This is a genomic window from Bradyrhizobium sp. Pha-3 (assembly GCF_042258325.1).
GTDB lineage: Bacteria > Pseudomonadota > Alphaproteobacteria > Rhizobiales > Xanthobacteraceae > Bradyrhizobium > Bradyrhizobium elkanii.
The window spans coordinates 5,938,764-6,167,473 of record NZ_CP170151.1; the positions used below are offsets into that span (position 1 = coordinate 5,938,764).

Annotated in this window: 207 protein-coding genes and 1 pseudogene (2 of these 208 cut by a window edge); 80 read left to right on the plus strand and 128 right to left on the minus strand. The window is 64.3% G+C overall.

What is annotated here, in order from left to right:
- The 4 genes from ACE10X_RS28265 to ACE10X_RS28280 all read left to right on the plus strand — a co-directional run.
- Window positions 1–170, plus strand: partial view of a carotenoid oxygenase family protein gene (locus ACE10X_RS28265; protein ID WP_375763185.1) — the final stretch only. Its footprint begins 1,234 nt before the window's first position; 170 of the gene's 1,404 nt are visible here — the last part of the coding sequence; the start codon falls outside the window, past its left edge; the stop codon is at window positions 168–170.
- Between the two features lie 319 nt (window positions 171–489).
- Window positions 490–1,077: a hypothetical protein gene (locus ACE10X_RS28270; protein WP_375763186.1), complete on the plus strand. Its 588-nt coding sequence runs from the start codon at window positions 490–492 to the stop codon at window positions 1,075–1,077.
- 54 nt (window positions 1,078–1,131) lie between these two features.
- Window positions 1,132–1,686 carry an inner membrane-spanning protein YciB gene (locus tag ACE10X_RS28275; RefSeq protein ID WP_375764620.1) on the plus strand — a complete coding sequence of 185 codons (555 nt, stop codon included), beginning with the start codon at window positions 1,132–1,134 and terminating at the stop codon, window positions 1,684–1,686.
- Window positions 1,687–1,805: 119 nt separating this feature from the next.
- Complete coding sequence (locus tag ACE10X_RS28280) at window positions 1,806–2,102, plus strand: hypothetical protein (RefSeq protein ID WP_028337138.1); 297 nt, start codon at window positions 1,806–1,808, stop codon at window positions 2,100–2,102.
- 36 nt (window positions 2,103–2,138) lie between these two features.
- Here the strand turns inward: ACE10X_RS28280 and ACE10X_RS28285 are convergent, their stop codons facing one another.
- The 3 genes from ACE10X_RS28285 to ACE10X_RS28295 form a co-directional block, all read right to left on the minus strand.
- Window positions 2,139–2,720 carry a hypothetical protein gene (locus ACE10X_RS28285; protein ID WP_038386002.1) on the minus strand — a complete coding sequence of 194 codons (582 nt, stop codon included), beginning with the start codon at window positions 2,718–2,720 and terminating at the stop codon, window positions 2,139–2,141.
- A gap of 240 nt (window positions 2,721–2,960) precedes the next feature.
- Window positions 2,961–3,635, minus strand: a complete 675-nt coding sequence (locus tag ACE10X_RS28290) for a DUF429 domain-containing protein (protein ID WP_375763187.1) — start codon at window positions 3,633–3,635, stop codon at window positions 2,961–2,963.
- Between the two features lie 9 nt (window positions 3,636–3,644).
- Entirely contained in the window at window positions 3,645–5,300 is a 1,656-nt protein-coding gene (locus tag ACE10X_RS28295) for a fumarate hydratase (protein ID WP_038386003.1), read from the minus strand.
- 231 nt (window positions 5,301–5,531) lie between these two features.
- Here ACE10X_RS28295 and ACE10X_RS28300 point away from each other — a divergent pair, with 231 nt between their 5' ends.
- Together ACE10X_RS28300 and ACE10X_RS28305 are read left to right on the plus strand one after the other, a co-directional pair.
- Window positions 5,532–5,849, plus strand: coding sequence for a Kazal-type serine protease inhibitor family protein (locus ACE10X_RS28300; RefSeq protein WP_375763188.1), 318 nt, complete (start codon window positions 5,532–5,534; stop codon window positions 5,847–5,849).
- A gap of 102 nt (window positions 5,850–5,951) precedes the next feature.
- The gene (locus ACE10X_RS28305) at window positions 5,952–6,413 is read left to right on the plus strand and encodes a hypothetical protein (RefSeq protein WP_016844779.1); all 462 of its coding nucleotides are present in this window, start codon (window positions 5,952–5,954) and stop codon (window positions 6,411–6,413) included.
- Here ACE10X_RS28305 and ACE10X_RS28310 read toward each other — a convergent pair whose 3' ends face one another.
- Window positions 6,414–6,854, minus strand: coding sequence for an SRPBCC domain-containing protein (locus ACE10X_RS28310; RefSeq protein WP_038386004.1), 441 nt, complete (start codon window positions 6,852–6,854; stop codon window positions 6,414–6,416).
- Window positions 6,854–7,180, minus strand: a complete 327-nt coding sequence (locus tag ACE10X_RS28315) for a helix-turn-helix transcriptional regulator (RefSeq protein ID WP_028339820.1) — start codon at window positions 7,178–7,180, stop codon at window positions 6,854–6,856. Before ACE10X_RS28315 ends, ACE10X_RS28310 begins: the two co-directional genes overlap by 1 nt.
- 145 nt (window positions 7,181–7,325) lie before the next feature.
- On the opposite strand from ACE10X_RS28315, the gene ACE10X_RS28320 reads away from it, so the two are divergent.
- Both ACE10X_RS28320 and ACE10X_RS28325 read left to right on the plus strand, forming a co-directional pair.
- The gene (locus ACE10X_RS28320; protein WP_375763189.1) at window positions 7,326–8,000 is read left to right on the plus strand and encodes a methyltransferase family protein; all 675 of its coding nucleotides are present in this window, start codon (window positions 7,326–7,328) and stop codon (window positions 7,998–8,000) included.
- 9 nt (window positions 8,001–8,009) lie between these two features.
- A pseudogene (locus ACE10X_RS28325) lies at window positions 8,010–8,370 on the plus strand (GFA family protein).
- Between the two features lie 50 nt (window positions 8,371–8,420).
- Here the strand turns inward: ACE10X_RS28325 and ACE10X_RS28330 are convergent.
- Window positions 8,421–9,128, minus strand: coding sequence for a glutathione S-transferase (locus tag ACE10X_RS28330; RefSeq protein ID WP_375763190.1), 708 nt, complete (start codon window positions 9,126–9,128; stop codon window positions 8,421–8,423).
- Window positions 9,129–9,280: 152 nt separating this feature from the next.
- Here ACE10X_RS28330 and ACE10X_RS28335 point away from each other — a divergent pair, with 152 nt between their 5' ends.
- Window positions 9,281–9,688: a DUF3606 domain-containing protein gene (locus ACE10X_RS28335; protein ID WP_038386007.1), complete on the plus strand. Its 408-nt coding sequence runs from the start codon at window positions 9,281–9,283 to the stop codon at window positions 9,686–9,688.
- Window positions 9,689–9,808: 120 nt separating this feature from the next.
- Here ACE10X_RS28335 and ACE10X_RS28340 read toward each other — a convergent pair whose 3' ends face one another.
- The 11 genes from ACE10X_RS28340 to flgB all read right to left on the minus strand — a co-directional run bounded on the left by ACE10X_RS28340 (window position 9,809) and on the right by flgB (window position 21,912).
- Complete coding sequence (locus ACE10X_RS28340; protein WP_375763191.1) at window positions 9,809–10,486, minus strand: lectin; 678 nt, start codon at window positions 10,484–10,486, stop codon at window positions 9,809–9,811.
- 211 nt (window positions 10,487–10,697) lie between these two features.
- On the minus strand, window positions 10,698–12,023 hold the full coding sequence (ltrA, locus tag ACE10X_RS28345; protein ID WP_375763020.1) for a group II intron reverse transcriptase/maturase: 1,326 nt from the start codon (window positions 12,021–12,023) through the stop codon (window positions 10,698–10,700).
- 574 nt (window positions 12,024–12,597) lie between these two features.
- A complete protein-coding gene (ltrA, locus tag ACE10X_RS28350; protein WP_375762961.1) occupies window positions 12,598–13,974 on the minus strand; it encodes a group II intron reverse transcriptase/maturase in 1,377 nt (458 codons plus the stop codon).
- Window positions 13,975–14,453: 479 nt separating this feature from the next.
- Window positions 14,454–15,416 carry a Tim44-like domain-containing protein gene (locus ACE10X_RS28355; protein WP_038385460.1) on the minus strand — a complete coding sequence of 321 codons (963 nt, stop codon included), beginning with the start codon at window positions 15,414–15,416 and terminating at the stop codon, window positions 14,454–14,456.
- Between the two features lie 242 nt (window positions 15,417–15,658).
- On the minus strand, window positions 15,659–18,223 hold the full coding sequence (gene cckA, locus ACE10X_RS28360) for a cell cycle histidine kinase CckA (protein ID WP_038385461.1): 2,565 nt from the start codon (window positions 18,221–18,223) through the stop codon (window positions 15,659–15,661).
- A 142-nt stretch (window positions 18,224–18,365) separates the two neighbouring features.
- Window positions 18,366–19,439 carry a flagellar biosynthesis protein FlhB gene (flhB, locus tag ACE10X_RS28365; protein WP_375763192.1) on the minus strand — a complete coding sequence of 358 codons (1,074 nt, stop codon included), beginning with the start codon at window positions 19,437–19,439 and terminating at the stop codon, window positions 18,366–18,368.
- Between the two features lie 11 nt (window positions 19,440–19,450).
- Complete coding sequence (gene fliR / locus ACE10X_RS28370; protein ID WP_016844767.1) at window positions 19,451–20,221, minus strand: flagellar biosynthetic protein FliR; 771 nt, start codon at window positions 20,219–20,221, stop codon at window positions 19,451–19,453.
- Window positions 20,222–20,239: 18 nt separating this feature from the next.
- Entirely contained in the window at window positions 20,240–20,503 is a 264-nt protein-coding gene (gene fliQ, locus ACE10X_RS28375; RefSeq protein WP_016844766.1) for a flagellar biosynthesis protein FliQ, read from the minus strand.
- Window positions 20,504–20,626: 123 nt separating this feature from the next.
- Complete coding sequence (gene fliE, locus ACE10X_RS28380) at window positions 20,627–20,938, minus strand: flagellar hook-basal body complex protein FliE (RefSeq protein WP_038385464.1); 312 nt, start codon at window positions 20,936–20,938, stop codon at window positions 20,627–20,629.
- Between the two features lie 26 nt (window positions 20,939–20,964).
- Window positions 20,965–21,390 (minus strand): flagellar basal body rod protein FlgC, encoded by a 426-nt coding sequence (gene flgC, locus ACE10X_RS28385; RefSeq protein WP_018272466.1) that lies wholly within the window; start codon window positions 21,388–21,390, stop codon window positions 20,965–20,967.
- Between the two features lie 111 nt (window positions 21,391–21,501).
- Window positions 21,502–21,912 carry a flagellar basal body rod protein FlgB gene (flgB, locus tag ACE10X_RS28390; RefSeq protein WP_038385465.1) on the minus strand — a complete coding sequence of 137 codons (411 nt, stop codon included), beginning with the start codon at window positions 21,910–21,912 and terminating at the stop codon, window positions 21,502–21,504.
- Between the two features lie 359 nt (window positions 21,913–22,271).
- Here flgB and ACE10X_RS28395 point away from each other — a divergent pair, with 359 nt between their 5' ends.
- The 4 genes from ACE10X_RS28395 to ACE10X_RS28410 all read left to right on the plus strand — a co-directional run bounded on the left by ACE10X_RS28395 (window position 22,272) and on the right by ACE10X_RS28410 (window position 26,141).
- A complete protein-coding gene (locus ACE10X_RS28395; protein ID WP_375763193.1) occupies window positions 22,272–23,213 on the plus strand; it encodes a flagellar biosynthetic protein FliO in 942 nt (313 codons plus the stop codon).
- Entirely contained in the window at window positions 23,210–23,962 is a 753-nt protein-coding gene (gene fliP, locus ACE10X_RS28400; protein WP_063709685.1) for a flagellar type III secretion system pore protein FliP, read from the plus strand. Before ACE10X_RS28395 ends, fliP begins: the two co-directional genes overlap by 4 nt.
- An 85-nt stretch (window positions 23,963–24,047) precedes the next feature.
- Complete coding sequence (locus ACE10X_RS28405; protein ID WP_375763194.1) at window positions 24,048–24,935, plus strand: hypothetical protein; 888 nt, start codon at window positions 24,048–24,050, stop codon at window positions 24,933–24,935.
- Between the two features lie 54 nt (window positions 24,936–24,989).
- A complete protein-coding gene (locus ACE10X_RS28410) occupies window positions 24,990–26,141 on the plus strand; it encodes an aminotransferase class V-fold PLP-dependent enzyme (protein ID WP_375763195.1) in 1,152 nt (383 codons plus the stop codon).
- On the opposite strand, the gene ACE10X_RS28415 is transcribed toward ACE10X_RS28410, so the two are convergent.
- The 5 genes from ACE10X_RS28415 to ACE10X_RS28435 all read right to left on the minus strand — a co-directional run bounded on the left by ACE10X_RS28415 (window position 26,138) and on the right by ACE10X_RS28435 (window position 29,817).
- Complete coding sequence (locus tag ACE10X_RS28415; protein WP_375763196.1) at window positions 26,138–27,382, minus strand: YbfB/YjiJ family MFS transporter; 1,245 nt, start codon at window positions 27,380–27,382, stop codon at window positions 26,138–26,140. The two genes, ACE10X_RS28410 and ACE10X_RS28415, sit on opposite strands and share 4 nt — an antisense overlap.
- A 122-nt stretch (window positions 27,383–27,504) precedes the next feature.
- On the minus strand, window positions 27,505–27,753 hold the full coding sequence (locus ACE10X_RS28420; protein WP_375763197.1) for a 4-oxalocrotonate tautomerase family protein: 249 nt from the start codon (window positions 27,751–27,753) through the stop codon (window positions 27,505–27,507).
- A gap of 22 nt (window positions 27,754–27,775) precedes the next feature.
- Entirely contained in the window at window positions 27,776–28,486 is a 711-nt protein-coding gene (locus ACE10X_RS28425; protein WP_375763198.1) for an SDR family NAD(P)-dependent oxidoreductase, read from the minus strand.
- A 127-nt stretch (window positions 28,487–28,613) separates the two neighbouring features.
- On the minus strand, window positions 28,614–29,555 hold the full coding sequence (locus tag ACE10X_RS28430; RefSeq protein ID WP_375763199.1) for a LysR family transcriptional regulator: 942 nt from the start codon (window positions 29,553–29,555) through the stop codon (window positions 28,614–28,616).
- A gap of 25 nt (window positions 29,556–29,580) precedes the next feature.
- On the minus strand, window positions 29,581–29,817 hold the full coding sequence (locus ACE10X_RS28435; protein ID WP_038385472.1) for a hypothetical protein: 237 nt from the start codon (window positions 29,815–29,817) through the stop codon (window positions 29,581–29,583).
- A 273-nt stretch (window positions 29,818–30,090) separates the two neighbouring features.
- Between ACE10X_RS28435 and ACE10X_RS28440 the strand changes: the two genes are divergently transcribed.
- Window positions 30,091–30,927, plus strand: a complete 837-nt coding sequence (locus ACE10X_RS28440) for a glyoxalase superfamily protein (RefSeq protein WP_038385473.1) — start codon at window positions 30,091–30,093, stop codon at window positions 30,925–30,927.
- A gap of 12 nt (window positions 30,928–30,939) precedes the next feature.
- Here the strand turns inward: ACE10X_RS28440 and ACE10X_RS28445 are convergent, their stop codons facing one another.
- Window positions 30,940–34,767, minus strand: a complete 3,828-nt coding sequence (locus tag ACE10X_RS28445; protein ID WP_375763200.1) for a tetratricopeptide repeat protein — start codon at window positions 34,765–34,767, stop codon at window positions 30,940–30,942.
- 175 nt (window positions 34,768–34,942) lie between these two features.
- Here ACE10X_RS28445 and ACE10X_RS28450 point away from each other — a divergent pair, with 175 nt between their 5' ends.
- A complete protein-coding gene (locus tag ACE10X_RS28450) occupies window positions 34,943–35,233 on the plus strand; it encodes a type II toxin-antitoxin system RelE/ParE family toxin (RefSeq protein ID WP_028339802.1) in 291 nt (96 codons plus the stop codon).
- 1 nt (window position 35,234) lies between these two features.
- Window positions 35,235–35,525, plus strand: coding sequence for an addiction module antidote protein (locus tag ACE10X_RS28455; protein ID WP_028339801.1), 291 nt, complete (start codon window positions 35,235–35,237; stop codon window positions 35,523–35,525).
- A 93-nt stretch (window positions 35,526–35,618) separates the two neighbouring features.
- Here ACE10X_RS28455 and ACE10X_RS28460 read toward each other — a convergent pair whose 3' ends face one another.
- Window positions 35,619–36,140, minus strand: a complete 522-nt coding sequence (locus ACE10X_RS28460) for a c-type cytochrome (RefSeq protein WP_051003039.1) — start codon at window positions 36,138–36,140, stop codon at window positions 35,619–35,621.
- Window positions 36,103–36,462, minus strand: a complete 360-nt coding sequence (locus ACE10X_RS28465) for a hypothetical protein (protein ID WP_051003040.1) — start codon at window positions 36,460–36,462, stop codon at window positions 36,103–36,105. The genes ACE10X_RS28460 and ACE10X_RS28465 overlap by 38 nt, the downstream gene beginning before the upstream one ends.
- A gap of 522 nt (window positions 36,463–36,984) precedes the next feature.
- Here ACE10X_RS28465 and ACE10X_RS28470 point away from each other — a divergent pair.
- Window positions 36,985–37,431, plus strand: coding sequence for an SgcJ/EcaC family oxidoreductase (locus ACE10X_RS28470; RefSeq protein ID WP_080583385.1), 447 nt, complete (start codon window positions 36,985–36,987; stop codon window positions 37,429–37,431).
- Between the two features lie 130 nt (window positions 37,432–37,561).
- On the opposite strand, the gene ACE10X_RS28475 is transcribed toward ACE10X_RS28470, so the two are convergent.
- Window positions 37,562–38,779, minus strand: coding sequence for a glycosyltransferase family 87 protein (locus tag ACE10X_RS28475; protein WP_157788010.1), 1,218 nt, complete (start codon window positions 38,777–38,779; stop codon window positions 37,562–37,564).
- 522 nt (window positions 38,780–39,301) lie between these two features.
- On the opposite strand from ACE10X_RS28475, the gene ACE10X_RS28480 reads away from it, so the two are divergent.
- Window positions 39,302–40,507: a glycosyltransferase family 87 protein gene (locus ACE10X_RS28480; RefSeq protein ID WP_038385477.1), complete on the plus strand. Its 1,206-nt coding sequence runs from the start codon at window positions 39,302–39,304 to the stop codon at window positions 40,505–40,507.
- Between the two features lie 40 nt (window positions 40,508–40,547).
- On the opposite strand, the gene ACE10X_RS28485 is transcribed toward ACE10X_RS28480, so the two are convergent.
- Genes ACE10X_RS28485 through fliL form a run of 4 tightly spaced genes read right to left on the minus strand, consistent with a single transcriptional unit; the run spans window position 40,548 to window position 43,527 of the window.
- Window positions 40,548–41,351 (minus strand): MotE family protein, encoded by an 804-nt coding sequence (locus tag ACE10X_RS28485; protein WP_038385478.1) that lies wholly within the window; start codon window positions 41,349–41,351, stop codon window positions 40,548–40,550.
- Entirely contained in the window at window positions 41,348–41,821 is a 474-nt protein-coding gene (locus tag ACE10X_RS28490) for a DUF6468 domain-containing protein (protein WP_038385479.1), read from the minus strand. Before ACE10X_RS28490 ends, ACE10X_RS28485 begins: the two co-directional genes overlap by 4 nt.
- Entirely contained in the window at window positions 41,818–43,020 is a 1,203-nt protein-coding gene (fliM, locus tag ACE10X_RS28495; RefSeq protein WP_028339794.1) for a flagellar motor switch protein FliM, read from the minus strand. The genes ACE10X_RS28490 and fliM overlap by 4 nt, the downstream gene beginning before the upstream one ends.
- Window positions 43,021–43,038: 18 nt before the next feature.
- Window positions 43,039–43,527, minus strand: a complete 489-nt coding sequence (fliL, locus tag ACE10X_RS28500; RefSeq protein WP_028339793.1) for a flagellar basal body-associated protein FliL — start codon at window positions 43,525–43,527, stop codon at window positions 43,039–43,041.
- 382 nt (window positions 43,528–43,909) lie between these two features.
- Here fliL and flgF point away from each other — a divergent pair, with 382 nt between their 5' ends.
- From flgF to ACE10X_RS28535, 7 genes are all read left to right on the plus strand, one after another.
- The gene (gene flgF, locus ACE10X_RS28505; RefSeq protein ID WP_016846737.1) at window positions 43,910–44,674 is read left to right on the plus strand and encodes a flagellar basal-body rod protein FlgF; all 765 of its coding nucleotides are present in this window, start codon (window positions 43,910–43,912) and stop codon (window positions 44,672–44,674) included.
- Window positions 44,675–44,690: 16 nt separating this feature from the next.
- Entirely contained in the window at window positions 44,691–45,479 is a 789-nt protein-coding gene (gene flgG / locus ACE10X_RS28510) for a flagellar basal-body rod protein FlgG (protein ID WP_028337173.1), read from the plus strand.
- 2 nt (window positions 45,480–45,481) lie between these two features.
- Window positions 45,482–46,537 (plus strand): flagellar basal body P-ring formation chaperone FlgA, encoded by a 1,056-nt coding sequence (gene flgA / locus ACE10X_RS28515; protein WP_038385480.1) that lies wholly within the window; start codon window positions 45,482–45,484, stop codon window positions 46,535–46,537.
- 5 nt (window positions 46,538–46,542) lie between these two features.
- A complete protein-coding gene (gene flgH / locus ACE10X_RS28520; RefSeq protein ID WP_038385481.1) occupies window positions 46,543–47,295 on the plus strand; it encodes a flagellar basal body L-ring protein FlgH in 753 nt (250 codons plus the stop codon).
- Between the two features lie 327 nt (window positions 47,296–47,622).
- Window positions 47,623–48,057 carry a hypothetical protein gene (locus ACE10X_RS28525; protein ID WP_038385484.1) on the plus strand — a complete coding sequence of 145 codons (435 nt, stop codon included), beginning with the start codon at window positions 47,623–47,625 and terminating at the stop codon, window positions 48,055–48,057.
- A gap of 95 nt (window positions 48,058–48,152) precedes the next feature.
- Window positions 48,153–48,446 (plus strand): hypothetical protein, encoded by a 294-nt coding sequence (locus ACE10X_RS28530; protein ID WP_026193017.1) that lies wholly within the window; start codon window positions 48,153–48,155, stop codon window positions 48,444–48,446.
- 203 nt (window positions 48,447–48,649) lie between these two features.
- Window positions 48,650–48,970, plus strand: a complete 321-nt coding sequence (locus tag ACE10X_RS28535) for a hypothetical protein (RefSeq protein ID WP_304557758.1) — start codon at window positions 48,650–48,652, stop codon at window positions 48,968–48,970.
- A gap of 28 nt (window positions 48,971–48,998) precedes the next feature.
- On the opposite strand, the gene ACE10X_RS28540 is transcribed toward ACE10X_RS28535, so the two are convergent.
- From ACE10X_RS28540 to ACE10X_RS28560, 5 genes are read right to left on the minus strand one after another with little or no spacing between them, the layout of a single operon-like run.
- A complete protein-coding gene (locus ACE10X_RS28540) occupies window positions 48,999–49,496 on the minus strand; it encodes a GNAT family N-acetyltransferase (protein ID WP_038385486.1) in 498 nt (165 codons plus the stop codon).
- A 34-nt stretch (window positions 49,497–49,530) separates the two neighbouring features.
- Window positions 49,531–49,962, minus strand: a complete 432-nt coding sequence (locus ACE10X_RS28545; protein WP_038385502.1) for a DUF1801 domain-containing protein — start codon at window positions 49,960–49,962, stop codon at window positions 49,531–49,533.
- Window positions 49,963–50,008: 46 nt separating this feature from the next.
- A complete protein-coding gene (locus ACE10X_RS28550) occupies window positions 50,009–50,245 on the minus strand; it encodes a hypothetical protein (RefSeq protein WP_038385487.1) in 237 nt (78 codons plus the stop codon).
- A gap of 44 nt (window positions 50,246–50,289) precedes the next feature.
- Entirely contained in the window at window positions 50,290–50,721 is a 432-nt protein-coding gene (locus ACE10X_RS28555) for an SRPBCC domain-containing protein (protein ID WP_038385488.1), read from the minus strand.
- Entirely contained in the window at window positions 50,718–51,041 is a 324-nt protein-coding gene (locus ACE10X_RS28560) for a helix-turn-helix transcriptional regulator (protein ID WP_016846748.1), read from the minus strand. The genes ACE10X_RS28555 and ACE10X_RS28560 overlap by 4 nt, the downstream gene beginning before the upstream one ends.
- Window positions 51,042–51,613: 572 nt before the next feature.
- On the opposite strand from ACE10X_RS28560, the gene ACE10X_RS28565 reads away from it, so the two are divergent.
- Window positions 51,614–52,651: an IS110 family transposase gene (locus tag ACE10X_RS28565; RefSeq protein WP_375763201.1), complete on the plus strand. Its 1,038-nt coding sequence runs from the start codon at window positions 51,614–51,616 to the stop codon at window positions 52,649–52,651.
- A 651-nt stretch (window positions 52,652–53,302) separates the two neighbouring features.
- Window positions 53,303–54,055, plus strand: coding sequence for a carbonic anhydrase (locus tag ACE10X_RS28570; RefSeq protein ID WP_038385489.1), 753 nt, complete (start codon window positions 53,303–53,305; stop codon window positions 54,053–54,055).
- A gap of 236 nt (window positions 54,056–54,291) precedes the next feature.
- On the opposite strand, the gene ACE10X_RS28575 is transcribed toward ACE10X_RS28570, so the two are convergent.
- Window positions 54,292–55,077 (minus strand): 2-keto-4-pentenoate hydratase, encoded by a 786-nt coding sequence (locus tag ACE10X_RS28575; protein ID WP_038385490.1) that lies wholly within the window; start codon window positions 55,075–55,077, stop codon window positions 54,292–54,294.
- A gap of 108 nt (window positions 55,078–55,185) precedes the next feature.
- Entirely contained in the window at window positions 55,186–56,214 is a 1,029-nt protein-coding gene (locus ACE10X_RS28580; protein WP_038385491.1) for an aldehyde reductase, read from the minus strand.
- Window positions 56,215–56,312: 98 nt separating this feature from the next.
- Between ACE10X_RS28580 and ACE10X_RS28585 the strand changes: the two genes are divergently transcribed.
- A complete protein-coding gene (locus ACE10X_RS28585; RefSeq protein ID WP_085970652.1) occupies window positions 56,313–56,741 on the plus strand; it encodes a helix-turn-helix domain-containing protein in 429 nt (142 codons plus the stop codon).
- Window positions 56,742–56,842: 101 nt separating this feature from the next.
- Here the strand turns inward: ACE10X_RS28585 and ACE10X_RS28590 are convergent, their stop codons facing one another.
- The 3 genes from ACE10X_RS28590 to ACE10X_RS28600 all read right to left on the minus strand — a co-directional run bounded on the left by ACE10X_RS28590 (window position 56,843) and on the right by ACE10X_RS28600 (window position 59,075).
- Window positions 56,843–57,649 (minus strand): hypothetical protein, encoded by an 807-nt coding sequence (locus ACE10X_RS28590; RefSeq protein ID WP_038385492.1) that lies wholly within the window; start codon window positions 57,647–57,649, stop codon window positions 56,843–56,845.
- Between the two features lie 238 nt (window positions 57,650–57,887).
- Window positions 57,888–58,253, minus strand: coding sequence for an RNA polymerase-binding protein DksA (dksA, locus tag ACE10X_RS28595; protein WP_170991616.1), 366 nt, complete (start codon window positions 58,251–58,253; stop codon window positions 57,888–57,890).
- Window positions 58,254–58,463: 210 nt separating this feature from the next.
- Window positions 58,464–59,075 carry an NAD(P)-dependent oxidoreductase gene (locus ACE10X_RS28600; RefSeq protein WP_038385493.1) on the minus strand — a complete coding sequence of 204 codons (612 nt, stop codon included), beginning with the start codon at window positions 59,073–59,075 and terminating at the stop codon, window positions 58,464–58,466.
- A gap of 104 nt (window positions 59,076–59,179) precedes the next feature.
- Between ACE10X_RS28600 and ACE10X_RS28605 the strand changes: the two genes are divergently transcribed.
- Window positions 59,180–59,566 (plus strand): helix-turn-helix domain-containing protein, encoded by a 387-nt coding sequence (locus tag ACE10X_RS28605; RefSeq protein WP_038385494.1) that lies wholly within the window; start codon window positions 59,180–59,182, stop codon window positions 59,564–59,566.
- A 40-nt stretch (window positions 59,567–59,606) separates the two neighbouring features.
- Here ACE10X_RS28605 and ACE10X_RS28610 read toward each other — a convergent pair whose 3' ends face one another.
- The gene (locus ACE10X_RS28610; protein WP_038385495.1) at window positions 59,607–60,020 is read right to left on the minus strand and encodes a flagellar assembly protein FliX; all 414 of its coding nucleotides are present in this window, start codon (window positions 60,018–60,020) and stop codon (window positions 59,607–59,609) included.
- 266 nt (window positions 60,021–60,286) lie between these two features.
- Here ACE10X_RS28610 and ACE10X_RS28615 point away from each other — a divergent pair, with 266 nt between their 5' ends.
- From ACE10X_RS28615 to ACE10X_RS28630, 4 genes are all read left to right on the plus strand, one after another.
- Window positions 60,287–61,411 (plus strand): flagellar basal body P-ring protein FlgI, encoded by a 1,125-nt coding sequence (locus ACE10X_RS28615; RefSeq protein WP_038385504.1) that lies wholly within the window; start codon window positions 60,287–60,289, stop codon window positions 61,409–61,411.
- Window positions 61,411–61,767 carry a flagellar assembly peptidoglycan hydrolase FlgJ gene (gene flgJ, locus ACE10X_RS28620; RefSeq protein WP_028337696.1) on the plus strand — a complete coding sequence of 119 codons (357 nt, stop codon included), beginning with the start codon at window positions 61,411–61,413 and terminating at the stop codon, window positions 61,765–61,767. Before ACE10X_RS28615 ends, flgJ begins: the two co-directional genes overlap by 1 nt.
- 19 nt (window positions 61,768–61,786) lie before the next feature.
- Window positions 61,787–62,287, plus strand: coding sequence for a hypothetical protein (locus tag ACE10X_RS28625; protein WP_038385496.1), 501 nt, complete (start codon window positions 61,787–61,789; stop codon window positions 62,285–62,287).
- 160 nt (window positions 62,288–62,447) lie between these two features.
- Window positions 62,448–62,834, plus strand: a complete 387-nt coding sequence (locus tag ACE10X_RS28630) for a hypothetical protein (protein WP_028337698.1) — start codon at window positions 62,448–62,450, stop codon at window positions 62,832–62,834.
- Window positions 62,835–62,852: 18 nt separating this feature from the next.
- On the opposite strand, the gene ACE10X_RS28635 is transcribed toward ACE10X_RS28630, so the two are convergent.
- From ACE10X_RS28635 to ACE10X_RS28645, 3 genes are all read right to left on the minus strand, one after another.
- Window positions 62,853–63,218: a hypothetical protein gene (locus ACE10X_RS28635; protein ID WP_016846761.1), complete on the minus strand. Its 366-nt coding sequence runs from the start codon at window positions 63,216–63,218 to the stop codon at window positions 62,853–62,855.
- Window positions 63,219–63,246: 28 nt separating this feature from the next.
- A complete protein-coding gene (flaF, locus tag ACE10X_RS28640) occupies window positions 63,247–63,612 on the minus strand; it encodes a flagellar biosynthesis regulator FlaF (RefSeq protein WP_016846762.1) in 366 nt (121 codons plus the stop codon).
- 205 nt (window positions 63,613–63,817) lie between these two features.
- Window positions 63,818–64,987, minus strand: coding sequence for a flagellin (locus tag ACE10X_RS28645; protein ID WP_304496156.1), 1,170 nt, complete (start codon window positions 64,985–64,987; stop codon window positions 63,818–63,820).
- On the opposite strand from ACE10X_RS28645, the gene ACE10X_RS28650 reads away from it, so the two are divergent.
- Both ACE10X_RS28650 and flbT read left to right on the plus strand, forming a co-directional pair.
- Complete coding sequence (locus ACE10X_RS28650) at window positions 64,974–65,126, plus strand: hypothetical protein (RefSeq protein ID WP_157788012.1); 153 nt, start codon at window positions 64,974–64,976, stop codon at window positions 65,124–65,126. The two genes, ACE10X_RS28645 and ACE10X_RS28650, sit on opposite strands and share 14 nt — an antisense overlap.
- 228 nt (window positions 65,127–65,354) lie before the next feature.
- A complete protein-coding gene (gene flbT / locus ACE10X_RS28655) occupies window positions 65,355–65,786 on the plus strand; it encodes a flagellar biosynthesis repressor FlbT (RefSeq protein WP_016847775.1) in 432 nt (143 codons plus the stop codon).
- Window positions 65,787–65,921: 135 nt separating this feature from the next.
- Here the strand turns inward: flbT and ACE10X_RS28660 are convergent, their stop codons facing one another.
- The 5 genes from ACE10X_RS28660 to ACE10X_RS28680 form a co-directional block, all read right to left on the minus strand.
- A complete protein-coding gene (locus ACE10X_RS28660; protein ID WP_038385497.1) occupies window positions 65,922–67,805 on the minus strand; it encodes a flagellar protein in 1,884 nt (627 codons plus the stop codon).
- A gap of 7 nt (window positions 67,806–67,812) precedes the next feature.
- The gene (gene flgK, locus ACE10X_RS28665; protein WP_038385498.1) at window positions 67,813–69,690 is read right to left on the minus strand and encodes a flagellar hook-associated protein FlgK; all 1,878 of its coding nucleotides are present in this window, start codon (window positions 69,688–69,690) and stop codon (window positions 67,813–67,815) included.
- 46 nt (window positions 69,691–69,736) lie between these two features.
- Complete coding sequence (locus ACE10X_RS28670) at window positions 69,737–71,569, minus strand: flagellar hook protein FlgE (RefSeq protein WP_038385499.1); 1,833 nt, start codon at window positions 71,567–71,569, stop codon at window positions 69,737–69,739.
- Window positions 71,570–71,752: 183 nt separating this feature from the next.
- Window positions 71,753–72,253, minus strand: a complete 501-nt coding sequence (msrB, locus tag ACE10X_RS28675) for a peptide-methionine (R)-S-oxide reductase MsrB (RefSeq protein ID WP_038385500.1) — start codon at window positions 72,251–72,253, stop codon at window positions 71,753–71,755.
- A 76-nt stretch (window positions 72,254–72,329) separates the two neighbouring features.
- Complete coding sequence (locus ACE10X_RS28680; protein ID WP_304557756.1) at window positions 72,330–73,826, minus strand: FAD-binding oxidoreductase; 1,497 nt, start codon at window positions 73,824–73,826, stop codon at window positions 72,330–72,332.
- Between the two features lie 94 nt (window positions 73,827–73,920).
- Here ACE10X_RS28680 and ACE10X_RS28685 point away from each other — a divergent pair, with 94 nt between their 5' ends.
- The 4 genes from ACE10X_RS28685 (at window position 73,921) to ACE10X_RS28700 (ending at window position 79,001) form a co-directional block, all read left to right on the plus strand.
- Window positions 73,921–74,463 (plus strand): histidine phosphatase family protein, encoded by a 543-nt coding sequence (locus ACE10X_RS28685; protein WP_038385507.1) that lies wholly within the window; start codon window positions 73,921–73,923, stop codon window positions 74,461–74,463.
- A 155-nt stretch (window positions 74,464–74,618) separates the two neighbouring features.
- Window positions 74,619–75,044, plus strand: a complete 426-nt coding sequence (locus tag ACE10X_RS28690) for a universal stress protein (protein WP_038385508.1) — start codon at window positions 74,619–74,621, stop codon at window positions 75,042–75,044.
- A 327-nt stretch (window positions 75,045–75,371) separates the two neighbouring features.
- Window positions 75,372–78,620, plus strand: a complete 3,249-nt coding sequence (locus ACE10X_RS28695) for an AMP-binding protein (protein ID WP_080583389.1) — start codon at window positions 75,372–75,374, stop codon at window positions 78,618–78,620.
- Between the two features lie 210 nt (window positions 78,621–78,830).
- Window positions 78,831–79,001, plus strand: coding sequence for a hypothetical protein (locus ACE10X_RS28700; RefSeq protein WP_157788013.1), 171 nt, complete (start codon window positions 78,831–78,833; stop codon window positions 78,999–79,001).
- Window positions 79,002–79,186: 185 nt separating this feature from the next.
- On the opposite strand, the gene ACE10X_RS28705 is transcribed toward ACE10X_RS28700, so the two are convergent.
- Window positions 79,187–80,041, minus strand: a complete 855-nt coding sequence (locus tag ACE10X_RS28705) for a Bug family tripartite tricarboxylate transporter substrate binding protein (protein WP_375763202.1) — start codon at window positions 80,039–80,041, stop codon at window positions 79,187–79,189.
- A 336-nt stretch (window positions 80,042–80,377) separates the two neighbouring features.
- On the opposite strand from ACE10X_RS28705, the gene ACE10X_RS28710 reads away from it, so the two are divergent.
- Both ACE10X_RS28710 and ACE10X_RS28715 read left to right on the plus strand, forming a co-directional pair.
- Entirely contained in the window at window positions 80,378–82,138 is a 1,761-nt protein-coding gene (locus tag ACE10X_RS28710; protein ID WP_038385510.1) for an adenylate/guanylate cyclase domain-containing protein, read from the plus strand.
- Window positions 82,139–82,563: 425 nt separating this feature from the next.
- Complete coding sequence (locus ACE10X_RS28715) at window positions 82,564–83,253, plus strand: LssY C-terminal domain-containing protein (protein WP_375763203.1); 690 nt, start codon at window positions 82,564–82,566, stop codon at window positions 83,251–83,253.
- A gap of 437 nt (window positions 83,254–83,690) precedes the next feature.
- Here ACE10X_RS28715 and ACE10X_RS28720 read toward each other — a convergent pair whose 3' ends face one another.
- Together ACE10X_RS28720 and ACE10X_RS28725 are read right to left on the minus strand one after the other, a co-directional pair.
- The gene (locus ACE10X_RS28720; protein WP_038385512.1) at window positions 83,691–86,231 is read right to left on the minus strand and encodes a bifunctional diguanylate cyclase/phosphodiesterase; all 2,541 of its coding nucleotides are present in this window, start codon (window positions 86,229–86,231) and stop codon (window positions 83,691–83,693) included.
- Between the two features lie 294 nt (window positions 86,232–86,525).
- Complete coding sequence (locus ACE10X_RS28725; protein ID WP_038385513.1) at window positions 86,526–86,762, minus strand: DUF1127 domain-containing protein; 237 nt, start codon at window positions 86,760–86,762, stop codon at window positions 86,526–86,528.
- 180 nt (window positions 86,763–86,942) lie between these two features.
- Between ACE10X_RS28725 and ACE10X_RS28730 the strand changes: the two genes are divergently transcribed.
- Window positions 86,943–88,286, plus strand: coding sequence for a PLP-dependent aminotransferase family protein (locus tag ACE10X_RS28730; RefSeq protein WP_304557755.1), 1,344 nt, complete (start codon window positions 86,943–86,945; stop codon window positions 88,284–88,286).
- Between the two features lie 90 nt (window positions 88,287–88,376).
- Window positions 88,377–88,664: a hypothetical protein gene (locus ACE10X_RS28735; protein ID WP_157788014.1), complete on the plus strand. Its 288-nt coding sequence runs from the start codon at window positions 88,377–88,379 to the stop codon at window positions 88,662–88,664.
- 113 nt (window positions 88,665–88,777) lie between these two features.
- Here the strand turns inward: ACE10X_RS28735 and ACE10X_RS28740 are convergent, their stop codons facing one another.
- Window positions 88,778–89,398 carry a hypothetical protein gene (locus ACE10X_RS28740; RefSeq protein ID WP_375763204.1) on the minus strand — a complete coding sequence of 207 codons (621 nt, stop codon included), beginning with the start codon at window positions 89,396–89,398 and terminating at the stop codon, window positions 88,778–88,780.
- Window positions 89,399–89,469: 71 nt separating this feature from the next.
- On the opposite strand from ACE10X_RS28740, the gene ACE10X_RS28745 reads away from it, so the two are divergent.
- A complete protein-coding gene (locus tag ACE10X_RS28745) occupies window positions 89,470–89,904 on the plus strand; it encodes a hypothetical protein (RefSeq protein WP_016840859.1) in 435 nt (144 codons plus the stop codon).
- A 79-nt stretch (window positions 89,905–89,983) separates the two neighbouring features.
- Here ACE10X_RS28745 and ACE10X_RS28750 read toward each other — a convergent pair whose 3' ends face one another.
- On the minus strand, window positions 89,984–92,386 hold the full coding sequence (locus ACE10X_RS28750; protein ID WP_375763205.1) for an EAL domain-containing protein: 2,403 nt from the start codon (window positions 92,384–92,386) through the stop codon (window positions 89,984–89,986).
- Window positions 92,387–92,533: 147 nt separating this feature from the next.
- Window positions 92,534–93,925, minus strand: coding sequence for an MFS transporter (locus ACE10X_RS28755; protein WP_304557905.1), 1,392 nt, complete (start codon window positions 93,923–93,925; stop codon window positions 92,534–92,536).
- Between the two features lie 617 nt (window positions 93,926–94,542).
- Here ACE10X_RS28755 and ACE10X_RS28760 point away from each other — a divergent pair.
- Window positions 94,543–95,619, plus strand: coding sequence for a YbhN family protein (locus tag ACE10X_RS28760; protein WP_028337716.1), 1,077 nt, complete (start codon window positions 94,543–94,545; stop codon window positions 95,617–95,619).
- Window positions 95,620–95,722: 103 nt separating this feature from the next.
- A complete protein-coding gene (locus tag ACE10X_RS28765) occupies window positions 95,723–97,690 on the plus strand; it encodes a hypothetical protein (protein WP_051003044.1) in 1,968 nt (655 codons plus the stop codon).
- Between the two features lie 82 nt (window positions 97,691–97,772).
- Here ACE10X_RS28765 and ACE10X_RS28770 read toward each other — a convergent pair whose 3' ends face one another.
- Both ACE10X_RS28770 and ACE10X_RS28775 read right to left on the minus strand, forming a co-directional pair.
- Complete coding sequence (locus ACE10X_RS28770; protein ID WP_038385530.1) at window positions 97,773–98,336, minus strand: DUF2147 domain-containing protein; 564 nt, start codon at window positions 98,334–98,336, stop codon at window positions 97,773–97,775.
- A 127-nt stretch (window positions 98,337–98,463) separates the two neighbouring features.
- A complete protein-coding gene (locus tag ACE10X_RS28775) occupies window positions 98,464–99,492 on the minus strand; it encodes an NAD(P)/FAD-dependent oxidoreductase (RefSeq protein WP_038385521.1) in 1,029 nt (342 codons plus the stop codon).
- 164 nt (window positions 99,493–99,656) lie between these two features.
- Here ACE10X_RS28775 and ACE10X_RS28780 point away from each other — a divergent pair, with 164 nt between their 5' ends.
- Window positions 99,657–100,118, plus strand: coding sequence for an acyl-CoA thioesterase (locus ACE10X_RS28780; protein ID WP_375763206.1), 462 nt, complete (start codon window positions 99,657–99,659; stop codon window positions 100,116–100,118).
- Between the two features lie 7 nt (window positions 100,119–100,125).
- On the opposite strand, the gene ACE10X_RS28785 is transcribed toward ACE10X_RS28780, so the two are convergent.
- Together ACE10X_RS28785 and ACE10X_RS28790 are read right to left on the minus strand one after the other, a co-directional pair.
- A complete protein-coding gene (locus tag ACE10X_RS28785) occupies window positions 100,126–100,446 on the minus strand; it encodes a 2Fe-2S iron-sulfur cluster-binding protein (protein WP_018272592.1) in 321 nt (106 codons plus the stop codon).
- 161 nt (window positions 100,447–100,607) lie between these two features.
- Window positions 100,608–100,985, minus strand: a complete 378-nt coding sequence (locus ACE10X_RS28790; RefSeq protein WP_038385522.1) for an Hpt domain-containing protein — start codon at window positions 100,983–100,985, stop codon at window positions 100,608–100,610.
- A gap of 378 nt (window positions 100,986–101,363) precedes the next feature.
- Between ACE10X_RS28790 and ACE10X_RS28795 the strand changes: the two genes are divergently transcribed.
- On the plus strand, window positions 101,364–107,384 hold the full coding sequence (locus ACE10X_RS28795) for a negative regulator of septation ring formation (RefSeq protein ID WP_038385523.1): 6,021 nt from the start codon (window positions 101,364–101,366) through the stop codon (window positions 107,382–107,384).
- Window positions 107,385–107,671: 287 nt separating this feature from the next.
- Here ACE10X_RS28795 and ACE10X_RS28800 read toward each other — a convergent pair whose 3' ends face one another.
- The 3 genes from ACE10X_RS28800 to ACE10X_RS28810 all read right to left on the minus strand — a co-directional run bounded on the left by ACE10X_RS28800 (window position 107,672) and on the right by ACE10X_RS28810 (window position 110,567).
- Complete coding sequence (locus tag ACE10X_RS28800) at window positions 107,672–108,541, minus strand: MlaD family protein (RefSeq protein ID WP_028341638.1); 870 nt, start codon at window positions 108,539–108,541, stop codon at window positions 107,672–107,674.
- Window positions 108,542–108,660: 119 nt separating this feature from the next.
- Window positions 108,661–109,431 (minus strand): ABC transporter ATP-binding protein, encoded by a 771-nt coding sequence (locus ACE10X_RS28805; protein ID WP_038385524.1) that lies wholly within the window; start codon window positions 109,429–109,431, stop codon window positions 108,661–108,663.
- A gap of 2 nt (window positions 109,432–109,433) precedes the next feature.
- Entirely contained in the window at window positions 109,434–110,567 is a 1,134-nt protein-coding gene (locus ACE10X_RS28810) for an ABC transporter permease (protein WP_038385525.1), read from the minus strand.
- Between the two features lie 141 nt (window positions 110,568–110,708).
- On the opposite strand from ACE10X_RS28810, the gene dgcA reads away from it, so the two are divergent.
- The gene (dgcA, locus tag ACE10X_RS28815) at window positions 110,709–111,710 is read left to right on the plus strand and encodes an N-acetyl-D-Glu racemase DgcA (RefSeq protein ID WP_038385526.1); all 1,002 of its coding nucleotides are present in this window, start codon (window positions 110,709–110,711) and stop codon (window positions 111,708–111,710) included.
- Here dgcA and ACE10X_RS28820 read toward each other — a convergent pair.
- Complete coding sequence (locus tag ACE10X_RS28820) at window positions 111,707–112,879, minus strand: MFS transporter (RefSeq protein ID WP_304557753.1); 1,173 nt, start codon at window positions 112,877–112,879, stop codon at window positions 111,707–111,709. The genes dgcA and ACE10X_RS28820 overlap by 4 nt on opposite strands.
- A 75-nt stretch (window positions 112,880–112,954) precedes the next feature.
- Here ACE10X_RS28820 and ACE10X_RS28825 point away from each other — a divergent pair, with 75 nt between their 5' ends.
- Complete coding sequence (locus tag ACE10X_RS28825; protein ID WP_304557752.1) at window positions 112,955–114,247, plus strand: hypothetical protein; 1,293 nt, start codon at window positions 112,955–112,957, stop codon at window positions 114,245–114,247.
- A 139-nt stretch (window positions 114,248–114,386) separates the two neighbouring features.
- Here the strand turns inward: ACE10X_RS28825 and ACE10X_RS28830 are convergent, their stop codons facing one another.
- From ACE10X_RS28830 to thiD, 4 genes are all read right to left on the minus strand, one after another.
- Window positions 114,387–115,376 carry a threonine/serine dehydratase gene (locus ACE10X_RS28830; RefSeq protein WP_038385532.1) on the minus strand — a complete coding sequence of 330 codons (990 nt, stop codon included), beginning with the start codon at window positions 115,374–115,376 and terminating at the stop codon, window positions 114,387–114,389.
- Between the two features lie 56 nt (window positions 115,377–115,432).
- A complete protein-coding gene (locus ACE10X_RS28835; RefSeq protein WP_038385533.1) occupies window positions 115,433–116,524 on the minus strand; it encodes a glycosyltransferase family 1 protein in 1,092 nt (363 codons plus the stop codon).
- A complete protein-coding gene (locus tag ACE10X_RS28840) occupies window positions 116,521–117,333 on the minus strand; it encodes a UDP-2,3-diacylglucosamine diphosphatase (protein WP_038385534.1) in 813 nt (270 codons plus the stop codon). Before ACE10X_RS28840 ends, ACE10X_RS28835 begins: the two co-directional genes overlap by 4 nt.
- 308 nt (window positions 117,334–117,641) lie before the next feature.
- Window positions 117,642–118,439, minus strand: coding sequence for a bifunctional hydroxymethylpyrimidine kinase/phosphomethylpyrimidine kinase (gene thiD / locus ACE10X_RS28845; protein ID WP_304557751.1), 798 nt, complete (start codon window positions 118,437–118,439; stop codon window positions 117,642–117,644).
- Between the two features lie 203 nt (window positions 118,440–118,642).
- On the opposite strand from thiD, the gene ACE10X_RS28850 reads away from it, so the two are divergent.
- Window positions 118,643–118,888, plus strand: coding sequence for an Lrp/AsnC ligand binding domain-containing protein (locus ACE10X_RS28850; RefSeq protein WP_016845986.1), 246 nt, complete (start codon window positions 118,643–118,645; stop codon window positions 118,886–118,888).
- Window positions 118,889–118,999: 111 nt separating this feature from the next.
- Here ACE10X_RS28850 and ACE10X_RS28855 read toward each other — a convergent pair whose 3' ends face one another.
- On the minus strand, window positions 119,000–119,935 hold the full coding sequence (locus tag ACE10X_RS28855; RefSeq protein ID WP_038385536.1) for a cytochrome c: 936 nt from the start codon (window positions 119,933–119,935) through the stop codon (window positions 119,000–119,002).
- A 165-nt stretch (window positions 119,936–120,100) separates the two neighbouring features.
- On the opposite strand from ACE10X_RS28855, the gene ACE10X_RS28860 reads away from it, so the two are divergent.
- On the plus strand, window positions 120,101–120,523 hold the full coding sequence (locus tag ACE10X_RS28860) for a CHRD domain-containing protein (protein ID WP_038385537.1): 423 nt from the start codon (window positions 120,101–120,103) through the stop codon (window positions 120,521–120,523).
- A 164-nt stretch (window positions 120,524–120,687) separates the two neighbouring features.
- Here the strand turns inward: ACE10X_RS28860 and ACE10X_RS28865 are convergent, their stop codons facing one another.
- From ACE10X_RS28865 to ACE10X_RS28890, 6 genes are all read right to left on the minus strand, one after another.
- Window positions 120,688–121,134 (minus strand): cytochrome c, encoded by a 447-nt coding sequence (locus tag ACE10X_RS28865; RefSeq protein ID WP_038385538.1) that lies wholly within the window; start codon window positions 121,132–121,134, stop codon window positions 120,688–120,690.
- Between the two features lie 103 nt (window positions 121,135–121,237).
- A complete protein-coding gene (locus ACE10X_RS28870; RefSeq protein ID WP_038385539.1) occupies window positions 121,238–123,547 on the minus strand; it encodes a xanthine dehydrogenase family protein molybdopterin-binding subunit in 2,310 nt (769 codons plus the stop codon).
- 128 nt (window positions 123,548–123,675) lie between these two features.
- Window positions 123,676–125,205: a murein biosynthesis integral membrane protein MurJ gene (murJ, locus tag ACE10X_RS28875; RefSeq protein ID WP_038385540.1), complete on the minus strand. Its 1,530-nt coding sequence runs from the start codon at window positions 125,203–125,205 to the stop codon at window positions 123,676–123,678.
- A 102-nt stretch (window positions 125,206–125,307) separates the two neighbouring features.
- Window positions 125,308–126,459, minus strand: a complete 1,152-nt coding sequence (locus ACE10X_RS28880) for a DegT/DnrJ/EryC1/StrS aminotransferase family protein (RefSeq protein ID WP_038385541.1) — start codon at window positions 126,457–126,459, stop codon at window positions 125,308–125,310.
- A gap of 34 nt (window positions 126,460–126,493) precedes the next feature.
- Complete coding sequence (locus ACE10X_RS28885) at window positions 126,494–127,498, minus strand: Gfo/Idh/MocA family protein (RefSeq protein ID WP_085970655.1); 1,005 nt, start codon at window positions 127,496–127,498, stop codon at window positions 126,494–126,496.
- 263 nt (window positions 127,499–127,761) lie between these two features.
- Window positions 127,762–129,174: a mannose-1-phosphate guanylyltransferase/mannose-6-phosphate isomerase gene (locus tag ACE10X_RS28890; protein WP_038385543.1), complete on the minus strand. Its 1,413-nt coding sequence runs from the start codon at window positions 129,172–129,174 to the stop codon at window positions 127,762–127,764.
- 351 nt (window positions 129,175–129,525) lie between these two features.
- On the opposite strand from ACE10X_RS28890, the gene ACE10X_RS28895 reads away from it, so the two are divergent.
- Complete coding sequence (locus ACE10X_RS28895) at window positions 129,526–130,512, plus strand: lysylphosphatidylglycerol synthase transmembrane domain-containing protein (RefSeq protein ID WP_038385544.1); 987 nt, start codon at window positions 129,526–129,528, stop codon at window positions 130,510–130,512.
- 10 nt (window positions 130,513–130,522) lie between these two features.
- Window positions 130,523–131,533, plus strand: coding sequence for a glycosyl transferase (locus tag ACE10X_RS28900; protein WP_375763207.1), 1,011 nt, complete (start codon window positions 130,523–130,525; stop codon window positions 131,531–131,533).
- Window positions 131,534–131,538: 5 nt separating this feature from the next.
- Here the strand turns inward: ACE10X_RS28900 and ACE10X_RS28905 are convergent, their stop codons facing one another.
- The 6 genes from ACE10X_RS28905 to rfaD all read right to left on the minus strand — a co-directional run bounded on the left by ACE10X_RS28905 (window position 131,539) and on the right by rfaD (window position 139,498).
- A complete protein-coding gene (locus ACE10X_RS28905; RefSeq protein WP_375763208.1) occupies window positions 131,539–132,480 on the minus strand; it encodes an NAD-dependent epimerase/dehydratase family protein in 942 nt (313 codons plus the stop codon).
- Window positions 132,477–133,691: a glycosyltransferase family 4 protein gene (locus tag ACE10X_RS28910; RefSeq protein ID WP_304557749.1), complete on the minus strand. Its 1,215-nt coding sequence runs from the start codon at window positions 133,689–133,691 to the stop codon at window positions 132,477–132,479. Before ACE10X_RS28910 ends, ACE10X_RS28905 begins: the two co-directional genes overlap by 4 nt.
- Before the next feature lie 48 nt (window positions 133,692–133,739).
- Complete coding sequence (locus ACE10X_RS28915; protein ID WP_375763209.1) at window positions 133,740–135,653, minus strand: SDR family NAD(P)-dependent oxidoreductase; 1,914 nt, start codon at window positions 135,651–135,653, stop codon at window positions 133,740–133,742.
- A gap of 84 nt (window positions 135,654–135,737) precedes the next feature.
- On the minus strand, window positions 135,738–137,018 hold the full coding sequence (locus tag ACE10X_RS28920; RefSeq protein WP_038385552.1) for an O-antigen ligase: 1,281 nt from the start codon (window positions 137,016–137,018) through the stop codon (window positions 135,738–135,740).
- An 8-nt stretch (window positions 137,019–137,026) separates the two neighbouring features.
- Window positions 137,027–138,499: a D-glycero-beta-D-manno-heptose-7-phosphate kinase gene (gene rfaE1 / locus ACE10X_RS28925; protein ID WP_038385553.1), complete on the minus strand. Its 1,473-nt coding sequence runs from the start codon at window positions 138,497–138,499 to the stop codon at window positions 137,027–137,029.
- Window positions 138,500–138,517: 18 nt separating this feature from the next.
- Window positions 138,518–139,498, minus strand: coding sequence for an ADP-glyceromanno-heptose 6-epimerase (gene rfaD, locus ACE10X_RS28930; protein WP_038385554.1), 981 nt, complete (start codon window positions 139,496–139,498; stop codon window positions 138,518–138,520).
- Window positions 139,499–139,633: 135 nt separating this feature from the next.
- Here rfaD and waaF point away from each other — a divergent pair, with 135 nt between their 5' ends.
- Window positions 139,634–140,698, plus strand: a complete 1,065-nt coding sequence (gene waaF, locus ACE10X_RS28935; protein WP_038385555.1) for a lipopolysaccharide heptosyltransferase II — start codon at window positions 139,634–139,636, stop codon at window positions 140,696–140,698.
- Here waaF and ACE10X_RS28940 read toward each other — a convergent pair.
- Window positions 140,680–141,720, minus strand: coding sequence for a glycosyltransferase family 4 protein (locus ACE10X_RS28940; RefSeq protein WP_038385568.1), 1,041 nt, complete (start codon window positions 141,718–141,720; stop codon window positions 140,680–140,682). The genes waaF and ACE10X_RS28940 overlap by 19 nt on opposite strands.
- Before the next feature lie 137 nt (window positions 141,721–141,857).
- Between ACE10X_RS28940 and galE the strand changes: the two genes are divergently transcribed.
- Complete coding sequence (gene galE / locus ACE10X_RS28945; RefSeq protein ID WP_375763210.1) at window positions 141,858–142,871, plus strand: UDP-glucose 4-epimerase GalE; 1,014 nt, start codon at window positions 141,858–141,860, stop codon at window positions 142,869–142,871.
- Window positions 142,872–142,980: 109 nt separating this feature from the next.
- Window positions 142,981–144,792, plus strand: a complete 1,812-nt coding sequence (locus tag ACE10X_RS28950; protein WP_375763211.1) for an ABC transporter ATP-binding protein — start codon at window positions 142,981–142,983, stop codon at window positions 144,790–144,792.
- A 6-nt stretch (window positions 144,793–144,798) separates the two neighbouring features.
- On the opposite strand, the gene ACE10X_RS28955 is transcribed toward ACE10X_RS28950, so the two are convergent.
- Entirely contained in the window at window positions 144,799–145,977 is a 1,179-nt protein-coding gene (locus ACE10X_RS28955) for a dipeptidase (protein ID WP_375763212.1), read from the minus strand.
- 153 nt (window positions 145,978–146,130) lie between these two features.
- Here ACE10X_RS28955 and ACE10X_RS28960 point away from each other — a divergent pair, with 153 nt between their 5' ends.
- Complete coding sequence (locus ACE10X_RS28960; protein ID WP_028341609.1) at window positions 146,131–146,832, plus strand: fumarylacetoacetate hydrolase family protein; 702 nt, start codon at window positions 146,131–146,133, stop codon at window positions 146,830–146,832.
- Window positions 146,833–146,899: 67 nt separating this feature from the next.
- Here the strand turns inward: ACE10X_RS28960 and ACE10X_RS28965 are convergent, their stop codons facing one another.
- On the minus strand, window positions 146,900–147,124 hold the full coding sequence (locus ACE10X_RS28965; RefSeq protein ID WP_038385559.1) for a hypothetical protein: 225 nt from the start codon (window positions 147,122–147,124) through the stop codon (window positions 146,900–146,902).
- A 663-nt stretch (window positions 147,125–147,787) separates the two neighbouring features.
- On the opposite strand from ACE10X_RS28965, the gene ACE10X_RS28970 reads away from it, so the two are divergent.
- The gene (locus ACE10X_RS28970) at window positions 147,788–148,903 is read left to right on the plus strand and encodes a calcium-binding protein (protein WP_375763213.1); all 1,116 of its coding nucleotides are present in this window, start codon (window positions 147,788–147,790) and stop codon (window positions 148,901–148,903) included.
- 590 nt (window positions 148,904–149,493) lie between these two features.
- On the opposite strand, the gene ACE10X_RS28975 is transcribed toward ACE10X_RS28970, so the two are convergent.
- From ACE10X_RS28975 to ACE10X_RS28990, 4 genes are all read right to left on the minus strand, one after another.
- A complete protein-coding gene (locus ACE10X_RS28975) occupies window positions 149,494–149,871 on the minus strand; it encodes an SPW repeat protein (RefSeq protein WP_375763214.1) in 378 nt (125 codons plus the stop codon).
- A 19-nt stretch (window positions 149,872–149,890) separates the two neighbouring features.
- Window positions 149,891–151,255: an MFS transporter gene (locus tag ACE10X_RS28980; RefSeq protein ID WP_375763215.1), complete on the minus strand. Its 1,365-nt coding sequence runs from the start codon at window positions 151,253–151,255 to the stop codon at window positions 149,891–149,893.
- A gap of 263 nt (window positions 151,256–151,518) precedes the next feature.
- A complete protein-coding gene (gene ggt, locus ACE10X_RS28985; protein WP_375763216.1) occupies window positions 151,519–153,201 on the minus strand; it encodes a gamma-glutamyltransferase in 1,683 nt (560 codons plus the stop codon).
- A 256-nt stretch (window positions 153,202–153,457) separates the two neighbouring features.
- Window positions 153,458–155,155: an NAD-dependent malic enzyme gene (locus ACE10X_RS28990; RefSeq protein ID WP_375763217.1), complete on the minus strand. Its 1,698-nt coding sequence runs from the start codon at window positions 155,153–155,155 to the stop codon at window positions 153,458–153,460.
- A gap of 326 nt (window positions 155,156–155,481) precedes the next feature.
- Between ACE10X_RS28990 and ACE10X_RS28995 the strand changes: the two genes are divergently transcribed.
- Window positions 155,482–155,637 carry a hypothetical protein gene (locus ACE10X_RS28995; RefSeq protein WP_016843659.1) on the plus strand — a complete coding sequence of 52 codons (156 nt, stop codon included), beginning with the start codon at window positions 155,482–155,484 and terminating at the stop codon, window positions 155,635–155,637.
- A 90-nt stretch (window positions 155,638–155,727) separates the two neighbouring features.
- Here ACE10X_RS28995 and ACE10X_RS29000 read toward each other — a convergent pair whose 3' ends face one another.
- Window positions 155,728–156,657, minus strand: a complete 930-nt coding sequence (locus ACE10X_RS29000) for an aspartyl/asparaginyl beta-hydroxylase domain-containing protein (RefSeq protein WP_375763218.1) — start codon at window positions 156,655–156,657, stop codon at window positions 155,728–155,730.
- A 352-nt stretch (window positions 156,658–157,009) separates the two neighbouring features.
- Here ACE10X_RS29000 and ACE10X_RS29005 point away from each other — a divergent pair, with 352 nt between their 5' ends.
- From ACE10X_RS29005 to ACE10X_RS29020, 4 genes are read left to right on the plus strand one after another with little or no spacing between them, the layout of a single operon-like run.
- A complete protein-coding gene (locus tag ACE10X_RS29005; RefSeq protein ID WP_375763219.1) occupies window positions 157,010–158,212 on the plus strand; it encodes an ABC transporter substrate-binding protein in 1,203 nt (400 codons plus the stop codon).
- 10 nt (window positions 158,213–158,222) lie between these two features.
- Window positions 158,223–159,941 (plus strand): FAD-dependent oxidoreductase, encoded by a 1,719-nt coding sequence (locus ACE10X_RS29010; protein WP_375763220.1) that lies wholly within the window; start codon window positions 158,223–158,225, stop codon window positions 159,939–159,941.
- Window positions 159,938–160,702 (plus strand): SDR family NAD(P)-dependent oxidoreductase, encoded by a 765-nt coding sequence (locus tag ACE10X_RS29015; RefSeq protein ID WP_080583393.1) that lies wholly within the window; start codon window positions 159,938–159,940, stop codon window positions 160,700–160,702. The genes ACE10X_RS29010 and ACE10X_RS29015 overlap by 4 nt, the downstream gene beginning before the upstream one ends.
- A gap of 27 nt (window positions 160,703–160,729) precedes the next feature.
- On the plus strand, window positions 160,730–161,524 hold the full coding sequence (locus tag ACE10X_RS29020) for an IclR family transcriptional regulator (RefSeq protein ID WP_375763221.1): 795 nt from the start codon (window positions 160,730–160,732) through the stop codon (window positions 161,522–161,524).
- Window positions 161,525–161,834: 310 nt separating this feature from the next.
- Here the strand turns inward: ACE10X_RS29020 and ACE10X_RS29025 are convergent, their stop codons facing one another.
- The 5 genes from ACE10X_RS29025 to ACE10X_RS29045 form a co-directional block, all read right to left on the minus strand.
- On the minus strand, window positions 161,835–163,304 hold the full coding sequence (locus ACE10X_RS29025) for an HlyD family type I secretion periplasmic adaptor subunit (protein WP_375763222.1): 1,470 nt from the start codon (window positions 163,302–163,304) through the stop codon (window positions 161,835–161,837).
- On the minus strand, window positions 163,304–165,478 hold the full coding sequence (locus ACE10X_RS29030) for a type I secretion system permease/ATPase (protein WP_051003050.1): 2,175 nt from the start codon (window positions 165,476–165,478) through the stop codon (window positions 163,304–163,306). Before ACE10X_RS29030 ends, ACE10X_RS29025 begins: the two co-directional genes overlap by 1 nt.
- Window positions 165,450–166,781 carry a glycosyltransferase gene (locus ACE10X_RS29035; RefSeq protein ID WP_063709686.1) on the minus strand — a complete coding sequence of 444 codons (1,332 nt, stop codon included), beginning with the start codon at window positions 166,779–166,781 and terminating at the stop codon, window positions 165,450–165,452. Before ACE10X_RS29035 ends, ACE10X_RS29030 begins: the two co-directional genes overlap by 29 nt.
- 30 nt (window positions 166,782–166,811) lie before the next feature.
- Window positions 166,812–167,573, minus strand: a complete 762-nt coding sequence (locus tag ACE10X_RS29040) for a hypothetical protein (protein ID WP_038385574.1) — start codon at window positions 167,571–167,573, stop codon at window positions 166,812–166,814.
- Between the two features lie 226 nt (window positions 167,574–167,799).
- Complete coding sequence (locus ACE10X_RS29045) at window positions 167,800–168,924, minus strand: calcium-binding protein (protein ID WP_051003051.1); 1,125 nt, start codon at window positions 168,922–168,924, stop codon at window positions 167,800–167,802.
- Window positions 168,925–169,592: 668 nt separating this feature from the next.
- On the opposite strand from ACE10X_RS29045, the gene ACE10X_RS29050 reads away from it, so the two are divergent.
- On the plus strand, window positions 169,593–171,278 hold the full coding sequence (locus ACE10X_RS29050) for a glycosyltransferase family 4 protein (protein ID WP_051003052.1): 1,686 nt from the start codon (window positions 169,593–169,595) through the stop codon (window positions 171,276–171,278).
- 118 nt (window positions 171,279–171,396) lie between these two features.
- Here ACE10X_RS29050 and rfbD read toward each other — a convergent pair whose 3' ends face one another.
- Both rfbD and rfbC read right to left on the minus strand, forming a co-directional pair.
- Window positions 171,397–172,320 (minus strand): dTDP-4-dehydrorhamnose reductase, encoded by a 924-nt coding sequence (gene rfbD, locus ACE10X_RS29055; protein WP_375763223.1) that lies wholly within the window; start codon window positions 172,318–172,320, stop codon window positions 171,397–171,399.
- The gene (gene rfbC / locus ACE10X_RS29060) at window positions 172,320–172,874 is read right to left on the minus strand and encodes a dTDP-4-dehydrorhamnose 3,5-epimerase (RefSeq protein WP_016841672.1); all 555 of its coding nucleotides are present in this window, start codon (window positions 172,872–172,874) and stop codon (window positions 172,320–172,322) included. Before rfbC ends, rfbD begins: the two co-directional genes overlap by 1 nt.
- Before the next feature lie 219 nt (window positions 172,875–173,093).
- Here rfbC and ACE10X_RS29065 point away from each other — a divergent pair, with 219 nt between their 5' ends.
- Window positions 173,094–173,339: a hypothetical protein gene (locus ACE10X_RS29065; RefSeq protein ID WP_375763224.1), complete on the plus strand. Its 246-nt coding sequence runs from the start codon at window positions 173,094–173,096 to the stop codon at window positions 173,337–173,339.
- A gap of 236 nt (window positions 173,340–173,575) precedes the next feature.
- Here the strand turns inward: ACE10X_RS29065 and ACE10X_RS29070 are convergent, their stop codons facing one another.
- Entirely contained in the window at window positions 173,576–176,482 is a 2,907-nt protein-coding gene (locus ACE10X_RS29070; RefSeq protein WP_038388909.1) for a calcium-binding protein, read from the minus strand.
- A gap of 607 nt (window positions 176,483–177,089) precedes the next feature.
- Here ACE10X_RS29070 and ACE10X_RS29075 point away from each other — a divergent pair.
- Window positions 177,090–179,225: a calcium-binding protein gene (locus ACE10X_RS29075; protein WP_051003360.1), complete on the plus strand. Its 2,136-nt coding sequence runs from the start codon at window positions 177,090–177,092 to the stop codon at window positions 179,223–179,225.
- Window positions 179,226–179,557: 332 nt separating this feature from the next.
- On the plus strand, window positions 179,558–181,195 hold the full coding sequence (locus ACE10X_RS29080) for a calcium-binding protein (protein ID WP_051003361.1): 1,638 nt from the start codon (window positions 179,558–179,560) through the stop codon (window positions 181,193–181,195).
- A 98-nt stretch (window positions 181,196–181,293) separates the two neighbouring features.
- On the opposite strand, the gene ahcY is transcribed toward ACE10X_RS29080, so the two are convergent.
- From ahcY to ACE10X_RS29095, 3 genes are all read right to left on the minus strand, one after another.
- The gene (ahcY, locus tag ACE10X_RS29085) at window positions 181,294–182,721 is read right to left on the minus strand and encodes an adenosylhomocysteinase (RefSeq protein ID WP_375763225.1); all 1,428 of its coding nucleotides are present in this window, start codon (window positions 182,719–182,721) and stop codon (window positions 181,294–181,296) included.
- Between the two features lie 126 nt (window positions 182,722–182,847).
- Window positions 182,848–184,044, minus strand: a complete 1,197-nt coding sequence (gene metK, locus ACE10X_RS29090) for a methionine adenosyltransferase (RefSeq protein ID WP_028338318.1) — start codon at window positions 184,042–184,044, stop codon at window positions 182,848–182,850.
- Window positions 184,045–184,104: 60 nt separating this feature from the next.
- A complete protein-coding gene (locus tag ACE10X_RS29095; RefSeq protein WP_038388537.1) occupies window positions 184,105–185,460 on the minus strand; it encodes a hypothetical protein in 1,356 nt (451 codons plus the stop codon).
- Window positions 185,461–185,657: 197 nt separating this feature from the next.
- On the opposite strand from ACE10X_RS29095, the gene ACE10X_RS29100 reads away from it, so the two are divergent.
- Entirely contained in the window at window positions 185,658–187,385 is a 1,728-nt protein-coding gene (locus tag ACE10X_RS29100) for a caspase family protein (RefSeq protein ID WP_375763226.1), read from the plus strand.
- 128 nt (window positions 187,386–187,513) lie between these two features.
- On the opposite strand, the gene ACE10X_RS29105 is transcribed toward ACE10X_RS29100, so the two are convergent.
- From ACE10X_RS29105 to ACE10X_RS29130, 6 genes are all read right to left on the minus strand, one after another.
- Window positions 187,514–188,632 carry a cobalamin-independent methionine synthase II family protein gene (locus ACE10X_RS29105; RefSeq protein WP_038388540.1) on the minus strand — a complete coding sequence of 373 codons (1,119 nt, stop codon included), beginning with the start codon at window positions 188,630–188,632 and terminating at the stop codon, window positions 187,514–187,516.
- Between the two features lie 43 nt (window positions 188,633–188,675).
- Complete coding sequence (locus tag ACE10X_RS29110) at window positions 188,676–189,392, minus strand: ABC transporter ATP-binding protein (protein WP_038388541.1); 717 nt, start codon at window positions 189,390–189,392, stop codon at window positions 188,676–188,678.
- Window positions 189,385–190,137, minus strand: a complete 753-nt coding sequence (locus ACE10X_RS29115) for an ABC transporter ATP-binding protein (protein ID WP_038388542.1) — start codon at window positions 190,135–190,137, stop codon at window positions 189,385–189,387. Before ACE10X_RS29115 ends, ACE10X_RS29110 begins: the two co-directional genes overlap by 8 nt.
- Entirely contained in the window at window positions 190,134–191,165 is a 1,032-nt protein-coding gene (locus tag ACE10X_RS29120) for a branched-chain amino acid ABC transporter permease (RefSeq protein ID WP_375763227.1), read from the minus strand. The genes ACE10X_RS29115 and ACE10X_RS29120 overlap by 4 nt, the downstream gene beginning before the upstream one ends.
- A gap of 7 nt (window positions 191,166–191,172) precedes the next feature.
- Entirely contained in the window at window positions 191,173–192,042 is an 870-nt protein-coding gene (locus tag ACE10X_RS29125) for a branched-chain amino acid ABC transporter permease (protein ID WP_038388544.1), read from the minus strand.
- Window positions 192,043–192,250: 208 nt separating this feature from the next.
- Window positions 192,251–193,432 carry an ABC transporter substrate-binding protein gene (locus ACE10X_RS29130; RefSeq protein ID WP_038388545.1) on the minus strand — a complete coding sequence of 394 codons (1,182 nt, stop codon included), beginning with the start codon at window positions 193,430–193,432 and terminating at the stop codon, window positions 192,251–192,253.
- A gap of 378 nt (window positions 193,433–193,810) precedes the next feature.
- On the opposite strand from ACE10X_RS29130, the gene ACE10X_RS29135 reads away from it, so the two are divergent.
- Window positions 193,811–194,089 carry a hypothetical protein gene (locus tag ACE10X_RS29135; protein ID WP_038388553.1) on the plus strand — a complete coding sequence of 93 codons (279 nt, stop codon included), beginning with the start codon at window positions 193,811–193,813 and terminating at the stop codon, window positions 194,087–194,089.
- Between the two features lie 60 nt (window positions 194,090–194,149).
- Here ACE10X_RS29135 and purU read toward each other — a convergent pair whose 3' ends face one another.
- Window positions 194,150–195,013, minus strand: a complete 864-nt coding sequence (gene purU / locus ACE10X_RS29140; protein ID WP_375763228.1) for a formyltetrahydrofolate deformylase — start codon at window positions 195,011–195,013, stop codon at window positions 194,150–194,152.
- Between the two features lie 135 nt (window positions 195,014–195,148).
- Between purU and ACE10X_RS29145 the strand changes: the two genes are divergently transcribed.
- A complete protein-coding gene (locus ACE10X_RS29145) occupies window positions 195,149–195,994 on the plus strand; it encodes a uroporphyrinogen-III synthase (protein ID WP_038388547.1) in 846 nt (281 codons plus the stop codon).
- Here ACE10X_RS29145 and ACE10X_RS29150 read toward each other — a convergent pair.
- The 4 genes from ACE10X_RS29150 to ACE10X_RS29165 all read right to left on the minus strand — a co-directional run bounded on the left by ACE10X_RS29150 (window position 195,991) and on the right by ACE10X_RS29165 (window position 199,926).
- Entirely contained in the window at window positions 195,991–196,968 is a 978-nt protein-coding gene (locus tag ACE10X_RS29150; RefSeq protein ID WP_038388548.1) for a tripartite tricarboxylate transporter substrate binding protein, read from the minus strand. The two genes, ACE10X_RS29145 and ACE10X_RS29150, sit on opposite strands and share 4 nt — an antisense overlap.
- A 117-nt stretch (window positions 196,969–197,085) precedes the next feature.
- The gene (locus ACE10X_RS29155; RefSeq protein ID WP_304557737.1) at window positions 197,086–198,030 is read right to left on the minus strand and encodes a GDP-L-fucose synthase; all 945 of its coding nucleotides are present in this window, start codon (window positions 198,028–198,030) and stop codon (window positions 197,086–197,088) included.
- Entirely contained in the window at window positions 198,011–199,111 is a 1,101-nt protein-coding gene (gmd, locus tag ACE10X_RS29160; RefSeq protein ID WP_304557736.1) for a GDP-mannose 4,6-dehydratase, read from the minus strand. The genes ACE10X_RS29155 and gmd overlap by 20 nt, the downstream gene beginning before the upstream one ends.
- A 140-nt stretch (window positions 199,112–199,251) precedes the next feature.
- On the minus strand, window positions 199,252–199,926 hold the full coding sequence (locus tag ACE10X_RS29165) for a Crp/Fnr family transcriptional regulator (RefSeq protein ID WP_028343069.1): 675 nt from the start codon (window positions 199,924–199,926) through the stop codon (window positions 199,252–199,254).
- Between the two features lie 410 nt (window positions 199,927–200,336).
- On the opposite strand from ACE10X_RS29165, the gene ACE10X_RS29170 reads away from it, so the two are divergent.
- The 6 genes from ACE10X_RS29170 (at window position 200,337) to ACE10X_RS29195 (ending at window position 207,622) form a co-directional block, all read left to right on the plus strand.
- The gene (locus ACE10X_RS29170; protein WP_016847995.1) at window positions 200,337–201,158 is read left to right on the plus strand and encodes an ABC transporter ATP-binding protein; all 822 of its coding nucleotides are present in this window, start codon (window positions 200,337–200,339) and stop codon (window positions 201,156–201,158) included.
- A complete protein-coding gene (locus tag ACE10X_RS29175; protein WP_375763229.1) occupies window positions 201,155–203,083 on the plus strand; it encodes a long-chain fatty acid--CoA ligase in 1,929 nt (642 codons plus the stop codon). Before ACE10X_RS29170 ends, ACE10X_RS29175 begins: the two co-directional genes overlap by 4 nt.
- Before the next feature lie 217 nt (window positions 203,084–203,300).
- Window positions 203,301–204,194, plus strand: coding sequence for a branched-chain amino acid ABC transporter permease (locus tag ACE10X_RS29180; protein ID WP_069275589.1), 894 nt, complete (start codon window positions 203,301–203,303; stop codon window positions 204,192–204,194).
- 3 nt (window positions 204,195–204,197) lie between these two features.
- The gene (locus ACE10X_RS29185) at window positions 204,198–205,271 is read left to right on the plus strand and encodes a branched-chain amino acid ABC transporter permease (RefSeq protein ID WP_057020451.1); all 1,074 of its coding nucleotides are present in this window, start codon (window positions 204,198–204,200) and stop codon (window positions 205,269–205,271) included.
- A gap of 60 nt (window positions 205,272–205,331) precedes the next feature.
- Window positions 205,332–206,615, plus strand: a complete 1,284-nt coding sequence (locus ACE10X_RS29190; RefSeq protein WP_069275588.1) for an ABC transporter substrate-binding protein — start codon at window positions 205,332–205,334, stop codon at window positions 206,613–206,615.
- Window positions 206,616–206,782: 167 nt separating this feature from the next.
- Complete coding sequence (locus ACE10X_RS29195; RefSeq protein WP_018272667.1) at window positions 206,783–207,622, plus strand: ABC transporter ATP-binding protein; 840 nt, start codon at window positions 206,783–206,785, stop codon at window positions 207,620–207,622.
- A 64-nt stretch (window positions 207,623–207,686) separates the two neighbouring features.
- On the opposite strand, the gene ACE10X_RS29200 is transcribed toward ACE10X_RS29195, so the two are convergent.
- Window positions 207,687–208,838 carry an AGE family epimerase/isomerase gene (locus tag ACE10X_RS29200; protein ID WP_253591633.1) on the minus strand — a complete coding sequence of 384 codons (1,152 nt, stop codon included), beginning with the start codon at window positions 208,836–208,838 and terminating at the stop codon, window positions 207,687–207,689.
- A 95-nt stretch (window positions 208,839–208,933) separates the two neighbouring features.
- Between ACE10X_RS29200 and ACE10X_RS29205 the strand changes: the two genes are divergently transcribed.
- Together ACE10X_RS29205 and ACE10X_RS29210 are read left to right on the plus strand one after the other, a co-directional pair.
- A complete protein-coding gene (locus tag ACE10X_RS29205; protein ID WP_253591632.1) occupies window positions 208,934–210,157 on the plus strand; it encodes a phenylacetate--CoA ligase family protein in 1,224 nt (407 codons plus the stop codon).
- Window positions 210,158–210,261: 104 nt separating this feature from the next.
- Window positions 210,262–210,792, plus strand: coding sequence for an HAD family hydrolase (locus ACE10X_RS29210; protein WP_253591631.1), 531 nt, complete (start codon window positions 210,262–210,264; stop codon window positions 210,790–210,792).
- 35 nt (window positions 210,793–210,827) lie between these two features.
- On the opposite strand, the gene ACE10X_RS29215 is transcribed toward ACE10X_RS29210, so the two are convergent.
- The 6 genes from ACE10X_RS29215 to rfbA form a co-directional block, all read right to left on the minus strand.
- Window positions 210,828–211,925 carry a DegT/DnrJ/EryC1/StrS family aminotransferase gene (locus ACE10X_RS29215; protein ID WP_375763230.1) on the minus strand — a complete coding sequence of 366 codons (1,098 nt, stop codon included), beginning with the start codon at window positions 211,923–211,925 and terminating at the stop codon, window positions 210,828–210,830.
- A gap of 18 nt (window positions 211,926–211,943) precedes the next feature.
- Window positions 211,944–212,411: an acyltransferase gene (locus ACE10X_RS29220; RefSeq protein WP_018272672.1), complete on the minus strand. Its 468-nt coding sequence runs from the start codon at window positions 212,409–212,411 to the stop codon at window positions 211,944–211,946.
- On the minus strand, window positions 212,408–213,469 hold the full coding sequence (locus ACE10X_RS29225; protein ID WP_253591630.1) for a Gfo/Idh/MocA family protein: 1,062 nt from the start codon (window positions 213,467–213,469) through the stop codon (window positions 212,408–212,410). Before ACE10X_RS29225 ends, ACE10X_RS29220 begins: the two co-directional genes overlap by 4 nt.
- Window positions 213,470–213,684: 215 nt before the next feature.
- Entirely contained in the window at window positions 213,685–214,515 is an 831-nt protein-coding gene (locus tag ACE10X_RS29230; RefSeq protein ID WP_253591629.1) for a class I SAM-dependent methyltransferase, read from the minus strand.
- Between the two features lie 114 nt (window positions 214,516–214,629).
- Window positions 214,630–215,688, minus strand: coding sequence for a dTDP-glucose 4,6-dehydratase (gene rfbB, locus ACE10X_RS29235; protein WP_375763231.1), 1,059 nt, complete (start codon window positions 215,686–215,688; stop codon window positions 214,630–214,632).
- An 11-nt stretch (window positions 215,689–215,699) separates the two neighbouring features.
- Window positions 215,700–216,590 (minus strand): glucose-1-phosphate thymidylyltransferase RfbA, encoded by an 891-nt coding sequence (rfbA, locus tag ACE10X_RS29240; RefSeq protein ID WP_253591628.1) that lies wholly within the window; start codon window positions 216,588–216,590, stop codon window positions 215,700–215,702.
- A gap of 290 nt (window positions 216,591–216,880) precedes the next feature.
- Between rfbA and ACE10X_RS29245 the strand changes: the two genes are divergently transcribed.
- Complete coding sequence (locus tag ACE10X_RS29245) at window positions 216,881–218,215, plus strand: hypothetical protein (RefSeq protein WP_253591626.1); 1,335 nt, start codon at window positions 216,881–216,883, stop codon at window positions 218,213–218,215.
- Window positions 218,216–218,234: 19 nt separating this feature from the next.
- On the opposite strand, the gene ACE10X_RS29250 is transcribed toward ACE10X_RS29245, so the two are convergent.
- From ACE10X_RS29250 to ACE10X_RS29300, 11 genes are all read right to left on the minus strand, one after another.
- Complete coding sequence (locus tag ACE10X_RS29250; RefSeq protein ID WP_375763232.1) at window positions 218,235–219,539, minus strand: nucleotide sugar dehydrogenase; 1,305 nt, start codon at window positions 219,537–219,539, stop codon at window positions 218,235–218,237.
- 161 nt (window positions 219,540–219,700) lie between these two features.
- Window positions 219,701–220,321, minus strand: coding sequence for a WbqC family protein (locus ACE10X_RS29255; RefSeq protein WP_253591624.1), 621 nt, complete (start codon window positions 220,319–220,321; stop codon window positions 219,701–219,703).
- Window positions 220,322–220,412: 91 nt separating this feature from the next.
- Window positions 220,413–221,204, minus strand: a complete 792-nt coding sequence (locus ACE10X_RS29260; protein ID WP_253591623.1) for an ABC transporter permease — start codon at window positions 221,202–221,204, stop codon at window positions 220,413–220,415.
- Window positions 221,201–222,418: an ABC transporter ATP-binding protein gene (locus ACE10X_RS29265; protein WP_375763233.1), complete on the minus strand. Its 1,218-nt coding sequence runs from the start codon at window positions 222,416–222,418 to the stop codon at window positions 221,201–221,203. Before ACE10X_RS29265 ends, ACE10X_RS29260 begins: the two co-directional genes overlap by 4 nt.
- Window positions 222,418–223,581 (minus strand): ABC transporter ATP-binding protein, encoded by a 1,164-nt coding sequence (locus tag ACE10X_RS29270; RefSeq protein WP_375763234.1) that lies wholly within the window; start codon window positions 223,579–223,581, stop codon window positions 222,418–222,420. The genes ACE10X_RS29265 and ACE10X_RS29270 overlap by 1 nt, the downstream gene beginning before the upstream one ends.
- Window positions 223,582–223,802: 221 nt before the next feature.
- On the minus strand, window positions 223,803–224,471 hold the full coding sequence (locus ACE10X_RS29275) for a formyltransferase family protein (protein WP_253591620.1): 669 nt from the start codon (window positions 224,469–224,471) through the stop codon (window positions 223,803–223,805).
- A gap of 61 nt (window positions 224,472–224,532) precedes the next feature.
- On the minus strand, window positions 224,533–225,117 hold the full coding sequence (locus ACE10X_RS29280; protein WP_375763235.1) for a hypothetical protein: 585 nt from the start codon (window positions 225,115–225,117) through the stop codon (window positions 224,533–224,535).
- 192 nt (window positions 225,118–225,309) lie between these two features.
- Window positions 225,310–226,254: a methionyl-tRNA formyltransferase gene (locus ACE10X_RS29285; RefSeq protein ID WP_375763236.1), complete on the minus strand. Its 945-nt coding sequence runs from the start codon at window positions 226,252–226,254 to the stop codon at window positions 225,310–225,312.
- A complete protein-coding gene (locus tag ACE10X_RS29290) occupies window positions 226,251–227,003 on the minus strand; it encodes a hypothetical protein (RefSeq protein ID WP_253591616.1) in 753 nt (250 codons plus the stop codon). The genes ACE10X_RS29285 and ACE10X_RS29290 overlap by 4 nt, the downstream gene beginning before the upstream one ends.
- Window positions 227,004–227,048: 45 nt before the next feature.
- Window positions 227,049–227,918 carry a class I SAM-dependent methyltransferase gene (locus ACE10X_RS29295; protein ID WP_253591615.1) on the minus strand — a complete coding sequence of 290 codons (870 nt, stop codon included), beginning with the start codon at window positions 227,916–227,918 and terminating at the stop codon, window positions 227,049–227,051.
- A protein-coding gene (locus ACE10X_RS29300; RefSeq protein WP_253591614.1) for an NAD(P)-dependent oxidoreductase crosses the window boundary here: on the minus strand, window positions 227,919–228,710 show its 3' portion. It continues 138 nt past the right edge of the window; only the last 792 of its 930 coding nucleotides appear in the window; its start codon lies beyond the right edge, outside the window; it ends in the stop codon at window positions 227,919–227,921.

A 228,710-nucleotide genomic window follows, 5' to 3' on the forward strand; every position in this document is an offset into this window, starting at 1 on the left:
CCGCGGAAGGCGACGGCTGGCTGCTCGCGGTGGTCTGGCGCGCCCGCGAAAACCGCAGCGACCTCGCCGTGTTCAACGCGCAAGATGTCGAAGCCGGCCCGACCGCGCTGGTCCATCTCGGTCACCGCGTGCCGGATGGATTCCACGGCAATTGGGTGGGGGCGGAGTAATCGTCGATCGTCCCAGACGTCAGAGCAGCAATTCCTCGCTCGTCATGCCCGGCCTCGTGCCGGGCATCCACGTCTTGGTCGCCACTTGCGGGAAAGACGTGGGTGGCCGGGACATAAGCGAGCGGAAGCGACGCCGCCCGTCAACGGCCACGCCCGGCCACAACGATGCGGGATGGCGGCGCCAAGTGCTGAGCCACATTTATGGCACTGTCAGAGCTGGATTTTTTCCAATCACCTCACTATTTTGACACTGTAAAGATTTCGCTTGACGCTTTCACTACTCGCCTCTAGGGTATCTTTACGATGTAAAGATTAGCCGATGAGGCTCACCATGACGATCTTCCTGATCCTCGCTCCCTACGGTGCCTTCGCCATGCTGATGCTGGTGACATCGGCCACGGTGAGCCTGCTCTGTGCCGCCCTGATCTGCCTTGCCGTGATCGCGTTCGATGTCGCACGCGGCCGCAGCATCAAGATCCTCGGCGTCGGTTCGGTGATCGTGTTCGCCGCGACCGGCTTCTACCTCATCTTCGTCGACGCGACGTCGAGCAGCATCGCGGTGAAGATCGCGGTCGATGCCGGCATGCTGCTGGTGTCGCTCGGCTCGATCATGATCGGCCATCCCTTCACGCGGCAATATGCGCTGGAGCAGGTCGATGCCGAGACCGCGAAGCTGCCCGGCTTCATCCACGCCAACTACCTGATCACCGGCGCCTGGACCGTCGCGATGCTGCTCATGCTGATCGGCAACATTGCGGTGCTTTACGTGCCGGCGCTGCCGCTGTGGACGGGCCTCTTGATCGCCTTCGCCGCACGTAACGCGGCGGTGTACTTCACCCACTGGTATCCGCACCATCGCGCGGCCAAGGACGCGGCGCCGCCGGCCGGCGCGCTGCCGTCCCGCTAAACGCTGTCATAACAACATCACCACGATCATCCCGAGGAAACGGAAACCATGACGATGAAGAGCGTATTTGCCAGGCTTGCGAGCGACTTCCTTTCCACCATCGTCTTCCTGGCGGTCTATTTCGCCACCGACAATGTCCTGATCGCCACCGGCGTCGCGATCGCGGGCGCAATTGCGCAAGTGGTCTATGCGCGCGTCAAGGGACAGGCGCTCGGCTACATGACCTGGGCGAGCCTTGGGCTGGTGATCGTGCTCGGCGGCGCGACGCTTTTCACCAACGATCCACGCTTCGTGCTGGCGAAGCCCGCGATCGGCCACGTCGCGATCGGCGCGATCATGCTCAAGCGCGGCTGGATGCTGCGCTATCTGCCGCCGATCGTGACCGAGACGATTCCGGAATACGCCACCCTCGCCGGCTACGCCTGGGCCGGGCTGATGTTCATCCTCGCCGCCGGCACCATTGCAATCGCGGCGACCGGCGACATGAAGCTGTGGGCATTCTACGTGTCGGTGGTGCTGGTCGGCGCCAAGATCGCCGCCTTCGCGATCCAGTATGTCGCCTTCCGCGTCCTGGTCGGAAGCCGGCTGCGCGCCGCCGCCCGCGCCTGATCGCCGCAGCCGCGAACTAGGCGCGCGCGGCAAGATGGGCTATACCCGCGCACGCGTTTTCTTCACGCGAACCGATAGCCATTTCGCTTGAAAGCGCCTTACCCGGAGGGGAGACATCAATGGCGGTGGACGGAAACTGGAATCTCACGATGACGACCCCGATGGGCGAGCGCAAGGCGACGCTGTCGCTGGCAAGCTCCGGCGGCACGCTCACCGGCACGCAGGGCGCCGAGGGCAACTCCACCGAAATCTTCGACGGCACCGTGAACGGCGACGACGTCGCCTGGAAGGTTTCCATCACCAATCCGATGCCGCTGACGCTCGAATTCACCGGCAAGGTCTCCGGCGACGGCATCTCCGGCGAAATGGGCATCGGCCCGATGGGCAGCTTCCCGTTCACCGGCACGCGGGCGTAACGCCGGCCGAACACGCCGGCCGGCGCAGTCGCGCGCTCAGCGACGCACGCCGGCCGGCTCGTTGCGATAGGTCCTTTGCACGGAGCTGCGTTCAAGCTCCGCAGCTGCCGCGGCAGCTTGATCCGCCGAAGCGCGGATGTTGCCGAGGTTCGCCACCGCGGCAGACGCCATCGCGGCATGAAGGCGCGACATCTCGAACTGCCGATGCTGCAGCGTGGAAGAGACGCGTTCCTGCATCGCGGCGAGATACAAGTCCCGCGTCTTGGGGTTATCCTCGAGGTTCTTGGCGTAGTTCTGGGTAGGCCCCTGCGCGCCCTCCAGCTTCAGCTTGACGCGCGTGGAGTCCTTGTCCTCAGCCGAGAGCTGAGCGGTGTAGCGGAACAACTCCTCGCCCTTCCGGCGGACGATCCAGACGACTTCCGAGTCGCCGTTGCTGCGGACCCCGACATCCAGCGCAGCGCTTCCGAACACCAAGGGCGGCAGCTCAGCCTTCGCGAGCTCCTGGCGTGCCTGCGCGATCGGCACGCGATAGACCATGCCGTCGCCGGGTGAAAGGTTGAAGTACAGATAGACCACCACGCAGGCCACAAGAAATACACCGAAGGAAAAAGGCTTCATCGTCAATCTCCCATCCATTGCGATTAATCGTCAGCGCGGAGTCATCTCATCCACGCCGACCTCGGGATGAGCGCGGAGGGTCGACGACAAACCTTAAGGGTACTTGGCTGAAATCGGTTGCTTTCTTCGATGGGCACAACCTCGCGCGTGGCGGAACGTCGCAGCCGCTGCAGCGTGGTTAATGCAAACGATACAGGCTGAGGCGGACGGCCGCGCCGCGTGTGACGCCGTCACACCCCACTAAAACCAGATCTGCATCGGCAGACCGTGCCCATCCGGCGGCGGCACGCCTTCCGGAACGCTTCCGCAAGGTTCGCGCGCAGCCAGCGCCACTGCACACGCATCCAGCACATCGTCGCGCTTCGCGCCGGTGCCGATCCGCATCCGGGTGAGCCAGCGATCGATCTCGCGGAAGCCTGATCGCTTCAGCAGCCTGCAGCGGAGCGCATCGCCCTCCTCCGACTTCTTGCGCGGCAGCGGCGTGCCGCCGTTCAGCCGCAGGAACACCAGTTCGGGATGCACCTCGCGGATGTCGCGCGCGGCGTTCGCGCGGACGAACGCGTCGACCTCCATGATCTTCGGCCCGAGATGCCAGAGCTGGCGCGAGACACGGCTCTGGCCGCAGCGCACCGCTTCCGCATTCGCGAGGTCGGGATCGTCAAACTGCTGCCACAGCCAGCGCCGCGCGCCGGTGAAGACGCGCGAGGTGTGCGGGCGCAATCTCACGCGCGCAAGCAGGTCGCAATCGCGCTCGCCGTCATCGGTCAAACCGATCGGGATATCGATCCCGGCGCGATCGAACGGGCGCGAAAGCGCGCCCGCAATGTCGCTGTGAAAGGAAATCGTGCGCCGGTCGCCGTCGATGGTGACGGCGACCCAGCCTTTGGAAAATCCGTCGAGGCCGACCGCAATCAACCCGGATCCTCAACCGAGGTTCAATTCCTTGAAGAAGTCGTTGCCCTTGTCGTCGATGATGATGAAAGCCGGGAAGTCGACCACCTCGATGCGCCAGATCGCTTCCATGCCGAGCTCGGGATACTCGACCACCTCGACCTTCTTGATGCAGTGCTCGGCGAGGTTCGCCGCGGCGCCGCCGATCGAGCCGAGGTAGAAGCCGCCGTGCTTCTTGCAGGCCTCGCGCACCGCGACCGCGCGGTTGCCCTTGGCGACCATCACCATCGAGCCGCCCGCGGCCTGGAACTGGTCGACGAAGGAATCCATGCGCCCCGCCGTGGTCGGGCCGAACGCGCCCGAGGCGTAGCCGTCGGGCGTCTTGGCGGGACCCGCGTAATAGACCGGATGGTTCTTGAAATAGTCCGGCAGCGGCTCGCCCTTCTCCAGCCGCTCGCGCAGCTTGGCGTGCGCGGAGTCGCGGGCGACGATCATGGTGCCGGTCATCGAGACGCGGGTCTTGATCGGATATTGCGACAGCGTTGCGAGGATCTCCTTCATCGGCTTGTTGAGGTCGATCTTGACGACCTCACCGCCGAGCGACTGCTCGACCGCGGGCAGATACTGCGCCGGGTTGTGCTCGAGCTCCTCGAGATAGACGCCGTCCCTGGTGATCTTGCCGAGCACCTGGCGGTCCGCCGAACAGGAGACGCCGAGCCCGATCGGCAGCGAGGCGCCGTGGCGCGGCATGCGGATCACGCGCACGTCGTGGCAGAAATATTTGCCGCCGAACTGCGCGCCGACGCCGAGCGACTGCGTCATCTTGAGGATTTCCTGCTCCATCTCGAGATCGCGGAACGCATTGCCGTCGGCCGAGCCGTGGGTCGGCAGCGCGTCGAGATAGCGCGCCGAGGCAAGCTTCACGGTCTTCATGCAGAGCTCGGCCGAGGTGCCGCCGATCACGATCGCAAGGTGATACGGGGGACATGCCGCGGTGCCGAGCGTCAGCACCTTCTCCTTCAGGAAGGCGAGCAGCCGGTCCTTGGTCAGCACCGACGGCGTCGCCTGGAACAGAAAGCTCTTGTTGGCCGAGCCGCCGCCCTTGGCCATGAACATGAACTTGTAGGCGTCGTCGCCCTCGGCGTAGATTTCGCACTGCGCCGGCATGTTGTTGGCGGTGTTCTTCTCCTCATACATCGACAACGGAGCTACCTGCGAGTAGCGCAGATTGCGGCGCAGATAGGCATCGCGCGCGCCTTCGGACAGCGCGGCCTCGTCGTCACCGTCGGTGATGACGTTGCATCCCTTCTTGCCCATGATGATCGCGGTGCCGGTGTCCTGGCACATCGGCAGCACGCCGCCGGCCGCGATGTTGGCGTTCTTCAGGAAGTCGAAGGCGACGAACTTGTCGTTGTCGCTGGCTTCCTTGTCCTCGAGGATCGAGCGCAGCTGCTTCAGGTGGCCCGGCCGCAGATAGTGGTTGATGTCGCCGAAGGCGGCCTCGGAGAGCGCGCGCAGCGCTTCCCGCGACACCACGAGCATGTCCTTGCCCAACACCTTCTCGACCCGGACGCCCTCGCTCGTCACCTTCTTGTAGGGCGTGGTGTCGGCACCAAGCGGGAACAGAGGTGTGTGCTTGTAGGGCGGAACGGGCTTCTGCTGGTCGGGGAAGGCTGAGGGGGCGTTCATGAGCTGCTCGTCGGTTTCGAAAGGCCGATGCCGGCCGCGGGGCCGCCGGCAATGTAGAGCCGTTCTAAGCCTTTTTCCGACAAAGGAAAGGGAAGCCGGCCGCCTTCCAGCCATGCGCGGGACCGGCAATCCACGTGCTATGTTTCATGCCATCGTAATCCCAGGTTGCCACAACGCCGGCAAGCCGCGAAACGGCCAGGGAAACCATCAGGAAACCATCAGGAGACCTTCATGAAGACAGCGCTCTTCGTCTGGTTCGCGGCGCTGGCCTTGCTGATCGCGGTCCCGACCGGCGCAGATGCCGCCCGCCTCGGCAAGCCGTGCGGCGGCCTTGCCGGCCTGCAATGCAGCAGTCGCAGCCAGTTCTGCCAGTTCAAGCCCGGGACCTGCGGCCGCTTCGACCAGACCGGCACCTGCGCGTTCCGCCCGACGATCTGCAACAAGATCTTCAAGCCCGTCTGCGGCTGCGACGGCAAGACCTATGGCAATGATTGCGAGCGCCGGGCCGCCGGAGTTTCCAAGGCACAGGACGGCAAGTGCTCGTCCTGACGCGGCCATATTGACGGGCTCCGCGGGAGCCTGCATGTAGCTTTGCGTATTTTCATACCGCGGGGGTATTTCGTGACAGCATCGTTGCGCCGACGCTTGCCTTTGAGCATCCGCTCCACACTGCCGGCCGCGCTGATCGCGCTGGCGACGGTTTTCGTCGCAGCGCCCGCGCATGCCGATCCCTGCGTGGACATCGCCAAGCAGCTCGCCGGCCAGATCGACGGGCTGAAGGTCAATTTCAGCGCCGCCAACATCACCTATCTCACGCACCCGGCGGCGAAGGAATTGTCGCTCGGCTGCCGCGGCAAGGATTATTCGATCGAGCTCTACGCCAAGACCGATCGCAAGATGAAGCCGGAGTTCTTCAACCTGGTCGGCTCCGCCACGGCGCTGATCTTCACCGTGCCGAAGGACGACGCCGTCACCGGCACCTCGCGCTGCCTGAAGCGGATGGGCATCTTGCGCGGCAACACCATCACGATGCGCTATCGCCGTCTCAACCTCGAATGCACCCGCAACAAGACCGACGCCTCGATCACCGTTCGTCGCGGCAACAACGAGTGATCAGCCCTCGCCGGTGATGCGCGCGATGGCGTCGAGCACCCTGCCCCATCCCGGGCTCATCATGTCGAAGGCGAAGCGGTTGCCCGGCAGCACGAAGCCGTCATGCACCATCCGCAGATGGGTGCCGCCTTCGACCGGCGTCAGCGTCCAGGTGACGATCGTATCGAGCTTCGAGCCGTATTCCGGATTGGTATCAGCGCCGCCCTTCCAGGAGTAGCGCAACAGACGCGGCGGATCGCAATCCAGCACCTCGCAATGCACGACACCGTCCCAGTCGCCCATCGGCTTGGTGTGGAAATTGAAGCGATGGCCAACGGCCGGCGCGAAATCGTTCGGCATCAGCCATTTCGCGATCCGATCGCTCGTCGTCAGCGTCCGCCAGATCTTCTCGGCCGCGCAGGGCAGCACCTTCTCGACCGTGATCGCGTGCGTCTCACCCATCACTCACTCTCCTTCAGCAGCCGTTCCAGGTTTGCAAAGCGCTCGGCCCAGAACGTCTCGTAATGGCCGAGCCAGTCGATCAGCGGGCCGAGCCCCTTCGGCGCGATGCGATAATGGATATGCCGGCCCTCGCGCCGCTCGGCGACCAGCCCGGCATCGCGCAGCGCGCGCAGATGTTGCGACACCGCCGGCTGCGACACCTTTGAACCCTGCACCAGGCCGGTCGCGGCGATCTCGCCCTCCCGCGCGATCCGCTCAAACACCGCCCGCCGCGTCGGGTCCGCGAGGGTCTTGAGCACATCGGTCAGCTGCGTGGCGGCGGGCATGATAATATATAAGCAATTGCTTATATAATTGTCAATACAGTCGCGCCGCAGGAACGCCTCGCCTGCTCCGAAAGTTGATCGCTGCGGTCGCATGTTTGCCGGGAAAGGGTGCGATAATATCGACTGGAATCGCGCGGAGCCGCTCATGATCGCAAAGCTCCTTCTGCAGAATACCTTCTTCGTCATCGCCATGGCCGTGCTGTTGTTTGCCTTCGCTGGTACGCTGCACTGGCCCGGCGCATGGGCCTATCTGATCGCCTCTGCCGTGATCGGCCCGGCCTGCGGTCTGTGGCTTGCCAAGGTCGATCCCGAACTGCTGGCCGAGCGCATGCGCCTCACCGCGCGTGAAGGCCAGCCCACCGAGGACAAGCGGTTCATGCTGGTGTTCCTGGTCGTAGCCGTGCTGTGGTTCGTCGCGATGGGGCTCGACCGACGCTTTGACGGCGTCAATGACGGCGTGCCGCTGATCGTGCTCGGCCTTGCGCTGTACCTGTTGTCGACCGTGCTGATCCTCTGGGTGTTCCGCACCAACTCGTTCGCCGCGCCGGTCGTGAAGGTGCAGACCGAGCGCGACCATCACGTCATCTCGACCGGTCCCTACGCGCTGGTCCGCCATTTGATGTATACGAGCGTGATGCTGTTCTTCATCGGCGTGCCGCTGACGCTCGGCTCCTGGTGGGGCCTCGCCTTCGTGCCGGTGTTCTTCGTGATGTTCGCGGTCCGCACAGGGATCGAGGAGCGCACGCTGGTGACGGGATTGTCAGGCTACGCCGATTATGCGGCACGGGTGCGCTACCGCCTCGTGCCCGGGCTGTGGTGAGGGATCATCATGGCAGAGAGCAAGACCTACACCGGCGGTTGCCATTGCGGACAGGTCCGCTTCGAATGCACCACCGATATGGCCATGGTGACCGCCTGCAACTGCTCGATCTGCACCAAGAAGGGCCTGCACTTCGTGTTCATGCCGCCGTCGAGCTTCCAGCTTCGCGCCGGCGCCGAGAACCTCAAGGAATATCTCTTCAACCGCCATGCGATCCGCCATCAACTTTGCGTCGATTGCGGCGTCGACGTGTTCGCGCGCGGCAAGAAGCCCGATGGCACCGACATCGTGGGCGCTGAATGTCAGCTGCATCGACGGCATCGATCTGTCGAAGATCGCGATGACACCGGTGGATGGAAGGAACCGGTGACGGCAGTCATTCCGGGTCGGTCCGCAGGACCGAACCCGGAATGAGGGCGATCACAAATCCAGCGCCTTGTAGCGTCGGAAAATGCCCTCTTCGTTGAAGGGAATCCGCCGCTCGCTGGCCAGATACGCCTTGATGTTCGGCCGCTCGGCGACGCGATCGCGCAGCGCGATCAGCCGCGGGATCTTCTTCTCGAACGCCGCCATCCGCTTCGGAAACGCATAGCGCAGGCCTTCCGCGATCTGGAACAGCGACAGGTCAGCGTAGGTCAGCCGGCGGCCGGTGACGAACGCGCCGCGGTTGGCCTGCACGAGGTCCTCGAAATAGCCGAGATATTTCGGCACCCGCGAATCCCAGAACTCCTCGGTGCGCTTCTTCGCCGGCGCCTTCTGGTCCTCGTAATACAGCGACGGCCCGAGCGGATGATGCGTATCGTGGATCTCCAGCACGAAGTCCGCGATCGTCAGCTGCAGCTGGTGCACCCGGAGCTTTCCACCCTCCGCCTTCGGCGCGAGGCCGTGGCGCGCGCCGAGATAGAGCAGGATGTTGGCGGTCTGCCCGATCACGAGACTGCCGACCTTGAGGAACGGCGGCGCAAACGGCGGCGTGCCCTTGTGTGTCTCCATCATCTTCATCATGGCGCCCGTGCCGCCCTTGGCCCGCGCGACATCGGTGTAGCCGGCGCCTGCATCCTCGAGCGCGAGACGGACATATTCGCCGCGGCCCTGGATCATCGGCCAGTAGTAGAGCTGATAGTGCATGCACTTACCTCCGAAAACTTCGCCGCATCGGTTCGCTTCAGCTCGATCGTAGCCGCGCCGCGGTCAGATCGTCCACCGCGCACGGTCGCCTGTGCGAACCGCGCGGAGGCTGCTAAGGTTCCAACGTCGAATCTTCGATGAGGGATCATCTTATGGCGGATAGCAAGAAGAAGCGGGGCGCGGCAGATCGCGCTCTGATCGCGTTGAGCGAGTCCTACGAAGTTGCGTACTGGTCCAAGAAGTTCAAGGTCACGCCGGCGAAGCTGAAAGCCGCCGTCAAGAAGGTCGGACATTCCTCCAAGAAGGTGGAAGCCCATTTCAAGGAGCAACGCCACAAGGCCGCCGACCGCGCGCGGATCGCAATCAGCGAGCCCTACGAGGTCCGCTACTGGTCGAAGAAGTTCAAGGTGACCCCTGCCCGGCTCAAGACCGCGGTCGCCGCGGTCGGGCATTCCTCGAAGAAGGTCGAAGCCTATTTCGCGGCGAAGAAGAGAACCGCGAAGAAAAAGAAGACGGCCAAGAAGACAGTTAAGAAGACCGTCAAGCGCAAGAAGAGCTGAGCGCGGCCGGACGATCCCGACATTGCGAGGAGCGAAGCGACGAAGCAATCCATCGCTCCGCGCGTACGGCAGGATGGATTGCTTCGCTGCGCTCGCAATGACGAAGCAGATGCGCTCCCCTCAGTTCGCCGCGAAGCAGTACAGCAGGCCGTCGCCGCCGGTGCTCTTCAGGTCGGCCTGCGAGCAGCCGCCGTCGGGACCGCGCGAGGGATGCGACGTGTTCCAGGATTTTGACGGCTCGTCGTCGCGCAGGCCCTTGCGGTCGAAATGCCCGAGCATGGCGGCGCCTTGCGTGCTGCTTGTCCAGTTCTTGCAGGTGCGGTCCTCGCCGGCCGCAAATGCCGTACCGTCTGCCTGCGATCCCGTCAGCACGTCGTGGCGGTTCGGCGTGTCGCCGGCACCGTTGACGACCTCGCCCTTCTCGGACAGGGCGGTCTGCTTGGTGAGATTGTTGCCGGCGCTGTGCAGGTCGGCGACGTCCTTGGCGACCACGACGCCCTTTACATTCTTCCAAGGTCCCTTGCCGATGCGATCGCGTGCATTCTCCGCGGCCTTGCCGTCGGCCGCCTGGGTCGAGAGATAGGCGCGCCAGGTCTTCGGCGCACCGAAGCCGGCGGCCTGCGCCAGCGTCTGGCAATGATTGTCGGCGCCGGCGAGCCCGCCGAGATTGCCACCGTTGCCGATGCCGTTGCTGGTCAGGAAGAAGCTGGTGTCCGCGGTCTGCGCCGCTGCCGGCGGCGTGGCCACGACGACGAACGCAAGACAGGCCGGAACCGCGATCTGCGCAATGGTCTTCATCTCAATCCTCCCGATGGTTGTTATCGACTGCTGACATCAACCCGCAGGCCCTCCGGATATTCCGGCGCCGCGACACGTGAATGAACGCGCAATCGGGATAGGGGGGGCCTCGCGGCTCCGCCCACCGGGTCACCGGAGGCGGTCGCCCGCCCCCGGTTCCCACAGAACGTGGCGTGCGGATTTCCCGCACCGACGCTCTTCGACAGTTGGTTCACAGCACCGCAAGCGCCTGCAGCTCCCGATAAGGGAGGCGCAGCTTAGGCTTCAGCAACGGTGTCCGTTCTTTGATTTGGTTGAAGGCGTCCCAAGTGAGGCGTCGGCCTGCCCAGCTGCGGCTGCGCAGCATTCCGCGCCAGTAACGCTCCACTGCCCGATAAACTTTTACGAGGCTCCGGAGATTTCCGGCGACGCCGTAATAGCCATAGTGGCCGCGCAGGACGACGTTGATTTCATCGGCCTGGTCACTGATCTTGTAATGCCGTATTCGCCGCATCAGCTCCTGCAGAGACATGAGGCTGCGCTTTAGCCGAGATTTCTCGGTACGCATCCCAACCTTGAAGTTGCCTCTTTGGTTTCGCGTGCAATAGAGCGTCAGCCCCAGAAAGTAGATTGTTTCCGGGCGGTTTCTGCCGCGTTTGCCCGCGTGTCTTTGCGCGAACCGACCAAACTCGACCAACTTGGTCTTGGTCGGCTCTAGAGTGAGGCCGAACTTCCCCAACCGAAGACGCAGGGCCTCCTGTACGCGGATGGCGTCCGATCGATATTGGAAGCAGATCACAAAGTCGTCGATATAGCGCAAAAGTCGGGCTTCGCCCCGCAACCGACCCTTCACCACGCGTTCGAACCAGAGGTCGAGAACGTAATGAAGGTAGAGGTTGCTCAAAAGCACACTGATCGATCCGCCTTGTGGCGTTCCTTGTTCGCTCGGATGCACTGCTCCGTCTTCCAAGACACCCGCTTTCAACCAGCGCCGGATCAAGCTGATCAGGCGCGGATCACCGACTCGATGTTCGACAAACCGGAGGACCCAATCATGATCGAGACTCCCGAAGAAGTTCTTCAAGTCCGCCTCCAACACCCAGCTGATCATGCCGCCGGCGATGACCTCATTGAGGGTCGCCAAGGCGTGATGGGCGCTGAGCTTCGGCCTGCCGCCGAACGAGCTGGGCAAGAAGTCCTGCTCGTAGATGGCGGACAACACCTCAGCCGTGCTGCGCTGGAGGGCCCGGTCGGCGACAGTTGGAACCCCGAGGGGGCGCTTCTCCGTCTTACCGGGCTTGGGGATATAGACACGCCGAATGTTCGGCGCCCGATATCCCTGTCGGTGGATGGATTGGAGCATCGGCTCGATCCATCCGTCGAAGCTCTCCCTCGCCGCCTCCACCGTCTGTCCGTCCACCCCGGCGGCGGAGCGCTTCGGAATCTGTAATAGATTCTTTTGCACTCGGTCGCGCGTGATGTGATGGGCCAACGAGGTGAAGCGAAGATTTGGCTCGCGCCGAGCTTTCACTGCTATTTGTTCAAGTTTCGTTTCCATGGTCAGCTGATCTTCTCTTAGGATAGAAGGCCGTGACTCCCGTTGAATGGAGCCCATGTCGCCCAAGAACAATTCAACTACCGCTGACCGCTTCCCCATGTAGTCGGCTCTCCCGACCTCCGAGTACTATCAGTCAGTCTGACTTCCACCCGGTCATCAGACCCTTCTCACCTCATCGGCTTGGCAGGTCCTACAAGCTTGCGCTTGAACCGGACGGATCTCCCTTGTTCACGTCAATCCCCTTGGTTGCATGCTGGCGGTACGAACCCCGGGAGCACCTCAGCCCGCTCGCGATGACGCGGGTTGCGATTCCGCCTTCCCCTTTGAGAGACAGGGTCGGCTACTCCGATCACGTTCGATTTCGGGGCTATCTTCCCGTTCACTTCATTCCGGCCTGCAACCTCCCTGTCTACGCTTCGTAGCGACCGTTACCGGACGCCACGCAAGACTTGGTACACGGCCGCTCGCTAGGCTTTGCCGTGGCCGTCATCTCAGACGGCAGATTTCAACGCGCTTGCAAGGCGCAACTCCCACACCACCGGACATACGGGTCCGTATCCGGCGGTTCAGTGGATTATGCGGTCTGCAGCGCCGCGACGGAAGCCAAGCCGAGTGAACTGAAGAACGCGATTGGCATGGCGATGGTGAGTGCGGGACTGTTCGCGAGCCGCCAGGGGCCATGTGGGCTTCCGGCGGTTTGCGCCGCCCGATCCCGGCCGACGCCGCGGCGTCGCAGCTCGGCAAAACGAGTGATTCCGCGCTTCCACTGCTTCCAGGCGATGGCGCGCAACCGCCGCCTGAGCCATTGATCAAGGTCGCGCAATATCGACGGGGTTTGGCAGAAGCCGAAGTAGCCGCGCCATCCGATCAGATAGACGGACAACTCCTTGACAATCTGCGCAAGGCTTCGGCCGCGCGTGCGCCGTGTCAGCTCCCGAACTTTCGCCTTGAAGCGGGCGAGCGCCTGCGGCGCAATGCGCCGCCGCGGTGCTGTCCCGCCGGTGAAGCTGAAGCCCAGGAACTTGCGAACGCTCGGTTTGGCGACCGCACTCTTGGCCTTGTTGACCTTGAGCTTGAGGCGCTTTTCGAGGAACTTCTCGATGCCGGCCAGCACCCGTTCGCCCGCTCGCTGACTGCGCACATAGATGTTGCAGTCATCGGCATAACGCACAAAGCGGTGGCCGCGCTTCTCCAGTTCCTTGTCCAGCACATCCAGCATCAGATTCGACAACAGCGGCGAGAGCGGACCGCCTTGCGGCGTGCCCTCTTCCGTCGGGCTGACCACCCCTCCCTCCATCACCCCCGCATTCAGGAATCCGCGGATGAGCTTCAGAAGGCGCTTGTCAGTCACCCGTTTGGCGACCAGCCCCATCAGGACGTCGTGGTTGACCCGGTCGAAGAACTTTTCCAAGTCGATGTCCACGACGACGGCGTGCCCGGACGCGATATACGCCTGCGCCCGTTCCACCGCCTGATGCGCCGAGCGGGTCGGCCGGAAGCCGAAGCTCGTCTCGGAGAACGTCCCATCCCAATCCGCCTGCAGCACCTGCATCACCGCCTGCTGGATGACGCGGTCGAGCACCGTCGGGATGCCGAGCGGCCGCAGGCCGCCCGACGCCTTCGGTATCTCGACCCGCCGCACCGGCTGCGGCTTGTAGGTGCCGTCAAGCAGTTGAGCTCGGATCGTGAGCCAGTGCTCTTTCAGGTGGGCCGGCAGTTCGTTGACGGTCATCCCATCGACGCCTGCCGCGCCCTTGTTGCGCTTCACTTGCGCCAACGCTTTCTTCAGATTCTCACGCTCGACCACTGCTTCCATCGACAGCCCTGCGACCGCCGGGCGTTCAAGATTGGCCGTCGCCGCGCTTGCTTCGGTCTCTCGGACGGCGGCGCTTTGGGCTTCACCCTTCGCTCCGGTGTCCGAGTTCAGCTCAACCTGATTCTTCTGCCGCATGGCTCGCGCGAGATCGACCGCTCTACTAACCACTTCCACCGTTCGGGCCTTCGGCGGCGCGCTGCCGCCTACTATGCCCTCGGCTGACTTCTGCGCTGCGGTCAGGCCGCCTTGCGACGACCTCAGTCCCGTTGCCGGGACACAGCGCAGACCTCCCGAGGTAAGACCGACCGCCTTCGCCGCACGCCCGCCGGATTTACCACCCCGACCCTTGATGACCTTGGACTTCGCGACCGTTTGCTCGCTCGTCCGGCCGGGTAGGCCTCGTTATCCGGTTCTTGTCCATCGGGCCGCGGCTTTGCTCCACGCTTTCTTCAGACCCCACCTCGCGATGATGCCCTTGCGCTTCGCTAACCCTTCGCCGCCATCAGGCTGGGTAGAGGACTTCCACCTCCAAGCTGTCGTTCATACTCGGCACACAAACAAAAGCGCCGCGGACCAGGCCGCGGCGCCTTGTATCTGTCATCTTCGGCAATCGATCAGTTGGTCTGCTGGATCGCCGAAAGCTCCCAATTGCCGCCGCGCTGGCGCACGAAGGTCCAGACCTCCGTGACCTCCTCCGGCTGCGTGCTGCCGCCGACCTGACGGCCGGTGCCGCGCTCGAGCACGGTGTCGACCAGCGAGTAGCGCATCGCGACCGTCGCATACTCGCTGTCGCCTTCGCGCCAGGCTTCCGCCAGATCGCCCTGCAGCAGCTTCACATTGGTCACCTTGTTGGTGACGTTGCGCGCCTTGTTCTCCTCGAGATCCTTCGAGAAGTACGACACCATCTCCGGCGTCGCGAGCGTGTGCAGCTTCGCGATGTCCTCGTTCGACCACGCGGTCTGGATGTCGCCGAGCAGCCGTTCGAACGTCTCGTAGTCGCCAGGCGCGATCTCGACCGGGGCGTTCGATCCACCGCCGAGGCCGAAGCCGAAGCCCGAGCGGGCGTTCGCCTGCGGACCGGGGCCGACGTCAGGGCCACCCGCATAGGCGGCCGCCGGCGTATTGCGGCGCTGCCACCACGACATCGCAAGGCGAACCACGAGCACGATCAGGCCGATCTGCAGCAAGAGGCCGAGCATCGACGACAGGCCGCCGAGACCCGAGAACAGCCCGCCGCCGAACAGCATGCCGAACAGGCCGGCGCCAAGGAAGCCCGCGGCCAGGCCGCCGAGCAGGCCGCGGCCCATTCCGCCGCGACCGAACAGGCCGCCGGAATTCGCCGCCGCCGGCGCGCCCATGTTCGGGCTACCAGGCTGGCTGAAGGTGCGGTTCATCGGCGCAACCGAGCCCGGCGCCGTGCTGGTCGAGGGCGGCGCGGAGAATGTCCGCGAGCCGCGCGAGCCGCCACCGCCAACGCGGGCGTCGGCCGCCGAAACGGTCATCATCACGGGCAGCGCCAGCGCCATCGCGACGGCGATCGCCCGAACAATTCCACGCGTGCGTTGCGAGAAATTCATGTTGGTTTCCTCAAAGGATTCCCCGGCATGGGGAAACGCCCCTAAGATGGGCAGGGCCGGTTAAAAGTGAAGCGGGAAACGGGAACCGCGGCTGCGGCCCTCGGTCGCGGAGATGTGACACTATGGTCCTTGTGGATGCGACGGCGCGTCCTACCGCGGGATGAGGCCCGGTTTCAACCGCAGTTACCGCGGAATTTCACCTCGCACTTGCGAGAAGTGAAGCCGGTTGCCGCGGCAACCGGCTAGTTCGCCGTCATGGTTTCCTTCACCGCGGCGACCAGCTGCGTCAACGTGAAGGGCTTCGGCAGGAATGCGAACTGCTGGTTCTCCGGCAGGCTCTTCTCGAACGCGTCCTCGGCATAGCCTGAGACGAAGATGATCTTCAGCTCCGCGTTGCGGCTGCGCATTTCCTTCAGCAGCGTCGGGCCGTCCATCTCCGGCATCACGACGTCGGAGACGACGAGATCGACGGCGCCGTTCTTCTCCTCGAACGCCTCCAGCGCCTCGACGCCGTTCGCCGCCTCGATCACGCTGTAGCCGCGCGAACGCAGCCCGCGCGCATTGAGCGAGCGCAGGCCGTCCTCGTCCTCCACCAGCAGGATGGTGCCCTGCCCGGTGAGATCGGGCTTCGGCTTGGCGGCTTCCACGGCGGGTTCCTTGGCCGCACCGTTGCCGGCCTGGGCCTCCGGTGCGACCTCTTGCTCCTGGCGATGCCGCGGCAGATAGATGCGGAACGTGGTGCCGCCGCCCGGCACGGAATCGACATAGACGAAGCCGCCGGTCTGCTTGACGATACCGTAGACCGTGGACAGGCCGAGACCGGTCCCCTTGCCGACTTCCTTGGTCGAGAAGAACGGCTCGAAGATCTTGTCGATGATCTCGGCCGGAATGCCGGTGCCGGTGTCGGCGATCTCGATCTTCACATAGTCTGCCGCTGGCATGCCCTTGTTGGCGAGCTGGGCGGCTTCCTCGGTAGGCACATTGGCGGTGCGGATGATCAGCTTGCCGCCGTCGGGCATCGCATCGCGCGCGTTGACCGCGAGATTGACCACCACCTGCTCGAATTGCGAGACGTCGACCTTCACCGGCCACAGGTCGCGGCCATGCACCAGGTCGAGCTTGACCTTCTCGCCGATCAGCCGGCGCAGCAGCATGGTGAGGTCGCTCAATGCATCGCCGAGATCGAGCACCTGCGGCCGCAGCGTCTGGCGGCGCGAGAATGCAAGCAGCTGCCGCACCAGCGTCGCGGCGCGGGTGGCGTTCTGCTTGATCTGCATGATGTCCTGGAACGACGGGTCGGTCGGCTTGTGCGCGTTCAGCAGGAAGTCGTTGGCCATCATGATGGCCGACAGCACATTATTGAAGTCGTGCGCGATGCCGCCGGCGAGCTGGCCGACCATCTCCATCTTCTGCGACTGGTTGATCTGGTTTTCCAGCGCGCGCCGCTCGGTGGTCTCGAGCATGTAGACGATCGCGGTCTCGGCGTCGCGCTCGTCTTTCTCGACGGTGGTGACGAAGAACTGGGCAAAGCGCTCCTTGGGCCCGTCGAGCATCACCTCGACCGGCGCGATGTCGCCCTGGCCCTCGGCCGCCTGGTTGATCGCGGCGATCAGGAGGCCGCGGTCGCGCGGATTGACGGCGCGGAAGATCGACTTGGCGGCGCCGCCGTCGCCGTTCAGGCCCTGCGCCAGCTTGGCATAGCGCGCATTGGCGCCGACCACATTGCCGCCGCGATCGACGGTCGCGATCGCCATCGGCGTATGGTCGAAGAAGCGCATGAAGCGCACCTCGGCGGCGCGCTCCGGATCGGAATGCTCGTCGCGGGCGCGGCTGATCACCAGCGTGCGCGAGGCGCCTGCCGCGCCGTCGGCGCCGAAGGCGAGCTTGTGATAGAGCCGCACCGGCACGGTCTTGCCGCCGCGCATCCGCAGGTCGATATCGAACACCTCGGTCTTGACCTCGCCCGGCACCGCCGCAATCGAGGTCAACAGCGCCGCGCCGTCGCCCGAGACGATGTCGGTCAGTTTCAGGCCGCCCGAGCCGATCTCGGCCAGATCGTAGTCCAGCCAGTTGGCCAGCGTGGCGTTGACATAGGCGATCTCGCCGGCCGGATTGACCGAGAAGAAGCCGCATGGCGCGTGATCGAGATATTCGATCGCGTGTCGCAGCTCCTGGAACACGTCTTCCTGGCGCTCGCGGTCGCGGGTGACGTCGGCGATCGACCAAACCGCGTATTTCGCATCGCGCTTGCCCTCGCCGAGCGGGCGTACCCGCAGGCGCAGCCAGCGGCCTTGCCCGGCCTCGTGGCCGGCGACGCGGACCTCCTCCTGCTGCCGCTTGCCCTCGCGGGCAGCCTTCAAAAGGCGGAACACGGCCTCGGAGACGTCGGGGTTGCCGATGAAGACGCGCTCGACCGGACGGACGTCCTGCGGCCCGGCCGCGCCGGTCAGCGTGAGATAGGCGGCGTTGGAATAGACCACGTGGCCGCGGGAGTCGGTGACGACGAGCCCTTCCTGGGCCTGGTCGGCGATCCGCGCCATCACCGGATCATCTGTGGCGCGGTCGGAGAAGCGGATGATGCCGGCGGCAAGGGCGAACAGGTTGAACAGCCCGACGGTAGCGAGCAGCGCCAGCACGCCGAGGATATAGGGCTGCGCCTCGGTGCGGCCGATGGTCATCAGCCAGACCGCCACCGCGACGATGCCGGCGGCGATCAGGACCACCAGCAGGATGCTGCCGTTCCGCCGCGCTGGCCCGTGAGCCACGAACGGCTCAGTCACGGAAGGATCGTTGCTATCGGCGGTCATCTGGAGAGACATGGCTCGTCTGCATCACGAAGGCGACCGGCCGGCCACCTCGCCCCTGAGTGCCTGAATCGGACCCGAAAACGCAAGTCCATCAGGCGGCAATTTCGCAAGTTACGCGCATTTCAAGCTGGTTTTCCGCCCCTTACTGACGCAGGCCGGACAGGCCGCGCCTCAGCCGCATCACGTAGCCGATGATTTCGGCAACCGCGTGATAGTGCTCGACCGGGATCTCCCGGTCGATCTCGACCGTCGCATAGAGCGCCCGGGCCAGCGGCACGTTCTCCACGATCGGAATGTCGTGCTCCTTGGCGACCTCCCGGATCTTGAAGGCGATGATGTCGACGCCCTTGGCGACGCAGATCGGCGCCGACATGCTGCGGTCGTAGGCCAGCGCCACCGAATAGTGGGTCGGGTTGGTGATGATCACCGAGGCCTTCGGAACCTGGGCCATCATGCGCTTCTTGGCGCGCTGGACCCGCAATTGCTTGATCCTGCCCTTGACGTGCGGGTCGCCTTCCGACTGCTTGAACTCCTCCTTCATCTCCTGCAGCGACATTTTGTGACGCTCGTACCAGGTCCGGTACTGGAAGAAGTAATCGGCGATCGCGACCGCAGCGAGGATGGCCACCACCGCCGCCAACAGGTGCACCGTCATGCCGGTGATGGCGGGCAGCAGCTCGGCCGGATCGACCCGCAGGAAGGATTCCATCCGCATCCGATCGGGCCACAGCACCGCGACCATCACGGCGCCGAGCGCGATCAGCTTGAACAGGCCCTTCAGGAAATTCGCCACCGCCTGCTTGCCGAACAGCCGCTTGAAGCCGGCAGCCGGCGAGATCTTGGAGAATTTCGGCTTGAGCTGCTCGCCCGACCACACCAGCTGATGCTGCACCATGTTGCCCGCGATCGCGGCCAGCGCCAGCAACAGGAACGGCACGCCGATCGCGGCGACCACCGCGTAGCCGAGCGACTGTGTCAGCGCCAGCAGGCCGGCGCCGTCGGTGCGGATCATCCATGAATTGGCGATCAGGTTGCGCAGCGGCATCAAGATGCCGCTGCCGATCGAGCCCGAGAAGGTCGACAGCACCAAGGTGCCGCCGGCGATCACGAACCAGGTGTTGACCTCCTGGCTCTTGGCGACGTCACCTTTCTCGAGGGCTTCATCGAGACGTTTTTGCGTAGGGTCTTCTGTTTTGTCTTCGGTGTCGTCCGCCACTTCTTCTCCCCCTAATTCATCGGAGCGAGCTGGCGCATGACGCCGAGGAAATAGTCGAGATAGGTGTTCATCATCGCCGCGAGCACGACGCCGAAGATCAGGAACCCGACCATGATCGAGAGCGGCACGCCGACGAAATAGACCTGCATCTGCGGCATCAGCCGCGCCAGCACGCCGAGCCCGATGTTGAAGACCAGGCCGAACACCAGGAACGGCGCGGACAGCTGCAGGCCGATCTTGAAGGCGGCTGAGAAGGCCGAGGTCGCAAGCGCGGCGACATCGCCGGTCGGCATGATCTCGCCCGGCGAGAAGATCCGGTAGCTCTCGCTCAGCGCCGCAATGACGAGATAGTGGCTGTCGGTCGCAAACAGCAGCGTGAGGCCGAGGATGGTGAGGAAGTTGCCGATGATCTGGCCCTGTTGCCCCTGGGTCGGATCGACCGCGGTGACGAAGCCGAGGCCGAGCTGCTGCGCAATCACGGAGCCCGCGACGTTGAGCGCCGACAGCGTCACCCGCGCGGTCGCGCCGAGCACGATGCCGATGATGAGCTCATGCACCATCAGGACCCCGAGCGAGGAGATCGACGTCAGGTCGACATGATAGGCGTTGCGATGCAGGGGAAGGATGATCAGCGTCAGCAATAGCGCGATCGACAGCTTGACCCGCGCCGGGATGTTGCTCTCGCCGAAACCGGGCAGCAGCATCACCATCGCGCCCACGCGCGCGAAGACCAGCACGAAAATCGCGGCCAGCGCCGGCAGCAGGGAGACATCGATGCGCATGACCGCGGCATTAGTGCATCAACCGCCGATGATTCGCGATGAAATCCGCATCATGTGGCTGGAGAGCGAGTCCGCCATGAACGGCAGCGCCAGCAGCAATGTGACGAAGATCGCGAGGATCTTCGGCACGAAAATCAGGGTCTGTTCCTGGATTTGCGTCAGCGCCTGGAACAGCGACACCACGACGCCGACCACGAGGCCGACCACCATCAGGGGCGACGACACCACCACGATGGTCCAGATCGCATCGCGCGCCACGTCGAGGGTTTCGGGGCCGGTCATTGTTGAGTTCTCGCTGTCAGTTGTTTGCACCGTCGTTCCGGGGGCGATGCAAAGCATCGAACCGGAGCCTCGAGATCCCGGCTCGATGCTGCGCATCGCCCCGGGATGGCGTCGCAAGCGACGTCAAATCGGCATCTTCATGATGTCTTCATAGGCCTGGATCACGCGGTCGCGCACCGAGACCAGCGTCGACACCGCAACGTCGGTGTCGGCGACCGCCGTCACCACGTCCATCACGTTCGCCTTGCCCGAGGCCATCGCCATGGTCTGCGCGTCGGACTTCTTGCCCGCTTCCAGCACGCTGCCGACGGAGTCCTTCAGCAGCGCGCTGAAGGATGGGCCGGCGACGGCCTGCCCGGCCTTCTCGGCGCCGCCGCGCTCCATCATCTTGGCGAGGTTGGCGTAGGCGTTGGCGGCGACTGTCGGTGTAGCCATGATTTACGTTCCCTGTTCTTGTTGCGTCAGGACTTGAGGATGTCGAGCGTGCGCTGGATCATCCGCCGCGTCGCGCTGATAATGTTGAGGTTGGCCTCGTAGGAGCGCTGGGCATCGCGCATGTCGGTCATTTCGACCATCGCATTGACGTTCGGATATTTGACGTTGCCCGAGGCGTCCGCCGCCGGATTGCCCGGCTCGTGCTTGACACGGAACGAAGACTGGTCGGGGCGGATCCGGCCCAGCGCCACGACCTGGGCGTCGAGCGTGCGATCGAGCGTGGAGGAGAAGGTCGGCACCTTGCGGCGGTAGGGGTCGCCGCCCGCGGTCTGCGCCGTCGAATCGGCATTGGCGATATTTTCCGAGATCACCCGCATGCGCCCCGCCTGCGCCCGCAGGCCTGAGGTCGCGATGCTCATCGAGCGGGCGAAATCGCTTGTTCCATCTGCCATGGGATCCTCCTGCCGCCGTCAGGCCTTTGCTGGTTGGGGCACGATCTCCGCGCAAACGCGTTCCGCGTTTGTCGCGACGGAAAGCCGCTTCACACTTTTCCGGGTCATGCCCTAGCCCTTGCCGATCGCGGTTTTCAGCAGATGCAGGCTGCGGCTGTAGAGCGAGGTGACGGCCGCATAGTCCATCTGGTTGGCCGACACTTTCAGCATCTGCTCCTCGAGATTGACCGCGTTGCCGGCCGGGCGGGTCTGAAACCCGCTCTTGCCGCGATCGTTGTCGAAGCTGTCGGGCGCCCCGGACGCCGCCATGTGGGTGGTGCTGGTCTGCATCATCGGCAGCGTCCCCACGCCGCCGCCGACCGTGGCGCCGGCCCGGTCGAACTTCGGCTCGACCAGGTCGCGCGGCCGGAAGCTCGGCGTGTCGGAATTGGAAATGTTCTCGGCGAGCACCCGCTGGCGCTCCTGGTGCCACTGCATCTTGGTGCGCAACGCCGACAGGATCGGGAGATCGTTCATGGCCATCGCCGCGGCTCCGTTAACCTCTGGGCTCTTCCGAGGTAGGCAGAATTTGCCCGGTGTATGGTTAACAGGTGGTTAAAATGCCGGACGGATCCGTGGAGAACGCCGCAACTGCAGCCTGCGAGCGCATTTTCGCCACGAATGCTGCGTTAACCAGCACAAACCAAGACAGTGTGGGGCACTGAGAAGTCGTTTTGGGACAAGCGATTCTTGGTTTATTAATAGAACAGTGGGCTGCAAGCCGCTGGGAATTAAGAAATAAGGCGAATCTCGGGCGCGATTCGCTGCGCAAACCGCACCTATCAATCCGCGCCCGTTGATGGCGAAAGCTGAGGAAGGCCAAGATGGCCGGGGACTCCAATATGCAGGTCATTACATTCGTCTTGGCATTCGTTGTCGTGCTGGCGCTGATCGGCGTGACCGCATGGCTCGTCCGCCGCTTCGCCGGAAACCGCCTCGGGGCCAACGCCAACCGAGGACGCATGCCGCGCCTGGCGGTGATCGACGCTGCCGCCGTCGACGGGCGCCGCCGCCTAGTGCTGGTCCGCCGCGACAATATCGAGCATCTCCTGATGATCGGCGGCCCCACCGATATCGTCGTCGAGCCGAATATCGTCCGCGCGATGCCCGCGCGCGATCAAATGTCGACCCGCCCCGCGGTTGCAGCCGATGCCGCGCCGCCGCGCGTGGCGCCGCTTCCGGATGCAGCGTGGAACGAGAGCGAAGCCGCCCGCTCCGACAATTTCGAGCTTCCCGAGCAGGAGCTGCCGCCGCGTCAGGCGCGGCCCTCCTTCGCCGACGAGCTGCGCCGGCCCCCGCCGCCGCTCGCCGAGCGTCGCAGCGATCCGCTCGCGGGCTTCACGCCCGAACGCGGCGAGCCGCGGCCCGATCCGATGCCGCCACGCCTGCCGCCGCGCTCCGAGCCGGTCGTCCCGCGTCCGCCGCGCGCCGCCGAGCCGCCGAAGGCACCGCCGCCGCTGCGCACAACCGAGCGCGCCGTGACGCCGCCGCCACCGCCTCCCCAGGCACCGCCGCCGGCTGCGACGCAGGCGCCTTCGGCCGCGCCGCCTCCATCGAACGCCGACGCCAATCTCGCCGAGATGGCGCAACGGCTCGAAGCGGCGCTGCGCCGCCCGACCGGCGCCGGCGAGACCGTCGCGCCGCCGGTTGCGCCCGATGCGCCGCCGGTGCGCCCGCAGCGCAGCGAGCCGCCCGCCCCGCCCGCCGGCGGACAGAAGAGCGGGTTCGAAAATCTCGAGGACGAGATGGCCTCGCTGCTCGGCCGACCGAAGAATCCTTCGTGAGACCAGGGGCAGTCCCGCGTAGAGTTTTTTTCATCGCTGTCCTGATCGCCGCCGGATCCCTCGCTGATCCGGCGATGGCGCAGGATATCAGCATCAATCTTGGCGGCGGCAATGGCGGCGTGACCGAGCGCGCGATCCAGCTGATTGCGCTGCTGACGGTGCTGTCGATCGCGCCGTCGATCCTGATCATGATGACGTCGTTCACGCGCATCGTGGTCGTGCTGTCGCTGCTGCGCACCGCGCTCGGCACCGCCACCGCGCCGCCGAACTCGGTGATGATCGCGCTTGCGATGTTCCTCACCGCCTTCGTGATGGGCCCGGTGCTGCAGAAATCCTATGACGACGGCATCAAGCCGCTGGTCGCCAACCAGATCGGCGTTGAGGACGCGTTGCAGCGCGCCTCGGTCCCCTTGCGCGGCTTCATGCAGAAGAACGTCCGCGAGAAGGATTTGAAGCTGTTCATGGACCTCTCCGGCGAGCCGCCGCCGGCGACGCCGGAGGAGATGTCGCTGCGCATCCTGGTCCCGGCCTTCATGATCTCCGAGCTGAAACGCGCCTTCGAGATCGGCTTCCTGCTGTTCCTGCCGTTTTTGATCATCGACCTCGTGGTCGCCTCGGTCCTGATGTCGATGGGCATGATGATGCTGCCCCCGGTGGTGGTCTCGCTGCCGTTCAAGCTGATCTTCTTCGTGCTGGTCGACGGCTGGGCCCTGGTCGCCGGCAGCCTGGTGCAAAGCTACGGGGGGTAGCCCCGCAAAACATTCATGGCCCGTCAGCTGGATCGGCCACACCGTTGCACTATCATGCGCGGCACCGCATCCAGGGAGCCGCGCCGTGCAGCAGCCATTCGACCGCGCCGCAGAAGACCTCGGCAACGCCATCCATCTTGAACATGTCAACGTGCAGGTGCCCGACCAGCGCCTCGCCACGCTGTTCTACGTCGCCGGCATCGGGCTGACCCGCGATCCCTATCTGATAGTCTCCGACAGCAACATGTGGGTGAATGCCGGCCGCAGCCAGTTTCATCTGCCGAGCGGCCGGCCGCAGGTGCTGCGCGGCGACACCGGCATCGTGATCGCCGGACGGCAGGCCCTGCTGCAACGGCTCGCCGCGGTCGCACCCAAGCTCGAGGGCACCGCGTTCAGTTATCGCGAGCGCAACGATCACGTCGAGGCCACCTGCCCCTGGGGCAACCGGCTGCGCTGCTTTGAACCGGACGCCGAACGGTTCGGGCGCATCGCGCTCGGCATGCCCTATGTCGAGTTCGACGTGCCGCGCGGCCCGGCTGAGGCGATCAGCCGGTTCTATCCTGAGATCATGGGCATCCCCGCCAGCGTCGTGAACAGTGACGGTGTCGTCGCGCGCGCAAAAGTCGGCAAGGATCAGTATCTGCAATTCCGCGAGAGCGACGCGGCGCAGGGTGAATTCGACGGCCATCACATCCAGATCTACATCACGGACTTCTCGGGCCCCTATCAGCGGCTGCGCGGGCGCAATCTGGTCTCGCGCGAGGACAATCAATACCAGTACCGCTTCTGCGACATCGTCGATCCGGCCGACGGCCGGCATCTGTTCACCGTCGAGCACGAGGTGCGCAGCGCCACCCATCCGATGTATCTGCGGCCGCTGGTCAACCGCAATCCGGCGCAGACCAACCGCACCTTCGCCAACGGCTACGACCAGGCGCCATGGGCGATGGGGCCGGACCAGTATGACGGCTGAGCGCGCGCTCTTCCACGTCACGCCATCATCCGCAAATTCCAGCAACGAGACGACATGCTTCCTTCCCAGCGCCATCTGTTCGAGATTCCACGCGAGGTCTGCTACCTGAATTCGGCGTCCTACAGCCCGCTGCCGCTGAAGACGCTCGACGCCGGCCGCGCGGCGGTGGGACGCAAGGGCCAGCCCTGGACGATCGATCCCGGCTTCGCTAGCCGCCAGCATCAGCGCGCCCGTAGCGCGGCCGCCCGCCTGATCAATGCCGCACCTGACGATGTCGCGCTGATCCCCGCGATCAGCTACGGCGTCGCGACGGTGGCGAAAGCGCTGAACATTCCGCGCGGCACGCGCGTCATCGTGCTGGAGAACGACCATTCCTCGCCGGTGCTGGAATGGCACGCCCGCGCCGAGGCGCAGGGCTTCGTCGTCGACACCGTGCGCCAGCCCGCCGACGGCGACTGGACATCGGCCGTGCTCGGGGCGATCGAGCGGCCAGGCGCGCCGCCGGTCGGCCTCGCCTCGATCTCGTCGGTGCACTGGTCGGACGGCGGCTTGATCGATGTCGACAAGGTGCAGGCCGCGCTGCGGCGGCAGGGCGCGATGTTCGTGATCGACGCGACGCAGAGCGCGGGTGTCGTGGCGATGGACGTGACAAGACTCGACCCCGACGCCGTGATGTTTCCGACCTACAAATGGCTGATCGGACCCTACGGCCGCGCCTTCCTCTACATTGCAAAACGCCACCAGAACGGCGTGCCGCTGGAGCAGACCTCCAGTGGCCGCCGCAACGTCAACTCCGAGAACCCGGTCTATTTCGGCGATCTCGCCTATGTCGACAACGCCACGCGTTACGACATGGGCGAGCGCGATCATTTCATCACGCTGGAGATGGCCTCGATCGGCATGGAGATGATGGCGGAATGGGGCGCCGCTGCCGTCAGCGCGCGGCTCGCGATGCTCAACGAGCGGATTGCCGACGGCGTGCGTGACCTCGGACTCGACGTGCCGGCGCGCAGCATGCGCGCGCCGCACATCCTGAGCCTCGGCATGCCAGGTGGCATCTCGAAGGAGTTGATCGCGCGGCTCGCCGCCGAGAACATCCATGTCGCGCTGCGGCTTGGCCGGATGCGGATCTCGCCGCACGTTTTCAACGACGAGGCCGATGTCGATCGCCTCGTCGCGGTGCTCACGAAAGCGCTGCGCGGCTAGGTAGACTTGTGCCGCAGTCCGACGACGCTGAATAATTCAATCGCCAGCGCGACAGCCACTCCGGCCGCGCCGATCAGGAACAGCAGCGCATAGTCGCCGCCGCTGTGCGCGAACAGCCAGGACAGGCCGTAGGCGCCCGCCGCCTGGAACAGCGCGAAGGTCGTGGTGGCCTGCGCCCAGGCTGAACGCTGGCTCGCTGCCGAATGCGGGATCAGCTCGTGGATGCGGCCGATCACCAGCGGCACGATGCCGGGCGTGAAGCCGCCGACGATCAGGCTCGACCCGATCAGCGCAGCAGGCGAATTCGTCACGGCGGGCAGCGCAACCGCAACGGCCTCGATCAGGAACGCCGCGCGCAGCGCCGCGGCGAAGCCGGCGCGATCGGCGAGGTGTCCCGTGAGCAACGGTCCGACCACGGCGCCGATGCCGTACAGCACCCAGTAATGCGATCCCGCCGCGATCCCCTGCCCGAGCCCGCGCGCGACGAAATCGACCAGGAACACCATGTGCGGCACCAGCGCCAGCGCGTTGAGGCCGTATTCCAGGCACAGCGCGATCACCAGCGGCGAGCGCACGCCGTGCGACGCAACGGGCTGCTCCGCCACGCCTCGCGCGGCGGGAGCTTCGGCGGGCCACGCCTTCCAGCTGATCAGTGTCAGCACCGCCGACAGCACGCCAAGGCCGTACCAGGCCTGCTTGACGCCCTGCTGCAGCAACAGCGGCACCAGCGTGCCTGACGCGGCGACGCCGAGGCCAACACCGGCAAAGATCACGCCGCCGATCAGGCCGCGCTTGCTCGGCGCGGTATGCGGCAGGATCGCCGTCGCCGCCAGCACCATGATCACGCCGCCGCTGACGCCGGCGAGAAAGCGGAAGCCGAAGAACCAGATGAAGGAGATCGGCACCGCGCAGGCAAAGCAGGTGATGGCGGCCAGCACCATCATGCCGCGCAGCGCCCATACCGAGCCGATGCGCGCGCCGAGATCGCGGGCGATCAACGCGCCGGCGAGATAGCCGGCAAGGTTGGCGGCACCGAGATAGACCGCTTCCGCCGGCGTGAACCACTTTGCGGCGATCAAAGCGGGGATCAGCGGTGTATACGCGAAGCGCGCCAGTCCGAGCCCGACCAGCGAGGCGCAGAGCCCCGCGGCCGCGCACAGCCACAGCGGCCCGCCTGCATCCCGGTGCGGCTCGGCGTGATGATGGCGCCTGTCATGATCGACATTGGCTGACATGGACATCGCAATAGGCGCTCCGGCCGTTCGTGAAAAATGATTAGTTGCGATCGCAGCAATCGTTCACGGCGATCGCGGCGCACCGCTCCCGATCGGGAGAGGTGCCCGGTTCGATGTGATGAAAGCCGTCAGCGGGACGATGCCGCCGCGGAAGCAGCGAGCTTCTTGCGATAGTCGACCGCGGGCAGCCCGCCCCAGCCCCAATTGTCGGTGTCGACTTCCTCAATGATGACGAAGGTCGATTCCATGGGCTTGCCGAGCACGTCGCGCAGCAGCTCGCTGGCGCCCTTGATCAGTGCGGCTTTCTGCTCCAGCGTGGTGGACGACGCACCCGGCGCCGTCCCCTCACGCGTGACCTGGATGGTGACGATAGGCATGACACGCTCCGGATCGTGCTCGTTAGTGGCCGGCGCTCTGGCCGCCGTCGACATGCAGGATCTCGCCGGTGACGAAGCTCGAATTCTCAAGGAACAGCACGGCGTCGACGATGTCCTTGGCTTCACCCATCCGGCCGACCGGATGCTGCTTGGCAAGGAAGTCGTGCGTCGCGGGCGCGTGCATCGGCGTCTTGATCACACCGGGCGAGACCGCGTTCACGCGGATGCCCTTGTCGGCATATTCGATCGCGAGCGACTTGGTGGCGGCGTTCAGTCCGCCCTTGGTCAGCGTCGCCAGCACCGAGGGAACGTTGCTGTTGGCGTGATCGACCAGGCTGGTCGTGATCTGCACGATGTGCCCGGATCCCTGCTTCACCATCTCCCTGGCGGCGCGGCGGGTGATGTAGAAGAAGCCGTTGAGATTGGTCGCCAGCACCTGCGCGTAGTCCTGGTCGGTGTAGTCGGTGAACGGCTTGGCCAGGAAGATGCCGGCGTTGTTGACCAGCGTGTCGATGCGGCCGAAGCGTCCGAGCGCCTGCTTGACGATGCGGTCGGCAACTTCGGGATCGCCGATGTCGCCTGCGACGGTCAGAACGTCGCTGTCGGTCGACGGCTTGATGCTGCGGGAATTGGCGACGACGCGCCAGTTGCGGTCGCGATAGCCCTTGACGATGGCGTCGCCGAGGCCCTGCGACGCACCGGTGACGATGGCAACCTTCTGCTCTGCACCCATGATCTCTCTCCATCTGTTGCTGAAGCGACCCAGCGCCGCTTCGATGGAGAGCAAGCTAGATACATCCGCTTTCCGCGCGAATGCCCGCTATTCGGCAGACACTCTTCCGCGGCGCGAACGACTGGCGTCATCGGGCTTTCGCGCCGGCCTTGCTGGCCTCGCGCGACAGCCGCTCGAAATAGCGCTTCAGCCGCGGCGTCGTGAAATCGACGAAGGCGCGCACCTTGGGCACGTCGAAGCGGCCCTGCGGCGCCAAAAGATGCACCGGCAATGGCGGATGCTCGTCCTTGGCAAGCAATATCCGCAGCCGCCCGTCGCGGATTTCCTCGGCGATGTGATACGAGAACAGCCGGGTGACGCCGTGTCCTTCGCTGGCCGAGGCCACTGCCGCGCGCACCGTGTTGACCACCAGCCGCGGTGCGAACTGGACTGCGCGCGCGATCTTCGACTTCGCGGCCGGCGGGAAGCTCCAGGAGTCGAGGCCGAAATGCGTCATGGCGATGATCTGGTGCTTCGCCAGGTCCGCCGGCTCGCCGATCAGCGGATGCTGCGCGAGATAGCCGGGGGATGCCGCGACCACGCGGCGCACCTCGCCGAGCTTGATCGCGATGAAATTGGAATCGGCGAGATGGGCGATGCGCAGCGCGACGTCGATCCCCTCGTCGATCAGATTGACGGTACGATCGAGCATCACGAGCCGCACCGACACCGCCGGATATTGCGTCATGAAGGCATCGAGCACCGGCCGCAGCACATCCTCGCCGACGACGACGGGCGCGGTGACGGTCAGCGTACCGCGCGGCACCGACCGCTCGCCGCCGGCCGAGGTGTCGGCTTCCTCGAGCTCGGTGAGAATGCGCCGGCACGCCGCCGCATAGCGCTGGCCGGCATCGCTCAGCTTCAGCGAGCGTGTCGTGCGATGTAACAGCTCGGCGCCGACATGATGCTCAAGGAAAGCGATCGCCCGGCTGACCGCCGCCGGCGAGCGCCGCAGTTTCCGCCCGGCACCGGCGAGGCTGCCCTCGTCGACCGCCGCGACGAAGACTTTCATGGCGTCGATGCGGTCCATCGATCCCCCCGCTTCGCGGCCGCCGTTACTCCGTCACGTCATACTGCTTGCTGAGGTGGTCGCCGATCTGCACCAGCATCGCGACGCATTCGGGATAGCCGGGCCTCGCCACCGTGGCGTCATCGGCGCTGGCGCGAAACTCCCAGCTGTCGCCGTCGCGCAGCACGGAGATGTCGATGCCGTCGGGGCAGTTGGCATGGGCCTTCAACTCGGCCCGCGCCATCTCGATGAGTTCGGCTTCGGTCTTGATCGGCTTGCTCATGTAACGACGTCCTCCCGGCGCTGTGCAACGGGCGCCATGGTTGCCGATTTGACGGCAGGATGTCGAGAGCACGCGTGCGATCACAACCAGTTGCAATTGACAAAATGCTCGTCTCCGGCGAACATTTGGCAGGGTCGATACCACCCGCCGCTTGCACCCCGCCCGGGGACGGTGAATGTATCAAGCCATGTTTCAGGCTTCCTTTGCCCGCACGAACGGGTCAGCAACGCAAGCCCCTGACGCCTTCCGTTCGTCGATGCAAAGGTTGATCCCATGCGCGACTTTCGTGATGCCAAGACCATGGCGCAGACGCTGCGCGAAGCGCTCGGCGCCAAATCGATCCCCCTCACCCACAGCGACAGCCTGGAGCTGATCGCCAAACTGTTCGGCCAGCGCGACTGGAACACGCTGGCGGCGCGGATACAGGCCGCCGGCGGATCTGCCGACGTGCCGGCCTCCGCTCAGCAATCGCCGCCGGACGCGGTGCGGCAAGAGATCGCAGTCGCTCCGGCGGTGCTCGATGGCTATGCCGGCTTCTACCAGCTCAGCGAGCAGGCCGTCCTCAGTGTGATGCGCGAGGATCACCACCTGGCTGTACAGCTCACCGGGCAGCGTGCCGTGGCGTTCTTTGCGGAGAGCCAGACCGAGTTTTTCGCCAGGGAGGTCAACGCGCAGATCAGCTTTGTCATCGCGGCTGACGATCAGGCGACGTCACTGATCCTGCATCAAAATGGCGACAAGCCGATGCCGCGCATCGACGCTGCAAGCGCGAAGCAGATTGCGGATCGCACCGCGGAACGTGTGAAGAACCAGTCGCCGGCTCCCGGAACCGAGGCCGCACTCCGCCGCCTGATCGAGGGGGTCGCATCGGGACAGCCCGACTATGCGGACATGATCCCCGCGCTCGCCGCGGCGACCCGCGAGCAATTGCCACACCTGCAGCCTTTCCTCGCCGACCTCGGCGCGATCGAGTCCACACGCTTCCTCGGCGTCGGCGCGCAGGGCGAGGATGTCTACAGTGTGCGACACGCCAACGGCGCCTCGCATTGGCGGATCGCGCTCGACGCCACCGGGACCATTTCGACCGCGTGGGTGTCTGCCGGGCCGTGAGCCCCTGCGCTGCTACGGCGTCGCGCTGGCGCGGCGCTCGCCCTTGATCGCCGGCAGCGCGCTCACCGGCGCGGCCTTTGGCTTGTCAGTCATCGATCCGGTCGCGACCGGATCGGGCAATGGCGCGCGGGCGGTGGCGTCGGGGAAGCGGGTCTTCATCTCACGGATGAAGCCGTCGAGCGTGTCGACGCTGGCGGCCATTCGCGCGATCTGGGCGAATTCGGCGCTGGAGGTCGCGACCGGCTTGCTGGCCGAGTCGAAGGCGAGCTTGTCGGCATCGCCGGACATCAGCGGCGCGTATTTCTCGCGGAACCGGGACAGCCCGATGGCGTCCTCGGCAAGCGCGTAGCCGACCACGGCGCGGATGATGTCGGCCTTCTCGCCCGGATTGAGCGGGGTGAAGTCGCGCCAGCGGTCGCCATAATAGAGCTCGATCTGCTCGGACGCCTCGCGCCAGTGCCGCGACGCCCAATAGATGTCGGAGCGCAGCCGGATTGCCTCGCGGCCGGTGATATTCGAGATGATGTCGAGCGCGAGATCGTGCCGGCCGACGTCGCTCTGCGCGCGCGCCTCGAGCAGCAGACGCTGCTGACGCAGTTCGCCGGAGAGATCCGCGATCCGCGTCGAGCGCAGCGCGGCAATGGCGCGGTCGGGCTTGCGGTTCATCAGATAGACCATCGCAAGGCGCGCCGCGACCTGGGCGCGGGCCGCACCTTCGAGCCGCTTGTCGACCTGGTATTGCAAGAGGTCGGCGGCCTGGTCGAGCAGATCGACACCGACCAGGCGGTCGGCGAGACGGCGGATCATCTCGTCGCCGCGGCGGCCGATCGGCGTCAGCTCGCGGTATTCGTAGAAGGTGCCGAGCGCATCGATCGGCGACATCTCGTCGCCCCTGGGGCCGAGGTAGAGCTGCACGAACAAGGCCGAGGCGGCATCCTGCGCCTGGCGCGATTCCGGCGCGTTCGGCTGCAGCCGGGTCGCGGCACGCGTGACCGCGAAGGCGTCGGCATAGCGTGCCGTCTCGGCGTAGATCTTCGACAGCACGTACAGCGTCTTCAGCTCGATATTGTCGCCGCGCCACAGCATCGACAGCAGTTCGAGTTCCTTCAGCACATCGTCGCGGCCGATCTCGCCGCGCTTCTGCTTGAGCAGCGTCTCCAGCAGCCTGCCTTCGGCGGCAGCCTGGCGATCGGCCGAATTGGCGGCGAAGCGATAGGCGTCGAGCGCATCCTTCTCCTGGCCGAGCGCCTCGGCGAGCCGGCCGCGCAGCACCGCGACCGCGGGCTTCAGCTCGCCGGGAACGCCGACCACGTCGAGATCGCTCTTGCGTCGCGCGGCGCCGGCATAGTCCTTGACCTCGAGCGAGGCCTTCATCGAGTCCATGGTGACGATGCGCTGCAAATCGGGCGGCAGCGTCGCCACCGCGAATTCGGCGTTCTTGAACTTCTCGCGCGCCTCGGCCCATTTGCCCTCGCGGGCGAAAGCGAGCCCCTTCCACAATTGGGAATCGTAACCGTTGCCGATCACCGGATTGGCGAGATCCTTCAGGCCCTGCGCCGGGTGGCCGATGAGGATGCTGGCGACTGCGTGCACCATCACCACCGACGCCGTCTCGCTGCCACGCTTGCTCTCGGACAGGATCAGATTGGCGACACCATGGGCTTCCTGGTACATGCCGCGCGCCATGTAGAAGTCGGCGAGATCGAGCCGTGCCTGCGGCAGCTGCTCGGCATTGGCCGACGCGGCCGCCGCAATCAGGCCGTCGAGCTGCTTGAGGAACGTCTCCGACTGGTTCTTGCGCCACTCGTCCGGATCGAACAACGGCTTCACCGCCGCGGTCGCCCGCTCGGCGGCGACGTCGGCCGATGACAGCGTCAGGCCGCCGGGTCGGCCCAACATCACCTTGTCGGCGCCGACCTCGGCCTTGACGTCGTCCGCGTTCGGATGAACCACGACGCCGTGGATCGATTCCAGCAGCGACAGCTCGACGAAATCCTGCCGCTTGATGACGCCGCGGGTCGGCGGCGGCGCGGTCACCACCCAGAGCGTATCGCCGGCGTCGGGATCGACCAGTCTGTGCAGCTGGCCCGGATTGGCGAGCGGCACGCTGACATTGGCGAGCGAGGGCTCCGAGATGTTGCGCACCACGGTGAGCGGCAATGGCGGCTTCTGCACGCGGTCGGCAAAGGTCAGCGTCCAGCTCACGCCGCGCGAGCGGTCGTCGCTTTCGAGCGACGGCATCTGCGGCCGGTTGAGGCGGAAGCGCACCGCCTGGCCCTTGTCCAGCGCGATCCGGCTGACATCCGATATCAGCGAGCCGGCCTTGGCGCGGACCGGATCGACGTCGATTGCCTCAGCGGTGTCAAACACCATCCAAACCGTGTCGGCGCGGCGGAACAACGCCGCCGGCGTCGCGCCGGGGAATGAGAACGTCACGCGCAATCCGTCGCTGTCGCGCTGGGCTTCAACCGCAGGCTTGCCACCGGCACGGGCCTCGGCAGCAGGCGGCGATGGCGCCGCAGCCGCCTTCGGCGCTTCCATCGCCGGCGCGGCGGCGGCGGCGGGCACCGGCTTCGGCGCGTCGGTCACGGGCGCCGTGTTCTGCTCCGACAGGGAGCCGGCACCACCCTCGTGCGGCGGGGTCGGCGCAGCAGCGTTCTCGGCGTCGGCCGCAGGTGCGGCCGCGATTTTCGGCAGCTCCGGATCGGTCAGTTCCGATCGGGGCTGCTCCGTTTTGGCGGGCGCGGCCGCCGGTTGCTCGCCCGTGGCTTGCTCGGGTTTGAGCGGCTCGGAGCGCTGCGGTTCGGACTTGGCAGGTTCTGACTTCGCCGGTTCGGGTTTCGCCGGCTCGGATTTGGACTGTTCGGGCTTGATCTCGATCTTGGCCTGCTGGGCGATGCTTTCCGATGTCACCGGCGCGATCGCCGCGGCGCCTTTCGGTTTGGCGCGCGGCGTCGGCAACAATGAGCTCAGCGAGGGCTTTGCCGCCTGCTGCTCGTTCTGCTGGAAGGCGACATCGACGATGTAGTTCTTCTCGTCGCGGAACGAATGCACGTCGACATCGCCAATCAGCGACACGTCGACTGCCGACGTGTCCGTGTCGGCGCGCGCGCTGATCGACGCGACATTTGGCGGGGCGGCGACCTTGGCATCGGCAAGGTCGAAGGTCAGGACCGAATTGAACGACAGCGTCAACTTCTGCTCGTTCAGGACCGAGGAGACGCTGACCCCGTCGGGCACCTCGAACACGAAGCGGACGAAGGTGGGCTGCACCAGCGCGCGAACGCGCACCGGCGGCTTCTTCCTGGCGGCGTCGGCGGCGCGCTGCATGCGCAGCAGGCGCTCGGCGGCTCGGGCGCGCTCGGCAAGCTCGCGGATCACCTCCTGCGGCAGCGACGGCGGCGGGCCGGTCCAGCTGTCGGGCAGGAAGTCGATGAAGATCCGCTCGCCGGCGGTCATGGTGTTGATGCTGACGCGACGCGCCAGCGACAGGCGGATCGCCGAGCCGTCGGGATCGCGACGCGCGGCGCCGACATAATCCGGCACCGCATCCTGCAGTTTCTCGACGGGGATATCGACCGGACGCTTGAAGCGGATCACGATGATCGAGCCGGCGGTCGTGACCTCCGACTCGACATCCTCCTTCAGCTTCAGCACCAGCCGGGCATAGCCGTTCGCGGCAGAGAATGTCGCCTCACCGGGCACCGCGTCTTCGGCGCGCACCGCGGTCGGATATGCAAGAGTTGTCAGCGCAAGGGTGGTGGCAAGCAGGCACAGACGCGCGGTCCGCGCCGAGGCGCGGCCTAGCGACCATGTTCCAGCGGCAGCGGTTCGCGCCATCTCGAAACGTCTTCTCGGGACCCCAGCCATACCAAGCGCGAAGCGCCCTCGCCCACGCCTCCCGATCTTGGATCGGGCGGCGTTAAGGACCTGTTAACGTCAACGGATTGTTTCGGACCCGACCGCTGCCACGGAATGGCTGTGTACTATAGTTGACAAATCGATCGCGTCGTGTATGATCCAGGTCGTTCAGACCGACGCTTTTGCGCACTGGCTCAACTCGCTAGCCGACATGAAAGCGGTCGCCCGGATCGGCGCACGCATCCGGCGTCTCGAACTCGGAAATCCAGGCGATGTGAAATCGGTGGGCGAAGGCGTGAGCGAAATGCGGATCGATTACGGCCCCGGCTACCGGGTGTATTTCACGCGTCGAGGCAAAACCATCGTGCTCCTGCTTTGCGGTGGCGACAAGCGAACCCAAAGCAAGGACGTCAAGGCGGCCCAGAAGATGGTGAAGGAGATTTGAGATGCCGCTCAAGACGACCAAGTTCGACATCAAGGATCATCTGAAGACGCTGGAGCAGCAGATCGCCTATCTCGAAGCGGCGCTGGAAGAGGACGATCCCTCGTTCATCGCGACAGCTATCGGCGACATCGCCAGAGCTCGCGGCGTATCGCAGTTTTCGCGCGAAACTGGCTTAAGCCGCGAAGTGATCTACAAGTCATTCCGGCCCGGCGGCAATCCGACTATTGAAACCCTGAACAAGGCGACAAAAGCGCTCGGTTTGAAGCTGAAGCTTGTTCCGAGCGCCGCCTAGCTGCGCAGATAGCGGTGCGCGCTATCCTCGCAGAACTGGAGTCAGCCAAGGGCCCGCTGTGCGGCTCTGACCGGACAGGATTTATAACGAGGCTTACTCCGCGCTGCCGGGTACCGTGCGCAAATACGCCACGATGGCATCGAGGTCATCGGGACTGATCCGGGCGTAGTAGTGGTATCCCATCGGTCGACCGAGACGGCTGCCGTCGCGGCTGACACCTTCGGTGATCGCACGCTTGATCTCGTCGTCGCTCCATGTGCCGATCCCATTCGTCTTGTTCTGCGTGATGTTGCGTGAGACCGAGATTCCCCACGGCCCGGAAAATTTGACGCCACCGGCGCCAAGGCTGCTTTTGTATTCTCGTCCCCTCGGTCCAATCGGCGTATGGCACGCCATGCAATGCGCGATCGTGACGAGATAGAATCCCTTCTGCACCTTGTCGCTCATCATCGGTTCGGCGAACGCGTTCTCGCCGCCCGGCGGAACGTTCTCGACCTGAGGCACCTTGTAGATCGGATCGGGCACCTTGTTGTGGACCGGCGTGATCGTACGCAAATATGCGACGACCGCATCGAGATCATTTTCCGTCAGGATGTGATAGAAGCTGGTCGGCATGACCATCGCGGTATGCACGCCCTTTGGGGTTTTGCCCGGTCCGCAGCAGTTTCTTGATATCGGCATCGCTCCAGTTTCCGATGCCTGTTTCCTTGTCTTGCGTGATGTTGGCGGCATGCACTGTGAACGGCGGCTCGTCCCAGTATCCTCCGCCCGAGAACGCCTTCTCCAAAACATCGCCGTTCGGTCCCTTGGGCGTGTGGCAATTGCCGCAAGCCAGAATGCCGTTGACAAGGTAATCGCCCCGTTTGACCAGTTCGGATTGGGCCCATGCCAGATTGGTGGTGGCGATGACGACAAGCATCATGAACAGGCTACGCATATTGGTTTCCTCGAAATTTCTTGGTGACTAAAAATTCAATCTCTGATCGGGCGCAGCTTCGCGCCCGGCACAAATGAGCAATTCAATCAATCAACTCAGGCCGCGGTCCATGCGACCGCAATCACGGAAGGCTCCAAAACAGCGAAGTCGCGCTCGCCTTCCTCACGCCAATGCTAGACTCGCATCAAGCAATTTGGCAATGTCTGCGATGGCTCTGCTGCAATGGCCTTGGCGCCGTTCGGCGCGGATGTACGCCGAGGGGCCCAAGAAGGGCCACAAGCCGCCCTGCTCCGCCTATGTCGGCGAAGGATCCTGACCATCAGGCCGGCGATTTGCGGAAGCCTTGTGCCCGCTGGTCCATTGCACCGGATCGGGGCGACTTGGCGAACTCGGCCGCAGACATCGAAGCGGCCAAGCCGCCCTGTTGATTGGCAATAATGATTTATCGCAACGCGGAAGCAGCCCTGCTGCCTCACTCGATTTCCGATTGTTCTACAATAATTTCTTTTGAGAGGATCACCCATGCGAAAGCCACTATCAATTCTTGCTCTTTTAATGAGTGTCTCGATTGCCCAAGCCGATCCGAAGGAGGACGCAGCGCAGCTCGTTGAGCGCTGGAGCAAAGCCTTCGCTGACGCCGACCTTGAGGGTATCGTCAGTTTCTATGCCCCGGAAGCGACCATGATCGGAACGTTCGGCAAGGTCGTCATGACGACGCCGGAGCAAATCCGCAAATACTTCGAAACGACAATCCTCAATTCGCGCCCCAACACCGTGGCGCTGCAAAGCGCAGAGACTCTCCTGATCGACGAGAGGACGGTGGTGCTCGCCGGGTTCGACACCATCTCCGGGGTCATGAAGGATGGCCAGCCTTATAGCAGCCTCGGCCGCGTCACATTCGTGATCGCGAAGCAAGGCTCGGATTGGAAGATTGTCCATCTGCACCGGTCTCCTCTCCCGAAAACCTGACGGCAGCCCCGTCAATTCGTCTTCGGCGTGAGCATCGTGGCTTCGTTCTTGGGAAGGTCGTCGGTCGAGGCCGATTTGTCGCCGCCGGCGCGGCGATTGGCGACCTAGCGCAAAGTGAGGCGCTGCTAACTCAGACCGCCGCGACCTCTCGCTCGCCATGCGCCGCTTGCCGCGTCTGCGTGCTCTCCCGGACCAGCAACCAGCAGAACAGAATGATGACCGGAGAACCAAAAGGCAGCGGCTTCACGACCGACAGTTGATAGAGGACAGGTAGGTAAAAGACCATCGGCGCGAGAAACGTCACGCCAAGCACCATTTTCGACCAGGCCGGAAAGCCGACCTTCAACCATTCGCGGAGCATCCAGGCCAGCGGCAGCGCCATGATGAGCATGTCGTAGAACAGGCAGAACGGCGTAATCAGAAGGCAGGCGAGCACGATGATCGAGCGTTCGGTGGCAGCACTGATCTTCTGACGCAACATCCAGACCAGCACACACGTCATGCCCAGCGCCACGAGGCCGTGAATGATAAAGGCCGTGTTGACGCCGGCCCCGAGCAGGCGCGCTGTCGCGTACACGCTCTGCAGCAATGAAAACTCGACGTCGCCGTTCTCCAGAGCCTGTCGGGCCGAGTGAGAGACGTCGAGGAAGTTGAGCCACGTATCCAGGCCGAACAGCAGCACGGACAGCACGACAAGCGAAATCGACGACACGCCTGCCCAGATCAGCGTGCGCCAGCGACCTGTGACGATCAGGGCGATCGGCACGGCCAGCGCCAAATGCGGTTTGATCACCATCAGCCCGAGGATCGCGCCCGCGAGCTTTGGCCTCCGGTCCATGATGTTGAGACCGCACCCAAGGATCGATGCCGTCAGAAAGGCGTTCTGCCCTGCCACGGCATTAAGATAGACCGGCGCATAGGCGAGGATCGCGACCAGGCACCAGGGCGTTCGCAAGATACGCCAGATCACCGCGGCGAACGACGCCGCCGTCGTACCAATGAATACGAACAGCGAGACGAAATACGGCGCGAGCGCGAGCGGCACGCACAAGAGCAGCATCGTCGGCGGATAGAAGAACGCCTCGTAGCCCTCTCGCAGGTATGGAGCTTCCGCGAGCAGATGCAATTCGGGTACATAAACCTCGGCAGGATGCCCGGCTAACACCTGGAGCGACGCTGCCCAGAACGTCAGGAAGTCCGAGCCGAGCAGAAAGTTATTCGCGCCATAGCCGCCATCGCGGTAAAACAGCAAAAGCGACCTCGCAAGGGTCAGCACCAGCACAATAGCGACGCCACTCACGTACAATCGGGCGCGCGGCGCGGTGAGCCATGGCATGTCTTTCAGCATCGGCAATTCCTGAAACACCACCTTGAGACATAGCGACTTCAATTCCAGAATGACAAATCGGCTGCAACTTAACGCTACCGGTTAAGGCTACCATAACCCGGGTGCCCGGTGGCGATCGTGCCCATGGGGCAGAGCGCAAAGGATCTCCGCATCTCGCATTGGGATAAGGTCGCAATCAGACACCTCTCGGCGTCGATACGCATTTGGCTTCGCTGAGGCCCCGTCGAGCCCGCATCATCGGAGACAGCGACCATCCCCGTCTGCCAGCCGGCACACGGCGCCGCGGCGCCTCCGCACCTTTGTCGTACGTGATGACGATGCCCCTGAAGCGGATGGCGTCGGCTTCCGCCTTTGCATCGAGAGGATTACCCCCGATCCACCGGGCATGCGCGGAACTCCTGGCGATTAACCCAACGCCGCATGGAGATCGGCCACTCGCTTGCGCCACCGCCAGTTGCGGTATACAACCGATTATATTTCAAGCAATTCTTAGTTTCTGGCAGTTTCATGAACGGATTTGGAATGGCGCGCGCCCGTGTGGAGCGCAGCGGATACGACCGTGCGTTGGCCATTGCCTGCCTCATCGTGTTGGGCTTTACCCTGTACTGCGTGCTACCGAAAGTCGTTGACGGTACCGGCGCGACCGGGCTCGACTTTTCATGCTTTTGGAGCGCGGGGCAGATGGCTCTCGATGGCCATGCCGCCACCGCCTACGATTGGCCGCGGTTGCGGCAAGCGATCATTCAAATACACCCCAGCTTGAACCAGGCTCCGTTCCCCGTTTACGAGGTGCCGATACCGTTTTTCTACCCGCCGTTTTTTTTCTTTGCGGCGGCCCTGCTGGCACTGCTGCCGTTTCCGACCGCGTTCTGGATCTGGAGCACCACAAAGCTGCTGTGCTGGGCGCTCGTTGTTTCCGCCATCCGGCCGCGCTTTGCGGTACTGCTGCTGGCATTCGCCGTGCCGGCCGTCCTCTACGATTTCATTGTCGGCCAGAGCTCCCTGCTCGCGGCATCGCTGCTCGGCGCCATTCTGCTGACGCTGGACAAGCGTCCGATCGTCAGCGGCTTCCTGATCGCGCTGCTGATCTTCAAGCCGCAATATGGCGTCCTGCTTCCCCTCGTTCTGATAGCTACTGGACGCTGGACCGTCTTCATCACAGCCAGTTTGGTGGTACCGGTGCTCATGCTGCTCACCGGGCTTACCTTCGGCTGGGACACTTTTGAGGGGTTCCGTGAGGCAGCCGTCTTCGCGACGACGCAGTTCCATCTCACCGGCACGCTGGCTTGGTACAAGCTGCAGAGCGTCTACGGCTTGCTTCGGTTTGCCGGCTTTGGCTACGGATCGGCCATCGCATTGCACGTCGCGGTCGCTGCCGCAGCCGCGACGTGGATGCTGATCATATGGCGCCGCAACGTCAGCTTCGCCGTCAAGGCCGCGAGCTTGCTCGTCGCAACATTGCTCGTCTCTCCCTACTTCGCGATCTACGATACGGCGCTACTGGCTCTCGCGCTCATCTTTCTCATGAACGCGCCCATGGCCGAACATGGCTCGCTGCTCTCGAATCGCTCCGAACTCCGGATCGGGTTCGGCGTGCTTGTCCTGGCGGGGTTTACCTACCCGGTCGCGCTCGTGCCCGTCGGTCCGTTCATGTGCGCGACCCTCATCGCGATGATCTGGATGAGATGCAGGCAACCCGGTGTTAAGCCGGATCTGGCTTACGGCTGAGGAGGCCACCGCCAATTGACGGACTTTCCGATAGCACCCGTCAATTCGTCTTCGGCGTGAGCATCTTGCCTTCGATCTTGGGAAGATCGTCGGTCGAGGCCGACTTGTCGCCGCCGGCACGGCGGGCGAGTTCGACCGTGAGCCGTTCGGCGGCTTCCGGCTGCATCAGGCCGAGGATGTCGGACATCTTGCGCGGCTGGATCTGCGAGGCGATCTGGTAGAGCACGTTCATTTCCAGACGATCGAACACCTTCGCGGCGTCCTTCGGCTTCATGTTCTCGTACATGATGACGATGCCCTTGAAACGCGCGGCATCGGCCTCCGCCTTTGCCGCGGCATCGGCATTCGCCTTGGCATCATTGGCCTTGGCCTCCTCGACCTTGGCCTCGATGCGTTTCTCGGCGGCCTTCAACAGGCTTTCGCGGATCTCGACCTCGCGCGCGCGCGTCTCAAGCTCCTGGCGGCGCGACTGCAATCGTTCCAGGATTGCGCGCTCCGACGCCGACACCGGCGCGGGTGCATCCAGATTGACGACAACGCCATCGGGCTTGGACGGCTCCGCGGCCGGTGCGGCCGGCTTCGGCGCCTCGTCCTTCTTGGCGTCCTTGTGCTCGACCGATCCCGTGATGTCGCCGGGATCGCCCTTGATCTTGCTGTCAACCACCGCCTTGCCGGCGCCGGGGAAGTTGAAGTTCTGCTGCGCCCAGGACTGGCCGGCCGGCGGCGTATCGTCGGCAAACACGTAACCGCCATCGAGCACGAGGCCGGCGACCTTCAGCACCATCAGGCCGAAGATCGCGACCAGCACCACGGGCATCACTCTGATGTCACGAAGCAACTTCATGCAGCGAGGCCGCTGGCCCTCCTGCGCTCGGTGAAGGCTTCAGCTGCCGCGGCCACCGCGTGCGCGGCCGAGACCCTGGGCGCCTGCGCCGCTGGCGCGGCGGGCGCAACTGCCTGTGCCGGTGCATGCGCGGGCTCCGACGGCCGCGCGGCCAGCGCGATCTTGGACAGGCGGCGCACCACGTGGTCGCCCTCCGCCAGCTGGTTCTTCAGCAGCCCCGACATCTGCGTCGCCGCATCGAGCTGGTTGCCGAGGTTCTCGTTGACGTCACGCACCGCGTGCTTCAACCCGCCGATCGCCCGCTCCGCGATCTCGGTCGCGGTGATCAGTTCGGCGATCGTCGCCTTCAGCGAATGCTCGTCGGCCTTCAGCCGCTGCAGGCGTTTGTTGAGCAGCCAGCAATAGCCGATCGTCAGCATCAGCAGCACGGCTACCAGACTCTCGATTGCTAGTCCAAGCACATGACTCATGGTGCCTCCATCATCTTGGTCCGCTCGTCCGCCTTCTCGAACATCGCGAAGGTGGTTTGGGGTTTACGCAAATTCTTGGTGACGCGGATCGCGACGCGATCGCCGACCCGGCCCATGCGCCCTTCCGTCAGGGTGACGTTGCCGCAGCGCACCGAAACCAGCGCGTCGGAGCGGATATCCAGTGGCAGGGTGTCGCCGACCTTGAGCTTCATCAGCTCCTTCAGCGGGATATCGGCTTCATACAGCACCGCATCGACCGAAATCTCGGCCTGCGCCACTTCGGTGGCGAAATGGCCCTCCCAGATCGGGTCGCGGCCGAATTTTTCGCCCATGAACATCTGCAACAGCACGTTGCGGATCGGTTCGATGGTGGCGTAGGGCAGCAGCAATTCGACATTGCCGCCGCGGTCTTCCATGTCGATGCGCAAGCGCACCAGGATCGCGGCATTGGCCGGGCGGCTGATCGCTGCAAAGCGCGGGTTGGTCTCGAGCCGGTCGATCGTGAAGGTCACCGGCGACAGCGGCCGGAACGCCTGCTCGGCGTCCGACAGCACCACCTCGACCAGCCGCTTGACGAGGTTGGTCTCGATCGTGGTGTAGGGCCGGCCCTCGATCTTGAGCTGGGTCTGGCCGCGGCGGCCGCCGAGCAGCACGTCAATCATCGAATAGATCAGGTTGGAGTCGACCATGGCGAGGCCGAAATTCTCCCACTCCTCGGCCTTGAACACCGAGAGCACCGCGGGCAGCGGGATCGAGTTCATGTAGTCGCCGAAGCGCACCGAGGTGATGCGGTCGAGCGAGACTTCGACGTTGTCGGAGGTGAAATTGCGCAAGCTGGTCGTCATCAACCGCACCAGGCGGTCGAACACGATTTCGAGCATCGGCAGACGCTCGTAGGACACCATCGCGGAATCGATGATGGCGCGAATGCCGGAATGGTCGTCGAGGCTGACGTCGCCGACCGTGAAGCCGAGGAGATTGTCGATCTCCTCCTGCGACAGCACGCGCTCGCCATTGGTGTTCTTGCCGCCGAAGTCGCGGCTGCCGTCCTCGACCATGGCGGCCCATTGCAGCGCCATGTTCTCGGTGAGCTCGTTCTTGGCGGCTTCCGCCGCGGCCGCCTCGGGATCCTCGGAATCGAGCGAGGCTTCCCATTGGGCCGCAATGGCGTCCTGGTCCATCTGGTCGTTGCCGGCCATGGCTTTACACCCACCCCGTCACTGGATCACGACTTCCTTGAACAGCACCGCGTTGACCTGGTTGGGTGCCAGCGCGAGATTGACGCGCTTGGTCAGTTCTTCCTTGAGGCGGAACAGGCCGGCCGAGCCGTTGAGGTCGCTCGGGCGCAGCTCGCGCATGTAGGTCTGGAACAGGTCGGTGACGCGCGGCAGCGCCGGCTTGATCGCCTCGACCTGTTTCTCTTCCTTGACCTCGAGCACGAGCTTCAGCTTGAGATATTGCACGCGCTCGCCGGGCGCGCCGACCAGATTGACCAGCATGTCGGGCACGTCGACGAAGCTCGGCGGCTTCGGCGGCGGCGCTTCGGCGTGCTGCTCCTCGCCGTGGCCGCGCATGAAGAAGAACCAGCCGCCGGCGCCCGCGCCGAGCACGACGAGGAAGCCGACGACGGCAATGATCAGCTTGAGCTTGCCTTTCTTCGGAGCGGCCGCGCCCTCGCCGCTCTCCGTCTTTTCCTCGTCCGCCATCGTCCGCTCGCTTCACTCTGAAGGATGCGAACGCGATTTGCCCCAGCTTTGGCTTGAAGACGCGATACAAAGGCCGCCGGCGCACACGCGCCCCAATAATGGCAACGCTAGGGTCATAATGGTTAACGGAAGCTTAGGATTTACCATCCACTAGGAAAAAACTGCCGGGCAAACATGGTCAACAAGACCTTTCTGCCGCCCCCTGCGCACCACGGCCAAGCACCTAAACCATTCAAATAACTTACTATTCCGAGTTGGCACGGCTTTCGCTGAGAGGACGGCGTGACTGGAGGGTTTGGGAGAACCCAATGGTTACCGACGGGTCCGGCGTGAAGGTTTGGGAGAACCTGCATTCGGATCGCCTCACAGGGGAGAACCACCGATGCAGAATACCCTTCTGGTCGGCCTATCGAAGCAGATGGTGCTGGAACGGCAAATGGATGTCGTCTCCAACAACATCGCGAACATGAACACCAACGGCTACAAGGCCGACCGGTCGCTGTTCCAGGAATATCTGTCCTCGAACGCGCATGAGGACAATTTCGCGTCCTCCGACCGCCGCGTCTCCTTCGTGCAGGACCGCGCGACCTTCCACGATTTCTCGCAGGGCCCGACCGAAGAGACCAAGAACCCGCTCGACGTCGCGATCGACGGCAATGCCTTCCTGGTGGTGCAGACGCCGGGTGGCGAGCGCTACACCCGCGAAGGCAGCCTGCAGATCAACAATCGCGGCCAGCTGGTCACCGCCTCCGGCTACCAGGTGCTCGGCACCGCCGGCCCGATCACCTTCCAGCAGACCGACCACGACGTCTCGATCGCCGCCGACGGCAACATCACCGTGCTCGAGGGCACCTCCCGCCTCGACTCGATCCGCGGCAAGCTGCGCCTCGTCTCGTTCGCGCAGGCCCAGCGCCTGCTGAAGGAAGGCTCCAACCTCTACGCGCCGGGCGAAGGCACGCAGGCGCTGCCGGACACCAAGGCGCAGATCCGCCAGGGCTTCATCGAGAAGTCGAACGTCAACTCCGTCGTCGAAATGAGCCGCATGATCGAGATCACGCGGACCTACACCCAAATCGCCTCGCTGCTGCAGCAGCAGAGCGACCTGCACAAATCGGCGATCGAGAAGCTCGCCGACGTGCCGAACTGATCCGGGGGATTGACCGATGCGCGCACTTTATACAGCTGCGACGGGAATGGCGGCACAGGAACTCAGCGTTCAGGTGATCTCCAACAACATCGCGAACCTGCGCACCACCGGCTATAAGAAGCAGCGCGCCGCGTTCCAGGACCTGATCTACGACCATGTGCGCCGGGTCGGCGCGCAGGCCTCCGACCAGAACACCATCATGCCGATGGGCATCGACCTCGGCGGCGGCGTGAAGACCGTCGGCACGCCGCGCATGATGACCCAGGGCACGCTGTCGCCGACCGGCAACGATCTCGATATCGCGATCCGCGGCGAAGGCTTCTTCAAGATCCTGATGCCGGACGGCACCTTCACCTACACCCGCGACGGCTCGTTCCAGATGGACAACCAGGGCCGCATCGTCAACGCGCAGGGCAATTTGCTGCAGCCGACGATCACGATCCCGCAGAACGCATCCGGCCTCACCATCAATGCGCAGGGCCAGGTCTCGGTGACGCTGCCGGGCCAAACCGCATCGACCAACATCGGCCAGATCGGCCTGACCCGCTTCATCAACAAGGCCGGCCTGATGCCGATCGGCGACAACCTGTTCCAGGAAACGCCGGCCTCCGGCCAGCCGCAGGACGGCACCGCCAACACCGACGGCTATGGCGACATGCAGCAGAGCAACCTCGAGCAGGCCAACGTCGAGGTGGTCTCGGAAATCTCCGACCTGATCGCCGCGCAGCGCGCCTATGAGATGAACTCGAAGGTGGTCTCCGCCGCCGACCAGATGATGCAGTCGACCTCCAACCTGTTCCGCTGAGGATGATGTCGATGATCGCCCGCTCACTCCTGATCGCAGCTGCGCTTCTTGCAGCCTCGATGACTTCGGCGGCCGCGCAAAGCCGCCGCGAGACCATCGCGGTGCCGACGCTGCGCGCCAGCATCACGGTCGCCGACGACATCGTGCGGGTCGGCGACCTCATCGACAATGCCGGCAGCGCCGGCAGTGTCGCGGTCTACCGCGCGCCGGACCTCGGCACGACAGGCACGCTGCCGGTCGCGCAAGTACTGAACGTGTTGCGCTCGCACCAGGTGATCGGCGTCGATACCCGCGAGCTGAAGGAGATCACCGTCACCCGGCTGGCGCGCACCATCGACAGCAAGGAGATCGAGCAGCAGGTGTCGCGCGCGCTGGAGGGCCGCCACGGTCTCGGCAGGGCCGGCAACATCGCGCTGACCTTCGACCGCGATCCCGGCGACATCCGCCTCGAGGCCACCAATACCGGCGTGATGCAGCCGATCGCCGTGCGCTACGACCCGCGCTCGACGCGTTTCGACCTGACTTTCGAGATCGGCAACGACGCCGGCACCGCGCCGTCGAAGCTGCGCTTCACCGGAACCGCGATCGAAACCATCGAGGCCGCCGTGCTGACGCGCAATGTCGAGCGCGGCGACGTGCTGAAGGCCTCCGACGTGATCGTCGAGCGCCGTCCGAAAGCCGAGATCGGCAACGACGCGGCGGTGCGCGACAGCGCCGTCGGCATGCAGGTCCGCCGCCAGCTCCGGCCCGGCCAGGCGCTGCGCGTCGCCGACCTCGCGAAGCCCGATCTCGTCACCCGCGACCAGAATGTCACGCTGATCTATCGCACCGCAGGCCTCTACCTGACGATCCGCGGCAAGGCGATGGATGGCGGCGCCGAGGGCGACACCGTCAGCGTGATGAATCTGCAGTCCAAGCGTGCCGTCTCCGGCGTCGTCACCGGCCGCGGCGAGGTCTCGATCTCGGTCGCGACCCCGCGCCCGGCGCCGACCGCCGACGCCACCGAATCCAATTCCGCTTCCATCAAGCTGAGTTCAGTCGCACCAAACGCCGAGTAAAGTTCATGTCCCAGTACCGCATCAACCGCCTCGTCCTGACCGGTGCGCTGCTCGCACTCGGAACGATCGCCAGCGGTTGCTCGTCGATCGACCGTCTCTCCCAGATCGGCGAGCAGCCGAAGCTGTCGTCGATCGACAATCCGACCACGCAGCCCGGCTACAAGCCGGTGCAGATGCCGATGCCGAAGCCCGAGGTCGCCTCCTACAGCCCGAACTCGCTGTGGCGCAGCGGCTCCCGCGCCTTCTTTAAGGACCAGCGCGCAGCGCGCGTCGGCGACATCCTGACCGTCACGGTGAACTTCACCGACAAGGCCGCGATCGCCAACGAGACCCAGCGCAGCCGCACCAACTCCGAGGATTCGGGCGTCACCAATTTCCTGGGCTCGCAGACCATCACGCAGCCCAACAAGATCCTGCCCGGCCGCATCCTGACCGCCGACTCAACGGCCTCGAGCGACGGCAAGGGTTCGGTGAACCGCCAGGAAGCGTTGCAGACCAGCGTCGCCGCGGTCGTCACCCAGGTGCTGCCGAACGGCAATCTCGTGGTCGAGGGCAAGCAGGAGATCCGCGTCAATTTCGAAATCCGCGAGCTGATCGTGGCCGGCATCGTGCGCCCGGAGGACATCCAGAGCGACAACACCATCGATTCCTCAAAGATCGCCCAAGCCCGCATCGCCTATGGCGGCCGCGGCCAGATCACCGACGTGCAACAGCCGCGCTACGGCCAACAGGTTCTCGACGTGCTGCTGCCCTTCTAACGGCGTGATCCCGCAAAATGGAAACCAGTTTTCGGAAACGGATCATGCCTGAGTAGGACTCTTGCGAGCTCCCACATCTCGTCGCGAACCTAGGCGCGGCGCGGTGTACCAACACGGCCCTCGCTAGCTCCCCTGGCGGGGGCCGTGGCTTTTTGTGACCGGTGGCGTGCGCCGGCGCGATCGCCGCACACCAGTCCGATACCGCTTCACGAAAGTCGTGCCATCGCCTTGTTGGTTCGTTAACCCTCGCAACAGCGCACAGTAGAAGTGCCGGCGCTTGCAACGTAGCTAGACGACAACGCAGGGTTTTCTGTTTGTATGACGGTCATGCAAAGAGACGGAAAATATGCGGCGTGGTTCCGGACGCCGCGGGGCGAAGGCACCGGAATAGTCCAGCTCGCAAATGGCAGGATCTCGGGCGGCGACGCCATGTTCACCTATGGCGGCACCTATCAGCTCGATCAGGACCGCTTCACGGCGACGCTGACGACGCACCGCTATGCCGACGGCCCGTTCACCACCGTGTTCGGATGCGACGAGGTCGAGGCGCAGCTGACCGGCTCGTTCAACGGCAACCGGGCGGTGTGCTCGGGCACGGCCAAGCAGGCCCCCGGCGTGCTGTTCGAAGCCACGCTGTTTCTGCAGCAGCAGGAGCCGGAGCCCGCCCCCGGCCCAAGGACCACGACAATGCGCGCGGGTGTGGCGAGGCTGCCGAAGCTCCCCGACCGACGCACGACGGTCGTGAGCAGGCGTTTCAGCTAATCCGTCCGCAATCCCGATGGCGTCGCCACCCGGTCCGGCGTACGATCGCGCATGCGCGAAGCGCAGCCCATCGATGCAGCCGGAAGGAGGACCGCATGTATGCCGCCATCCGTCACGCCAAGGCGAAGACTGGTAGCGCCGAGGAACTCGCGCGCCGGATCAAGGAAGGCGCAATCCCGATCATCAGCGACGTCGAAGGCTTCATGGCCTATTACGTGGTCTATGCCGGCGACGATACGGTCACCGCGATCAGCGTCTTCAACAACCATGCCGGCGCCGAAGAGGCCAACCGCCGCGCGCTGGCCTGGATCGACGACAATCTCGGTCCATTGCTGGTTGGGCAGGCCACCGCGGTTGCGGGTCCAGTGATCGTGCACACCATAGCCTGAAGGCCGCAACCGCGGTTGCGGGTCCAGTGATCGTGCATACCATAGCCTGAAGGTCGCAACCGGCAAACTTCGCCCGGCAGAAGCTGCCCGCGGCGCGTCGTGCGCGTATGGCGGCGCCACGATCCCTTTGAAATCACAGCTGCAACGGATGGCACGCCATTTGCTCCGCGATTGCAGCATTGCAACGGGGACTGCGCGCGCAGATGACGTCGATCTCGGCCCTTGGATCGGTCACCGCCGGCATGACGACTGGCACATTGAAGAAACCGCTGACCGCCGATGCCACCGGCTGCGGCTCGCTCGGCGACACCGTCGAGCAGAAGTTTCTCAAATACGCGCAGATGAGCCCGATGGACCGGATGCGCGCGAACATCCTCAAAAGCATGGGCATGTCCGAAGAAGACCTCAAGAACATGACGCCGGATCAGCGCGCCGCGGTCGAGCAGAAGATCAAGGAGCTGATCGAGCAGGCGTTCCAGAAGAACGCCGGCAAGGCCGGCCAGGCGGTCGACATCTCGGCCTAGCCTGGCTGCGCGAGCGCGACGGCCGCATTCACGCGTCGGGCCCGTCGCTCAGGACAATGAAGGCCTTGCCGCCGAAGTCGTATCGCGCGACCTCGCGCATGCCGAGCCGCAGATGCGCCTTGAGCGAGCGCGGGTTGTCTTCCCTGATGAAGAGGATTGCCTCGCGGCCGGGGAACGTCGCCTGAAGCTTCGCGTACAACGCCTCCAGGACGCCAAGGCCGCGCGCGTCCCGCGAGACGCACACCGGGCCGTATACATATGCATCGGGACTGCCCGGCCAGGCCTTCAGCATGGCCTGCACCGGCGGCGCCTCGCCATATCCCTTCTCCGACGTCAGGAGCGCGCCGAGCAATCTGCCCTCATCATCGGTCGCGACGACGATCGGCTGCCCGTTTGCAATGCGCGTCTCGATCGCCTCGCGCGGCCATTGCCCGAGCAGCATGCCGCCGCGGTCGCCGGCGTTGGCCGTCAGCAGCGCGGAGATGGCGTCCGCATCCGGCGATGTGGCGAGCCTGGTCTTGATCATCTCGGATGGATCGCGAGCACCATGGCGGCGCAGCTCACGCCTTCTTCTTCGCGGTCGCGCGGGTACCCGCGGCCTTCTTCGCCGGCTTCTTCGCGGATTTTTTGGATTTAGCCTGGTTGAGCTCGATCGCGGCACGAATGAGCGTCTTCAGCGCCGGGGCGTTGACCTTGTCGCCCTCGAACAGATCGATCGCGCGCCGCGCATTGCCCTCGAAGCCGGTGTTAAAGAGTTTGTCGGGGTCCGGCAGTTGCGCGCCATACATGAAGGTCAGCTTGACCTTGCCCTTGTGGGCGTTGCCGACTGCGATGATGCCGTCGCGCGACCACACAGGACTGCCCATCCACTTCCACTCCTCGATGATCTCAGGATCGGCGGCGAGGATGCTCTTGCGCAGGCTGGCGAGCGTCTTGCCGCGCCAGTCGGTGAGATCCTCGATCATCCGATCGATACGTTCCGGTGCCGTCATTGCCGTCCCTCGCGCCTCATCCATCCCAAGTCGTCACGTCATGCAATCACACTTGGGACGCGGACGTCGATCCCCCATGCTGACGCCGCGGCGAGAGATAGGGCAACGCGAACAGATAAAGGCCGCTGAGCAGCATGAAGATCAGCGGGAACAGCGCCAGCAGGCCGATCCAGACCACCTGCTGCTGCTGCAGGACCATGGCGACGATGTTGATGATGACGGCGACCGTGAAGGCGATCGAGAGCCAGCGGTGCGATTGCCGGATCCAGTTGTTCCAGTTCAATGTGACCTCCTGTTGAATGAATGTTGTGAGTTCGCGAGCGCGCCTCACTCCGGCCGCGCCATCAGCTGATCGAGATTCTCGAGGAACTGCTTCCATCCGGCATGGGCGCCGCCATAGGCCTGCTTCTGATGCGGCTGGAAGCCGGACTGCTCGACGCGCAGATGGGTGCCGGTGGCCGTCGGCGTCAGCGTGAAGACCACGACGCTCTCAAGATTGTAGGCGGCATCCGCATGCGCGAAATTCCAGGTGTAGGACAGCGTCTTGTGCGGCTCCACGGTGAGCACCTTGCAGTCCAGCACGCCGCCCCACTCGCCGCGCAGGTTGAAGCTGTGCCCGACCTCGGGCTTGAAATCGTTTTTCATCAGCCACTCCTCCATCAGATGCGGTTGGGTCAGCGCGCGCCAGAGCTTTTCCGGCGGATGAGGAAATTCACGCTCGACGATCGCGGAGCGCGTTTCAGCGGTGGTCTTGTTCATTGGTCCATCCTTTTGAGGAGATCTTCGAGGTGGTCGAACCGGTTCTGCCAGAAGCCCGCCATCTGGCTGGTCCAGTCGATCAGTGGCGCCAGCGCGCCGAGTTGCGCGCTGTAATGGGTCTGCCTGCCTTCATGGCGGTCGCGCACCAGTCCGGCCTGCTTCAGCACACCGAGATGCTTCGACACCGCCGGTTGCGAAATCCTGGCGCGGGCCGTCAGGGCGCCGACGGTCTGCTCGCCCTCGCGGCACAGGCGCTCGAAGATGGCCCGGCGGGTCGGGTCTGCAAGGGTTCGAAACAGGATGTCGTGAGCGTCTGGCATTTGCGATCAATAACCCATCGGTTATGGATTAATGTATAACCATCCAGCTATGGATGAGTCAACCAGAAACTTCGGCGGTTCGGCCGTGGCCGCGCTACCTGGGGTTTTCCGGCTCAATCGCACAACAGGACCGCCGAGCCTTTCATAACCCGCAGGTTATCCGGTGGCGCCGATCGGCCCTTCGGGCCGTAGCCCATCGCGCAGGGAAAGCCGGGTTGTCCGGTTACACCTGTGGTCCTACTTCCGTGCTTTCTACCTTTTGCACGGGGCCCATGGGTGCAATCAGCACCCGGCTTTCCCTGCGCCCTCTGTCCAAGAGAGGGCGAAACGAAGATCAAAGCTCGGACAAATCATGTCGCGAGAATGCGGAAGTTTGACTCACAACGCGCGCAACACATTCCATGTCGTCCCGGCGAAAGCCAGGACCCATTACCCCAAATCTCAATTGCTGCGCGATGCTGGGGCCGCGATCCCGTTCATCATCAAATGCGGTGGTTGATGGTGTGGACGGCCCCCTACGGCATCAGTGTGCCAGAATGAGGTTGTCTAGATCTCATACATGGGAGCCGTCCGTGAACCAGATTATCCGCATTGGGATTGATACGTCGAAGTATATTTTTGTGCTGCATGGGGTTGATGCGGCGGAGCAGGTGGTGCTGCGCAAGAAGCTGTCGCGCAAACAGGTGCTGGAGTTCTTCGCCAAATTGCCGCCGACCGTGATCGGGATGGAGGCCTGCGGGGCTTCGCAACATTGGGCGCGGGAGCTTTCCAAGCTCGGTCACGAAGTGAAGCTGATGGCACCGCAATTGGTTAAACCCTACGTGATGCGGAACAAGAATGACGGGCGGGATGCAGAAGGTCTGTGTGAAGCGATGAGCCGGCGGAGCATGCGCTTCGTGCCGGTGAAGACGGCCGAGCAGCAGGCTGCGCTGATGCTGATGGGTGTCCGCGACGGATTGATCGTCCGGCGTACCCAGCTGACCAATACGATCCGCGGCCATGCGGCGGAGTATGGCCTGATCGCACCCAAAGGACTGGACGCGATCGAGCCGCTGCTGGCGCGGATTGCGCAGGACGAGACGCTTCCCACCCTGGCGCGCGAGCTGTTTGTGGTGCTGGGCCGGGAGCGCGCCAGGCTCGAGGGTGAGTTGAAGGCGGTTGAGGCCAAGCTGATGGCCTGGCACCGCGGCGATGCCACGGGCCGGAGCCTGGCTGAGATCCCCTCGGTCGGTCCGATCGTTGCAACCGCGCTGGTGATGAAGACACCTGATCCGCACGCGTTCCGTTCTGGTCGTCATTTTGCGGCCTGGCTGGGATTGACACCCAAGGACCACTCTACCGCCGGCAGGACCAGGCTTGGCAAGATCACGCGGGCGGGCGATGAGGACCTGCGCCGTCTGCTGGTCATCGGGGCCACAGCGGTGATCCAGCAGGCCAGGCGGGGACGCGGTCATCACTCGCGCTGGCTGCTGGCCCTGATCCAGCGCAAGCCGCCGAAGCTTGCGGCCGTGGCGCTTGCCAACAAAGTAGCCCGTATCGCCTGGAAGTTGATGGCGACGGGCGAGAGTTACGAGGCGGCACGGATCAAGCCCATGACAGCCGCCGCCTAATCGATTGGCCGGCCGGCGGGCTCGCTCGTCAGCCGACCCGGAGCTGCAAGAGCAGATGGAGCGATCGATCGAGCAACGATGCGAGACAGTCCGCAGGACCCATCGGCCGTCAAAAGGCCGCGTGGTTGTTTGGAACTCGCATCGCGCAAACCATCTTGGCCAGCGATCCATTCGATCGCACCCAACAGGCCGGACATATGGATGCAAGCGATCCGATCTCACCAAACAGCTCTTGTGCCACGGGGGCCGTCCACATATGGGTCCTGGCTTTCGCCAGGACGACGATCGCGTGTGTAGCATCCGCTCTGTCATCGCCCGGCTCGACCGGGCGATCCAGTACGCCGCGGCCTCTCGGCTCAAGCACCGGCGTCTCTGGAATACTGGATCACCCGCTTTCGCGGGTGATGACACCGCATGTTTGTCATCTTGAATCGAGAACCATCCTCATTGTCGTCCCTGCCTATGCGCAATTGCGCACGGGAGCAGGGACCCATCACCACAGAAGCGAATTGTCATGCACTATTGCAACGACGAGTCCCGCCTCCAACATCCGGGCGCGCAAAACCGTGTCGTTGCGGTGGCACTGCGCATGATCTACAACCTTTGCACGGACGCGATTGCTATTCTCGGATAATTTTACGGAGATTTTTGATGTGCCAGCTTTGCGAAATCACAGCTCCCACCCAGACCTCCCGGCGCCGTTTCCTCGCTGCTGCAGCCTGCACCGCCGCCAGCCTCGCCCTTGTACCGCCGGCTTCCGCCAGGGAAACCAAATCGCCGCCGAAGCCGCAGAATGTGCTGGCGCCGGACGCGGCGCTGGACCGGCTGGTGAAGGGCAATCTCCGCTATGTCGAAGGCGTCGCGCGGCGGCATGATTTCAAGCACGAGCGCGAGGCGCTGGCCGGCGGACAGAATCCGTTCGCCGGCATCCTGAGTTGCGCGGACTCCCGCATCGCACCGGAATACGCGTTCGACACCGGCCGCGGCGATCTGTTCGTCTGCCGCATCGCCGGCAATTTCGCCAGCGACGAGACGATCGCGAGCCTGGAATATGCATCGGCCGTGCTCAACGTGCCGCTGTTCATGGTGCTCGGCCACGACAGCTGCGGGGCGGTCGACGCCGCCATCAAGTCGCTGAAGGACAACACCACCCTGCCCGGCCATCTGCCCTCGCTGGTCAACGCGATCGCACCGGCGGTGAAGGCGACCGAGGGCAAGGGAGGCGACCGGCTCGCCAACGCCATCAGGCAGAACGTCATCGACAACGTCGCGAAGCTGAAATCGGCGACGCCGATCCTGAGCGCCGCGGTCGATCAGGGCAAGCTCAGGGTGGTCGGCGCGGTCTACCGGCTGACCGACGGCAAGGTCGAGCTCGTCACGGACGCCAAACGCCCGACGACTTGAAAGTCAGGTGAATTCAGTAAAGTCAGGTCAAGGTCGCAAGGTCGCGCTACACACTCGGTGTCGTCCCTGCGAAAGCAGGGACCCATAACCACGAATGCTAACTGTTGCATGGCGCCGGAACGACGAGCGCGGTTCACGACGGCCGCCGCGGGGTATGGGTCCCTGCTCCCGTGCGCAATTGCGCACTAGGCAGGGACGACATCTTTGATGTGGAGACAGGCTCGCACAACGTCACCTCACGTAAACGCCGCTTCCACCTTGCCGAGACCGTCGAGCTCCATCACGACCGTGTCGCCCGCGTTCAGCCACACCGTCTTGACCAGGCTGCCGGTCAGCACGATCTGGCCGGCATGCAGGCCACGACCTTCAGTGGCGAGATGATTGGCGAGCCAGGCGAGCGCGTTGTGGGGATGCCCGAGCACGTCGGCGCCGGTGCCGCGGCCTTCTTCCTTGCCGTTGACGATCGCGCGTCCCGCGACCGCGCGCAGATCGGGCACGGTGATGCGAGGCACCGCCTCCCCGAGCACGCAGCCGGCCGCGAAGAAGTCGTCGGCAATCAGCGTCGGCGCGCCGAGCGTCTCCCATTTGACGTAGCGGTCGTCGACGATCTCGATCGCGGGATAGTAGGCATCGATCGCTTCCGCGACCCATTCGGCGGTGAACGGCGCTTCGCTGGGAGCGAGATCGCGGGCGAGCCGCACCGCGATCTCGCACTCGACGCCGACATGGACGAACTCGGCCGCCGCCAGCCGCACGCCGCTGTCGTGCACGACCTTCTCGAACACGCCACCGCCGCAGGGGTGCGGGATGTTGATATATTCCTGCATCACCGCGCTGGTGCAGCCGATCTTGTAGCCGACGAGGCTGCCCACGTGTGGCTGCATCAGATCGTGCAGCGCATACTGCACCTGATAGCCTTCGGCCTCGTCGCGCGGCGCGACGTCCTTCGGAAGCGCCTTGAGCGGCGTCCGGCTGCGACGCGCGCTGGCGATCGCCTTTGCGGCCGCGAGGACCCGATCCATCTGCGCAGCCTCCCTGGTGTTCTCGGCGGCGCGGTGGCGCCTCCGTCTGCTCGCAGCAATTCAGCACTCGCCGACCCGTCTGGCAAGCACGCTCGACGGGAGCTGCCGTCAGGCCTTGACGAGGCCGAGCCGGATCAGGCTCTCGGCGGTTGCGACGATCATCTCCTCATTGCCGCGCGGGCGCCAGCCGAGCAGGTTTTGCGCCTTGGCGCTGGTCGCGCGGCGCACCTTGCCGAGCAGCGGCAGCGCGGCACGGGCCATCGGGTTGCGCCGTGCGGCGAGCCGCATCATCCAGTCCGGCGCCTGGAACCGCGGCACGCGCCGCGCCTTGCTGCCGAACTTTGCGCGCAGCACCCGGGCGACCCCGAGGATCGACATGGTCTCGCCGGCGACCGCCAGGAAGCGCTCACCGCTCGCCTTGGGCGACATCATGGCGCGCAGATGCAGGTCGGCGACATCGCGCACGTCGACGAGGCCGAAATGGATCCGCGGCACCGCCGGCATCGCGCCGTCGAGCAGCGCCTTGATGATGCCGATCGACTCGGAGAAATCGGCACCGAGCGCCGGGCCGAACACCGCGCTGGGATTGACCACGGCAAGTTCGAGGCCATTGCCTTCGCGCGCGACGAAATCCCAGGCGGCGCGCTCGGCCAGCGTCTTGGATTTCGGATAGGCCTGCACGCCCTCGCCATCGAGATTGGACCACACGGTCTCGTTGAACGGCGCCGCTTGCGGCGGATGGCCGTAACCGATTGCCGCGAACGACGACGTCACGACGACGCGCTTGACGCGGGCGTCACGCGCAGCGCGCAACACCCGCAGCGTGCCTTCCCGCGCCGGGACGATCAGCTCATTCTCGTCCTCTGGCACATAGGCGCCGAGCGGCGATGCCACATGCAGCACGTAGTCGCACCCGGTGGCCGCCTCGCGCCAACCGTCGTCGCGCAGCAGGTCGGCGGTGACGAAGCCGATCTGGTCGGGAGCAAGCGCACCGCCCTCGCGCAGCATCGCGATCACGTCGTTGCTGCGACCCGGATTGCGCACCGTCGTTCGCACCGCATGCCCGTCGGCGAGCAGCTGCAGGATGGTATGCACGCCGATGAAACCCGATCCGCCCGTGACCAATACCGTGCTCATGTCCCTGCCCTCTTCATGTTCGGCGGATGGGCCCGACATTGCGCTGCCCGCCCTGCACAGGCCGCATCTGGTCACCTATCTGACCCTGGACAAGTAGGATGAAATTCGAGACCGGTATGGAAAACAATACCAGCGATATGTGTGACGGCGGTGAATGCGAGAGCTGTCCGACCGACCCCAATGTGCTGATCGAATTCAAGCACGCGATCCACGCGCTCGGGGGAAAGTGGAAGCTCGAGATCCTGTTCACGCTGATGAATGGCGGCGTGCGGTTCGGCGCGCTGCGCCGCGCGCTCGCGCCGATCACCCAGCATATGCTGACCGCGCAGCTGCGCGAGCTCGAGCGCGACGGCCTGGTGGCGCGCAAGGTGCTCGCCGAGAAGCCGCTGCAGGTCGAATACGAGCTGACGGATTCGGCCTGGAGCCTGACGCCGGCCTTCCGCGAATTGCTGGCATGGTCGAAGACGTTCGGCCCGCGCCGCAGCGCCGCGGCAAGCGCGACGACGCTCGGAGCCGGAATTGGCTGAGTGGTGTTGAACTGCGACGGCATCGGCACTGCGCCCCCTCTTCCGCAAGCGGGAGAGGTGCAGCGAATGCGTGGCAAGGCTGGACCACGCATCATCGGACATCACTCCATGCCAAGCGCCTGCCGGATCGCGATCTCGACCGGCGAATACGCACCATCCGCACGTTCCAGCCGGTACGGTTCGCCGGCAGCGAGCGACGGCTGGGCCATGAAGCGCGGCGTCGTGCCCCGATGCTTCTGCGCGGCATGCACCAGCAACGGATGGCACAGATAGACCGTGCCGGCCTCACCGGTCGCGAGCGCGACCTCGCAGTCGGCGCCGACATCGTCGAGCACCATCCGTGCGCGTCCGGCCTCGCCCGCCGGCGCGAGGCAGCGGGCCATCGGAAGGTGCGAGCCGACCCTGATCCGGGTCGGCGCGTCATCCTCGCCGACGTCGGAGAACAGGAACAGCAGCAACAGCGCCCGGCCGCGCGAGACGACATTGGCCCGCCAGGCGGAGAAGTCGCCGCGCTCGTTGGGGTCGCAATCCTCGCCAGGGAAGCTGACGTCGATGTGCCAGCCGGCGTCGCCGGGATCGTCCGGATGCGGGAAGCGCACCGGAAAGGTTCCAATGTCGTCGCGCGGGCGCCAGCGGCCGGGACCGGCGATCTGGTCGAACGCCCGGTGCAGCAGCGGGGTGTTGATCGCTTCGCGAAACGGCGTACCGCCGTACCCCGGCAACCGGATCACCGGTTGGGTCCAGGTCAAAGGGTCGTGCTCGCTGCACGGCAAGTCGCGCCACATGATGGCGCGTCCCCGGTCGGCGAGTTCCCGGGGAAAGGCGCTGTCGATCCGGACAAAGCCCTGTTGGATGAATTGCTCGATCTGCGCGCCGTCAAGCGCACGCGGGTCGTTTCGAGGGGGCATGATTGTCTCTCAAACTGTCGCCGGCCATCGCTGCTCCGCGATGCGCGGAACCTGACCGGCTCATTCGGTTTCACTGGAATCCCAGGAGCGAAAGCCCGTGGGGCCGCTCAGCGCTTCCAGGAGGAAGCGGGATCAGCCCAGGAAAAACACCGAAGCGATGTTGAGAGTGCGTGTCATCATGGCGGCGCGAACGTACAACCGGTACGCGCCGGTAGCAATCCGTGGCGATCCGTCGCCACTATTCGTCGCGATAGACCTTCTCGCGCTTCTCGTGGCGTTCCTGCGCCTCCACCGACAGCGTTGCGATCGGGCGGGCTTCGAGCCGCTTCAGCGAGATCGGTTCACCGGTCTCTTCGCAATAGCCGTAGGTGTTGTCTTCGATGCGCTGGAGCGCCGCGTCGATCTTGGAGATCAGCTTGCGCTGACGGTCGCGGGCACGAAGTTCGATCGCGCGGTCGGTTTCCGAGGACGCTCGGTCCGCGAGGTCGGGATGATTGACGTTCTCTTCCTGCAACGTCTGCAACGTGACCTTCGATTCGCGGAGGATCTCATCCTTCCAGGCCAGCAGCTTGGCGCGGAAATAATCGCGCTGCCGCTCATTCATGAAAGGCTCTTTTTCAGTCGGCCGGTAGTTCTTCAGCTTTTCCAAAGGCAGCCATGTCCCTGTCAGGCGGAGGGAACACAACCCCTCCGCGCGGCGCCTTATATAGCCACGTCATGTGACAGACAATATCTGCCACCGCGAAAGGCGGGCCGCCCCCAAGGCCTTGCACAGGCAAACTTATCCGCCCTGCCCGGGGACGGCCCTGCCCCCTCAGTAACCGACCGTAAAACGGCGGCGGATATGGGCCGGACGCTCGATTTCGTCGGCGAGTGCAACTGCGAAATCCTCGAACGAGATCGAGCTTTTGCCGTCGGCTGCGGTCAGAAGCTGGTCGGTCCCGAGGCGGAACTTGCCGGTCCGCTCGCCGGCCACGAACAGCGCCGAGGGCGACAAAATGGTCCAGTTCAGGTCCTTCTCCTGGCGCAGCAGGTCGAGGAACTCAGCCCCCTTGGAGGCCTCTGCCTTGTATTGGGGCGGAAAGTTGGGGGTGGTCACCAGGCGGACGCCCGGCGCCACCTCGAGGCTGCCGGCACCGCCGACCACGAGATAGCGGCCGACCCCGGATGCCTTGGCAGCCCCGATCAGCTTGGCGGGGTCGCTGACCAGGAAATGGATCGAACTGATCGCGGCATCGTGGCCGGCCCACAACGCGGCCAGGGCGGCCTGGTCGTTCGCGTCACCCTTGCGGGCAGTGACATTGGGCAGGCTGGCGATCTTCTCCGGGTTGCGGGCGATGGCGGTGACGGCGTGGCCGCGGCGGGCGAGTTCCGCGGTGATGCGCGAGCCGGCCTGGCCGGACGCGCCGGCGATGGCGATCTTCATCTCAAGTCTCCGATTGATGGTTTCCAATGGTGACTAGATAGCGAAATGGATGTAGGTGTGAAGAAGGCACTCTCGTCTCACCTGATCACGCCGGAGTAACCGCGATGAAAGCCACGAGCCTCAAGCCGGACGCCTATGCCGCCAATTGCCCGACGCGCCAGATCCTCGACCGGGTCGGCGACAAATGGGCGGTGCTGATCCTGCTGCTGCTGCGCAGCGAGCCGATGCGCTTCAACCAACTCCGCCGCGCCATCGAAGGCATCTCGCAGAAGATGCTGTCGCAGGTGCTGAAGAGCCTTGAGCGCGACGGGCTGCTGCGCCGCCGGGCGATCGCAACGGTGCCGGTGACGGTGGAGTATTCAATCACGCCGCTCGGATCGACGCTCGCCGAAGCGGTCGATCCGCTGCGCGACTGGGCCGAACAGAATCTGAAGGAAGTGCTGGCCGCGCAGCGCCGCTACGACGCGCAGCGCAAAGCACTGGCGGCCTGAGGCGCTGCGGCGTGAGACAGGCGAGTCGATCGAGAGGAGCCTAGTATTGCCCGGCCTTGGCGAGCTCGACCTCGACGCGCAGCTCGATCTCGCCGAGCACGGCATCGAGGCCGGGGTCGCCGGAGGATTCCTTCAGGCTCGCCGCGGCGTCACGCAGCCGGTTCACGGTGGAGGAATCGAAATTGCCGGACAGCAGGCCGAGCTTGAGCGCATCGAGCACGTCGAGCGCGCCCTTGCCGCGGGCCACCGAGCGCTTGCGGCGTTCGGTCGGGTCCTCGACGCCCTGCAGCGCGAGCAGCGCATCGAGGCTGGCAGCGGCCTTCGGCGCCGCGGTGGAGCGCACCTCTTCCTGTGCGGTCGCCGCATCCGGCAGCGAGAAGCCGCTCGACGAGGTGCGCCGCGTGGCGCCGGTGGACGTGCCAAGCGTGGTGCCGTTCGGTCCGTAGATGCGCATCGTCGTAATCCCGCAGGCCTGAATGGGCCGAGCATCGCCGTTTTATGGTTAACGGCGCGTAAACGACCCGGCAATTTCTGCCGCCGCGCGGCAAGTTTCGCGCTCCCTGGCGAACCCGAGGAAAATGGCAGCCCGACAATTTCGATAAATATATCAACATATTGCCCAAGCGAAGCGAAGTGGCACGCAGCTCGCATGGTTAATGGCGGATCGCCGTCATGGGAGTGTCGCGCAATCCGCGAGTTCAGTTCGAGGGGAGCATCGGGATGCCCGGCATCCGCATCGCAAATCTGTTCGGAGTGGCCTGCGCCGCGCTGCTGGCGCTGGCGGCCTCCGTCATGCCGGCGGCCGCGACCTCGCGGATCAAGGATCTCGCCAATATCGAGGGCGTGCGCCAGAACCAGCTGATCGGCTACGGCCTCGTGGTCGGCCTCAACGGCACCGGCGATACGCTGAACAACATCCCCTTCACCAAGCAATCGCTGCAGGCGATGCTCGAGCGCATGGGCGTCAACATCCGCGGCGCCACCATCCGCACCGGCAACGTCGCCGCCGTGATGGTGACCGGCAATCTGCCGGCGTTCGGCACCCAGGGCACGCGCATGGACGTCACCGTCTCCGCGCTCGGCGATGCCAAGAACCTGCAGGGCGGCACCCTGCTCGTCACCCCTCTGCTCGGCGCCGACGGCAATGTCTATGCGGTGGCGCAGGGATCGGTGGCGGTCGCCGGCTTCGCGGCCGAAGGCGCCGCCGCCAGCGTCGTGCGCGGCGTGCCGACCGTCGGCCGGATCGCCAACGGCGCCATCATCGAGCGCGAAATCGAGTTCGCGCTCAACCGCCTGCCCAATGTGCGCCTCGCGCTGCGCAACGCCGACTTCACCACCGCCAAGCGGATCGCCGCCGCGGTCAACGACTATCTCGGCGTCAAGACCGCCGAGCCGATCGATCCATCCACGGTGCAGCTTGCGATCCCGACGGAGTTCAAAGGCAACGTCGTCGCCTTCCTGACCGAGATCGAGCAGCTGCAGGTCGATCCCGATCTCGTGGCCAAGATCGTGATCGACGAGCGCTCCGGCATCATCGTGATGGGCCGCGACGTTCGCGTCGCCACCGTCGCCGTCGCACAGGGCAATCTCACCGTCTCGATCTCCGAGAGTCCGCAGGTCAGCCAGCCCAATCCGCTGTCGCGCGGCCGAACGGTCGTGACACCGCGCACCAGCGTCGGCGTCAGCGAGGACGGCAAGAAGTTCGCCGTGGTCAAGGACGGCGTCTCGCTGCAGCAGCTGGTCGACGGCCTCAACGGCCTCGGCATCGGACCGCGCGACCTCATCAGCATCCTGCAGGCGATCAAGGCCGCCGGCGCAATCGAAGCCGACATCGAGGTGATGTGATGGCGAGCCTGATCAACAGCACCACCGGCAGCATGCCGAACAAGGCGTTGATGCCGATGTTCAACGGCCGCCCCGATCCCGTGCTGCAGGACGCGCTGAAGAAGGTGACGCCGCAGCAGGCCGCCAAGGCAAAGGCGACCGCGACCGATTTCGAATCGATGTTCCTGAATTCGATGTTCTCGCAGATGACGACCGGCCTGAAGGGCGACGGCCCGTACGGCGACACCGTCGGCACCGGCGCATGGCGGTCGATGCTGACCGACGAATACTCGAAGAATTTCGCCAAGGCCGGCGGCGTCGGCATTTCCAACGAAGTGTTCCGCTCGCTGATCCTGCAGCAGGCGAACAAGAGCTAGGGTTTCAAGGAGCAGCGCGATGAACCAGCGTCCACAGCAGCCGCGGCCAGCATCCGCCCCCGCCGCGCGGCCCGCGACATCCACGCCGCCGGACGTCGCGCGTCTTGCCAACGAGCTGACCGAAGTGATGAGCGGCCTGCTCTCCGTGATCGAGCAGGAGACCGAGTTCGTCCGCGCCGGCAAGATCCGCGAGGGCATGCGGCTCGAGCCGCAGAAGTCCGAGCTGTCGCGGCGCTACATGCTCGCGGTGGAGCATCTGAAATCGATGCAGAAGATGCTGTCGCAGACCGATCCCGAGCTGCTCGCGACGCTGCGCCGTCATCACGAGACGTTCCGCGCCATGCTGCAGGTCAATTTAACCGTGCTTGCGACCGCGCATGCCGTCTCCGAAGGCATCGTGCGCGGCGTCAATGCCGAGGTGCAGCGCCGCAACATTCCGAACACCTATACCGCAAGCGGACAGCGCGCTACGCCCGGCCCGCGCAACATGACGCCGATCGCGGTCAGCCGCACGCTCTGACGCCTACGCTTACAATTTAGCTCAATTCGACGCCGCCCCGGCAGCGCGGCATTCAGCGTGTTTTCTAACAGCCTATTGAGAGGTTCCCCGTAGAGTTGCGGATCGTGAGGGGTTGGGATTTGACTCAAGCAAACTAGTGCCTGTGCACTACGAGGCTGCCATGAGTACAGATTTCAACATCAAGCCGGTGGGGGCACCGGTCGCGGCGCCGATGGTCTCTCCCACGAGCGATACGGCGCAGAAGGCGGTCAAGACTGAACTGCCGGCGAGCCAGAGCGTCACCGCTCCGGAGCCGAGCGTGCGCGTCACCATCGATCCCAACGCCGTCAACGCATCGATTTCAAATCAGGCTCCGTCGGTCAGCGACCAGGTGATCATCGACCGCGACGCGCGCGCCGTGGTCTATCAGGTGGTCGACAATCGCACGAATTTGGTGGTGAGGCAGTTTCCGGAAGAAGCCGTATTGCGCCGCCGCGCCTATTTCCACGCGCTCGATCTCAGCAAGGACGCGCCGACGCGGGTGCGTGCCACCGATCGCCGCGCCTAGGCGCGGACCAACGACCGCTCAGGTCTTCTGCGTGGCGTAGGCTTTGTCGAGATAGGTCGCTCCGGTGGCCGGATCGGTGACGACATTGGCGATCAACGCCGTCCCCTGCTGCACCAGCGCGAACTTGGTATCGCCGATCCGGAACCCGCCATCCTTGATCAGCACGTCCTGATACTTGCTGGTGCCGTCGCTCTGGTAGTGGACCTTGGCGCGGAAGCCATCGACGTTCGACACCGAGATGTTGAACGATTTGTTGTTGGCGTACTTGCCGCTCCAGCTGCCCTCATAGAGGTTCGGATCGACGGCCACATAGGGCGTCTTCGACGGGACCGTCAGGCCGGCGGCCTTGTAGTTGGCCGACAGGATGCTCAACACGTCGGCCATGCCGAGGGCTCCGTCAGGAATCGATCGATCAGCCGCGGCCCGAGAGGCCGGCGGCGATATTGCAGTTGATATCGATCAGCGACTTCAGTTTCGCCGGATCCGGATTCATCTGGATGTCGACGGTCTGCTTCATCACGAACACGCCGATATTGGCGATGTTCTGGCGAATCTCGAGCGGCTGCGGATTGTCGTCGCCCTGCGCGGCGCTGAGGAAGATCGACCACAGCCGGCGGTTGAACAGCAACGCGTGATCGAGCGCCTTGTCGGGACCGTTCCAGTTGGTCTGGACTTCCTGCAGCTGCCGCGCAGCCTTCAACAGCGCCTGCGCTTCGATTTCACGTGGGGACGCCGTCGTCGTGGAGGTACGAGCGTAGGCCTGGGCTGCATTCGACATTCAATGACCTCGATGGGATGCGGATTTCTCGAGCCGCGAAGACGCAATTCTAGCGCCCGATATTTATGCATCCGGCGCCTTTAAATATGGTTAGCAGCCGTTACGAAATGCGCCGTTCTGAGGGCATGAACAGACACCGTAATATCCCGGAGACAAAAGAAAACGGCGGGGTTTCCCCCGCCGTTCTCGAAGCACTTGCCGGCTCTTAGCGGAGCAGCTGCAGCACGCTCTGCTGGCTCTGGTTGGCGAGCGCCAGCGCGGAGACCGCGATCGACTGGCGGGTCGACAGCGCCTGGCTGTTGGCCGCTTCCTCGTTGGTGTCGGCCAGCGTCAGGTTGGACGAACCGGTCTGCAGCACGTTGATCAGGTTCTTCGAGAAGTCCTGACGGATCTGCACGATCGACAGGTTCGAACCCAGCGTCGAGGCTTCGCTGCGCAACGAGGAGCTCGCCGAGCTCAGCGACGCAATGACGCTGTTCGCCGAGTTGTTGTCGAGGAAGTCGGTGCCCGCGGTCAGCGCTTTCAGACCGAGGCCGCTGGCATTGAAGGTGACGCCGGTGATGCTGAGCGTCGACTTGCCGGTCTCGTTGAAGGTCAGCTTCAGGCTGTCGCCGTTCAACAGGTTGATGCCGTTGAAAGACGCGTCCTGCGCCGTGGTCGTGATCTGCGCGATGGTGTTGTTGTACTGCGTGACCAGAGCGGCGCGCGCCGACTGCGAGGCCTGGTCGGCAACCGGCGCCGTGCCGGCCGCGCTGAACGTCGCGGTGCCGCCGCCGGTGTTGGTGAAGGTCACCGCACCGATCGTCGAGGACGCCGCGTCGTTGGTCGTGGTGATGACGAGCTTGTTCGAGCTGTCGAGGCTCGCCGTCAGGTTGCTGGCCGCGAGCGACGTGTTCAGCTGCGCCAGCGACGTGCTGGCCCCGAAGGTGAAGCTGAAGGCCGGCTGGCCGGCCGACGCCGCGATCGCCAGGACGTCACCGCTCTTGATCGTGGTGCCGTCGACGAGGTTGGCAGACGTGCCGCCGAGCGCCGCGGTGGAGGTGACCTGCGACCTGGTGGTGTAGCCGGTCGGGCTCTGCAGCACCTGGTTGGCGATCGACTTCGCGGTATCGACCAGCTTCTGCAGCGAGGTGATGCCGGTGTTGGCGGCCTGCAGCACCTGCACACCGTTGCCGATGCCGTCGAGCAGGTTGTTGATGTCGCTGGCGCGGTTGTCGAGCGACTGCGCGGTGAAGAAGTTGGTCGGGTTGTCGAGCGCCGTGTTGACCTTCTTGCCGGTGGCAAGGCGGTTCTGCGTCGTGGAGAGCAGATCGGCGGTGGACTGGAGGGAGAGGAGGTTCTGGCGAACGGAGGAGGAGAGAATGATGTCGGACATTTTCATACCTTTCTGGTGTGAAACTGAGGAAAAAGCCGCTCCAATCCTTTCTGATCGGGCGGATGGCCGATCCTGCGGTCTGGCCGCGAAGGAAAAAGAAATCTCCGGCACGGCATTTGAGACAAAGGCCGAAGAATAAAATTGTCGCCACTGGGCAAGGTTTGCCCCGAAAACTACTGAGGCGACTGACAATTCCGGCCAGATAACGACGCCAGCGCCCGCCCCTCGTTCACCAAGCATTAACTATCATGGGAAAGGATCGCTGTCGCATCGGCCCCTGCCCGCAACGGCGGCTGCTAAGCAGTGCCGAACCACTTCGCTCCGCCAGCGAAGGCGTCGCGCGACTGCAGGCAAAAGGAGAACGGTCATGGCCCTGAAGGTCGAACTCAAACCGAACGAGCGCATCATCGTCGGCAATTGCGTGATCACCAACACCGACCAGCGCGCCCGCCTGCTGATCGACGGCGACCGCATCCCGATCCTGCGCGAAAAGGATATCCTGACGCCCGAGACCGCGGACACGCCGGCGAAGCTGATCTATCTCGCCGTGCAGCTGATGTATCTGTCGCCGGACCCGATGGCGCACCACCCGACCTATTTCAGTCTGGTGCGCGACATCATCACCGCGATGCCGAGCGCGTGGCCGTTCATCGAAAGCGTCAACAACTTCATCCTCAACGGGGACCTCTATCACGCGCTGAAGGAGTCCAAGAAGCTGATCGCACACGAAGAGAAGCTGCTGGAAACCGCGCGCGACCAGCAGAACGCCGATCGCGACGACGCACGCAAGAGCGCGTAGAGCTTCTTGTTTTGATGCGTTTTCTTCACGCGAACCGGCGTCCACTTCGCTTGAAAACGCTATAGCCCCACTCGCCTCAACAAAAAGGCCTCCGCGCGGAGGCCTTTTTGCTGGCTGGAGATGAGGGGCGCGCGATCAGCTGATCGGCAGGTATTTCAGCAGCGTCGTCTGATACAGCATCGACGTGGTCTGGTACGACGCCTGCAAGCTGGTTTGCAGCGCGAGGATCTTGGTCGCGACCTCGTCCTGATTGACGCCCTCGACCGAGTCGAGCATCGTTTCCGCCATCCCCTTGAGCTGGGTCTGCCGATCGGTGGCCGCTTTGGTCGCGGTCTGGGCACCGGCGAATTCGGCCTGCACGTCCTGGATCTGCTGCTGACCGTTCTGCGGGGCGAGGTTGGCGCTCACGCGCTGCGCGAGCGCCGTCACCTGCGCGCTCGCATTCGGGTTGCTGGCATTGGTGGTGACGGCTGCGTACACCGCGACGTTCTGCAGCAAATAGCGGAAGGCCTGCTCGTTGGCGCGCGCGCCATACTGCACGGTGATCGACTGATCGACCTGCGCGACCGCGGTGCCGCGCGCCGACCCCGGGCCATTCTCGCCGGTGTACCAGTAGACGGTGTTGCCGGGCGTGCCCGCGACCAGGTTGGTCGCGGTGTCGAACGGCGGTCCCCCTACCCTGAGCGGCGCCGGCGCTGCGGTGGTGTTGTTGGCGATGCCGAGCGCGCCGAGTGCGGCTGTATTGGAGCTTGAGATCGACAGGCTCTCGCCGTCGGCGCCGTGCAAGGTGATCGCGCCGTTGCTGATGGTCGACGGGTTCTTGGTGCCGCTGATCTGGTCGATCTTGGCTATCAGCGTCTGCACGCTGTCGGTGACGTTGACCTGGTTGCCGGTGGCGCCCGATGCAACGAAGGTGATCGGCGTGCCGTTCACCGTGATGGTGTCACCGGCGGCAAAGCTCGTCGACAGCGAGTCGGTGCCCGCCGCGCCCGAAAGAGCCGTGGCGCCGCTGATCGGCGCCGGCGGCGTGTTCTGGCTGTTGACCGCCGCGCCCGAGACGGTCGCGACCGGATTGAAGAAATTGTTCGACGCCGCGACCGCGGACGCCGCGACCAGCGACGTGTCACTCAACGTCTTGATCGACGAGGTCAGCGTCGACTGCAGGTTGGCCGTCGTCGCCGCGGTGTCGGCGCCGATCAGGAACGAGCCGGCGGGCGGCGGGTTCGTCGTGGTCGCCGTGAGTTCGATCGCTTCGGTGGTGCCGTCGGGCAGCGTGAAGTTGAACTTGATCTTGTCGCCGTCCTTCGGATTGACGGCGCCGAGATCGACCGAAGCCGACTTCGGCGTGCCGGCCGGCTGCGTCACCGTGGCGCCGCCCGTCAACGACGACTGCACCGACAAAAGCTTCAGGCCGAAGGGCGAGCCGTCCTCGGCGATACTCGTGACCGTCGTGGTCGCCGGCGGCGACGAGACGCTCAGGCGGCCCATCATGCCGGCGCCCTGATCGGCCTGCTTGCGCTCATTGATGAGCTGCGTGAGCCCGGCCTGGGTTGCCGTGCCCTTGAGCATGGTGTCGGCGGACACCGTGGCCGGCGTATCCATCGCGCGGCCGGAAAACAGATAGCGGTCGCCCGACTGGCTGTTCAGCATCGCGACCGCGTTGGCGAAGGCTGCCTGCGCCGTGATCTGGCCCGAGGTCTGGCCGCTGTCGTTGAGCGTCAGCGTCGCCGTCGTCGCGGCGTTCTTCACCTGGGTCCCGACGTCGGACAGGCCCTGCAAGGTGAGGTTCGCGACACTCAGGCGCGTGTTGAGGTTGGTGGCGGTATCGGAGAACGCGTTGATGCCGCTGATCTGCGCGCGCAGGCTGAGCGCAAAACCGCGATCGAGCCCCTGCCCCGCATAGGTCGTCGATACCTTGCCAGTCGCAAGCTGCGTGGTCAGGTCATTGAGCTGATTCCGCAGGTTGAGGATCGTGGTGCCGATATAGGAAGTTCTGCCGCTTACGCCGTCGATGGACATGTTACCCTCACGTGAGCTGCAGCAGCGCGTCGTACATCTGCTTGATCGACGACATCACACGCGCATTGGCGGAATAGGCGTTCTGCAGCGAAAGCAGGTGCGCCATCTCCTCGTCCATGTTGACGCCGGAGGTCGAGTCCATCTTGGTCTGCAGCGTGTTCAGCACGACGTCCTGGCCGTCAGCCAGTTGCTTGGCGGCGGTCGCCGACTCGCCCTGCTGGCTGATGAACTGCTTGGCAAAGTTCAGCAAGGTGCCGGTGAACGGCGCGCCTGACGTGCCAAGGCCGGTCTGCGGCGAATAGCTGTACGAGGCGTTCGACAGCTGGTTCAGGACGAGGTTGGCGCGCGTGGTGTCGCCGGCCGGCGTCTGCGGATTGGTCGAGTACACCACCATGCGCGAGGGATCGCCGATCAGGCCGGTGTTGACGCTGATGCGCGCGGCAAGGCCGGTGGTCTGCGAGCCGTTCGCGGTGATCGCGCCGGTGTAGAGCCCGCCATTGTCGGTGAACAGCGGAAGGTGCGGATCGCCCGAGGTCAGCGACGAAACCGTCGACGTGACCGATGCCGCGGTCACATCGGCCTTGTTGACGGCGCCGTCGTCGAACACGCGCAGCGTCGACCCCGACGGATTGGAGAATTGCAGGCCGGTTCCGCCGAGTGCGCCGTTGAGCTGCGACAGCACCGAGCTCATGCCGCCGGAGAAATCGATGCCCAGCACCTCGTCGTTCGGATCGACGGTCGCGGTATTGCTCAGCGGCAAGACGCTCGGATCGTCGACGCGGATGATCGACAGATTATGCGTGAGGCCGGTGGTGTTGTCCTTGTAGGAGACGTGGATGGTGTTGCCGTTCTGCAGTCCCGAGAGATCGAGGTCGAAGCCGGACTGCGCTCCCGCCGTCGCGGCGGTGCCCGCGGTCGTCTTGTCAGACAGCGCGCTCGACATCGCGGCGGCGAACTGATCGATCTGTGTCTGGGCCTGCGCCAGCGTGTTGTCGCGCAACTCGAGATAGGCGGCGATCTTGCCGGAGCGGATCGAGTTGGTCGACACCATGTCATAGGTGCCGCCATGCGGGAACGTGATGGTGATGGTGCCGACGGTGCTCTTGGTCGGGTCGGTATTGTACAACGTGTTGGGCGTCATCGTGCCCTGGGCGTTGAAGCTGAGCGTCGCGGCCTCGGTGCCGACCAGCTGCACGCCGGAATTGGTGAACACGCTCACCTGGTTCTGGCTGTTGGTGACGGTGCGGATGTCCATCAGCTGCGAGAGCTGCGTGACGTAGCGGTCGCGCTGATCGAGCAATGCCGCGGTCGAGGCATCGGTCGTGCCGCCATTGGCCGCCAGCTGGACATTGAGGCGCGCAATCTGCTGCAACGCATTGTTGGCGCTGTTGATGGAGTCGCTGATGCCGGCCTCGGCGTTGGCGCGCAGCGTCTGGATTCCCTGCGAAGTCGCGTTGAGCTGCTGCGCCATCGATTGCGCGGCATTGATCACGCCGATGCGGGCCGACTGCGATTCCGGGCTGGTCGACAACCCCTGCAGCGCGGTCAGGAACTTGTTGTAGGCGTCCTCGATCGTGCCGGTGGAGTCGGGATTGCCGTACACGCCCTGCAGATTGGCCAGGAAATCCGAGCGGACGTCCGCGTAGGCCGCTCCCGACGTCTCGGTGCGGAGCTGGGTCTGCAGGAATTCGTCGAGCTGGCGGTTGACGCCGGTGATGAGGACGCTCGATCCGTACTGGCCGGTGGTGCCGGTGACCTGGTTGAGCGTCTTCCTGACGTAGCCGGGCGTCTCCGCGTTGGCGACGTTCGACGACACGAGCGAGAGCGAGGCCTGCGTGGCGCGCAGGCCCGACATCGCGGTGGAAAGGGCTTGGCTCAAACCCATGATGTGTACTCGCCTTTACTTCTTCACACGTGCAGCAACGATGCGATCAGCGCACCACGTTCAGGAGATCCTGCACCATCGAATTGGTTGTGGTGATCACCTTGGTGTTCGCCGAATAGGCCTGCTGGGTCACGATCAGCTTGGTGAACTCGTCGGCAATATCGGTGTTCGAACTCTCGAGCGAGGAACCGACGATGGTGCCGGCCTTGCCGAACAGCGCCGCGCCGGACTCGTCGGTCGCCTCGAACGCACCGCCGTCGATGCGCTTGAGGAAGTTGGTGCCGTTGAAGGTCGCCACCGAGATTTCGGCGAGGTCGATGTTGCGGCCGTTGGTGTAGTTGCCGACGATGCGGCCGTTGGTGGAGACGCTGACCGACTGCAGCTGGCCGGCGGGGAAACCGTCCTGCTGGATCTGGTTGACCTGAACGTTGCCGTTGGCGTCGGCGAACTGGGTCACGCCGCCGGAGCCGAAATTGATCACGGGGCTGCCGAGCGACACGCCGTTGACGACGGCATTGGTGAGCGCCACCGAGGAGATCGCCGGCGACATCTGGCCGTTCGAGGCGAAGGTGAAGTTGACGTTGACGTTCTGCCAGGAGACCTGCGTGCCGGTCGCGTTGGGATTGACCTGATAGAACAGGTTCCAGGTGTCGGTATGTCCGCTGCCCAGCGAGGAGCTGTCGGTCTTGGCCCAGCGGAATTGCAGGTTCACCGGCGCGCCCGACACGTCGTAGGCCGTGACGGCGCCGCCCGAGACGGATTCGTTCAGGAAGGTCGAGTTGTCGTTGCCGACAACCTGGCCGGTGCCGACCGTGCCGCCGCCGCCGCGAACCGCAACCGCCGAGCCGGTGAAGCCGAGCGCCGCGAAGGCGGTCGAGTTCGAACTCGTCACGTTGAGGTCGGCCAATTTGCCGGAGTGCAAGGAGATCTTGCCGCCGCTGATCGTCGATGACGTCGTGGTACCGGTAATCGAGTCGATCTTCGCGAGCAGCGTTCCGATGCTGTCGGTGACGTTGAGCTGGTTGCCGGTCGCCCCCGAAGCCACGAAGGTGATGACGGTCCCGTTGACCGTGATCGTGTCGGCGGGCACGACGGGCGGGCCGGCAGAGCCGGCGCTGAAGTTGGTATTGATCGAATCGGTGCCGGCTGCGCCCGAAAGCAGGGTCGCGGCGGTAATGGCCACCGACGGCGTCGCCTTGTTGTTTTGCGCGGTGCCGGTGATGGTGGAATCGGTGTACGGCGCAGCCGGCGTGCCCAGCACCAACGGATTATTTCCACTGCTGAACGCGCCCGGCCGGATCAGCTCCGAACCGGGAACCGAAGTGTCGTGCGCGGTGGTCAAGGGATAGGACGCGAGGTTGGCGCGATAGTCGATCTTGGTGGTCTGCTGCGCCGGCAGGAAGTCGTTCTTGAACTGCAGCACCTGCGGCGATGAGCCCGCCGGGTTGCCGGTGGTCGGGTCGATCGGCACGCCCTCGAGATAGTAGCCGGCTCCGTTGACGAGATAGCCGTCCTTGTTGAGCTGGAAATCGCCGCGACGGGTATAGCGGTCGACGCCGTCAAACACCGGCGCACCGTCGGTGAAGCTGCCGGGCTTCTGCACCGCGAAAAAGCCGTTGCCGTTGATCGCCATGAAGGTCGCGACCGACGCCGACTGCACGTCGCCCTGCACCGAGTTGGTCGAGCGGGACTGCGCGGTGACGCCGCCGGCGAGCTGCGCGGTCAGCGCGGTCTGCGGGACGAGGTCGAGGAATGAGGTATCGATGCGCTTGAAGGCTGTGGTCTGCGAGTTGGCGATATTGCCGGAGATGTTTTCGAGCGCGTAAGACCCCGCGCGCAAGCCACCGACAGCCGTCGTGAGAGCGCCGAAGATACCCATGACATGTTCTCCAATTCGATTCCCGGCGGCTGGCAATCACAGGAATGGCCGCATCGGCGGAGCATGTCGCAAAGGTCGTGCCACGAAACAAAACGTAACAAAATCATCCGCTTGAAAAAAATGCCCCGGTCGTTCGACCGGGGCACATTTGCCGGGAGCGGCAACAATTGCCGGGAAGGAATGTCAGGTCGCGGATGGCGCCGCCGGGTGAAACACCAGCGCAAAACCGTCCATGCAGTAGCGCAGCCCGGTCGGTTTCGGGCCGTCGTCGAAGACGTGGCCGAGATGACCGCCGCAGCGGCGGCAATGCACCTCGGTGCGCACCATGCCGAAGGTGCGGTCCGACGTCGTGCCAACCGCATTGTCCAGCGGCTTCCAGAAGCTCGGCCAGCCGGTGCCGCTCTCATACTTGGTCTCGGACGAGAACAGCGGCAGGTCGCAGCCGGCGCAGGCGAAGGTGCCCTTGCGGTGCTCCTTGAGCAGCGGGCTGGATCCCGGCCGCTCGGTGCCCTGGTTGCGCAGGATCTCGTATTGCTGCGGCGTCAGTTGCGCGCGCCATTCGGCGTCGGTCTTCTCGATCTCGAATTTCTCGGCGGCCTGCGCCGGCGAGGCGCGCAGCCAGCGAAAGGCGGCAAGGCCGAACAGGCCGGCGACGGAAGCAAGCAGGATGCGGCGATCGATCATCAATCATCTCCGGTGCGGACGGCTCAGGAGGGCGTGCCCGAGGTTCGTCAAGAGATACGAACCCCGCCGGCGGACGTTACATCCGCCCGTCGGAGATCCGCTCACTTTCTTGCGAGGCATCCGGATACGGCGCCTCGCCGTCCTCGATCGGCGGGGGCGCGGGCGGCCGCGCCGGCCGCACGGCCGACGGGGGCGGACGGCGGGGTGCGGGTCCCCGGGTTCCCGCCCTGAGATTGGCCGCGGCGAGCCGCGCCTCGCGCAGGCGCTCCTTCGCACGTGCACCCTCGCGGTAGCGCGCCAGAACACCGGCCACGGACGAGGCCCCCCTCGCCCACAGGCTGACGAAATGACCGGCGACGCGGCCGGTAGTGCCGCCGGCCCAGACCAGTTCGAACGGCGAAAACAGCCGCCAGCGGTCGTCGCCCCACAGGATGCTGCGCGCGATCAACTGCCCGGCGAGCGCCGAGGTGTTGAGTCCCTGTCGGCCGAAGCCGCTCGCCACCCATAGGCCCCGACGCAACTGGCCGATCTGCGGCATGCCATGCACGGTGACGCCGACCGCGCCACCGAACATCTCCGCGATCGGAACCTTGCCGAGTTGTGGAAACACCGTGGCGACGCGGCGCTGCACCGCCGTGCCGAACCGCTTCGGCCGTGCGTCCCAGGTGGTTTCGGGGCTCGCCCACAACAGCCGATCGCCATCGACGACACGGAAATGGTCGATGCCGTTGCTGTCGACGACCGAGCCGGGAAAGGCGATGGTCTCCGCCAGCCGCTCCCCGAGCGGCTCGGTCAATGCCGCGTAGCGCCACACTGGCAGCAGCGTATCGGACAGCCGCTTCAACGGCGCGCCGAGATGGATGTTGCCGGCAAGGACAATATGGTTGGCGCGCAGCCGCGCCGTCGGCGTCACGATGCGTTTGCGGATGCCGGAGAAATCGATGCTGACGACCGGCGTCTCCTCGAAGATCCGCACGCCCGCCAGCATCGCCAGCGCGGCGAGGCCATGCACATATTTGCGACCATCGATCTGGAACGCCTTCGGATAATAGATGCCGTGGAAATAGCGGCCGGTCCTGAGCACGCTGCGCACGCGATCGACCTGCCAGCCCTCGACCTCGGTCGCGAAATCCTCGCCCAGGGTCTGCAGGCGGCGGATCAGCGCCTCGCCGACATCGACATTGGAGACTTCCAGCGCGCCATCACTCGGCTTGATGCCCGGGATCAAATCTTCGGTAGCGGTGGCGCGGACATAATCGGCGCCCTCCTTCGACAATGCCCACAATTCGCGGGCATCGTCGAGGCCGACGCGCTCGATCACATCTGTCATCGGCAGGCCGAATCCCGGCATCACGGTGCCGAGATGATGACCGGAGGCGTTCCAGCCGATCTGGCGGCCCTCGAGCACCGCGACGCTCGCACCGAGCCGCGCCGCCTCCCGCGCCACGGTCAGGCCGGCCAGCCCGGCCCCGACCACGCAAATGTCGACGTCGAGGTCAAACGCCAGACGGTCGCCGAACGGCGAGTCCGCCTGATCGGGGCCGTCTGCCGCACTTGTGGAACTCTCGCTCATGGCGTTTCTTACGAACCGCTGCGGCGCTTGTCACCTTGTCCAGGGCATGAGCCTGTAGATTAATTCGACCTGACCGAATCGAGAATGGAAGTCCATGCGCCGTTTGCTGCTGCTGCGTCACGCCAAGACCGAACACGACGCGCCTTCGGGGCACGACCAGGACCGCCGCCTCGACGAGCGCGGCCACCGCGACGCGGCGGAGATCGGCGGCTGGATCGCCCGTCATCCACCCCTGCCCAATCTGGCACTGGTCTCGCCGGCAGTCCGCACCACGCAGACCTGGGACATCATGCGCGAGGCGCTGAAGGGCGCCGGACCTGCGCCGAAAGTCGAATTCGTGCCGGACCTCTACGGCGCCGATCCGGTGCAATTGCTGACCGCGATCCGGATGGCTTCGGTCACCGATCCGAAGCGGCTGATGCTGATCGGCCATAATCCCGGCATGCACGAGCTCGCGCTGACGCTGACCGGCAGCGGCGACGAGGCCGCAAAGCGCGCGCTCGGCGACAATCTGCCGACCTCGGGGCTCGCCGTCTTCGACTTCGCAACCGACGACTGGAACGACGTCTCGTTCCGGCGCGGCAAGCTCGTCCTGTTCGTCAGCCCCAAACTGTTGAAGCAAGCCTCGCGCAGCTGACGCAAGCGGACAGCGCCGCTCCGCCGTGCTATATTGACGTCTGCGCGACAGGGGGACCGGTTCGCGTCGATACAGAACGACTTCAAGAACAAGAAGGCGCGCGTCCCGGCACAGGGACCAAACGGCTCCAGACCAATCGCGGACAGGAGGCGCAGATGTACAAGTCCATTCTCGTGCCGATCGACCTCGCCGACACCGATCTGGCGAAGCCGGCGATCGCAACCGCTGCAACATTGTCGCAAACATGGAACGGGACGGTGCGTCTGCTCAACGTGCTGCCGATGACGCCGGTGATGCTCGCCGAATATGTGCCGGCGGATTTCGACAGCCAGCAGCGTGAAACATCGGAAGAAGCGCTCGCGATCGTCGCGCGCGAATCCGGCATCGCGCCCGGACGCATCTCCGGCGTGGTCCGCCAGGGCGGCATCTATCACGAGATCCTCGAGGAGGCCGCGACCATGAAGGCCGACCTGATCGTGATGACCTCGCACCGCCCGGCGATGCGCACCTACTTCCTCGGCTCAAATGCCGGCCACGTGGTGCGCTACGCCAAATGCTCGGTGCTGGTGGTGCGGCACTAGAGCGGGATGAGTTATGGGGCCGTCGCAGGCGGCGCTGCCAAAATATCGAAAACAACCCCATGCAAAGGAGTCGGCGGCTGCCGGGGTCGACCAGGCAACTTGACACGTCGGGCAACTCAGGGGTATTCTTCTAATATTCCGAAATTATGCATATATCCCCTCCCCACACTGTCAGAACGGGCAACTTGCCTGAGCGCGGCCGAGGCGCCCGCGGTCGATTGCCCGACGATGCTATCCGCGTGTTCTCGTCTTCGATGTGTTTGAGGGTTCTGGGAATTGACTTCACCAGTTCAGTATACGGAGCGACATTGACGAAGAGGGGCGGCGTTGTCGAATATTGTCAAGGAATTGCGGAAAGGTAACGCACGCAAGAGCGCCGGGAGACGCCCCTTTCCGTGCGTTCGAGACCTCCTCGCCGACCATGCGGAAACTGCGCCGGAGCGCTATGCCATTCTGGCCCCGGCGCGCCGCCCGATGACGTATGGCGCGCTATGGACGCAGGCAAATGAAGTGGTTTTCGGGCTGCGGAACGTCGGCGTGCGCCGAACTGACAGGGTCGCGGTCGTGTTGCCGGACGGACCAGAGGCTGCAGTAGCGGCGATCACGGTTGCGGCCGGCGCGGTTTGTGTGCCTCTCAATCCGGGGTTCACCTGCGATGAATACCAGCGTTATTTCGGCGAATTGCAGCTGGCGGCGCTATTGACGCACGCTGACTTGAATTCGGCCAGCCGACGCGCCGCCCAAATCCAGGGCTTGCCCGTGATCGATGTGTCGATTCGGCCGAACGAGGGAGCCGGCGCGTTCAGTGTTGCCGGTCGGGCACCGCAGCTCCTGGTTGACGACGAGTTTGCGTCCAGCGCTGACGACGCGTTCATCCTGATGACATCTGGCAGCACGTCGCGGCCCAAAACGGTCCCTCTGACCCATGCGAGCGTCTGTCTGTCGGCCGACAACGTTGGCGCCGCCTTGGAGCTGGAGGCTCGCGACCGATTGCTGGGCGTACTGCCTCTCTTTCATGGGCATGGCTTGATCTCGGGACTTCTGGCCGCGCTTGCGGCAGGCTCCAGTACGGTCTGTCCGCCTGGCTTCGATGCAACAGCGTTCTTCGGCTGGCTGACGGAGTTCCGACCAACCTGGTACACGGCGGTACCGGCAATCCATCGCGCATTATTGGCGGCGGCGGATCCCTACAGGCAGGCTGCGCAGCAGTCCTCCTTGCGGCTCGTTCGTTCGGCTTCGACGTCTCTGTCGTCGGAAGTGCTCGACGGACTAGAAGCGCTGTTTGGTGTTCCCGTTATAGACACCTACGGCATGACTGAGGCCGCGACCCAGATCGCTGCTAATCCCTTGCAGCGGCGAAAGCGAGGTTCAGTCGGCCGGCCGGCCGGCCCGGAGATCGGGATACTGGACAGGGGCGGCCGTCGCCTGCCATCCGGCAAACGTGGAGAGATCGCGCTGCGAGGTCCCACCATAACCAGGGGATACGACAATGATGCCGCCGCTACAGCGTCCGCATTTCAGGACGGCTGGTTCCGGACCGGCGACCTCGGATACCTGGACGCCGACCGGTATCTCTTTATCGTCGGTCGCATCAAGGAGATCATCCATAGGGGCGGCCAGAAGGTTGCCCCCGCCGAGGTAGAGGGCGCTTTGCTGAGCCACCCGGCTGTGATCGAAGCCGCTGTTTTCCCTGTTCCCCATGAGCGACTAGGCGCGGACGTCGCCGCCGCTATCGTGCTGCGTCAGGACGCAAAGGTGAGCGTACAGAGTCTCCGAGACTTTGCCCGCGGACGCCTGGCCGGGTTTAAGGTCCCTGGCCTCGTCGTGATTGTACCGGAGATTCCGAAAGGCCCCGGCGGGAAGATCAAGCGCAATGAACTTGCGGCCGGCTTTTCAAAGATTCGACCAATCAAGGACGACGGCAAAGGAGTTGCGCCCAGCTCGGAATTGGAGCGTCAATTGGCCGGTATCTGGAAGGACATCCTGGACATCGATCGGATCAGCGTTGATCAGGATGTCTTCGCGTTCGGCGTGGATTCACTTGCCATGACCCAGTTGATTTTGCGTGTGGAAGAGTGCTTCGGCATCGTGCTGTCGTTCGAGGATATCTTCAATTCGTCGACCGTTGCGGCGCTTGCGCTTCGCCTTGAATCATCAAAAGAGGGCTCGTTGGCGCGCCCGCACGATCCGCCATCGCAGATCTCGCCCGCTGATGCCGATGGCGCGCACTCAATCTCCATCGTGCAGGAGCGCATGCTACGCATCGAGCGAAAATTACCCGGGTTACCCCAGTTCAACCTGCCGTTCGCTTATCGATTGCAGGGCCGACTAAGCATTGCCGTGCTCGAGCGGAGCCTTGCCGAGGTTGTGCGTCGGCATGACATGCTGCGCACGGCGTTTATCTGGCAGAATGAGGTCCCCCTCGCTCGCGTCGTGCCGGACGTCGATGTCAGATCAATCCTGGCTGTGAAGGATTATGCAGCCCCGGCGCATACCGGAGATACCCGTGCCAAGGAACTTCTGCTGGTAAAGGCGAAGTTGGAAGCCGAACGGAGCTCCCTGGCGCCGATCGGCATGAACAATGCGCCACTGTTCCGGGCCTATATCTTCCGGCTCGATGCCAGGGACCATGTCTTGCTTCTGGTCATGCACGACATCATCATCGACGGCTGGTCGATGGCAATCTTCATGGAAGAGCTTCTGAAGATCTATGCCGCTGCGATTTCCGGTGCAAAGGTGCAACTGCCCGAACCGTCGCTTCAGTTTTCCGATTTCGCTCGCTGGCAGCGTTTGTGGTCCGGCACTGAGGAAGCAAACAAACAGTTCGCTTATTGGAAGCGGTGCCTCGACAAAGCTTCACCCCCATTTGCGGCCCCGAAAAGCAGCGTTGGAGGTGAATTGACCTCGCGCGTTGTCCAGGAGCCTTTTCAAATATCCAACAATCTGGTGACGCAGCTCAGCGCCATGAGCCGTGACCGGGGCGCAACGCTGTTCATGAGCTTACTCGCCGGTTTCAAGACCCTGCTGCTGCTCCGGAGCGAGCGCAACGACATTTGCGTCGCGACCTTGATGGCCAATCGGTCTCAACTCCGGACAGAACGCGTGATCGGTCCGTTCGCGAACACCGCGATCATCCGCACCCAACTTGATGCCGATCTGACCTTTGGCGAAGCGCTCAATCGCGTGCGCGAGGCCGTCCTGGAGGCTCACGCCAGACAAGAACTTCCATTCGATATCATTGCCAGCCGACTGGCGGAAGAAACCGGCCTGTGCCCGGCATCACTCGTTCAAGTTTATTTCGTTCTCCAGGTTGCGTTCCGCCGAGCGCTCGGGCTGCCCGATCTGACGGTTCGCCCGTTCGGCTACCAGGAGGAACGGTCTGCCATGCCGATTGATCGCGCTTGGCTTTCGATGACCCTCAAGGACACCCCGTCGGGAATGACCGGCATATGCGGGCGCAAGGACGACTTGTTCGAGCCAAGCACCGTCCAGAATTGGATTGCCGATTACACTGCAATCCTGGCCAATGCGGCCGCAAACCCCAACGCGCAGCTTGGCCGATTGATTGATCCTTGAAACGATCAGGTCAGTCGCACCAAGCCGGTGCCAAAAGTGCAACGCTTTGTGCCGGCACGCCGCGCGCAAGCTCGCCCAGAATTCGTCGGAGCCGAGTATCATCCCGCTTGATTATCCACTAGAAATTGTCGACAATTCAGCCGTGTATTGGACAAGGGATTAATCAAATCTAGTTTTGCCACTTTGGAGGCGGCGATGTGTAGATTTGCAGTGGATCTCATCGACTTTGAGGAATTGACCGCGGCGCAAAAGAAAGCACTGCTGAAGGACCTACAGAAGCGCAGGGATGCTCTGCAAGCGCAACTGGAGGGGGTCAATGAATCGCTGAAGGGCGTCAATCAAGCGCTCAAAACGGTCCAGAAAGTATCAAAGCGCCGTTAGCGCCCGGGCCGTCAGCGCCCGACAAGGCTGCAGCCTGGTCTCCGCGCTTCATCCGTGCAGGGGCTCCGCCGAATGCGGAAAAGACAGCGGAGGGCCTAACCAAGGACACGTAAAATCGACGCTGCTCCGGACGGCGGGGTGTGAAGCCCCCGGTCACGTCATGGCCGGCCACCGTCGCGGCCGTCTCAGGGTTGAATTCCGAGCACCTTAAGTATCGGCGTCCACTGGGTGTAATCTTTCTCATGCATCGCTCGTGCCTCTGCACCGGATCGCCATACTTGCTTAAATCCGACATTCTGCAGTTTCTCCTGAGAACGTTGCGATGCTTGCCGAACAATCTCTGAGAGTCGGGAGACTTCCTCCGCTGATGTTCCCGGCGGAGCGAAGATGCCGACCCATCCTTCTGTCTCAATCCCGCTGCCGGTTTGTGCAAGAATGCGAAGCGAATCTTGAAACGGGAGAAAGTCCGGAAAAGGAACAATCGCAACCGCGACGTGCCCCCCAAGGACGCTGAGGATCGCCGGCGCCGACCCTTGATACGGCACGTGCACCATCGGCACTCCGTAGTCACTGAAAAGCTTTGTGCCTATCAGATGGGGAATGCTCCCGGCTCCTGCGGTGGCTACGGTGCGATATTTCTCCTCGCGCGAGGCCGTCTGCATGTATTCAGCAAGATGCGCGGCAGCGTCTTTTCTCGTGACAGCAACGTAGGAGAAGGTCGCCAAAATTCCGATCGGCACGAGCCCGCTTTGGGGTGACGTTCTGAGCGACGACGTGGAGGACATGAACAAGAGCGTTCGAGTCCCCTTTTGCCGAAGGATCCAATCCGCCGCTATCGCCCCTCCTGCGCCAGGTCGATTTTCCACGATCGTCGACGTTCGCGCCATCTGCTCGGCTGCTTCAGCCACGATTCTGGCCGCGGTTGAAGAGGTTCCCCCTGCCGCGAATCCCACAACCAATGTAATCTGTCCATCATTCGGAAGTGCGGGACTGGAGAGCATGACAAGCGCGGCGAGAAAAAGCGGCGCGAATCTCGTCATTCGCTGATTCCTTTCCGCCGGGTATCGCGATTTTCAAGGACAACTGGACCACGTTCCCTTAGAGGGCGCAACCTCCGAAAGAACGTCATCTGATCGGCTTGGCTCTCCGGCGCGCTGCGGGCGCGCCCATCCGTCCGTACCTCGCACGCGGTTCGCCATCGAAGCGGGCAGAATTCGATACCGGGGTCGATCTCGCCAAGCTCGCACGCGGGCTGGCACTATCTGCACGCGGGCTGGCACTATCTGAAGGACACCGGTGTTCGGAGCCCGATAGACACCTCCTTCTTCTGACAATAGACTTTGACTAAAGATCGGATCGGATCAGGGCGAACGTTTATGGCCGCAGACCGTGTCGAACGGCGACTGAGTGCTATTTTCGTGGCCGATGTGGCTGGCTACAGCCGCCTAATGGGTGCTGATGAGGAGGGTACGCACGCCCGGCTGAGCGAACATCTGTCTGCGCTCCTCTATCCCGAGATCGAAAAGCACGGCGGGCGGCTCATCAGGAGCGCCGGGGACGGAATCTTGGTGGAGTTTGCCAGCGTAGTCGGCGCGATGCGATGCGCCGTTGCGATACAGCGCGGCATGATCACCCGAAACACCGATGTGCGAATTGAAAAGCGGATCCAGTTCCGCATTGGCATCAATGCCGGCGACATCATCATAGAAGGCGGCGATATCTTTGGGGACGGGGTAAATGTTGCGGCTCGGCTCGAGGCGCTTTGCGAGCCGGGCGACATCTGTGTATCGCAACGCGTGCGCGAAGATACGCAGGACAAGCTTGACGTCGAATTCGAAGATAGCGGCGAGCATCAACTGAAGAACATTGCGCGGCCGGTGCGGGTCTATCGCGTGTCGTTCGGCAACGCTCCGGCGCGACCGGCGCTTGCGCTTCCCGACAAGCCATCGGTCGCCGTCCTGGCTTTTGAGAATATGAGTCGCGATCCGGAGCAGGAGTACTTTGCGGATGGAATTTCGGAAGACATCATCACCGAGTTGTCCCGCTTCTCGGACTTGTTCGTGATCGCACGCAATTCGAGTTTTCGATACAAGGGCAGCGCGGTTGATTTGCGTCAGGTGGGCCGAGAACTCGGCGTGCGCTATGTTCTGGAGGGTAGCGTTCGTCGGGGCAATGACCGAGTTCGGATCACGGCGCAGCTGATTGATGCTGCAAATGGCGTCCACCGCTGGGCCGAGCGCTATGACCAGAAGTTAAAGGATGTATTCGCGATCCAGGACGACGTGGCGCGGACGATCGCCGCAATTCTGGTCGCGCATGTGAACATGGCGGAAGCTGAACGCACCTTGCTCAAGCCGCCCGCGACCTGGCAGGCCTACGATCACTACATGCGCGCAAGTGCGGCGTGGATAGCGTTCCAGTCCTCGTGGCAAATGGCGGAATTATTGAGGACACGAGGGCACCTCGCAGATTCGCTGGCCATCGATCCGAAATATGCCCGTTGCTATACAATGCTGGCCAGCACTCACCGGGTGGCTTGGCTCAATCCGCTGAATGATGAATATTTGAGCCCGACTATCCTTGACCTGGCCATCAAATTGGCGCGCACGGCAATTGCCCACAATCCGAGCCTGCCCGAAGCCTATGCCGAGTTGGGCTATAACATCATCCGGAAGCGTGACTTCGACGCAGCGACTGGCGCCGCCGAAAGAGCGCTGGCGCTAAACCCCAATTTCGCGGATTACCGCCTCGCGCAAATATTTTACTCGGTGGGAGAGCCGACCAGAGCTATTGCCATCGCCAAGTTGCAAATGCGCCTTGATCCATTCCATCCGCATTTTGCGCCGTTGATGGTCGGCGTAGCTCACTACCACCTCAAAGAATACCACGATGCCCAACATTGGTTGACCGAAGCCATTAGCCGCGCGCCCAATCACCAGTATGGCCACGCCTTCCTGGCTGCGACGTACGCTCAGCTGGGACGAATGGAAGATGCTCGTGCAGAGGCAAACGAGGTTCTACGCTTAAATCCAAGATACAGCATCAGCGGCACCCAGCAGCAGGTATCCATTCTCAAACGCGCCGAAGATTTGGAGCACCTGGTTGACGGGCTGCGAAAGGCCGGCCTTCCAGCATAGTCTCGGCGAATGCGCGGGGGCAAGACAGCAGCCCGCCGTCCACGCGGCTTGCTGAGCAGCATCGGCGTGATGGCAGTCCATTGATCGTCGGAGAGTTCGTGGTGCATGATTCTGTTCCTTCGGTCAGGCGCCGGAGCCACGACTCGGCAGTGAGACTCAATGAGGCGCTGACCGACGGCGATTGGTCGCTATGCACCCGAAAGCCGACGCATTGTGCTCACATCGAGTTCTTCACCTTGTGACCCGAAGGCGACTTCGATTGTCGTCGCTACTCAATGGGAGCTTGTCCGACCTGTTCTTGGAATTCCCAAGGATTTCGAGACGAGAAATTTGTCCAAACAGCAATACAGACGTATCTTTCTGAATCCGGTCCCCTCAGGGAACGCTGTTGGACTGAGGGGCTTTCAACGAGGCCGTGCAGGATCATGAGATTGCTCAAGCTTCTCGTGCAGCGTGTGCTGATCTTTGGATTGGGAATCTTCTGTGTCTGGTTGATTGTGTTTGTTGTTTTTGAAACTGCGGACCGCAGGCTACCTTGGATCCTGGCGGTCAGTGCGACCTACGGAATTGCCGCATATATCGTTTTGCCACGTGCCATTCGGATGGGCTTGAAGATTCTGCAAAGCAAACGTGTGCCGAGTTACACGATTACGGGCGACGGACTGCCTGGAGATCCCGTGAACGTCGTGCTCGTCGGCACGCTCCAGCAGCTTCGCGGGGCCTTCGCTGCGCTCGGCTGGTCGGAGGCAGATCGGCTTAGTCTAGCCAGTTCATGGGGCATGGTCCGAGCCTTTGTGCTCAATACTCCATACCCCACCGCCCCGTTCAGCACCCTCCATCTTTTCGGGCGGGGCCAGGACATCGGTTTTCAAAAGGCGATCGATAACAGCCCGCGGAAGCGCCACCACGTACGGTTCTGGGCTTTGAGTCAAACGCGTGCCCAGGCAACCTGGGGAACAGCAGATTTCTGGCTAAACACCGAACGCCCGCCAGAAAACGAATGCGTTCTTTGGATAGGAGCTGGCACCAGGGACACCGGCCTATCCCTCACTCAATCACCCACGCCACAGATTCGGATACGAATGCAGAGCGCGATCATATTGTCGGTGAGTTGAAGAGGATTCGAACCATCGAAGCGGTGAAAGTCTATCGGGCCGGGGAAAATCTTCTCGCCGAACGCGTCAATCACTACATTACCGATGGCGAGATCACGTTGGCGATTCTGGTTGGAAACGACGATTGACGTTAAAGCCAAGATTTTCTGCTATCCCCCAAACTGTCCAACCAGGCGAGCCCGGTTTCGCTGTTTCATGAAAATAACTGTGGTGGGCCGCGTCCTCGCCGCGAAGATTCCGCTATCGACATCCATGTCTGTTGTCGGCCCTTCTCGAACCTCCGGCGAGGTCCGCCTTCTCGCCGCTGTCAGGTGAGAGCGGGCGTCAAGCGCCCCCCGCCCAACTCCGGTGTGTGAGTACACAGCGAGCGAATTGGTCAGCTGCCACCATCGAGGGCGAAGCCATGCGCAAAAGAATGCTGTCAAAGCGATGCTTGCCTAGAGGCGATTCCGTTTTGGCTGGATCCGGCGCGCCTCGCGCTCGATGCTGGCGGCGACCAGCGGCGCCTCGCCGGCGGCGACCGGCGGGGAAAACACGAAGCCCTGCACCACATCGCAATCGAGCCCGCCGAGCACGTCCAGTTCGGCGGACAATTCGGCGCCCTCCGCCACGACAGTCATGCCCAGCCCGTGCGACAGGGCGATGATGCCACCGAGCAGCTTGCGCTTCTCCGGCGCGGTGGAAATGCCATCCACGAAAGCCCGGTCCACTTTCAGACAGTCGAAAGGCAGGCGCGTCAGATAGCCGAGCGAGGAATAGCCCGAGCCGAAATCGTCCAGCGCCAGCCGGGCGCCCAAGCCGGACAGCGCCGTTAGCGTGCGACTGATCCGCTGCTCGGTATGGTCCACGAACAGGCTTTCGGTCAGCTCCAGGCAGAGCAGCTCCGCCGGAAAGCCGGTCTCTGCCAGGATAGCCGAGACCGCGGTCTCGAAATCCACGCTCCAGATCTGCGCCGGCGAGACATTGACCGAGATGGAGCGCGGCGGCAGCCCGGCATCCAACCAGGCGCGGCCCTGCCGGCAGGCCTCGCGCAGCACCCACAGGCCGAGATCGACGATCAGGCCGGAGCTTTCGGCGATGGGGATGAACTCCGCCGGCGAGATCGGCCCGCGCTCGGGATGGGCCCAGCGCAGCAGCGCCTCGAAGCCGGTGACGCGACCGGTCCTCAGGTCCACCTGCGGCTGGTAATGGGCCTCGAGGGCGCCGGCCTCCACGGCGTGGCGCAGATGGCGGCCGAGATCGAGCCTCTCATCGACCGCCTGCGCATAGACCGGCTCGAACAGTTGCGCCCGCCCTCGCCCGGCCTCCTTGGCCATGTAGAGCGCGAGGTCCGCGTTGCGCACGGCGGTCTCGGCCGTCGCGCCATGCTCCGGCAGGCGGGCAATGCCGATGGTGGCGCCGACCGAGGCCTCGCCCTCGGCGAGATCGACGGGGCCGGACAGTTTGCCGATCAGCCGATCGGCAAGCCCGGTCAGCGCGGCGTCGGACGTGTCGCATCCATCCGCCAGCACGGCGAATTCGTCGCCGCCGAGCCGGGCGATGAAGGCGCGCGGTCCCAGGTCCTGCCGCAACGCAGCCGCCACCTTGATCAGCAATTCGTCACCGGCGGCATGGCCGAGGGAATCATTGACTTCCTTGAAGCGATCGAGGTCGATGAGCAGCAGCGCACCAGTCCGGCCTCCGTGGGAGCAGCCTTCGGTCAGGGCGGCGAGCTGGCGCGTGAACAGCGCACGATTGGCAAGGCCGGTCAACGGATCGCTGTAGGCGAGCTGCTCGAGCTGGCGCTCGGCTTCCTTGCGCTCGGTGACGTCCTGCACGGTGCCGATAATGCCGACGACGTTGTCGTGGGCAACCTCCGCCTTGCAGATCACCGCCAGATCGAGTGCCGTGCCGTCCGCGTGCAGGATGCGCAGGTCCATGGCCTCGGTCCGGCGGGTGCGCAGCACCCGTTTCTGCACATCCCGGAAGCGGTCGGCATCGCCGTCCAGGAAATAGGGCCTCATGTTCTCATCGGTCGGCTCGAACGTGTCGGGCAAGCCGAGAAGCTGGTAGAGCTCGGGCGCCCAGATCGTGCGGCCGCTCTCCAGCCGGAAGCTCCAGGTACCGATCTTGCCGAGGCGGTGGGCCTCCTCCAGCGCCCGCGTGCGCTGGTCGAGCAGCGCCTTGGCCGCCCTGAGCTGGGTGATGTCGCTGGAGGTGCCGCGGTAGCCGAGAAAGCTGCCGTCATCGGCGAAGATCGGCTTGCCGCTGGTGCAGATACTGACGCGCGAGCCGTCCTTGCCGATCAGCGTATAGGTGAAGTCGCGAAAAGGGCGATGAGCCTCCATATCGGCCCGGTGCCGCGCCATGGCCTCGCCATCCTCGGGCGCATAAGTCAGTTCCCAGCGCGCCTTCCTGCCGGCGGCCACGGTCTGGAACGCCGCATTGCCGGCAAGCGATTTGGGATAGGGCAGCAGCCGATGCTCGGCGTCGCTCTCCCAGCACCAGTCCGAGGCGGTAGAGACAAAATCGGCCAGCCGCTGCTCGCTCTCCGCCAGGCGCCGCAGCGCGGAGGTCTCCTCCGTGACGTCGCGGACAATGCCGGACACGCGTCGAACCTGACCGCGCGCGTCGAATTCCGGCTCGCCATGCACCACGCAGTCGAGCAGGCTGCCGTCGGGACCGCGGAGTCTCGTCCGCACCGCATAGGGCCGCCCCTCCGCCCAGCAGGCCGCGTAATGCGCCTCCAGAAGCTTCCGGCTTTCAGGCAAGTAGCGCTCGCGCACCGTGGCGATGGGGATGTAGCCGTCGGCGGTCTCGAATTCGTAGAATGCGGCGAGCTCAGGGGATATCCAGAGATCGGTCGCGGCGGCACTCTGCGACTCCCAGTAGCCCATGCGGGCCAACCGGATCGCACAGCGCAGCGATCGCTCCTCATGCCAGCGGCGACGCGCTTCCCGGGTCGGGGCCTGCCCTTGCGACAATTTGCGAGCGGCCATCGGTCCCCAACTCAACGCTAGCGTACGCAGCTAACAGGCTAGCATAGAGCGTCACAACCTTGGAGCGACGGCGGTGAGGAGATGGGGTTCTTCCGCTTCTTTGGTGTAGTTTCGGTGAATTCTGCAACCGGCAGTCGGCGCCCGGCCCTCAAGCGCGATGTGATTGGGTTGAATCGTCATCGCGCTTTAGCTCTTTGTTTGAGCATGATCTCCGCGCAAACGCGTCCCGCGTTTGTCGCGAGGGAAAACCGCTTCGCACTTTTCCGGATCATGCTTTAGCGCCGCACCGGCATCTTAACGGATCCGCACCAGCTCGAGGTCGAAGTCGCCGGTGACGGCGGTCTCGATCTGGCAGCGCGAGAGTCCGATATCGCGCAGCGCCCGATCATCGAGCTGGCGCAGCGTCTTGATCGCCTCGCGGCGCACCCAATAGGTCGCGAGTGCATCGCCCCACACTCGGAGCAATCGGAGCAATCCGCCCAACATGCTGGACCGCGCGGGCCCTGCGGCGGCTGAGGATATCGCTGACATTGTCATCTCCTTCGCTGCCCATAGACAAAGCTACGCCATTGACACAAATGCTGTTTCAGCGCCTGCGCCGTCGGGACCTCGGATTGCTTGCGCTCTCCTCGGTGCAATCATGGGCTTGTTCCCCCTTAAATGATCCGGTACATTGCTCGGAGCAAGTAAAACATTGCTCTCGGTGCAATAATGTCGAGGTTCGAATATCTGAAGCTGGCGGATGCGGTGGCCGCCGAGATCGCCAGCGGCGCGCTGAAGGCGGGCGACCGGCTGCCGCCGCAGCGTCATTTCGCCTATGACCGCAACATCGCCGTCTCGACGGCGAGCCGGGTCTACACCGAGCTGTTGCGGCGCGGGCTGGTGGTCGGTGAAGTCGGCCGCGGCACCTTCGTCTCCGGCGAGGCACGCCGCGGCATCGCGGCGCCGACCGAGCCGCGCGGCGCCCGCATCGACCTCGAGTTCAACTATCCGCTGCTGCCGCACCAGGCGACGATGATCGCCAAGAGCCTCGAAGGACTGGAGCGGCCCGAGGTGCTCGAGGGCGCGCTGCGGCCCGCGACCAGTTTTGGCACGCGGGCGGCACGAACCATCTCCTCGGAATTTCTGGCGCGCAAGGGCTGGACGCCGAATCCCGACCAGATCGTGTTCACCGCCAATGGCCGGCAATGCATTGCCGCCGCGCTCGCCGCCGTCGTGCCGCCTGGCGGACGCTGCGGCGTCGAGGCGCTGACCTACCCGTTCGTTAAGGGCATCGCCGCGCGGCTCGGCATCTCGCTGGTGCCGCTCGCGATGGACGAATACGGCGTGCGACCGGATGCGGTGCAGAAAGCGCATCGCGAGGCGCATCTGTCCGCGATCTACGTCCAGCCCACGATCCAGAACCCGCTCAGCATCACCATGCCGCCCGAGCGCCGCGCCGAGCTGTTGCGCGTGGTGGAGAAGCTCGGCCTCGTCGTCATCGAGGACGGCGTCTACGGTTTCCTCGACGATGAGGCGCCGCTCGCCGCGCTTGCGCCCGACAGCTGCATCGTGCTCGACAGCCTGTCGAAGAAGGTCGCGCCGGGCCTCGCGCTCGGCTTCATCGTGTCGCCGCCGCGGCTGCGCGAGAGCATCATGGCCGCGGTGCGCTCGGGCGGCTGGACCGCGTCGGGCTACGCCTTCGCCGCGGGGCAGCGGCTGATGGCCGACGGCACCGCCGCCGAACTGTCACGGCTGAAGCGGATCGATGCCGGCCGCCGCCAGCTTCTGGCGGCGAAGCATCTGGCCGATTTCGAAATCCAGACCAATCCGAAGTCCTATCATCTCTGGCTGACCTTGCCGCCGCATTGGCGCTCGCAGACCCTGGTCGCCGCCGCGGCGCGCCGCGACATCGCGCTGACGCCGTCGACGACCTTCGCCGCCACGCCGGGGCACGCGCCCAATGCGGTGCGGCTCGCGCTCGCCGCACCGCCGATGGAGCAACTCGACCTCGGCCTGCGGACTCTCGCAGGCATGCTGAGCGCGACCGAGGAGGATTTTGACTCGACGGAGTGACGCACGTTCACTCCGAAGCGGCCTATTTCCAGTGATCGCGCCAGAGCATCAAAAGCCACAGGCCGCATACGTCTTTCTCACGAGACGAAAATGCGCGCCCTCGGCTACGAAGTCCACATCCATGCACTGGTTGCCTCTGCGATACTCCCCGATCACGCCGCACTGCAGATATTCGAGGTTGATCCGCCAGCGATTTTCTTGCGGCGAGTAGGTCGCAAAGTCGTGATGCGCAACAGGCATTCCCTTGCAAATTCCGGCAACGTATCGCCGCACGTCGGGCGGCAGATTGTCGACGTGATTGTGATCAAGCGGATCGTGCTTGTTGCCTACGCTGCCGTTGGAAAGAGCCGGCGGGATGCTCAAGAGCACAAGGCATAGAGTCAAAGATGGAGCCCGGATTGTCATCTGACCCTCCAGCCAAAAGCAAATCCGTCGCCGAGTTTACAGCGCGTTGCTTGCAACCCGCTTACAGTCCGGCCGCGCGAACCGCTTCACTGATTGCGAACCGCCTTCGGCAGCAGCGCATCGGGCAATTGATCGAAGCTGTAGTGCCGCGGCCGGTTGCGCGTGACGAAGCCGCCGACCTGCCAGGTGAACAGCGCGGCAAAGCCGACCAGGAACAGCGCGCCCATCCAGTTCGAGGTCAGCAGCGCCATCAGCAGCAGTCCGATCATTGCCGCTGCAAGGCAGGCCAGCAGCGCCAGCGCGGCGGTATACGTCTTCGGTCCAAGGCCTCCGACCAGCCTGGCGTTGCTGCCCGCCGCCTGCATCCGGCGATGCAGCTCGACGATGAAGTCGCGGTAGAGATGGCCCTGCGGCGCCACCAGCGTCGCGGTCTGCCAGGTGGTCGAGAGGATCGCGATCCGCCCGCCCCTGGCGTTGTCGATGTCGGCGCGAAACCGCTGCTGCTGCATCGAGACCGGGCGATAGGACAGTTTCACCGCGGAGATGTCCGCATAGTCCCACACGCCGGACCGGCCGGCGATCCGCCACGCCAGCCCGTCCCCGGTCAGCTCGAACTGGTGCGCCGAGCCGATCAAGGAGGCCTTGTAGGCGTAGCGCAGCGGCGAGCCCTCGCCTGCTTCCGACCGGTCCTGCAACGTTGTTGGCAATTCGCCGTTCCACCTGTTCAAACGTACGCGCAAGCTTGCGCAGCCTGTCGCGCCTATCCTACAAGCGAGCCATGCCCGAGACGACCTATTTTCCGCGTTACCTCATCCTCGGCGGCGCGATGATATCCGGCGTGCTGCTGGCGCTTGCCGTGCACATGCTCGGTGCGCGCTACGGGCTCGATCTCGGCGGCCTGTGGCGCTCCGACAGCCACGAGTTCATGCCGGCGGGCGCGGCGATCGCGTGGTGGCTGATCGCGACCGTCGGATTTTCGGGCGGCTACTTCACCGCCAATCTGATGCACAGCGCGGTGGCCGGCCAGATCCCGCAACGGATGCGTAACTTCCTGATCGTCGTCGGCGTGCTGATGCTGGCCGGCGCAGGCCAGGCCGCGTCGGCGCCGAGCACGGTCTCGACCATTTCCGCCGTGCTCGCCGGCCTCGCCGCCCTGTGCCTCGGCGCAGTGATGGCGTTCTGCGGCGCCTATTTTGCCCTGCGCAAGAGCTAGAGCGTTTTCGAGCGAAGTGGACGCGGTTCGCGTGAAGAAAACGCGTCCAAGCTAGAATCCAGCTCCGCGGCCTTCCAACTCAGGCGACCGACCGTTCCGGTGCCCTGCGCAACATCTTGACGACGTCGGCTGCCGGTCGCGGCGGGCTGAACAGATAGCCCTGCGCCTGCGTGCAGCCCTCCCGACGCAGCAGGTCGAACTGGGTATCGGTCTCGACCCCTTCGGCTGTGGTGACGATGCCGAGGCTCTTGCCGAGGCCGGTGACCGCGCGCACGATCGCCATCGAGTCCTCGCGTGTCGCAAGGTCGGTGACGAAGGAACGGTCGATCTTGATCTTGTCGAACGGGAAGCTGCGCAGATAGCTCAGCGAGGAATAGCCGGTGCCGAAATCGTCCAGCGAGATGCGGACGCCGAAGCCGCGCAGCTCATGCAGCACCGCGAGCGTCGCCTCGCTGTTCTGCAGCAGCACCGATTCGGTGATCTCGAGCTCAAGCCGGTCCGCCGACAGGCCGGATGCTTGCAGCGCCGCCTTCACCGACGACACCAGATTCGGGTTCTTGAACTGTACCGGCGAGAGATTGACGGCAACCGCGACGGCCTCGGGCCAGCCCGCGGCATCCGCGCAGGCCTTGCGCAACACGATCTCGCCGAGCGGAACGATCAGCCCGGTTTCCTCGGCGACAGGAATGAAATTGTTCGGCGCGATCAGGCCACGCAACGAATGGTTCCAGCGCGCCAGCGCCTCGAAGGCGACGATCTGATCGCCCGCGAGATCACGGATCGGCTGATAGTAGACCTCGAACTCGTCATGCTCGAGCGCGAGTCGCAGGTCGCGCTCCAGCAGGCGGCGCGCCTGCGCACGCGCATCCATCCCGGTCTCGAAGAACCGATAGGTGCCGCGGCCGTCGGCCTTGGCGCGGTACAGCGCAAGATCGGCCTTTTGCAGCAATTCGTCGGGATCCTTGCCGTCCTCGGGTGCGAGCGAGATGCCGATGCTGACGCCGATCACGAGCTGATGGCCCTCGATCTCGTAGGGTGCTGCGATCCGCTCGAGCACGAGACTTGCCAGCGACGACACGACGGACGGCTCGCAATTGCTGCAGAACTGCACGATGGCGAATTCGTCGCCGCCGAGCCGCGCGACGGTGTCGTGCTCGGTCACGCATTCGCCCAGCCGGCGCGCGACTTCGCGCAGCAGCGCGTCGCCGATCGGGTGCCCGAGCGTGTCGTTGATTTCCTTGAAATGATCGAGATCGAGACAGAGCACGGCCAACTGGTCGGAGCGCTTGGCCAGCCTCGAGGCCTTCTCGAGCTGCTCGCGGAACAGCGTCCGGTTCGGCAAATTGGTCAGCGCGTCATGCCGCGCCATGTGTGAAATCTGTTCCTGGGCCTGTTGCCATTCGGTGATGTCTTCGAAGGTCGCGACCCAGCCGCCGCCCTTCATCGGCTGGTCGACGACACGGATCGCGCGCTCGTTGCGGCTGACGATCCGCGTCGCGCTGTGGCCGGCCTTTGCCTCGGCGACGAGAGCATTGCAGAACTCCTCGGGATCGCCGTCCCACTCGCCGATGGAATGGAGGTCCTGCAGGACGTCGATCAGCAGGCGTCCCTGCAGCGGCACGCGACTGCGCCCCATCATCTCGCTGTAGCGCTCGTTGAACAGCATGATGCGGCCGTCGGCATCGAACATGCACAGCCCCTGCGACATGTTCTCGAGCGCGGTATCGAGCACCATCTTCTGCTTGTGAAGCTCGGTCTTGGCGCGACGGTCGAGGATCGAGGCGATCAACGAGAGGCCGAGGATCGCGAACGCCGCAACGGCGGTCATGAATGAGAGCACGCGCGGCGAGACCGTAAGCCCGCCGGAAACGATGGTCGGATCCGGGACGAGCGTCACCGCGCCCATCGCGGTGAAATGATGCGAGACGATCGCGACGGTCAGAAGACCGGTCGCGGCGGCGGTGGTGCCGAAACGTTCGCCACGCGTGGCAACGACGAGCGCGAGCGCGCCAAACAGGCTTCCGAACGCGATCGACGCGGCGACGATGCCGGGCGACCAGACGATACGCGCGGGCAGCTCCAGCCCGAGCATGCCGGTGTAATGCATCGCCGCGACACCGGCGCCGACGATCGCGCCGCCGGCCGCGACCGTCCGCCAGCGTTCGTCGAGCGTGGCGATGGCCAATCCGACGGCCAGGATCGCAACCGCGAGCACCAGCGACAGCAGCGTGATGGGAATGTTGTACCCGGCCTCGATGCCGGGATCGTACGCCAGCATGGCGACGAAATGGGTGGCCCAGATACCGCAACCGCCGACCGCCGCATCGAGGCCGATCCAGATCTCGCGGGCACGCCCCTGTGTGGCGCGGGCGCGGTGAAACAGGCTGATCGCGACAGCGCTGGCGAGCAGGCAGATCACCCCACCAAGGACGACCAGCCGCCAGTCATGTTCCAAAGTGAGACAGGTCAGAACGCGATACATATAGGCCTCCTTTATGGACCTATAAGAACAGACGCATTCGTGTACGAACGGTGACCGCACTGCAGCAGGGTTCCACGCATGGTGAAGAAGCCTTGAATGCAGACGATCGGGTCAGCGCAAAGCGGAGATGCCTCGCGGCAGTTCGTCTCAACGCCGAGCCTGTGACCATGCACCGATCCAGATCAGCGCAGCGGCCGCCAGCAACACGCCGGCGGAGATGACGAGGGCCGCATGCAGGCCGGCGATGAAGGCCGCGGACCGGCTGACCATCGAGCCGAACAGCGCGACACCGAGCACGCTGCCGGTCTGCCGGGTCGCGTTCAACACCCCGGCCGCGATGCCGGCATGCTGCGGCTCGGCACTGCCGAGCAGCGCCGATGTCAGGGGCGGCACCAGCAGGCCGAGGCCGCCGCTCATGGCCAGTAATTGCAGGCAGATCGCGAGGTAGCTCGTGCCGGGGCTGATGAACAGCAGCGCCAGGCATCCGGCGGCGGAGAGCGCGGCACCGAGCGCGATTGTCGCCGGCGCGCCGATCCGCTCCGCGACATGCGGCGCGATCAGGTTGGCGGGCAGCACGGCGCCGAGCATCGGCACGAACGCGAGGCCAGTGGCGAACGCCGACAGCCCGTTGACCTGCTGGAAGTAGAGGCTGAGCACGAAGATCAGGCCGTAGAACGCGACATTGACCAGGAGGCCGACCAGCGAGGTCAGGGCAAACATCCGGTGGCGGAACAGCGAGAGCGGCAGCATCGGCTGCGGCGCGCGCGCCTCACGCCAGACGAACAGCACGGAGAAGACGGCGGCGAGGACGAAGCCTGCGATCACGAACGGGTTGCCCCAGCCGAGCGCGCCGCCTTCGATCAGCGCGCCGGCCAGCGTGCCGAGCGCGGCGATCGCCGCGACCTGACCCGGCAGATCGAGCCGGTGTTGCTGATGACGCGTGGTTTCGTTGGCGAAGCGCCAGGCGAGCCACAAGCCGGCGAGGCCGATCGGCAGGTTGACCAAAAAGATCGCGCGCCAGCCGACCAGCGCGATCAGTCCGCCGCCGACGAACGGGCCGGCGGTCAGCGCAAGGCTCGCGCCCGCGGCCCAGACCCCGACCGCGCGTCCCCGCGCCTTCTCGTCTTCATAGGCATGGCGGAGCAGCGCCAGCGAGTTCGGCACCAGGATGGCCGCGGCCAGCCCCTGCACGCAGCGGGCGGCGATCAGCGTCGCCGCATCAGGCGCGACCGCGCAGGCAACCGATGCCGCGGTGAAGATCGCAAACCCGGCCATGAAGATGCGCTTGGCGCCGATCCGGTCGCCGAGCGCGCCCGCGGTCAGGATGAAGGCCGCAAAGGCAATCGTGTAGGCGCTGACCACCCATTGCAGTTCGGCAACGCCGCCGCCGAGCGAGGCGCCGATCGCATTGAGCGCCGTGTTGACGATGGTGACGTCGAGCTGCACGACGCCATAGCCGAGACTCATCGCGGCGAGTGTGAACGTCGCCGCGAGCCCGCTCGTTTGCTGATGCGACGCTGCGCGCCGGTCCGGCGGCATTTGCCGGACGTTCAGGGATGTCTGTTGCATGGCCTTGTCCTTGCTCTCGGCAACCAATGCGAGACATAGGCCTTCGTTTCGCCGCAACACTTCGTCACCGATCGAAGTGTGGAATCGCATGGCTGGCCGGCCTGCCCGACGGCGGCCCGCTTGCGCGGCGTTTTGCCTCAATAGACCTACGGAGCGCCCTCGCGCGCCTGACCCGGCCCAAGCGCAGGGCGGATCACGCGCATGCGCGCGTCGACATCACACTTTGGTAAACGCCACAGCCGGCTCAGGCGTCCCCATGCTTATGCATATCGTCTATTCGCCTCGCGCCAACTAACCCGCATCGACGCCAGGACGGCGGCAAAATCGGCAAAAAAGCCGACGAAATCGCTTGGAACGGCGGAACATGCAGCGGCCCCGTCGCTGTCCTGCGACTCACATTCCGCAGAGCGAGAACATATGTAGCCAATATGACAATGACGCTGGACGAGGGCCGAAGCTTGGCTTGTCAAGGGCTGCACAACGCATCGGTTTTGCCTTATGGGTCATCGCGTACGGTGCGTTTGCCCGTCACCCGTCGCCGTCCGTGACCGGGTCCCACTGAAATTGCCGCCCCGCCGGGAGGATGAATGCTTCGGCTGCTGACCACGCTTGGGCGTGGTTTCAAGGAAAAGATCGGCTGGAAACGGCTCGGGATCGCCGCGAGTGTGTTGATCATCGCGTTCGCGATCACGTCGCTTGTTCACACCCTGAAGGGCGTCGATACCGGCATCATTCTCACCGCGCTCACCAACATCGCGCCGCATCGGATCGCGCTGGCGGCGCTCTGCGTGGTCGGGGCGTTCTGCACGCTGACCTTCTACGACTTCTTCGCGCTGCGCACGATCGGCAAGATCCATGTCCCCTACCGCATCGCAGCGCTGTCGAGCTTCACGAGCTACACGATCGGCCACAATATCGGCGCCACGGTGTTCACCGGCGGCGCGATCCGCTTCCGGATCTATTCCGATTACGGCCTCTCCGCGATCGACGTCGCCAAGATCTGCTTTCTGTCGGGCCTGACCTTCTGGCTCGGCAATTTGTTCGTGCTCGGCTTCGGCATGGCCTGGCACCCGGCGGCGGCGTCGGCGATGGACTTGCTGCCGCCGGCGATGAACCGGCTGATCGCGCTCGGCTGCCTTGCCGGCATCGGCGCCTATTTCGTCTGGCTCCTGACCGGCGAGAAGCGCCGCGAGCTCGGCCAGAACGGCTGGAAGGTGGTGCTGCCCTCGGCCAAGCTGACGCTGCTGCAGATCCTGATCGGCGTGGTCGATCTCGGCTTCTGCGCGCTTGCAATGTACCTGCTGATGCCGACCGAGCCGCATATCGACTTCGTCTCGCTGGCGGTCGTGTTCATCCTGGCGACGCTGCTCGGCTTCGCCAGCCACGCCCCCGGCTCGATCGGCGTGTTCGACGCCGCGATGCTGGTGGCGCTGCCGGAGTTCAGCAAGGAACAATTGCTGGCGACGCTGGTCGTGTTCCGCATCCTCTACTTCCTGATCCCGTTCGGGATTTCGATCTCGATCATGGGCATGCGCGAGCTCTGGCTCAACGTGGTGCAGCCCTGGCAAGAGCGGAAACGACTAAGCCAAGCCTGCACGGCTTCGGCGACCGTGCGGCAACCGATCGAAAGCCGGCAGCAGCGGGTCAGGCAGCTGAAACGGTAACAGGCAACGTTATCGGCCCTCGTGCGGGCCCCTCGACCCCGGATTTTCGATCCTCGCAGCCGCTTCTCTTATTTTCGCCGTACCGCTCGCGTCAAACCGCGCCATGATTGGCTTTTTGGTTCGATTTTCGTTTCGGGTGACGGTCTGCAGCGCGCTGCTCGGCAGCGCGCTGGCAGCGGTATTCGCATCAGCCGCGGACGCGCAGGACAATCAGCTGCAGATCTCCTGGGAGGTCCGCAACCGCTTCCGCCTGTTCCGCGAGGAACGCGACTTCCGCCTGCATGTCGAAAGCGGGCTTGGCCGCAGCGTGCTGGCCTCGGAACAGGCGCTGGAACTGCAAAGCGACGGCCGCGGCTGGGCGCGCAACACCGTCAACCGGCTCTGCATCGACCTGCAGGGCCGCGTCAGCGAGCCCTGCACGCGCGACAACGTCAAGGAAAGCTATCTGACGCCGATCGATCATCCGATCGTCGTGCGGCTCACCGGACCGGTTCCGGTCGGCGCGACCTGCGCCTGGTCGTTCGACGACGGCGACGGGCCGCAATCCTCGACATTCGATTGCGCCGAGCCGGTCAATCTGCGCGTCCGCTACGGCCGCACCACGGTCGCGACCGTCGACGTCGCGAGCGGCTCGGACGCCAACCAGCGCGTGACGACGCCGATCGAGGTGCGCGACTTGCTGATCGCGGGCCTCGGCGACAGCATCGCATCCGGCGAGGGCAATCCCGACCGCGCGATTGCGCTCTCCGACGAGGGGTTCTGCTTCCGCTCCTATCTCGGCGGGGCGCAATATTACCGGCCGAGCCGCGCCGGCTACAAAGGCGGACGCGCCTGCGAAGCACCGGACACCCTGACCAACTGGCAGCGCCAGAGCGCGCTGTGGCTCAACTCGGCCTGTCACCGGTCGCTGTACAGCTACCAGACCCGCACGGCGCTCGCGCTCGCCGTGCAATATCCGCACATCGCGGTGACCTATCTGCCGCTGGCCTGCACCGGGGCCACCATCGCCGACGGCCTGCTCGGCTCGCAGCAGGCGCGGGAATGTCTGCCGACGAAGACAGCCAACACCTGCTCGGGCACCGTCAACGGTCAGATCGCGGAGCTGCGCACGGCACTCGCCGCCGCCAAGCGCCGTCAGCCCGACCGCACCCTCGACCTCGTGCTGCTGTCGATCGGCGCCAACGACATCTACTTCTCCGGCCTCGTCGCCAACGTGATCGTCGACACGCCGACCGAGCGCACGCTGTTCAGCCGCGGCGGCTCGATGGCCAGCGTCGAAGATGCCCGTTCGGCACTGGCGCGCGACCTGCCGGCCGATTTTGCCAAGCTGCGCGATGCGCTGAAGCCGCTGGTCGGCGGCGATCTCTCGCACGTGATCTACACGGCCTACGCCAATCCGGCGCTGGCCAATGGCGGCGCGCCCTGCCCCGGCGGCCGTGCCGGCTTCGAGATCCATCCCTCGTTCAACGCCGATCCCAAACGCCTCGCGTCGGTCTCGAGCTTCGTGCAGAACGAGTTCCTGCCGCAGCTCAAGGCGATCGCGCAGTGCCAGTCCGGCATCATCTGCCGCAATCCGCAGGCCGACCGCATGACCTTCGTCGATGCGCATCAGGACGCGTTTGCGAGCCATGGCTTCTGCGCACGCGCGTCGACCGATCCGGAATTCGACCGCGACTGCTTCGCCGCCAATGGCGACAGCTTCGTGTCGGACATCGTCGCCGCGGCCAACCAGCCGCTCAAATGCGGCCGCAGCGCCGGCGAATACCGCGCCTATCTGCCGCGCGCGCGCTGGATCCGCGACGCCAATGACAGCTACTTCACCGCGATGACCTACCCGCAGGGCCTGCCGTCCTCGATGCAGCCAAGTGACATCCACGACGCGACATGGGGCATCCTGTCGGCGGTGTATGGCGGCGCGGTGCATCCGAGCGCCGAAGGCCATGCGGCGATGGCCGATGCCGCGGTCCCGGCGGCCGCCACCGTGCTGCAATTGAACACCGCCGTGCCCGAAGTGATTTCCGAGCCGGTCGCGCCACTGCCGATGCCGATTGCACCAACGGGACAGCGCTGAACGCTCACGCTGCCACGCAAGTGCGGAGCGTGAGCAAATCGGAGCGTTGGCTGCAGATCGGGGCGTTAGCCAGAGAGAAGTGTTAGTGCCGCTTCGTCGCGGGCACCGGCGCCGGCTTCGCCACCGCGGCTTGCGCCGGCAGATATTTGGCGACGATCGCGGGATCGAGCTGGGCCACCGCGGTGTCAGGCAGCCGGGTCCAGACCTCATCCTTGCCGAACAGCGAGATCCCGAGAAAGCCGCGCATCGTCAGCGTCTGACCATCGGCGCTCAACGTCATCTTGGCCTTGTAGACCTTGCCGTTGCGCGGATCGAGCACGTTGCCGCCTTCATAGGCGAGCCCGTTGCGCTTCATGTCGCGGATGAGGGGAATGCCGAGCCACGGCATGTCCTTGCGATCGTCGGTGCATTTCGAGCAGACCGGATTGGGCGGATCGCCGGGCGATGAAAACATCTTTGCGATCATGCCTTCGAACAGACCATTGCGCTCGATCACCAGGAACCAGCCCTCGGGCTTGCCGTCTTCGACCTTTTGCCACAGGCCGGCCGCCGACGGGTCGGCCGCCGAGGCCGCAAGCGGAGCAGCTAGCGCAAAGGCCGTGGCGATCGCGAGGATCAGCCGAACTCTGGATAGCGTGTTCCGCATCATCATCACCTGATCAATCGACCAACTCGAGTACAAGCAGACTACGGCCATTTCACGGGTTGTTCCAGTACCCGCGCCGCGCAGCAAATGGCCCATGCCCCTGGCATTGGTCTCTGCTCGAGTGGAATCAGTGCACCCCAAGCTTCTTCTGCAGACTCGATGACGAGGTTGTGTACTGGAACACCAGCCGCTTGTCCGGATACACGTAGCGGTGCGCCTTCTGCGCCATCAGCGCACCCTCGTGGAAGCCGGAGAGAATGAGCTTGAGCTTGCCCGGATAGGTGTTGATGTCGCCGATCGCGAAGATGCCGGACACGTTGGTCTCGAACGCCGCGGTGTCGACCGGCACCAGATTGTTCTCCAGCGCCACGCCCCAGTTCGCGACCGGGCCGAGCTTCATGGTGAGCCCGAAGAACGGCAGCATCGTATCGCAGGCGATCGTCGAGACCGCATTGTCATTACCCTTGAGCGCGGCGCCCGAGAGCTGACCGTTGGCGCCTTCGAGCCCCGTGACCTGACCGATCTTCAGATCCATCTTGCCGTCGGCAACGAGCGCACGCATCTGCTCGACGCTGTGCGGCGCCGCGCGGAAATCGTCACGCCGGTGCAGCAGCGTGATGCGCTGGGCGATCGGATGCAGATTGAGCGTCCAGTCGAGCGCGGAGTCGCCGCCGCCGACGATCAGGATGTTCTTGTCGCGGAACTGCTCCATCTTGCGCACGGCATAGAACACCGACGTACCTTCATAGGCCTCGATGCCCGGCACCGGCGGGCGCTTAGGCTGGAACGAGCCGCCACCGGCCGAGATCACGACGACCTTGCACTCGAACTCCTTGCCGGCATCGGTCTTCACGCGGAACAAGGGATCGCCGATCTTCTCGATGCTCTCGACCATCTCGTTGAGATGGAAGGTCGGATTGAACGGCTTGATCTGCTCCAGCAGCTGGTCGGTGAGGCCCTGGCCGGTGACGAAGGGAATTCCGGGAATGTCGTAGATCGGTTTCTCGGGATAGAGCTCGGCACACTGCCCGCCGATCTTGTCGAGGATGTCGACCAGATGCACCTTCATGTCGAGCAGGCCCAGTTCGAACACGGCGAACAGTCCGCAGGGGCCCGCGCCAATAATCAGCACATCGGTCTTGATCGCTTCGCTCATGTCCGCTTCTTTTCAGTTGACGTCGACTGGACGGCTTTTTCGCCTGTCCAGCCAAGTGGGCCGGATCGCGACATGCATAATAGGGACAGCGGCTGGCGCGGCAACCCCTTGCCGAGCCTGCGCAACTCGGCTGTATGGGCGGGAAACCGACGGAGATCCCCCTCGTGAACGCCCCTGTCCGCGCCGACGATGCACTACGCCTGGAAGACTTTCCCTATCGCCTGTCCGACAATGTGCGCTTTGCCGATCTCGACCCCAACGGGCACGTCAACAACGCCGTCTATGCGAGCTATTTTGAAACCGGCCGCGTCACGCTGGTGAAGGACCGCAGCATGGGGCTGATGCCGGCGGGGCTCGGCTGGATCATGGTGCGCCTCGACATCCATTTCCGCGCCGAGCTGCACTGGCCGGGTCAGATCGAGCTCGGGCTCGGCCTCGTCAAGTTTGGACGCACATCGACCACCTTCGACCAGGTGGTGTTTTCGGAAGGCAGATGCGTGGCGTCGGCGAAGGCGGTCACGGTGATGATCGATGAGGCCACGCGCAGGCCGACGCCGCTGCCGGCGGAGGTCAAGCAGAACTTCCGCCGCTGGGTCCGTCGCGGTGTGAATCCGGACGGCGAATGAAAGAATCTTAGGCCTGCCGCTCCGGCGTCGACACGACCAGTCCGTCGAGATCGTCGGTCACCTTGATCTGGCAGGACAGCCGCGAATTCGGACGCACGTCGAAGCCGAAATCCAGCATGTCCTCTTCCATCGGCGACGGCGCGCCGACCTTCTCGCGCCAGGCTTCATCGACATAGACATGGCAGGTCGCACAGGCGCAGGCGCCGCCGCATTCGGCTTCAATGCCGGGAATGGCGTTGCGGATCGCACCTTCCATCACCGTCGCGCCGTTCTCGATCTCAACTGTGCGTTTCTCGCCGGAATGGTCGATAAAGTGGATTTTGGCCATGATTGCTCGTGCTGCCGGAATGCGCCGGACGATGGATGGAAAGGTCCCGGGCAGTCGTATAACGGGTCGATCCGCACAGCGCTAGCGCGGAGACCGAAAACCTGCCCGCCGGTTGGGAAGCCGCCCAAGCTGCCGCGGCGCGCCGCCGAGACGCCGGACGCCTAGGAGCGGCCCAGGATCAGCTCGATCGCCGTGCGCGCCTCGGCAATCGCGGCGCCGAGCGCGGCAAGCGGCTGGGCCGCATCGGAACCGCCGGTCAGCGCGGTCTCCAGCTGGGCCGCAGCCTCGGCGACGCCGAAGGCGCCGATTGCCCGCGCCGATCCTTTCAGGGTGTGGGCGTGGATCGCCGCCTCGGGCGGCAAGGCGGCCAGTTCACCGAGGATCCGGGCCGACTGGGCCGCGAACATGGCCAGCACTTCCCGCTCGAGGCCCGGATCGCCCAGCGTCATGCGCTGAAGGTGATCGACGTCGATCGGCCCGGCGCCGGGCGCCAGCGGCGGCGATTGCGTCCATTCGATCCGTTCGAGATGAAGCGGCATGGCCTGTCCCTGCCTCCGCCGGGCCCTCGCCGGCGGATCGTTGGCCCAGCCAATCACGAAACTGGTTAACGGATTGTTGTCGGGATGATCGGTAAAACCGCCCGATTCTGGACAATTTCCGGACACAATCGACGCTCTACGGCCGGAATTTCGAGTACCCATAAGGCCTTATGGCGCAAAGCTGTTAACGATGATTAAGAAAGTATTAATCGCAAGCATTTCATTCGCATCGCTCTCCCAATAGGATGTTTGCGGATGTAGCGGACAAGCCGCCCAGGGGGCCGCTTGCGCTCCGCTTGTGGGCACCGGCTTCGAGCTTGCGTGGGGACGATCGCAGGCTCGCCGACGCGTAAAATAGTGAGAGGGCTCAGACTGAACATGGCGAACACTCCCAAGAAGGTCAAAGATCCCACCGAAGTCGCGCTTTCTGCCATCCAGGAAGCCCTCAACATCAGCGAACAGGGCGCGGAGAATCGCAGCCCCCTCAACGATGGCGCCGCGCCGCCGAACCTGCCGCCGCCCGCGGCCGATTTTTCAGCCGCATCGTTCGAGTCCCGTCCGAATAATACCGATCGTTCGGCGTTCGAGCCGATCGAAGAACCGCGCGCGCCGCGCCGCGCCGCCAATGATGATCGCGAAACCATCGGCCAGATGCTGCAGACGCTGCAGGGAGGACGCGCGCGCAACGCCTTCACGCTGTTCTTTGTCTGCTCCGGCGCCTGGCTGCTGGGCGGCGTGATTCTCACCATCGCGTTCTGGCCGGCCCTGCAGGCCTCGATGGCGCAGGGCACCGGCGTCCTGGTGCTCGCCGGCCTTGCCGCGCTGTTCGCCGTGCCGATCCTGCTGTTCTACTATCTCGCCAGCCTCGCCTCGCACGGTCAGCGCATGCAGATGATCGCGCAATCGATGGCGCAGGTCGCGATGCGATTCTCCGAGCCGGAAAACGCCGCCGCCGATTCCATGGTGACGGTCGGCCAGGCGATCCGCCGCGAGGTCGCGGCGATGGGCGACGGCGTCGAGCGCGCGATCGCGCGCGCCGGCGAACTCGAGACCCTCGTTGCCAACGAGGTCGCGGCGCTGGAACGCGCCTATTCCGACAACGAGGTGCGCATCCGCGCGCTGCTGCAGGACATCGCCCACCAGCGCGACAACCTGGTCGGCCAGGCCGAGCAGGTGCGCAGCGCGATCTCCGGCGTGCAGATCGACTTGCGCCACGACATCGCGCTGATCTCGGACGCGATCGCCTCGCGCGTCGACGAGGTCGCCAAGAGCATCACCGGCGCGCTGGAAGAGCGCGGCCAGCACATCACGACCGCGTTGAGCCATGCCGGCGACAACATGATCCTCGCGCTCGGCGAGCGCGGCGGCGACCTGCTCGACCGCCTCGAGGAAGCCAGCGCCGAGACCACGCGCGCGGTGATGGATGCCTCCGAGCGGCTGACCACCAGCCTCAACTTCAAGACCGGCCACGTCCATGACGAGTTCGTCGATCTGGCCGATCGCGTCCACGAGCTGCTGAACGAGCGCATCGACCGCATCACCGGCGAGTTCGAGCAGCGTTCGTCCGTCATCGTCGACGGCATCTCCGACCGCACCGAAGAGGTCCACGACTCCCTGAAGAACTCCGCGGACTCGCTGCTGCTCGAGCTCGAGCTGCGCAGCAACGACCTCGTCAGCAAGATCGACGACGCCGGCAACCGCCTCGCCGGCCAGATCCTGACGTCCGGCGACAAGGCGAGCGAAGCGCTCGACGTCACCGTCAACTCGCTGGTCGCCAAGGTGGTGGGCCAGACCGAGACCGCGCACGACTCGCTGTCGCTGCAGATGAGCGCGTTCGACGACCTGGTGAAAAACCACGGCAGCGAGCTCGCCGAGAAATTCGCCCGCGACTCCGGCACGCTCGGCGCGCTGATCACCCGCCACATCTCGGAATTCGACCGCACGGTGAAGACCTTCGGCGGCGACATCGTCGAGCGCATGGGCCAGCGGACCCAGGACATCGCCGACAGCCTGAAGACCTATGTCGACACCTTCGACCATCGCGTCACCACCAACAGCGGCGAGATCACCGCCTCGCTCGACCAGCGCCTGCTGCAGTTCGAGACCACGCTCGGCAGCCGCGTCACCAATCTCGACGCCTCGCTGACCGACAAGCTGTCGTCGTTCGATAGTTCGCTCGCCAGCAAGATCGGCTCGTTCGACGGCCGTCTGCAATCGCTCGACGATGCGATCGACGGCCGCATGAAGTCCCTCGAGGTCACCTTCGAGAGTCGCGCCAAGTCGGTCACCGACACCATCGACGGCCATCTCGGCACGCTCGCGACCCAGCTGACCGACGGCGCCTCCCAGGCGATCCAGTCGATCGACTCGCGGCTTGGCCTGCTCACCACCACCCTGACCGAAGGCACCGTGCAGGCGATCGCCGCGGTCGACCATCGCATCAACGGCGTCACCGAGACCATCGACGGCCACAGCATCCGCCTGGTCGACACCCTCAACGGCCACAGCACCCGCCTCGCCGACACCATCAATGGTCACAGCGCCAACCTGACCGACACCATCTCGGCGCGCTTCGCCGACATCCAGCAGGGCATCGAGAGCCGCGTCGGCGTCATCGCCGGCGACATCGACACCCGCGTCGCGCAGTTCGAGGACCTGCTGGGCTCGCGCGTCGAGGCCGTCGCCGGCCGCATCGAGAGCAGCGGCCGCCAGGCGAGCGAGGACCTGATGTCCCGCGCCGAGCTGTTGTCGTCGAGCATCAAGTCCCACGTCGAGGACGCCGAGCGCTCGCTGACCAACCTCGTGGTCAACACCAGCGAAACCATCCAGACCGGCGCGCGCACCGCGCAGCAGGCGCTGCTCACCGTGTCCACCGACGTCGGCAACCAGCTCAAGCTGAGCTCGGCCGAGGTCGAGAGCGTGCTGACCGCCGTCGGCACCAGCGCCGCCAACTCGATCCTCACCAGTGCCCGCGACGCCCAGGTGTCGCTGGTCTCGGCCTCCGGCGACGTCGCCTCGCAGATCAAGGCGCTGTCCGAGGATGTCGAACGCACGCTGCAGGCGGCGGGCAGCGCCACCGCAGCCTCCGTGCTGTCGGGCGCCCGCGATGCGCAGACCACGCTGGTCAGCGCCTCTGTCGAAGCCGCAAGCCAGGTCAAGTCGCTCGCCGCCGATGTCGAGCAGTCGCTGTCGATGGCCGGCTCTGCCGCCGCCGAGGCGATCATGACCGGTGCCCGCGAGGCCCAGACCACGCTGATCTCGACGTCGACCGACGTCACCGGCCAGGTCAAGTCGCTCGCCAGCGACGTCGAGCGCTCGCTCTCGATGGCCGGCACCGCGACCGCCGAAGCCGTCGTCGCCTCCGCTCGCGAGGCCCAGAGCACGCTTGCCGGTGCATCCACCGAAGCCGCCAACCTGGTCCGCACGCTCGCGGCCGACGTCCAGCACTCGCTCTCGACCGCCGGCACCGCCACCGCGGAATCCATCGTCGCCTCCGCCCGCGAGGCCCAGAGCACGCTCGCTGGCGCGTCGACCGACGCCACCAACCTGGTGCGGACACTGTCGGCCGACATCGAGCGCTCGCTGTCGATGGCAGGCTCCGCCACCGCGGAAGCCGTCGTCGCCTCCGCCCGGGAGGCCCAGAGCACGCTCGCCGGCGCGTCGACCGACGCCACCAATCTGGTCCGGACACTGTCGGCCGACATCGAGCGCTCGCTGTCGATGGCGGGCTCCGCCACCGCGGAAGCCGTCGTCGCCTCGGCCCGCGAGGCCCAGAGCACGCTTGCCACCGCATCCACCGAGGCCACCGATCTGGTCCGCTCGCTGGCGGCCGACATGGAGCGTTCACTGTCGATGGCCGGCTCCGCTACCGCGGAATCGATCACATCAGGTGCGCGTGAGGCCCAGAGCACGCTGGTCAACGCGTCGACCGAGGCTGCGACCAAGGTATCGGCGCTCGCCGCCGACATCCAGCGTGCGCTGTCGATGGCCGGCTCCGGCACCGTCGAGATGCTGACGGCCGGCGCCCGCGAGGCGCAGAACGCCCTCGTCACCGCGTCGACGGAGGCAGCCAACCACGTTAAGTCGCTGGCCGTCGATGTCGAGCGCACCCTGAGCTCGGTCGGCACCAACACCGCGCAGGCGATCCTCGGCAGCGCCCGCGATGCCCAAAGCTCGTTCGTGGCAACCTCCAGCGAGGCCGCAAGCCAGATCCGCGAGATCTCCGCCGAGATCGAGCGCTCGCTGACCACGGCCAGCGCGGAGACTGCGCAGACCATCCTGGGCAGCGCCCGCGAGGCCCAGAGCTCGTTTGCGGCGACCTCCGCCGATGCCGCCGCCCAGATCCGCACGCTCTCGACCGATATCGAGCGCGCGCTGGGTGCGGTCACGGCCAAGACCACCGACAACATCCAGACCTCGGCGCAGAACGCGCAGGCCGCGCTGATCACCATGTCCAACGAGGTCTCGACCAAGGTCAAGACGACCTCCGCCGACATCGAACGTTCGGTGCTGTCGGCCTCCAGCGCCTTCGGCTCGGCGATGACCGGCAAGACCGACGAGATCGTCACCTATGTGCAGCAGCAGACCGAGCGTCTGTCGCAGATGGTCGACGGCCGCCGCGGCTCGCTTGTCGAGGCGCTGACCGCCAAGACCACGCAGCTGTCGAGCGACATGGATCGCGCCACCGCGGACGCGCTGAAGGCGATCGAAACCCGCGGCCTCGCCTTCTCGCAGACGATGTCGGCCCACGGTAGCGATGTCGCGCGCAACATCACCACGGCCGGCGATCAGGCGACCGGCGCGGTGGCGAAGTCGCTCAGGGAGCTCGAGCAGGCCTCGCGCGCGGCGATCGACCAGTCGCGCCAGGTCTCGATCTCGGCCGTCACGGAGATGCAGGAGACCAGCAAGATCCTGCGCACCGATACGGTCGCGCTGTTCGAGCGGCTGCGCGAAGGCAACATCCTCTTGCAGGAAGTGTTGACCGGCGCCCACGACAACCTCAACTCGCTGGAGCGCGCGCTGGTGACCCGCGTGGCCGACTTCGTGTCCGCCATGAACGACGTCACCTCGCGCAACGGCGTGGCAACCCAGACGCTGGAAGACCAGCTCACGGTGTTCAACAGCAAGACCGGCAAGGCGCTGGAAGATCTCGGCGCGCTGTCGAGCCAGTTCGAGACCCATGGCAAGGCGCTGATCGACGCGGCTGCCGTGGTCGAGCAGGCCAACCGCTCGACGACGGCCTCCGTCAGCGAGCGCAAGTCGGCGCTGGAAGCGCTGGTCACGACCATCGACCTGCGCACCACCGATCTCGACCAGCGGCTGTCGCGCTTCACCGGGCTGCTCGATGAATCGCTCGGAGCGGCCGAGGAACGCGCCCGCGACATCGCCCGCGTGGTGGCGGAGACCGCAGGCGCCGGTTCGGCTGCGATCAGCAGGCAGTTCGAGGCGGTGCGCCAGGCGGCCGAGAACGAGCGTCAGCAGACCGTCGACGCCATGAACGACCTCTACCAGCAGAGCAATGCCGAGACCGATGCGATGTTCAAGGAATCGACGGAGAAGTTCTCCGCGATGGTCACGGCGATGAAGCAGATGGCGAGCGAGATGCACAACGAGCTCGAGGCCACCCGCAACGAGCTGCGCCGCGGCGTGCTCGAGATGCCGCAGGAGGCCGCCGAGAACACCGCGCAGATGCGCAAGGTGATCGTCGACCAGATCGAGGCGCTGGCCGAGCTGAACCGCATCGTCGCTCATCACGGCCGCGGACTCGACGTGGTCAGCACCAACCGCGCCAGCGTTCGCCAGGAGGAGCCGGTGATGGCTGCCGCCGGCGGCCGCGGCGATGTGCGCATGCGGGACAACGGCAACAGCGCCTCGACGCTGCCGCCGCCGGATCTCGGCATGGCGAGCTCGCGCCGCACCGAGGCCCCGCCGGTCAGCCCGGCAGGCCCCAACAACAACGGCGACGGCTGGCTGTCCGACCTGCTCAACCGCAGCGACGCGCCGCCGCCTGCCCCGCAGAGCCGCGACGCCCAGCAGCGCCCGCGTCCGCAGCAGCAGCCGGTCAATCCGCTGGAGTCGCTGTCGCTCGACATCGGCCGGCTGATGGACCGCACGCTTGCGGCCGAGATGTGGGATCGCTACCAGCGCGGCGAGAACAAGGCGTTCTCCAAGCGCCTCTACACGCCGGCCGGCCAGAAGGCCTTCGATGAGGTGGCCCGCAAGTACCGCTCCGACCGCGGCTTCAAGCAGACGGTCGACCGCTACATCGCGGAGTTCGAGCGCCTGCTCGACGAAGTCGCCCGCGACGGCCGCGGCCAGCAGGAGCTGAGCAGCCACCTCACCTCGGAGACCGGGCTGGTCTACACCCTGCTCGCGCACGCCGCGGGACGGCTGGGATAAGCTGCGAAGTAGCGAATAGTGAGTAGCGAATAGCGAATGGAAAACGGAGGCCGAAAGGTCTCCGTTTTTGTTTTGGGCTCGGAATTGGATTCGCAGTCGGCCGGCTCAGCCGCGGTCACGCGAATGCAACGAGCCGTAGCCCGGATGGAGCGCAGCGAAATCCGGGGCAGTGCCGCGGCGGAGTTGACCCCGGATACGCTTCGCTCCATCCGGGCTACGAGTTGCTTCGCTCGCAATGACGGATCCGCTCGGTAGCGAACCCTATTCGCTATTCGCCCACTACGTCACTACTGCCGCCGCCGCGGCCCGGGCGCGGTGGCCGGAGCCGGCGCGGGCTCGGGCGCGGCGTTGTTGCTGCCGCCGAAGATCACCCGGCTCGGGTTGCGGTCGAAATTATTCACCGCGCGGCTGATGTCGGACAGCGTCCTGCGGCCGTCGTTGATCAGGAGATTGGAGCGCTTGTCGAGATCCTCGGCGAGCTCGCGGATCGACTTCACCATCAGGTTCAGCTCGCTGCCATTGTTGCCGCCCGCGATCGCATTGAGGCCCAGCATCAGGCTGTCGGCCTTGCCCATCACGCCGTCGACCTTGAGCATGACGTTGTCGATCTTCTCGGAATTGCGCGCCAGCGCCTGGGTGAAGACCTCGAGATTCTTCAGCGAGTTCTTCACCGACTGCTGATTGTCGGCGACGATGCGGTTGACGTTTTGCAGGGTGGCGCGGATCGCCTCGGTGACGTCCTGCAGCGCATTCGGGTCGGCGGTCAGAACCGGGATGCCGTCCTCGTCCAGCGGCACCGGCGGGGCGGCCTCCTCGCCGCCCTTGAGCGAAATCGCGGCGACGCCGGTGAGACCCTGGAACTCGAGACCGACCAGGGTGTCCTTGCGGAGCGGTGCGTTGTTCTCGATCATCGCCAGCGCGACCACGCGGCGCGGGTTGTCGAGCTTCACCGAGACCACCTCCCCTATCCGAATACCGTTAAAATTGACATTGCCGCCATTGCGCAGGCCTGACGCCGGCCCTTCGAAGATCACCCGCAAGGGGCTGCGCTGCTTGGTGGTGTGGAGGCTCTGGAACCACAGCACGAAGCCGAACGCGGCGGCGATCACCGCCAGCGTGAAAGCCCCGATCAAGACGTAGTTCGCCCGCGTTTCCATCAATTACTCGCGTTGATCACTCTTGGGCCCTCGCGCAGCCGGCTGCGCTCGAGCCCGTCGAATTCCCTGTTGGCGCATGATCTCGTCCGAAAATCGGCTCCAGGTTTCGGGATCATGGGCTAGGCCACAACGGCACGGGCGCGCTTGCCGTTGAAATATTGCTGCAGCCATGGATGCTGCGATGCCTTCATGTCGGCGATCGATCCTGCAGCAATGATCTTACCGTTCCCTAAAACGGCGATACGGTCGCACGCGGTGTAAAGACTGTCGAGATCGTGCGTTACCATGAAAACGGTCAGCCCCAAAGTGCGCTGCAGGGTGCGCACCAGCTCGTCAAACTCGCCGGCGCCGATCGGATCGAGACCCGAGGTCGGCTCGTCGAGAAACACGAGCTCAGGATCGAGTGCGAGTGCGCGCGCCAGCGCGACGCGCTTGATCATGCCGCCCGACAATTCCGACGGATAACGACCGGCGACTTCCGGCTTCAGCCCGACCATCACGAGTTTCGCCACCATGATCTCGTCGAGCAGCCGCTGCGAGACGCGCAGATACTCGCGCGCCGGAAACTGGATGTTCTGGCGCACCGTGAGCGAGGAGAACAGCGCGCCCTGCTGGAACAGGATGCCCCAGCGGCGCTCGACGGCACGGCGCTGCGAGGTGCTCGCGGCGTCGAGATCGATGCCGAACACCTCGATGCGGCCGGCGACTTTCGGCACGAGCCCGATGATGGTGCGCGTCAACACCGACTTGCCAGCGCCGGAGGGCCCGACGAAGCCGAGGATCTCGCCGCGCCTGACGTCGAGGTTGAGGCCGTCGAGCACCCGCGTGTTGCCGAATTGAACCGTAATGTCGCGGACCCGGATGATGGCATCGTTGTCCTCTTCCGCCATGATCACATCCCGATCGAGGCGAAGAAGATCGCGAACACACCGTCCATCACGATCACGAAGAAGATCCCTTTCACCACCGATGCGGTGGTGTGCTGTCCGAGCGACTCCGCCGAGCCCTGCACCGCAAGGCCTTCGACGCAGGCGACGATACCGATCACCGCCGCCATGACAGGCGCCTTGACCATGCCGACGATGAAATGGTCGATCGATATGGCATCACGAAGGCGGAGCAGGAAGGCCTCCGGATCGACGCCGCCATAGAGCCAGGCCACCAGGCCGCCGCCATAGAGCGCGGCCATCGCGCCGAGGAAGGCCAGGATCGGCAGCGCCAGCACCAGCGCCAGCATGCGCGGCAGGATCAGGACCTCGATCGGATCGAAGCCCATGGTGCGCAGCGCGTCGATCTCCTCGCGCATCTTCATCGAGCCGAGCTCGGCGGTATAGGCCGAGCCGGAACGGCCCGCGACCATGATCGCGACCAGCAGCACGCCGATCTCGCGCAGCACCAGGACGCCCAGCATGTCGACGACGAAGATGTCGGCGCCGAACCTGCGGAAATGGAAGATGCCCTGCTGCGAGATGATGCAGCCGATCAGGAAGGTGATCAGCACCACGATCGGCACCGCGCGCCAGCACACCTGCTCGAGGTGATGCACCGTCGAGGTCAGGCGGAAGCTGCGCGGATGGATCAGCACCTTGCCCGCGGCCACCAGCACCGCGCCGAGCATGTCGACGAGACCGACGATCGTGCCGCCGATCCCGGCCACGGTGCGCCCGATCTGCTCGAGCATGCCTGATATCGACAGCGGGTCGCTGACGACCCTGGGCGCGGGACCGACGCGGCGGACCTCGTCGACCAGGCTGGAATAATTGGCCGACAGGCCCGCGATCTCGGCTTCCGCACCGGCATCGCTGAGGCTGCGGCGCAGCCGCTCGATCAGCCAGGCGCCAAAGGTGTCGAGGCTCGCGACCTGCGACACGTCGATGAAGATGTGGGGCCGGCTGCCGCGCAGCTTCTCCGCGTCGGAGACGATCCGCTCGAGCGCAGGGGCAAAGCGGGCGGTCCAGTTGCCCGCCGCACACAACGCCAGTCCTTCGCCTTGGGCTATCCGCTCCAGTGTCGGGTCGCCGCTCACCTTTTGCCTACCCCTCAAGCCGGCTGGCTGCCGCTAACGCTGATCTCCGGCGCTGCCGGATCGGCTTGTCGAATCTGCCGCTAAACAGCCATAGTTGGCTGCGCGTCGCAAGCTACGGTTCAGGAAATAGTAGACTTTAAAATGACTTCCACCCCATCCGGAGCGATTTCCCTGACCGGTCGGATCGAGCGCTGGTCGATCGCAGGGACCTTCACGATCAGCCGCGGCGCCAAGACCGAGGCCATCGTCGTGGTCGCCGAGCTTAGCCAGGGCGGCCTCACCGGCCGCGGCGAATGCGTGCCCTACCCGCGCTATGGCGAAACGCCCGAGGCGACGCTGCAAGCGATCCAGGCGATGCAGGCGCCGCTCGCCGGCGGCATGGACCGCATCGCCTTGCAGGCCCGGATGCCTGCCGGCGCCGCCCGCAATGCGCTGGATTGCGCGCTGGCGGACCTTGAGGCCAAACGCGCCGGCAAACGGATCTGGAACCTGCTCGGCCGGCCCGCGCCGGAGCCGCGCACCACCGCCTATACGATCTCGCTCGGGACGCCCGAGGCGATGGCGGAGGCCACCGCAAAGGCTGCGCATCGTCAGTTGCTCAAGATCAAGCTCGGCGGCGATGGCGATGGCGCACGGATCGCCGCCGTGCGCAAAGCGGCGCCTCGATCCGAGCTGATCGTCGACGCCAACGAAGCCTGGACCGAGGATAACCTCGCCGCCAATCTCGCGGCCTGCGCCGATGCCGGCGTCACCCTGATCGAGCAGCCGCTGCCGGCGGGCGAGGACGAGGCGCTGGCGCGGATCAGGCGCCCGGTTGCGGTCTGCGCCGACGAGAGCGTGCACGACCGCGCCTCGCTTGCCGGCCTGCGCGGCCGCTATGACGCCGTCAACATCAAGCTCGACAAGACCGGCGGCCTGACCGAAGCGCTTGCGATGGCGGATGCCGCCCATGGGCTCGGCTTCGAGATCATGATCGGCTGCATGGTCGCGACCTCGCTTGCGATGGCACCGGCGATGCTGATCGCGCAAGCCGCGCGCTTCGTCGATCTCGACGGCCCGCTGCTGCTGGCGAAGGACCGCGACCACGGCCTGCGCTACGAGGGCAGCCTGGTCTATCCGCCCGACGTCGCGCTCTGGGGCTAATCGGCGAGACGCTTGCGCGCCAGCCACATCACGAGCCCGCCAGTGGCCGCCATTGCCGCCATCATGTCGTAGACGCCGAGCCCGAAGCGCGCATAGACCATGCCGCTGACGATCGCCGTGGTGCTCGCGACAATGCCGCCGCAGGCGGTGAGATAGCCTTGCGCGCGCGCCATCACGTGAACCGGCACGTGGTGCACCATCAGGCCCATGATGCCGACCTGCGTCAGGCCGAAGCTCAGCCCGTGTCCGAGCTGCACAACTGCGAGCACCGCAAGCGGCGGGTCCTGCGCGGTGATCGCCCAGCGCGCCGCGGCACTGGAGGCCGCGATCGTCACCAGCACAGCCGACGGCAGCGTGAAGCGCGGCGAGGCCGCAAACAGCACAATCTCGGCAATCACGCCGAGCACCCAGAGACAAGCGATCGTCAGGCCGCTGAAGCCGGCCTGCTGCCAGGCAATCGATGCGAAGATGTAATAGGCGCCGTGGCTGCCCTGGATCAGCGCCGAGGATACGATGATGGCGAGGAAGGTGGGATTGCGCAGCAGTTTTGGCGCGCCGGCCGCAGGTGTGGCGGCTACCGCTGGGCGGCCCAGCGGCCGCAGCGTCAGCCCGACCAGCGCGCCGAGCATCGTCACGGCCGTGATGATCCAGATCAGATCGACCTCCGCGACATAGCGGAGCAGGAAGCCGCTCAGCAGCGCACAGACCGCGAAGGCGGCCGAGCCCCAGAGCCGCAGCGGTCCGTAGCTGAGGCCGAATTGCCTGACGCCGCGCAGCGCATAGGCGTCGGTGAGCGGCACCATCGGCGTCCAGACGCAGCAGGTCAGCGCATAGATCGCCAGCAGCACGAACGGCTGGTGCTGGGTGCCGATCACGGCAAAGCCGAACGCCGTGGCGAATCCGGTGGCGATGATCGCCCCGCGCAGCATCTGGCGCCGTTCCGCCGCCGCGGTGACCAGCGGCAGCACGGTGAAGCGCGTCACCGGCGGCACCGCGGTGATGATGCCGATCCAGGTGGCGTCGATGCCGATCGCCTTCAGCCACACCGTGAAAAACGGCAGGTGAACCCCGGTCATGCCGAACAGCGTGGCGTAGAATGCCGCGAGTCGGTTCGCGAATCGCCGCGATGCAACCTTTGCTGCGATGGGGATTTGTGATTCGGAAGACATCAATTCAATTGCGATTCGCGCGATATCGTGGTGATCGTTAGCGTAACGCGCAGTGATTTGCGCGGAGAGATTGTGATGGCCGAAGAAGCATTCGCCCTGTCGCCGATATCCGCCCGCGCGGCCCTGCCGAGCGAGGAGGACTATGCCGCGATCAGCGCGGCCTTCATGGAGACTTCGCGGGGCCGCTGGTTCCTCGGCGAATACGCCAAGCGCAACCGCAACGCCGATACCCGCATGGTGCTCGATGCCGTGGTGCGGATCGAGGAAAGCCTCAGCGCGCAGCGGCAAGCCGCCGCAGCGGCGATCAGGGACGAGCAGCTGGCGCAGGCGCTCGCCGCCCTGCGCGGCGCAATCGAGGCCGCCCAGGCCTCGGCCATCGCGGCGCTCGACGGCATCAGCTTCGAGCAGAGCCTCGCGCCGGTGCGCAAGGGCGTGCGGGTGATCAGGGAGATCTCCTGGCGGCTGCGCGAGATCGGCAATGACGGCCGGATCTGCGACATCATCGATTCGCAGGTCAGCGCGATCGAGGCCGGTGCTGCCGAGGTCTCGATGGACGACGCCAAGGCCGTGCTGGATGCCGGCTTCGCTGCGCTGGCACGCCGCCTGAGCGAGTTCGATCCGGACAAGGCGGCGACGCCTGCGGCCGAGCCTGATGTGGCCGAGGCGCCGGTTGCGGAGCCGCCGGCAGCGGCCCCCGCGTCGCCACCGGTGGCCGAAAGTGCAGCCCCCGATATGGCCGCTACGCCGCCAGCGCCGCCTCAGGAAGCCGCTGCGACGCCGAAAGACGAAGCCGCGATTCCCGCCGCTGTGCCCGGCACCGAGGCCGCTACGGCCGTGATGCCGCAGCCGAGCGAAGCCTGGATCAAGGCTGAAGCCGCGCTGGCCGAAGCCGAGGCCGCAGAACTCGCCCGCGTCAGCGACGATGCGGCGGCCGACGCCCATGACGAGGCGGTGCTCGACCTGATCGCGATGGAGATGGGTGCGCCCGATCCGATCGACGAAGAGGCGATCGCGGAGGAAATGCGCGCCGCCGAGGAGATGCGTGTCGCCGAGGCGATGGCGGCCGAGCCCGAAATGGTTGCGCCAGCCATTCAGCCCGAACCGGCGCCCGCGCCGAAACTCGAGGTCAGAGCCGAAGTCAAGATGGAGCCGCCACCGCGAGCGGCAGCGCCGATTGCCGAGACTCTGGTGATGCCGCCGCCTCTCCCGCCCGCCGTTGAGCCTGCCCCTGCTCCCGCAGCAGAGATCTCACTCGGCTCGACGATCATCGCCAGCGGTCTTCTGAAAAGGCCAAGCGTCGCGGCCAACGATCCACTCGCGCCGATCCGTCGCATGAGCCAGGCCGAGAAGATCGCGTTCTTCTCGTAACCTAGACTTTCATATCCGGTCATTGCCGGGTTTGACCCGCGCACGACGAGTGGCGCGCGAAGCATTCATGTCCCATGGACCTGCACACGCAACGTGAGCCAGCTCATGTACCGCGGCAGCATCTGTGCCTAACCCGATGTCAGGCAACCAGTTTTGCGAACAGGTCGGCGTCGACATTGCCGCCCGAGAGCACGATGACGACGTTCTTGCCCTTGCCATCGATCCGCCCGGCAAGCAGCGCGGCGAGCCCGACCGCGCCGCCGGGCTCGACCACGAGCTTCAGCTCGCGATAGGCGAAGGCAACGGCGGCGCCGACTTCGTCATCGGTGGCGTTGACACCGTTCGCCAGCAGCTTGCTGTTGATCGCGAAGGTCAGCTCGCCCGGCATCATCGCCATCAGCGCATCGCAGATGGTCCGCGCCGCAACCGGATGCGCCTCGCGATGTCCGACCTTGAGCGACAGGGCGTGATCGTCATAGCCCGCGGGCTCGGCGACGATCACCTGGGCCTGCGGATATTTCGCCTTCACCGCGGTCGCGACACCCGCGATCAATCCACCGCCTGAAGCCGGCGCGACCACGATGTCGGGCGTCAGTCCGAGCGCGGCCATGTCCTCGGCGATCTCGCGGCCGGCGGTGCCCTGGCCCGCGATCACGAAGGGATCGTCGTAGGGGCGCACCAAGGTCGCGCCGCGCTTGCCGGCAATGCCGTTGGCGATCGCCTCGCGGTCGTCGCGATCGCGGTCGTAGAGCACGACTTCGGCGCCATAGGATTTGGTGCGCTCGCGCTTGGTGATCGGCGAGTCCGCAGGCATCACGATGGTCGCCTGCATGTTGAGGATCTTGGCCGCCGCGGCGACGCCCTGGGCATGGTTGCCCGAGGAGAACGCGACGACGCCACCGCTCCGCTTGTCCTGCGGGATCGAGGCGAGCTTGTTGAAGGCGCCGCGAAACTTGAACGATCCGGTCCGCTGCAGCATTTCGGGCTTGAGGAAGACCTGGCTGCCGACGCGTTCGTTGAGAACGGGGAAGGTCAGGAGCGGCGTGCGCACCGCGAACGGCGCGACCACCCTTGCGGCGGCATCGATGTCCGCGGCAGCGACGGGTGGATTGAGAACGGTGTCCGTCATTCGCGATTTGTATCGCGGCGACGGGCTGGCGGGCAAGACGCTTTAGTGTGACCCAACTAGCGTGAGTTCGGCTGAGGTGTCGGCAGGACGGCGAAATGGTGCTCTTCGGCACCAAATTCGAACGCCTCCCCCTCGCCATCCGGCGGCGCGGGACGGACGTTCATGCAACGGTCGATGAACACCCGAGCCGACGCCTGCCAGGTGTGGAGCGCGGCGAAATCGACGCAGGCCTGCCGCGAGATGCCGAGCGCCTCGAGGCAGGCATGGCGCAGATCCTCGTCGAGCACACCGACCGGCGCCGCGCCGATCACGTCGCGGGGACCGGTGACCGGAAAAGCGGCAACCGGCAGGCCGCTCGCCAACGCTTCAAGCAGCACCAGACCGAACGTATCGGTCCGGCTCGGGAAAACGAACACATCGGCCGCGGCATAGATCTCAGCCAATTCTTCTCCGTGGCGGGCGCCGAGGAACAAGGCGTCCGGATATTTCCGCTCCAGCGCCGCCCGCGCCGGGCCGTCGCCGACCACGACCTTGGTTCCCGGCAAATCGAGATCGAGGAAGGCCTCCAGGTTCTTCTCCACCGCCACCCGGCCGACGCTGAGATAGACCGGCTGCGGCAGGCATAGATCGACGTCGCGCGGATGGAACAGCGCGGTATCGACGCCGCGCGACCACAGCACCACGTTGCGGAAGCCGCGCTGACGCAATTCGGCCGCCAGCGCCGGGGTCGCCGCCATTACCGCCCGGCTCGGCCTGTGGAACCAGCGCAATGCGCGCCACACCCAGGCTTCCGGGACAGGCGTCCGCGCCGAGACGTATTCGGGGAAGCGGGTATGGAAGCTCGTCGTGAACGGCAGGCCGCGCTTGCGGCAATAGCGGCGCACCGCAAGCCCGATCGGGCCCTCGGTCGCGATATGGATGCTGTCGGGCCTCGCCGCCTCGATCAGACTTGCGACCTTGGCCCGGTAGGGCAGCGCCAGCCTCAGATCGCGATAGCTCGGCATCGCGAAGGTGCGGAACTCGTCCGGCGTCAGGAAGCTCACCTCGACGCCGAGCGATTTCGCCGCCTGTGCCATCATGGTCAGCGTGCGGACAACCCCGTTGACCTGGGGATGCCACGCATCGGTCGCGACCAGGATATGCGTCATGCAGCGCGTGCCGTCACTCGCGGAACCGGCGCGATCCGGCGCACCGGATCGGTCCAGGTGATGATCTCGAAATGGCCGTCCTCATGCTCGGCGAGCGCTGTGCAGCTCTCCACCCAATCGCCGCAATTCATGTAGCGGATGCCGTGCTCGTCATGAATCGTCGCGTAGTGGATGTGGCCGCAAATCACGCCGTCGCAGCCGTGGCGCCGCGCCTCGCCGGCAAGCGTCGCCTCGAACGCGCCGATATAGTTCACCGCCTTCTTGACCTTCAGCTTGGCCCATTGCGACAGCGACCAGTACGGCACGCCGAACATCTTGCGGAAGAAGTTGACGAAGCGATTCATCTGGATAGCGAGGTCGTAGGCCTTGTCGCCGAGATGGGCGAGCCAGCGCGCGTTCTGCACCACGAGATCGAAAATGTCGCCGTGGATCACGAGGTAGCGCTTGCCGTCCGCGCCGGTGTGAACGGTGTTCTCCACCACGTCGATGCCGCCGAAATGCGTGCCGTAATATTTGCGCAGGAACTCGTCGTGGTTGCCCGGGACGTAGATCACCTTGGCGCCCTTGCGCGCCTTGCGCAGCATCTTCTGCACAAAATCGTTATGGGTCTGCGGCCAGTACCAGTTCGACTTCAGCGCCCAGCCGTCGACGATATCACCAACGAGGTAGATCGTGTCGGCATCGTGAGAGCGGAGGAAGTCCAGCAGGCGGTCGGCTTGCGAACCACGGGCTCCGAGATGGACATCGGAGATAAACAAAGTGCGAAAGTGCCGCTCGGGACTTTCTTCACTCAAGGAGTCACTTCCCATGCCTGTGCACCTAACAGATTCCTGTGACAAGGCGATGACGATCCCCGCGACCCAAGGCCCCGCAAACAGTTAACGAGAATCAGCAGCACGCCCCTGCCCTGCGGATAACAGCAGCGTGCGACAATCTGGCGACATCGGCGGTCGCGGCTGTGTGGAAGAGGCGTTGTGTTGCCTGCGTAGCGCGATGGAACGACGCGAATTCGAAGCGGCGATGAATGCGTAGCCCGGATGAAGCGAAGCGCAATCCGGGGTCCTGCATCCGCGGAAAGCCCCGGATTTCGCTGCGCTCCATCCGGGCTACAAGAGCCTCAATAATATTTGTGAAAGTGATGCACCGGCCCGTGGCCGTGGCCGACGGCAAAACGATCGGCAGCGGCGATTGCTTCGGTGATCCAGGCCTTGGCGTTGCGCACGGAGGTCTCCATGCTCTCGCCCTTCGCGAGCCCTGCTGCGATTGCCGAGGACAGCGAGCAGCCGGTGCCATGCGTATTGGCGGTCGCAATGCGCGGCGCAGCCAGCGCGATGCTGCGCTCGGCGTCGATCAGATAGTCGATGCTGTCGGTGCCGTGGCCGTGGCCGCCCTTGACCAGCACCGCGCGACATCCCATCGCCAGCAATCGCTTGCCTTGTCGCTCGACGTCGGCCTCGCTTGAGGCGACCGACTCGTTGAGCAGCGCCGCCGCTTCCGGCAGGTTCGGCGTGATCAGCGAGGCCAGCGGAAACAGCAGGGTCTTCAGCGCATCGACCGCCTCGGCGGCAAGCAGCCGATCGCCCGAGGTTGCGACCATCACCGGATCGAGCACGACATGGCCCGGCGCCCAGCGCCTCAGCCCATCGGCGATCGCCGCGATCGTCTCGGCCTGTGCCACCATGCCGATCTTGACCGCGCCGACCTCAAGGTCGGAGAACACCGCATCGATCTGGGCGGTGACGAATGAAGCGGGCACCGGATGGATGCCGCTGACCCCCGTGGTGTTCTGCGCGGTCAGCGCCGTGATCGCGGAGGCGCCATAGACCCCGAGCGCGGCAAAGCTCTTGAGGTCGGCCTGGATGCCCGCCCCGCCCGAGGAGTCCGAGCCGGCAATGGTGAGCGCGACCGGCGTCATCGTGCTGCACCGGCGGTTGATACGAATGCGACCATCGCGAACAAGACCATGGCCTGTCCTAGCCCGGCCGCGGATCGACGGCAAGTTCGCCTGACTTTACCGCGGGTTGGCCTTGCCTTGACGCTGCCTTGCCCCTTCTTGTCCCCTTGCCTTGGCCGCCCGTTTTTGGCCTATAGTCGCGGAAATCCCCGGAGACGACTTTGATGGTTCCTTTCTTCGTCCAGATCAAATGCAAGCTCGGCCAGTCCTACACCGTCGCCAACGCGCTGGCGGAGGCCGAGATTGCGTCCGAGATCTATTCCACCGCGGGCAACTACGACCTCCTGGTCAAGTTCTACGTCGACCACGACACCGACATCGGCCATTTCATAAACGAGAAGGTTCAGGTGATCCCGGGCATCCAGGACACTCTCACCATCATCACCTTCAAGGCGTTCGGCGCGAAGTAGATCGCGCCCACGAGCGCATGATGAGATCAGGTCGAGCTTGAACGGCGTCGAAAGTTCACCTTTCCTTGGGAGAGGTGAACCGAAACCGCGGCGAGCCGGTTCAAGCAAAGCTCATCCCGCTGACTCCTTCTCCTTCTTCACCGGCTTCGGCGGTCCCTCGACCGGCGGCAGCGACTTGATGTACTCGGCGATCGCATCGCGGTCGGACGACGAGAGTTGCGAGGTATTGCGGATCACGCGCACCATGGATCCGCCCGCGCTATCGCCGTCCGGCGTCTGGCCGCTCTCGAGGAAATAGGCGATATCCTTCACACTCCAGTCCGAGATCCCCCTCGGCGTGATGTTGGGCACCCAGCCTTCGCCCTCCGGATTCGGACCACCGGCGAAGCGCTGCGCGGTGACGATGCCGCCGAGGACATTGCGCGGGCTGTGGCACTCGGCGCAATGGCCGAAGCTGTTGACGAGATAGGCGCCGCGATACCAATGCGCGGAGCGGCTTGCATCCGCGATGAACGGCTTGCCGTTCATGAACAGGAATTTCCAGACGCCGACATTGCGCCTGATGTTGAACGGAAACGGCAAATCGTGGTCGCGCACCTTGCCGGCGACCGGCGGCAAGGTCTTCAGATAGGCGAACAGGTCGCGCACATCGCTGACCTTGGCGTGCTGATAGGACGGGTACGGAAACGCCGGGAAATAGTGCGCGCCCGATGGCGAGGTGCCCTTCATGACCGCAGTGACGAAATCGGCCTCGCTCCAGCGGCCGATGCCGTCGTTCGGGTCGGGCGAGATGTTCGGCGCATAGAAGGTGCCGAACGGCGAGGTGATCGCGAGCCCGCCGCCGAGCCTCGTGCGGTCGTCCTGCTTCGGCACGGCATGGCAGGAGGAACATCCCCCCGCATTGAACGTTGTGAGGCCGTTGGCCAGGTCAGGCTGATAGGCTGGCAGCGCGCCGGCGGCAACGGTCGCTGGGATCGTCAGCCACCAGAACACGCCAACGCCGATTACGCCGGCCAGAATCGCCAGGAGGAAAATTCGTCGCAGCATTCACCGATCCGTCATTGGTCGCGTCAGTTCATGGACCAGTATGATGGCAACCAGTCGGACAAGCTCGCATCAAATTTGCCGCACCCACGATCATTTGGGGAATAAATCCGAAAAGCCGCTGTTTGAAGATTGCAACCATCCTGTGACGTCAAAGGGGAGAGAACCATGTCGAACAAGACCTTGCTTGCCACGCTGACGCTCGGCGCCGCCATCGCCCTCGCCGGTCCGGCCTTTGCCGAGAAGTTCACGGCGAAGCTGGATAGCAAGAGCGAAGTGCCGCCGAATACCAGCGCCGGCACCGGCACCGCCGACATCGACTACGATGCCGCCAGCAAGAAGTTGAGCTGGAAGCTGACCTATTCCGGCCTGTCGGGTCCAGTCACCGCCGCGCATTTCCACGGCCCCGCCGAGGCCGGCAAGAATTCCGGTGTCGCAGTCGCGATCCCGAACGCGACGTCGAGCCCGGTCGAAGGCAGCGCAACACTGACCGACGCGCAGGCCGCCGATCTCCTCGCCGGCAAGTACTATGTCAACGTTCACACCGCGGCCAACCCGGGCGGCGAGATCCGCGGCCAGGTGATGAAGTAACAAGTGACGAAATAACAAGTGACGAAGTAATCCGTCGCCAAGCAATCCCGACGAAGCAATCGTCGCGAGCGCGCTCCAACAAGAAACGGCCGACACAAAAAAGGGCGGACGCCTCAAAGCGTCCGCCCTTCTCATTGATCGAACGACGATGAGCCGAGTGGCGATCAGCCCTTCTTGAGGCGATAGGTCTCGTGGCAGCCGCCGCACTGCTTGAACAGCGGCGGCATTTCCGCCTTCAGCGTGTCGAGGTCCTTGACCTTGCCTTTGGTATCGGCGACCGCCTTGGCGTAGCTCGCAATGTGCTGCTCGAAGCCGGCCTTGTCTTCCCAGACCTTCGGCGCCGGGGAATAGTCGCCATCCGGCTTGAGGCCCTTGCTGCTTTCCGGGAACAGCGTCGGCAGCTTCTTGGCGGTGTCTTCGAACTTCACCAGCGCGGCATCGACCGCTGCCTGATCGTAGGGCTTCTCGCCCTTGATCATCGCCGCTATCGCGCCCGCATTCTTGCCGGTCTCCTTCATCTGGGCCTGGGTCTGCTTGACCTGATTTTGGTCGGCCACCACCGCCCCTGCACTCAACGCAAGCATCGCTGCGACGACGACAATCCGCTTCATCGGCAAAACCCCTCAATTCCGCTCTGTCCCGGTCCGCGATCTGCGGCCGGCCTGGTTTGCAAAACACCGCAGGCGGAATCTTCATTCCGCCTGCGACAATTTATCAGAGATTATGGCGGCGCTGCGCCTCGCGGATCGCGATCCAGACCCGTTCAGGCGTGGCCGGCATGTCGATGTGGTCGATCTTGTACTCGCGATGCAGCCCCTCGACGATCGCGTTGACGACCGCCGGGCACGAGCCGATCGCGCCGGCCTCGCCCGCGCCCTTCACGCCCATTGGATTGGTCGTGCAGGGCACGTTATGGGTCTCGAACACGAAGGACGGCCCGTCGGAGGCGCGCGGCAGCGCATAGTCCATGAACGTGCCGGTGACGAGTTGACCGTCGGCCGGGCTGTACACCGCCTGCTCCATCAGCGCCTGACCGATGCCCTGCATCGCGCCGCCATGAACCTGGCCCGCCAGCATCAGCGGATTGAGCGTGACGCCGAAATCGTCGACGATGACGTAGCTGACGATCTTGATGATACCGGTGGCGGGATCGATCTCGACCTCGGCAAGATGGGTGCCGTTCGGATAGGTGCCGTCGGCGCTGGCGAAGGTCGCGCTCGCATTCATCTTCGACGTATCGCCGCCGGGGCGTTTCGCGAGATCGGCAAAGCTGATCGAGCGGTCAGTGCCGGCGATGCGGATGCGGCCGTCGGCGATCTCGAGATCGCCGGCGCCGGCTTCCAGCGCCTGCGCCGCGAGCTCCTTCAGCTTGTTGCCGAGATCATGCGTCGCGCGCTGCACGCTGACGCCGCCGGACGGGATCGATGCCGAGCCGCCGGTGCCGAGGCCGGTCGCGATCTTGTCGGTATCGCCCTGCAGCACATGGACGCGCTCGGGCGGCACGCCGAACTGCTCGGCGACGATCTGCGCATAGGCGGTCTGGTGGCCCTGCCCGCTCGACTGCGTTCCGATCAGGACCGAGATATCGCCGTTGGGATCGAGCGCCACATTGGCGGTCTCCTCGCCCATGGTGCCGCAGACCTCGACATAGCTCGCCATGCCGATGCCCCGCACCAGACCGTCCTTCCTGGCGGCCTTGGCGCGCTTCGGAAATTCCTTCCAGTTGGCAATTTCCATCGCGCGCTTCATATGCGCGACGAAGTCGCCGGAGTCGTAGACCTTGCCGGTCGCGGTCGTGTAGGGCAGCGACTTCGGCGGAATGAAATTCTTCCGCCGGATGGCGTCCGGCGTCATGCCGAGCTTGCGCGCGGCGGCATCGACCAGGCGCTCGATGACATAGGCGGCCTCCGGGCGGCCGGCGCCGCGATAGGCATCGACCGGCACCGTGTTGGTGAACACGGTGCGGACCCGGCAGTGGAAGGCCTGGATGTCGTAGAGGCCCGGCAACATGCCGGCGCCACCATGCGGGATGTAAGGCGCGAAGGTCGAGAGATAGGCGCCCATGTCGCCCATCAGGTCGACATCCATGCCGAGGAATTTGCCGTCCTCGGCGAGCGCCATCTTCGCGGTGGTGAGATTGTCGCGGCCCTGCGCGTCGCCCATGAAATGGTCGGAGCGCTCGGCCGTCCATTTGATGCTCTTCTTGAGCTTGCGCGCGGCGACCGAGATCAGCGCATATTCGCGATAGGGAAACAGCTTGGTGCCGAAACCGCCGCCGACATCCGGGCAGATCACCCGCATGTTCTCCTTCGGCATCTTCAGGATCATGTCGCAAAGGATCTCGCGCAGGCGGTGGCTGCCCTGGCTGCCGATCGTCAGCGTCAGATGGTCCTTCTTGGCGTCGTATTCCGCGACGGCGGCACGCGTCTCCATGAAATTGGTGATGACGCGCGGATTGACGATGGTGATCTCGGCCACCGCATGCGCCTTGGCGAACGCGTCCTCGGCGGCGTTCTTGTCTCCGATCGAGACGTCGAACAGCACATTGCCGGGCTTGTCCGGCCAGACCTGCGGCGCGTCCTTCTTCACCGCATTGACGAGGCCGACCGCCGCCGGCAGCGGCGTCCATTTGACGTCGATCGCCTCGATCGCGTCACGGGCATGATCGACGGTATCGGCGACCACGAAGGCCACCGCGTCGCCGACATGGCGCACCTCGTCCTTGGCGAGGATCGGATAAGGCGGTGCGGTGAACGGATCGGTTTCGAGATTGAACAGGCACGGCAGGCCGCCGAGCTCGGCGACGTCGGCCGCGGTCAGGATCAGCGCCACGCCGGGCATGCCGCGGGCCTTGCCGGCATCGATCGTATAGGTCGCGTGCGCATGCGGCGAGCGCAGCATCAGCGCGTGCAATGCGGGAGACGGTGCAACGTCGTCGGTGTAGCGGCCCCTGCCGCGAATCAGAGCGTCGTCCTCCTTGCGCCGCACACTTTGTCCGACGCCGAATTTGATGGGAGCTGCCATCGTCTCTCCAATTGCCTTGATTGTTTGCATGCATATTGGCGTGGTTGTCGGCGAAGCGCAAACCGCTTTCCGCCGCGCGCGGCGCTATCACACAGCCGCCTCCTATGCATTTGATTTGACAGGTAAAACTATACGCGGCGGAGCGCGAACAGCCAGCCGCGGCCGAACAGCGTGAGGATCGAGAGGGCATAGACGAAGACGCCGACCGCAATCAGCAGCAGCAGGATCAGTTCGTCGCGAAAGATCTGCATCGGCGCGAACCACACCACCGCGAAATGCGAGGTCAGCCACAGCGCGACCGCGAGCAGCACGCCGCACAGCGCGAAGGTGCCGAACGAGCGGATCATCGCACGATCGAGCGCGAGGTAGCCGCGGCGCACGGCAAACATCAGCACCAGCAGCAGATTGACCCAGGCCCCGATTGCGGTCGCGAGCGCGAGGCCGACCTGCGCCAGCGAGCCGACCAGCGCGATCTTCAGCGCGACGTTGACCGCGACCCCGGTCAGCGCCGCTTTTACCGGCGTTGCGGTGTCCTTGCGGGCGTAGAAGGTCGCAACCGCGCTGCGGATCATCACGAACGGAATGAGCCCCACCGCATAGGCCGCGAGCGTGGCGCCGGCACTTGCGGCATCGGCCTTGGAGAAGGCGCCGCGGGCGAACATCGCGCGCATGATCGGATCGGCGACGGTCAGGAACGCCGCCACGAACGGCACCGAGAACAGCAAGGTGAAATCGAAGGCGCGGCGCTGCGCGGCCATCGCGCCGGCGTGGTCGTCGGCGCTCAGCCGCCGCGACATCTCCGGCAGCAGCACGGTGCCGATCGCGATCCCGATCACGCCGATCGGCAATTGATTGAGGCGGTCGGCATAATACAGCGCCGACAGCGCGCCTGCGGGGAGGAAGGTCGCGATGATCGTGTCAGCGAACAGCGCGACCTGCGTGCCCATCGAGCCCAGCGTCGCCGGCCCCAGCGCGCGGAAGAAGCCGCGAACGTCCTCGTCGAGCCGCAAGGGCGCGAACCGCGGCAGGCCGCCGTGGCGCGCGAGGTCGCCGGCGAGCAGGAAGAATTGCAGGAAGCCCGAGATCAGCACGCCCCAGGCCGCGGCATGGCCGGCGCTCGGAAAGAACGCCGCGAGCGCCAGCGTCATCATCATGGCAAGGTTGAGGAAGATCGGCGCCGCGGCCGCGCTGGCGAAGCGATGCATCACATTGAGCATGCCGCCATAGAGCGTCACCAGCGTGATCAGCAGCAGATAGGGAAAGGTGATCCGCGTCAGCTCGATCGCGAGCTTGCGCTGCGCCGCGTCCTCGGTGAAGCCCGGCGCGAGGATGCTCATCGCCTGCGGCATGAACGCCATCGCCACCGCCAGCAGGATCACCTGCGAGGCGAACAGGAGCGTGAAGATGCGGTCGGCGAACAGCCGTGCCGACGCTTCGCCGCGCTCGCCATGGACATGGGCATAGGCCGGCACGAAGGCGGCGTTGAAGGCGCCTTCGGCAAAGATCGCGCGGAAATGATTGGGGAGCCGCAGCGCCACGAAGAAGGCGTCGGCAACCGGCCCGGCACCGAGGATCGCCGCGAGCATGATGTCGCGCGCGAACCCGGTGACCCGCGATAGCAGGGTATAGCCGCCGACGGTGAAGATGCGCCCAAGCATGCGCTGCTTCTAGCGCATGATTACGGTACGAAAAAGTTTCCTATCAGGCCGTTAACGATTTAGGCATGACCCTGCCCGAAAACCGGAAGCCACTTTTGGGGATCATGCCTGTAGCGCGCTGCGCACAGCCTGGATGACGCGGTCCTGCGTCGCCTCGTCGAGATAGGGGTGCATCGGCAGGGCGATGACGTCCTTGGACAGGCGCTCGCTGACCGGCAGGCCGCCGTCGGCAACCGGATAGTGGCTATAGGCCGTCTGCTGGTGCACCGATTTGGGATAGTAGATCATGGTCGGGACGCCGTGCGCCTTCAGAGCCGCCGCGAAGGTGTCACGATCGATGCCGTCGGACAGGCGGATGGTGTACTGCGCCCACACCGAGGTACAGCCCGGCGCAAGGCGCGGCACCGCGACGAGGTTGCCCAGCGCGCGCGAATAGCGCTCCGCCACCTTGTTGCGCGCCGCGATCTCGTCGTCGAAAATCTTCAGCTTCTCGAGCAGGATCGCCGCCTGCATGGTGTCGAGCCGCGCCGTGAGGCCGAGCCGCACATTGTCGTACTTGTCCGAGCCCTGGCCGTGCACGCGGATGCTGCGCAGGGTGCGCGCGAGCTCCTCGTCGTCGGTGAAGATCGCGCCGCCGTCGCCGAAGCAGCCGAGCGGCTTGGCCGGGAAGAAGCTGGTCCCGGTCGCGAGCCCGAAAGTGCCGAGCTTGCGGTTCTTGTAGGTCGCGCCGAAGCCCTGCGCGGCGTCATCGAGCACGAACAGGCCCTCGGCCTCGGCGACCGCAGCGATCGCATCGTGATCGGCGCTCTGGCCGAACAGGTCGACCGGGATCACGGCGACCGGCTTCAGCCCGCGCGCGCGCGCCGTCGCGATGCCGCGCTTCAGCGAGTTGACGTCGATGTTGAAGGTCTCCTCATCGACGTCGACGAAAACCGGCGTCGCGCCGGTCAGCGTCACGACCTCGCCGGTCGCACAGAAGGTGAAGGTCGGGCACAATACCGCATCGCCCGGCCCGACATTCTTCGCCATCAGGACCATCAAGAGCGCGTCGGTGCCGCTCGCGCAGCTGACCACATGCTTTGCGCCGCTATAGTCCGCCAGCGCCTTCTCCAGCGCGGTCACTTCGGGACCGTTGATGAACTGGCAATGGTCGAGCACGCGCGCGACCGCGTCATCGATCGACTTGCCGAGCCGCCGGCGCTGCGCGGCGATATCGATGAAGGGAATGGGCTCAAGCTGCATATGCTGGTTCATGGAAGCTCTTTGCACGTGTTGAATGAATGGACAATCAGCCGGCGATGCGGCGCGGCCCCTTGCGCATCGTCGAGGCGGCGGGCCTGGCGGGAGATTCCAGGCAGCGGATCGCGATCTCGAGGCTCGCCACGCCCTCGTCGCCGGACACTGCCGGCAGCTTGCCGCTGCGCACGGCATCGAGGAAGGCGATCAGTTCGGCGCGCAGCGGCTCGTCGTGACCGACCGGCAGATGACGCATCGAATAGCTGCCGTCCGGCTTGAAGCCGAAACATTCGGTGACCTGGCGCGTGAGCAGATCGCCCATCACATACTTGCCGCGGGTTGCGACGGTCACGTTGCGCGCCTTGAACGGCGTCAGCCAGTTGGTGTTGATATGGGCGAGCACGCCGGAAGCGGTACGGAACTGCAGCAGCGCGATGTCCTCGCGCTCGGCGACGGCGCTCGAGAGCTGCGGCTGCACCTCGACGATATCGGACTCCGTGAACCAGCGGATCAGGTCGATGTCGTGCACGGCAAGATCGATCACGACGCCGACATTGGACATTCGCGGCGGGAACGGGCCGACCCGGGTGATGCCGATCGACAGGATGTCCTCGCCCGAGATCGCCTTCTTGATCGCGGCGACCGCCGGATTGAAACGCTCGACATGTCCGACCATCAGCGTGACGCCGGCCCGCTCGGCGGCCGCGACGATCTCGCGGCCCTCTTCGACCGTGGATGCGACCGGCTTCTCGACCAGGATGTGAATGTCGCGCGCGATGCAGGCGAGCGCGATCTCGTGATGCAGATGGGTGGGAGCTGCGATCGTCACCGCATCGATGCCCTCGGCGAACAGCTGATCGAGGCTTTCGAAGGCGCGGCAGCCGACCAGGTCGATGGCGCGCGTGCGATGTTCCGGCAGCGGATCGACGATGCCGATCAACAGCACCCCGGGCAGTCCGGCCAGCACGCGGGCATGGTTGCTGCCCATCACGCCGGCGCCGATCACGCCGACGCGCAATGCGCGGCCGATATCGGCCTTCGCGCCGGCTGCGGACATTTTTGCATTCATATCGTAGACCCCAAGTAACGTTCTGGCGGTTGTCCCGGCTTCTCAGGGAGCCATCCCAGCTCCGAGGGAATCAGCACCAAGGCCCCTCTGCCCGATCCGCGCCTTTGGCGCAAATCACGACCCGCTTCGTTGGCAGCCGCTATAGCACGGCGTCACAAATGTGGCGAATGCCAACGGCGAAATCCGGACACGTTTTGATTCAAAGAGTTACATCGCCCGCAACTCGATCTTGAGCGCGGGGCCCGTTCGCCTCAGGTGCGCCGATAGTCATCCTCGATGCGGATGATGTCGTCCTCGCCGAGGTAGCTGCCGGTCTGCACCTCGATCAGCTCGAGCTGGATCTTGCCCGGGTTCTCCAGCCGGTGCACCGCGCCGATCGGGATGTAGATCGATTCGTTCTCGTGCACCGTCTTGGTCAGCTCGTTGACGGTGACCTGCGCGGTGCCGCGCACCACGATCCAGTGCTCGGAGCGGTGATGGTGCTTCTGCAGGGACAGCCGTCCGCCCGGCTTGACGACGATGCGCTTGACCTGGTGGCGATCGCCATTGTCGACCGACTGATAGGAGCCCCAGGGGCGATGCACCTTGATGTGATTCTCGGTCACCTCCGGCGCCGCCACTTTCAATTTCGCGACCAGCCGCTTCAGCCCGTTGGCGTCCTTCTGGCGCGACACCAGCACGGCGTCCTGGGTCGCGACCACGACGAGGTCATCGACGCCTTCGAGCGCAACCAGCGCCCGGTCGGTCGAGACGTTGCAATTGCGGGAGTCCTCGAACACCGCAGTGCCGCGCGCAGCGTTGCCGAGGCTGTCCTTGTCCGACAGCTCCCAGACCTGACGCCACGAGCCGATGTCGGACCATCCGCACGCCACCGGCACCACCGCGGCACGCGATGTCTTCTCCATGACCGCGTAATCGATCGAGATCGCCTTCGCCGCGCCGAAGGCCGGTGCATCGAGCTTGACGAAGCCGAGATCACGCGCCGCCGACGCAACCGACTGCTCCACCGAGGCCACGCTGTCCGCATCGACATTGCGGTACTCGTCGAGCAGCACGCCGGCGCGGAACATGAAGTTGCCGCTGTTCCAGAGATAACCTGCGTCGATATAGCCCGCCGCCGTCGCGGCATCCGGCTTCTCGACGAATTTCGCCACCGTGCGCACCTCGCCGGCGACCGCCTCACCCGGATTGATGTAGCCGTATTCGGTGGCCGGCCGCTCCGGCTTGACGCCGAACGTCACGATGCGGCCGGCGTCCGCGGCCACCAACCCGCCGCGGCACGCGGCGACGAAGGCCGCGGTGTCCCGCACCAGATGGTCGGCGGCCAGCGCCAGCACGATCGCTTCGCTGTCGCGGCTCTGCGCGAACGCTGCACCGGCCGCGATCGCCGGCCCCGAGTCGCGGCGCATCGGCTCCAGCAGCACGTCGGCCTCACGGCCGATCTCGGCCAGCTGCTCCAGCACCATGAAGCGATAGGCCTCGTTGGTGATCACGATCGGACGCTCGAACAGGCCGGCATCGGAGACCCGCAGCAGCGTCTCCTGGAAGGTCGAGCGGGCCCCGAACAGCGACAGGAACTGCTTCGGATGCACCTCGCGTGACGCCGGCCACAGCCGCGTGCCCGCGCCGCCGCACATGATCAGGGGAATAATTCGTCGATCCATCGATGCCTCAAGTCCTGTCGTGCAAATCTGTCGTATCCGCCTGCGGACGACACACCAAATCGGCCCGGGCCGTCGCAGCCGGCGGCCCTGTTGCCTCGGAAGCACTATCCAAGCAGTAGCACGCGCCCCCACGCGTCTGGTCGGATTTTACCGGTAACGTAAATCCCCGGTGAGTGGCCGGCCGCCCCCCGTTCCGGCCTCTTTAGCCACCCCTTCGCGCCTGCCGCAATAGGGACCAGTACGGGTATTGCCAGATCGGCGCGGAAACCATACCAAGGCGGCGAATTTGGGCGCGCGAAAGCGTTTTGCGCTGTTTTTGACACATTCTGAAACCTGGCAGCGCGAACGGAAATGCGCCGAATCCTGCTTTCGACCGTCAAGATCCTGATCTCGGCCGCGCTGCTCTATTTCTCGCTGCGCAAGGTCAATCTGTACGACCTTGCCTCCCGTATCCAGGTCGAGAGCCTGGGCTGGCTCGGGCTCGCGATCGCGGTCACGTTCCTGCAGATCTTTCTCGGCGTGTTGCGCTGGCGGGAGATCAGCGTGGAGTGCGGCGCCCCGCTGGAGACCGGTCAGGCCATGCGCTTCAATGTGATCGGCACCTTCTTCAACCAGACACTGCCGTCCTCGATCGGCGGCGACGCGGTCCGGCTTTGGCTCGTCGCGCGCGCCGGTGCGGGCTGGCGCGCAGCCACCTATTCGATTTTCGTCGATCGCGCGATCGGACTGATCGCCCTCGCCGTCGTCATCGCCGCCACCCTGCCCTGGAGCTATCGGCTGATTTCCGATTCCCACGGCTGGATGGCGTTGCTGCTTCTCGACCTCGCCGCACTCGCGGCCGGATTTGGCTTCCTGCTGATCGGCGTGCTGCCGTGGGCCTGGCTGAAGCAATGGTGGGCGACGCATCACATCCACGCCTGCGCTGTGATCGCGAACCGGGTGCTGTTCAGCCGCAAGCACGGATTGAGGGTCGCAACCCTCTCGATCGCCATTCACGTGGTGACCGTCGTGATCGCCTGGTGCGTGGTGAAGTCGATCACCGCCCCCGTCACCTTCGGCCAGATCTTCCAGTTGTTGCCGCCGGTGATGCTGATCACGATGATGCCGATCTCGATCGCGGGCTGGGGCGTGCGCGAGGCCACGATGGCGCTGGCCTTCGGCTACGCCGGATTGATCGCCAATGAGGGCGTCAACATCTCGCTGTTGTTCGGCGCGGTATCGTTCGTGGTTGGCGTGTTTGGCGGCCTGGTGTGGATCCTGAGCCCGGAAAAGGCCGCCAAGGGCACAGAGCCGATCGAAGTCCCGGGATCGCAATCGCGCGTCCCGGGATCGCAATAGCCGGACCATCATGAGCGCGTTCGAAATCCTCCTGTCATTGATCGCAGCGGTTCTGGCTGCGTCGATCTCGGCTGTCCTGATCCAGGCGACGCGGCCGCTGCTGCTGCGTGTGGCACTGGCGAAGCCGAATGCGCGCTCGTCGCACCGTATTCCAACGCCGCAGGGTGCCGGCATCGCGGTCACGGCGGCGACGCTGCTGGCGGGCGGGATCGTCATCGTCCTGGCCGGATCGCCGGACCTGACAATTCCCTTCATCGTCTTCGCGGCCTGCCTGTTCATCGCGGTGGTGGGCTTTGCCGACGACATCCGCTCGCTGCCCGTCGTCCCGCGGCTGTTGCTGCAGGCCGCCGCCGTTGCGGCCGTGGTGTTTTCCGCGCCTGACGGTCTCAGGCTGGTTCCGGCCGGCCCGCTCTGGCTCGAACGCGGCCTGCTGCTGATCGCCGGCCTCTGGTTCGTGAACCTCGTCAACTTCATGGACGGGCTCGACCTGATGACCGCGGCCGAGGCCGTGCCGATCACCGTGGCGATCGCCCTGCTCGGCAGCTTCGGCTATGTCCCCGCAGCTCCCGCGCTGGTCGCGGCAGCGCTGTGCGGCGCGCTGCTCGGCTTCGCGCCGTTCAACCGACCGGTCGCAAGGATATTCCTCGGCGATGTCGGCAGCCTGCCGATCGGCTTGCTGCTCGGCTGGTGCCTGCTCGAGCTCGCCCTGCATCGGCAGTTCGCCGCCGCGCTGCTGCTGCCGCTGTACTATTTGACGGACGCGACGGTCACGCTGTTTCGCCGCATGGCGCGGCGCGAGCCGTTCTGGGCCGCGCATCGCTCGCACTTCTACCAGCGCGCGACCGACAACGGGTTCACGGTGTGGCGCGTCGTCGGCGAGGTGTTTGCGCTGAACGCGGTGCTGGCGCTGCTCGCATTCATCTCGGTCGCCCTCAATTCGCTCACCGCAGACATCGCGCTGCTGCTGGCCGGTGCGGTCGCCGTCGCCGGGCAGCTGCGGCGGTTCTCGCGACCGATCTGATCGCCTCAGCCATCCGTTTGACGCAGCGCGCGCCGCAGCCCTTCGTCGAGGCTGATCGGCTGCTGCCATCCGGTGCCCGCGATCTTGGAAAGATCAAGTTCGAGCGAGGCGAACAGGCTGTCATAGGCTTCCTTGCGGCCGCTGATCTCGAGCACCAGCTTCAACAGCGGCGCCGGCAGCCAGAACAGACGCGGCGAGGTATCCGCCGCCCGGGCCAGGCGCTCGACGAATTCCCGCGTCGAGACCTGCTCGCGGTCAGCCACCAGGAACACGTCGAAATCGCTTCCCGGGTGCGACAACCGATGCAAGATGAACGACGCAAGGTTTTCCGCCGACACGAACGCGCGGCGATTCTTCACATAGGCGAGCGGTAGCGGCATGCGATTGATCACGGCACGCTTGAGCAACGCGAAATTTCCCTTGGCGCCGGCGCCGTAGATCAGTGGCGGCCTGATGACGGTCACCCTCATGCCGCTGCCCGGCACAATTTCCTTCAAGCCAACCTCGGCGGCCGCCTTCGAGTTTCCGTAGAGGCCGCGCGGTGTCAGGACATCGTCCTCGCGAAACGGAGGACGCCCGTAATTGCTGCGGCCATGTACCAGGATCGTGCTGACGAAGATGAAATCGCGCACGCCGGCGGCGGCCGCGCAACGCGCCAGATGCAGCGTGCCCTCGATATTGACGTTGCGATAGAGCTCTATCGCCTGTTCGTCGGACTGCTGGTGAACGCGGGCCGCAAGATGAACAACGGCGTCCACGCCATCGAGCGCGGCGCTCCAATCGGTGACCGGGCTGAGCGAGCCGATCGTCACGTCGTTCGCATCCTGCGGCGCCGTTCGCACCGCGCGTCGCACCACCCAGCCGTTGCGCGCCAATACGGGCACCACGTGGCGGCCGACAAAGCCGCTGGCGCCCGTCACCAGAACCATCTGGCGACCGTCATTCATACCGTCCGCTCCACATCGCGATTGGATAGCAGCTCCTGGACCAGCGCAGCATAGCTCGCCAGCGCCCGCTCCGGACTGAAGGTCCGCGCGGTCGCGACTGCGCGCTCGGCCATCGCGGCGTCCTGCGATCGCGACGCCAGGCGGATGGCATCGGCGAGTTGATCGGGCCTTCCCGGCGTGACGACCCAGCCCAGCCGGTTTTCGCTGACGGTGAGCGCGGCCTCGGCCTCGGGCTCGGAGACGAGAATGACGGGCCGGCCGGCCGCGAGCAGATTGTAGAACCGGCTCGGCACCGACACGCCGGCGACGTCCTTGCGATAGGGAATGAGCCAGACGTCCGCGCTGGAGAGCAGCGCATCGAGTTCGCTGTCCGCGACGCGCTCGACCAGCGTGACGTTGGCAAGCCGCGCGGTGGCCTGCAGCTCCTTGAGCCGCGCGAAGCCGATGCCCCATCCCGAGAGCAGGAAATGGATCTCGCCTTCGTCACGCAGCAGCCGCGCGGCCTCGAACACGATGTCCGGATCGTGGGTGAAGCCGAGATTGCCGGACAGCCCGACGACGAAGCGGGCGGCGATGGCCTTGCGAAACGGATTGTCGGGGCTGACGGGACGGTTGCCGGGGTCGAGCGTGGCCCAGTTCGGGATGAACCTGATCTTGTCCTGAGTCATGCCGCCATATCGCAGCAGCAGCTTCTCGGCGTCGCGGCCGATCACGATGACAGTGTTCAGGGCCCGGAACATCAGCGCGTTGATCGCGCGCATCGCCCGCGCGACCAGCGAGGACGGCCGCAGCAGCCCGGCCATCACGAGCACATCGGGAAACAGGTCGTGCAGAATCAGCGCCGACTTGGCCCCCTTCAACCTTGCCGCGGCGGCAACCGCATAGGGCAGTGCGAAGGGAGCGGTCACCGTCAGCGCCACGTCGCCCCGCTTCAGGCGCGACAACAGCGCAAAAAAGATCCGGCCGGTGAACAGCGCCTCGGCCAGCGCGCGCTTGATCAGCGCCGCCTTTCCCGGCAGCCAGTTCCTGATCTCGACGACGGTGGGCCGCCCGGGCGCCGGCGCCCGCGCCGAGCCCGGCATCCCGGAGACCACCATCACCTCCGACTCCTGCGCGATCCGTTCGGCGATCGCAGACATGATCGCGGCGGTCGTGCTGTGGTCCGGCGGATAGTGCTGGCTGACGACCACGACTTTTCGAGAACTACGCATCAATGGCTTTCGAAACGGTCCTGTCTCGGCGTCCGCAGAACGGCGCGGTCAGGCGGCATTCGATCCGAACTCGGGCACGGCGTCCTGAAGGACGGCGCGGATGGTCACACGGTCATCTCTCTCGATCGCATCCTCCAGCGCCGCGAGCCACTTGCGCAGCGTCGACATCGGAGGCTGGTTCGGCTTGGCCGCCATGACGCCGGCGACGCCGATCTCGAGCGTCGGCTCCTGGCTTGCGAACAGGATCTCGTTGAGCCGCTCGCCGGGACGGATGCCGCTGAACACGATCTCGACGTCGACGCCGGGTTGCAGGCCCGACAGACGGATCATCCGCTCGGCGAGATCGACGATCTTCACCGGTTGCCCCATGTTCAGCACATAGACCGAGACGTCGGGCCGCGCCGGCGTCACGGCGTGCGTCGCTGCGGTGATCACGAGATCGCAGGCCTCGCGGATCGTCATGAAGTAGCGAACCATGTCCGGATGGGTCACCGTGATCGGTCCGCCGGCCTCGATCTGCGCCTTGAATTTCGGCACCACCGATCCATTGGACGCCAGCACATTGCCGAACCGCACCGAGATCAGCCGCATGTGCGGCTTGCCCCTTGCCTCGGTCATCAGGTCATGATCCAGCGCCTGACAATACATCTCGGCGAAGCGCTTGGTCAGGCCCAGCATCGACACCGGCTCGATCGCCTTGTCGGTCGAGATCATCACCATCGCGCTCGCGCCCGCGGCATGCGCGGCGTCGGCCACGTTCACCGACCCGAAGATGTTGGTCTTGACCCCTTCGCTCCAGTCGCGCTCCAGGATCGGCACGTGCTTGAGCGCCGCGGCATGGAACACGATGTCGGGCTTGAACTCGCTCATCAGCCGCGTGATGCGCTCGCGATCCCGGATATCGGCGATCCGGCCCTCGATCTCGGGACCGGAGTCGCGCGCGGACAACGCCTCGGTGACTGCATAGAGCGCCGGCTCCGAGTTCTCCACGACCAGGAGGCGCGCCGCGCCGAAGGTCGCGACCCGTTCGCAGATTTCGGCGCCGATCGAGCCGCCGCCGCCGGTCACGATGACGGACTTGCCCCTCACCAGCGTCTCGAGCCGCGCGTAGTCGATCTTCTGGCTCGGGCGCAGCAGCAGATCTTCGACCGCGACATTGGTGAGCCGTGGCGTATCGCCGCCCTCCAGCGACGGCAGCCGACTGACCATCACGCCGAGCCGCCTGGCGCGCATCAGCACGCTTTCCGGATGCGCTTCCGGCTCGAAGGCCGAGGGCATCATGACCACGCGCTTGATCGGCCGCTGGCGGCTCTCGAAGTCCCGAATCACGGCCTCGATGTCGTCGACGCCGCCGACCACGGGAATGTTGCGGATCATCTGGCCGCGGTCCGCGTCCGACGGCGAGAGCACGCCGACCGGCCACAGCCGCTTGATGGCGCCATTCTCGATGCCGCGCAGCACGACTTCGGCGTCGGCCGTACGTCCGACCAGCAGCGCGGGCGCGGCATTGTCGGATCGGGCATGCAGCCGCGTGCGCGAATAACGGAAATAGCGGTAGCCGAGGCGCAACGCGCTCAGCGCGAACACCTCGAGGAAGAAGAACAGGATGATCGTGACCCGGCCGAGGAACACCGGGCTTTGCGAATTCGTGCCGGTGAAGAAGTAGACGTAGTCCAGCACGACCAGTGCCAGCGTCAGCACGGCTGCAACCCGCAGGATATTCACCGCGTCCGGCAGCGAAGTGAAGCGCCATTTCGCCGTGGTCAGATTGGAGAAATAGGTGACGAAAACGCTGAACAGCACGAACCAGGGCAGGATGAACAGCAGATGCGGCAGTCGATCGGTAAGGAGGCTGCCCTCGAAACGCAGATAGAAGCTCCCCAGCAACGCAAACGTCGTCGCGAGCGCGTCATGCACCAAAATCAGGAAATTGCGCAGGGTGAATTGTGAAAGGCGCGTCATCTAACGGACGGGTTGCCGGCAACTGGGAGTTCGCGATGGGACATTGGCAGGCTGATAGCGTATCTGCAGAGCCCTTGCCAGCGATCATGGACGAGCAGGAGGTTCGGGTTCCATATCGGCCCCCAATTGCCCCTTCAACGCCATGCCGCCCGCAACTCCGACGCCCAGCACATACATCCAGCCCTCATGAAAGTCGAAGATGTGTGAATTAAACAACGAACTAGAAATATTCTGTACCACGACGAGAAGCCCGATCCAGTCGACGAGACCGTCGCCGCGGAACAGCAAAAGGTGCAGGAGCCACATCGCGTACAGTATCGCTACACCCAGAATGCCCCACTGCACGGCGACGTTCAACGTTTGATTGTGGGGGTTTCCGATCACTTCGCCGGAAGCCTGGGTCACGCCACCCTTTGCGACGCGCTCGAACAGGCCCCGCGTCGCGCCGGTGCCATGGCCGATCACCGGAGCCTCGGCGAAGAAGCCGAGCGACTTGCGCCAGAATTCGAGCCGCAAGCCGAGCGACGTCGGCTCGTTGCGCTCCATGTAGAGCTTGTAGTCGCGCTCGAACGACTCCGCCGTCGAGCGCAATTGCGGCGAGCCGTACCACGCCACCACGGCTAACGCGGCGGCCGCGCAAAGGATCAGGACGATGCTGCGCCAGCGCAGATGGAGCAGCGCAAAGACCGCGAACATGATCGGAACCGTCACCAATGCAGTGCGCGAAACCACGACCATCGCCATGTTGGCGAACAGGCTGAGCGCAATCACGATCAGCAACATGGCCGGCAGGATGCGCTTGGTCCGCAGCAGCATCACGATCGGATAGGCCAGAGCGACCGCGCACAACGTGAATTCCTGGCTCTGGTCGATGTAGTTCTTGACGAAGACGCCCTGCTCGCCAGGGGCGGGCGCCCTCAGCGCGAGGTGCGGATAGGCCAGCACCAGCCAGGACATCAGCATCAACAGCGTGCAGGAGACCAGGAAGGCGACAAACACCCAAGTCCCGCGGGCCGACCGCTGGAAATGATAGAGCAGGACCGGAAGCACGAGGAGCTTTGCGGTCGGCCCGACCGCGTAGAATCGCGCGCCCCAGGCCGCGTCCGACCAGAGCGTGCCGACAAGCGCGAGGCAAAACAACGCGATCGGCGCCAGGCAGATCGGCCGCTTCAGCAGCGCCCAGAACGCCTTCAGATCGACCGTCGGCGCAATCGCGATCAGCAGCACCACGCCGAAGATGCCGACCAGCGAGGTCGACCACGGCAGCGACAGCGCAATCAGGACCGCGACCACGTCGGTCGCGGTCTGCCAGCGCGCCGGATCGCGCCAGGCCGGACACGCCGCGGCACCTGCCGGGGATGCCATGCTTGCGCTCACGCCTTGCCCTCGCGCGCCCGTGCAACCAACGACGTCGTGCTGTGGCCGGCCAGGATCTCGACCAGCACCACCTCGCCGCCGGCGGCTTCGACGATCTCGTGGCCGACCACCTGCTCGCGGGTATAGTCGCCGCCCTTGACCAGCACGCTCGGCCGCACCTGCGTGATCAGATTGATCGGCGTGTCCTCCTCGAAGATCGCGACGAGGTCGACGGCTTCCAGCGCCGCCAGCACCTCGGCGCGGGCGCGCTCGTCCTGCACCGGACGTCCCTCGCCCTTCAGCCGCTTCACCGAGGTGTCGCTGTTCAGCCCGACGACCAGGCGGTCACAGGCGCCGCGCGCGGCGGTCAGCACCTTGACGTGGCCGGGATGCAGAATGTCGAAGCAGCCATTGGTGAAGCCGATGCGCAGATCCTGCCGGCGCCACTCCTCAAGATGTGCATCGATGTCGCCGCCGGCCGGGACGATCTTCTCCTCGGCCGCCAGCGAAGCGTGCGGCAGGATCCTTCGGCGCAATTCGGCGGACTTGACGATCGCGGTGCCGGTCTTGCCGACCGCAACCGCCGCCGCCGCGCTCGCGATCCGCAGCGCGCCTTCCCAATCGGCGCCACCCGCCAGCGCCAGCGCCAGCGCCGCGGCAACGGTATCGCCAGCGCCGGAGACGTCGCGCACCTTGACCGGCAGCGCCGGCACATGGATCGACTCGCCGCCCCGCGTCACCAGCGTCATGCCGCGCTCGCCCTGCGTCACCAGCATCGCCTCGCAATCCGCGAGATACATCGCATCGGGCGCGGCCTGCGCGATGCTGTCCTGGCTGTCGGCGCGGCTGCGGGTCGCCTCGGCGAATTCCTTGCGGTTCGGCGTCAGCACGGTCGCGCCGCGATAGATCGCGAGATTGGCGCTCTTGGGGTCGACGATGACGCGCTTTTGCGCCTGGCGCGCCGCGTCGATCACGTTGCGGATCACGCGCGCGGTGAGCACGCCCTTGGCGTAGTCCGACAGCAGCACGATGTCGGCCCGCGCAAGACGCGGCAGGATCGCGTCGATCAGCTGCTGCTCGATGGCCGGCGCGGCCGGCGCGGCGAGCTCCCAGTCGGAGCGCAGCATGTGGGTCGAGAATTGCTCGGAGACGAAGCGCACCTTGCGCGTGGTCGGACGCGCGGCGTCGCGCACCAGCACGGCCTCGATAGCGGCCTCCTTCGCCAGCGCCTCCGCCAGCACCGCGCCGGCGGCGTCCTCGCCGATCAGGCCGACGAAGATGCAGCGCCCGCCAAGCGCGGCGATGTTGCGCGCGACGTTGCCGGCGCCGCCGATATTGGTCTCGCTGCGCCTGACCGCGATCACCGGCGCCGGCGCCTCCGGCGAGATTCGCGACACCTCGCCATAGACGAACTCGTCGAGCATGAGATCGCCGACGCAGAGCACGGTCTGGCCGGACATTGCACGCGAGATCGCTTCAAAATCGAACATCAGTCACCGTCATCCGCACTAGCGATAGCGATCCGCTCGGTCGAGAAAGCCCGTCACATAGGCCCCGACTGCGTCTTCCAGGCGGGTGAAACCGCCATTGTATCCGGCGCGCCCGAGACGATCGACGACGCTCTGGGTGAAGTACTGGTAGCTGCCGCGAATCTGCTCGGGCATGTCGACATACTGGATGTTCGGCTCCAGCCCGAGCGCGCCATAGGCCGAGACGATCAGGTCCTTGAAGCTGCGCGCCTTGCCGGTACCGACATTGAACAGCCCGGAGACCCGCGGCGTCGCGATCAGCCACATCATCACCCGCACGACGTCGTCGACATAGATGAAGTCGCGGCGCTGATCGCCGTCGGCGATGCCCTCGCGATGCGACTTGAACAGCTGCACGACGCGGCCCGCCTTGATGTCGTCGAAGCGGCGCGCCAGCACGCTCATCATCGGGCCCTTGTGATATTCGTTGGGGCCGAACACGTTGAAAAATTTCAGCCCGGCCCATTGCGGCGGCAGACGCTCGCCCTTCGCCGCGCGCTCGGCGACCGCAAGGTCGAACAGGTTCTTGCTCCAGCCGTACAGGTTCATCGGCCGCAGCCGCTTCAGCGCCTCGACCGACGCGTCGTCGTCAAACCCACGTTCGCCGTCGCCATAGGTCGCGGCCGAGGAGGCATAGATGAACGGCGTGGCATTTGCCGTGCACCAGTCGAGCAGCCGCATCGAGAGACGGAAATTGGTCTCGATCACGAGATCGCCGTCGGTTGCCGTGGTCTCGGAGATGGCGCCGAGATGGATCACGGCGGTGAGCCGCCGCCCCTTCAGCCAGTCGCCAAGCTCGGCCGGCGGAACGACATCGGCAAGCTGGCGCTTGGCCAGGTTCCGCCACTTGCCGTCCTGCCCAAGCACGTCACAGACCGCAACGTCGCTGTGCCCGGCGTCGTTCAACGCGGCCACGACGTTCGATCCGATAAAACCGGCGCCCCCGGTTACCAGAAACATGATGAAATCCCGCCAGATTCCTTTGCAGCCATCAGCTTTGCCCCACTCCCGCGTCGCAGGCAACGACGGCTTTACCTCTCATCGCGAACCGGTTACCGACTTGGCCGCGCCCGATCGGTCCTGGCCTATTTAGAAATGAATATTGATTCAATATCTGATATCGAGACACAGGACACCGAGGATATCAGACCTATCCTCGTCGTGCCCTATGTTTGGATCGGCGATTTCGTGCGCGGCCACACCGTGGTCAGGGTGCTCAGCAAGCGCTGGCCGAACCGGCCGATCGACCTTCTGACATCCCGGCTTTGCGCCCCTCTGGTCGATTATATGCCCGATGTTCGCGCCGGGATCGTGTTCGACCTGCCGCGCAGCCGGCTGGCGCTGGCCCAGCAGCAGGCCCTCGCAGCCGAGCTTCGCAGCCGGAACTACGCCACCGCGCTGGTGCTGCCGCGGACCTGGAAGGCCGCCCTCGCGCCAGCGCTGGCGGGCATCCCGGAACGGGTCGGCTTCTTTGGCGAGGCGCGGTTCGGCCTGATCAACGCGATGCGATGGGGCGAAAAGCGGCAGCCGCGCTTCATCGACAAGAACGCGATCCTGGCGCTGCCTGACGGCGCCGCCCGCCCGCCGGAATGGCCGGTGCCGCAGCTCCGGGTTCCCGCGGACGACATCGAACGCTGGCGGCAGGCCAACGGCCTCGGCCGCGGGCCCGCCATCGCGCTCGGACCCGGCTCGGTCGGCGTCTCGAAACGCTGGACCTATTATCCGGAGGCCGCGCGGCTGTTCGCGGAACATGGTTTCGACGTCTGGGTGGTCGGCGGCCCCGGCGAGAAGACGCTGGCGCAGGAGATCACAGCAGTCGGCGGCGCGCGGGTCCGCGACCTCACCGGCACCGATCTGCGCAGCGGCATCCTTGCGATGGCCGCGGCCAGCGTCGCTGTGACCAACGACTCCGGGCTGATGCACATCGCCGCTGCAATCGGCACGCCGACCATGGGCATCTTCGGCCCGACCGATCCTTATCTCTGGGCGCCCCTCAACGGCCTCGCCGCGACGGTGCTGCAGACCAAAAGCAAGTTGTCGTGCCAGCCGTGCCAGCGCACGGTCTGCACCATGAACGACCATCGCTGCATGCGCGACATCGCCCCCGAAGAGGTCGTGGAGATTGCGCAGCGCGTGCTGGCTCAGGTCAGCGCGCGATAGACATTGGCGATCGCGCCCGCTTCCGCATCGAGGCTGAACTTATCCACAACTCGTTGGCGCGCCCGCGCCCCCATCGCCGCGGCCGCTGCCGGATCGCGCATCAACGGCTCCAGCGCGGCCACCAGCGCGTCGGCGTCGCCGGGTGGCGTCAGCACGCCGGTGACGCCGTCCTCGACCACGAACTCGGCCGCGCCCGCGCGCGCCGCCACCAGCGCCGCGCCCGCCGACATCGCCTCGATCAGGGTCAGGCCGAAACCTTCATTGCGCGAGGTGAAGGCGTAGATCGTCAGCCGCTGGTACCAGCGCACGACATCCTCGATCGGCAGTTCGCCCGTGATGACGATGCGCGATTGCAGGCCGGCGGCCTCGATCTTCCGCTTCAGCTCGTTGGCAAAGGCCAACTGCTCCGGCACCACGGCGCCGACGATGACGGCGGTGAAATCGGGATAGCGCGGCAGCAGCCTGCACATCGCCTCGACAAAGACGTCGCTGCCCTTCTGCGCGCGCACCCGCCCGAAGCAGCCGATCGCATGGCGTCCCGGCAGTCCGATCTCGGCGAAGGCTGCCGCGCGATCGGCGGGCGGCGCATAGCGATCGGTGTCGACGCCGTGCATCACCACCGTCGCGTCGCGCTTCAGATAGGAGGCCGACAGCGGACTGGTGGCGATGATCGCATCCATGTTGCGGATCAGCCAGCGCGTCAGCCAGGTGTGATGGCGCTGCGCCGCCGAGGTAAAGATCAGTTTCAGCGGCCAACCAAGCGCGCGCAGCACAAGCCCGACGATCATCTCGTCGTTGCGCCGCGCATGCCAGATCACGGGCCGCGCGCGCCGCCACAGGTGCAGGAGATCGGCAAATCCGATCGCGTCGATGCCGTCGGGCCGATGCGAGCCAAGCCAACCTGAGCGAAGCATCTTTGCAAGTTTCGGCGCGACCATGCGGTTGGTCGCGGTGACACCCGAATAGCGTCGGTGCAGATTGGGCACGATGAGCTCGAGCTCGCCGGCAGGTGTGTTCTCGATCGGCACGCAAGTCTCCGTTTCGTGCCAGTTCCTATACGCAACATTAAGCATAGTGGCCAGTTCGGCCGCGGCGAAACCCCCTCTTCACCGCACTCCCGCTAGCATCATCAGTTAAGAATATCGGGAGAGCTCTATCCATGACCGTGCTCGTGACCGGCGGTGCCGGCTATATCGGAAGTCACATGGTTCATGCGCTGGTCGATGCCGGCGAGAGCGTCGTCGTGATCGACAATCTCTCCACCGGCTTCTCCGCGTTCCTGCCCGAAGGCGTTCCGCTGTTCATCGGTGACGCCGGTGACGAGAACCTCGTCGAGGGCGTGATCGCCCAGCACGGCATCGACAGCATCATCCATTTCGCGGGCTCCGTCGTGGTGCCGGACTCGATGCGCGATCCGCTCGGCTACTACCGCAACAACACCATGACGACGCGCAGCCTGCTCAACGCCGCGGTGAAAGGCGGCGTCAGCCGCTTCATCTTCTCCTCGACCGCGGCCGTCTACGGCAACCCGGACCAGGTGCCGGTGCCGGAGATCGCACCGACCCGTCCGCTGTCGCCCTACGGCTCGTCGAAGCTGATGACCGAGATCATGCTGCACGACGTCGCGTCCGCTCATGGCATGAGCTACGCCGTGCTGCGCTACTTCAACGTCGCCGGCGCCGACCCGAAGGGCCGCGTCGGCCTGGCCACCATCGGCGCCACCCATCTGCTCAAGATCGCGGTCGAGGCCGCAACCGGCCAGCGCGCCAAGATCGACGTGTTCGGCACCGACTATCCGACCCAGGACGGCAGCTGCATCAGGGACTTCATCCATGTCAGCGACCTGGTCGAGGCGCATCGCTCGGCGCTGTCCTATCTGCGCGCCGGCGGGCAATCGGTGACGATGAATTGCGGTTATGGCCGCGGCTATTCCGTGCTCGAAACCATCGAGGCGGTGCGCCGGGTCTCGATGCGCAACTTCGCGGTCGCCTACGCCGCGCGCCGGCCCGGCGACATCATGACCATGGTGGCCGACACGACAAGGATCCGCTCGCTGCTCGACTGGACGCCGCGCTTCGACGATCTCGAGACCATCGCGAGCCACGCACTGGCCTGGGAGGAGAAGCTGTTCCGGGAGCGCGCCGGCTCCGCGCGACAGGCGGAATCGGCCTAAAAAACAAACCGTTATCAAGCAGTTATTGTGCTTGAAAAAGCCCCGCCAAGCGGGCAAGGAGGTCCCGCAACCCTGACGGCCGGCGCTGCCCGCCGTCAATGGAACGCGGATGGCCCAGTTTCCAAAGAAAATTACCGACGATCCCTATGGCGCGGCGATCCTGATTCGCCGCCTGGTCACGGAACAAGGGATTACCTATTGGCGCCGCTATCTGATGGCGTTCGCCCTGATGGCCGTTGCGGCCGGCTCGACGGCCGGCGCCACCTACGTGCTCGGCCAGGTGATCAACCAGGCCTATGTCGATAAGAACATCCCCGGCATCGCGATGTTCGCCGGGATCACGGTGGTGCTGCTGTTCATCAAGGGCGTGGCGACCTACGGCCACATGGTGATCCTGAACAAGATCTCCAACGCCATCCTCGCCAGCAACCAGCGGCAACTCTTCGTCAAGCTGATGAGCGAGAGCATCGGCTTCTTCTCGCAGCGGCACTCGTCGGAATTCCTGGCGCGGCTGACCGCCGGCGCCAAGTCGATCACCGACGTACTCAACATGCTGGTCAATGCGATCGGCCGCGACTTCCTGATGCTGATCAGCATGGTCGCCGTCATGGTCTGGCAGGACCCGCTGATGTCGTTCATCGGGCTCGTGGCAGTGCCGCCGGCGATGCTCATGCTGCGCAGGCTGGTGAAGCGGATCAAGGGGCTCGCCTACAACCAGTTCACCGGCACCGCCGACATCATGGAGACGATGCAGGAATCGCTGCAGGGCATCCGCACCGTGAAGGCGTTCACGCTGGAAGGCACCATGCAGCGGCGGATCGACGAGCACATCGCAACCGTCGAGAGCAATGCCAACAAGATGGCGCGCGTCGCCAACCGTTCCAATCCGCTGATGGAGATGCTCGGCGGCTTCGCGGTCGCCGGCTGCCTGATGTATGGCGGCTACAGCGTGGTGGCGCTCGGCTCCACGCCGGGCCAGTTCTTCACGTTCCTGACCGCCTTCCTGATGGCGACCGAGCCGGCCAAGCGGCTGGCGCGGCTCAACATCGACCTCAACAGCCAGCTGGTCGGCGCGCGGATGCTGCTCGAGGTGGTCGACAGCCCGGCGAGCGAACAGACCGATGACGACAAGCCGGCGCTGAAACTCTCCGACGCGCGGATCGAACTGCGCGACGCCAGCTTCGCCTATCGGCCCGGCGAGCCGGTGCTGAACCGCATGAGCTTTGTGGCCGAGCCCGGCAAGGTGACCGCGCTGGTCGGCCCCTCCGGCGGCGGCAAATCGACCGTGCTGGCCTTGCTGCTGCGCTTCTACGAGACGCGCGAGGGCGACATCCTGATCGACGGACAGCCGATCTCGTCGGTGTCGCGCAAGTCGCTGCGGCAGCAGACCGCCTATGTCGGGCAGGACGTCTATCTGTTCCGCGATACCATCCGTGCCAACATCGCCTTCGGCAAGCAGGGCGCCACCGAGCAAGAGATCGTCGACGCCGCCAAGGCCGCCTGCGCGCACGACTTCATCATGAGCTTCCCGCTCGGCTATGACACGCCGGTCGGCGAGCACGGCACCCAACTGTCCGGCGGGCAGCGCCAGCGCATCGCGGTCGCCCGCGCGCTGATCAAGAACGCGCCGATCATCCTGCTCGACGAGGCCACCGCCGCGCTCGACTCGGAGTCCGAGAAGCAGGTGCAGGAAGCGATCGAGCATCTCTGCCAGGGCCGCACCACGATCGTGATCGCGCACCGCCTGCACACCATCATGCATGCCGATGCGATCCTGGTGGTCGAGGGCGGCGAGATCGTCGAGCGCGGTCGGCACGAGGAGTTGCTGCGCCGCGGCGGCCGCTACGCCTCGTTCTTCCGCCTGCAGCATCACCATGACCCGTCGCCGCTGGCGCTGGCGCCGATCAGCGCCACGGGCTAGGGCCTCCTATCCTCTCGGGGCAATGCCTGCGCGGAGCACGCGCAGCACGTTGCCGCCCATGACCTTGCGGATGTCGTCCTCCGAGAACCCGCGCGACATCAGCGCCTGGGTCACGGCGACGATCTCGCCGGCATCGAAGCTCGTCGTGGTCGAGCCGTCGAAATCCGAGCCGAGGCCGACATGGTCGATCCCGACCAGGTCGCGGACATGGGCAATCGTCCGCGCCACATTGCTCGGATCGAGCGAGCAGACCGCGCCTTGCCAGAAACCGATACCGACCACGCCGCCGGTCCGCGCGACACCCCGGACTTCGTCGTCGGTGAGGTTGCGGTTGACCTTGCAGGTCGCCTGAACGCCGCCATGGCTTGAGACCACGGGGCGCGTCGCCATCGCCAGCACCTCGGCGACCGCCGCGTGGCTCGCATGCGCGAGGTCGACGATCATGCCCATCGCCTCCATCCGCTGCACCACCTGCCGGCCGAGCGGCGTCAGGCCGCCCTTCGCGACGCCATGCATCGAGCCAGCGACATCATTGTCGAAGAAGTGCGCGAGACCGGCCATTCTGAATCCGGCGGCGTAGAGCACGTCGAGATTGGCGATATTGCCCTCGATGTCCTGCAAACCCTCGATCGACAGCATGCCGCCAACCACCGTCGCGCCGCTCTTGCGGTCGGCGAGCAGGCGATCGAGGTCGGCCGGCGTCGCGATCAGGCGCAGCCGCCCGGCGGACTGCTCGGCGAAGCTCCGCAATTTCTCGGCATGCCACAGCGAGCGCTGCAGCAACGAGAACCACGTCCGCGGCGGCTGCAGATCGATGATGGCGAGGTTCGTGATGGTGTCGGTGTCGGCGCCGTTGGCCTCATAGTTCTGGCCCTTGGGTGACTTGGTGACCGACGAGAACACCTGCAGCGCGTAGTGTCCCTCGATCAGGCGCGGCAGATCGATATGGCCGCGATCGGATCGCGCGATCAGGTCACGCTTCCACAAGAGGCTGTCCGCATGCATGTCCGCCACGTCGAGCGTCGCCTGCAGGGCCGTTGCGGCGGGCGTGATATCCAGCGCCACGCGCTGGACCCTGTTCTGCGCCCGATCGATCCGCTCCGGGACGACCGTGAAAAACCGAACGGCGGCGGCGATCAGGGCCACGACGATCAGCACCAGGCCGATCGAAAGCCATTTCCTCATGGGCAGCACCGCCTTGGTCGACCAAAGGCGGCCGCGCTCGGCGGAAAGCTGGCCTCACCTCTGCGCCGGATGCAGCCGCGGCCACTAGCCCTGAGCGGCGTAAGCGCGTAAATACCGCCCGCGCTCCCTCCTTCAACCCTCCGGGACCCGTTCATGAACGCCGCATCCACCGTCATTCCGCTTCCCCCGCAGCCCTCGCTTCCCGTCGTCGGCGAATCCGGCACCTATCCGGTCCGCCGCATCTGGTGCGTTGGCCGCAACTATCTCGAGCATATCAGGGAGATGGGCAATGACGAGCGCGCGCCGCCGTTCTTCTTCGGCAAGCATGCCGACATGCTGGTGCCCGATGGCGCGACCATCCCCTATCCGCCGCTGACCAAGGACCTGCATCACGAGGTCGAGCTGGTGGTGGCGATGAAGAGCGGCGGGCTGAACATTCCCGCCGACAAGGCGCTCGAGCATGTCTACGGCTACGCCGTCGGCATCGACCTGACCCGCCGCGACCTGCAGATCGCCTCGCGCAAGAAGGAGCGGCCCTGGGAGATCGGCAAGTCGTTCGACTATTCCGCGCCCTGCTCGGCGATCCAGCCGGCCGCGAAGATCGGCCACCCGACCGCGGGCAAGATCTGGCTCACCGTCAACGGCAAGGAAGCGCAGAAGGGCGACCTCACCGAGCTGATCTGGAACGTGCCTGAAATCATCTGGCAGCTCTCGCAGCAGGTGAAGCTCGCCGCCGGCGACATCATCATGACCGGCACGCCCGCCGGCGTCTCGCAGCTGCAGGTGGGCGACAAGCTCGAATGCGGCGTCGACGGCGTCGGCAAGCTCGCGGTGACGATCGGCAAGCCGGAATAACCGCCTCAGGAACGAGGCCAGGCCCAAAGCCCCGGACCTCAGGTCCGGGGCTTTTTGCTGTGCGCGGTCAGCGCATCGTGCCGGGCATGCAGGGCGGCTCGTTGAAGGGGGCGGTCGCGAACGATCCAACCTTCGGCGCGCGCACGCAATCGGTGGTCTTGCTGCTGACCGTCGTTGTCGTCATCGAAGCATTGGCGCGCCGCACCGCAGCGTTGTTGCCGGCGGCGGACGCCTGCGTCGAACAGGCGGCTGCCGCAACCAGCGCAAGCGCTGCGAGGGTCAATTTGGTCATGGGATTTCTCCGTACGGTGGGTGAAGCCGACCTAGCTCGGCTCCTGTGATCAGGACCGCGCGCGCCTAGAAATTATTTCATCACACGCGATCACCGCACCGCGAGCGCCCGATCACATCAGATGGAGCGGGGAATACCAGAGCGACCGCAGTGCTCCTGTACGCGGAGGGCCCGACGAAATGCCCACCCTGCCCCTCAATCCCAGACGCCCGTGTGCAGCTCGCTTGCTCCTCGGCCTACTCGACGCTGTCGTAGCACGATTTGGATACCGTCTGCAGATTGCGGTCATCCCAGAACAGACGTTCGTCACCTCGATGTGGAATGACTTGGTCGTAGGCTAGCAGCACCGTATTCGACTGAATTCTGCCGCATGCCCTGCGCTGGCTTGTGTAGAGATCGCGCGGGAAGATGCGCAGGCGCAAGGCTCGCCGTTGCGCGAGTTTGTACCAGGCCTTCCACGGCGGCTGAGACATCAAAAGGGAAACCCGAACAGAGAGACTTTGGAGTAATCCGGGATGGCATCTGCCCTGCCACGTTTTCCCGATAAAGTCGCCGCGGCGGATATGGAGCTAAAATGGGAAAACAACGGCGCTCCGCCGCCTAGCTTGAAAGGGTTCCAGCAGCTCGTGAGCCCATTTGCGTGCCTAGAAAGGAATGGTTCCGATGACCGCATTCTACGGCGATAGCACCGATAACAGCGTCCTCTCTTCCGCCGGTTATGACGCGCTTTATGGCGGTCAAGGGAACGACACAATGGCAAGCAGCATTGCCGGCTACGATTATTGGGACGGCGGCCAGGGCGACGATCTCTTAACGGCGCAATGGAGCAGCATGGCCTACGGCGAGATGTATGGTGGCGGTGGCAACGACTGGATTCAGGGCGGCAACACCGTCAGCATGTCGTATGAGTATGGCGGCAACGGTGACGACTATATTCAGGATGGCGGCACGCTGACAACCCAGTTCCATTACATTGACGGGGGTGTCGGGCGCGACGCTCTATATGGCTCGGCTGGCAGTGATACGATTTATGGCGGCGAGGGCAACGACAGCGGGCCGAACATCTTAGTAGCCTCCGGCGTCTCTGTGGCGCCGGGTCTCTACGGCGGCGGCGGCAACGACATTCTGGTTGGAGAGGACGGCAACGACCTGCTCTTTGGTGGCGACAATAACGATGTACTGTTCGGAGGCATTGGCAACGACACAGCATACGGGGGTAACGGCAACGATACGCTGAGCGGAAATGAGGGGATCGATCTGCAGATTGGCGATGCCGGCGACGACTGGATCTACATGAGCGTCGGCGATGGCAGTACCGCCTACGGCGGAGCTGGCAACGATGTCATCGTCGCCAACGGCCGCGCGGTGATGATCGGCGACGACGGCAACGATGTCTTATACGGGCTAGCCGGCAACGACTATTGCTACGGCGGCAATGGCAACGACACCATGTACGGCGGCGACGGCGTTGACGTTCTAATCGGTGGTGCCGGCAACGACTATTTCGACGGCGGCTCTGGCGTGAACTACTATTTTGGCGGTGGCGGCAACAACACCTTCGTCTCCAACGCTGTGCCGAGTGTCACAGTGATTCAGGACTTTAACTCAACCACGGACACCGTGCAGCTCCATGACAGTGGCTTCAGTTCGTTCTCCGACGTGCTGTCGCACTCCTATCAAAACGGCGCTTACTTCGTCATTCAAGTCGACAGCGACACTGCGGTCTGGCTAAACGGCGCGACTGCGGGCTCGGTCACAGCGGCGAATTTCAGCCTGTAGCTGCGTTTCGGTCAAGCGGCGCGTCGCCAAGAGCCATTGCCGAAAGGAAGGGCCGACCGTCTTGACGGTCGGCCCAAGGTCGAGGCGCGCTGCGCGCGGCCACCTGAATCAGGCTCTGCGCTTTTAGTCGGGCTGCCTCGAATGCACCGCACGGCGAATTAGACGATCAGATCGATTTGCGTCTCGGTCAATCCGCTTACCTTGACGCCGCGCTTTCCATCCTCGACGTCGACAGTCTTCGACGACCCGCCTTACGACTTGGCTCGGTTGCGATTATGTGCCCGGCAATGGTGACAGCTTGTTTCGCTTAGGCGGCGGCCCAGCAGCCGCGCGCCTACGCGTCAAACGAAACCGCGAGCAGGCCGTGGTCGGCGCCGGTCGGCCATCGCCAGCCGCGCGCCGCCGATGTTCCGGCGACGACATCGACATCGCAGCAGGTCATCGATCAGGAGGACGCGCTTGTCGACCGCAAGATCAAGGGCATTTGCCGGGGCTGCTAGAGCATGATCCGGAAAAGTGCGAAGCGGTTTTCCGGAGGAGATCATGCTCAAAGACAAAGAGCCACATTTCGGTCTAGCCGGCGGCGGATCTTACTGCCGTTCGGCGATCTGCGACGTGGCCGGCCCGAAATGCGTCTTCTCGTACTCGAGCCACAGCTCGAGCAGCGCCATGAAGGCCACCACCGCGCCGGCGGCGATGGCAAAATGCATCGCGCGGGTATGCGCGAAGCCGAGCAGCCAGGGCGAGACGATCAGCCAGCACCCGACTACCAGGTTGATCCATTCTTCCCAGATCGAGAACGCGACGATCGCCGCCAGCGACATGATCGCGATCGCCGCGCCGCTGATCCTGAGATCGATCGCCGCGGTCGGATTGGCCTGCACGAACAGCCACGGCGCGGCGAGCAGGAAGATCGCTGCGACGAGGTTATAGAGATCGAGCGCCGATTCTTTTCGCCATTTCATCATCTGCTGCTCCATTGCTGTCTCAAGCCCGACGTTGATGCGCGCCGGCCGCATTGATGTCCTTGCCAGTGAAGTCGGTCATCAGCGCGGTCGCGACCAGCGTGATGACGGCGCAGATCGCGATGTAAACCGCGATCGCGACCCACGAATGATAGGTACCGAACAGCCACGCCGCGATCAGCGGCGCGGGACCGCCGGCGATGACGGATGCGAGCTGGTAGCCGAGCGAGGCGCCGCTGTAGCGCAGCCGTCCGGTAAAGCTTTCGGCGATCAGGGCGGCCTGCGGCCCGTACTGCATGTCGTGCGGAATGAGCGAGAGAACGATCGCGAGGAAGATGATCGACGCCGATCCGGTGTTGAGCATCGCGAAGTAGATGAAGCCGAAGATGCCGGTCACCAACGCGCCGATCATGTACATGTTCTTGCGGCCGATCTGGTCCGACAGGTGACCGAACACCGGGATCGAGACGAACGACAGCACCGAGGCCGCGAGCACCGCGGTGAGCAGGAAATCGCGCGAGACGTGCAGCGTGCCGGTACCGTAGGAAAACACGAAGGCGGTGAAGATGTAGAACGGCGCCTGCTCGGACATCCGCGCGAAGGCGGACAGCAGGATCTCCTTCGGATGGTCGCGGATCACCGTCAGCATCGGCGTGCGGTCGAGCTGACGCTCGGCCAGCAGCTTGCTGAACACAGGCGTTTCCAGAATGCCGAGCCGGATGTAGAGGCCGACGCCGACCAGGACGATGCTGAGCGCGAACGGAACGCGCCAGCCCCACGACAGGAACTGGTCACCCGACATCTGGCTGAAGGCCAGCACGGCAAGATTGGCGAGGAACAGCCCGCAGGGCACGCCGAATTGCGGCCACGACGCGATCAGGCCGCGGGAGCGATCGTTGCGCGCCCATTCCATCGACATCAGCACCGAGCCGCCCCATTCGCCGCCGACGCCGACGCCCTGGATGAAGCGCAGCACGGTCAGGATCACCGCGCCCCAGATGCCGATGCTGGAATAGGTCGGCACCAATGCGACCGCCGCGGTCGCGAGGCCCATCAACAGCAGCGTCGCGATCAGCGTCGACTTGCGGCCGATGCGGTCGCCATAGTGCCCGAAGATCGCAGCCCCGATCGGCCGCGCGACGAAGCCGACCGCATAGATGGCGAAGGCCTCGAGCGTGCCGACCCAGGGATCGGAATGCGGAAAGAACAGCTTTGCGATAACCAGGCCGGTGACGGTGCTGTAGAGGAAGAAGTCATACCACTCGATCGCGGTCCCGACGGTGGAGGCGATCACCGCACGGCGCATCTGCAGCTGGTGCTCGGATGGTGTGAGCTGGTTGGCGTCGAGGCCGGGGGTTGGACGAAGCGTTGGGCCAAACATTGCCATGGGGTGTCTCCCTCGCAGGCCCCCGGACGGATATTGACTGTGGTTCGTTTGAGTACGAACGATAACGCGCCCCGGAAAGTTCCACCGGAACGGACCGTCGAGGCTTGAACTTTAGTCGGCCACGGCGAGCGGCAATCGCAACAGTCCGGTACGCCGAAGGCGTCGTCCGCCTCCCGCACCGAGTGGCGGACCGTGCTTCGCACATGGCCGCAGGATGCGCCCGGCAGCCGCTGGGCGGCTCCGTCAATCTGCCGCGCTTCGTCTCATGACAGCCCAAGGGCGCGCCCGTCGCTGCGCGGATCATGCGCCCCGGTGATGCTTCCGTCGGCGTCGATCCGGATCGCACCCGGATGTCCCGCGAGCGGGCTCTGGGCTGGTATCGGACTTATTTCGTGGCCTCGTCCGGCGAGCGCCTTGAAGACCTCTTCACCGGCATCCTTCTCCAGCTTCAGGCTGTCGCGCGCATCGGAGAACGTCTTGCCGAGCAGGAAGCGCGGTCGCGACAGCGCGATGAGCGGATCCATGTTGTAGTCGATCAGCCTGGTCAGCACCGCCGCGAGCGTCTGCGGCTGGCCATCGGCTCCCTGTGTGCCGTACAGCAGATGCGGCCGTCCGCCCTTGAGATAGATACCCGGATTGAGCGTGTGGAACGGCCGCTTGCCCGGCTTGAGGCAGTTGGGGCTGGCCGGGTCGAGATTGAACGACGCACCGCGGTTGTGCCAGATGATGCCGGTGTCGCCGGCCACCATGCCGCTTCCCCAATCGTAGTAGACGGTTTGCAGCATGCTGACGCAATTGCCGTCCCGGTCGGTCGCGGCGAGATAAACCGTGTCGCCCTTCTTGAACACGTGCGGCCACGGCATCGCCTTCTCGAGGCTGATCGCCTTCGCGCGCGCGTCGAGGTAGCTCGCCGAGAGCAGCTGATTGACCGGAACGTCGACGAATTCCGGATCGCCGATGTAGCGGCCGCGGTCGATGAAGGCCTGCTTCACCGCTTCGACCAGCAGGTGATAGTAGTCCGCGCTCCCTTCCGGATATTTCGCGAGCTCGAAGCGGTCGAGGATACCCATGATCTCGAGCGTCGTGAGAGCCTGCGTCGGCGGGCGCAGCCCGAGCAGCTCGCCACCGCGATAGCCGACGCGCAACGGCGTCTCGTCGCGCGCGCGGCAGCGCGCCAGATCGTCGGCGGTCAGCGGCGAGCCGATCTGCTTCAGTCCGGCCGCAATGCGCGCGGCGAGCTTTCCTTCGTAGAAATCACGCCCGCCATTTGCGGCCAGCATCTCCAGCGATTTCGCGAGTTCAGGCTGGACCAGCGGCTCGCCGATTTCAGGCATCCGGCCGGCGGGCATGAAGATGCGCTGGATGTCGGGCCAGTCCTTCAGGTTCTTCGCTTCCATGTCCTGCCAGAAGCGCTGCGACGGCGTGACCGGGAAGCCCTTGCTGGCGTATTCGATCGGGCGCGCGAACAGCGACGCCCAGCTCTGCTTTCCGGACCAGGACTTGCGGCTGAAATCGAACGCCTGGTCCCAGACGTCGACGGTCGTGGCCGCGGTCAGCGCCGACCCCGGCCCCCGGATCGGGACCGAGCCGCTGTAGTTCGGCAGGTTGAGCGCGGCCTGACCTGTGCCGGACAGCGTCCGCACATTTCCCTTGCGGTCACTAATCACCATGAAGCTGTCGCCGCCGAGGCCGCTGAAATGCGGATAGGTCACGCACAGCGTGGCACCGATGGCGATGACCGCCTCGATCGCATTGCCGCCCTTGCGCAGCACCTCTAGTCCCGCCTGCGTGGCGAGTTCGTGCGGGCTCGTCACCATGCCGGTCTTCGATCGCGCCAGCGCGCCCGTATTGTCGAGGGCCCAGAGTGGTCGCGGCGCCGCCGCGGCGACCGCCGTGAGCATGGACCCGACCAGCAACTCCCTGCGCGACATGCCAAGATTGGCCATTCGGCTTCCCTCCCCGTTTCCTCGTTGTGTCGATTTTGTGCGATCGCGGGCTGCGGACACCGCGACGTCCAAATCCCCGAAGGACCGCCACTGGCATTTGGCATACCAAGATTGAAGAAAATTCTTACTTCGGTCAAGCCTGTTGAGAAGGCGCGAGCGAGGTCGGGTTCGTGCTCCTGCCAGAAGCAGGAGGTAGCCAGACCGATGCGGGGCAGCGCGCGGCGCGGAGGATCGCGCCGCGCCGACGCGCCGAGCTCTAAGCCCGGTCGCTGCGGCGGTACGGCACGTAGCGCGGCGTCCAGACCTTGGCGTGAATCCGCGCCTCGACCTGGTCGATCGGAACGTCCCTCGCCAATCCCTCCTTGTGGGCCTGCAGCGCGACCGCAAGCGCCACGGTCTGCGAGACGTCGCGCAAGGCGCTGACCGGCGGCAGCAGATTGTGCTTCGGGTTGTCGCGCGCCGGCGAGACGCTGGCCAGCGCCTTGGCGGCGGCCATGAACATGCCGTCGCTGACCCGGCTGGCACCGACCGCGAGCGCGCCGACGCCGACACCCGGGAAGATGTAGGAGTTGTTGGTCTGGTCGACCTTGAAGCGCGCGCCGTCGCGCATGATCGGCGGGAACGGGCTGCCGACGCCGATCAGCGCCCGCCCTTCCGTCCACGCCTCGATATCGACCGGCGTCGCTTCCTCGCGCGAGGTCGGATTGGACAGCGGGAAGATCACCGGCCGCTTGTTGCATTCGGCCATCGCGCGGACGATCGGTTCGGAAAACGCGCCGGCCTGGCCGGAGACGCCGATCAGCACGGTCGGCCTGGCGTTGCGCACGACGTCGAGCAGCGCGATCTTGTCGGGATGGTTGAGCTGCCAGCCCGCGATCGCCTGCCTGTTCTGCACGAACGGCAGTTGGAACGGGGCGAGCCCGCTCATGCCCTCAAGCAGCAGCCCGTCGCGGTCGACCATGAAGAAGCGCTTCGCCGCCTCGCTCTCCGGCAGGCCGGCATCGACCATCGCGGCGCGGATCAGGCTGGCGATGCCGCAACCGGCCGAGCCCGCGCCGAGCACGGCGACGCGCTGCTCGGTGAGCGGCACGCCGGTGACGTTGATGGCGGAGAGCAAGGCGCCGGTCGCCACCGCCGCGGTGCCCTGAATGTCGTCGTTGAAGGTCAAGAGCCGGTCGCGATAACGCTCGAGCATGCGCGTCGCGTTGTTCTTGGCGAAATCCTCCCATTGCAGCAGGACGCGCGGCCAGCGCTTCACCACCGCCGAGACGAACGCCTCGATGAAGTCGTCATAGGCCTGGCCGCGGACGCGCTCGTTGCGCCAGCCGATATAGAGCGGATCGGCGAGGCAATCGGGATTGTCGGTGCCGACGTCGAGCATGATCGGCAGGGTCGTCGCCGGATGCAGGCCGCCGCAGCCGGTGTAGAGCGCGAGCTTGCCGATCGGGATGCCCATGCCGCCGGCGCCCTGGTCGCCGAGGCCGAGGATGCGCTCGCCGTCAGTGACGACGATCGCCTCGACGTGATCGAAGCGCGGATGCGCGAAAATGCGGTCGATCCGGTGCTGATGCGGGATACTGAGGAACAGCCCGCGCGGCTTGCGGAACAGCCGACTGAATTTTTGGCAGCCCTCGCCGACGGTCGGCGTGTAGACGATCGGCAACAGCTCTTCCAGGTTGCCGACCAGGAGCGCGTAGAACAGCGTCTCGTTGGTGTCCTGCAGCTCGCGCAGAAAGGCATAGCGCTCGATATCGGTCTCAAAGCCGCGCAGCGCCTCGAGGCGGCGCGAGACCTGCTCGTCCAGCGTCAGGATATTGGGCGGCAGCAGGCCGTGCAGGTCGAACGCCTCGCGCTCGGCCTCGGAGAACGCGGTGCCCTTGTTCAGCTGCGGATCGGCCAGCAGCTCGTAGCCGCTCAGCGCAGTGGTCGCAAAAGCTCCTGATGACTCCGACATGACAAGGTCCCCTCAATGCGAAACGCCAGAAGGGACGTTATCACGCCCGTGTAACGGATCGGAGCGCGAAGGCGCTGCGCCGCGCAAAGTTGAACGGCCCCGACGCTGCGGCTCCGCCTTCGGACCGACACCAAACATACCTTGGTATAGCCCGCCTGATTCCTTGTGATGGCCCGTGCTTACGCCCGTACAGTTGAGTGATCGCGAGAGATTTTTACACTCGCGATCGCTCCAACGTGATCAGGATCACGGCTCGGAGCCGTCAATCGCAAGACTGTCACGGGTAGCAGGTGTCGACTGGAACGCGGGTTTCGAGGAACACTCAGATGATCGTCAACATTCAGAAGCTGAACGGCCTGTGGCACCTCATCGTCGGGTCGTGCAAGATCCGAACTCCGTTCCTGGAGACGCAGGACCGGGAGTGGGTCGTCGCGTACGCCCGGCGAATCTACCCCGGCGCCAAGGTTTTCGAACGCGACTGATGCTGCTGCGCCTCACAGCTCTCGTCCCAGACAAAAAGCCCCGGAGCATGCTCCGGGGCTTTTGCTTTCAATGCGGCGACGCCGCCGCGATCAGTGCAGCGCCGACATTACGATCAGGCCGAGGATCAGCACGGTCGCGGAATATTTGAGCGTGTAATACACGTTCCGATTCCACTCCTTCACCTTGCGGCTGGCGAGATGGACCTCGTAGAGCTTGCCGAACACCTTGTTCAGCGCGCCGACTTGCTCGCCGTCGACGTTCTGGGTGGCCGACGCCTTGACGATGTTGTGGCTGACCCAGCGGTTCATCGCCGTCATGAAGCCGTACTTCATCGGGCGCTCGACGTCGCAGAACAGGATGATGCGGTTGACGTCGGTCTTGTTCTCGGCGCTGTGGATGAAGGTCTCGTCGAACATGAAGGCCTCGCCGTCGCGCCAGACGCATTCGACGCCGTCGACGAGGATGCGGCACTGTTTCGAGTTCGGCGTCACCAGGCCAAGGTGATAGCGCAGCGAGCCGGCGAAGGGATCGCGGTGCGCCCCGAGCTTGCCGCCCGGCGGCAGCATCGCGAACATCGCGCCATGCACGTTCGGGATCGAGTTGAGCAGCTCCACCGTCTTCGGGCACAGCGTCCGCGCCGAGGGCAGGAAATCGTTGTACCATTTCAGATAGAAGCGCTTCCAGCCGCTCTTGAAGAAGGAATAGAAACCCCAGTCGTTGTTCTTGGCCGCGGCGCGGATGAAGCCCTCGTCGAACAGGCGCGTGGCCTCGTCGCGGATCGTCTCCCAACTGTCGGAGAGCTTCTTGAGCTCGGGAAACTGCTCGACCGGAATCACCGGCGTGTTGGGCACGGCGGAGCCGGCATACATCAGCACATTGTAGGGCGCGAGGTAGGTCGAGTGATCGCCGAGCTGGCGAGCGAAGCGCAACCGCTGCTTGCCGCGGAAGTGAACGTAGAGCGTAGAGACCACCAGCACGTAAAGAATGACGAGCTGCGGCGCGAAGAGCTGTCTCAACATGATCCGTCTATGATCGCTGCCGCCGACGCCTTCGTGCCCCGCCCCGCAGGAGCCTTGCCCTTCACGGGTGGCCCAGTCCGGGCGGCGAAACGCGTCGCCGTCCGCGAAAATTCCCCTGTTTCATAGTGACTTGGCACTGCGGCGCGGTCTGTCAAATGAGCCGGAAGCCTTGCCGCGGTGCCGTCCCGGATAAGCCACGTAAGCGTTCGCTCACCAAATGTGAAGCGCAGCGCCGCGCGGGCGCCAACTTTGTGACACTATTCACACACCTAATTCACCATTGACAAACTAATTAGACAATTCCTAATCCTGAGATGACCGCGCCGAAGAGCGCGGACATCCAAAGGGAGGAATGATGAGACAGTTTCTGGCGGCAGCCATTGTCGCGGCGATGACCACGGCCGCTCACGCCCAGGTTTCCGATGACGTCGTGCGCATCGGGGTGCTGACCGACCTGTCGAGCTGGGGCCGCGACAATTCCGGCCCGGGCTCGGTCGAGGCGGCCAAGATGGCGGTGGAGGAATTCGGCCCCACCGTGCTCGGCAAGCCGATCGAGATCATCTCCGCCGACCACCAGATGAAGACCGATGTCGGCGTGCAGATCGTGCGCGGTTGGTTCGACAACGGCAAGGTCGACGCCGTCGTCGACATCCCGAATTCCGGCATCGCGATCGCCGTGCACAACATGGTGCGCGAGCGCAACAAGATCGCGCTCCTCTCCGGTCCCGGCGCGAGCTCGCTGACCGACGAATTGTGCAGCCCCAACACGGTGCATTTCGCCTACGACACCTACGCGCTGTCCAAGGTGACGGCCTCGGCCGTGATCAAGGAAGGCGGCAAGTCCTGGTTCTTCGTCACTGCGGACTACGCCTTCGGACAGCAGCTAGAGAAGGACGCGACGCGCTTCATCAACGAGATGGGCGGCAAGGTGCTCGGCAGCGTCAAGCATCCGACCAACACCGCCGACTTCTCCTCCTTTGCGCTACAGGCGCAGAGCTCGAAGGCCGACGTGGTGGCGTTCGCCAATGCCGGCCAGGACACCGACAATTCGATCAAGCAGTCCGGCGAGTTCGGCCTCGTGCAGGGCGGCCAGAAGCTGGTCGGCCTTCTGATGTTCGACACCGACGTGCATGCAATCGGACTCAACGCCGCGCAGGGCACCTACATGACGACGTCGTCGTACTGGAACATGGACGAGAAAACGCGTGCCTGGTCGAAGAAGTTCTACGCCCGCGCCAATGTGATGCCGACCATGATCCAGACCGGCGTCTACGGCTCGGTGCTGCATTATCTCAAGGCGATCCAGGCCGCCGGCACCGACGATCCCAAAGCGGTGATGGCCAAAATGCGCGAGCTGCCGATCGAGGACACCTTCGTGCACGGCGGCAAGCTGCGCGAGGACGGCCGTGTGATCCGCGACATGTATCTGGCGAAGGTGAAAAAGCCTTCGGAATCCAAGGAGCCGTGGGATTATCTCGACATCGTCAAGACGGTGAAGGGCGAGGACGCCTATCGTCCGGTCTCCGAGTCGAAGTGCCCGCTGCTCAAGAAATAGGATCGATCGCGTGGCCAACGAAGAAGCTTATGATTGCGACGCGCTGGTCGTCGGCTCCGGCTGCGCCGGGCTGTCGGCGGCCGTCACCGCCGGCCATCACGGCCTCAAGGTCCTGGTGGTCGAGAAGGAGCCGCGGTTCGGCGGTACCACCGCGCGCTCTGGCGGCTGGCTGTGGATTCCCGGCACCTCGCTGGCCAAGGCCTGGGGCATCGAGGAGAGCCCCGATCAGGCCAAAACCTATCTGCGCTACGAGGCCGGCAACAGCTTTGACGCAGCGCGCGTCGATGCGTTCCTTACCGAAGGGCCGAAGGCGGTCGACTTCTTCACCACCAGCACCGCGGTGCGCTTCGACATGCCGCTGACCTTCCCGGACTATCATGCGGAAGCGCCCGGCGGCGCGCAGGGCGGCCGCTCGATGGTGACGCGGCCGTTCGACGCCCACGAGCTCGGCGACGCCCTCAAGGATCTCGGCAGCCCCCTGCCCGAGCTTACCGTGTTCGGCATGATGCTCGGCTCCGGCAAGGAGATCGTGCATTTCATGCGCGCGACCCGGTCGCTAGCGTCGGCGGCCTATGTCGCCAAACGGCTGTCGAAACACGCCATCGACGTGATGCGCAACGGCCGCGGCATGACGCTGACCAACGGCAACGCGCTCGCCGGACGGCTGGCGAAATCCGCCTTCGACCTGAAAATCCCGCTCTGGCTCAACTCGCCGGTGCGCGAATTGATCGTCGAGAACGGCGCGGTGGGCGGCGCAATCGTCGCGCGTGAAGGGCGCACGATCCGCGTCAACGCGAAGCGCGGCGTGGTGCTCGCCTGCGGCGGTTTTCCGCACGACGTCGCGCGACGGCAGAAGATGTTTCCGCATGCGCCAACCGGAAAAGAGCATTACTCGCCGGGCCCTGTCGGCAACACCGGCGACGGCTTGCGCCTTGCGGAATCCGCCGGCGGCCGCGTCGACGACTCGCTGCCGAATGCCGCGGCCTGGGTGCCGGTCTCGGTCACGACGCGCAAGGATGGCTCGAAGGGCGTGATGCCGCATTTCATCGATCGCGCCAAGCCGGGCGTGATCGCAGTGATGGCCGACGGCAGGCGCTTTGCCAATGAAGGCAATTCCTACCACGACTTCGTGCAGGCGATGATCAAGGCGGCGATGCCCAGCGAGGAGATCGCGGCGCATCTCATCTGCGATCACGAGACGCTGCGCAAATACGGCCTCGGCTGCGTGCCGCCGCGCCCCATGCCGCTCGGCCATCATCTGAAGACCGGCTATCTCAAGCGCGGCGCGACGCTGACGGAGCTCGCCGCGCAGGCCGGCATCGACGCCAAGGCGCTCGAGGCGACCGTCGCGGAGTTCAACGCCACCGCGGCGGAGGGCCGCGATCCCGCCTTCGGCAAGGGCTCGCGCGCCTATAACCGCTACCAGGGCGATGCGCTGCACGGACCCAACCCCTGCATCGCGCCGATCCAGCACGGGCCGTTCTACGCCATCAAGATGGTGATCGGCGATCTCGGCACCTATGCCGGCATAAGGACCGATGCCAACGCCCGCGCGCTCGACGCCGATGGCCAGCCGATCGCCGGCCTCTATGCCGCCGGCAACGACATGGCAAGCATCATGGGCGGCAACTATCCCGGCGCCGGCATCACACTCGGGCCCGCGCTGACCTTCGGCTACATCGCGGGCAAGCACATTGCCGGCGTAGCGGCGGAAGGAAGCGTGGCATGAGCGCGATGGCGACCCTGCTCGCAGGCAAGCGCGCGCTGGTGACCGGCGCTGCCCACGGCAACGGACGCGCCATCGCGCTTGGCCTAGCGGCGCATGGCGCGGACGTCGTTGTGACCGACGTCGATCGCGCCGGCGCCGAGCAAACCGCGGCCGACATTCGCCGGCGCGGCCGCGCGGCATGGCCGTTCGAGCTCGATGTCACTGATACGGAGGCGTGCTCCGCGTTGGCGCAGCGTGCGGCGCGCGAAGTCGGGCCGATCGCGATCCTGGTCAACAATGCCGGCATCATCATCCGTGAGGGCATCGACTCGCCCCGTGCAGGCGAGAATTGGCGGCGGGTGCTCGACGTCAACCTGACCGGCACGTTCAACGTCACCCACGCCTTCCTGCCGGCATTGCGCGAGACGCGCGGCACGATCATCAATCTCGGCTCGATCGCGTCCTTCCTCGGCGTTGCCGATACGCTGGGCTATGCGCCGTCCAAGGGGGGCGTCAAGCTCCTCACCCAGGCGCTCGCCCGCGAGCTTGCCGCCGACGGCATTCGTGTCAATGCGATCGCGCCCGGCGTGATCGAAACGGCGATGACCGAAGCGACCCGCAACGACCCTGCCCGGGTCGCCGGATTTCTGGGCCGCACGCCGCTCGGCCGCGTCGGGCAGCCGGAGGAGCTGGTCGGCCCGGTGGTGTTCCTCGCATCCGAACTGGCATCTTATGTGAACGGCGTGACCATGCCGGTCGACGGAGGATTTCTCGCCGTATAAGCACATTGTGGGAGCTGGCAGGGCCACATGACGAGAGAGAGCCGCGGCATACAGTCGATCGAGGTCGGCGGAGAATTGCTCCGCGCGCTCGCCCGCAGCGGCGAACCGATGATGCTGCGCGATCTCGCCCGCGAAGCCGGCATGCCGCCCGCCAAGGCGCATCCCTATCTGGTCAGCTTTTCCCGCATCGGGCTGATCGAGCAGGATGAGACCACCGGCCGTTACGAGATCGGCGCGCTGGCGCTTGAGCTCGGCCTGATTAGCCTGCGCCGGCAGTCCGCAGTGCGGATCGCAACGCCGCGGATCGCAGCGCTCGCCGACAGCATCAATCACGCGGTGTCGCTGTCGGTCTGGGGCACCCACGGCGCGACCGTGGTGCGGCTCGAGGAGCCGAGCCATCCGGTACATATCGCGATGCGCGTCGGATCGGTGGTGGCGCTGCTCGAGACCGCGACCGGCCGCGCCTTCGCCGCCTTCATGCCGCCGAACGCGATCAGAACCGCGCTCGAGAGCGGCCTCGATCGCCTCGGCGTCGGCTACAATCCGAAGCGTCCGCCGGCGGACGCGAAAACGGCCGAGATCCTCGCCGAGGTCCGCAGCCGCGGGCTGGCGCGGGCCATCGGCGATCCGCTGCCCGGCGTCAACGCCTTCGCCGCGCCGGTGTTCGATCACGCCGGCCACGTCGCGCTGGTCATCACCGCGATGGGGCCGGAAGGCACCTTCGACGCCGGCTGGGACAGCGCGATCGCCGCCGCGCTGCGGGGCTGCGCCGGCGATATCTCGCGGCAGCTCGGGCACGGCACACCGCGGGCATCAGGCTGATGGAGGCTGAGCATGCCGGTCGGAGCGCGGGGTAAGCCGGCGCCGTACCGATCGATGAGCGTACCGTCTTCGCACAAATCGCTGTCTTGTCGCGGGAAAAGGCGCGGAAAGAGCCCACTGCAGTTCTTCCTCTTCTTGCAAGCGAAGGGAGCCTATATGAAACAATAGGTCAGCCTTGACTTGAGTGTCATCGCACCATATTCTGCTATTCAGCAAATTGCATTCAATCGCAGCTTGACAGCAGGCATGGTCGGTTAACAACTGAAGAATGCAATCGTGTAATCCTGAGCTCTCACGCGAAGCGAGAGGCTCAACGCTCCCTGAAGGCCTCGGATGCAATCTTGGTGAGTGGCGAGAGCAGATAACTGATGATGCGGCGGTTGTCGGTCTTAATCTCCGCGGTCAGAGTCATGCCCGGCGTGAGCGGTATGACCACGTCATCAATCTTCATCGCATTTTCCTCCAGCGCGACCGTAACAAGGAAGACAAAATTTTGCGGCTGCCCGGGAGCGCCCGCGGTATTCGCCATCGCGCTCACGGTGCTGGTCGGGTTGGCTTGCTGGCGCCGAGCGGTTTGTTCGTCTATCGCATCGTTGGCCACGTTGATGACCTTGCCATGCAGCGAGCCGAAGCGGGTGAACGGGAAGGTATCGACCTTCACAACCACATCCTGTCCGACTTTTACGAACCCGATATCCGTGTTCGATACGTAGACCTCAGCCTGCAATTGTCCCCCGTCCGGCACGATGGTCAGCAGCTGCTGGCCTGTCGTGACAACCTGACCGAGCGTCGTGACGGCAAGCGCCTGTACGGTCCCGGAGGTCGGCGCAAACAGCTTGGTACGGGTCAGCTTCGTGCTGGCCTTGGCATATTGCTGCACGGCATCGTCGAGCTTCTTTTCGGCGTCGGCAAGCTTGGTGCTATTGTCGGCAACGAAGGTCGCGAGATCCTTGTCCTTCTCGCTACGCAGTTCGGCGATTGCGGCCTCGGTCTCGAGCAGCTGGCCCTTGTCGCTGGCAAGCGACGACCGTGACTTGTCCAGCGACTCCAGCGCATCGAACAGGTTGATCTTGGTGCCGACTTCGAGCTTGAGCGATGCCTCGCGAACGGCGACGCGGTCCTGCAGCGTTTTGATCAGTTCGGTCTGATAGGCGATGCTCATGTTCAGGCGTTCGCGGGTGGCGTGCTTCTGTGCAATCTGCTTCTCAAGCGTCCCGAGCGTCTCGGCAAGCTGGGAAACGTCCGCCGCCAGTACACGATTTTCACGGCCACGGAAGGCAGGCGGTACGTCGTCCTGCCATTCGATGTCGGTTACAGGCAGCAGTGGCTTGAACGGCCAGGCCTTTGCTTGATCGATCGCGACTTTCCGGCGCGCGACCTCGGCGCGAAGCGCGCTTGCCGCTTCGCTTTGCCGCCTGGCTTCGGCCTCAGCCTCGGCGGAATCGAATGCCATCAACTCCTTTCCAGCCTCGACGTGCATTCCGTTGGTCACCGACAAGGAAACAACCGTCCCCGGGTCGAAAGGCTGAATGAACTTGGTTTGTCCGGAAGGAACAATTTTGCCGAGCGACACCGCGTGCACGTCGAGCTTGCCGAATACCGACCAGGCGAGTGCGGCCGCCACAAAGCCGCAGATCGTGAGCATGAGCGCCACTTTGACAGGCGACGCAGGGGTTTCCAGTATCTCCAGCGCGGACGGCAGGAACTCGCGGTCGGCGCCGCGAACGTCCGACTTGAACGGAAAGAGAACCTGGCGCGCCGGCGTGACTTCCTTGCCCATCACTTTGTCCAATCGTTCTGCAGCGACCACAGACGCGCATAGAGACTGCCGCTGTTTGCAATCAGCTGATCATGATTTCCCTGTTCAACTATCTTCGCGTCCGACATGCCGATGATCCGGCTGCATGGCCGTACCGCGGCGAGCCGGTGTGCGATGATGATTACCGTGCGGCCCTTGGTGATGGCGCGCATGTTGTTCTGAATGATGCGCTCGCTTTCGTAGTCGAGCGCGCTGGTCGCTTCGTCGAGGATCAGGATCCGTGGGTTGGTCGCTAGCGCCCGGGCAATCGCGATGCGTTGACGCTGTCCACCCGACAGGTTGCTGCCCCGTTCCTCGATCATCGTGTCGTAGCCCTGCGGCAACGATCCGATGAACTCGTCCGCGCCGCCCAGGCGCGCGACGTGCATGACCTGTGCACGCGTCATGGCCGGATTGGCCAGAGCGATATTTTCGTGGATCGTGCGGTTGAACAGCAGGTTCTCCTGCAGCACGACCCCGATCTGCCGACGCAGCCAGCTCGGGTCGAGTTGGGCCACGTCCACGCCGTCAAGCAGGACCTGGCCGCGCTCCGGCAGGTACAGCCGCTGGATCAGCTTGGTCAGGGTCGACTTGCCCGAGCCCGAAGGTCCGACGATTCCGATCACCTCACCGGCCTTGATCCTGAGCGAGATGTTGCGAAGCACCTCCGGACGGCCGGGCTGATAGCGGAACGACACGTCGCGCAGCTCGATATCGCCTTTCGGCGGCGGCAGGGTCGGCAGGCTCGCCGGGATCGGCTCGACCGGGGTATTGAGGATGTCGCCCAGACGCTCGACCGACACCTGAACCTGCTGCAGATCCTGCCACAGTTGCGACAGCCGCAGGATCGGCTGGAGTACCTGACTGGAGATCATGTTGAAGGCGATCAGTTCACCGACCGTCATCGCCCCCGAGATCACCGCCTGCGCTCCGAACAGCAGGATCATCGCCGTGGTTAACCTGCCGACATACTGGATCAGGTTCTGACCGACTGAGCCCAGCATTGAAGCTTCGAAGGAGGTGCGGACATAGGCGGCCAGCCGGTCCTCCCACTCCGCCTGCATGATCGGCTCGACACTGGCCGCCTTGAGCGTCAGCGCGCCGACGATCGACTCGACCAAGAATTGCTGGCTGCGCGCACCCCGATTGAACTTTTCCCTGATCTTCTCGCGCAGGAACGGACGGATAAGGCTCGCGATCAATACATAGAGCGGCAGCGTCGCCAGCACGACGAGCGTCAAGGGCACCGAATAGAGGAACAGAACGCCGACGAAGACAAAGGTGAAGAACAGGTCGAGCAAGGACGTCAGTCCCTGGCCCGTCAGGAAGTTTCTGATGGTCTCGAGCTCGCGCACACGCGCGATCGTCTGGCCGGTTGCGCGCGTCTCGAAATAGGCGATGGGAAGCCGGAACAGATGATGGAACAGCCGTCGACCGAGTTCGACGTCGATACGGTTGGTGGTGTGGCTCAACGCATAGGTCCGCAGATACTGCAGCGTCGCCTCGAACAGGCCGAGCGATACCATCCCGACGACCAGGACGATCAGCGTCGACATGGCCTTGTGAACGAGCACCTTGTCGACAACGAGCTGGAAGAACAGGGGCGTGATCAGGCCAAAGATCTGCACGAAGAACGATGCGAGCAAAACGTGCGCGAGCACGCGCCGATAGCGCCAGATCGACGGCAGGAACCAGCTGAAGCCGAATGTCTTCGGATTGACGCCGGCACCGCCGGCTCGCCGGGTGATCAGGACGATGTTGCCGTCCCATTGCGCAGACAACTGCTCGAGGTCGACTTCGGCACTGGCCCGGCGCACCGGATCGGCCAGACGGAACTGGCCGGTCTTCGCACCTGGCGCGAGCACGAGAAATCCGCCCTCCTTCAGCCCGATGATGGCCGGCAAGGGACAGCTTGTCAGACGCTTCACCTCAGCGTTCGCGATCCAGCGCGCCTTCAGCTCTAGGCGCCTTGCGGCCGCAACGAGGTCCGCGGGCTCCGTGATCCGCCCGGCCAGTCCCAGTTCGTGGCCGAGTTGCCGGGGATCGGCGGCTATGCGGAAATAGCCCGCCACCAAAGCTACGGAATACAGGCCGGTATCGACCTTCTCGACCGACGCCGGAGCGTCCTCATCGAGGATTGCTGATTGCAACGTCATGACTATCCCTTGCTACAATCGCAATACCGCTTTCAACATTATGGACGCGTTCGATGCTTGGCTTTGCCGGTTTGCCCCGTATGGCCGGATCGAACTGCCGGATAAATTCCGCCCATTCCGGCAGGCAGCGCCGCTTCAGGTCATACCGATCAACGATGGTGCGGCGCGCGGATTCCCGCAGGCCCTTGAACTGCATCGGAGCAGCGAGCGCTTCGATCGTGAGTTCGGCGAGCTTCTCGGAATCGAAGAAATTGACCAGGATACCATTATCACCGTCGATGATCACCTCCTCCACCGGTGCCGTCTTCGAAGCGATCACCAGCGCGCCGGCGCTCATCGCCTCCAGCATCGACCACGACAGCACGAACGGATAGGTCAAATAGAGGTGCGCGCTCGATATCTGCATCAGCGCAACGAACCGGTCGTAGGGGATCGATCCAACAAAGTGCACCCGATCGAGCGGCAGCGAATCCTGGACCTCTTCCAGGAAGGTGTTCTTCCAGCTGCGGCCGTCCCTCGGCTTCGGCCCATACGAGGCGCCGTCGCCTCCGACGATCACCACCTGCGCGTGCCTCCGCTCCGCGAGGATGGCCGGCAGCGATCGCATGAAAATATGATAACCTCGATAGGGCTCGAGATTGCGATTTACGAAGGTGATTACTTCATCCTTCGGGCCGAGTGACCGCCCGTTCGGCAGGACAAAGCTCGCCGCCCGGTTGGGAGTCACCACGTCGGTGTCGATGCCTTCATGCAGCACGTGGATCTTGGATTGCAGATGTGCGGGGTATCGCATCTTTTGCCACGTCGTCGGAGCGACCGCCGCGTCGGCGTCCGTCATCGCCAGCAGGATCGGCGCATTGTTCAAGCGCGCGGCAAAGCGTTCGTTGAATGACAACGTCGAATGGAACTCGGGATCGAAACCGATATTGGCCCCATCGGCCGAATAGTAGAACTCGGCATGGACCGCGAGCTTTGCGGACGGCCATACGTCGCGCACCGCAAGCGTTTCGCCCCACCCGACATGGCCGAACACGAGATCGGGAACGTACCCTTGGTCCCTCAACTTCAGCATCTCGTCGGCGGCATGCCGCCCTCGCACCACGTGCTGCGAAAAGGAAGCTGCCAGCGGAGAGGGTTTGCCAACATTTGCGTCGTTGAAACGATAACGGCGAACCGGCACAATCTCCGGCCTGGTGTTGCGGCTATCGCAAAGGGCCAGAACCTCATCACCGGACCGCTTCAAGAGCTGCGCAATGTGCCGGAATTGCGCCGGGAAATTTTGATGAATGAAAAGAATGCGCATGGCAATTAATGTTCGAGTTTAGGCGCTTTCCTAGCGCTGTTTTTCAACGAGTAATGTCTTCGGCCGCCGGGATTTGGCGGTCTCGAACAGTGAATAGGTCCGGCTGACATAGTTGGTCACGGACGACACACCCTGCATGTACTCGCGCAGTTGCGGGGTCATGTCAGCCTCGACCAATCGGACTGGCCGGGTTGGATCCTGGAATTCGAAGCGGACGTAGAACCAAGGTTCGCCGCGCTTCAGCACCAGTTCCTTGCTGATATCGTGCCATTCGAAGGCCCACATCATCGGGCGCGGCCAGATATGGATCGGCAGCCTGCCGCCGATCATCACGCCGGGCAATGCCGTCGTGTGGTAGTGATTAAAAGCCGGCAACTGCATCATGTAAACGAGTTCATCCGCCAAAAAGACGTACGGGCTCGCAATTTGCAGAATCGGCCGCTTCGGATGCCGCCATTCCTTGGGAGAATTGAGCCTAACCAGCTCCGCGAGCGCCTTCGGGCGGATTGAGGCCATGTCGCCCGCCGTGCTGCGGAGTTTTGGTTCATTGGTCTTCGGATCGATCTCTATGCGGATCTGAATGTCAACGGGGCAATTGACTTGGAAGATGCGCGCTTCGTGATCGATTACGGCGGGGCAGTATGAAACGCCCTTGGCGTGCGGGATACGTTTCTCTTCGCGCGCAAGCCGGCTCGGGGCCTCCCAGATGAAGGCAGCCTTGTTGGTGTCGAGCGTCCAACCGACCTCGACGGCGCGGCTGAGAGATACTTTTCGCTTCAAAAAATCAAACATGCCCCTAAACCTCTGCTGACCATCATCAATTGCTCGGCCAGCTCTTGCAATTGGTACCTACGTCGAATTCCCGTAAAACCACGGTCTAACGGCTAGGAAACGCTCCGCGCCCGACCGCATCAAGAGCGGACGGGCGCTTTCTAGCTGAGAACTGGGGTTGTTGGACCATCCAGCCCAGATATGCAGCCTGCGGAAAGGGGCCCGGGAGAACCCCGGTCCCTTCGCGCTAACTGACAATCGAGAAGTTGGCCGCCGTGACTGTGCCTGCGGTAGCGCCGTTCAGCCAGACCGCGGTGTCGCTGTCGACCTGGACGACGAAGTAGGCGCCGTTCTGGTAGGAGTGCGAAAGTACGTCAGAGAACGAACCGAAGCCAGTGCCATTCAGCTGCACGGTATCGGTGGCTGCGTTGAAATCCTGAACCACCTCGACGCCCGGCACGTCGTTGGAGACGAATGTGTTGCTGCCGCCGCCGCCGAAGTAATAGTTCACACCGGTGCCGCCGTCGAAGTAATCATTGCCCGCACCGCCGAGCAGGACGTCGACGCCGTCACCACCATACATGGTGTCGTCGCCATTACCGCCGTAGAAATAGTCGTTGCTCTTGGAGCCGTACATGACGTCGTTGCCGTCGTCGCCGTTCTCGACCACCGAGCCCTGGGTAGCAATCAAGACGTCGTTGCCCGTTCCGCCGTAGGCGTTGCTGAGGTCGCCGGCGCTCATGTAGATCCAGTCGTCGCCGGCATCGCCTTCGAGCAGATCGGTGCCGTCATTTCCGACCAGGGTATCACTGCCGTTGCCGCCATAAGACGTGTCATTGCCCGTGCCGCCATACATCAAATCGTTGCCGTCGCCGCCGAACAGGAGGTCATCGCCGCCGCCGCCTGCCAGGACGTCGTTGCCGAGACCGCCGTACAGGCCCGGCGCAATGGTGAATCCGGCGGCCGTGATGTTGGCCCCGCTGTCATTACCGTCGCCGCCGTAGATCGTATCGCCGCCGTTTGAGCCGTACAGGGCGTCGCGGCCGGCACCGCCGTCGATCACATGCTTCTGCGTGGTCAGACCGCCCGAATCCTCGAGAACGTAGTCGTCGCCGCTGCCGCCATACTCGAACTGCGTAGAAGCGGTATTGCCACCTTCGATGAGGTCGTTGCCATCGCCGCCGTAAAAATTACCGTAGGCCGTGCTAGACCAATCCGCCCACAAAAAATCGTTGCCCTGGCCGCCCTCCCAATAGTCAAAACCGACGATGCTGCTTCCCAGCGTGTCGTTGCCCTGGCCGCCGTAGAGTGAATCGAAACCAGCTCCAGTGGAAACGCTATTGTCGGTGCTATCGCCGTAAAACACGGGCATAGAATATCTCCATTAATATTGGCTCTTCGTCGAGCCGGCCAAAAAATTGCAGGCGGCCGCCGAACAAATTGGGAACCGCCGTGGACGCGCCGGCCTCGAAAGGCCGGGACTTCAATCAAGTCGTTAACCTAGCATCCAACAGTTTTGGTATCGGCGATGGTTGCAAGGTTCAATCGGATCGAAAAACACCTGTCTTAACTCCCGAACCCGGCCGTAGAGATGGGTAGCCGGCATTTGGCATCACGAGCCGGAGTTGAGAGGACGTCTGCTCCGGCTGGAACATTGAAGGGCTCGGGAGAAAGGTTCCCGACCCGCCTCGCTCGTTAACAATAGTGGAAGTCGCCGCCGGTTAGTCTGGTCACGCTCACACTTGAGCTGATCGACCAGACTGCCATGTCACTGCGGTCCATGGAGACATCTCCGTCAATATGTGGGCTCTTCGTCGAGCTAGCTCAAAAAGTCGAAGGGGGCCGCAAATCGGCACGAACCTCAATAAAACCGGCCGCACCGGCCGCACTTGAAATAGAGCATTACGCTAACACAGCCTTCGCCCAGGAAGCTATCGCCCTCAGGTTGCAGGTTCAAGGCGGTTTGCAAAAGAAATCAAGCTCCACTGCAACAGTCTCACCTGCTATCAATCTCAGGTATTGTTGATTTTGGATATCCAAATGACGTTTCCCACGGCCGCGATTCACTATCTTCCCGAAGCATACTCGCTAGGCGACAAGCGCATCATGGGGCGTCAGGCTGCAGGGGCCGGATTTCTCAAGGCGCTGGCGCGCGAGAAGCCGGAACGGCTGTTCTGCTATACGCCGAAGCGGGAATTCGTCGATCAGTTCGCGACCGACATAAGGCGTTCCGGATCGGATGCCACCGCCATAGAATGGCTGCCACCGCCGGCGCATCGACGCCTCGGCGAACCAGGGTTGCTGTATCTACCCGACCCCGGCCTCAGCCCGTATGCTTGGCGCCGGGCGCGGCATTCACCTCGCGCCTACAGCCTCTGCGGCATCACGCACACCACGATGACGCATGTTGCGATGGGAATGCTGTCGTCGATGCCGCTCAGTCCGCTCGAGCATTGGGATGCAGTCATCTGCACCTCGCTCGCGGTGCACAAGAGCGTCGACGAATTGCTTTCGGCCCAGGCCGCATTCCTGAAGGCGAGGCTCGGTGCGCGGCGCATGCCGATCCCGCAGCTTCCGGTCATCCCGCTCGGGGTGAATTGCGGCGACTTCGCGTTTCGCGAAGGCGAAAGGCAGCGCGCCAGACAGATGCTGGGCATCGACGAAGATGAGATCGTCCTGCTCTACGTCGGACGCCTGTCCTTCCACGCCAAGGCCCACCACATTCCAATGCTGCTGGCAGCAGAAAAGGCCAGCAAGGGACACAAGGTCGTGCTGGTGCTGGCCGGCTGGTTCGGCCGGGACCTCACCGAAGAGCTCTATGTTCGCGAGTGCGCTCAATTCGGCCCATCGCTGCGGCGCATCTTCGTCGACGGACGCAAGCCCAAGGATCTGAAGGCCGCTTGGGCGTCGGCCGATATTTTCACGTCCCTCGCCGACAATTTTCAGGAAACGTTCGGCCTTACGCCGGTGGAGGCCATGGCCGCGGGCCTGCCTGTCGTGGTGTCGGACTGGAACGGCTACAAGGAAACCGTTCGCCACGGCACCGATGGCTTCCGGGTGCCAACCTTCACCCTGCCGCCCGGTTCGGCCGAATTCCTCGTTGACAGGGCAGATTTCGGCCACGACAATTACGATACCTACACCGCCCTCACGAGCGCGATGATCGCGGTTGATATCCCCGCCACCGCAACCGCCTATTCGTCGTTGTTTGCCAATCCCGATCTGCGGCGGCAGATGGGGGCAGCTGGGCAGAAGCGCGCGCGGGATCACTATGACTGGTCGCAGATCATGAAGCTGTATGCACAGCTTTGGACCGAACTCGCAGCGCGCAGGCGCAGCAAGGCCGAAGGCACGGTTCCGTCAGGAACGATCCGGCCGGATCGGCTCAACCCGTACACGATGTTCAAGTCCTATCCCACGCGCACGCTCGATGGCGCATGTGTGTTCGCGTTCGGCGAAGGCGTAGACCGCAAGGAAGTACAACGCCGGCTTTCCACCGAAAGCATTGCTCGGGCCGCACAGATACTTATCAGGTCGCAGGTCGTGGATGAGATCGTCGGCGTCTTTGAAAAGCATCGTCCGTCGCTGTCGATGTCGGAACTGATCAAGCACGTGCCTAACATCCCCGGCGAAGTTGTGGAACGAGCAGTCATGATTCTAACCAAATGCGGCGTACTTACACTCGCGCCCAAAGCGAAAGCGACGCATTCCGCGGGCCAGCCTTAATCCAGCACGCTAAACAACAGACAGGAAGCGGGTTATCTCGCGCTGCCAGCGGTTCACCCTTTGCGACCGAGCGCCACCTCTATCGTGCTGTCTGTAAGATGCTGCCCAACAAGGACGATCACACCTGCTGCCCGGCGTGGGCGGGCGCGCCGAGCTGGACGAATGCATCCAGTTCGCGCGCCAGCGCTTCCTGCCAGGTCGGCATCGCCACGCCGAACTGCGCCTGCAGCCGCGACAAGTCCAGCCGCGAATTGCCCGGACGCACCGCCTTGGTCGGAAAATCGGCCGCTGCGATCGGAACGATATTCTCGACCGCCAGCGTGACGCCGCGCGACCTCAGCCCGCCGACAATGGCGGTTGCGAAGCCGTGCCAGCTGGTTTCGCCGGCGCAAACGAGATTGACGACACCACCCCTGCGCACGAGCTGATCGTGCAACGTGGTGAGGTTCGGCAGGACGATGCCGGCGACCGCACTGGCGATCGCTGATGCCGTGGTCGGCGCACCGATCTGATCGGCCACGATCCGCAGTTCCTTACGCTCGCCGGCGAGCCGCGCGATGGTGCGCAGGAAGTTCGTGCCCTTTGCGGCGTAAACCCATGAGGTGCGCGCGATCAGGTGCGCCCCGCCCGCCGCCTGGATCGCGACATCGCCGGCAAGCTTGCTGGCGCCGTAGACCGACAGCGGTTCGGTCGGGCTGTCCTCGCGCCACGGCCTGTCGCCCGAACCATTGAAGACGTAGTCCGTGGAGAAATGCACCAGGGGCACGCGGTTCGCCGCAGCCCATTTGGCGATCGCTTCAGGTCCCTTGGCGTTGACGAGGAACGCCAGCTCACGCTCGTCTTCGGCGCGATCGACGGCGGTATAGGCCGCCGGATTGATGATGAGATCGGGCTTCAGACTCTCAAGCTGGCTCGTCAACATCTCCGGCTTCGACAGATCGAACTCAGCCGTCGCCGGCGCGATGATCGTGCCGTGGCTTTCCAGCAGAGGCTTGAGCGCACTGCCAACCTGGCCGCGTGTTCCCGTCAACAAGATCCGCATCAGATTTGTCCATAGGTCGGAAGATTGCTGGCGTCGGCCAGGAGCGGCGCGTCCGCATCCTTGGCCGACAGCTGTGGCTTGTCGACGCCCCATTTGATCCCGATCGCGGGATCATTCCACCGGATCGAGAGCTCGTCCTTGGGGCTGTAGAAATCATCGCATTTGTAGAAGAAGTCGGCGGTCTCCGAGAGCACCACGAAGCCGTGGGCGAAGCCGCGCGGCACCCATAATTGCCGGCGGTTGTCCTCGCTCAATTCGACCGCGACATGCTTGCCGAAATTCGGACTGCCGACGCGCACGTCGACGGCAACGTCCAGCACCTTGCCGCGCAGCACGGTCACGAGCTTGCCCTGGGTGAGCGGGTTTTGCAGATGCAGCCCGCGCAGCACGCCATAGGCCGAACGGGACATGTTGTCCTGCACGAAGGGACGCGTGATGCCGTGCTCGACATAACGCGGAGACTGGTAGGTCTCGAGGAAGAAGCCGCGCTGGTCGCCGAACAGCTTCGGCTCGACGATCAGGACTTCAGGAAGCTCGGTCTTGATGACGTTCATCTAACAAGGGTTCCAGTTTTCGTAATCGCGTCGCGTCACCGTTTAGGCCTTCGGCGGCACGCCGCCGCCTCCTACACCCTAGGCTGACTTCTGCCGCGCGCGCCGCCGCTGCGGTCCGCTCGCCTGGACGACGTCAGTCTCGTTGCCGAGACACCGCGCAGACCTCCTGAGGTAAGACCGTACCGAGGAGCCGTTGAAGGAGATCTTGCGGATGTCGGGATGCTTGGTCATGTGGTCGCAGAGATCGTTGGCATCGGCGATGAAGTTGAGCACGCCTTCGGCATGATGTCCTTGACGAGTTTGGCAAAGCGTAGCGAGGCCAGCGGCGTGGTGGGCGCAGGCTTCACCACCGGTGTGTTGCCGACGAGCAGTGCGCGCCTCCACCGCACGCCCGCCGAATCTACCACCAACTCCTCTGATGACGAGGGACTTCGCGAACATTTGTTTGCTCGTCCGGCCCGGTAGGCCTCGTTGTCCGGTGCTTGTCCATGGCCTGTGGCTTTGCTCCGCGCTGTCTTTCGAATCCCACCTCGCGATGACGCCTTGCGCTTTCCTAATTCTTCGCCACGGTCAAGCGGATTAGAGGACTTTCACCTCCAGGTGGTCGTTCATACTCGCCACACAAATAAGAAAGCCGCCTCAACTGGCGGCCTTCTTTCGTTTGTATGACGATCAACCCCGACAGATCAGGGCATTGGCCCTCAGCTAAACTTGAACATGCTGGCGTCCAGCTGTCCCGGCGCCACCCCGATCAGCCAGACCGCGCTGCCCGCGGCGTCGGTGATGATCGTGGTGTTAATGCCGGCGCTATAGAACGAAGCTGCCTGAACGTCGGCGAACGAATGCAGTGATGTCCCCGCAAAGTTCACGAAATCATTCGCCCCGCCGGTGTTGAAGTCCTGGACGACCATGATCTCTTGGCTGGTGTCGTTGATGTTGAATGTATCGGTGCCACCGCCACCCCAGGCATAGTCCACCCCGCCACCGCCGGTGATCTGGTCGGCCCCGGTGCCCATCAGGAACACGTCGACGCCGCTGCCGCCGGTCACCGTATCGCCGCCGTTCGAGCCATAGACGTAGTTCTGGCCCGAACCGCCGTAGATGACGTTGCCATCGGTCTCGCCGGAGGAGATGAAGATGTTCAGGCCCGAGCCGCCGTGCATGGTGTCAACGCCTGCGCCGCCGTAGAAGTAGTTGGTGCTGTTGCCGCCATAGAGATAGTCGGTGCCATCACCGCCAAACATCACGTTGACATCGCTTCCGCCGGTTCCGCCCGAGCCGATCAAGGTATCGGTGCCGGCCCCGCCAAATAGATAGTTGAAGCCGGCGCCGCCATAGAGCGCGTCATTGCCGTCCTCTCCCAGCAGGACGTCAAGACCGGTACCGCCGATCAGAACGTCATTCCCGGCGCCGGCATAGATATAGTCGTTGCCGTCGCCGGCATCGCCATAGTCGTCGCCGTTGCCGAGAACGAGGACGTCAGCCCCGGCGCCTCCGGTGGCGGTATCGTTGCCGTCACCGCCGTAAAGGGAGTTATTGCCGGCATTGCCCGTCAGGACGTTGTTCAGGGCGTTGCCGGTGCCAAAGAGATTGCCCGAACCGTCCAGGATCAGATTCTCGACGTTGGCGGTCAGGCTGTAGTTGATCGTGGTGTGGACGGTGTCGGTGCCTTCACCGGTGTTTTCGACCACGATGTCGCCGAGATCGTCGACATAGAAGGTGTCGTTGCCGAGCCCGCCGACCATTGTGTCGGCGCCAGCCCCGCCGTCCAGCGTGTTGTTGCCCAAGCCGCCATACAGGGCATTTGCCAACGCATTGCCGGTACCGGAAACATTGGCAGTCGTTGCAATCGCGAGGTTCTCAACGTTGGCAGCGAGCGTGTAGTTGAAGTTACCGACAATCACTGCCGTGTCGGTGCCCTCGCCCACGTTCTCGGTGATGGTGTCGGCGGCATTGTCGAGAATGTAGGTATCGTTCCCGGCACCGCCGACGAGCGAATCTGCGCCGCCGATACCGTCGAGCAGATTGTTGCCGCTGTCACCGATCAAGGTATCGTTGAAATTCGACCCTCTTAGTCCTTCGATCGAGGTGTAGGTATCGCCGGCGGCCTCTCCCGTGTTTGAGCCTGGATTAGCCAGGCTGACAAGCAAGCCAGCCGTCGCGTTGACGTATTCCGCAACGTCGTTGCCGGCACCGCCGTCGAGCGCGTCGGCACCGAGACCGCCGCGCAGGTTGTTATCGCCGCCATCGCCTGTCAGAGTGTCGTTGAAGGCCGAGCCGATGATGCCTTCAATCGAGGTATAGGTGTCGCCCGCGGCGTCGCCGGTGTTGACGCCCGGAGTTGCGAGATTTGCGACCACTGCCGTCGCAGCATTGCCGTAGTCTGCGTAGTCAATGCCCGCGCCGCCGTCGAGCGAATCGGCGCCGGCCTGGCCGCGCAGGTTATTGTTGCCTCCATCGCCGATCAGGGTATCGTTGAAGGCGCCTCCCTGGATACCTTCAATCGAGGTGAGCGTGTCGCCGAGGGCTTCGCCGGTGTTCAGCGCGTTGTTTGCGAGATCGACGAGCACGCCGGTGGTCGCGTTGCCGTAGTCGGCGTAGTCGTAGCCTGCTCCGCCGTCGAGGGAGTCCGCGCCAAGGCCGCCGCGCAGGAAATTGGTGTTGGCATCGCCGATCAGCGTATCGTTGAATGCGCTGCCTCGGATTGCTTCGATCGAGATGTAGACGTCCCCGGCGGCTTCTCCGGTATTTTGCGAGGAGTCTGTCAGATCGGCTTTCACACCAGTCGCGGCGTTGATGTAATCGGCGTAGTCAAAGCCGGCACCGCCGTCCAACGTATCGGCACCAGGGCCACCTTGCAGGAGGTTGATGCCGCTGTCACCGATCAGATGATCGTTGAAGTCGCTGCCGCGCAATCCTTCGATGGAGATATAGGTGTCGCCGGCAGCTTCGCCCGTGTTCTGGGTCGGATCCGCCAGGTCGGCTGTGATGCCGAATGTCGCATCGGAATAGGACGCAAAGTCGAAACCGCCGCCGCCGTTGAGTACGTCAGCGCCGAGGCCACCACGCAACGTATTGCTGTTGGCGTCGCCGATCAGGGTATCGTTAAATGCCGAGCCTCTGATCTTGGAGATATTGGAGTAGGTATCGCCGGCTGCTTCTCCCGTGTTCTGGTTGGGATCGGCGAGATCGACGACAATTCCGGTGCTACCGCCCGTACTTGATGCGTTTGCGTAGTCGGCGTAGTCGTTGGCGGAGCCGCCGACAATCGAGTCGGCTCCCAGACCGCCCTGCAGGAAAACACCGCTGCCATTACCGATAAGAGTGTCGTTGAAGTTGCTGCCGATCAGGCCTTCGATCGAGGTGTAAGTGTCGCCGGCCGCAAAACCCGTATTGACGCTTGGGTCTGCCAGGCTCGCTTTAATGCCCACACCGGAGTCGATGTAGGATGCAAAGTCCTGTCCGGGGCCGCCGTCCAGGGAGTCGGCGCCATCGCCACCGATCAGCGTATCATTGCCGGCAAGTCCCTGCAGCGTGTCATTCGTGTTCGAGCCGTCGGGTGTTCCGGTTACGGTGTCGTTGCCTGACGTGCCTGTAAATGTCGCCATTATAATCCCCTCGCGTGGTCAAAAAGTTGTTGTGCAATGCGAATAGTCCGCGGAATCCGGATGTCGGCAGGAGAAACGAAGCGGGAAACGCCGATCGGCTAAACAGAGCGTGAGAGCAAAAAACGACAGTAGCGTAGCAGCGAAAGAGCTGATGGCTCAGTTAGTGCGTTGAGTTGATGAGGTGACGAAAATCCAATCGGGGCGCGTTCATCCGGCTTGGACCGGCAACGAGTTCCCCCTCCCTTTTTCCAATATTAAATAATAAATATTGAACAATCTAAGCGAGAGGATTTACGCGAGTCAACGGTCGTCTGCACGACAATTGTTGCGGAATTCGCCTCGTCGGTCTGCGGACCAGCTCACGACAACGCCATCACCTCGGGTGGGTAGTCTCGTCGGCCGCAAGCTTGCGACTACGCGCTGCGGCGCACTCGCAACCGCAACATGATTCCAGAGCCTGGCGCGAAGACAACATTGCGTTCAGCTTGACGACGATAGGTCGCAGACGCCTTGACCGGGATCTCAGGGATCGGCACTTGCCGGAACCGAAAATCACTGGAAACTGCGCGTTCGATTGCAGACGTCATGGAAGGTGGAGGATCAAGCGATGGGAAGCGTATGGCGAAACCCCGTACTGATCGCGAGCGTGCAGCCCAACGCTCCCGTCAATGGCACCGATAACGGGTCCAATAACCTCGATGCACCCGTGCTGGCCGCCATCGGCAACGACCAGATGGCGATGGTCTACATGCAAGGTGGCTATGCCAACTTCCCTGACCTCAGCTACCGATCCATCGTTCTGCAACGGGTCGATCCGCTCGGCAATACGTTTGGGACCCCGATCACGATCACCAGCAGTTCTTACAGTCCGACCTTGATCGGCTCGGTCGTTTCGTCGCCCGGTGTGACGGCGCTCTCCAATGGATCGGTCGCCGTTTCCTACACTTACGGATCCTACAACACGGGCACACTGCGTACCGACGTGTTCGCGAAGATTGTCGCGCCAGACGGAACCGTCGGGGCGGAAATCAAGCTCAATACCACCGCGGGCAACGAAACCAACGCAACGATTACGGCCGTGGCAGGCGGCGGATTCCTTGCGGTCTGGCAAGATACCATCTCCCCTCTGCCGGGCGGCGTCGGCGGCGACGGCTCCGGCTCGGGCATCAACGCCCAGCTGTTCGATGCCGCCGGTAACAAGATCGGTCCCCAGCTTGCCGTCAACACGGCGACCGCCGGGAGCCAGACCAACCCCTCGGCGACGACGCTCAGCAATGGCAATATCCTGGTCAGCTGGATCAGCGGCGCCAATGTCGAAGCGCAGATCTACACCTCGGCCGGCGTCGCGGTCGGATCGGAGATGACCTTGTCGACCGCGCCCGGGCCCAGCGCCTCGGTCGGCTATGACAAGGTCGTCGCGCTCTCCGGCGGCGGCTTCGCGCTGGTGCGGGACTACACGAACACGATCATCGCCGCCCTCAACCCCGTGATCGATGTGCAGGTGTTTGACGCCGCGGGAACGGCGGTCGCGCCTGCCCTGCAGATCGACGGTGTCGGCACCGGCTATTTCATCAATTCAATCGACGCGGCCGCGGCGAGCGATGGCGGCGTGACGGTGACCTACAGCGCCAACGATGCGATCGTCGGCGTGACGTCGGTCAGCCGCTACCACATCGCAAGCAGCGGATCGCTTGGCGACGCCAGCACGGTGACGACCGCTTCGAGCAGCACGTCCGCGATCGGCGCGGCCGCGATCGCCATGTATGGCGACGGGCGCGAGCAGATCGTCTGGGAGCAGCACCAACCCGGCTTTGCCGACACCTTGCAGGAATCGATCTACGACGACCGCAACACCACGACGTTCTACGCGACCGCTGCGCAGCCGACCGCGGTCGGCAGCATCTCGAACGACCTGATCTACGGTCACGCCGGCGCGGACACGTTGTATGGCTTCACCGGCAACGATATTCTTGTTGGCCAGGGCGGCGACGACATCGGCTATGGCGGCGACGGCAATGATTATTTCTATGCCGGCGCTGGAAACGATACACTGTTCGGCGACGCCGGGCTCGACGTGCTGCTTGGCGAAGACGGCAACGACGTGCTCTACGGCGGCACCGGCTTCAACTATCTCTATGGCGGTAACGGCAACGACATTCTGAACGGCTCGGGCGGCGCTGCTCCCAGCGGCGTCAACGTGATGTACGGCGGCGATGGTGCCGATCTGCTCTCAGGAGGCGTCGGCACCAACTATTTCTACGGCGGCGCCGGCGTCGACACGATGGTTGGCGGCTCCGGTCTCAACATCTTCATCTCGTCGGGCGAGAGCGACGGCAATCTCATCTACGGCGGCTCCGGCCAGAACTATGTCTATGGCTCCAACGGCGGCGATACCGTCACCGGCGGCACGGGTGTCGACGTCTTCCTGATGGGATCCGGCAACGACACCATCACCGGCGGCGGTAGTGTTGATTACGCCTGGGGCGGCGGCGGCAGCGACACCTTCACCCTCGACGACTCGACGTCCGAAGTGATGGTGATCCAGGACTTCAATGCCGGCGGTGTCAATGACCTGATCAATTTCGCCGGGACGTCGCTGCACTCCTTCGCCGATGTCCAGGCGGCGTCGTTCTACGTGGCCGGCACCAACGCGACCATCATCACCGATGCCGCGGGCAATGCGGTCTGGCTCACCGGTGTCGCACCAGAACAATTGGACGCGAGCATGTTCCACTTCAGCTGAATGCTTCGGGCCCAGACCGTGCATCTGCAATAGCCCGGCTTGGTCTGCGGCGGGCTACCAGCAAATGTTGCTGCTCGCTGTTGAGCCTTGCGAATGTCCTCGCATTACGTCTCGAACAATGGCACCGTCACGGCCTCGAACCTCTCGATCGTAAGCTACAGATTCTTTCAGCGTGTTTTGCGCGCCGAACGCCCCTGAAAATCTCGCGCGTTGAGAGAATTTTCCACCCGGATCAACTAAAAATAGTACTAACGCCAGTAGGCCAGATACTCAAATGCATCCTGCGACGGACAATTAGACTAGGCAGGCGATTAGACTAGAGGGAATAGGAAATGGCTTGGACTTATACTGTTCGGCTCAGCGACCTCGGTGGCGCTGGAGCGGCAACGGATTCGGCCCTGGTTTACGACCTGGAGCAGGCGCTGAGCGTCTGGCAGGACTACGTCGGCGGCATCGGCAATCTTGCTGTCGATCTCAATATTACGACCACCGCCGTGGGGCGCGCAGATGGCGGGCCGACGTCGTCCTATTACGTCGGGACAAGCAATGGCATGGCCGTCTATGAACCTTCGAGCCAGTACGAACTGACGACGGGACAACACGTCAGCGGCACGACGAGCGACATCACCATCAATGTCGACACCTCCTATCTGCAATATCTCGATCTGACCTACGGTCTCAGCTGGAGCAGCTCGGTCCCCTACAACAAGCTGAACCCCATCGACGTGTTCCTGCATGAGATGATGCACGGGCTCGGAATGACGGGCTGGTACAGCCAGAGCGGCCAGCTCCCCGGCACCTATGAATCGACATTCGATACCTTCATCCAGAAGTCGGGATCGCTGGCCTATTTCACCGGCGCGCATGCAGAGGCCGCGTATGGCGGCCCGGTGCCGCTGACGACGGACAGCACCACGCAGAACTACTATCACTTCGGCAATCAGCAATCCGACTTCTACGCCTCGCCATCGACAGTCATTGATCCGCTCACGCTGGATCTGATGAATGGCATCGTGTTCTTCGACGACTACCAATACGCCATCTCACCGCTGGATCTCGGGGTGCTGAAGGACCTCGGATACAGCGTCCGCGGCTACGCCGACGACACCATGTACGGCACTGCAAGTGCGGATTCGCTCTATGGAACGACATCAAACGACCTGATCTCCAGCGGCGCAGGCAACGACATCATCGTTGCGGGTGCCGGCTTCGATACCATCGACGGCGGCGACGGCAACGACTACATCTACGCCGGCGCCGACGCGGACGTCTTGAGCGGTGGCAACGGCAACGACGTATTGCTCGGCGAAGACGGCGATGACGCGATCTATGGCGGCGCCGGATTCAACTATCTGTTCGGCGGCAGTGGCAACGACACTCTGGTCGGCGCGGGCGGCACTTCGGCCAGCGACGTCAACGTAATGTATGGCGGCGACGGCGCCGATTATCTGTTTGGCGGCGCCGGTACCAACTACTTCTATGGCGGCGCCGGTTTCGACACGATGTATGGCGGCTCGGGTTTGAACATCTTCATCTCGTCGGGCGAAGCCGACGGCAATCTGATCTATGGTGGCTCCGGCCAGAACTATGTCTACGGCTCGAACGGTGGGGACACCGTCACTGGCGGCACCGGCGTCGACGTCTTTCTGATGGGCTCGGGCGCGGACGACATCACCGGCGGTGGCGGCGTCGACTACGCCTGGGGCGGCGGCGGCAGCGACACCTTCAAACTCAACGACAAGACCTCCGATACCGAAGTTATGGTCGTCGAGGACTTCAATGCCGGCGGGGTCAACGACTTCGTCGATTTCGCAGGCACCTCGCTGCATTCATTCGCAGACGTCCAGGCCGCCGAATTCTACGCGGCAGGCATCAACACCACCATCATCACCGACGCCGCAGGCAACGCGGTGTGGCTGATCGGCGAGGCACCCGCACAGCTGAGCGCGGGCATGTTCAAGTTCAGCTGAAGCCGTTGGCTTCACGGCGTGGGCGATAGACGCGCCTTCAGCAAAAAGCCCCGGCCGATGCCGGGGCTTCTGACTTGATCGATCGCAATGGCAGCAGCTCAGTAGCGGTAGTGATCCGACTTGTACGGACCTTCCTGCTTGACGCCGATGTAGTCGGCCTGGTCCTTGCGCAGCTCGGTCAGCTTGACGCCGATCTTGGCGAGGTGCAGGCGGGCGACCTTCTCGTCCAGCGTCTTCGGCAGCACGTAGACCTTCTTGGCGTACTTGCTGTCCTTGTTGTTGGCGAACAGCTCGATCTGCGCCAGCGTCTGGTTGGTGAAGGAGGCCGACATCACGAAGGACGGGTGACCCATCGCATTGCCGAGGTTCACGAGCCGGCCTTCCGACAGCATGATGATGCGGTGCTTGTCGGGGAATTCGATCTCGTCGACCTGCGGCTTGATGTTGGTCCACTTCAGATTGCGCAGCGAAGCGATCTGGATCTCGTTGTCGAAGTGACCGATGTTGCAGACGATGGCGCGATCCTTCATCGCGCGCATGTGCTCGATGGTGATGATGTCCTTGTTGCCGGTGGCGGTGACGAAGATGTCGGCGCGCGGCGCCGCGTCTTCCATGGTCACGACCTCATAGCCTTCCATCGCCGCCTGCAGCGCGCAGATCGGATCGACCTCGGAGACCATGACGCGGCAGCCCGCCTGGCGCAGCGAGGCGGCCGAGCCCTTGCCGACGTCGCCGAAGCCCGCGACCATCGCGACCTTGCCCGACAGCATCACGTCGGTGCCGCGGCGGATACCGTCGACCAGCGACTCGCGGCAGCCATAGAGGTTGTCGAACTTCGACTTGGTGACGCTGTCGTTGACGTTGATCGCCGGGAACAGCAGCGTGCCCTTGTTGGCCATCTCGTACAGGCGATGCACACCCGTGGTGGTCTCTTCCGAGACGCCCTTGATGTTCTTGGCGATCTCGGCGAACCAGCCCTTCGGCTTCTCCTTCAGGAGGCGCTTGACCAGCGCGTAGAAGATCTCCTCTTCCTCGGAGCCCGGCTTGTCGAGGAAGGCGGTGTCGCCCTGCTCGGCGCGGTAGCCGGCATGCACCAGCATGGTGGCGTCGCCGCCGTCATCGAGGATCATGTTCGGCGTGCCGCCGCCGTGCCAGTCGAACAGCTTTGCGGTGTAGTCCCAGTACTCGATCAGCGTCTCGCCCTTGACGGCGAACACCGGAATGCCGGCGGCGGCGATCGCGGCCGCGGCGTGATCCTGCGTCGAATAGATGTTGCAGGAGACCCAGCGGATGTCGGCGCCGAGCGCGGCCAGCGTCTCGATCAGCACCGCGGTCTGGATCGTCATGTGCAGCGAGCCCGCAATGCGCGCGCCCTTCAGCGGCTGCTTGGGGCCATACTCCTCGCGGGTAGCCATCAGGCCGGGCATCTCGGTCTCGGCCAGCGAGATCTCCTTGCGGCCGAAATCGGCGAGCGCAATGTCCTTGACGATGTAGTCGGTGAAGCCGGGCTTCGTGGGGGCGTTCATTTGAGCGTCCTGTTGTTGAACGGGTCGTTCCGGGTCGCCTCGAAGAGGCGAACCCGGAATCTCGAGGTGATGATTAGGGATTCCGGGTTCGCTCGCTCTCGCGAGCGCCCCGGAATGACGCAAGTATCAGAGCGCGCGCTTCAGCTGCTCGACGAGATCGGTCTTCTCCCAGGAGAAGCCGCCCTCATTGTCGGGCGTGCGGCCGAAATGACCGTAGGCCGAGGTGCGCGCGTAGATCGGACGGTTGAGATCGAGGTGGCTGCGGATGCCGCGCGGCGTCAGATCCATCGCCTTGGCCGCCGCCTTCTCGAGCTGATCCTCCGACACCTTACCGGTGCCGTGGGTGTCGATGTAGATCGACAGCGGACGCGCCACGCCGATCGCATAGGCGAGCTGCAGCGTGCAGCGGTCGGCAAGACCGGCCGCGACGATGTTCTTGGCGACATAGCGCGCGGCATAGGCGGCCGAGCGGTCGACCTTGGTCGGATCCTTGCCGGAAAACGCGCCGCCGCCATGCGGAGCCGCGCCGCCATAGGTGTCGACGATGATCTTGCGGCCGGTCAGGCCGGAGTCGCCGTCGGGACCGCCGATGAAGAACTTGCCGGTCGGATTGATGTGCCAGATCGTCTTGTCGCTGATCCACTCCTTCGGCAGCGCCTCGCGGACATAGGGCTCGACGATGTCGCGGATCTGCTTGGACGAGAGGTCCTCGACCAGATGCTGATGCGAGACCACGATCTCCCGGACGCCGACCGGCTTGCCGTTCTCGTACTGCACCGTGACCTGGCTCTTGGAGTCCGGACCCAGCACCTTCTCGCGGCCGGAGTGGCGCGCTTCGGAGATCAGCCGCAGGATCTTGTGGGCGTAGAAGATCGGCGCCGGCATCAGGTCCGGCGTCTCGTTGGTGGCGTAACCGAACATGATGCCCTGGTCGCCGGCACCCTCTTCCTTGACCTCGCCCGGCTGCAGTGCGTCGACGCCCTGCGCGATGTCGGCCGACTGCGGATGCAGCAGGATCTCGATGTCGCAGTTCTTCCAGTGGAAGCCGTCCTGCTCGTAGCCGATGTCCTTGATTGCAGAGCGAACCACGCTCTCGATGTGGTCGTTGGTGACCGAGCTCGGGCCGCGCGTTTCGCCGGCGATCACCACCTTGTTGGTGGTCGCGAGCGTCTCGCACGCCGCGCGGATCTGCCACGGGTCGATGCCCGCTTTCGGTCCCTCGCGATAGAACAGATCGACGATCTCATCCGAGATACGATCACAGACCTTGTCCGGATGGCCTTCCGAGACCGACTCGCTGGTGAACAGGTAAGACGCGCGCATCAAGCAAACCCCTTGTTAAGTCGAAGTCCGACGTTGGTTGGTGAATATGTCCCCGGCATGTCAGTCTCGTCGCCGCGAGATGACGTAGGATTCGTCGTAGAACCACAGCCCGTTGTGTTTGCGGAGAACTTCGCGTGTGGCCTCGAGAGCTCGTCCGTTTTCGGTCGTTTCGGTCAACCGCTCATCTTCGATCTGCGCGACATACACCGCCGCATTCCACGCAGCAAAGGCCGTCGAGGTTCCGATCGAGCCGGTCACCTCATTGGGCAGCGCTTCCATATCATATCGGAAGATCGAACGGTTATCGGCGTAGGCGTTGAAGTTCAGCTCGCGGCCGGCGGAGCCCAGTTCGTATTTCACCGCGCGCAGTATCTCATGGCGGCTGACGGCGAAAGGATTTTCTCCGGGCCAGACGGATTGAATCATTTCAAGCCCGGGATCGCCGCCGTGGGAGTGGATTCCTATCAGCCGCCCGCCGCCGCGCAGCGCGCGGGCCAGCGGCGCGATGATCCGCTTGGCGCGGAAGTTCACCGAGGATTTGGCACGGTAGGGTTGCGAGGCGATCACAAGATCGAAATTGGCTTCGGTGCGGCCGGCCCGCGGAATGATGGAATCGAGCAGGAACCGGTGATCGTCCCGGTATAGGACCAGCGCCACCGGCCGCTCATAGATCGGCATCGCATTGCCGGGGCTGAGATTGGCGCGCCAGTTCTGCTCCAGGAATGGACCGAGTTCGGCGATCTGCGCCTCGAATTCGCCCGAGGAAGCGCCCCGCAGGGCTACCTCGTGCCAGATCATGCTGGCAGCCGCCGCGGAGTTCTTCGGCGTCAGCCACGGCGCCTCGGCGTAATACATGTTGGTGAACACGAAGACGCTGGCCGGATGCTCGAACAGGCGGTCAGGGACCTTGTCGAGGGTAAGGCGGACGTCCTCGAGGCTCAGTTCCTTGCCGGCGACATAGAACGGCATATGTGGGAAGCGGCCATGCATGGCACGCAGGACCCGCGCCAGCACCGTGCCGTCGCCCATCCCGGCATCGAAAACCCGCAGCGCCGGCGGCCGCGGGTGGATGGCCGCCAATTCCAGCGCGACCCGGTCGGCGATCACCCGCTTCTCGCTGCAGGTGTGAACGAACAGCAAATAGCGCTGGCGGTTCTCGAAGAACCGGAAATTGCCCCGCGGATCGCGCTTTTCCGGCGGCACCACGAGGCCGCGCGGCGGCGCCACGCCGCCCGGCGTCGAGGTCGCGATGAAGGCGTTGATGCGGTCGAGCGTATCGATGGTGATGCGCTTGCCCTCGCGCAGCCGGTACACCAGCTTGCCGTCGTTGACGGCACGGCGGCCGAACGTCGTCTCCGCCATGTCGGAGCGGCGGCAGAAATCCGTGATCTGGCTGAGGATTTCGTCGTTCTTCATGGCGCCTGGGGTGGGCAGCGGCGAGTGGGACGGAAGTGGGCAGAAATGATGACTGGCAGCGTCTTATCACCATTTTCCCACCAGTTGAACCCCCCTCTGCTGCCCGATCACCAAACAGTCAGGACCGCCCCCTGGACCGTCTCTTGGACCGCCCTGCCGTCGTCGATCGCCATGACGGCTTTACCCCCGGATGACCGATGCGCCGCCTGCTCCTGATCCCCGCCCTCCTGGCCGCTCTGCTCTGGTCGGCGCCCTGTTTCGCCCAAGCGCCCTCCGAGCTCGGCCCGCTCTGCACGACCGAGACCACGCCGGCCGACCAGATGATCGACGCCTGCACCAAGATCATCGCGCTGAAGGTGTTTTCCGGCGAGAGGCTCGCGACCATCTATTTCTGGCGCGCGGTCGGCTGGAACAAGAAGGGCAACTACGCCCAGGTGATATCCGATGCCACCGAGGCGCTGCGCCTCAAGCCCAGCACCGCCGTCTACAACCTCAGGGGCTCGGCCTATTTCGACAAGGGCGAGTACGACATCGCGATCGCCGACTTCAACGATGCGCTGCGCATGGGGCCGCCGAGCGGCATCATCTTCCACAACCGCGGCAACGCCTATCGCAGTAAGGGCGACTATGCCAAGGCGATCGCCGACTATGACGCCGCGATCAAGGCCGGTCCGAAGTCAGCCTTCTCCTATCAGAACCGCGGCGCGTCGAAGCGGGCGCTCGGCGACCTCGACGGCGCGCTCGCCGACATCAATGAGGCGGTCAGGATCGACCCGTCGCTGCCGCAGCCGCTGATCAGCCGCGCGGTGATCTGGCGCGCCAAGGGCGAGATCGAGCGCGCGATCACGGACACGTCGGAGGCGATCCGGCTCGCCAAGGCCAAAGCGCCCGTCAACATCATGACGCCGCCCGGCAGCGTGTTGATCTCGGCCTATACCCAGCGCGGCCTCAGCTACGAAGCGAAGGGTGATGCAGCGCATGCCAAGGAAGATTACGCCTCGGTGCTCGAAGGCGTGGCATCCGATGCCGGCAGCAAGGCCAACCAGGCCACCGCGAAAGTTCGGCTCGCGCTGCTCAAGGAGGCCGACGCAGCACCGCGCAAGACCGCGGCGGCGCCGGCCGCCGAGAGCAGCCCTGCCCCTGCACCGCCGGCTCCCGCCGCAGCACCGGCTGCGCCCGCAGCACGCGTGCAGGCCGCAGCAACCGGCCGGCGCGTCGCGCTGGTGATCGGCAACGGCGCCTATGCGCATGTCAAGGCGCTGCCCAATCCGCCGAACGATGCGCGCGCCATCGCCAGGAGCCTGCGCGACATCGGCTTCACCGTCTCCGAGGGGCTCGATCTCGATCGCGGCACGATGCAGACAACGATCCACGATTTCCTGCGCGAGGCGGCGCGGTCGCAGATTGCCGTGGTCTACTATGCCGGTCATGGCGTGCAGGTCGACGGCCGCAACTATCTCGTGCCGGTCGATATCGAGTTCAAGCCGGGCAGCCGCGCCACCGACGCGATGGTCGACATGGACACCATCATGGCCGGGCTCGACGACCAGATCCGCACCAACATCCTGATCCTCGATGCCTGCCGCAACAATCCGATGGCGCCGCAGCTGGCCTCGGCGGGTCCAAGCCGCGGCATCGAAGCGGGTTCCGGCCTTGCCGCGCCCGCCTCGCTCGGATCGGGCTCGACGCTCGGCGCCGGCACGCTGATCGCGTTTGCGACCGCGCCGGGCCAGGTCGCGCTCGACGGCGAAGGCGCCAACAGCCCGTTCTCGGCGGCGCTGTCGCGCCATGTCGGCACGCCCGGCCTCGAGGTGCAGCAGATGCTGACGCGGGTCCGCGCCGAGGTCGTCGCCGCGACCAAGGGCAAGCAGGTGCCGTGGTCGAACTCGTCGCTGCTCGGCGAGGTCTATCTGGCGGAGCAGTGATGGTGCGACGGGACAGCGTCGTTCCGGGGCGACGCGCAGCGTCGAACCTCAGGGGCCAATTGCGCCCCGGGGAATCTCGTCATTCCGGGTCTGGTGCTCGCGCACCATCCCGGAATGACGCTAGCGCGTCACTTCCCCCACACCTCGTTCGCGACCTCGACCGCGAGCCGCAGCTTGGCCCATTGCTCTTCCTCGGAGAGAATGTTGCCTTCCTCGGTCGAGGCAAAGCCGCATTGCGGCGACACCGCGAGCTGCTCGATCGGGGCAAATTTGGATGCCTCCTCCAGCCGCCGCTTGATGTCGTCCTTCTTCTCGAGCTCGCCGAACTTCGAGGTGATGACGCCGACCACCACGACCTTGTTGCCCTGGGGCAGGAAGCGCAGCGGCTCGAAGCCGCCGGCGCGGTCGGAATCATATTCGAGGAAATAGCCGTCGTAATTGGTGCCGGCGAGCAGGGTCTCGGCGACGGGCTCGTAGCCGCCAGAGGAGATCCAGGTCGAACGGAAATTGCCGCGGCAGACATGGGTCGTGATCACCATGTCGGACGGACGATCGGCGATCGCGTAGTTGATGACGCGGGCGTAGATCTCCTGCAAACCGTCCGGATTGTCGCCGCGGTCGCGCGATTTCTGCAATTCCTCCTGCGAGCACAGATAGGCCCACACCGTGTCGTCGAATTGCAGATAGCGGCAACCGGCGTCGTAGAACGCCTTGACCGCCTTGCGATAGGTCTTGCCGAGGTCCTGATAGAATTCCTCGAGGTCCGGATAGACCTCCTTCGAGATCAGCTTGCGGCCGCCGCGGAAATGCAGCACCGCCGGCGAGGGGATCGTCATCTTCGGCGTGACGTGCGCCTGGTCGGCGTACTTCTTCAGGAAGCGGAAGTGATCGAGCATCGGGTGATGATCGGAGAAATCCAGCTTGCCGATCACCCTGATGGCGTCGTGCCGGGTCTGCACGCCGGCGAACTGGATGCCCATGTCGGGATGGAACAGCTCGCAGCCGGTCAGATGGCTGAGGAAATCGAAGTGCCACCAGGAGCGGCGGAACTCGCCGTCGGTCGCAAGCTTCAGGCCGACCGAGGCCTGCTTGTGTACAACCTTCTCGATTTCCATGTCCTCGACCTTGCGCAGCTCGTCGGCCGAGATTTCGCCCTTCTCCAATCTGGCGCGGGCCTCCTTGATCTTCGGCGGCCGCAACAGGCTGCCGACCTCGTCGGCGCGGAACGGAGGCTTGGTTCGCTGCATGGTCAACTCCCGGACGTTTCCAGTGTGCCTTCTAGTGTGCCTTCTAATGTGCCTTGGCCCCGGAGACGCCGAGGTGGCGCTCGAGGACGGAGGGATCGGCTTTCAGCGCGCTGCTTGCGGCATCATGCACGATCGTGCCGCGTTCCAATATCACAACGCGGTCGGCGAGCCCCAGAATCTTTTGCGCGTTCTGCTCGACGATGATCGAGCAGATGCCGCCTGAGCGCGTGATGGTTCCGATCGCCTTTAACAATTCCTCAACGATGATCGGCGCGAGGCCTTCGGTCGGCTCGTCGAGCAGCAGCACTTTCGGATTCAGCGTCAGCGCGCGGCCGATCGCCAGCATCTGCTGCTCGCCACCGGACAGCTGGTTGCCGAAATTGCGGCGCCGCTCCTGCAGCCGCGGAAACATCTCGTATACCCGCTCGACCGTCCACGGCCCGGGCTGCGCCACCGCGGTCATGTTCTCCTCCACCGTCAGCGAGCGGAAGATGTTGCGCTCCTGCGGTACCCAGCCGATCCCGGCGCGGGCGCGCTGATCGGGTCGCATCGCCGTGATGTCGCGGCCTGCGAGCGCTAGGCTGCCACTGAGGCGCCTGACGATGCCGACGATCGAATTGATCAGCGTGGTCTTGCCGGTGCCGTTGCGGCCGAGCAGCGCGAGCACCTGGCCCTCGGCAAGCGCCAGCGACATATCGGGCAGCACCACCGCCTCGCCGTATCCCGCACGCAGGCCCTGGATGGAAAGAAGGTCAGGCATCGGCGGCCTCGCCGAGATAGACCGCCCTCACCTGCGGATCGCGCGCGACCTCGTCGGGCGCGCCCTCGGTGAGCAGGCCGCCATTGACCAGCACCGAGATGCGGTCGGCGAAGGAGAACACCAGATCCATGTCGTGCTCGATCAGGAGCACGGTGACGTCGCGCGGCAGTGCCGCGACCGCCGCGAGGATGTCGTGGCGCTCGCTCTCGGGCACGCCGGCCGCGGGCTCGTCGAGCAGCAGCACCCGCGGCCTGGCGGCGATCGCGACCGCGATCTCGAGCAGGCGCTGCTTGCCATAGGGCAAGGTCGAGGTGAGCTCCGTCATCACGTCGAGCAGATGGAAGCGCGACAGGATCTCGGCGATCTCGGCATTGACGTCGCTCCGCGTCCCCATCCGTCGCCACCAGTCGCCGCCGCGGCCCATCCGTTCGGAGACCGCAAGCCCGATGGTCTCGAGCGGGGTCAGGTCGGGATAGAGCTGGTTGATCTGGAAGGTGCGCGACAACCCGCGCAGCACCCGCTTGTGCACGGACAGGCCGGTGATGTCGTTGCCTTCGAGCAGGATGCGCCCGCTGTTCGGCGTCAGCACGCCGGTCAGCTGATTGATCACGGTGGTCTTGCCGGCGCCGTTCGGCCCGATCAGCGCGTGGCGGGCGCCCTGTATCACCTTCAGCGAAAGATCGCGGGTGACGCGAAGGGCGCCGAAGGATTTTTCGAGGCCTCGTGTTTCCAGCGCGATCGTCATGACGCGTCGCTCTCCGGCACGGCGACGGCAGCCTTGCGACCGGCGAACTGGCGGATGATCAGGTTCGGCACGAACAGTACCCAGCGATGGATGCGCGCGCGGCCGACCAGCACGATCACGACCAGCACGAGGCCGATCCAGAACAGCCAGTATTGCGGGGTGATGCTCTGAAACGCCTCCAGCAGCATCTTGAACACGACGGCCCCGATCAGCCCGCCATAGAGGTAGCCGGTGCCGCCGATCACCAGCACGAGCATCAGGTCGGCGGAGCGCTCGAAGGAAAACACGTCGAGCGAGGCGAGTGCCGTGGTCTGGGTGAACAACGCGCCGGCGATCCCGGCATAGAAGGCGGCGAGCGTATAGACCGCGATCAGGCGGCGGTTGACCGGCACGCCGATCGCGGCCGCGCGCAGCGGATTGTTCCTGATCGCGCTCAGCGACAGGCCGAACGGCGAATGCACCACGCGGCGGGCGAGCAGGAACAGGATGAACAGCACGATCAGCGAGTAGAAGAACCCGGTCTTGCCGAACATGTCGAAGGTGAACAAACCGAGGATCGGCTGTATCTCGATGCCCTGCAGGCCGTCGGTGCCGCCGGTGATGTTGGAGAAGCGCTCGGCGAGCGCTTCCAGCAGCAATGCGATGCCGAGCGTCACCATCAGCCGTGTCAGGTCGACGCCGCGGATGACGAGGAAGCTGGTCAGGAAACCGAGCAGCGCCGCAACCAGACCGGCGGCAACCAGCGCAATGACGGGTTCGTTGATGATGCCGTGCAGCGCCAGCAAGCCAGCCGAATAGGCGCCGACGCCGAAGAACGCCGCGTGGCCGAGCGACACGATGCCGGCGTAGCCGAGGATCAGGTCGAGCGACAGCGCGAACAATCCGAGCCGCACGATATCGGTCATGATCAGATAGCGCGACGGGAACAGGAAGGCGCAGGCGAGCGCCAGCACCCAGAAGGCGACCTCGCTGACCCGCCAGCGGGCGCTGGCCATCGCGTGAGTGGAAACGTCTGATAGCGCCGTCATGACCGCCTCACCGCGCCGCGGTGCGGCCGAACAGGCCGTTGGGACGCCAGAGCAGGATCACGATCATCACCGTGTAGATCACGAACGGTCCGAGCTTCGGCACGTAATACTTGCCCGCGACGTCGGCGATGCCGAGCAGCAGCGACGCCAGGAACGGTCCGGTGATCGACGAGGAGCCGCCGACGGTGACGACGATCAGGAAGTAGATCATGAATTTCAGCGGGAAATACGGATCGAGCCCGAGGATCTCCGCGCTCAGCGCGCCCCCGAGACCTGCGAGGCCGCAGCCGAACGCAAAGGTGAAGGCGAACACCTGCGGCACGTTGATGCCGAGCCCGATCGCGGCGCGCGGATCGTCGACTGCGGCGCGCAGCCGGCTGCCGAACCGGGTCTTGGCGAGGATCAACTGCAGCGCCAGCGTGAGCAAGCCGCAGATCACCACGATCATCAGCCGGTAACGGCCGATGCCGACGCCGAACAGGTCGATCTGGCCTTCCAGCGCCGCCGGCAGCTTGATGAAGATCCGCGACGATCCCATGATGTAGTCCACCGCCGCCACCGACATGAACACCAGGCCGATCGAGAACAGCACCTGATCGAGATGGCTGCGGCTGTAGAGATGGCGGTACAGCGTGCGCTCCAGCGCAATGCCGATGACGGCGCTGCCGACAAAGGCGAGCGGCAGGCCTGCGAAGAACGGCCAGCCGGAATTATTCACCAGTACGGCGCAGATATAGCCGCCGGCCATCGCGAAGGCGCCATGCGCGAGGTTGACGAAATTCATCAGCCCGAGCGTCACCGCAAGCCCGCAGGCGAGCACGAACAGCAGCATGCCGTAGGCGACGCCGTCGAACAGGTTGGTGAGGATAGAGGCCATGGAGTCAGCTTAGCCGTGAGGACGCAACAAGAACAACAGCTCGAAGGTCAAGGTCATCGTCATGGCCGGGCCTGTCCCGGCCATCCACGTCTTTCTGCTCGCGGGAAGAAAGACGTGGATGCCCAGCACACCTGCGCGAAGACGCGCTTCGCGCTTTTGGCCGGGCATGACGTGGTGAGGGCCGGAGCGCACGCCGCCGATGACGATGCTATTTCTTGGTCTTGCCGGAATCCTTGACGGCCTCGAAGGTCGCGAACTCGACATTGTAGAGCTCGCCGTCGACCTTCTCGACCTTGCGGATATAGATGTTCTGCACGATGTCGCGGGTTTCCGGATCGATCGAGATCGGGCCGCGCGGGCTCTCCCACTTCATGCCCTTCATCGCCTCGATCAGCTTGTCGCCGTCGGTCGCACTATTGGTCTTCTTCAGCGCCTCGTAGATCAGATGGATGCCGTCATAGCCGCTGACCGCCATGAAGCCGGGGCGGTTGCCGAACGCCTTCTTGTAGGCGGCGACGAACTCCTTGTTCATCGCGGACGGATGCGCGGCCGAATAGAGATGCGCCGTCACCGCGCCGAGCGCGGCATCGCCCATATTGTTGAGCAGATCGTCGTCCATGACGTCGCCGGGTCCGATCACCCTGATGCCGCTCTTGTCGAGCCCGCGCTCGGCATATTGCTTCATGAAGTTCCCGCCTTGCCCGGCCGGCACGAATACGAACATCGCGTCGGGCTTGGAGTCTTTCATGCGCTGCAGGAACGGCGCGAAGTCCGGATTGGCGAGCGGGACCTTGACCTCTTCGACGATCTCGCCGCCGCCGGCGGTGAAGTGCTGCTTGAAGAAGGTCAGCGCATCGTTGCCGGGCGCGTAGTCAGAGGTCAGCGTCGCGACCTTCTTGATGCCGTTCTTCACCGCCCAGTCGCCGATGATGGTGGAGGACTGCGCCAGCGTGAAGCTGGTACGCACGATGTAGGGCGAACGCTCGGTGATGATCGAGGTGCCGGCCGCCATCACGACTTCCGGGATCTTGGCCTGCGTCGCCAGCGGCGCCGCGGCGAGCGCTGCGGGCGTCACGCCGAAGCCGGCGATGAAATTGACCTTGTCGTTGACGATCAGCTCCTGCGCGAGCCGCTTGGTGTTGTCGGGCACCGCGGCATCGTCCTTCAGGATGATCTCGATCTTCTTGCCGGCGACGGTGTCGCCCTTCTGCTGCATGTAGAGCTTGATGGCGTTATCGATCTGCTTGCCGGTCGAGGCCTGGCCGCCGGTCATCGGCAGGATCAGCCCGATCTTGACAACGTCGTCCGCCCACGCCGGCACGCTGGCACACAACCCGGGAAGCACGGCCGAAGCGGCGCCCCACAGCAACATTTTGCGACGATTGAACATCGACGTCCCTCCCCCTTCCGTTCTTCTGCATCGAGCCTTGGTCCCGGCTCTTGCCTTGTTTTAACTCAAGCATGCACGGCCAAGCCGCAACGCGACAAGGCGTCTCCCCGTGCCCTCTGTCAATCGGACGATGGACGTGTGCGGCGCGCGAGGCGATCGGGATTGGCTGCAGTGACAAGTATCAGGATACCAATACCGCTCCACAAGACTCAATGCCTCTGCGAGAGGCGGTCTCGCGCATTCAAGGCCGCCGCCGGCTCGATTCATTTGTACGATCGTACAAACGCAGCGACAATGTCAACAAACAAGCACAATTGCAGCCGAACGGTCGCGCACAAGATCATCATCCATAAAGACCAGGGCCGTATCTTGCCTCCCATGCCAATCATCACGCGTCCCATCGCTGTCCTGACTGCCATCGCGCTCGCGGCCGGCGCGCTCGGGGGATGCAGCTCCATGAACCAGAAGCTCTCGGCCGGCATGGCCGACACCATTCCAGCCTGGGCCGGCGGCCTGCCGGCGGATGCACCGCCGCGGCCGGGCACCCCGGAATACGACAAGTTCATGCAGGATCGGGAACGCAAGCGGCTGATGCCTGCGGCCCAGCGCGGCGACGAGGCGAAGCCGGCAACGGCACCGCAGGACGCGGCCCGCTGAGCGCACGCTCGGCTGGCCGCAGAGCCCGCATCGCCTTGTGCTGGCCGAGTGAAGCGCGGATCAGTCGACGAACACCACGGTCTTGCGTCCGTTGAGGATGACGCGATCGGCGAGATGGTAGCGGATCGCGCGCGCCAGCACCCGGCGCTCGATGTCGCGCCCCTTGCGCACGAGATCCTCAGGCGTGTCGCGATGGCTGATACGCTCGACGTCCTGGTCGATGATCGGCCCCTCGTCGAGATCGCTGGTGACGTAATGCGCCGTGGCGCCGATTAGCTTGACGCCGCGGTCATGCGCCTGATGGTAAGGCTTGGCGCCCTTGAAGCCGGGCAGGAAGGAATGATGGATGTTGATGCAGCGGCCCGACAGCCGCGCCGACATCTCGTCCGACAGGATTTGCATGTAGCGGGCCAGCACCACGAGGTCGGTCTTGGTGTCCTGGGCCAGCTTCCACACCGCGTCTTCCTGCTGCCGCTTGGTCTCCTTCGTCACCGGCAGATGATGGAACGGGATATCGCCGAAATCGAGCGAGCCGTAGGTCTCGCGCGGATGGTTGGAGACAACAGCGGTCGGGATCATTTCGAGCTCGCCGGTGCGCCAGCGGTAGAGGATGTCGACCAGGCAGTGATCGGACTTCGACACCAATAGCATCACCCGGCGACGGGTGGCGCGATCGCGCATCTGCCATTCCATGCCGAACCGTTCGGCGATCGCGGCAAAGCCGGTCTGCAGCGCCGCGAGCTCGACCGCGAGGTCGGCCGCGGTGAACACCACGCGCATGAAGAACTTGCCGGTTTCGACGTCATCGAACTGCTGGGCGTCCAGGATGTTCTGGCCGTTATGGGCGAGAAACGTCGAGACCGCCGAGACGATCCCCGGACGATCCGGACAGGACAGGGTCAAAACGAATTGATGGTCGGGCATGCCAATTGACCAAAGCTTGAGCAGATTGGTGGAACGGTCATTTTCGGCCCTCGTCTACACCGCAGGCGGCCTTGCGCCAATCCCGGCGCGGGGGTCAAATCGAACAAATGACCACAATGTTTGTTAGGGACCATCATGGCTGAACGGCTGAACGGCTACCGCATCCTGATCCTCGAGACGCGCGAGGAGGCGCAGTTTTCCCGCCTGCTCGCCGAGCAGGGGGCCGACGTGCTGCAATGCCCGATGTTCACCATCCACGATGCGCCTGATGCGGCGCCGATCGAGGGCTGGATTCGCCGCGCCATCGAACGGCCGCTCGATGACCTCGTGCTGATGACCGGCGAAGGCCTGCGCCGGCTGATGAAGGTCGTGCGCCGGATCGGCGTCGAGCGGGAGTTTATCGATAGCCTCGCCAAGGCGCGCAAATTCGCCCGCGGCCCAAAGCCCGGCCGGGCGCTGCGCGAGATCGGCCTGGAACCGCAAATGACGACCGAGAAGCCGACGTCGGAAGGCGTCGCCGAGATGCTGTCGAAGCTCGAGTTGACCGGCCATCGGCTCGGCCTGCAGCTCTATCCGGACAAGGATCACGCCACCCTGATCGACGCGATCAAGGCACAGGGCGCCGAGGTCGATACGGTGCTGCCCTATGTCTATGATGCGCAGGCCGCCGACACCAACATCGTCACCGCGATCGATGAGATGGCAGAGGGCCGCATCGATGCGATCGCGTTGACCAATCTCGGTCAGGTCCGCCGCCTCATCGAGGTGGCACGGGCGCGCGGTTGCGAGGACAGGTTACGCCAGGGGTTCGAGCGTACGCCGATCGCTTCCGTAGGACCTGCGGTATCGGACGAACTCAAGTCCCACGGCCTGCGCACCGATATCTATCCGGCGGAAGACGCCTTCTTCATGCGGCCGCTGATATCGGCGATGGCGGCGGCGCTTTCGAAAAATCCGCCGCGCGCGACGGCGCGAGGCTAATCAACCTTGGCGCCGGCGAACTTGACCACCTTGCCCCACTTCTCGGTCTCGTCGGCCACCAGTTTGCCGAAGTCGGCAGCCGAGCCCGGCAGCATGATCGCGCCGATCTCGGTAAACCGCGCCTTGGCTTTGGGATCGGCGAGGATTTCGTTGACGGCCTTGTTGAGCCTGTCGACGATTTCAGGCGGCGTGTTCTTCGGCGCCGCGAGGCCGTACCAAGCGCTGGCCTCGTAGCCCGGCAGGAAGTCGGCGACCGGCGGCAGGTCCGGAAGCACGTCCGAACGGGTCGTGCTGGTGACCGCTAGTCCCCGCAGCTTGCCGGATTTGACGTGCTCGGCGCAGGTCGGAAGATTGTCGAACATCACCTGCATCACGCCGGACAGCATATCGGTGAGCGCCGGCGCGCCGCCCCGGTAGGGCACGTGCTGCATGTTGATGCCGGTCAGCATCTTGAACAGTTCGCCCGACATGTGGATCGTCGAACCGTTGCCTGAGGACGCCATGTTGAGCTTGCCTGGATTGGCCTTTGCATAGACGATCAGTTCGGGAATCGACTTGATCGGCAGCGAGGGGTGCACCACCACGACGTTGGGAAAGCGAATGATGCCCGCGATCGGCTCCATCTCGCGCATGAAGTCGAAGGGCAGCTTTTGGTAAAGCGTCGCATTGATCGCATTGGCCGGCGCGACCAGCAGCAGCGTGTAGCCGTCGGGCGCCGCGCGCAGCACCTGCTCGGTGGCAATGTTGGTCCCGCCGCCCGGCCGGTTCTCGACAATGAAGGATTGCCCGAGCTTTTCCGACAGCCACTGCCCCATCAGGCGCGCCGTCAGGTCCGCCGAACCGCCGGGAGTATAGCCGATCACGAGGTGAACCGGCCGCGTCGGATAGGCCTCGGCACTCGCTTTTCCAAATGTGAGCGGAAGCGCAGCCGTAGCGGCTGCAAGTTGCAGGAACTGGCGGCGTAGAACCTTCATGATGTCTCCTCCGACGCACTGGCGGCTCTTGCGGCACGCTTGGGCACGCGCATCCTAGCCGCACGGCGTCGCCAAGCCGACAGATATTCTCAGTCGGAGGGCGGGAGGTTCACCGCGTCACTTCGTCTCGCGCAGATAGGCCTGGTACGCGAGGGCGATGCCATCCTCGAGCGAGGTGGTGGCGCGCCAGCCGAGCCTGGCCAGCCGGCCGACGTCGAGCAGCTTGCGCGGCGTGCCGTCCGGGCGCGACGTGTCGAAGCTGATCTCGCCGCGATAGCCGACGGCGGCCGCGACGACGCGCGCGAACTCGGCAATGGTGATGTCCTCGCCGGTGCCGATATTGACCAGTTCGGGCGAGGAATAGGTCTTCATCAGATGGACGCAGGCGTCGGCGAGATCGTCGACATAGAGGAATTCGCGGCGCGGCGTGCCGGTGCCCCACACCGCGACGTTGCCTGCGCCCGAAACCTTGGCCTCGTGGAAGCGGCGGATCAGCGCGGCGACGACGTGGCTGTATTCGGGGTGATAATTGTCGCCGGGGCCGTAGAGATTGGTCGGCATCACGCTGATGAAATCGGCGCCGTACTGGCTGCGATAGGCCTCGGCCATCTTGATGCCGGCGATCTTGGCGATGGCATAGGGCTCGTTGGTCGGCTCCAGCGGGCCGGTCAGCATCGAATCCTCGCGCAGCGGCTGCGGCGCCAGGCGCGGATAGATGCAGGACGAGCCGAAGAACATCAGCTTCTCGCAGCCATTGGCGTGGGCCGCCTCGATCACATTGCTCGAGATCGCCAGATTTTCGTAGAGGAATTCCGCACGCAGCGTGTTGTTGGCGACGATGCCGCCGACCTTGGCGGCAGCGAGAAATACAGCCTGCGGCCGCTTCGCCGCAAACCACGCGTTGACCGCGGTTTGTTCGCGCAGATCGACCTCGCTGCGCGACACCGTCAGGAGATCGGCCTCCTCGCGCGCCAGCCGGCGCATCAGCGCCGAGCCGACCATGCCGCGATGGCCGGCAACGAAGACCGTCTTGCCCTTCAGCTCAAACGCCGTGCTTGCCATTGGCCGCGTCCTGCCTGGCCTCGACGAGATCGCTGGCGACCATTTCCTTCACCAGCTGCGCGAACGGCGTCTTCGGCGCCCAGCCGAGCTTGGCGCGCGCCTTGCTGGCGTCGCCGATCAGAAGATCGACCTCGGTCGGGCGGAAATAGGTCGGATCGATCTGCACCAGGGTGTTGCCGGACGCCTTGTCGACACCGACCTCCTCGACGCCCTTGCCGCGCCATTCGATGCTGCGGCCGACCTCGGCAAACGCCAGCTCGACGAACTCGCGGACCGACCGCGTCTCGCCGGTCGCGAGCACGAAGTCGCCGGGCTCGTCGACCTGCAGGATCCTGTGCATGCCCTCGACATAGTCGCGGGCGTGGCCCCAGTCGCGCTTGGCGTCGAGATTGCCGAGATAGAGCTTGTTCTCGAGGCCGACCTCGATGCGGGCGACGGCGCGTGTGATCTTGCGCGTCACGAAGGTCTCGCCGCGGATCGGGCTCTCATGGTTGAACAGGATGCCGTTGCTGGCGAACATGCCATAGGCCTCACGGTAGTTCACCGTGATCCAGTAGCCATAGAGCTTGGCGACGCCATAGGGCGAGCGCGGATAGAATGGCGTGGTCTCCTTTTGCGGCACCTCTTGCACGAGCCCGTAAAGCTCCGAGGTCGAGGCCTGGTAGAACCGCGTTTCCTTTTCCATGCCGAGGATGCGGATCGCCTCCAGCAGCCGCAGCACGCCGATCGCGTCGGCGTTGGCGGTGTATTCCGGGCTCTCGAAACTGACCTGGACGTGGCTCTGGGCGGCGAGGTTGTAGATCTCGGTCGGCCGGATCTGCTGCACCAGGCGGATCAGATTGGTCGAATCCGTCATGTCGCCGTAGTGCATCAGGAACGGCACGTTGCCGGCATGCGGATCCTGGTAGAGATGGTCGACGCGCGCGGTATTGAACGAGGACGACCGGCGCTTGATCCCGTGCACGGTGTAGCCGAGACCGAGCAGATATTCGGCGAGATACGCGCCGTCCTGCCCGGTAACGCCGGTGATCAGCGCAACGCGCCGCTTTGAGTCCTGAGCCGCCGAATCCTTAACCGCCATGTCATCTCCAGAGAGCGCGAAAACCGCGCGATCCCGACGAGGCCGGTCTGTAGCATCCGGCCTGCCCCAAGTCTAATGGCTTAATCGTTTGAAATCAGGACTTTAGGTCTACGAAAACGGCTCAATGCGCCCGGAACCCGTCACTCGCCATAGTGGCGCAGCCGGTCAAGGTTGAGGATGGTCACCCCGCCATATTCGAGCCGCAACAGCCCTTCCCGCTCGAGCCGCTTCAGGCACTGGTTGGCGTTCTGCCGGGAGATTCCCGACAGCGCCCCGATCTCCTCCTGGGTGATCTCGAGGTGCAGCGTCAGGTCGGGATAGAGAATCGGATTGAACAGCGAGGCGATCGAGCGCGCCAGCCGCGCCGTGGCGTCCAGCGTGCGGCCGTATTCGAGCAGCGCGATGAACTGGCCGAGCCGCTCATTGAGCGAGCCGACCAGGAATCGGTTGAAGCCGACGCTGTTCTCGAACAGCCAGACGAAGGTCCGGCGATCCATCATCGCCAGTCGCGTGTCGCGCAGCGCGACCACATCGTAGCGCCGGGGCTCATTCTTGAGTACGGTCCCCTCGCCGAACCACGCGCCTGCGGTGAGGCCCGCGAAACTCGCCGCCTTGCCGCCGCGCGAGACGATGCCCATGCGCGCCAGCCCGGTGACGATGCCGGTCCAGTACTGGAAATTGTCGCCGCGCATGAAGATGAATTCGTTGGCGCGGTAGGATTTCTCGGAAATGCCGGCGCGCGCGATTTCGATTTCTTGCTCGCTCAATTCGCGCGACCAGGCCGCGATGCGCCTCAGGTAATCAGCAGCAATCATTCTAGCGACGGCATCCCACCCCAAGATACTTCAAAGATATTGCACCGCAGCAACGCCGTGCGCGAAGCCAGGGACCCGGGGCCTGGAATGCCAGCGAAAATTCCTGACCAAATGTCGGGCACATGACAATTCAACCTATCGCTTTCTCGTATTCAGAGCCACCTCGCGTAACGTCGCGCAGCTCCTCGATGGATCGCTGAAAGCGGACGACGCGAGAGACGGGCTTGCAGGCAGGGTGCGGCGTTACCGCGCATGACGCGGGCGATCGGGGCGAGCGATCTCCCGAACGCCAGCATCATTAGTCGGATGGTCTCCCTTCGGCGGCCCATGTAAGATCGAATGTAAGATCGAAGCGAGATCGAAGCGAAGATAAAGAGCGCGCCTAAGCGCCCGTATCTGGAGGGAACAGGGTGGCTAATAGTCTCGAGGTGCGCGGAGTCTCATTGCGCTTTGGCGGCGTCCGCGCGCTGACCGAAGTGAGCTTCGGCGTCAACGAGGGCGAGCTGTTCTCCATCATCGGCCCGAACGGCGCCGGCAAAACCTCGATCGTCAACTGTATCTCCGGCCGCTACCGGCCGACCGAAGGCCAGCTGTTCTATCGCGGCCAGGACATTACCGGCCTCAACCCGAACGCGCGGCCCCGACTCGGCATCGGCCGGACCTTCCAGAATCTCGCGCTGTTCCACCACATGAGCGTGCTCGACAACATCATGGTCGGCCGCCATCACCTCCTGAAGAACAACTTCATCACGGGGTCGCTGTACTGGCTGACCGGCGCGCGCCGCGAGGAGCTGGAGCACCGCCGCAAGGTCGAGGAGATCATCGACTTCCTCGACCTGCAGTCGGTGCGCAAGGCGACCGCCGGCACCCTGCCTTACGGCTTGCGCAAGCGCGTCGAGCTCGCCCGTGCGATGGCGCTCGAGCCGCAACTGATCCTGCTCGACGAACCGATGGCCGGCATGAACTTCGAAGAGAAGGAAGACATGGCGCGCTACATCGTCGATCTCAACGAAGAGTTCGGCATGACGGTGATGATGATCGAGCACGACATGGGCGTCGTGATGGACATCTCCCACCGCGTCATGGTGCTCGATTTCGGCCGCAAGATCGCCGAGGGCGATCCGGCTACCGTGCTCGCCGATCCCCATGTCAAGCGCGCCTATCTCGGCGAGGAAGACGAAGTGCTGGTCGACCCCGACGACAAGCCGGCGGTGCGGGAGAGCGCGGCATGATGGACTACGCCGGTCGCGCCGCGCAGGCCGACACCTTTCCCAAGATGCTGCGCCTGAACGCGAAGGAACACGGCCAAGAGATCGCGCTGCGCGAGAAGGATTTCGGGCTGTGGCGCGAATTCACCTGGAACGACTACCAGACCCGCACCCATGATTTCGCGCTCGGCATGGTCGAGCTCGGGCTTGGCCGCGGCGACGTGATCGGCATTATCGGCGACAACCGGCCGGACTGGGTCGCCGCCGAGATCGCGGCCCACGCGATTGGCGCAATGAGCCTCGGCCTTTACCGCGACGTGCTGGACGAGGAGGCCGCCTATCTCCTGACCTATGGCGAGGCAAGGCTGGTCTTCGCCGAGGACGAGGAACAGGTCGACAAGCTGCTCGGCCTGGTCGATCGCGTGCCCCACCTCAAGCACATCGTCTATTCCGACCCGCGCGGCATGCGCAAATACGACGATCCGCGATTGATGGAGGCGAGCAAGCTCGTTGCGCTGGGCCGCGATCGCGCCGCGCGCGAGCCTGGAGTGTACGAGCGGCTGGTCGACGCCACGAAGGGTGAGGACGTCGCGATCCTCTGCACCACCTCGGGCACGACGGCCAACCCGAAGCTCGCGATGCTCTCGGCCGGGCGCGTGCTGCGGCACTGCGCGACCTATCTCGCCTTCGATCCGAAGGGGCCGGACGACGAATATGTTTCGGTGCTGCCGCTGCCCTGGATCATGGAACAGATCTACGCGCTGGGCAAAGGGCTGCTCTCCCGGATGAAGGTCAACTTCGTCGAAGAGCCCGACACCATGATGCACGACTTCCGCGAGATCGCGCCGACCTTCGTGCTGTTCGCGCCGCGGGTCTGGGAATCGATCGCGGCCGACGTCCGCGCCGGGGTGATGGACGCCTCGCCGTTCAAGCAGCGGCTCTATGACCTCGGCATGAAGACCGGGCTGGCGGCGCTTGCCGAGGGCAAGCGTTCTGTTTTCGCCGACCAGCTGCTGTTCCGCGCGCTGCGCGACCGGCTTGGCTTCACGCGGCTGCGCTCGGCGGCGACCGGCGGCGCGGCGCTCGGGCCGGATACCTTCAAGTTCTTCCAGGCGATGGGCGTGCCGCTGCGCACGCTGTACGGCCAGACCGAACTGCTCGGCGCCTATACGCTGCATCCCGAAGGCAAGGTCGATCCCGACACCACCGGCGTGCCGATGGCCGACGACATCGAGATCCGCATCGACAATGCCGACGTCAACGGCGTCGGCGAGATCGTGGTGCGGCATCCCAACATGTTCCACGGCTATTACAAGAACCCCGAAGCCTCGGTCGCCGACATCAAGGACGGCTGGATGCATTCGGGCGATGCCGGCTACTACAACGACAACCGGCAGCTTGTCGTGATCGACCGCATCAAGGATCTCGCCGAGACCTCGCGCGGCGAGCGCTTCTCGCCGCAATATATCGAGAACAAGCTGAAGTTCTCGCCCTATGTCGCCGAAGCGGTCGTGCTCGGCGCGGGCCGCGACGCGCTCGCCGCGATGATCTGCATCCGCTACTCGATCATCTCGAAATGGGCGGAGAAGAACCGGATCTCGTTCACGACCTACACCGACCTGTCCTCGCGGCCCGAGGTCTATGCGCTGCTCAAGAAAGAGGTCGAGACGGTCAATGCCACCCTGCCGCCCGCGCAACGCATCTCGCGCTTCCTGCTGCTCTACAAGGAGCTCGATGCCGATGACGGCGAACTGACCCGGACCCGCAAGGTCCGCCGCGGCGTCATCAACGAGAAATACGCCGACATCATCGATGCGATCTACCGCGGCAAGGCCAGCATCCCCGTCGACACCGTGATCCGCTTCCAGGACGGCTCGACGCAGCGCGTCCGCACCACGCTCGAGGTCGTCGACCTCGGCCGCGCCGTGCTCGCGGAGGCCGCGGAATGACTGTGTTGCGCGACCAGGGCGCGGTGCTCATGAATGTGCCCTCTCCCCTTGTGGGAGAGGGCGACACCGCCAGTCGACACGAACTCGCTTGGATGAGGGGTACCCTCTCCACGATCCCGATGCGGAGACAACCCCTCACCCGGCTTCGCTTTGCGAAGCCACCCTCTCCCACAAGGGGAGAGGGTGCTGGCGCCGCAGTTCGGAGCGACTGCACCCCATGAACACCCAGTTCCTGATCCAGCTGATCGTCAACGGTCTCGTGGTCGGCACGCTTTACGGCGTGGTCGCGATGTCGTTCGTGCTGATCTACAAGGCGACGCAGGTCGTGAACTTCGCGCAGGGCGAATTGCTGCTGGTCGGCGCCTGGGTGTGCTGGGCGCTGCTGACGAAGTATCAGGTGCCGTTCTGGGTTGGCATGCCGATCACGCTGGTCTTCATGTTCATCTTCGGCATTGCGATCCAGGTCGTGATCCTGCGTCCGATGATCGGCGAGCCGATCATCTCCGTGATCATGGTGACGATCGGCCTGTCGACGGTGTTCCAGGCCGCTCTGAAGTGGATCTTCGGCGTCAACCCGCAGCCGTTCCCGCGGGTGTTCCAGAGCCAGTCGGTCAGCGTGTTCGGGCTGCAGATCCAGACCGTCTATGTCATGAGCCTCGTGGTCTCGCTCGCCATGATGGTCGGCATGGCCTGGTTCTTCCGCGCCTCCAAATACGGCCTGGCGATGCGCGCCACCGCCTTCAACCAGCAGGTCGCGCAGTCGCTCGGCATTTCCGTCAAGAACGTGTTCGCGATGGCGTGGGCGATCTCGGCCACCGTCTCGGCGGTCGCCGGCGTCGTGGTCGCCGTGGTCAACGGCGTGTCGTCCGGCCTCTCCGCCTACGGCATCAAGGTGTTTCCGGCTGCGATCCTGGGCGGGCTCGACTCGGTCGGCGGCGCCGTGCTCGGCGGCATCATCATCGGGCTATTGGAAAACGTCGCCCAGTATGTCGACAGCCAGTATTTGCACTGGGGCAATCTCTATGAGATCGCGCCGTTCTACGTCCTGATCATCATCCTGATGATCAAGCCGTACGGCCTGTTCGGCACCAAGGATATTGAGCGGGTCTGATCAATGGCGACAAGCACACTCATCCCCTCGGGCGATTTCCGCACCAGCTACGCGGCCGACACCACTATCTTCCCGACCGCGACCAGCCGCAATTTCGCGATCCTCGGCATCGTGCTCGCCTGCTTCGCGCCGATGCTGCTGTCCAACTACCTGCTCTCGATCGCGATCCAGATCGGCATCTTCGCGATCGCGGCCCTCGGCCTCAACGTCCTGGTCGGCTTCACCGGCCAGATATCGATCGGCCACGCCGCCTTCTTCCTGTTCGGCGCCTTCACCTCGGCCTACATCTCCAACAACGCGCCGATCCCGGTGTTCTTCGCCATCCCCCTCGCCGGCGTCGTCACGGCGCTGGTCGGCCTGATCTTCGGCGTGCCGGCGGCGCGGCTGAAGGGGCTCTATCTCGTGATCGCGACGCTCGCCGCACAGTACATCCTGCTCGACTTTTTCTCGCGCGCCGAATGGTTCTCGGGCGGCTCGGTGCCGGCCAGCGCCAACCCGTTCTCGATCTTCGGCTACACCCTGCGCGGCGACCGCCAGTACTTCTACGTCGTGCTCGCCTACATGGTGATCAGCTATCTTCTGGTCACCAATCTGATGCGCACCCGCGACGGCCGCGCGCTGGTCGCGATCCGCGATCACTATCTCTCGGCCGAGATCATGGGCATCAACCTGACCAAGTACCGCACGCTGTCGTTCGGGCTTGCCGCCTTCTTTGCCGGCATCGCCGGCGCGCTCTACGCGCACTATCAGCTCGTGGTCTCTCAGGAAGGCTTTGGCATCGAGCGCTCGGTGCTGTTCCTCGCCATGGTCATCATCGGCGGCACGGGCTCGGTGATGGGCACGCTGATGGGCACCGCCTTCGTGGTGCTGCTGCCGGAATCGATGGAATGGCTGAGCGCTTGGCTGAAGGGCGGCGCCATCGACAAGGCGCTGCAGCTCAACAACAACATCACCTTCCTGCGCGAGATCGCGATCGGCCTGATCATCATCGGCTTCTTGATGTTCGAGCCGGACGGCCTCGCGCATCGCTGGCGGCAGATCAAGGCTTACTGGAAGCTCTACCCGTTCTCGCATTGACGCAAAACACGGAACGCAACTCAAAATTCGGTTCAACGAATAAGCAGGAGGAAAGAAAAAATGACGATTAGATCCCTTTTGAGCTCGGTCTCCCTTGCGCTGCTGATCGGCAGCGCGGCCACCACCGCGCAGGCGCAGATCGCCATCGGCCATCTGCAGGACCTCTCGGGCGGCACGTCCGACGTCGGCACCCCCTATGGCCAGGGCGTCGCGGACACCTTCGCCTGGGTCAACAAGAACGGCGGCATCGGCGGCAAGCAGCTCAATGTCGACAGCAACGACTACGGATACCAGGTGCCGCGCGCCATCGCGCTGTACAAGAAATGGTCGGCGCCCGACGGCAAGGTCGCGGCGATCATGGGCTGGGGCACGGCGGATACCGAGGCCCTCACCGGTTTCCTGGCGCAGGACAAGATCCCAGACATCTCCGGCTCCTACGCCGCCGCGCTGACCGATCCGGAAGGCACCAGCGGCAAGGCCAAGCCCGCACCGTACAATTTCTTCTACGGTCCGAGCTATTCGGACTCGATGCGCGCGATGCTGACCTGGGCCGCCGAAGACTGGAAGGCCAAGGGCAAGCCCGGCAAGCCGAAATTCGTCCACATGGGCGCCAACCATCCGTATCCGAACGCGCCGAAGGCGGCCGGTGAGGCGCTGGCGACCGAGCTCGGCTTCGAGGTGCTGCCGCCGCTGGTGTTCGCGCTGTCGCCCGGCGACTACTCGGCGCAGTGTCTCAGCCTGAAAAGCTCGGGCGCAAATTATGCCTATCTCGGCAACACGGCGGCCTCGAACATCTCGGTGCTGAAGGCCTGCAAGACCGCCGGCGTCGATGTCCAGTTCCTCGGCAATGTCTGGGGCATGGACGAGAATGCGGCCAAGACCGCCGGCGATGCAGCCGACGGCGTGATCTTCCCGCTCCGCACGGCGGTGAGCTGGGGCGGCAACGCGCCCGGCATGAAGACGGTGATGGAAATCTCCAAGATGTCCGACCCGTCCGGCAAGGTCTATCGGCCGGTGCACTACATCGCCGCGGTCTGCAGCGCGCTCTATCTGAAGGAAGCGCTCGACTGGGCCGCCAAGAACGGCGGCGCCACCGGCGAGAACGTCGCCAAGGGCTTCTACCAGAAGAAGGATTGGGTGCCGGCCGGCATGGACGGCGTCTGCAATCCATCGACCTGGACCGAAAAGGATCACCGCCCGACCACGAAGGTCGACCTGTATCGCTCGAAGATCTCGGGCGCGACCGATGGCGACATCAACGACCTGATGGGCAAGGGCACGATCAAGCTCGAGAAGGTGAAGACCGTCGACCTGCCGCGCAAGCCGGAATGGTTTGGGTGGTGAGGCAGGAGCCGATCACGTCCAGAAATCGTCATGCGCGGGCTCGACCCGCGCATCCATCAAGCGAAGACGTATTCCGATCGATGGATTGCCGGGTCATAGGCGAGCGGAAGCGACGCCGTCCTTCGGACGGCTATGCCCGGCAATGACATCGAAGGGTAACACAGGCCATGAACGAAACCCTCGAAGCCACCCGCCCGGGACCGACGGCAGTCCCGCCGCCGCCGCTGCTCAGCATCAACAACATCGAGGTCGTCTATGACGACGTCATCCTGGTGCTGCGCGGCCTCAGCCTCGAGGTGCCGAAGGGCGCGATCGTGGCGCTGCTCGGCGCCAACGGCGCCGGCAAGTCGACCACGCTGAAGGCGATCTCCGGCCTGCTCAAGACCGAGGACGGCGAGGTCACCCGCGGCGAGATCCTGTTCGAGGGCCAGCGCATCAACGGCATCGATCCGGACAAGATCGTCCGCCGCGGCATCTTCCAGGTGATGGAAGGCCGCCGCATCGTCGCCGACATGACGTCGCTGGAGAACCTGCGGCTCGGTGCCTTCACCCGGCGCGACGGCGAGGTCTCCGATGACATCGACATGGTGTTCAAATATTTCCCGCGCCTGAAGGAACGCACCGGCCTCGCCGGCTATCTCTCCGGCGGCGAGCAGCAGATGCTCGCGATCGGCCGCGCACTGATGGCCCGCCCGAAGATGATCCTGATGGACGAGCCGTCGATGGGGTTGTCACCGCTGCTCGTCAAGGAAGTGTTCGCGATCATCAAGGAGATCAACCGCGACCTCGGCGTCACGATCCTCCTGGTCGAGCAGAATGCGCGCGCCGCGCTCTCGGTCGCGAGCCATGGCTACATCATGGAACAGGGCAAGGTCGTGCTCGACGGCTCCGCCGACGAGCTGCGCGACAATGAGGACGTCAAGGAATTCTACCTCGGCGGCGCCGGCGACCAGCGCAAGAGCTTCAAGAACCTGAAGAGCTTCAAGCGGCGCAAGCGCTGGCTGTGAGGATATCGAGCGTTTTCAGGCGGAGTTGCGTGTGCAGAAAACGCGTCAGACCAGGAAGGCGGTTCTATCCGAGCACCTGCTCGGCTTCAGTGACCGCGCAAAGCACATGATAGAACGACGACGCCGGGATCGTGGCGACCAGCGAATTGCCGTCGCGGTCGAACTGATCGTACCAGCCGCCGGCCACGGCATGGCCGAGATAGTGCCGCTCGAGCAGCACCAGCGCCGCACGCGCCTCGTCCGCCGCGCCGGCTTCGCCCGACTCGGCCTGCGCGATCCACGCCTTCGCCAGCTCGCTCTGCGGCCACAGCCGCCGTGTATGGCGGCGGATGTTGCCCTCGGCGTCGCCCTCGTCGACCAGGCAGCCGGTGGCCGCGTCGCGATAGCGCAGCGCCGATGCCAGCAGCTCGCCGCGCGGGCGCCCGGTCGGGCAGCCGGTGATGCGCTCAAATCCCTTCAGCAGCCAGACCCATTCCGCGAGGTGGCCGGGCTCGACGCTGACCGGCGGGATCTTCGACCAGTCCTCCTCGAAATATTCGCCGAGGGTTCGCGTCTGCTTGTCGTAGAGGCTGGCGAGGAACAGCGCGAAGAAATCGCCGGCGCGGTTCTGGAACGACAAATCGTGGGTCGCGTCGAAGCAGGCGATCATCGCCTCGAACAGATGCATCTGCGGGTTCTGCCGGCGCGGCATCGAGGGCGGCAGGCCTTCGTGGAAGCCGCCATGGGGCGAGCGCAGCTGGGTATCGAGGAACGACAGCAGCGCGTCGATCTCGGCGCGGATCTGGGCGTCCTGGTCGAGGCCGTAGATGGTCGCGAGCGCAAGCAGCACGAAGGCGTGGCCGTAGGTGTCGCGCAGCGCATCGTGCACGCCGCCCTCCGCGGTCAGGCTGTAGACGAAGCCGGGCCGGCCGTCCGGCGCCTTGGCCTTGGCCAGCAGGTAGTCCAGCCCCTTCAGCGCGATCGCGCGTCCTTCCGGATACCAGCCGAGCTGGGCCGCCTTGGCGTAGCAATAGATCTGGCGCGCCTGCACCATGATCCGGCGCGGGGCGGCGCGGTCGGCTGTCCCGTCCTGGTGCAGCCGGTCGACAAAGCCGCCGGCGGTGCTGTCCCAGCCTGCGGTCGACCACAGCGGCAGGGCCTGGTCGATGATGCGGCGCTTCAGCCTCGCGACGACGTCGGCGGCACCTCCCGCCGCAACGCTCTCTGCCTCAGCCATCGTGCTCCCTGGAACCGTCCCAATGTCAGCGGTCACCGTCTGATAGCACGGGCGGACCGGCACGCAACCCGCGCACATCCTCTCAAGGACCTGCCATGACCGACCATTACGACGCCCTTGAAACGCGCGATCCGGCCGAGCGCGAGGCCGCGTTGTTCGCCCGGCTGCCCGAGGTGCTGCGCAAGGCTATGGCGGCGCCCGCCTATGCCAATTTGCTGAGGAGCACCGATCCCGCCTCCATCACCAGCCGGGAGGCTCTGGCGGGGCTGCCGGTGCTGCGCAAGTCGGAACTGCCGGCCCTGCACAAGGCCGCCCCGCCGTTCGGCGGCTTCGTGGCCGACACGCCCGGCTCGTTCGCCCGGCTATTCACCTCGCCCGGTCCGATCTTCGAGCCCGAGGGCCGTCAGGCGGACCCCTGGCGCGGCGCCCGGGCGCTGTTCGCGGCGGGCTTTCGCGAGGGGGATGTGGTGCTGAACACCTTCAGCTATCACCTTACCCCCGGCGGCTTCATCTTCGATGCCTCGGCGCGGGCGCTCGGCTGTGCGGTGATCCCGGCAGGCCCCGGCAATACCGAACAGCAATTCGAGCTGATCGAGGCGTATCGCCCGGTCGGCTATAGCGGCACCCCGGACTTCCTGAAGATCCTGCTCGACGCTGCCGCCACCGCCGGCCGCGACGTATCCTCGATCAAGCGCGCGCTGGTCTCGGGCGCGGCATTTCCGAAATCGCTGCAGGAGGAGATGGGGGCGCGTGGCGTCGAGGCTTACCAGGCCTTCGGCACCGCCGATCTCGGCCTGATCGCGTTCGAGACGGCGGCGCGCGAGGGAATGACGGTCAACGAGGACCTGATCCTGGAGATCGTCAAGCCCGGCACCGGCGATCCCGTTGCGCCGGGTGACGTCGGCGAGATCGTGGTGACCTCGCTCGATCCGCACCATCCCTGGATTCGCCTCGCGCTCGGCGACCTGACCGCCGCCCTGCCCGGCGCGAGCCGGTGCGGACGCACCAACATGCGAATCAAGGGCTGGATGGGCCGTGCCGACCAGACGACCAAGGTGAAGGGGATGTTCGTGCGCCCCGAGCAGATTGCGGAGATCGGCAAGCGCCATCCCGAGCTTGGACGGCTGCGCCTCGTCGTCACGCGCGCCGGCGAGGCCGACGCGATGACGCTGAGAGCCGAATGTGCCTCGGCGCCGGATGCCCTGTTGAGCGAAGTTGCAGCGACGCTGCGTGCGGTGACAAAACTCGGCGGCACCGTCGAACTCGTCGGCACCGGCTCGCTGCCGAACGACGGCAAGGTGATTGCGGACGAGCGATAACCGTCGAGACCACACGGGGCGTGATCGGTCCAGATTTGTCGCGCGCGGCGTTGTGAACTATTGAGCTAGCTCATGCCTCGTGGAGACGAACGGATCATCACCTCATGAGCAGCGCTTCCGGAGATCAACCGCGAAAACCGGCCGTGTTCTTCGATCGGGACGGCGTCCTGAACCAGGACATCGGTTACCTGTTCGAAAGCCACAGGCTGGTCTGGATCGACGGCGCGCGCGAGGCGGTCAAGGCCGTCAACGACATGGGCTATTTTGCGTTTGTCGTGACCAACCAGTCAGGCGTCGCGAGGGGTCTCTATGAGGAGACGCACGTCCGGCAGCTTCACGACTGGATGGCCGATGAGCTTGGCAGGATCGGCGCGCATATCGACGCCTTCGAATACTGCCCGTTCCATCCTGAAGGGACGGTTGAACGATATCGGCAGGTCAGCCACCGGCGCAAACCGTCGCCGGGCATGATCAATGACCTGCTGGAACGCTTTCCGGTCGACGTCGAACGCAGCTTTCTGGTCGGCGATCAGCCGACGGATCTCGAGGCGGCACGTGCGGCCGGGCTGAAGGGCTACCTGTTCTCAGGCTCCAATCTGGAGCTGTTTCTGAGGCCTCTGCTGCTCGGGAGCTGAAGACCACAGCGTCAGGCGCGAAGCAGCGCTCCCGATCAGAACTTCCGGATCAGGTCGATCACCTCGTCCTGCTGCTGGCGGGTGATCTCGGCGAACATCGGCAGCGAGAGAATCCGGCCCTGATCGCGATGCGCGTTGGGGAACTGCTCCGGCCGGTGATCGAACCGCGCATAGGCCGGCAGGAACGGCAGCGCGGTGGGATAGTTGATGGCGGTCTGCACGCCGTTGGCGTTGAGATGGGCGGCGAGCGCGTCACGGCGCGGATGCCTGATCGTGTAGAGGTGATAGACGTGGCTACGTGCCGGCGCGACCTCGGGCACCACGACATCCTCGATCTGGTTGAGGCCGGCATCATAGACCTCGGCCGCGGCCTGCCGGGCCTCGGTCCAGGCGGCAAGATGCGGCAGCTTGGCGGAGAGGATCGCCGCCTGCATGCCGTCGAGCCGGCTGTTGATGCCTTCGATGTGGTGCTGGTGCTTCACCAGTCCACCATGGCGCGCCAGCATGGCCATCTGCTCGGCGAGCGCCGCGTCGCTGGTGACGACCGCGCCGGCATCGCCCATCGCGCCGAGATTCTTGCCGGGATAGAATGAATAGGTCGCGGCCGCGCCGAACGTGCCGACCATGCGGCCCTTGTAGCGCGCCAGATGGGCCTGGGCGCAATCCTCGATCACCCACAGCTTGTGCTTCTGCGCGATCGCCATGATCGCGTCCATATCCGCGGGCTGGCCGTACAGATGCACCGGAATGATGCCGACCGTGCGCGGCGTGATCGCGGCCTCGATGGCCGCCGGATCGATCGTGAATGTCGCCTCGTCGGTGTCGCAGAATACGATGGTGGCACCGGAATGGGTGACCATCGCCGCGGTCGAGATCCAGGAATGCGCCGTCGTGATCACCTCGTCACCGGGCTCCACCTTCAGCGCCCGCATGGCGAGGTAAAGCGCGTCGGTGCCGTTGGCGCAGGACACGCAACGAGCGACCTCGGCCGCCGCCGCAAATTCGCGCTCGAAGGCGTCGACATAGCTGCCGCGAATGAAGGCGTTGTCGCGGATCACGCCGGCGATCGCAGCGTCGATCTCGCCCTTGATGGACTGGTATTGCAGTTGCAGGTCGGCATACGGCACCGCCATCGATATTCCCCTATTGTCCTATTGGCTCGTCAGCAGCCGGCGCGCCGGATTGCCGGCATAGGTGCCTGATATCGTGATGTCCTTGGTCACCACCGATCCGGCGCCGATGACGACGTCGTCGACGATCCTGACCGGCATGATCGTCGCGTTGGAGCCGATCGACACCCGGTTGCCGATCACCGTCTCGCGCCACAGCTCCTTGCGTCCACGCGCCGGGCCGCCGGTGGAGAACGTGTCGTTGACGAACATCACGCCGTGTCCGACGAAACAATCCTCGCCGATGGTGACGAGCTCGCAGACGAAGGCATGCGATTGCACGCGGGTGCGCGCCCCGACGATCACGCCCTTCTGGATTTCGGTGAAGGGGCCGACGAAGCAGTCGTCGCCGAGCTTGCAGCCATAGAGGTTGCAGGGCTCGACGATCTTGACGCGTTCGCCGAACGCGACGTCGCGCACGCTGGCCTGATGCACCTCCGGCCGGTTCACGAAACGACGCCCAGCCGGCTCAACCGTGGCGTGAAGCGCAGCGCGACTTCCTCGCCGGTCTCGATCGACTCATAGAGAGCCGAGATCAGCTCCAGGCTCTTGCGGCCCTCGAGCCCGTCGACCAGCGCGGCGCGCTGGTTCTCCAGGCAATCGACCACATGGTGATAATAGGCCTGATGGCCGAAGCCGTAGACGTTGGGCGGGTTGACCGAGAACTTCTCCACGACGTCCTTGTCGGACGGCAGTTCGTCGACAAAGCGCCAGTGCCGGATCTGGTTGACCGCGAAGCCTGAAATCTCGACCGTGCCCTTCTCACCCAGGATCGAGAGCGAGCCCTCGAGATCGGTCGGACGCGCCGCGGTGGTCGCCTCGATGATCCCGAGCGCGCCGTTGCGGAACTTCAGCGTTGCGACGGCCGTATCCTCGGTTTCGATATTGGCCAGCGCCGTCGTCGCGCGCGCATGTACGCTCACCACATCACCGAAGAACCACTCCAGCATGTCGACATGGTGGCTCGCCTGATTGGTCAGCACGCCGCCGTCATAGGCCCAGGTGCCGCGCCAATCGTCCTGGTCGTAATAGGCCTGGTCGCGGCACCAGCGCACCCGGACCGTCCCCAGGATGAGTTTGCCGAAGCGGCCGGCGTCGAGCGCCTCGCGCGCCTTGACCACCGGCACGTTGAAGCGGTTCTGCTTGACGATGAACATCTTGACGCCGACCTGGTCGCAGGCCCGGATCATGTCGTCGGCGTCCTGCAGCCGCAGCGCCATGGGCTTCTCGACCACAGTGTGCTTGCCCGCCTTGGCGCAGGCGATCACATGCGCGGGATGCAGCCCGCTCGGCGTCAGCACGGCGACGGCATCGATGTCCTTCCGCGCCAGGAATTCGTCCATGTCGTAATGGGCCGCAACGCCGAACTTCCCGGCAACCGCATCGGCGCGCGCGCGTATCGGATCGCAAACCGCGACCAGGCTCGCTCCCTCGATGTGATTGCCACCCAGGAGATCGGAGTGACGCTTGGCGATACGTCCGCATCCGAGCAGGCCAAATCTGATCATGCAACAGGTCCTGTCTTGTCTCGTGGCCGGCCATTGCAGCCGGCCGAAGAGCCGAAAGAACAAGCGGCCTTGCGAGCCGCGCGACGACGTCCATTACCCGGAAAGCTTGGGATTAGGCAAGGCCATGCGCCAAGCTGGCCGCACGGCTCGCGGAGTCACGGCTTGCGCAACCGACCAGTCCCGAAATCTGCGGCCTCAAACAACAAACATTTGGCTCAGGCGCCCGACTTGTTGCAGCTCCAATAGATGTCGAGTCCGCAGTACCGCGGAAGTGGCGAGGCAAGGAGTTGAGGACGTTTCCATAGTTTAAATGGCCGCTCCTGATCAGCGTTCTCAGGAGTAGCCTGAAAATTCGAAAATCCCGAACAGAGTGTCCGCAGAGACTTGGCGGAGATGAACTCGGTCGCCGGCGCGAGCGAACCGTCCTGCGTTTTATCATAGGCGCCCGTTTCACCGTCGCGGAAGGTCCCGCGATAGCCTCCGAGTTCACGCATCATATAGCGAAGCGCGCGCTTCGGCTCGAGCACGAACTGCCGATAGGAGTAGGCGTAATAGACCATGCCGATGAGGCGTCCGCCCGGCACCAGCAGCCGGCGGCAGGCCGCGATCGCGGCAGCGAGGTTTCCGGTATGATGCAGGCAGCCGATCGCGACAACGGCATCAAACGAATTGTCGGGAAGCGAGTTGCTGAGAATGCTGCCTTGAATGGCCCTGCCTTTCAGCCCGCTCTGCGCGATCCGGTGATTGACCATCGTGCACGGATTCGCGGCGATATCGAGGCCGGTGAAGTCCGTGCCGCTCTCCGCGATCTTCTGCGAGACGCTGCCGTAACCAAGCCCGATCTCAAGCACGCGTTTGCCGCGCATCGACTTCCAATCGATGTATTTCTCGAGATACGGATAGAACTGGAAATAATTCTCGTCGTAGCGACGCAGCGACTCCATCGAGGAATCGGTGATCCCCCATGCCCGCGCGGCCGCCGAGCCGCACAATTCGTCCCAGAACGCCGCATTGGCGGCGTCGATCGCCTGTTGAGTTTCAGTCATTGCGGCCCTACCTGCTTCAGCCAAAGTAATGTGTCTCGACGCATCCGACGCCGAATATCCGGTATTGCTCGTTCTGCCAACAACCTAAGCCTCGCGGGCCCAGAAGCGCGTCTGCTATCCCAACCGCTGGGCCTGGTAGCCTCGCCGCAGAATCTCATCCCACCAGGGTCTGTTGTTGAGGTACCAAAATACCGTCTTCCTGATGCCAGTCTCGAAATTCTCTTGCGGGTTCCAGCCGAGGTCCCGCTCGATCTTGGACGAATCGATGGCATAGCGGCGATCATGACCCGGACGGTCCCGGACGAACGAGATCCGGCTCTTGTGCGCGCCCGCCTCGGCGCCCTTGGCCTGATCGAGTAGTGCACAAAGCAGCTCTACGACCTCGAGATTAGTTCGTTCGCTCCTGCCGCCGATATTGTAAGTGTCCCCCACTCTCCCGTGCTGAAGAACGCGGATCAGCGCGTCCGCATGATCCTCGACATACAGCCAGTCACGGACGTGCTGACCATCGCCGTAAACAGGCAACGCCTCGTCGGCCAATCCCCGGATGATCATGTGAGGGATCAGCTTCTCAGGGAACTGATAGGGTCCATAGTTGTTGGAGCAATTTGTCACTAGGGTCGGCAGCTCGTAGGTCTCGTACCACGCACGTACGAGGTGATCGGAAGCGGCCTTGCTGGCCGAATAAGGCGAGTTCGGCGCGTAGGGGCTCGTCTCCACGAAATGGCCATCGATCCCCAGCGTGCCGAACACCTCGTCCGTCGAGACATGAACAAGCCGGAATGCGGCGCGCCCGGCAAGCTCCAGCGCGCGCCAATAGCGCAGGGACTCCTGCAGCAGCGTGAAGGTGCCCATAACATTGGTCTGAATGAAATCGCCGGGAGCGTCGATCGAGCGATCAACATGGCTTTCCGCAGCGAGGTGAATGACCGCCTGAGGCCTGTAATGATCGAACAGCCTCCGTAAGTCCGGGCTGTTGCAGATATCCGTTCTCGAGAGAACGTAGCGTTCGCTGCCGACCGCCGACGGTACCGAGTGAAGGCTGGACGCGTAGGTCATCTTGTCGACATTGACAATCGAAGCGTCGGTGCAGTCCAGCAAACGCCGTATGACGGCAGAGCCAATGAAACCGGCTCCTCCGGTGACAAAGATCGTTGCTTTGCTAGGCAGCACCGGCGCCGACCTCAGTTCGACGGCCTGGAATTGGCAAACAGATCATAGATCGACAGAAGATACTCGCCATAGCTGCTCTTCGCATTGCGTAGTGCGGCGCTACGAAAGGCTTCAAGCGAGATGTAGCCGAGCCTGAGCGCGATCTCTTCCGGACACGCAATCCGCAGGCCCTGGCGCTGCTCGAGAATCTGGACAAAATGACTGGCCTCGACCAGCGAGGCGTGCGTGCCGGTATCCAGCCACGCAAAGCCGCGCCCCAAAATCTCGACATGCAGATCGCCACGCTTCATGTAGGCGCGATTGACGTCTGTAATTTCGAGTTCGCCTCTGGCCGAGGGCCTGATCGAGGACGCAATATTTAGGACGTCGTTGTCGTAGAAGTACAGGCCCGTCACCGCGAGATTGGATTTTGGCCGGCGCGGCTTCTCCTCGATCGAAATCGCCCTTCCATCCGCGTCGAGCTCGACGACACCATAGTCCTGAGCCCGCTTGGCAACATAGCCGAAAATCGTAGCTCCCGAAACTCTCGCGGCGGTGCGCGCCAGCATATCGGGGAGCCCGTGACCGAAGAAGAGATTGTCGCCGAGGATTAGGGCGACGTTGTCGTCAGCGACGAAATCGCGCCCGACAATGAAGGCATCGGCGAGCCCGCGCGGATGATCCTGGCTGGCATATTCCAGCTTGAGGCCAAAATCCGAGCCGTCGCCCAACAACCGGCGAAACAACGGCTGATCCTGAGGCGTAGAGATAATCAAAATGTCCCGGATGCCACTCAGCATCAAGGTCGATAGCGGATAGTAGATCATCGGCTTGTCGAAAATCGGCAGGAGTTGCTTCGAAACCACGGTTGTCACCGGGTAGAGGCGCGACCCAGTACCACCAGCAAGAATGATGCCCTTCATCCAATCCCGCCTGCACAATTATCCGAATAGTCTATCAGAGGCTGCTGGTTCGGCAAACTCGCTGTCTGGCAACGGGCACGAGATCGTACCGAAGGAGGAGCGGCATTTGCGTTCTCGGGCAGGAATAATAGAATGAAATACCGGCATAATTCTTGTCGTCCTACCCGTGTCGTGCCATGTCCCTGGTCCAAAAGCGAGATCGGTTGGCGATTGTGTGGGTTAGTCCGCCGAATACGAAAACCACCAGCGAACCAGTCCAAACGCACAGCCCGACACGGCGGTAGATGAGAATGAACGATCACGCTATTCAGCTAGAACCTGGTTTCGGTTGGCACCAGGCCAGACTTGCCCTGCTCGCCTACGCCCATATCGCGGTCTGCTGCATTTCGCTATACTGCATCACCGTCACCGATTCCTTTCCAGGCATCATCGGTTTCGACAAAGCGCATCTTGCTGCTGCAATCGTGAACGTCCTGGCGTTCAGTCCGGTCGTAGTCGTGTTCGCAATCGGTCGCTTCAGCTTCGGATACCTCGTCGGCTTCTACTTCTATATTATGGTGCTGGGATATCTCTGGCTGATCGAATTTTCACTGCTTGATTACGATCACCGCCTGGCGCTCGTCTCGATCGTGATGTCGGCATTTGCGTTCCTCGCCCCTGCGCTGCTCATCACTGCGCCTATGCGGCAGGCTGTCGTGATGCCGGAACGCGCCTTTCACATGATGCCGTCCGTCATCCTGCTCGTGTCAGCGGCCATCATCGGCGTTGGCTCGCTGTACAATCTCAAGCTGGTCGACCTCTCGGAGATGTACAAATATCGCGCGGAAGTGGCACTTCCGGGTGCCTTGCGATACGCGACCTGGATCGCCTCAAATGCACTGCTGCCGCTCGCCTTTGCCTGCTTTGTCATCAGCAAGCGGCTCTGGCAGGCCGGGATCGCGCTGCTTCTGATGCTTCTGTTCTACCCGATCATGCTGACCAAGATGGCGCTGTTCGCGCCGGTCTGGCTGCTGTTTCTCGCGCTCATATGCAAGCTGGCCGAGGCCAGGGTCGCAACGATCCTTTCGTTCTTCCTGCCCGTCCTGGTTGGCGCGATCCTGTTCGTCCTGGTCAAAATCGGCCTGTTTCCATTCAAGGCCGGGCTGGTCTATTTCGGCACCGTCAACAACAGGATGATCGCGATTCCGTCGTTGGCTCTCGAGGTATACAACAACTACTTCTCCGCGCACCCGCTGACCCACTTCTGCCAGATCAACGCGGTGAAGTTCGTGGTCCCGTGCGCCTACGACGAGCCGATATGGGCTGTCATGGCCAAAGCCTACGATCTCGGCGCCTTCAATGCTTCGCTGTTCGCCACTGAAGGAGTAGCGTCGGTCGGCCTCGTGCTTGCCCCGCTGTCCGCGCTGGGGTGCGGCCTGATCATCGCACTCGGAAATCGCCTGTCGTCAGGCCTGCCATCGCAATTCGTGTTGCTATCCGCCGGGCTCCTGCCGCAGGTTCTCCTCAACGTACCGCTTTCGACGGCGCTGCTGACCAACGGCACCGCGCTGCTCTTCCTGCTCTGGTACGTTGCACCGCGGTCGGCCTTCCATCAGAAGGCCGCATCGACAGGCAACGCTCCCTAGCCGACCGGTTGCGAACCACCTACGCGCGAATGATGTTGTCTGCCGGCTGCGGGAACTTGCCACGGCAATCGACCAGCAGCGGAGCCTGCGCACCGAGTAGTTGATAGTCGAACTTGTCGTGATCGGTGGCAAGCAGGACACAGTCGAAGCGCCGCAGATTGTCCGCGGTGAGCGAAACACTCGACAGGTCGAACGAATGCGCTCGCATTTTCGGGAATGCGGGAACGTGGGGATCGCTGTAGGCGACCTTGGCGCCGAGATCACGAAGCTTTTCCATCAAGAGGACCGAAGGCGATTCGCGGACGTCATCGACGTTCTTCTTGTAAGCGATGCCGAGAACCAAGATCGAGCTGCCGCTGATCGACTTGTGCCGCTGATTGAGGGCCAACGAGATCTTCGACACGACATAGTCTGGCATCGATGAATTGATCTCACCGGCGAGCTCGATGAAACGCGTATGCATGCCGTATTCCCGCGCCTTCCAGGTCAGGTAGAACGGGTCGATCGGAATGCAGTGGCCGCCGATGCCAGGACCGGGGTAGTACGGAACAAACCCGAACGGCTTGGTCGCCGCGGCGCGGATCACCTCGTGAATATCGATGCCCATCTTGTCGGCGACCATCTTCATTTCGTTGACGAGGCCGATATTCACCGACCGATGGATGTTCTCCAGCAGCTTCGTCAACTCGGCGGCCTGCGTCGAGCTCACCGGAACGACCTTGTCGATCACCTGGCGATAGAGGGCGATGCCGGCCTCGAGGCACGCGGGAGTGCAACCGCCGCAGACCTTCGGGATCGACCGGGTCGAAAAACTCTGGTTGCCAGGATCTTCCCGTTCCGGCGAGAAGACAAGAAAGATGTCACTGCCGACGGTGAAGCCGCTTTTTTCGATACGCGGCTTCAGCTCCTCCTCGGTCGTGCCAGGATAGGTCGTGCTTTCGAGCGACAGCACCATCCCCAGATGGAGATATGGCAGCAGCGACTCCGTCGTGTTGAGCACGAAGCTGAGATCCGGCTCGCGATATTTGTTGAGCGGGGTCGGGACGCAGAGGATCAGCGCGTCGACCTCTTTCGCACGCGAGAAATCCGTGGTCGGCTCGAAGCCGAGCTCGGTTGCTCGCCTGATGCTGTCGCTCGAAATATGCTCGATGTAGGAACGCCCGGCCCGAAGCGCATCGACTTTGGTCTGGTCGATATCAAAGCCAATGACCTTGTAACCAACTTCGGTGTAGCGAAGCATGAGCGGCAGGCCGACATAGCCCAGGCCCACGATGCCAATCCTGGCGATCTTGCGGTCCAGCCTGTCGATCAGTTCGGTATTCATCTCTAACGCTCATAGGTGTGGTGTGTTGTGTGTTCAAATCAGCGTGCCGAAAAATCCGCTAGGTCGAGCGCCTTTGGCGACGGTTGCATAGACGCCCGGCCCTCCTCCGACAAGCCCAAAAGCGGGGCTAGCCGTGGGCCTGCCCCTGGCAGGAGCTGCTCTCAAGCCCGTTCACCCGCCGTCGCCGGCCACCCGTCCCACATCAGATAGTCGATCACGGAAAGGCCCGGAATGAACGCCTCGTCCGGGCCATAAGGCAGGGGCACGAAATCTTGGTTTACCAGACGGATGCCGTGTTCCTGGAACAGTTCGTCCTGCTGATAGCCTCCAGCGCCGCCGCCGGCAAGATAAGCATCCCCGCCGACCGCCTTGACGAGCGATATGAGCAGCTCCGTCGCCTTGCCCGCATGCGGCAGATCGGATTGCCGCTGAAATCGCGTCGCAAGACCGAGGTGCTCCGCGATCGCCTTGATGGCCGCGATATTGAACGCTGCAAGGTTCGTTTCATGCTGCTCGATCAGGGGCTGCAGCAGCGCCATCGCCGCGCCAAAGTGGGGCGCCTTGCCGTAACTTGCCTGCAGCGTCGCAATCATCTTGCGACGCCAGGGCCGACCGTCGTCGATCTCCGCGGCATTGATAGGTGCCCCCGACGGCAGCCGACGGACCGGGCAGGTGGTCCAGCGCGCCTCGCCCTGGATCGCAATCCGTACCCTGTTCGACCACGAACCCATGCCGCCCGATCCCGAGCGCGGATAATCGACGGCATCGAGCAGCACGAACACGTCTGCACGCCGGATCTTGTCAAAGTACCCAAGCCACGGAAAAAAGTTGGGCTGATGGATCGCAACGAGGCACCCCATCGCATGACACTCGCTACAGCCGCGTATCGAAGAATGATTTGAGGCGGCGGAACCACCACAGCCCGGCCCAGAAGACAGCCGCGCCAATCACTGCCAGATAACAGATCATCCAAAGGCTCGGAATCGCCCCGTCTACGACTGCCATGCGGTAGCACTCCGCGATGATATAGAACGGGTTGAACTGCAGAACGGGCCGAATGAAATCCGGATAGGACGACAGGGGATAGAAAATCGGAGAGGCGAACAGCAGAACGGTGAGCACATTCGGCAGCGCCAATGCGGTATCCCGTACAAAGACGTTGAGCGCGCCCAGAAACAATCCCAGTCCCGACACGAACAAGATGTGCAGGGCCACGACCAGCGGCAGCGCCAAATAGCCCGGACCCGGCATCTTGCCTGAAATGGCCTGCAAGATGAATATGATGGCGAATGCGACGACGAGCGGCACGACACCCATCAGGGCACCTACCATCGGCAACAACTCCGACTTGAAGGCGATATTCTTCACAACACCGGCATTTCCAACCACGGACGTCGTTGCCGCCGATAAGCCCTCGCTGATGGCGAGCCATGGCCCATAGCCGCTCAGCAGCCAGATCACATACGGCAAGGCCCCCGTACGTCCTGGCAACCGTCCTGGAAAAACCACGGTGAACACGAACGTGAAAATGCACATCAGCATTAGCGGGGACAGCACCGCCCATACCAGACCCAGCGCCGACCCCAGATAACGGTCGCCCAGCGTCATGCGGAACAGGTTGTTCAGCATGCCGAGGTCTCGCCGATCAAAACCTGCCAGCATCATGTTTTGACATCCTCAAGGCGCCGCGTGGCGATCAGCGGAGGGTAGAAGATCAGTGGACGCCCACCGACTTGCCCTTCCTCGTCGATGACCTCCAGCACGCGCGACATGGCTTCCCCGTCGCATCCCTGACCGTGGAGCGCAACATCGAAGCGATACAGATCGGCTCCCAGCACGAAGGGGTCCATATTGATGGTGACTGTGAAAGGCCCCGACGCTGGCAACGCCTTGCCCACCTCCCCAAGACGCCGTCGCCAGACCAGCCGCCCGTCGACTCGCGTCAGAACAAGCTCGAGATCATGCGCCGGCCGGGCCGGGTCGACCCGCCCCCGTACCACGATCAACAAGGGCACCATCGCAAGCGCGGTCGCGTTGCATGCGTCTCCGCATTGGATGATTTCGACTGCATCGAGCTGAAGGGGTGCAACCCGATCCACAAAGCGCCCTTCAAACTTGCGCATCAGCTCGGCCTCATCCGCCTCGCGCACGGCGGCCTCGTAGGCCTTAGTGACGACCTGAGGCGAACCGTCCATGACGAGCCTGCCGCCGTCGAGCCAGAGGCATCGTGAGCACATTTCTACGATCGAACCCAGGCCGTGACTTACGACGATGACAATACGGCCACTGGCCGCGACTTCCTGCATGCGCCGCGTCGCCTTGGCCGCGAAGAAGGCATCGCCGACCGAGAGCGTCTCGTCGATGACGAGAATGTCGGGATTGATGAACGCCCCCATCGAGAACGCGAGACGAGCCTTCATCCCCGAAGAATAGGTTCGCACCGGGCGATCGATGAATTCACCGAGTTCGGCGAATGCGATGATTTCATCGGCGACTTGATCGATCTGCTGCCGGCTGCGGCCGTGCACGGCAGCGTCGAGGAAAATGTTATCGCGGCCGGTCATGTCCTCGCGCAGTACCGCGCCCACGGTAAGCATCGCGTGCAGGTCGCCGTCGACCTGCACGCAGCCCGAGGTCGGCTCTGTCAGTCCCGCAATGATTGAAAGCAGCGTGGTCTTGCCGGCACCGTTGCGGCCGATGATGCCTACGCGTTCGCCCTCAGCCACCTCAAAGCTGATCTGGTCGAGTGCCTGCACATGACGCGTCGTGATTTCGCGCTTGCCGGTGCGCAGCGCCTCGATCAGCGACACGGGGCCGCCGCCATGGTCGGCAAGCGCAAACACCTTGCTGACGTCCCTCACTCGAATTGCCGCGCGCATCAACCAACCACTTTCCACTCGGCGGGCAGGCTGAAACCGCGCCCGTCCACCCCCTCGACGCCGAGCTCCAGCCCGTTGCCGTCGAGCCAGCTGAAGCCGTCAAGGACAATCTTGACCGCCGAACTGTGCGGGTCCGGCATTACCAGGTGCATACTGATCTGATAGCTGCCTGGCGGTAGCGGTAGTGCCGGGATATCGACGTTGAACGCGTAGCGCCCCGGCTCTTCGCCGACAGGCGTGGCCCGACGCGACATCAGTCCGGTCTCCCAGCCATAAGCCGGCTGCAGGCGCTCGACCGCAATCACCACGCCGACTTCCGCCCGGGCGAGGATCTCGACCTCGGCATCAAGGCTGAAATTCGTTCCCGTCATTATCGTGCGCGGATAGATCGGCGCTCTCGCGAAGCGCGCGATGCCATCGCGGTAGGTCGATTTTGCCTGCTCGCCGTAGAGGTAGCGCCGCACGGCACGCTGTGCCGGCCCGGAAAAAACCACCTTGCCTCGGTCCAGCACGTGCGCTGTTTCGCACAGGCGCACGATCGCTGACCAATCGTGCGTCACGAGAACACCCGAGGCCCCGCCCGAGACCCGTTCGCGCAACCGCCGCCAGCACTTCGACTGAAAATGCTGATCGCCGACCGCAAGCACCTCGTCGAGGAGATAGACCTCGTATTGCCCGGCAGTCGCGGTCGAGAAATAGAGCCGCGCGCTCATCCCGGCCGAATATGTCAGCACCGGATCCTCGAACCGGTCTCCAAGTTCGGAGAAGTCGTGGATATCCAGAATCATCGCCGCGCGCTCGCTGGGCGAAAACCCATGCACGGTCAGCAGCCGATCGGCATATTGCCGCCCCGTGAGCTCTGGATTGCCGACGAGGCCGAGCTCATAGAGGCCCGACATCGCCCCGTGCACCGCGACCCGGCCGGAATCCGGCGCGTAAACGCCGCCGATGACCCGAAGCAGCGTCGACTTGCCGGCCCCGTTGCGGCCGAGCACCCCGAGGAACTGGCCTTTGGGCACATCGAAGCTGACGTCCTCCAGCGCCGTGAAGTGAGGGACATCACCCCGCAGTCCAAATGCGAGTCGCCAGGCGCTGCCGCCGTCGACAAGTGCAAAGCTCTTCGAGATGCCCTGACAGGTGATCGCAACGGCCCGCGACATCATGCCTTCGTGCGCCGGTGCCGACAATCAGCTGTAAAATCAGTGAACGGCTGTTCAAACATTTTCGAGATCGAAGTACACATTCGTTTCTGTACGGCGTAGACCGCCGTCGATTTGCCGTCCGACACAAGTACATCGGGAACGCCGAACGGCCGGCTTGTCGTCTAGCTCAAGGCGCAACTGAATCCAACGGCTATTGCGCAGGTCCGGGATACCGCACAGGCTCAACTGTTGCGGCCCTTCGTCTTGTCGATGCGAAAGCTCCAGCCGTGAATTTCCACGGTTAGATTGTCATACATCTCGCCGTCGAAGGCCCGGAACCGGCGTGCGAACTCAGCCTCTGAGATATCGGCTGGAATGCGACACGCGGCCAGGAAATCGGCGCGGGTATGTTTCGGCTGCCCCCAGGCTACGTCGGCCAACGATGCCATCGGTTGCTCGGAACAGATCAAACGTGCGTTCGCCTCGATTAGCCGAACTCCCGCGGCGTTTGCCAGCTGAAGCAGCTCACCAGGCTTGATGGCTTCCGGCACATCGAACAGTTCCGTCGCAACGATTGGACCCGCATCCACGCTCGCTGTCATCAAGTGCAGCGTCGCGCCGTAGCGGGTTGCCCCGGCGTAAACAGCAAAATGGTGCGGATCCCGTCCAGGAAACGCTGGCGACGCCGCGTGGAGATTATACGCCGGTCGCGTCATGGATTTCAGCAGCGCTGCCGGAACAATCACGCCGGTGCCGAACGCCAGCAGCGTGGTGCGTTGATCGAACTCGACCTTTTCCAGATCAGCCAAGGCCCGAGCCACGACGACTTCGCAGCCAACCTCGGCCAGTATCGCATTCAGGCGAGCAAGATCATCTCCCTCGAAGACGGTTAGCAGAACAACCCGGTGCAACACCGAAAATCCTTACTCAACTAGCAAGCGACACGATAAATGTTCGACCAGCCCCGGTCACTCATCGGATGTTCGGACGATCATGTGTGGCTGTGATCTCGTCGTACCAGCGGCCCATCGCGCTCGCGTAGCCGTCAATGGCTCTTTGCAACCTCGCCCGCGGCGGCATGACCTCGGGGGTCCACCACTCCGGATGCGTAAGCACCTGCAGCCGATCATCCGTCGCCTGCTCGAGCACGGTCTTGAGGCGCCGGTGGCGCCAGACGCCATTGCTATCCGACACATAGCCATAGCTTGCCCTCAGCGAGCGGCCATACGCGTTGACCATGCCGGCGATGATATCGTCCTCGAGTTCGGACGGATCGAGAATGCCGAACAGATGGAAACTGATCGCCACGGGCGGTGAACCGAATTCGCCGGCGATCAAATCGCGCTCACGGGTGATTGCCTGCAACAACGCCTGCCCTCGCAGTGTCTCTCCGTAATATGTCGGGTCGAAATGCAGCGCGATGTCGTGTCCCAGTGACTTTATCCTGCGTACACACTGAGCCACGTCGGCCGACATCAGATTGTAGTAGAGGCACCTCGGAAACAGGAAATATGTCGCCTTGACGCCCTCCTCCGCCTCGATCGCCGCAAGCTTCAAGGCGCGATGCATCGAAGCATCACAGTCGTGGCGCCAGAGAATTGTACGGCTGGCACCGGCCGTCGAAAAATCAACGTACCGATAGGATGCCTTGGCGAGCCGGAGCAAATCCCGATAGCTGGCCTCGGTGAAGTCCCTGAATTCCAGTTCATGCTGACGATCTGACGACATCGGTGCTCGATCCAATCTGGTTCAGATCAGCCGGTTGCGAAGAGAACTCAAAACAAACTGCTTCGCGCTCTTCGTTGTGCCGGCGCCCTCCAGCTCCAGATCCGTCAGCCTCAATAGCCCGTCGCCGGTCGCAACGACGGGATCGCCGGCCGCGGCATGGACGACCTGTCCGGGCACCGCAACAAATGGCTCGCGATGCCGCTCGACGCGCGCACCCCAGACCAGAACCTTCGTATCGCCTTCGAGCATGGTGAAGGCGCCCTCAAATGGCCGTCCGGAAGCTCGGATCAGCCGAGAGATGGTCTGGGCGGACTGCGCCCAATCGATCCGCCCGTCCGACGCGCGTCTCGGATAACATCGCAGACCAAGTTCCGGGTTGGTCGGCTGCGGTGCGAGGCTAAGATTACCCTGGGCCATGGTTTCGATCAGGTTCGCGAATTGAACCGGCACTTCAAGTCGCAGCCAGTCGTAGACATCGGCAATCGTTGTCTCGGCACCGATCGGGAAATATGACTTTGCAGCGACCGGTCCGGCGTCCAGCCCGTCCGACATTTTATGGATCGTCAAACCGACACGTTCCTCTCCGAGCAATATCGCCCAATTCGGACACGCATTGCCCTTGAAACGAGGGAGATCACCCGGATGAGAATTGAAGATTCCATGGGTGAACTGGGCTCGGACAACCGGCGATATCAGACCGACCCAATTCATCGAAATCGCGGCATCGCAGCGCGCTTCCTGCAGCGCCGCGATTGTGTCTGGCTGGTCAAGTCGCGAGCCGAGCAGGAAACGGGCACCGACGTCCGCAGCCCATTTCTCGTAGTCGGCTTCCTTCTTCAATTCGTGGCCCGATGCCCGGCACGTGGCGACGATCGGAATTTCATGCCCGGCATCGTGGATCCGTCGCGCCGCTTCGAACAGCATTTCGGTCCGGCCGATCATGCCGATCCTCAGCTTGCGGGTCACAACGCACCTCCGATCTCGGTGTCGCCGGACGATCGATCCCACAGGGCGGCAACATCCGAAATCGTGAACGACTGCGCGCCACGCAGGCGGGTCAGGCACTGGTCGAGGAACCAACCAGTTCCGGGTTGTGCCCTGTTGGCTGGACTTAGATCGCTTCGCCGCCACTGCGGAAGCGGCGTGCTCGACTTGAGCGCCTCATAGGCCGCCACACCGTCCGAGTTCAGCCACGCATGCACCGGATGGAAGTTCAGGACCTTGAGACCCGGCGAGCGCAGCCATCCTGGCTCCGCCGACCACTTGTGTCCGGCGATCATGAACATGTTGTCCTGGAAGACATGCGGGATGCGGACGAGTTCGGCTCCCCCGGGGCTGTAGCGAAGCTTGTGTGGCCTCACGTCGCGCGTCAGAGGCAAATAGATCGAACAATCCACCTTCAAGCCATAGGTATCAGCCATCAATTGAAGCAGCCGCTCCGATTGATGGAGCGAATGCGTGCGCACGACCGTTGCCGCGCCGAACCATCCGCGCATGGTCTGGAGTACTTCGTCCGGCGTTGCACCCTGCGTGCTGCCGGCAAGAAAATTCGGATGTACGCCGACCTCAAACAAAGGATTGCCCAGCAGCTGGGTAACCGCCGCGCTCTGGTGCGTTGCGAACCAGGTTGCGCGGACGTTCGCTTCAATGACGCGCCCGGCGATCTCGTCGATCATCCAGTCCGGCGCCCAATCGATATCGAACGTCAGAACCATCGGAGACTCTGGAAGCATCGATTAGCCTCGCATGTCATTGCAGGTCTACTGTTTGGTCGCTTCGAGATAGACGCCGAAGCGATGCGGATCGCCCTTCCAGCCATATCTCTTGATGCGAGCGACTGAAAATCCGCTCAAGGCACCTTGAATCTCATAGTCGCGGAAGTGATGGAAATGGATCGAGTCTCGATAGAGCTCGGCGCGTTCCGTCCAGATCAGGGTTGCCAGATAAAGCTTTCCACCCGGCTTCAGCACGCGCGCTGCTTCAGTTATGGCCGTGTGGTGGTCGAGAACGTGATCGAGGCTGGTCAGGAACGAGACACAATCGAAAGTATCCCTGGCGAACGGAAGGAATTCGGCCATCCCGACGACGCGGAAGTGGTCGCGTCTGCCGAGCGACGGTTCAATCCCAAGATACTCGCAAGAGCCCGGAAACAAGCGGCGGCTCAAGTCCGGGTTGTCACAACCGATGTCGAGTACAAGGCCGTGAGCTGTGGCGACCAGGCTCCGGGAACGGAACAGGTGGCGCCTGTACCAATGGTCTTGCAACGGGGTGTTCGGCTCGCCGACGGCGTTTTTGATCGCGCACAAATACAGATACTGGTCAAAGGCGCTCTTCATCGATCCGATCGACAGGGTCTCGATCGGCAGATCGGAGAAATGTCGCGCAGCCTGCGGCAGGAGGACCGGCAACTTGTTCTCGATCGGAAACGATTCGCCTGCGCCCGTCGACAGATCGAGTCCATTGAAATGAAGTGGCAGGCCGGAGTCGGGCGAAATGAGCATTCCGTTGATTCGACCGAATTCGACGGCGCTGGCGTACCCTTCGGGGTAATCAAAAGCGGGATCGAAAAGATCTTCATTTTCGTCGATGTCGACATCGCGCCAAGGCGTTCTCAGCCAATCCATGAGCATTCAAGCTTTCTCGAAATGGCCCGCGCGCGATAGCCCGTCTCTGAGTCCGGTCGCCGGCGGCCCCAGCAATTGCACCATTCGGTCGATCGCGCCGACATAATGTTCAGGCCGCTTGTCGACAGTTTCGATCGTGAGGCGATGATTCGACGCGCTCGCAATCATTTCTGCAATTTCCTGAAGCGACGCGACCTCGGGGCCGGCGACATTGATGGCATGAGACTCCTTGAGCTCTAACGCCGCGATAGTCGCCTGTGCTGCATCGTCGAGAAAGATCGGGTTGAGGCGTGGGCCGCAGGACTCGGCAAGCCGGATCGGCTCTCCGCGCGCAATGGCCCCCCTGATCCGGGCAATGAGAAATTCCCCACTTTGTCCTGGACCGTAGACGAAGAAATATCTGAGGCGCGAGACGACAAGATGCGGCTCAAAACAGCGCAGCAGCGTTTCAGCGGACACCTTCGCCTGAAGGTAGAAGCCCAGTTCATTGGTCGGCCGAATGGGCGCATCCTCGTTCAATGCATGCGCGGATGGTCCATAGATTCCGCCGGAAGAGGCCAAGACGAATTGGTGAGCGCCATGGCCGACCCCGTATTCCGCCAAACGTGCGGCAGCGGCGATCGAGACCGCCGCAATCGCACCTGTCTGCCGGGGAAACTCCTTCCAGCCGCCTGCTTGCGCAAGGTGAATGATTGCATCGATCCGACCGACCTGTTGCAGGTCAGATGAAAAATTACCGGACAGGTCGGCTTCCACAATGCGCACATTGCTGGAACGCGACAGCTGCGCTCCCGGCCT

Coding starts and splice junctions, on each gene's coding strand:
- flaF (WP_016846762.1), bottom strand. CDS start 63,612: ATGTCGAATGCAGCCCAGGCCTACGCTCGTACCTCCACGACGACGGCG.
- ACE10X_RS28285 (WP_038386002.1), bottom strand. CDS start 2,720: ATGAAGCCTTTTTCCTTCGGTGTATTTCTTGTGGCCTGCGTGGTGGTC.
- ACE10X_RS28870 (WP_038385539.1), bottom strand. CDS start 123,547: ATGGCAGCTCCCATCAAATTCGGCGTCGGACAAAGTGTGCGGCGCAAG.
- ACE10X_RS28480 (WP_038385477.1), top strand. CDS start 39,302: ATGGCGCGCGCCCGTGTGGAGCGCAGCGGATACGACCGTGCGTTGGCC.
- ACE10X_RS28395 (WP_375763193.1), top strand. CDS start 22,272: ATGCAGGTCATTACATTCGTCTTGGCATTCGTTGTCGTGCTGGCGCTG.
- ACE10X_RS28840 (WP_038385534.1), bottom strand. CDS start 117,333: ATGGGAAGTGACTCCTTGAGTGAAGAAAGTCCCGAGCGGCACTTTCGC.
- ACE10X_RS29065 (WP_375763224.1), top strand. CDS start 173,094: ATGCTTGGTCATGTGGTCGCAGAGATCGTTGGCATCGGCGATGAAGTT.
- ACE10X_RS28660 (WP_038385497.1), bottom strand. CDS start 67,805: ATGTCCATCGACGGCGTAAGCGGCAGAACTTCCTATATCGGCACCACG.
- ACE10X_RS29175 (WP_375763229.1), top strand. CDS start 201,155: ATGATGGACTACGCCGGTCGCGCCGCGCAGGCCGACACCTTTCCCAAG.
- ACE10X_RS29245 (WP_253591626.1), top strand. CDS start 216,881: ATGAACGATCACGCTATTCAGCTAGAACCTGGTTTCGGTTGGCACCAG.
- ACE10X_RS28970 (WP_375763213.1), top strand. CDS start 147,788: ATGACCGCATTCTACGGCGATAGCACCGATAACAGCGTCCTCTCTTCC.
- ACE10X_RS28915 (WP_375763209.1), bottom strand. CDS start 135,653: ATGACGCGCCTTTCACAATTCACCCTGCGCAATTTCCTGATTTTGGTG.
- ACE10X_RS28605 (WP_038385494.1), top strand. CDS start 59,180: ATGAAAGCCACGAGCCTCAAGCCGGACGCCTATGCCGCCAATTGCCCG.
- ACE10X_RS29075 (WP_051003360.1), top strand. CDS start 177,090: ATGGGAAGCGTATGGCGAAACCCCGTACTGATCGCGAGCGTGCAGCCC.
- thiD (WP_304557751.1), bottom strand. CDS start 118,439: ATGACGCCGGTCGCGCTCACCATTGCCGGCTCGGACTCCTCGGGCGGG.
- ACE10X_RS29200 (WP_253591633.1), bottom strand. CDS start 208,838: ATGGCTGAGGCAGAGAGCGTTGCGGCGGGAGGTGCCGCCGACGTCGTC.
- ACE10X_RS28965 (WP_038385559.1), bottom strand. CDS start 147,124: ATGACCAAATTGACCCTCGCAGCGCTTGCGCTGGTTGCGGCAGCCGCC.
- ACE10X_RS28730 (WP_304557755.1), top strand. CDS start 86,943: ATGTCGAGGTTCGAATATCTGAAGCTGGCGGATGCGGTGGCCGCCGAG.
- ACE10X_RS28750 (WP_375763205.1), bottom strand. CDS start 92,386: ATGTATCGCGTTCTGACCTGTCTCACTTTGGAACATGACTGGCGGCTG.
- ACE10X_RS28905 (WP_375763208.1), bottom strand. CDS start 132,480: ATGAATGACGGTCGCCAGATGGTTCTGGTGACGGGCGCCAGCGGCTTT.
- ACE10X_RS29110 (WP_038388541.1), bottom strand. CDS start 189,392: ATGCCTGACCTTCTTTCCATCCAGGGCCTGCGTGCGGGATACGGCGAG.
- ACE10X_RS29070 (WP_038388909.1), bottom strand. CDS start 176,482: ATGGCGACATTTACAGGCACGTCAGGCAACGACACCGTAACCGGAACA.
- ACE10X_RS28820 (WP_304557753.1), bottom strand. CDS start 112,879: ATGTCTTCCGAATCACAAATCCCCATCGCAGCAAAGGTTGCATCGCGG.
- ACE10X_RS28800 (WP_028341638.1), bottom strand. CDS start 108,541: ATGGAAACGCGGGCGAACTACGTCTTGATCGGGGCTTTCACGCTGGCG.
- ACE10X_RS28575 (WP_038385490.1), bottom strand. CDS start 55,077: ATGGATCGGGTCCTCGCGGCCGCAAAGGCGATCGCCAGCGCGCGTCGC.
- ACE10X_RS28590 (WP_038385492.1), bottom strand. CDS start 57,649: ATGCCCCCTCGAAACGACCCGCGTGCGCTTGACGGCGCGCAGATCGAG.
- metK (WP_028338318.1), bottom strand. CDS start 184,044: ATGCGCGCGTCTTACCTGTTCACCAGCGAGTCGGTCTCGGAAGGCCAT.
- ACE10X_RS28855 (WP_038385536.1), bottom strand. CDS start 119,935: ATGCTGCGACGAATTTTCCTCCTGGCGATTCTGGCCGGCGTAATCGGC.
- ACE10X_RS28890 (WP_038385543.1), bottom strand. CDS start 129,174: ATGGATCGACGAATTATTCCCCTGATCATGTGCGGCGGCGCGGGCACG.
- ACE10X_RS28485 (WP_038385478.1), bottom strand. CDS start 41,351: ATGAAGTTGCTTCGTGACATCAGAGTGATGCCCGTGGTGCTGGTCGCG.
- ggt (WP_375763216.1), bottom strand. CDS start 153,201: ATGGCCAATCTTGGCATGTCGCGCAGGGAGTTGCTGGTCGGGTCCATG.
- ACE10X_RS28650 (WP_157788012.1), top strand. CDS start 64,974: ATGATGTCGGACATTTTCATACCTTTCTGGTGTGAAACTGAGGAAAAA.
- ACE10X_RS29115 (WP_038388542.1), bottom strand. CDS start 190,137: ATGACGATCGCGCTGGAAACACGAGGCCTCGAAAAATCCTTCGGCGCC.
- ACE10X_RS28610 (WP_038385495.1), bottom strand. CDS start 60,020: ATGCGCATCTACGGACCGAACGGCACCACGCTTGGCACGTCCACCGGC.
- ACE10X_RS28410 (WP_375763195.1), top strand. CDS start 24,990: ATGCTTCCTTCCCAGCGCCATCTGTTCGAGATTCCACGCGAGGTCTGC.
- ahcY (WP_375763225.1), bottom strand. CDS start 182,721: ATGAACGCCCCCACGAAGCCCGGCTTCACCGACTACATCGTCAAGGAC.
- ACE10X_RS29155 (WP_304557737.1), bottom strand. CDS start 198,030: ATGGCAAGCACGGCGTTTGAGCTGAAGGGCAAGACGGTCTTCGTTGCC.
- ACE10X_RS29190 (WP_069275588.1), top strand. CDS start 205,332: ATGACGATTAGATCCCTTTTGAGCTCGGTCTCCCTTGCGCTGCTGATC.
- ACE10X_RS29025 (WP_375763222.1), bottom strand. CDS start 163,304: ATGGGCAAGGAAGTCACGCCGGCGCGCCAGGTTCTCTTTCCGTTCAAG.
- fliE (WP_038385464.1), bottom strand. CDS start 20,938: ATGGCTACACCGACAGTCGCCGCCAACGCCTACGCCAACCTCGCCAAG.
- ACE10X_RS28450 (WP_028339802.1), top strand. CDS start 34,943: ATGATCCAGGTCGTTCAGACCGACGCTTTTGCGCACTGGCTCAACTCG.
- ACE10X_RS29080 (WP_051003361.1), top strand. CDS start 179,558: ATGGCTTGGACTTATACTGTTCGGCTCAGCGACCTCGGTGGCGCTGGA.
- ACE10X_RS28340 (WP_375763191.1), bottom strand. CDS start 10,486: ATGAAGACCATTGCGCAGATCGCGGTTCCGGCCTGTCTTGCGTTCGTC.
- flgH (WP_038385481.1), top strand. CDS start 46,543: ATGTCCCAGTACCGCATCAACCGCCTCGTCCTGACCGGTGCGCTGCTC.
- ACE10X_RS29295 (WP_253591615.1), bottom strand. CDS start 227,918: ATGCTCATGGATTGGCTGAGAACGCCTTGGCGCGATGTCGACATCGAC.
- ACE10X_RS28335 (WP_038386007.1), top strand. CDS start 9,281: ATGGCGGATAGCAAGAAGAAGCGGGGCGCGGCAGATCGCGCTCTGATC.
- ACE10X_RS28300 (WP_375763188.1), top strand. CDS start 5,532: ATGAAGACAGCGCTCTTCGTCTGGTTCGCGGCGCTGGCCTTGCTGATC.
- ACE10X_RS28445 (WP_375763200.1), bottom strand. CDS start 34,767: ATGGCGCGAACCGCTGCCGCTGGAACATGGTCGCTAGGCCGCGCCTCG.
- ACE10X_RS28435 (WP_038385472.1), bottom strand. CDS start 29,817: ATGAGCAAGCCGATCAAGACCGAAGCCGAACTCATCGAGATGGCGCGG.
- ACE10X_RS28615 (WP_038385504.1), top strand. CDS start 60,287: ATGCCCGGCATCCGCATCGCAAATCTGTTCGGAGTGGCCTGCGCCGCG.
- ACE10X_RS28960 (WP_028341609.1), top strand. CDS start 146,131: ATGAACGCCGCATCCACCGTCATTCCGCTTCCCCCGCAGCCCTCGCTT.
- gmd (WP_304557736.1), bottom strand. CDS start 199,111: ATGGCGGTTAAGGATTCGGCGGCTCAGGACTCAAAGCGGCGCGTTGCG.
- ACE10X_RS28295 (WP_038386003.1), bottom strand. CDS start 5,300: ATGAACGCCCCCTCAGCCTTCCCCGACCAGCAGAAGCCCGTTCCGCCC.
- ACE10X_RS29125 (WP_038388544.1), bottom strand. CDS start 192,042: ATGGCCTCTATCCTCACCAACCTGTTCGACGGCGTCGCCTACGGCATG.
- ACE10X_RS29205 (WP_253591632.1), top strand. CDS start 208,934: ATGACCGACCATTACGACGCCCTTGAAACGCGCGATCCGGCCGAGCGC.
- ACE10X_RS29015 (WP_080583393.1), top strand. CDS start 159,938: ATGAGCGCGATGGCGACCCTGCTCGCAGGCAAGCGCGCGCTGGTGACC.
- rfaD (WP_038385554.1), bottom strand. CDS start 139,498: ATGTTTCTGGTAACCGGGGGCGCCGGTTTTATCGGATCGAACGTCGTG.
- ACE10X_RS29230 (WP_253591629.1), bottom strand. CDS start 214,515: ATGACTGAAACTCAACAGGCGATCGACGCCGCCAATGCGGCGTTCTGG.
- ACE10X_RS28680 (WP_304557756.1), bottom strand. CDS start 73,826: ATGAGCGAGAGTTCCACAAGTGCGGCAGACGGCCCCGATCAGGCGGAC.
- ltrA (WP_375762961.1), bottom strand. CDS start 13,974: ATGCGGCAGAAGAATCAGGTTGAGCTGAACTCGGACACCGGAGCGAAG.
- ACE10X_RS28770 (WP_038385530.1), bottom strand. CDS start 98,336: ATGCGGAACACGCTATCCAGAGTTCGGCTGATCCTCGCGATCGCCACG.
- ACE10X_RS29100 (WP_375763226.1), top strand. CDS start 185,658: ATGCGCCGCCTGCTCCTGATCCCCGCCCTCCTGGCCGCTCTGCTCTGG.
- ACE10X_RS28635 (WP_016846761.1), bottom strand. CDS start 63,218: ATGGCCGACGTGTTGAGCATCCTGTCGGCCAACTACAAGGCCGCCGGC.
- flgJ (WP_028337696.1), top strand. CDS start 61,411: ATGGCGAGCCTGATCAACAGCACCACCGGCAGCATGCCGAACAAGGCG.
- ACE10X_RS28900 (WP_375763207.1), top strand. CDS start 130,523: ATGAGCGCGTTCGAAATCCTCCTGTCATTGATCGCAGCGGTTCTGGCT.
- ACE10X_RS28540 (WP_038385486.1), bottom strand. CDS start 49,496: ATGATCAAGACCAGGCTCGCCACATCGCCGGATGCGGACGCCATCTCC.
- ACE10X_RS28555 (WP_038385488.1), bottom strand. CDS start 50,721: ATGAACAAGACCACCGCTGAAACGCGCTCCGCGATCGTCGAGCGTGAA.
- fliR (WP_016844767.1), bottom strand. CDS start 20,221: ATGCGCATCGATGTCTCCCTGCTGCCGGCGCTGGCCGCGATTTTCGTG.
- ACE10X_RS28415 (WP_375763196.1), bottom strand. CDS start 27,382: ATGTCCATGTCAGCCAATGTCGATCATGACAGGCGCCATCATCACGCC.
- cckA (WP_038385461.1), bottom strand. CDS start 18,223: ATGACCGCCGATAGCAACGATCCTTCCGTGACTGAGCCGTTCGTGGCT.
- ACE10X_RS28760 (WP_028337716.1), top strand. CDS start 94,543: ATGCTTCGGCTGCTGACCACGCTTGGGCGTGGTTTCAAGGAAAAGATC.
- ACE10X_RS28990 (WP_375763217.1), bottom strand. CDS start 155,155: ATGTCGGAGTCATCAGGAGCTTTTGCGACCACTGCGCTGAGCGGCTAC.
- ACE10X_RS28430 (WP_375763199.1), bottom strand. CDS start 29,555: ATGGACCGCATCGACGCCATGAAAGTCTTCGTCGCGGCGGTCGACGAG.
- ACE10X_RS28865 (WP_038385538.1), bottom strand. CDS start 121,134: ATGAAGCGGATTGTCGTCGTCGCAGCGATGCTTGCGTTGAGTGCAGGG.
- ACE10X_RS29195 (WP_018272667.1), top strand. CDS start 206,783: ATGAACGAAACCCTCGAAGCCACCCGCCCGGGACCGACGGCAGTCCCG.
- ACE10X_RS28725 (WP_038385513.1), bottom strand. CDS start 86,762: ATGTCAGCGATATCCTCAGCCGCCGCAGGGCCCGCGCGGTCCAGCATG.
- dgcA (WP_038385526.1), top strand. CDS start 110,709: ATGACTTCCACCCCATCCGGAGCGATTTCCCTGACCGGTCGGATCGAG.
- ACE10X_RS28490 (WP_038385479.1), bottom strand. CDS start 41,821: ATGAGTCATGTGCTTGGACTAGCAATCGAGAGTCTGGTAGCCGTGCTG.
- ACE10X_RS29120 (WP_375763227.1), bottom strand. CDS start 191,165: ATGACGGCGCTATCAGACGTTTCCACTCACGCGATGGCCAGCGCCCGC.
- ACE10X_RS29225 (WP_253591630.1), bottom strand. CDS start 213,469: ATGATCAGATTTGGCCTGCTCGGATGCGGACGTATCGCCAAGCGTCAC.
- ACE10X_RS28795 (WP_038385523.1), top strand. CDS start 101,364: ATGGCGAACACTCCCAAGAAGGTCAAAGATCCCACCGAAGTCGCGCTT.
- ACE10X_RS29215 (WP_375763230.1), bottom strand. CDS start 211,925: ATGGCGGTGCCGTATGCCGACCTGCAACTGCAATACCAGTCCATCAAG.
- galE (WP_375763210.1), top strand. CDS start 141,858: ATGACCGTGCTCGTGACCGGCGGTGCCGGCTATATCGGAAGTCACATG.
- flgF (WP_016846737.1), top strand. CDS start 43,910: ATGCAGAATACCCTTCTGGTCGGCCTATCGAAGCAGATGGTGCTGGAA.
- ACE10X_RS28455 (WP_028339801.1), top strand. CDS start 35,235: ATGCCGCTCAAGACGACCAAGTTCGACATCAAGGATCATCTGAAGACG.
- ACE10X_RS28920 (WP_038385552.1), bottom strand. CDS start 137,018: ATGGCATCCCCGGCAGGTGCCGCGGCGTGTCCGGCCTGGCGCGATCCG.
- ACE10X_RS28825 (WP_304557752.1), top strand. CDS start 112,955: ATGGCCGAAGAAGCATTCGCCCTGTCGCCGATATCCGCCCGCGCGGCC.
- ACE10X_RS28705 (WP_375763202.1), bottom strand. CDS start 80,041: ATGACGAGATTCGCGCCGCTTTTTCTCGCCGCGCTTGTCATGCTCTCC.
- ACE10X_RS28570 (WP_038385489.1), top strand. CDS start 53,303: ATGTGCCAGCTTTGCGAAATCACAGCTCCCACCCAGACCTCCCGGCGC.
- ACE10X_RS28475 (WP_157788010.1), bottom strand. CDS start 38,779: ATGCTGAAAGACATGCCATGGCTCACCGCGCCGCGCGCCCGATTGTAC.
- ACE10X_RS28755 (WP_304557905.1), bottom strand. CDS start 93,925: ATGCCGCCGGACCGGCGCGCAGCGTCGCATCAGCAAACGAGCGGGCTC.
- ACE10X_RS28880 (WP_038385541.1), bottom strand. CDS start 126,459: ATGAACCAGCATATGCAGCTTGAGCCCATTCCCTTCATCGATATCGCC.
- flgK (WP_038385498.1), bottom strand. CDS start 69,690: ATGGGTTTGAGCCAAGCCCTTTCCACCGCGATGTCGGGCCTGCGCGCC.
- ACE10X_RS28860 (WP_038385537.1), top strand. CDS start 120,101: ATGTCGAACAAGACCTTGCTTGCCACGCTGACGCTCGGCGCCGCCATC.
- ACE10X_RS28745 (WP_016840859.1), top strand. CDS start 89,470: ATGCCCGAGACGACCTATTTTCCGCGTTACCTCATCCTCGGCGGCGCG.
- ACE10X_RS28850 (WP_016845986.1), top strand. CDS start 118,643: ATGGTTCCTTTCTTCGTCCAGATCAAATGCAAGCTCGGCCAGTCCTAC.
- ACE10X_RS29020 (WP_375763221.1), top strand. CDS start 160,730: ATGACGAGAGAGAGCCGCGGCATACAGTCGATCGAGGTCGGCGGAGAA.
- ACE10X_RS29165 (WP_028343069.1), bottom strand. CDS start 199,926: ATGATTGCTGCTGATTACCTGAGGCGCATCGCGGCCTGGTCGCGCGAA.
- ACE10X_RS29135 (WP_038388553.1), top strand. CDS start 193,811: ATGCCAATCATCACGCGTCCCATCGCTGTCCTGACTGCCATCGCGCTC.
- ACE10X_RS28715 (WP_375763203.1), top strand. CDS start 82,564: ATGAGATTGCTCAAGCTTCTCGTGCAGCGTGTGCTGATCTTTGGATTG.
- ACE10X_RS28645 (WP_304496156.1), bottom strand. CDS start 64,987: ATGTCCGACATCATTCTCTCCTCCTCCGTTCGCCAGAACCTCCTCTCC.
- ACE10X_RS29145 (WP_038388547.1), top strand. CDS start 195,149: ATGGCTGAACGGCTGAACGGCTACCGCATCCTGATCCTCGAGACGCGC.
- ACE10X_RS28585 (WP_085970652.1), top strand. CDS start 56,313: ATGAAATTCGAGACCGGTATGGAAAACAATACCAGCGATATGTGTGAC.
- ACE10X_RS28545 (WP_038385502.1), bottom strand. CDS start 49,962: ATGACGGCACCGGAACGTATCGATCGGATGATCGAGGATCTCACCGAC.
- ACE10X_RS28690 (WP_038385508.1), top strand. CDS start 74,619: ATGTACAAGTCCATTCTCGTGCCGATCGACCTCGCCGACACCGATCTG.
- ACE10X_RS28805 (WP_038385524.1), bottom strand. CDS start 109,431: ATGGCGGAAGAGGACAACGATGCCATCATCCGGGTCCGCGACATTACG.
- flgA (WP_038385480.1), top strand. CDS start 45,482: ATGATGTCGATGATCGCCCGCTCACTCCTGATCGCAGCTGCGCTTCTT.
- murJ (WP_038385540.1), bottom strand. CDS start 125,205: ATGCTTGGGCGCATCTTCACCGTCGGCGGCTATACCCTGCTATCGCGG.
- dksA (WP_170991616.1), bottom strand. CDS start 58,253: ATGAATGAGCGGCAGCGCGATTATTTCCGCGCCAAGCTGCTGGCCTGG.
- ACE10X_RS28775 (WP_038385521.1), bottom strand. CDS start 99,492: ATGAGCGAAGCGATCAAGACCGATGTGCTGATTATTGGCGCGGGCCCC.
- ACE10X_RS28670 (WP_038385499.1), bottom strand. CDS start 71,569: ATGGGTATCTTCGGCGCTCTCACGACGGCTGTCGGTGGCTTGCGCGCG.
- ACE10X_RS28355 (WP_038385460.1), bottom strand. CDS start 15,416: ATGAATTTCTCGCAACGCACGCGTGGAATTGTTCGGGCGATCGCCGTC.
- fliL (WP_028339793.1), bottom strand. CDS start 43,527: ATGGCGGACGAGGAAAAGACGGAGAGCGGCGAGGGCGCGGCCGCTCCG.
- ACE10X_RS29005 (WP_375763219.1), top strand. CDS start 157,010: ATGATGAGACAGTTTCTGGCGGCAGCCATTGTCGCGGCGATGACCACG.
- flgG (WP_028337173.1), top strand. CDS start 44,691: ATGCGCGCACTTTATACAGCTGCGACGGGAATGGCGGCACAGGAACTC.
- ACE10X_RS28720 (WP_038385512.1), bottom strand. CDS start 86,231: ATGGCCGCTCGCAAATTGTCGCAAGGGCAGGCCCCGACCCGGGAAGCG.
- ACE10X_RS28425 (WP_375763198.1), bottom strand. CDS start 28,486: ATGGGTGCAGAGCAGAAGGTTGCCATCGTCACCGGTGCGTCGCAGGGC.
- ACE10X_RS28895 (WP_038385544.1), top strand. CDS start 129,526: ATGCGCCGAATCCTGCTTTCGACCGTCAAGATCCTGATCTCGGCCGCG.
- ACE10X_RS29150 (WP_038388548.1), bottom strand. CDS start 196,968: ATGAAGGTTCTACGCCGCCAGTTCCTGCAACTTGCAGCCGCTACGGCT.
- ACE10X_RS28270 (WP_375763186.1), top strand. CDS start 490: ATGAGGCTCACCATGACGATCTTCCTGATCCTCGCTCCCTACGGTGCC.
- ACE10X_RS29045 (WP_051003051.1), bottom strand. CDS start 168,924: ATGCCCGTGTTTTACGGCGATAGCACCGACAATAGCGTTTCCACTGGA.
- rfbC (WP_016841672.1), bottom strand. CDS start 172,874: ATGAACGTCATCAAGACCGAGCTTCCTGAAGTCCTGATCGTCGAGCCG.
- ACE10X_RS29105 (WP_038388540.1), bottom strand. CDS start 188,632: ATGCAGCGAACCAAGCCTCCGTTCCGCGCCGACGAGGTCGGCAGCCTG.
- ACE10X_RS28320 (WP_375763189.1), top strand. CDS start 7,326: ATGATCGCAAAGCTCCTTCTGCAGAATACCTTCTTCGTCATCGCCATG.
- ACE10X_RS28580 (WP_038385491.1), bottom strand. CDS start 56,214: ATGAGCACGGTATTGGTCACGGGCGGATCGGGTTTCATCGGCGTGCAT.
- ACE10X_RS29250 (WP_375763232.1), bottom strand. CDS start 219,539: ATGAATACCGAACTGATCGACAGGCTGGACCGCAAGATCGCCAGGATT.
- rfbD (WP_375763223.1), bottom strand. CDS start 172,320: ATGCGGATCTTGTTGACGGGAACACGCGGCCAGGTTGGCAGTGCGCTC.
- ACE10X_RS28910 (WP_304557749.1), bottom strand. CDS start 133,691: ATGCGTAGTTCTCGAAAAGTCGTGGTCGTCAGCCAGCACTATCCGCCG.
- ACE10X_RS28420 (WP_375763197.1), bottom strand. CDS start 27,753: ATGCCTATCGTCACCATCCAGGTCACGCGTGAGGGGACGGCGCCGGGT.
- fliQ (WP_016844766.1), bottom strand. CDS start 20,503: ATGACCGGCCCCGAAACCCTCGACGTGGCGCGCGATGCGATCTGGACC.
- ACE10X_RS28765 (WP_051003044.1), top strand. CDS start 95,723: ATGATTGGCTTTTTGGTTCGATTTTCGTTTCGGGTGACGGTCTGCAGC.
- flbT (WP_016847775.1), top strand. CDS start 65,355: ATGGCCCTGAAGGTCGAACTCAAACCGAACGAGCGCATCATCGTCGGC.
- ACE10X_RS29095 (WP_038388537.1), bottom strand. CDS start 185,460: ATGAAGAACGACGAAATCCTCAGCCAGATCACGGATTTCTGCCGCCGC.
- ACE10X_RS28535 (WP_304557758.1), top strand. CDS start 48,650: ATGACGTCGATCTCGGCCCTTGGATCGGTCACCGCCGGCATGACGACT.
- ACE10X_RS28330 (WP_375763190.1), bottom strand. CDS start 9,128: ATGCACTATCAGCTCTACTACTGGCCGATGATCCAGGGCCGCGGCGAA.
- ACE10X_RS29265 (WP_375763233.1), bottom strand. CDS start 222,418: ATGCGCGCGGCAATTCGAGTGAGGGACGTCAGCAAGGTGTTTGCGCTT.
- ACE10X_RS28790 (WP_038385522.1), bottom strand. CDS start 100,985: ATGCCGCTTCATCTCGAACGGATCGAATGGACGCAATCGCCGCCGCTG.
- ACE10X_RS28625 (WP_038385496.1), top strand. CDS start 61,787: ATGAACCAGCGTCCACAGCAGCCGCGGCCAGCATCCGCCCCCGCCGCG.
- ACE10X_RS28460 (WP_051003039.1), bottom strand. CDS start 36,140: ATGCCGACCAGCTTCTATCACATCCTGACGGAAAATGATCTCGATGCG.
- ACE10X_RS28310 (WP_038386004.1), bottom strand. CDS start 6,854: ATGGGTGAGACGCACGCGATCACGGTCGAGAAGGTGCTGCCCTGCGCG.
- ACE10X_RS28835 (WP_038385533.1), bottom strand. CDS start 116,524: ATGACGCATATCCTGGTCGCGACCGATGCGTGGCATCCCCAGGTCAAC.
- ACE10X_RS28630 (WP_028337698.1), top strand. CDS start 62,448: ATGAGTACAGATTTCAACATCAAGCCGGTGGGGGCACCGGTCGCGGCG.
- ACE10X_RS28980 (WP_375763215.1), bottom strand. CDS start 151,255: ATGGCAATGTTTGGCCCAACGCTTCGTCCAACCCCCGGCCTCGACGCC.
- ACE10X_RS28995 (WP_016843659.1), top strand. CDS start 155,482: ATGATCGTCAACATTCAGAAGCTGAACGGCCTGTGGCACCTCATCGTC.
- ACE10X_RS29000 (WP_375763218.1), bottom strand. CDS start 156,657: ATGTTGAGACAGCTCTTCGCGCCGCAGCTCGTCATTCTTTACGTGCTG.
- ACE10X_RS28600 (WP_038385493.1), bottom strand. CDS start 59,075: ATGAAGATCGCCATCGCCGGCGCGTCCGGCCAGGCCGGCTCGCGCATC.
- ACE10X_RS28885 (WP_085970655.1), bottom strand. CDS start 127,498: ATGTCCGCAGCCGGCGCGAAGGCCGATATCGGCCGCGCATTGCGCGTC.
- ACE10X_RS28530 (WP_026193017.1), top strand. CDS start 48,153: ATGTATGCCGCCATCCGTCACGCCAAGGCGAAGACTGGTAGCGCCGAG.
- ACE10X_RS28275 (WP_375764620.1), top strand. CDS start 1,132: ATGAAGAGCGTATTTGCCAGGCTTGCGAGCGACTTCCTTTCCACCATC.
- msrB (WP_038385500.1), bottom strand. CDS start 72,253: ATGATCGATCGCCGCATCCTGCTTGCTTCCGTCGCCGGCCTGTTCGGC.
- ACE10X_RS29260 (WP_253591623.1), bottom strand. CDS start 221,204: ATGATGCTGGCAGGTTTTGATCGGCGAGACCTCGGCATGCTGAACAAC.
- rfbA (WP_253591628.1), bottom strand. CDS start 216,590: ATGAAGGGCATCATTCTTGCTGGTGGTACTGGGTCGCGCCTCTACCCG.
- waaF (WP_038385555.1), top strand. CDS start 139,634: ATGAATATTGATTCAATATCTGATATCGAGACACAGGACACCGAGGAT.
- ACE10X_RS28465 (WP_051003040.1), bottom strand. CDS start 36,462: ATGCGTAGCCTGTTCATGATGCTTGTCGTCATCGCCACCACCAATCTG.
- ACE10X_RS29130 (WP_038388545.1), bottom strand. CDS start 193,432: ATGTTCAATCGTCGCAAAATGTTGCTGTGGGGCGCCGCTTCGGCCGTG.
- flgC (WP_018272466.1), bottom strand. CDS start 21,390: ATGGCAGATGGAACAAGCGATTTCGCCCGCTCGATGAGCATCGCGACC.
- ACE10X_RS28785 (WP_018272592.1), bottom strand. CDS start 100,446: ATGGCCAAAATCCACTTTATCGACCATTCCGGCGAGAAACGCACAGTT.
- ACE10X_RS29040 (WP_038385574.1), bottom strand. CDS start 167,573: ATGTTTGATTTTTTGAAGCGAAAAGTATCTCTCAGCCGCGCCGTCGAG.
- ACE10X_RS29290 (WP_253591616.1), bottom strand. CDS start 227,003: ATGGTTCTGACGTTCGATATCGATTGGGCGCCGGACTGGATGATCGAC.
- ACE10X_RS28710 (WP_038385510.1), top strand. CDS start 80,378: ATGGCCGCAGACCGTGTCGAACGGCGACTGAGTGCTATTTTCGTGGCC.
- ACE10X_RS28525 (WP_038385484.1), top strand. CDS start 47,623: ATGCAAAGAGACGGAAAATATGCGGCGTGGTTCCGGACGCCGCGGGGC.
- ACE10X_RS28315 (WP_028339820.1), bottom strand. CDS start 7,180: ATGCCCGCCGCCACGCAGCTGACCGATGTGCTCAAGACCCTCGCGGAC.
- ACE10X_RS28735 (WP_157788014.1), top strand. CDS start 88,377: ATGCGCGCCCTCGGCTACGAAGTCCACATCCATGCACTGGTTGCCTCT.
- fliM (WP_028339794.1), bottom strand. CDS start 43,020: ATGGCCGGCAACGACCAGATGGACCAGGACGCCATTGCGGCCCAATGG.
- ACE10X_RS28975 (WP_375763214.1), bottom strand. CDS start 149,871: ATGATGAAATGGCGAAAAGAATCGGCGCTCGATCTCTATAACCTCGTC.
- ACE10X_RS28560 (WP_016846748.1), bottom strand. CDS start 51,041: ATGCCAGACGCTCACGACATCCTGTTTCGAACCCTTGCAGACCCGACC.
- ltrA (WP_375763020.1), bottom strand. CDS start 12,023: ATGGAAACGAAACTTGAACAAATAGCAGTGAAAGCTCGGCGCGAGCCA.
- ACE10X_RS28685 (WP_038385507.1), top strand. CDS start 73,921: ATGCGCCGTTTGCTGCTGCTGCGTCACGCCAAGACCGAACACGACGCG.
- ACE10X_RS28950 (WP_375763211.1), top strand. CDS start 142,981: ATGGCCCAGTTTCCAAAGAAAATTACCGACGATCCCTATGGCGCGGCG.
- ACE10X_RS29035 (WP_063709686.1), bottom strand. CDS start 166,781: ATGCGCATTCTTTTCATTCATCAAAATTTCCCGGCGCAATTCCGGCAC.
- ACE10X_RS28280 (WP_028337138.1), top strand. CDS start 1,806: ATGGCGGTGGACGGAAACTGGAATCTCACGATGACGACCCCGATGGGC.
- flgB (WP_038385465.1), bottom strand. CDS start 21,912: ATGGCCATGAACGATCTCCCGATCCTGTCGGCGTTGCGCACCAAGATG.
- purU (WP_375763228.1), bottom strand. CDS start 195,013: ATGCCCGACCATCAATTCGTTTTGACCCTGTCCTGTCCGGATCGTCCG.
- ACE10X_RS28955 (WP_375763212.1), bottom strand. CDS start 145,977: ATGAGGAAATGGCTTTCGATCGGCCTGGTGCTGATCGTCGTGGCCCTG.
- ACE10X_RS28440 (WP_038385473.1), top strand. CDS start 30,091: ATGCGCGACTTTCGTGATGCCAAGACCATGGCGCAGACGCTGCGCGAA.
- rfaE1 (WP_038385553.1), bottom strand. CDS start 138,499: ATGTTCGATTTTGAAGCGATCTCGCGTGCAATGTCCGGCCAGACCGTG.
- ACE10X_RS28830 (WP_038385532.1), bottom strand. CDS start 115,376: ATGACGGACACCGTTCTCAATCCACCCGTCGCTGCCGCGGACATCGAT.
- ACE10X_RS29210 (WP_253591631.1), top strand. CDS start 210,262: ATGAGCAGCGCTTCCGGAGATCAACCGCGAAAACCGGCCGTGTTCTTC.
- ACE10X_RS29050 (WP_051003052.1), top strand. CDS start 169,593: ATGACGTTTCCCACGGCCGCGATTCACTATCTTCCCGAAGCATACTCG.
- ACE10X_RS29030 (WP_051003050.1), bottom strand. CDS start 165,478: ATGACGTTGCAATCAGCAATCCTCGATGAGGACGCTCCGGCGTCGGTC.
- ACE10X_RS29185 (WP_057020451.1), top strand. CDS start 204,198: ATGGCGACAAGCACACTCATCCCCTCGGGCGATTTCCGCACCAGCTAC.
- ACE10X_RS29270 (WP_375763234.1), bottom strand. CDS start 223,581: ATGATGTCGCGGGCCGTTGCGATCACCTGTCAGGGCATCTCGAAGAGC.
- ACE10X_RS29180 (WP_069275589.1), top strand. CDS start 203,301: ATGAACACCCAGTTCCTGATCCAGCTGATCGTCAACGGTCTCGTGGTC.
- ACE10X_RS28470 (WP_080583385.1), top strand. CDS start 36,985: ATGCGAAAGCCACTATCAATTCTTGCTCTTTTAATGAGTGTCTCGATT.